Origin of the sequence: Stenotrophomonas sp. TD3 (genome assembly GCF_001939825.1) — a bacterium.
Taxonomy (GTDB): Bacteria; Pseudomonadota; Gammaproteobacteria; order Xanthomonadales; family Xanthomonadaceae; genus Stenotrophomonas.
In genome coordinates, this window is sequence record NZ_MOYM01000001.1 from 1,193,083 (window position 1) to 1,420,470 (window position 227,388).

Here is a 227,388-nt window from a genome sequence, read left to right on the forward strand (position 1 = left end):
TCCCCCCAACCTTGCTGGGGATGGGCAAATCCTAGAGCAAGCTAATGACAGATTTTGTGCGACAAGACAAGCTTTGGAGAAGCACACCGCAATTGAGCATAGGCCCGCGGTAACCGTGTCCACAGGGTGTGCGACAGCCCCGCGCCAGCTCGTTAGGTTTATGCCTGTCCTTCGCACGCCGTATCAAGACCCGCCGAAGCCATGCACCAGCGATGGGCTCGAGCAGACGGCTTTCCGGTGCCGCTCTCCATTCTGATTCGCTATGGTGTGTCGCCAGTCATCCATCAACACCCTGCCGCAAGTAGAAGGTTAGATCACGGCTGGATTCTGCCTAACGAAAAAAAGGCCCCCATCCATAAAGATGAGGGCCTCTATCAACACCAAAACCGTCAAGTAGGAATCAGAACGGGATATCGTCGTCAGCGAAGTCGTCCATCGGCGGCGCCTGCTGCGGCTGCGGGCGCTGGTTGCCACCCTGGTTGCCGTAACCGCCGCCCTGGTTGCCGCCCTGGTTGCCATAGCCACCGCCCTGGCCGCCACGCTGGCCACCGCCGCCGCCGCCGTACTCCTGGCGCGGCGCCTGCTGGCGCTGCGGACGATCGCCGCCGTAGTTGCCACCACCGCCGCCACCGCCGCCGCCTTCACCGCGGCCGCCCAGCATCTGCATTTCATCGGCGATGATGTCGGTGGAGTACTTCTCCACGCCGTCCTGGCCGGTGTACTTGTCGTAGCGCAGGCTGCCTTCGACGTAGACCGAGCTGCCCTTGCGCAGGTACTCGCCGGCGATCTCGCCGAGCTTGCCGAAGAACACCACGCGGTGCCATTCGGTGCGCTCCTGCTGGTTGCCATCCTTGTCCTTGCGGACGCTGGTGGTGGCCAGGCTGATGCGGGTGATCGCCATGCCGCCCTGGGTGTACTTCACGTCCGGGTCGTTGCCGAGATTGCCGACCAGGATGACTTTGTTGATGCCGCGCGCCATAGGTACCTTCGTCCGTTGTCCAGGGGCAGACCGCCAGTGATAGCACAGCCCCGGCCGGGGGTGCAGTACGCTGGGCCGCCCCTGTTGAAATTTGGGGGAGTGCGAGAACGATGCATCTTAGCATTGCCGCCGCCATCCGCCCGGCCGGAAGACCCCGGCGGCACCGGAGGTTTGGGCTGATTTCCTTGTCCGGCAATGACTTACCTTCGCCTCGGCGGACATCGGGAAGGGCATCCGCGTCAGCCCATGGCATCATGCCCCGGCACCTTCCACCCTGCCCCCTTCCGCGTGCCCATGACCATCAAAGGCAAAGCCACCTCCCTGGACATCGCCCACCTGGCCGGGGTCTCCCAGCCGACCGTGTCGCGCGCCCTGCGTGGCAGCCCGATGGTCAACGCCGAGACCCGCGAGCGCATCCTGCGCATCGCCCGCGAGCTGAACTACAAGGTCGACAAGAACGCCTCCAGCCTGCGCCTGCGCAATGCCGGCACCCTGGCGCTGCTGTTCTTCGAGGACCCGACCAACGACGACTCGCTGATCAACCCGTTCTTCCATTCGATGCTGGGCTCGATCACCCGCGCCTGCGCCCTGCACGGGCAGGACCTGCTGGTCTCGTTCCAGCAGTTGTCCACCGACTGGCAGGCCGATTACGAGGACAGCAACAAGGCCGACGGCATCATCCTGCTCGGCTACGGTGACTACCACGAATCGCGCGACCGCCTGCAGCGGCTGGTCGAACAGGGCACGCATTTCGTGCGCTGGGGCGCCGCCCTGCCCGGCCAGCCCGGCGTGTCGATCGGCAGCGACAACTTCCAGGGCGGGCACGACATCACCACCCACCTGCTGCAGCAGGGCTGCCGCCGCATCGCCTTCCTCGGCCATGCGTCCAGCCACTACCCCGAATTCCAGGAGCGCTACCGCGGCCATGTCGCGGCCCTGCAGGAACACGGCCTGGCTGCGGAACCGGCGCTGCAGCACGATGCGATCACCACCGAGGCGTCCGGCCAGGAGGCCTGCCAGGCGCTGCTGGCGCGCGGCGAACCGATCGATGCGATCTGCGCGGCCAGCGACCTGATTGCCATCGGCGCGATGCGCGCCCTGCGCGAGGCCGGCCTGCAGGTGCCACAGGACGTGGCAGTAACCGGCTTCGACGACATCCCGCTGGCGGCTTCGGTGTCCCCGGCGCTGACCACCGTGCAGCAGGACACCAAGCAGGCCGGGCAGCTGCTGGTGGAGCGCCTGCTGGCACTGATCGGCCGGCAGCCGGTGGACAGCCAGAGCATCCCGGTGAAGCTGGTGGTGCGGGAGTCGTCGCTGCGCCGGTAAGCGCCGCCAGGCCTCCCGCCCCGGCCCAACGTGCGACGGCGGGACTCCCCCCCCATGACCAACGGCGGATGACGCCTGCCTGCCCGTGAGCGATAACCACAACGCACACAGGGAACATCGGTAGCGCTCGTCTGCTGAACTGCCGGCTGGCATCCAGACCAGAGCCCATCGCATGCAATCCGGTGTTGCAGCTCAGTGCCTGCAGGACACCCACGAGTATCCATGACTCTGGGACACGTCCTATAGGACGTTGAGGCTGCACGTCCCATAGTTTCAGCCTTCAAGGCTAGGCAACCTGATTTCAGGTAGCCCGGTCGATTCCACCTCGGTCCGCCTCTTCTACTGGAGCTGCCAAGTGCTGAAGATCGATTCGCTGTCCAAGACGTACGCCAACGGCGTGCATGCCCTCAACAACGTCACCCTGGACATCCCGCGCGGCATGTTCGGCCTGCTCGGCCCCAACGGCGCCGGCAAGTCGTCGCTGATGCGCACGCTGTCGACCCTGCAGGAGGCCGACAGTGGCACGGCCACCCTCAGCATTCCGGGTGAGGCGCCGATCGACGTGCTGCGCGACAAGGACGCGGTGCGCCGTCGGCTGGGCTACCTGCCGCAGGATTTTGGCGTCTACCCGAAAGTCAGCGCACTGGACCTGCTGGAACATTTCGCGGTGCTCAAGGGCCTGACCCAGCGTGCGCAGCGCCGCGAGGTGGTCGATGGACTGCTGCAGCAGGTGAACCTGTGGGACGCGCGCAAGCGCAAGCTCGGCACCTACTCCGGCGGCATGCGCCAGCGCTTCGGCATCGCCCAGGCGCTGCTGGGTGACCCGCGGCTGGTGATCGTCGACGAACCCACCGCCGGCCTCGACCCGGAGGAACGCAACCGCTTCCTCAACCTGCTGGCGGCGATCGGCGAGAACGTGGCGGTGATCCTGTCCACCCACATCGTCGAGGACGTGACCGACCTGTGCCCGACGATGGCGATCATGAACAAGGGCCAGGTGCTGCTCACCGGCCGTCCTGCCGAGGCCATCGACGCCCTGCAGCACCAGGTCTGGCGCAAGCAGGTCGATCCTTCGGAACTGGCCGACCATGAAGCGCGCTACGTGGTGCTGTCGACCCGCCTGGTCGGTGGCCGCCCGGTGATCCACGTGCACAGCGCCAACGACCCCGGCGACGGCTTCGTGGCCGTGGCACCCGACCTCGAGGACGTGTACTTCCAGCGCCTGCGCCTGCAGGCCCGTGCCCGCGCGGCAGCCTGAGCGGAGCACGCCATGATCCTCAACTTCTTCCGATTCGAGCTGCGCGAGCAGCTGCGTTCCCCATTGCTGTGGCTGCTGGCCGGGCTGTTCGCCCTGCTCGCCTTCGCCGCCGCCTCCAGCGACGCCGTACAGATCGGTGGCGGCAGTGGCAACGTGCACGGCAACGCGCCCACCGTGATCGCGCAGATGCTGGGCATCTTCACCCTGCTCGGCATGCTCGTCACTGCGCTGTTCGTCAGCAATGCGCTGCTGCGTGACTTCGAACTCGGCACTGCCGAACTGATCTTCGCCAGCCCGGTGAAGCGCCGCGACTACCTGGCCGGGCGCATCGCCGCTGCCCTGGCAGCCGGCCTGCTTGTCTACGTTGTGATTGCGTTCGGCCTGTGGCTGGCGCCGTTCATGCCGTGGGTCGACCCCGAACGCATGGGGCCGATCAGCTGGCGCGGTTATGCCTGGACGTTCGCGGTCATCATCATTCCCAACCTGTTGTTCACCACGGCATTGCTGTCACTGCTGGCGGCGCTGACCCGTTCGATCCTGTGGGTCTACATCGGCCTGGTGGCCTACCTCGTACTGTATGGCGTCAGTGCAGCCCTGCTGCGCGACATCGACAACACGTGGATCGCCGTGCTGAGCGAGCCGCTGGGCATGCGTGCACTGAGCCGCACCATCCGCTACTGGTCCACCGACGAGCGCAACAGTGGAATTCCCGCACTGACCGGCTATCTGCTGGCCAACCGCGTCCTCTGGCTGGGCGTGGCCGCAGCGCTGTTCGCCGCCACCTTCGCGCTGTTCCGTACCGAGCGCAGCGGCAGCGGCCGCCGTCGCTGGGGCCGCAGGCAGGCGCAGCCGGCTGCCGACGCCAGCGCCGCCCGCCCGACCCGCGCAACGCTGCCGCGCGTGGTACCGGCGTTCACCGCCACCACCGCGTGGCAGCAGTTCCTGCGCCAGGTGCGCTTCGATACGCGCGGCGTCCTGCGCAGCGTGCCGTTCATCGTGCTGCTGGTACTGGGCTTGACCAACTTCCTGCCCAGCGCACTGTTCCGGCAGACGCTGTACGGCACCCCGATCTGGCCGGTCACCTCGCAGATGATCATGGGCCTGCAGGGCGCCTTCAGCTGGTTGCTGGTGATCATCGTGCTGTTCTTCGCCGGCGAGCTGGTCTGGAAGGAACGCAGTGCGCGCATCAACGAAGTGACCGACGCGATGCCGGTGCCGAACTGGGTGCCGCTGCTGGCCAAGTTCACCGCGCTGCTGGCGGTGATCATCTGCTTCCAGGCGGCCGGTGCGCTGGCGGCGATGGGCGTGCAGCTGGCCAAGGGTTACACGCATCTTGAGCCGCTGCTGTACCTGCGCAGCCTGGCGCTGGATTCGGTGGTCTACATCCTGATGGGTGGCCTGGCGCTGGTGCTGCAGGTGCTCACCAACAACAAGTTCGTCGGCTACGCGCTGCTGATCGTGGTGATGATCGGCCAGGGCGTGCTTGGCCTGCTCGACTACACGCAGCACCTGTACAACTTCGGCAGCTGGCCCAACGCGCCCTATTCGGACATGAACGGCTACGGCCACTTCCTGCCGGGGCAGCTGGCGTTCCAGGGCTACTGGGCGCTGTTCCTGCTGGCGCTGATGTGCCTGGCCTCCGCATTCTGGGTGCGCGGTGTCAGCCAGGGGCTGCGCCAGCGCCTGGCCCTGGCCGGCCGTCGCCTGCGCGGCCCCACCGGTGCCTTGGCCGGGTTGGCCACCCTGGCCTTCATCGGCGTGGGTGGCTGGCTGTACTGGAGCACCAACATCCGCAACGAATTCATCGCGCCCGACCGGCAGCTGGACCTGCAGGCCCGCTACGAACGCGAACTGTCGAAGTACCGCGCCCTGCCGCAGCCGCGCGTCGTGGCGGTGGACAACCGCGTGGACCTGTTCCCGGAATCGCAGTCGATGGTGATCGACGCGAACTGGACGGTGCGCAACACGCACGCCGTGCCGATCCAGGACGTGCATGTCTCGATGGGCGACGACAAGCAGCTGGTCGCGGTTGACCTGGGTGGGCAGACCCTGTCGATGCATGACGCCGACCTTGGCTACCGCATCTACCGCCTGGCCATGCCACTGCAGCCGGGTGAAAGCCGCAACGTGCACTTCCGGGTGGTGCAGACGCCCAATGGCATCACCGCGGGGCTGGCGCCGAGCAACATCGTCGACAACGGCACCTTCTTCAACAGCCGCGTGCTGCCCTCGTTCGGTTACAACGAGGGGGCCGAGATCAGCGACCGCAACGAGCGCCGCAAGCGCGGCCTCGGCGAACCCCGGCGCATGCCCAAGCTGGAAGACGAAGCCGCGCGCGCCAACACCTACATCTCCAACGACGCAGACTGGCTCGACTTCCGCACCACGGTCTGCACCGCACCGGACCAGGTAGCGCTGGCGCCGGGCTATCTGCAGCGGGAGACCACGGTGAATGGCCGACGCTGCTTCAGCTATGCCATGGACCGGCCGATGCTGAACTTCTACGCCTATCTTTCGGCACGCTGGGAGGTGCGCAGGGCGACGTACAAGGACATCCCGATCGAGGTCTACTTCGATCCGGCGCACGGCTACAACGTGGACCGGATGATCGAAGCGGTGCAGAAGTCGCTGGCCTACTACGAGGCGAACTTCACCCCGTACCAGCACCGCCAGGTGCGCATCATCGAGTTTCCGGGCTATGCCCGCTTCGCGCAGTCGTTCGCCAACACCATTCCCTATTCCGAGGCCATCGGTTTCATCGCCGACCTGCGTGACCCGGACAAGGTGGACTACGTGTTCTACGTGACCGCGCACGAGATCGCGCACCAGTGGTGGGCGCACCAGGTGATCGGCGCCAACGTACAGGGCGCGACCATGCTGTCCGAGTCGTTGTCACAGTACTCGGCACTGATGGTGATGGAGCAGGAGTACGGCCGCCAGCACATGCGCCAGTTCCTCAAGCGCGAGCTGGACGGCTACCTGTCCGGGCGCGGCGGCGAGGCCATCGAAGAACAGCCACTGGAGCGCGTGGAGAACCAGCAGTACATCCACTACCAGAAGGGTTCGCTGGTGTTCTACCGGCTGCGCGAGGAAATCGGCGAGCAGGCGCTGAACCGTGCTCTGAAGCGCTTCCTGCAGGACAAGCGCTACCAGCAGCCGCCGTACACCACCTCACGCGAGCTGCTGGGCTACATCCGTGCCGAGACCCCGGCTGACCGCCAGCAGCTGGTCACCGACCTGTTCGAGAAGATCAGCTTCTACGACAACCGGGTGATGGCCGCCAGCGCCCGCAAGCGCGATGACGGCCGCTACGACGTGACCCTGGACCTGCACGCCGCCAAGCAGTACGCCGACGGCAAGGGCAAGGAAAGCGACGGAAAGATGGATGACTGGGTCGAGGTCGGCGTGTTCGCCAATGGTCCGTCGGGCAAGGAGCGCGACCAGAAGGTGCTGTACCTGCAGCGCCACCACATCACCAGCGCCGAGCCGAAGATCACGGTGACGGTGGACGAGAAGCCGGATGAAGCGGGCTTCGATCCGTACAACAAGCTGATCGACCGGGTGAGCGATGACAACCGGCGCAAGGTGACGATGTGAGGCAACGGAGCGCCGGCCGATGTGCCGGCGCTCCGCGTGGAACCTGCAGTGCCGAGCCATGCTCGGCACAGCGCCTTCGGCGACCGCGAGGCTTCAGCGCGCCGCTGCCTTCGGCCCCAGCAACGCCAGCAGCACATAGACCACGATCGAGGCGACGGTACCAAGCACCGCCGGTAACCCGAATGCCCACGCCGAACGGCCCTGCTGGCGTGCCCACTGGGCCAGATGCCAGGCCGCGCCCAGGTTGATCAGCCAGGCAATGGCGAACACCGGCCATAGCACCATGCCTACCGCACGCAGCACGGGCATGGACACCAGCGCGACGACAATGGCCGCGATCAGGAAGATCAGCGCGGAGCGGGAATGGCGCGATCGTGCCGGTGCGTCGGCAGGTAATTCCCTGAATTCCATGGCAATGCCTCGATCCCGATGTCACCCAAGGGGATCACGTACGGCGCCCGAAGGGAAGCCTTCTGTAGCGTCGAGCCATGCTCGACACATCAGGCGATACGCGAAAGGCAGTCGAGCATGGCTCGACGCTACAGAAGCCGGGGGCTCAGCCCTGTGCGAAGTCCCTCAGGATCTCGCCCACGCCGCTGGGCGAGATCTCAAAGCCCAGCGAAGTACCTGGGTTGATCACCACGCCATAGCCACCCGGCACGCGACGCAGCACGTCCAGCATCAGCCAGCGGATCTGGTGCGGTGCCTGCTGGCTGTAGATGCCCACCCGCGACGGATCGGTGAACACGGCCACGTGCAGCGTGCCCTGCTTGTCGAACAGCAGCGGGTCGAAACCGCTGCCGTCGGGGGTCACCAGGCTGCCGGTCAGCAGTACCACTTCGGAGGCGACGAAGGCCTCCATGAAGGCGCGGATTGGCACCGCCCCGTCCATCGCCGCCTTCAGCAGGGTTTCGATCGGGGTCTGCGGGGCGAGGTCGGTCATGGCGGTACGGTGGGGCGTGAGGGGGGCCTATTGTGCCGGATGCGGCCAAACCCGGTAGTGCCGGCCGCTGGCCGGCATCTGCAGGTGCCAGGAATCCGGGGTTGCCGGCCAGCGGCCGGCACTACCGCCCCAGACGCCGGTCCCGGGCCCGCTGGTCGGCCATCGCCTTGTCCAGCTCGGCCTGCAACACCGCCTGCTGCACGGCGGAATCCAGCACGTAGACCTTCACGCCGTGCGCGGGCACTTCGGCCTTCAGGGAGGCATCCACCTGCAACGAACCGCCATCCAGCGCATCACGCCAGCGGCCGGCCTGGACGTAACGCGCCACGGTGAGAGTCCTGGCCTCGTCGCCCTTGTTCAGCAGTACCAGCGCGGTCTGCGACACCTCGCCCTGTTGCAGCACGCGGAAGAACACCGCCTCATCACCCTGCAGGCGCTCGTTCACCTGCAGGCCGCGCTGCAGCGCCGGGGTAGCTTCGCGCAGTCGCGCGATGCGCTGCAGCGCCGCGAAGATCGGGCTCTGCGGCGCAGCATCCACACGCGGCTGGCCGAAGTAGGCACGATTGCCGGCATGCTCGGCGCGACCACGCATGAAGCCGGTTTCCGAGCCGTAATAGACCACCGGAATACCACGCGCGGTGAACAACCAGTTGTGCGCATCGATGAAGCCATTGTCGCTGGCCTGCAGGCGCGGCATGTCGTGGTTGTCGTAGAAGCTCATCAGCTCGTACGGATTGGCGTACGGGCCACCGCTCAGGTGCAGCGGCTCGGCCAGGGTTTCAAAGCCCTTGCCGGCGGTGCCGAAGGTCTGCTCCAGCGCGCCGCGCAACGGGAAATCGAGCACGCTGACGTTGGCGTTGGCCGGCCAGGTGTGCTCGGCAATGCGTGCGGCATCGTAATCGAACGCTTCGCCGAACATGAACATGCCCGGGTGCTCGGCGCGGATGCGCTTCACGAAGGCATGCCACCACGGGTGCGGCAGCCAGCCGATGGTGTCGATGCGCAAGGCATCCACGCCCTGCGCGGTCCACTGCAGGTAGGCACCCACCAGGTAGTCCATCACCGCCGGATTGTCCTGGTTGAAGTCGGACAGTTCGGCGAGGTTGCCGTCGAAGATCGAACCGTCCTTGCTGTCGACCGGGCCGATGTTGTTGTAGAACGCGTGCAACGGGTTGTGCTTCGGATCCAGCTTCTGCGGTGGCAGGTTCTGGTGGTCAGCGATCAGCGTTCCGTCCTTGTCGAAGATCTGGCCGAACTGCGGCTGCCGTATCGGCATGGTCCAGGCCGGCGAACCGTGGTTGCCGACGATGTCCAGCACCACCTTCAGGCCAGCACCGTGCAGGCCCTTGGTCAGCCCGGCAAAGTCCAGGTCCTTGCTGGGCAGGTGCTCGTCGAGTTTGTAGAAGTTGATGCCCCAGTAGCCGTGGTAGCCGGTCTTGCCGCGATCGGTCAGCGTGCTGGTGCAGCTGATCGGCTTGCTGCCGGTGAACGCCTCGTCCGGGTTGTCGACGATGGGGGTAATCCACACCGCACCGAAGCCGAGGTTGCGGATGTACTGCGCATTGTCGAGCACACCGCGGAAGTCACCACCGAGATAGCCGATGTTGCCGTCCACCTTGTCCGGGCACGGCACCGGGATATCGAAGGTGCGATGCGTGCCGCCCTGGTCGCGATGGTCGTTGGACGGATCGCCGTTGACGAAGCGGTCGGTGACCACGAAGTACACCGCATCGCTGGCGAATGGCTCGGTGGTGCCCACATAGTCCGGGCGCGGCGCGGCCGCTGCATGGCCGGCCAGCAGTAACAAGGAAACAGCAACAGACAGCGCACCACGCATCACACCACCTCCGGACGGGACGGAACCCACAGCACGCACAGGCCGGCGATGAACAGGCTGCAGCCGCCCAGCACCAGTACATGCATCGGCTGGCCACCCAGCAATGTACGCAGGGCGAAGCCGAGCGCACTGGCGGCGACCAGCTGCGGGATCACGATGAAGAAATTGAAGATGCCCATGTACACGCCCATCTTCGACGCCGGCACGCTGTCGGACAGCAGTGCATAGGGCAGCGAGAGAATGGATGCCCAGGCGAAACCGACGCCGACCATCGACAGCAGCAGCCAGTGCGGGTCGCGGATGAACATCAGCGAGACCAGCCCGGCACCGCCCAGCCACAGGTTGACCAGGTGGCTCCAGCGCAGGCCGATCGCACGCACCATCAGTGGAATCAGCACCGCCGCCAACGCGGCGAAACCGTTGTAGGCGCCGAACAGCACGCCCACCCAGTTGGCACCCTCGTTGTAGGCCGCCGACTCCGGTTCGGTCGAACCGAAGTGGGCGCCGGCCAGCGCGGCGGTGGTGTAGATCCACATCGCAAACAGCGCGAACCACGAGAAGAACTGCACCCACGCCAGGCGACGCATGGTGACCGGCATCGCGCGCAGGTCGCCGACGATGGCGGCCAGCATGTGCGTGGCCGGCAGCGTGCGCGCGAGCGCCAGCAGCAGGCCATAGCCGGCACACAGGCCGGCCAGCACGTACAGCATCCTGTCGCCCTGCCGCCACGCAATCAGCAGCGCCAGCAGCACGCCCAGCCCCAGCCATACGGCCACCTGGATCCAGGGTGCCGGACCGCTGATCGGCGCTGCTACATGATGTGCCGATGGCTCGGCATCATCGAACCCGGCCAGCTCTGCCGGTGAGTACTCGCGGGTGCTGACCACCGTCCAGGTGATCGCCGCCAGCAGCACCACCGCGCCGAAGTAGAACGCATAGCGCACGGTGTCCGGCACCTCACCGGCGGCGGCCGTATTGGCGACCCCGAAGTGGGCCAGGATGAACGGCAGGAAGCTGGCGACGATGGCGCCCACGCCGATGAAGAAGCTCTGCATCGCGTACCCGGCTGGACGCTGGCGCGGCGCCAGCTGATCGCCGACGAAGGCGCGGAACGGCTCCATCGATACGTTGATCGAGGCGTCCAGCACCCACAGCGTGCCGGCGGCGATCCACAGCGTCGGCGAGTTCGGCATCACCAGCAGCGCCAGCGTGGTCAACACCGCTCCGATCATGAAGAACGGACGGCGGCGCCCCCAGCGCGTCCAGGTGTGGTCGGACAGGTAGCCGATCACCGGCTGCACCAGCAGGCCTGTCAGCGGCGCCGCGATCCACAGCCCGGGCACCGCATCGATGTCCGCGCCCAGCGTCTCGAAGATGCGGCTGGCATTGGCGTTCTGCAGGGCGAAGCCGAACTGGATGCCGAGGAAGCCGAAACACATGTTCCATATCTGCCAGAACGACAGCTGCGGCTTGGCGGGACGATTCATCGTGCGCCCTCTGCCGCGGCCATCGGCGCCACCATCAGTGCCTGCACCTGGGCCTGGTTGAGCACGCCGTCGCGCCCGCCCTTGCCCCCGGTGTAGTGCGCGAAGTGTTGCAGCGCGCTCATGTTGAAGCCTTCCTCAAGCGCGACCAAACACCGGCCCTTGGCCACGGTGAACGTCGCCGAGGTCGAGTCCTGCACGGCCACGCTGTGCGGCAGCGTGACCGTCCGCCGCTGCTGGGGAATGCCCGGGCACTGCAGCACCAGCTGCTTCACCGCGGCGGTGACGCCCGTGTTGATCGGCCCGTTCGGATTGCGGTACTGCAGGCGCAGGCGCACCTGCCCGGCCCTGGCCGAGCTGAACTGCCAGCGCTGCGCCCCCTTCAGCACCTGCTGCGGACCGACGCAGACCGTCGGGCTGTGCAGCGATTCCAATGCGCCGTCGCGCCGGGTCAGGCTGAGGCAATGCTGCAGGCCGTCGTCGCTGATGCGTGCCTCGCCATTGCTGGCGGTGAGCGCGCGACCGTCCTGCCACAGCACCTGGCCGGCAGCGACCGCCACGTTCCAGCCGCTGCCCTTGCGTCGCGCCTGCGGTGCGGCCGGCGTGGCCGGTGCGCGCGCATTGGCGTCGGTCATCATCACCTCGCTGCGTGGCGCCGCGGCGGCGGGGACCAGCTGCACGGTGGTGGTGGCACCGCGCGTCTTCACCTTGCCCGCCACAAGCAATCCATCACCCAGCTGCTTCGGGCGCTCCAGCACATAGCGTCTGCCCGCAGCGTCCAGACGGATGCTGCGCTGGCTGCCGAACAGCTCCGGTACCAGCACCGCCGGCAACTTGGGCTGCACGCGGCCATCGTCCTGCACGCCGAACACGCCCTCGACCACCATCGACAGATAGCCGGCCACCGACCACAGCTGGCGTTCGGAGTTGACCACCGGGCCGCTCAGCGCGCCCTCGTCAACATGCACGGCCTGGCTGACCAGTTCGTAGTTTTCCATGTTGGAACCGGCCAGCGCGGCGCCCTGCATCAGCGAACGGATCTCGGCGGCGATGCGCGGCGCATCGTCCAGCTGGCGCGCGGCACGCAGCGAGTAGGCGCTGACGAACGGCCAGATCGCGCGGTTGTGGTAGATCGGCTGCTGCGCCTCCTGCGGCCAGACCACCGGGCTGCCGGCCGGCCCCATCGGGTAGGCCGCCAGCGCACGCCTTGCGCGCTCGGGTGGCAGCACGTCGGCCAGGATGCCCAGCGACAGGCCAAGCAGATCGACCTTTGCGTACGGCACCGGGTGCGCGGCTTCGCCGATGTAGCTCATGTACTGGCCGATATCCTCGCGCCAGAAACGTGCATCGATCTGCTGCGCCAATGCATCGGCCCAGGCCTTGTAGTCGGCCGCGCGGGCGTCGCCGTGCTGGCCGGCCAGCCGTTCGGCCAGACGCAGTGCCTGGTAGTGCAGCACGTTGGTGGACAGTGCGTAGGAGTCACCGATGAAGCGCACGTCCTCGCGGGTCCAGTCCGGATAGGTCTGCTCGCGCCAGTCCAGGAACGAGGTCTCGCCACGGTACAGGCCCATCTGCGCGTCGAACACCATCGCGCGGTCCTGCGCCAATGTACCCTGCAGCGCCTGCCAGACCTGGTCGGCGAACACGCGATCGTCCAGCAGGTGGCGTGCCGCCAGGAACCACACCACGCGGTCGCTGCTGATCGGCCAGCTGCCGCCGGAACCGGTGTCCTGCGCGACGAACAGGCCGGGCGTATGGCCATCGCGGGCTGCCGACAGCTTGAACTGCAGCGACTGCCGGGTGCGCTGCGGATCCAGCCGCGCCAGCGCCAGGTCGGCGGCGAAGCTGACATCGCGGGTCCACACGTAGGGCCAGCGCGCGCCGGTCTGGAAGCACTCGCACGGCACCGGCCGGCCTTCGTCGAACGCAGGATCGCGGATCGCATCCACGCGGTCCTGGTCCATCTCCTGCTGGGCCAGCGCGAACAGCGCATCGAACATCACGCTGCCGGTCTGGCTGCGCATCGGTGCGGCTGCGATCTGCACTGCGCCCGTCGGCGCATGCAGCACGAAGCTGCCCTTGGCAGCGGCTTCGGCGCGCGCATGACGGCCGTCGAATTGCAGGTCGGCCGCCTGCGCGGTCGATCCCAGCGCTGCCCCCAGGGCAGCGGTCAGGCAAATGATCTTCAGCATCGAAGCGGCGGACCGGCTTGCGCCCGTCGGCCTCCCTCCCTCTCTGCACGCGTTGTAGGTCCGCACCGTCGTTGCCGGCGGGCGGGCGCGGCCCCTCCCTCAAGGTGCCTTGGCCCCATGGTAGACGCGGGGCTGTCGGCTGCGTCCAGCTGCATACGTATTCATGGCGTTGCGCGGTAGCGCGCCTGTCGCACTGGCTTATGGTCCGGGTCTGCCAACGGCGCCTTGGGAGGGGAAATGCCGATGTCACCCACTGCTGTACGCGCGGTGTTCGCGCATGTGCTCGGACTGGCCCTGCTGGGCCTGGCCACGCTGGCACAGGCCGCGCCACAGGTGGCCAGCGTCGAATCACCGGGCAAGGTGCTCACGGTCCGCCTGGTGCTGGACGGCGGCACTGCCCGCTACCGCGTCGAACGCTTCGGCGAAACCGTGGTGGAGGATTCAAAGCTCGGCTTCGCCCTGCGCGACGGCCGCCTGGACCGCGATTTCGCCCTGCTTGGGCAGCAGCGGCGCAGCGTCGATGACCGCTGGGAACAGCCGTGGGGCGAGCGCCGGCTCACCCGCAACCACTTCAACGAACTGACCGTGCAGCTGGCCGAGACCACCGGCAGCAAGCGGCGGCTGGATGTGGTGTTCCGCGTCTACGACGATGGCCTGGGCTTCCGCTATGTGTTCCCCGAACAGCCGAACCTGCACGAGGCGATCATCGATGACGAACTGACCGAGTTCGCCATCGCGCAGGATTCCACCGCGTGGTGGATTCCCGCCGGCGAACCGATCCACTACGAATACCTGTACCAGCGCACGCCGCTGCGTGAAGTGCCGCTGGTACACACGCCGATGACCCTGCGCAGCCGCGATGGCCTGCACGTGGCGATCCACGAGGCGGCGCTGGTGGACTATGCCGGCATGTGGCTGCGGCGAACCGAGGGCCAGCGCCTGCGCGCGCAGCTGTCGCCCTCCGCCCAAGGCTGGAAGGTGCGCCGTGCCCTGCCCTTTGCCACGCCCTGGCGCACGCTGCAGATCGCCGACCGCGCCGGAGGCCTGGTCGAATCGGACCTGATCCTCAACCTCAACGAGCCCAATGCACTGGGCGATGTGAGCTGGGTGAAGCCAGCCAAGTACCTGGGCGTGTGGTGGTCGATGCACCTGGACAATGAGAGCTGGGCCACCGGACCGAAGCATGCAGCCACCACCGCCAAAACGAAGAAGGTGATCGACTTCGCCGCCGCGCATGGCTTCCGTGGCGTGTTGGTGGAAGGCTGGAACCCCGGCTGGGACGGCAACTGGGTGGGCAACGGCTACGACTTCGACTTCACCCGCGCCACGCCGGACTTCGATATCGAAGCGCTGTCAGCGTATGGCCTGAAGAAGGGTGTGCATCTGATCGGCCACCACGAAACCGGCTGTGCCATCGAGCATTACGAGGACCAGCTGGATGCCGCACTGGACCTGTATGCGCGGCTGGGCGTGGACCAGTTCAAGACCGGCTACGTCTGCGACGACGGCCAGGTCGACCGCCGCAATCCGGCCGGTGGCCCGCTGTGGCGCGAGTGGCACGACGGCCAGTTCATGGCCCGCCACCACCTGAAGGTGGTGCAGGAGGCCGCGCGCCGGCACCTGTCGGTGAACCCACATGAGCCGATCAAGGACACCGGCCTGCGCCGCACCTACCCCAACTGGATCTCGCGCGAAGGCGCACGCGGCATGGAGTACAACGCGTGGGGCCAGCCGCCCAACCCACCGGAGCACGAGGTCAACCTGGTGTTCACCCGCATGCTGGCCGGGCCAATGGATTACACCCCCGGCATCCTCAGCCTGAAGGGCCGCCACGGCCAGGCCATTCCCAGCACGCTGGCCCGCCAGCTTGCCCTGTACGTGGTGCTGTACAGCCCGATCCAGATGGCCGCGGACCTGCCCGAACACTACCTGCAGCATCGCGAGGCGTTCCGTTTCATCGAGGACGTGGCGGTGGACTGGGAGCAGAGCCGCGTGCTCGATGGCGAAGTGGGTGACTACGTGACGATCGTGCGCCACGACCGCAACAGCCGCGACTGGTTCCTCGGCAGCATCACCGACGAGCATGGCCGCGTGTTGCCGGTATCGCTGGGCTTCCTGGAACCGGGCGTGCGCTACCGCGCCGACATCTACCGCGATGGCGAGGGCGCGGACTTCCGCAGCAATCCGTTCGCGTTCATGCGCGAAACCCGCGAAGTGACCAGCGCCGATGCCCTGACGCTGGTGCTGGCACCAGGCGGTGGGCAGGCCATTCGTTTCACACCGCTTTGAATGCACCGGTAGTGCCGGCCGCAGGCCGGCAACCCGGTGATCGTGATTGCCGGCCAGCGGCCGGCACTACCGCACGAGGCATTTGAAAGCGATTACAACCCTGCAAACGCCATTGAATACGTATGCAGGGTGATTCCCGCGAAGAACGCGCTGCCTACCATAGCGGCGACGACAGCGGCCACCGCGTCGCACGTCCACGGTCACGCCGGGACGTTCACGAATCGATCTGCAACATTGCCTGGGAGGGGAAAATGTTGAACCACAAGCGCAGCGCGCTCAGCATCGCGCTGGCCGTTGTCCTGGCGCCGACGCTGGCGTCGGCACAGTCCACGCAGAACACCACCACGCCGGCCGGCACCGCCGCCACCAACCTGGATACGGTGCAGGTCACCGGCATCCGCCGCGGCATCGAGAGCGCGATCGCGGTCAAGCAGGACGCCACCTCGGTGGTCGAAGCGATCTCCGCCGAAGACATCGGCAAGCTGCCCGACGTCAGCATCGCCGAATCCATCTCGCGCCTGCCCGGCCTGGCCGCCCAGCGCGTGGCGGGCCGTGCGCAGGTGATCAGCGTGCGCGGCCTGTCACCGGACTTCGCCACCACTCTGCTCAATGGCCGGGAAGTGGTCAGCACCGGCGACAACCGCGGCGTCGAGTTCGACCAGTACCCGTCCGAGCTGGTCAACGGCGTGACGGTGTACAAGACCCCGGACGCGGCGCTGGTCGGCCAGGGCCTGTCGGGCACCATCGACATGCAGACCGCACGCCCGCTCAGCTTCGGCGAGCGCGTGATCGCGGTCAGTGGCCGCTACCAGAAGAGTTCGCTGGGCCGCGCCGCCAATGTCGATCCGTACGGCAACCGCTTCAGCGCCAGCTACATCGACCAGTTCCTGGACAAGACCCTGGGCATCGCCATCGGCTACGCGCACAGCGACATGCCGATCCAGGAGAACCAGGTCGGCCTGTACGAGCCGTGGACCACCGAGCACACCGACAAGGGCGACCGCCCGGGCGTGGGCGCCGGCACCTACTTCTCCGATGGCATCAAGGCGCTGCGCCGCACCGGCAACAACAAGCGCGACGGCGTGATGGCCACGATCCAGTTCCGGCCGAACAACAGCTGGACCAGCACCTTCGATGCCTTCCACACCGAAGCCGAGCAGATCGACACCGCCAACCAGTTCGAGCTGAACCTCAGCAACTACAACGGCAACTACACCCCGGGCCTGCTGGTCAGCAACCCGCAGATCAACGCCAACGGCTCGTTCACCGGCGGCACCGCCAGCGGCGTGTATCCGCTGGTGCGCGGCATGTACAACAAGCGCAAGGACAAGATCGATGCGTTCGGTTGGAACAACGAGTTCAATTTCGGCGGCGTCAAGCTGGTCGCCGACCTGAACTACTCCAAGGCCACGCGCGACGAGCTGAACCTGGAAAACAACCTGCAGCTGACCCCGATGCCGCAGCTGGACACGGTCGGCGTGTCGATCCGCCAGGACGGCTTCTCGCAGATCAGCCCGGGCCTGAACTACTCCAACCCCGATGCGCTGTTCCTGACCAACACCATCTACGGTTCCGGCTACGGCAAGGTGCCGAAGGTGGAAGACCGCCTGAAGGGGGGCAAGCTGGCCGCCACCATCGCCCTGCCCGACGCCATCGCCTCGTGGGCGCCGGACATCGACATCGGCGTGAACTACGCCGACCGCCGCAAGGTGAAGACCCAGTCCGAAGGCAACATCCTGCTCGGCGCGCAGGGCGACGCCAACATCGCCTCGGACCTGCAGTACCGCCCGGTCAACCTGGGTTTCGCCGGCCTGGGCACCATCCCGGCCTGGGACGTGCCGGCCGCAGTGGGCCGCTACATGACCTTCAACCCGGTCGACAACCTGGACTACCTGATTCCCAAGTCGTGGTCGGTGCAGGAAAAGATCACCACGGCCTGGGCGCGCCTGAACATCAACACCGACATCGGTGAAGTGGGCGTGCGTGGCAACATCGGCGTGCAGATGCAGCACACCGACCAGAGCTCGGATTCGCGGTACTGGGACAGCTCGCAGTCGGCCGGCAACAACGTGCAGCCGTATTCGAACGGCCGCACCTACAACGACTGGCTGCCGAGCTTGAACCTGGCCTTCATGTTCCCGCACCAGCAGACGCTGCGCTTCGCCGCCGCCAAGCAGGTCGCGCGCCCGCGCGTGGACCAGATGCGCGCCGGCCTGGAGTTCGGCGTGGACACCGGTACCGGCCGGCCGGGCGGCAGTGGCGGCAATCCACTGCTGGACCCGTGGCGTGCCACCGCGCTGGACCTGTCCTATGAGAAGTACTTCGGCGAGAAGGCCTACGTGGCCGCCGCGATCTTCTACAAGGACCTGAAGAGCTACGTCTACACCCAGTCGGTGGACAACTACGACTTCACCTCGCTGCTGGGCAGCTACGTGCCGCCACCGGGCATGACCTCGCCGGTGCTGACCACCGGCACCTTCTCCGCGCCGCAGAACGGCAAGGGCGGCACGTTGAAGGGCCTGGAGCTGACCGCATCGTTCCCGCTGGAGATGCTGACCGACAGCCTGCGTGGCTTCGGCGTGCAGGCCAGCGCGACCTTCAACAAGAGCGACATCACCATCCTGGATCCGGAGAGCGCCTCCAGCGTGGGCAGTGACCCGATCAGCCTGCCGGGCCTGTCCAAGCGCGTGTACAACTTCACCGCCTATTACGAGCGCAGCGGCTTTGAAGCACGCGTCAGCCAGCGCCGCCGTTCGGACTTCATCGGTGAGATCGGCAACTTCAACGGCAACCGCAGCCTGCGCTACGTGGTGGGCGAGAACGTGACCGATGCGCAGGTCAGCTACACCTTCAGCGACAGCAGCGCTTTGCGTGGCCTGACCCTGCTGCTGCAGGGCAGCAACCTGACCAACGAGCCGTACCGCACCTACGCCGGCAGCAAGGACCGCCCGCTGGAGTACATCGAGTGGGGCCGCACCTACATGCTGGGCGTGAACTACAAGTTCTGACCATGACCGGGTAGTGCCGGCCGCTGGCCAGCAACACATGGAAAACCCGCTGCGCAGGCAGCGGGTTTTCTTTTGCCTGGATGCCCATCCACGCGTGGCGTGGATCTACCCAGCGCCGCCCCAACCCGTAGATCCACGCCATGCGTGGATGCCTTTCGCCGGAAGCCCACCCACAAAAAAGGGACGGGGCGCTTCGGCCCCGTCCCCGCAAGTACCGCCACCGGAGAAAACGGTCAGCTGCGTCGGGCGCAATACACCGCACGCGGCGGCAGCTGGAGTTCATTGCCCTGCACCGTGCCCGCTTCCGGGCCCGGCACCGCCACCTGCTGCCAGTTGCCCGGCGGCAGCGGATGGCTCACCGCCTCGGCCGACAGGTTGAAGGCCAGCAGGAGGGTTTCATCTGCAAGCATACGCTCGAACAGCAGCACTGGCTCGGCGCTTTCGATGAATCTGATGCTGCCATGCAATAGGGCCGGCTGGGTATGCCGCCAGGCCAGGAAGGCCCGGAACGCGGCCAGGACCGAGTGCGGGTCGCGTTCCTGCACGGCTACCGCCGCGGCGCGGTGCTCGGCCGGGATCGGCAGCCACGGCTGGCCGGTGGTGAAGCCGGCCAGCGGCGCATCGGTCCACGGCAGCGGGGTACGGCAACCGTCGCGACCCTTGAAGTTGGGCCAGAAGGTGATGCCATAGGGGTCCTGCAGGGCCTCGAACGGTACCTCCGCCTCGGCCAGGCCCAGCTCTTCACCCTGGTACAGGCAGACCGAGCCGCGCAGCGAGCACAGCATCGCCACCAGCATCCGCGCCAGGCGCGGGTCGGCCGGGTGGCCGCCCCAGCGGCTGACCGCCCGCTCCACGTCGTGATTCGAAACTGCCCAGCACGGCCAGCCTTCGGTCATCGCCGCTTCCAGCCGCGAGACCGTATCGCGGATGTAGGCCGCGCTGTAGTCGTCCACCAGCAGCTCGAAGCTGTAGCCCATGTGCAGGCGGCCATCGCGGGTGTACTCGGCCGTGGTGGCCAGCGAGTCCTCCGAAGAGATCTCGCCCAGGCTGACCGCCCCCGGGTACTCGTCCAGCAGCGCGCGCAGGCGCTCCAGGAACGGCAGGTTCTCCGGCTGGGTGTTGTTGTAGTAGTGGTACTGGTAGGCGTACGGGTTGTCCGGGCTGAAGCCGCGCCCCACCCGCTTGTCGGCGGGCTTGGCCGGGTTGTCACGCAGCTGTGCGTCGTGGAAGCAGAAGTTGATCGCATCCAGGCGGAAACCATCCACGCCGCGGTCCAGCCAGAAGCGCACGTTGTCCAGGGTCGCCTGCTGCACGTCCGGGTGATGGAAGTTCAGGTCCGGCTGGTCGACCAGGAAGTTGTGCAGGTAGTACTGCTCGCGGCGCGGCTCCCACTGCCAGGCGCAGCCGCCGAACAGCGACAGCCAGTTGTTGGGCGGGGTGCCGTCCTCGCGCGGGTCGGCCCAGACGTACCAGTCCGCCTTCGGGTTGCTGCGGTCCTGGCGGCTCTCGCGGAACCAAGCATGCTCGATCGAGGTGTGGCTCAGCACCTGGTCGATCATCACCTTCAGGCCCAGGCCGTGGGCCTTGGCCAGCAGGCGGTCGAAGTCGTCCAGGCTGCCGAACAGCGGGTCGACATCGCGGTAGTCGGCGATGTCATAGCCGAAGTCGGCCATCGGCGACTTGAAGAACGGCGAGATCCAGATCGCATCCACGCCCAGCGCGGCGATGTGGTCCAGCCGCTCGATGATGCCCGGCAGGTCGCCCACCCCGTCGCCGTTGGCGTCGAGGTAGCTGCGCGGGTAGATCTGGTAGATGACGGCTCCGCGCCACCATGGATAGTGCGACATCGACAGCCCCCCTCCGGGCATGCGGGACCCGCCGGCAGCGGGCTGAAAACCTGATCCGGCAAGCTTAGCGGCGGCCCCGCGGGCATGGCGCAACCTGCATACGTATTCACGCAGGCGGCAGCGTTTGCGGGGCCGCGAACACCGGCCAGCCCGGTTTGCGCCCGAATTCACGGCCAGCGCCTATAATCGGCGGTGAGCCTGAAAGCCTGATCGCATGACCATCACCGAAGACACCCGTCCCGCCCTGGGCCTGCCCCAGATCCAGTCGCTTGCCGCGGCCGACATGGCCGCCGTCGACGCCCTGATCCGGCGCCGGCTGTCCTCGGACGTCGTGCTGATCAACCAGATCGCCGACCACATCATTTCCGCCGGTGGCAAGCGCCTGCGCCCGATGCTGGTGATGCTGGCCGGCCATGCGGTCGGCCACGCCGGCCCGGACCACCACCAGCTGGCGGCGATCATCGAATTCATCCATACCTCCACCCTGCTGCACGACGACGTGGTGGACGAATCCAGCCTGCGCCGTGGCCGCAGCACCGCCAACGCGCTGTGGGGCAACGCACCCAGCGTGCTGGTGGGTGACTTCCTGTACTCGCGCAGCTTCCAGCTGATGGTCGAGCTGGAACGCATGTCGGTGATGCAGATCCTGGCCGATGCCACCAACCGCATCGCCGAGGGTGAGGTGCTGCAGCTGCTGCACGTGCACAACCCGGACACCGACGAAGCCGCGTACCTGCGCGTGATCGAGCGCAAGACCGCGGTGCTGTTCGCCGCCGGCACCCGCCTGGGCGCGCTGGCCAGCGGCGTGGATGAAGCCACCCAGCAGGCCCTGTTCGACTACGGCATGCACCTGGGCTACGCGTTCCAGATCGCCGACGACGTGCTGGACTACTCGGCCAACGCCGAGGAACTGGGCAAGAACCTGGGCGACGACCTCGCCGAAGGCAAGGCCACGCTGCCACTGATCCACGCGATGGCCCACTCCGACGACGCCACCCGCGAGCGCCTGCGCACCATCGTGCAGGACGGCGATGCCTCGGCGATGCCGGAAGTGCTGGCCGCGATCCGCACCACCGGCGGCCTGGAGTACAGCCGCGCGCGTGCCGAGGAATATGCCGAAGCCGCCGAGCGCGCGCTCGATGGCCTCGGCGACAACGACGCTGTTGCCGCCCTGCGCGGCCTGGCCCGCTACGCGGTGCAGCGCTCGCATTGACCGGTAGTACCGACCAACGGTCGGCACCTACCAAACCGGCATTCCGGTGGGTGCCGACCGTTGGTCGGCACTGAAGCATCGGTAGTGCCGGCCGCTGGCCGGCATTCCCTATGACATCCGCAGCATTGTGAGGTTGCCGGCCAGCGGCCGGCACTACCGCTGCATGGTTCAACGTTTCTCGAAGCGCTCCTCGAAGAATTCATCCAGCGCCTTCCACGCGCGCTTGGCCGCCCGTTCGTTGTACTGGCAGCCTGGCGGGCTGTTGGCATCGCGCTCGGCGAAGCAGTGCACCGCCCCGCTGTAGTTGGTGAATTCCCAGTCGACCTTGGCCGCGTCCATTTCCTTCTGGAAGCTGCCGATGTCCTCGGCGGTCACGCTCTTGTCGTCGGCACCGTTGAGCACCAGCACCGAGGGATGGCTGCCACCGGCCTGCGCCGGCAATGGCGAACCCAGCCCACCGTGCAGGCTGACCACCCCGGCCAGCGGCGCACCGGCGCGGGCCAGCTCCAGCACCGTGGTGCCGCCGAAGCAGAAGCCCACCGCACCGATCCGACTGGCATCGAGCGGCGCCTTGCCGGCCTGCGCCTTGAGCACATTCACCGCTTCCAGCGCGCGGGCACGCAGCAGCGGCCGATCGTTGCGCAGCTTGCTGGCCACCGGCCCGGCCTCGGCATCGGTCTTCGGCCGCACGCCCTTGCCGTACACATCGGCCACCAGCACCACGTAGTCATCGCCGGCCAGCTGCCTGGCCTTCTCCACCGCCGATTCGTTCACACCCTTCCAGTTCGGCACCATCACCAGGCCTGGGCGCTTGTCGTGCCCACCATCGTCATAGACCAGCACGCCACTGAAGGTCGTGCCCTGGTGCTTCCACTCCACCGGCTGGGTCTTCATCACCGCCCACGCCGGCATCGCCGCCAGCCCCAGCATCACCGCCACACCGCATCGCCAACGATTCATGCGCCTGCTCCGCAAGAAAAAGGGGACGGAGGGGATTAAGCCGTATTCGCCCCTCCCGCGTCGCATTCTGCATTGGCGACGTGACGCAGGTGTGGTTGGATACGACTTAATCCCCTCCGTCCCCCTTTTACCGCATGAATCTTGTCGATCGCTTTCTGTCTGGCCTTGTTCCGCGTCTGCCTGCCGAGGATGCCGCCCAGTGGGCCTGGGTCGAAGGCGCCGGCGCCGAAGACCTGCAACGCCTGCGCGCGCAGTGGCCGCAGGTGCCGGACAGCCTGCTGGAACTGCTGTCACGCGTGGATGGCACCCACTTCCGTGAGTACCCCGGCGGCGAGGTCTGCGTGCTGGTGCTGGGTTCAGATGTGGGCGATTACCCGTACTACCTGCGCTCGGTCGCGCAGATCTTCGAGGACCAGCAGCAATGGGACGACAGCATTCGTTCCATCTACGAAGAGTGGCTGGATGAGGAGCCGGAGATCCTGGGTGAAGGCATCGACGCGGATCTGCCGATGAACCGCCGCCTGTGCTTCTCGCACTGCATGAACAACGGCGGCACCTCGATGCTGTACCTGGATTTCGATCCGGCGCCGGGTGGCACGGTTGGGCAGGTGGTACGCTTCCTGCATGATCCGGACAGTTACGTAGTCATCGCACCCAGTTTCGATGCGTACCTGCAACAGCTGATTGATCGCGATTACGCGTTCATCGATCAGGAGTAGATCCACGCCATGCGTGGACGGCCATCTCACCCGCGCTCGATCCAATGCAACGTGCCCGGCGCGAACGCCAGCAGATCCGCTGCATCCAGCTGATCCCGCGACCAATGATGTTCCGGTGGCTTCGGCTGCCGGGCACTCACCGCACCGTCGTAGTCACGCACCAGCAGGCCGATGCGCGCGGCCCCGGCCAGCAGCAGCGCGTCGATGCGCTGCAGCCACTGGCCGGCGTCGCCCACTGCTTCATCGCGGCGCACCTGCTGATCCTGCGCATGCCGCGCCAGTTGCTCGGCCAGCGCACGGGCGATCTTCGCCTCGCTCCAGCCCTTCTTCCGCCAGCGCTCGGCATCGCCCTTCCATTCCGGCTCCGCCTGCGCCGAGGCCAGCGCCGTGCCGCAATCGCAGTGCGTGGCACTCAGCCACGGCTGCCAACCGGGCCCGACCGCCGCCTGCAGGCTGGGCGACGACTGCGCGAACAGGCGCCGGCCGCTGCGGGTGAAGATCGCAGCAGCCGTATCGTGGGCCAGCATGGTGGGCAGGAACACGGTGATGAAGGTGCACATCGGGCTTCTCGAATCCGTCCGGGAATGCGCCGATGTTAACTCGCTGGGGTCAGAGCCCTTTCCTGCGAAAGGGATCCGACCCCCGGCCGGCAATCAGGCGATACCCAACCCGGGAATCGCACTGATGCTGTCCGGATCGAAGCCGGCCAACTCGGCGAAATGACGACCACGCGCTACGTAATCGCGGTAGGCCCCAAAGCTCGGCGCGCCCGGCGACAGCAATACCACCCCGCCCTGCACACCCAGCGCGGCACGTGCCAGCGCCATCGCCTCCGGCAGATCGCCCGCCGCGTGCAGGCCGAAACGGCGGGCATCGGCCAGCGGCTGCAGCATCGCGTGGATGCGCGGGCCGTTGCTGCCCATGGTCACGATCTCCACCGGCGGCACATCGTGCGCCATGTGCTGCATGAAATCGGTCCAGTCCAGACCACGGTCATGCCCCCCCACCAGCAGCGCGATACGCTGGCCGGCAAAGCACTCCAGCGCGGCCAGACTGGCATGCGGCGTGGTGCTGATCGAATCGTTGACGTAGGTAAGGCCATCGGCCACGCCGATGCGCTGCAGGCGGTTCGGCAGCGGACGGAAGTCCTGCACCGCCGGCGCCAGCGCCACCGCGTCCAGGCCCAGTGCTTCCAGTGCGGCCAGCACCGCGCACAGGTTGCCGCGGTTGTGGCGGCCCGGCAGCGGCGTGTTGCGGGTATCGAACACGGCCTGTTCGCCGCGATGCACGACGTCACCGCGCATATGCCAGCCCTGCGGCTGGTTGAACCAGACCACGTCGCTGTCAGGCAACGAGAGCGCGGCCAGGTGCGGATCGGCGGCGTTGAGCACGGCGATGCGCGGCGCGGCCTCGGTCACCAGCCGCAGCTTGTCCTCGATGTAGCGCTGCTCGCTGCCGTGCCAGTCCAGGTGTTCCGGGAACAGGTTCAACACCACCGCCACCTGCGGGCGGGCGCCACTGCGCGCCACTTCGCCGGTCTGGTAGCTGGACAGCTCCACCGCCCAGTATTCGGGCGCGGGCTGCGGGTCCAGCACTTCCAGCAGCGGCAGGCCGATGTTGCCGACCAGTCCGGTGCGGTGGCCGGCGGCGCGCAGCAGGTGCGCCACCAGCGCGGTGGTGGTGCTCTTGCCCTTGGTGCCGGTCACGCACACGGTGTCGTGCACGATGCCATCTTCAGCCGCGTGCTCGGCAAACCACAGCGCGGTGCCGCCGATGAAGGTCGTGCCCTGCCCTGCCGCCGCCAGCGCGATCGGCTGGTAGGGACTGATGCCGGGCGATTTGATCACAACGTCGAACATGGCCAGCGCTTCAGCGGAAGGCTCGCCACGCACGTCCAGCGCGCCCTGTGTTTCCAGGCGCGCGGCCTCGACTTCGGACGCCGGGCAGAACAGGCTCAGCGGCAGCGTGGGCAGGCGCTCACGCAGCACCGCAAACGCGGCGCGGCCCTCACGGCCCCAGCCCCACAGCGCAATGCGCTTTCCTTCAAGCTTCGAAATCTTCACGCACCCGTTCCCACAGCGCAGCCGGAACGCGGTGCTCGCCCTGCAGCTGCAGCAGCGGTGCCAGTTCCAGTTCGGCGGCATCCAGCTGCGGCTGGATCTCATTGCAGAAGCGCTTCACCAGCACGTCTTCCTTCCACTCCGGGCGCTGCGCCAGGGTCGCCATCGCCGCGCGCGATTCGCGGCCTTCGCCCACGCACTCGAACGGCTTGTGGTCCTGGAACTCCAGCAGTGCGTCGAAGCCACCGGCCTGCTCGGCATCGTCCAGCAGGTTGCGGCCGAAGATACGCACCAGGCGCGTCTTGGGCATGAACGGGGCCAGCGCCAGGAACACGAAATGGCACTTCGGGCAGACGCCGCACCAGCGGTTCACCGGGCGCTCGCCGAGGATGTGGAAGTTGCGGTTGCAGCTGGAGAAATGCGCGTCGTAGAAGTCGGTCTTGGCGAACTGGCGAGCCACCGCCAGCTCCGACATCGGGCGCAGCAGCGAGTAGTACTGCAGGTCCGCAGCGACGTGCTTCTGCACGTGGCTGCCGAACGCCTGCTCGAACGCCCAGCCCTTGGACCACTGGTGGTTCACTTCGCCGGTGCCTGGAATCTGGCTGCCGTAGCTGGCCGAACGTTCGTTGGAGAACACCACCTGGTCCACGCCCTGCAGCAGCGCGGCCAGCACCATGATCGCCGAGTTCACCGCGGTAACCGGGATATGCCCGTTCCAGGCGCCCTGGCGGTTGAGCTCGAACAGTTCCGGCGCCAGCGCGCGGCCCAGGTTCAGCGTCGGCAGGCCGGTACGCTCGGCACAGGCGCGGATCAGCTGCGAGCCACCGATCCAGGTCACGGTCTCGTCCACGCCGGCACGGCGCAGCGCTTCAATGCTGACCAGCGAATCCTTGCCGCCACCGATCGCCACCAGCGCGTGCGGCTGCAGGCCCAGCACCGGCGCCTGCACCGCGTCGCCCTGCACCGGCAGGCGGAAGCGCCCGCGCAGGTTCAGGCCGTTGCGGTACGCAAACTCACCCAGGCCGTTGAGGTAGACCGTCTCCACCAGCGCAGCGGTATCGGCATCGATGGTGTAGCTGTCGATGCTGACCGTCTCCGGCACGCCCGCCTTGTAGTAGCTGACACCGGCGATCAGGTGCAGCAGCTGCAACGCGCGCTGCACGGCGGCGCTACGCGCTTCGTCCAGCACGAACGGGGCGCCCGGCACGGTGATGGTTTCCACCATCTCCGGGCCGTCATCAAAGGCGTAGACCAGCCTGGCCACGCCGGTATCCGCGGCGAATTCGCAGCGGACGAAGCGGAAGCGGGAAACCTGGTGTTTGTCGAAAGCAGTCATGGTGTATCCGGTCAGGCACGGGCCCGCGCGATGGCGCGGGGCGTGTCGGTGGGCGGGTGCAGGGCGCGCGCGGTGGTCATTCGATCACGTCTTCGCGCGGCAGCATCCGCTGGTTGTAGGTATTGGCCATCGAATAGCCGTAGGCGCCGGCGTCGGCGATCAGCATCACATCGTCCGGCGCGGTCGACACCGGCAACTTGCGGCGCTTGCCGAACACATCGCTGGATTCGCAGATCGGGCCGACCACGTCGAACGCCGCTTCGGCATAACCGCCCTGGCGGCTGAGGTTCTCGATGTCGTGCCAGGCGTCGTACAGGGCCGGCCGCATCAGCGCGTTCATGCCAGCATCCAGGCCGACGCGGCGCACGCCGTCCTTCTCCACCACCTGGGTGACATGGGTCAGCAGCACGCCGGATTCGGCCACCAGGTAGCGGCCCGGCTCGATCGCCAGGCGGAATGCCGGGTGCAGCGCCTTGACCTCGGCCAGGCCCTCGGCCCAGGCGTCCAGGTCGAACGGCTCATCTTCGTCGCTGTACGGAATCGGCAGGCCACCGCCGATATCGATGGTGTGCACACTGCCGATGCGGCGGGCGAAGCCGGCCAGCTCATCGCACATCAGGCGCCAGTGCTGCGCGGTTTCCACGCCGCTGCCCAGGTGCGCATGCAGGCCGACCACGCGGCTGCCCAGATCGGTGGCCGCGCGCACGAACTCATCGACGCGGGCGATCGGCAGGCCGAACTTGGAATCCTTGCCACCGGTGCGGACCTTGGCATGGTGACCTTCGCCACGGCCCAGATCGACGCGCAGCCACAGCTCGCGGTTGCGGAACAGGTCCGGCCAGCGCTGCAGCGCTTCGACGTTGTCGACGGTGACGGTCACGCCCAGCGCGAACGCGGCTTCGTACTCGCTGCGCGGGCAGAAGCTGGGGGTGAACAGCACGCGCTTGGGCGACAGTTCCGGCAGGTGCTGGAACACGTGCTTCAGCTCACCGTGCGATACGCACTCCAGACCGAAGCCTTCGGCTTCCAGCAGCTGCAGGATGGCCGGGTGGCTGTTGGCCTTGATCGCGTAGTAACGCTGATCGATCGGCTTGATCGCGGCCAGCGCGCGGGCACGGGCGCGCACGGTCGGCAGGTGGTAGACGTAGCGCGGCGTACCGGCGTCGGCCAGCTGCAGCAGGTGCGCACGCTGGCCCCGCCACCACGGCGTGCCACGCGGGCGCACGGTGCCGGCGATCTCGCGCCAGCGCGGGCCGAACACTTCGGTTTCTTCCACCGGCATCGCACCGCTGTCGATCAGCTCGGCGTGCAGGATCGGCAGCAGGCCATCGGCATCGGCTTCGTCGATGACGAAGGTCAGGTTCAGGTCGTTGGACGACTGCGAGATCATGTGCACGCGCTCGCGGCCGAAGGTGGCCCACACGTCCGACAGCTTGTGCAGCAGCGAACGCATGCCACGGCCAACCAGGGTGATCGCCGCGCACGGCACGATCACCTTCACCTTGCAGATCTGCGACAGGTCGGCCGACAGCGCGGCCAGCACATCGGTGTTGACCAGATTCTCGGACGGATCCAGCGACACGGTGACGTTGGTTTCGGCCGAACCGATCAGGTCGACCGACAGGCCATGCTTCTTGAACAGGTTGAACACATCGGCCAGGAAGCCGACCTGCTGCCACATGCCGATGCCTTCCATCGACACCAGCACGATGCCGTTGCGGCGGCTGATCGCCTTCACGCCCGGCACCGGCGCAGCACTGCCGTCGATGCTGGTGCCCGGCAGTTCCGGGCGCTCGGTATCGAGGATGGCCATCGGCACGCCGGCATCGCGGCACGGCTTGATCGAGCGCGGGTGCAGCACCTTGGCGCCGGTGGTAGCGATTTCCTGCGCCTCGTAATAGTCCAGGCGGGTCAGCAGGCGCGCGTCGGGCACGTCGCGCGGATTCGCACTGAACATGCCCGGCACATCGGTCCAGATCTCCACGCGGCTGGCGCCGAGCAGCGCGCCGAAGTACGCCGCCGAGGTATCCGAGCCACCACGGCCGAGGATGGCGGTACCGCCATCGGCATGCCGCGAGATGAAACCCTGGGTGATCAGCAGGCGGGTCGGCTGCGCGCGGAAGCGCTGCATCCACTCCGCATCGGCACGCCACTGGCAGTTCACCGACAGGCGCTGCGACCAGTCGCTCTGGTTCGGCTGCGGCGGCATCGCGTCCAGCCACTGGCGGGCATCCATCCAGCCCATGTCCAGGCCCGAAGCGTGCAGATAGGCCGCGCCCAGCGTGGACGACAACAGCTCGCCCTGGCCCAGCACTTCGGCCTGCCACTGCAGCGGGCGGGTGGCCGCACGCGGGTCGTCGAGCAGGCCCTGCAGCGCCGCCAGGCGCTCGGCCAGTACTTCGCGGCCCAGGCCCAGTTCGGCCAGGAAGCCTTCATGGCGTTCGACAAGCGCGGCCACGCGATCACGGCTGTCCGGCGCGCCATCGGCGATCGCGGTCAGTTCGTTGGTGACCCCGGACAGCGCCGACACCACCACCAGCACACGCGAGCCAGTCTCTTCCGCGCGTTTTTTCGCCAGCTTCCCGATCGTGTCCCAGCGGTGACGACGCGACACCGAAGTGCCGCCGAACTTCAGTACGATCCAACGATCGACAAGGGGGGAAGCTGACATGGATTGGCTATGTAGAATGTGGGGAAGCCGCCCCTGGGGGCGGAACCTTTGATTCTAAGCGCAATATCCCCGTAGATGGCCGTCCTTCGTTACCTGCAGCTCGATGTCTTCGCCCCCCGCCCCGGCACCGGCAATCCGCTGGGCGCCCTCCTGGATGCCGACGACCTCTCCGGCGAGCAGATGCAGGCCCTGGCCGCCTGGCTGAACCTGTCCGAGACGGTGTTCTTCCTGCGCCCCAGCGCGCCCGGCGCCGACTACCACATCCGCATTTTCACCCCGACCCGCGAGCTGGCCTTCGCCGGCCACCCCAGTGTCGGCGCGGCCTGGGCGGCGGTGAGCTGCGGCCTGGCCCAGCCGCGCGACGGCGCCCTGCTGCAGCAATGCGCGGCGGGAGTGCTGCCGGTGCGGGTGAGCGGCCCGGCCGAGGCGCTGCAGATCCAGCTGGCCAGCCCAGCGGCGCGGCAACTGGACACAGCCGCGGACGGAGCACCCGAAACACTGCTGGCCCTCGCCGCCAACGGGCACGTGCCCGAACTCTGGGACAACGGCGCACGCTGGTGGCTGCTGCCGCTGCGCGACGCCGCCGCCGTGCGCAACCTGGCGCCGGACATGGCCGCGCTGGCTGACTGGAGCCTCGCCACCGATGCCACCGGCGTGGCCGTATTCGCCGACGAGGCCGGCAGCGACCACACGCGTGTGGTGCGCGCCTTCTGCCCCGCTGATGCGGCCAGCGTGCCGGAAGATCCGGTCACCGGCAGCGCCAATGCCCTGATCGGTGCCTGGCTGCGGCAGCGCAACGCCCTGCCCGACCGCGAGGGCCACTACGTGGCCAGCCAGGGCCGCGAAGTCGGCCGCGACGGCCGCGTACAGGTGCAGGTCGACGCGCAGGGCACGGTCTGGATCGGCGGCCAGGTGCAGCCGGTCATCGACGGCCACATCCGCTGGTAGCGCACGGAAAAAAGGGGACGGAGGGAATTAAGTCGCTTGTGCCCCATGTGCCATAAGCGACTTAATTCCCTCCGTCCCCTTTTTTGTGCCCCGCGCTACGCTATGCCGCCTGTTTACTGGAGTCCTGCCTGATGTCCACCCGCCGTTTCCTGCAGCTGGATGTGTTCTCCCCGCGCGCCGGTGCTGGCAATCCGCTGGCCGTGGTGCTTGATGCCGAAGGCCTGGACGATGCCAGCATGCAGGCCATTGCGCGCTGGACGCGCCTGCCCGAGACCACCTTCGTGTTCCCGCCGCAGGTCGCAGGCGCCAGCTACCGGCTGCGCATGTTCAGCCCGCAGAAGGAAGTTCCGTTCGCCGGCCATCCCAGCGTCGGGACCGCACATGCGGTGCTGCAGGCCGGTCTGGCCGCGCCGGTCGATGGCGTGCTGGTGCAGGATGGCATTGCAGGTGCGCTGCCGCTGCGCGTCAGCGGTGAGGGCGCACAGCGGCGCATCGCCATCCGCACCCCGCGCGCGCAGCTGGCCGAGACCGTCGAGGCCACCGACCCGCGCCTGCAGGCGGCACTGAAGGACTGGCCGCTGGGCACGCTGCCGCCGGCACGCATGCAGGGCGGGCGCAGCTGGTGGGTGGTGCAGGTGGCCGATGAAGCGGCACTGCGCGCCCTGCGTCCGGACTGGGACGCGGTGGCCGCACTGGCCGAGTCCACCGACAGCATGGGCGTGTTTGCCTACGCCTTCAGCGATGGCAGCGAGGGCTTCGATCTGGCGGTGCGCGCCTTTGTCGGCAATGGCCGCCGCTTCGAGGACGCGGCCTCGGGTGCCGCCAATGCGGTGCTGGCCGCATGGCTGGACCTGCGCGACGCCCTGCCCCGAGGCCGTGCACCGTTCGAAGTCAGCCAGGGCCGCGAAGTTGGCCACGACGCGCGCCTGACCCTGCGGGTCGATGAAGACGGCGAGGTCTGGTCGGGCGGCCAGGTGCAGACGGTGATCAGCGGCACCATCGATTGGTGATCCGCAAGCTGTAGCGCCGAGCCCACGCTCGGCTGCTTTACGGTCAGATCATTGCAGTTGCGTGAGCCGAGCGTGGGCTCGGCTCTACAGGTAGCGGCCGCTCAGCCCAGTTCGGCTTCCAGGCTGATCGGCACCGCGCTCAGCGCCTTGGACACCGGGCAGTTCTGCTTGGCGTCATCGGCAATGGCACGGAACTGTGCGGCGTCGATGCCCGGCACCACGGCCTTCACCTTCAGCCGGATCTGCGACAGCTGCGGGCCGCCCTCCAGGGACAGATCGACCTTGGCCTCGGTGTCCAGCGAGGTCGGGGTGAAGCCCGCCTCACCAAGCTTGGCCGACAGCGCCATGGTGAAACAGCCGGCGTGCGCGGCAGCGATCAGCTCCTCCGGATTGGTGCCCTTCTCGTCGCCGAAGCGGCTGTTGAAGCCGTAGCGGGTCTTGTCCAGCAGCCCGCTCTGCGGCGTGCTCAACTGTCCCTTGCCCGACTTCAGATCGCCTTCCCAGTGCGCGGTGGCGTGTCGCGAGATTCCCATGTGCTGCTCCTGCGTGGCGGTGATGAACGGTCACCCTCGCACGGGACGCGTTAGCCCTGCGTCGCTCCGCCGCATGCCGCACGTCCGCCGGAAACCGGACAGGTGGCCACTTCTTCGCCAGACCGGCGCGCATTTTTCCCTTGTTTTCAGTGGTTTCGCGCATTCCACCGCTGGGCCGGCGCCGGCCATCGCGTGCGCTGCCACACCCCCTTTCCCCACTACCGGCCATGTACTGAATCGGCCTGGATATGAAAAAACATGCACTTTCCGCGCTTCGGGCTATTGGCGGCGCCCGAGAGTTGCCCTACATTGCGCTTGCCGACGGGGTTCGGCGCCGACCAAACAACCAACCGTTCACGGAACAGGAAACCATGGCAAAGACCGCTAAGAAGGCTGCCCCGAAGAAGGCAGTGAAGAAAGTCGCGACGAAGGCAGCCGCCAAGCCGGCCGCTCCGAAGCCGATCAAGGAAGTGCTGACCAAGTCCGGCCTGGTTGCACACATCGCTGAAGCCTCCGGCGTCATCGCCAAGGACGTCCGCGCTGTGCTGGCCTCGCTGGAAAGCGCCGTCGCCTCCTCGGTGCACAAGAAGGGCGCTGGCTCGTTCACCCTGCCGGGCCTGCTGAAGATCACCACCGTCAATGTGCCGGCCAAGCCGAAGCGCAAGGGCATCAACCCGTTCACCAAGGAAGAGCAGTGGTTCGCTGCCAAGCCGGCCACCACCAAGCTGAAGGTGCGTCCGCTGAAGAAGCTGAAGGACGCCGCGCTGTAAGCGCGCGCCCCAACGCGGATTCCGACGGGACGGCTCTGGCCGTCCCGTTTTTTTGTCCGGACCACACCCCCGCAACACAGCGTTGCCGCGGCCCCGGATATCCCCGTACAGGCCCGCCGCCATTGGCTGCCGGCGCTCCGCAAAGGGCGCGGAACGTACCGGGTGGAACACTGCGTGCAGCGCCGGCCATCGCCGCCGGCCGTGGCCTTGCCTATGGTGGGCACATCCTCCACAGCTACGGCGAGCACACCCTCATGGCCAGCCCCTCCACCCGCTACCGGATCTCGGTGACCCCGATCGAAAAGGACGGGCTGCAGTGCACCGGGCGCTGCACCATCGAACTGGAACACCGCGCCAGCCGCGACCTGATGCGCCTGCTGGAGGCGGCCCCGCGTACCGCCGGCATCAGTGGCGACGAGCGCGCGACCCTGGTGATCGCCGCCCAGCTGCTGCGCGACATCGTGCAGCGCCACGCCGAGACAGACGGCCACGCACTGGCCGCCATCGCCGGCCAGGTCCTGCCGGCGCTGGACGCGCTGGAGCAGCTGCCCTCCTCCCGCTGATCCCTGCGCAACCGATACACTGCCGCCCTCCAGGTTGCCTCGGGGAGGAGGCAGGCATGCGCAGGATCCTGTTCCTGATCGCACCACTGATGCTGCTGGGCTGTTCGCGCCCGGCGGCACAGACGACGGATGGCATCGCGGCAGCGTCCGCACCCGTCGCCGCCACCGCAGCAGCGGACACCGGTACCGCCCCCGATTCCGCAGCACTGCAGGCCAGCGATGTGCCGCTGCTGTCCGCCGTCGCCGACGGTGCCGAGCCGCCCTCGACGATGCTCAACCGCTACGTGGCGGCACTGCTCAACCGCGACCGCGCCGCCAGCGACGCCGCCTGGGCGATCCCGCCCGGCGACCCGCGGCATGCGGACGACGCCGCGCTGCGGCAGCTGCAGGACCTGCGCACCCTGCGCCTGCACAGCGATACCCCGATCGCCCGCGACGAGCGGCAGCCACCGCAGCTGCTTGAGGTGCCGGTGCAGATCCGCGCGGTCACCGCCAACGGCACGTTCCGCTTCGGCGGCTGGTACCGCGTGCAGCCCAGCAGCGATGGCAGCGCCTGGCAGATCCAGTCGGCACAACTGCGTCCAACGCTGGACTGAACCGTTGCAGCGGCATGCACGCGCGATTCAGCCTGCGCGGCTACTCTTTGATCCATCCATTTGCTTCCCACCGGTCACCGCCATGCGCCTGCGTTCCCTGATGACCCGCCTCGCGGCCTCCACCGTACTGATCGCTGCTGCGATCGGTGCACAGGCGGCGCCCTCCATCTCCGGCCGCGAACTGTCGGTAGGGGCCAGCGACGTGCAGCAGTACCTCGATGGCAGCTTCCCGCGCACCCAGGACGCCCTCGGCGGCCTGATCGCCCTGACCATGAGCCATCCGCAGCTGAGCCTTCCGGCCGGCGAACGATTGAACCTGGGCATGGACGTCGCGCTGGCCACCGCCGGCGGCAACCCGGCCAGACTGGGCACGGTGAAGCTCAGCAGCGGCCTGCGCTACGACGCGCAGACCCAGGGCTTCCACCTGCAGCAGCCGAGCGTGGATGACTTCACCCCGGCCAACCAGGGCGGCCGCCTCGACTCGCGTACCCGTGGCCTGCTCAACGCATGGCTGAGCGACTACGCCCAGCGCGAACCGATCTACAAGCTGGACCCGGCCGTGGCCGGGGTGCTCGGCGCCCTGCAGGTGCAGTCGGCACAGGTGAAGAACGGCAAGCTGGTGGTCACCTTCAACCAGAACCTGGGCAACCTGGTGCCGGCAGGCGTGCTGGGCAAATAAGGTGGTGCCGGCCGCTGGCCGGCACGCTTTACATGTGTGCCGGCCAGCGGCCGGCACTACCCGCTGCGGATCAGCGCTTGGGCTGCAGCATCGTGCCGGTGCACTTGGGCGAGCCGCAACGGCACTCCCAGATCTTCTTCAGCTTGGCCGTGTGGCGCTCGGCCAGGGTGATGCCGTAGTTGTAGGTCAGCTCCTCGCCGGCCTTGATATCGCGCAGTGCCTCGATGAACACCTTGTCGCCCCGGCTGTCGCCGTCGTCGTCTTCCTCGATCACCGCCTCGCAGTTCGGGTCGCAGCTGTGGTTGATCCAGCGCGCGTCGTTGCCCTTGTAGTTGGCATCGATCACCCAGTCATCGTTGAGGGTGAACAGGAAGGTATGGCCGCTTTCGACGTCGCCGCTGTCATCGGCATCGACATCGCCGTGGCTGCGCAGCAGGCCCTTGTACTGGATCACGCGCTCGCCCTGCTTGATCGGGGCCACGGCGAACACGCCGTTGCCATGGATGGCGGACTTGCGGGCTTGGATCTTCTTCGGCATCGGCACGGGCTGTTTGCAGCGGATGGAACGGGGATTCTCGCCCATTCCGGGTGATTGCGAAAATCACCCCGTTGGCGCAGCATGGCGCCCTGGCAACGGCCCCGGTGTGTCCTCCCGGCCCGGCCCCAGCGCCGGCTGAATGCCCGGGTTGGATGGCGGCGAATAAAAGCGTACAATTTCAGTCCGCTTTAAGAACCACTCGCATCCCCATGTTGCGCGTCACCAAACTCACCGATTACGCCACCGTCGTGCTGACCGTGCTCGCCGCCCGTCCGGGCGAGGTGCTCAGTGCCACCGAGCTGGCCGAATTCACCGGTCTGGAGCCGCCCACCGTCAGCAAGGTGCTCAAGCCACTGGCCCAGGCCGGCCTGGTCGAAGGCCTGCGCGGCGTCCGTGGCGGCTACCGGCTGACCCGCCCGGCCATCGAGATCTCGCTGTTCGAAGTGGTCGAAGCGATGGAAGGGCCGCTGGCCCTGACCGAATGCAGCCACGACCACCATCAGTGCGGCATGGCGCCCAAGTGCGGCGCGCGCAGCAGCTGGCGGCTGATCAACGACGTGGTTTCCGAGGCCCTGCGCGATGTCACCCTCGCCCAGATCCTGCCCCCTCTCCCCCTTGCCGATGACGAACAGCGCCGCACCATCGCTGTCGACGTCGTCTCCTGATCCGTAGGCAGCCCCCCATGGCCACCGAAACCATCGAAAACGTCGCCCACGACGACACCCCCAACCGCGAGATCCACGAGCAGCTCGGCCGCAAGTATTCGGCCGGCTTCATCACCGAGATCGAATCGGACTCCCTGCCGCCGGGCCTGGACGAGGACACCATCCGTGCCCTGTCGGCCAAGAAGGAAGAGCCGGAGTGGATGACGCAGTGGCGCCTGGATGCCTACCGCCACTTCCTGACCATGCCGATGCCCGACTGGGCCAAGCTGGAGATCGCCCCGATCGACCTGCAGGCGCTCAGCTACTACTCCGCGCCGAAGGGCCCGAAGTACGCCTCGCTGGATGATGTGCCGAAGGAACTGCTCGACACCTACGACAAGCTGGGCGTGCCGCTGCACGAGCGCGCCAAGCTGGCCGGCGTGGCGGTGGATGCGGTGTTCGACTCGGTGTCCGTGGGCACCACCTTCCGCAAGGAACTGGCCGAGAAGGGCGTGATCTTCTGCTCGATGTCCGAGGCCATCAAGGAACACCCGGAACTGGTGCGCCAGTACCTGGGCACCGTGGTGCCGGTGGGCGACAACTACTTCGCCGCGCTCAACTCGGCGGTGTTCTCCGATGGCAGCTTCGTGTTCATTCCCAGGGGCGTGCGCTGCCCGATGGAACTGAGCACCTATTTCCGCATCAACGCCGGCCACACCGGCCAGTTCGAGCGCACCCTGATCGTGTGCGAGGACAAGGCCTACGTTTCCTACCTGGAAGGCTGCACCGCGCCGATGCGCGATGAGAACCAGCTGCACGCCGCGGTGGTCGAGCTGGTCGCGCTGGAAGATGCGGAGATCAAGTACTCCACGGTGCAGAACTGGTATCCGGGCGACGAGAACGGCGTCGGCGGCATCTACAACTTCGTCACCAAGCGTGCCGAATGCCGTGGCGCGCGCAGCAAGGTCACCTGGACCCAGGTCGAGACCGGCTCGGCGATCACCTGGAAGTACCCCTCCTGCGTGCTGCTGGGCGACGACTCGGTGGGTGAATTCCACTCCGTCGCGCTGACCCATCACCGCCAGCAGGCCGACACCGGCACCAAGATGATCCACGTCGGCAAGCGCACCAAGAGCAAGATCGTCAGCAAGGGCATCAGCGCCGGTCGCGGCCAGAACACCTACCGCGGCCTGGTCAAGGTCGACCGCAACGCCGACGGCGCGCGCAACTACACCCAGTGCGATTCGCTGCTGATCGGCAAGCAGTGCGGCGCGCACACCTTCCCCTACATCGAGGTGAAGAACCCGGGCGCCACCGTCGAGCATGAGGCGACCACCTCCAAGATCTCCGATGACCAGCTGTTCTACTGCCGCGCCCGTGGCATCAGCCAGGAAGACGCGGTGTCGCTGATCGTCGACGGCTTCTGCAAGCAGGTGTTCCGCGAACTGCCGATGGAGTTCGCGGTGGAAGCCAAGAAGCTGCTGGAAGTCTCGCTGGAAGGTTCGGTGGGCTGACCGCCCGCCCCTGCCCCTCGCAAACGCATTCTCTTTACCGGCGGGCCCTGGCCCGCCCCACGGAAACCCCCACCATGCTGAAGATCGAAAACCTCCACGCCCGCATCGGCGACAAGGAAATCCTCAAGGGCCTGTCGCTGGATGTGAAGCCCGGCCAGGTGCACGCCATCATGGGCCCGAACGGCGCCGGCAAGTCCACCCTGGGCAATGTCCTGGCCGGCCGCGACGGCTACGAAGTGACCGAAGGCAGCGTGCAGTTCGACGGCGTCGACCTGCTGGAGCAGGAGCCGGAAGCACGTGCCGCCGCCGGCCTGTTCCTGGCGTTCCAGTACCCGGTGGAGATCCCGGGCGTGAACAACACCTACTTCCTGCGCGCCGCGCTGAACGCCCAGCGCAAGGCACGCGGCGAGGAAGAACTCGATTCCATGCAGTTCCTCAAGCTGGTGCGCCAGAAGCTGGCCGTGCTGCACCTGAAGGACGAACTGCTGCACCGTGGCGTCAACGAAGGCTTCTCCGGTGGCGAGAAGAAGCGCAATGAGATCTTCCAGCTGGCCGTGCTGGAGCCGAAGCTGGCGATCCTGGACGAGACCGACTCGGGCCTGGACATCGACGCACTGAAGAGCGTGGCCGACGGCGTCAACGCACTGCGTGGCGCCGACCGCTCGTTCCTGGTCATCACCCACTACCAGCGCCTGCTGGACTACATCAAGCCGGACGTGGTGCACGTGCTGGCCGATGGCCGCATCGTCAAGAGCGGCGGCCCGGAACTGGCGCTGGAGCTGGAAGCACACGGCTACGATTTCCTGAAGGACCGGGTCGTGCCCGAGGCGGCGGTCTGATGAGCGCCCTGCTTGATTCGATGGCCCAGGCCTTCTGCGGCAGCGATGCGCGCCGCGAAGTGCTGGATGCGGCCCTGCGCGACGGCCTGCCGGCCGCCCGCAACGAAGCCTGGAAGTACACCTCGCTGCGCCAGCTGGAACGCCGTTCGTTCGCCGCGGCACCGTTGCAGGGCCCGGCGCTGGACGCCGCGCTGCTGGAAGACATCCCGGCCCCGCGCCTGGTGTTCGTCAACGGCCGCCTGGATGCCGCGCTGAGCGACGTGCAGGCGCTGCCGGCCGGCGTGCAGCTGCAGCCGTTGTCGGCCGCACTCGCCGCTGGCGAAGACGCCGTGCGTTTCCTCGGCCGCCGCTACGAGCGCAGTGAAGAGGTCTTCGCCCGCCTCAACGCCGCACTGGCCGACGAAGGCGTGGTGCTGCGCGTGGACGAAGGCGTGCAGGTCGAAGCACCGCTGCAGCTGGTGTTCGCCAGTGTGGCTGGCGAGACCGACCTGGCCTGGCACCACCGCCACCTGATCGAACTGCGTGCCGGCGCCAGCCTCGGCGTGGTCGAGCACCGCTTCAGCGTGGGTGACTCCGCCCACCTGGACAACACCGTGCTGCATGCCCACGTCGCCCGCGATGGCGTGCTCAAGCACGCCCGCGTGCAGGCCGGCAGCGCGCGCCAGACCAGCTTCCTGCGCACCGACGCGGTGCTGGCCCGCGACGCGCAGTACCACCGCGTCGACCTGGAACTGGGCGCCGCGCTCAGCCGCCATGAACTGAACGTGCGCCTGGAAGGCGACAACGCCCAGCTGACCGCCAACGGCGTGCTGCTCGGCAATGGCCGCCGCCACGTCGAAACCCGCCTGGGCATCGACCACATCGCACGCGATACGAGTTGCGAGCTGCTGTGGCGCGGCGTCGCCGCCAACCGCAGCCGCGTGGTGTTCCATGGTGGCATCCAGATCCGCGAAGGCGCCGACGGCACCGACGCCAACCTGTCCAACAAGAACCTGCTGCTGTCGGCCGATGCCGAGATCGACACCCAGCCGACGCTGGTGATCGACGCCGATGAAGTGAAGGCCGCGCACGGCGCGACCGTCGGCCAGCTCGATGCCAACGCGCTGTTCTACCTGCGCTCGCGCGGCCTGCCGCAGGCCCAGGCGCAGGCACTGCTGAGCGCTGCGTTCTGCCATGAACCGCTGAAGATCCTGCCCGATGCGCTGCGTGCGCAACTGGCTCGCCGCCTGGACAAGGCCCTGGCCGAGGCGGGTGTGGCATGAACCTGTCCACGCCGCGCCCGATCGAAGAACGCACCGGCGCCCCCGACTGGGACCGCGTCCGCCTCGACTTCCCGCTGCTGATGCGTGAAGTGCACGGCAAGCCGCTGGTCTATTTCGACAACGCCAACACCGGCCAGAAGCCGGTGCAGGTGATCGGCGCGGTGGATGAGTTCTACCGCCGCTACAACGCCAACGTCAGCCGCGCGGTGCATGCACTGGGCAGCGAAGCGACCGATGCCTACGAAGGTGCGCGCAACAAACTGGCGCGCTTCCTCAACGTGCGCCCCAGCGACCTGGTGCTGTGCAGCGGCACCACCTTCGCCATCAACCTGGTGGCCTACTCATGGGCGCTGCCGCGACTGAAGGCCGGTGACGTGATCCTGATCACGCGCATGGAGCACCACGCCAACATCGTGCCGTGGCAGCTGGTCGCGCAGCGTACCGGCGCCACCATCCGCGTGGCCGAGATCACCCCCGATGGTGCGCTGGACCTGGATGCGCTGCGCGCGGCGATGACCCCGGAGGTCAAGCTGCTGGCGGTCACCCATGTCTCCAACGTGCTGGGCACGGTCAATCCGGTGCGCGAGATCTGCCGCGAAGCGCGCAAGCGCGGCATCATCACCGTGGTCGATGGCTCGCAGGCGGTGCCGCACCGCAAGGTCGACGTGGCCGCGATCGGCTGCGACTTCTACGCCATCACCGGCCACAAGATGTGCGGGCCAACCGGTACCGGCGCACTGTGGGCCCGTCGCGAGCACCTGGACGCGATGCCGCCGTTCCTTGGTGGCGGCGAGATGATCAAGGAAGTCAGCTTCGACGGCACCGTGTTCAACGATGCCCCGCACAAGTTCGAAGCCGGCACCCCGAACATCGCCGGTTTCATCGGTCTGGGCGTGGCTGCCGACTATCTGCAGCAGCTTGGCCAGGAGAACGTGGAAGCGCGCGAAGCCGAACTGCTGGCGCACTTCACCGATGAGCTGCGCCGCGTCGACGGCCTGCGCATCATCGGCGAAGCACCGGAGAAGGCGGCCGTGGTCTCGTTCCTGATCGACGGTGCGCATGCACACGACCTGGCCACCCTGCTCGACCTGGAAGGCGTGGCCGTGCGATCGGGCCAGCACTGCGCGCACCCGCTGCTGCAGTACTTCGGCGTCGCCGCCACCTGCCGTGCCTCGCTGGCGTTCTACAACACGCACGCCGAGATCGAGCGGTTCATGACCGCGCTGGCCAAGGTACGCAAGCTGCTGGGGTAAGACTCCCAGCGCAGCCGGAAGCAACGGAAACGCCGCGGGAAACCGCGGCGTTTTTCATGGCGTCGGCAAGGGCTGGATCGAAGACACGCAGAGCGCCGCAGGCCATTGCCCAAGGTGCCCCTTGCCATAAGGGAAAGCGGGCCGGCCCGCCGCTACGATTCCGGTGAGTTCAACCGCCTGCTCCGACGGCAGCGCCGTGACGGGAATTCCATTCACCCACACGCCCTCGGCCGCCCATGGATCCTGCACCGGCGGCCCCGGGTGCAGCGCGGACATTTCAAAGCTCTCAACGTAGGCTCCACGTACGCGCACGAGCCTCCCGTGATAGCGCATCGGATCGGCCCGCAGCGCCTCCAGCGTGACCGGCAACGCACGGGAAGGACTGAACCCCACGCACCCCAAGCTGTTGGGGGCAATACCGACACCGTCCACGTGCGCCGGAAGGCATGCCAGGGCCACCAACATCCATACGGTCAACGCCAGCGCGATTCCCTTCGACACGTCCACGCCACGACCCTGTATGACAATTGGTGAAGCGCGAGCATACCGTTGCCAGAACGGCCGGGGTGCCCCCATTTGCGCCCGCCCCCGCCCCACCTAGAATGTCCCCCATGACCACCCTGACCTTCCGCGCCGCCACGCCGGCCGACATCCCCGCCCTGATCGCCCTCGTCACCTCGGCCTACCGTGGCGACGCCAGCCGCGTCGGCTGGACCACCGAAGCCGACCTGCTGGATGGCGCCCGCATCGACGCCGAAGGCATCCAGGCCGACCTCGACCGCCCCCGCTCCACCATCCTGCTGGCCGAGCGCGAGGGCCAGCTGGTGGCCTGCGCCCACGTTGCCGATGTCGAGGGCAAGGGCTACTTCGGCATGTTCTCGGTCGACCCGGCCCAGCAGGGCGGCGGCGTTGGCAAGCAGATGATGGACGCCGCCGAAGCGCACGCCGCGCACGAATGGAAGGTGCCGGTGATGCAGATGACGGTGATCGACGTGCGCGACGAACTGATCGCCTTCTACGAGCGTCGTGGCTACCAGCGCACCGGCATCAAGAAGCCGTTCCCGTATGGCGACGAACGCTTCGGCATCCCCAAGCGCGACGACCTGCGCTTCGAGGTCCTGGAAAAGCCATTGGCCGGAGCCGCCGCGTGAGCGAGGCCTGGACCTTTGTCTGTGCCGGCAATGAGCTGCTGCCCGGTGAAATGAAGAGCGTGTTCGACGAAGTGACCGGCACGCCGATCGTGGTGTTCAACCTCGACGGCGAGCTGTACGCGCTGGAAGACCAGTGCACGCACGAGGAGTTCGAGCTGTCCTCGGGCGAGTTCAACACCACCGAAGGCAGCGTGGAGTGCGTGCTGCACGGCGCACGCTTCGACGTACGCGATGGCCGCGCCCTGTGCGCCCCGGCCTACAGCCCTGTGCCCAAGTTTCCGGTGAAACGCGAGCACGACGCCGTCTGGACCCGCGACGACCGCGATTGAGGCGGCGCACGGCCTGCAGGGATCGCCCCAGGGCGTCCCTGTCGAGGAGCATCCACCCCCATGGGGTGGATCTACCAGAGCGTCCTGAGCGGCGCCCCGAGGCCTTTCCGGGCCCTCCAGTTGGCCCGCCCGATTGCGCATATGCGAATCATTATCGTTGATGTTATCCTGCGTAACATCTTCGTAACGATCCGCCCCCCCTGCGCCATGGCTTCGCCCGCGCCCACCGCCACGTTGTGCCAGCTCGCCCGCCAGGGGTGGCCGCTGGCTGTGGCCGTGCTGCTGACGCTGCTGCTGGGCTGGTCGGCCCTGCACGAAGGACGCGGCCACGGGCCGGCCGCCCACGGCTGGCAGGCACACGCTGAAGATCTTCACCAGGCCATGCCGTTGCCGGCCCCGCCGGCGGACGAATGCCCGCAGCACGCCGCACCGGCACCGGAACCCCCGCTTGATGGCGAGGGCACCTCGCCCTGCACCGGCATGGCCCCCGCGCGCGCCACCCTGGTCGCGCATGTCCCGCTGTGGCGCTCCGACGCGCTGCGCTGGCAGCTGCACGATCCCGCACTGCGGTTGAACCCCGGCCACGCACCGCCCGCACCGCACGCCAGCTGAGGCGCCCTGCGGCCATTGCCGTGCGCCTGAAGTCGTCCGCCGTGTAGCCGAGCATCGGCTCGGCTCTACAGAAGAAGCCCCCTACGTGTCGTCGCGCTGCCTGCGCTTCGGCCCTCGCCCTTTCCCGATCCCAGCCACTACCACCCAAGCCATGACCCACATCACGTCCCGCAAGCACGCCCCGCGCGTTTCCCTGCTCGCCACCGCCACCCTGGCCGCTGGCTTCGCGCCGCTGGCCGCACAGGCTGCCGACAGCGCTGACGCTGCCTCCCGCAAGGCCACCGACCTGGACAAGGTGCAGGTGCGCGGCAGCTGGTTCAATCCGTCCTCGCCGAAGTTCACCGCCGAGCTACTGGACACCCCGAAGTCGGTGTCGATCGTCTCGGAGAAGCTGATCGCCGAAACCGGTGCGACCAACCTGCAGGATGCGCTGCGCATGGTGCCGGGCATCACCTTCGGTGCCGGCGAAGGCGGCAACCCGACCGGCGACCGCCCCTTCATCCGTGGCTTCGATTCGCAGAGCAACATCTTCGTCGACGGCCTGCGTGACGTCGGCTCGCAGACCCGCGAAATCTTCGACCTGGAGCAGGTGGAAGTGGTCAAGGGCCCGAGCTCGGCCTACGGTGGCCGTGATTCCGGTGGTGGCAGCCTGAACCTGGTGAGCAAGACGCCGAAGCTGAAGAACGAGACCAGCGCCAGCATGGGCATCGGCACCGACAGCTACGCGCGCGGCACCGTGGATGCCAACTATGTGCTGGGCGATGGCATCGCCGCCCGCCTGAACCTGATGAAGCACGAGTCGGACATCCCCGGCCGTGACGCTGCCAATGTCAGCCGCTGGGGCATCGCACCGTCGATCGCGTTCGGCCTGAACGGCCCGGCGCAGCTGATCGCCAGCCACTACCACATGCAGAGCGATGACCTGCCGGACGCGGGTGGCTTCCCCTATGGCAACCCGAACGGTGCACCGGCCTCGAAGTGGGTCGACGGCCGCCCGATGGTGCCGGACCGCAACAACTACTACGGCCTGGTCGATCGTGACTTCCAGCGCACCCGTGCCGACATCAGCACCCTGGATGCCAGCTACGACTTCGGCGGCCACAAGCTGCGCAACATCGCGCGCCTGGGCAACACCAGCAATGATTACCTGTGGACCCAGCCGGACGACAGCCAGGGCAACCCGAACAACTACGGCACCTTGTGGCGCCGTACCAACACCCGCGCCGTCGACGTCAAGAGCTTTGCCGACCAGCTGGGCCTGACCGGTGCCTTCCAGACCGGCGCGCTCAAGCACAGCTACAGCGCTGGCGTGGAATACAGTGACGAGAAGATGACCCGCGGCAGCTACCTGATCGCCCCAGGCACCAGCAACCCGCTGACCGGCAACAGCAAGTGCCCGACCACGGGCGCGGCCACCGGCTACAACTGCACCGACTTCGCCAACCCGAACCCGCGTGATCCGTGGGCGGCCACCCATTCGGTGTACCGCAGCGACAAGGCACTGGACGTCGAACAGCGCACCAAGACCAAGTCCGCTTATCTGTTCGACACCATCGAGCTCAACGCACAGTGGAGCTTCAACGTCGGCCTGCGTTACGACGACTACAGCACCACCCTGACCACTCCGGTGGCCGGTGCAGCCCCGACCCGCGTGCGCAATGACAACGACTTCCTGAACTACCAGGCTGGCGTCGTCTTCAAGCCGCTGGAGAACGGCAGCATCTACCTGTCGTGGGGCACCTCCTCGACCCCGCCGGGCATGGACGGTGGTGACGGTTCGGACGGCCTGAGCGCCGCCGTGGCCGACCTCAAGCCGCAGGACACCAAGAACCTCGAACTGGGCACCAAGTGGGACCTGTTCGACAAGCGCCTGAACCTGACCGCCGCGATCTTCCACACCGTGATGAACAACGCACGCGTGACCGTCGACAACGGCACCAGCCAGAACGCCGGCAAGAAGGAAATCAACGGTTTCGAGCTGGGCTTCACCGGCCAGCTGACCGACGCCTGGAGCCTGTATGGCGGCTACACCTACCTGGACTCGGAACTGAAGGACAACGGCTTTGTGTGCGCCGTGTCCGGCCGCACCTGCCCGTCCAACGTCTACGTGCCGTCGCCGAACAACGGCAACGTGTTCCCGAACACCGCCAAGCACAGTGCCAACCTGTGGACCACCTACCGCTTCCCGATCGGCCTGACCATCGGCGCCGGTGCGTTCTACTCGGACAAGCAGTACGGTGATGTCGCCAACACCAAGTGGATCCCGAGCTACACCCGCTTCGACGCGATGGCCAGCTACGCGATCCAGGACAACATCAGCCTGCAGCTCAACGTGCAGAACCTGACCGACAAGACCTACTTCACCAAGGCCTATGCCTCGCACTACGCGAGCATCGCCCCGGGTCGCTCGGCCACCCTGGCACTGAACGTGAAGTTCTGATGTAACTTCGCTCCACCACGGCGGCAGGCTCTCCTGCCGCCGTTTTTGTTTCCGGCGATACTCACCCCATGGTTATCCGCACTCCCATCGACAGCGACGCCCTGGCCGAGCTGCTGCAGCACGATCCGCAGGCCGCGTTCGCACGCGTGCGCGACGCCGCGCAGGCTGGACAGGTCGATGCGCAACTGCTGCTCGCGCAGATGCACATGGAAGGCAAAGGCACCGCGCAGGACGCCTCGGCCGCGCTGCTCTGGTACGAAACCGCCGCCAACAACGGCGCGCCGATGGCGATGAACATGCTCGGCCGCTGCCACGAGCTGGGCCACGGCACCGCGGCCAACCCCACGCTGGCGGCAGTGTGGTACCGGCGCGCCGCCGACACCGGGCTGGACTGGGGCCTGTACAACCTGGCCAACCTGCTGGCCACCGGCCGCGGCGTTCCGCAGGACCGCGCGCAGGCACTGGCGCTGTACACGCGTGCCGCGCACCTGGGCCACGCCAAATCGATGAACCTGCTGGCCCGCCACCTCGAAGACGGGCTGGATATCGCACCCGATCCGCAGGCGGCGCTCGCCTGGTACCAGCGCGCGGCCGAAGCCGGTGATTTCCGCGGCCAGGCCAACTACGCCTCGATCCTGCTGCAGGCCGGCCAGATCGAACAGGCCGTGCACTGGCTGCGGCTCGCACTGGCGCACGGCAGCCCAGCGTTCATGGCGCACATCGTGCCGGAACTGGCCGCGTCGCCGCATCCGCAGGTGCGCGCCCTGGTCGCACCGCCGTCCCTCTGAGGAGTTCCGCATGCTGCTGCACATCCCCGACATTCTCAGCGCCGACCAGGTGGCCGACTTCCGGCGCCGCCTCGACGCCGCCGACTGGACCGATGGCCGCGAAACCGTGGGGCATCTGGGCGCGCAGGCCAAGCACAACCAGCAGCTGCCCGAGGCCTCGCCGCTGCGCCGCGAACTGGGCGAGATCATCCTCGTCGCGCTGGCCCGGCACCCGCTGTTCTTCAGCGCAGCGCTGCCGCTGAAGTACCTGCCGCCGCGCTTCAACCGCTACAGCGGGGGCGGCACCTATGGCTTCCACGTCGATGGTGCGGTGATGAACCTGGCCAACGGCGAGCAGCTGCGCTCGGACATCTCCTGCACCCTGTTCCTGTCCGCGCCCGAGGAGTACGAGGGCGGCGAGCTGATCATCAGCGATACCTACGGCGAGCACTGGGTAAAGCTGCCGGCCGGCGACCTGATCGTGTATCCGTCCAGCAGCCTGCACCAGGTGCGGCCGGTCACCGGCGGCGCGCGCGTGGCCTCGTTCTTCTGGGTGCAGAGCATGATCCGCGACGACGTGCAGCGGCGCCTGCTGTGGGAAATGGATGGCTCGATCGAACGCCTGCGGCAGACCGGCGGCGACGCCGAGGCGGTGCTGCAGCTGACCGGCGTGTACCACAACCTGCTGCGGCGCTGGAGCGAAGTCTGAGCCCCGTCGGGCCGGCCTGCGACATTTTGGCAATCATTCTCATTTGCAACGGCTAACAGCTCTCATTACAATCACGCCCCGTTGATGCCGGCCGCTGCCGGCAGACCCTTGGGGACCCCCACTTGCTGCGCCCGCTTCGCCCTCGTCCACTCATCCATCGCAAGATGGGCACCGCCATGCGCGGCCAGCGTCCCGCGCTGGCCAGCCTGCTGGCGTGGGTGGCGATGCTGGCCTTGCTGCTGGGCACCCTGCCGCTGCTGCCACAGGCCCACGCCGGAATGGCCGTGCAGATGCCGCTGGAAGAGCGCGGGGGCGAAGCGCCCCTGCAGGAAGAGGCGCCAGCCAAGCTGCGCCGCTGCGCGTCCGCTCCGGTGAAGTCGGCCGAGAAGGCACGTCCGCCACTGCTGTTGGCCAGCCAATGGCTGCGCACTGAACTCGAACTCGTACCCGCTACGCCGGCCGTGCCCGGCGTGCGCCCGGACTGGCCGCTGGCCGATCCGGACACGCCCTGGGCCGATGCGCCCGGGCGTCGCCAGCAACGCGGCCAGGCGCCGCCGCTCGCCTGATCCACGGCCCGACGTGACCGCCTGCGCGGTCGCGCCCGCACGCCGCTGCCTGCTTTATCCCTGCCGCCCCTGACCGGGCCTTCCGTGCCTGCCGCGCCCTTCGCGCACGGCGTCGCACCACCCTGCATCCTTCGAGGTAACTGCCATGGCCCAGCGCCATCGTGTCCGTTCGTCCCTGTCCCGCTCCCTGCTGACCAGCGCCGTGCTGGCGGCCTTCGCCAGCCCCGCCTTCGCCCACGGTGACGCCGCAGGCGCGCCGCAGACACTGGACAAGGTGGTGGTCACCGCCTCCGGCTTCGAACAGAAAGTGATCGATGCTCCGGCCAGCATCAGCGTGGTCAGCCGCGAGGAACTGAGCAAGCGCCCGTACACCAGCCTGGTCGACGCGCTGCGCGACGTCGAAGGCATCGATGTCGGCCTGGAAGCGACCGACAAGAACGGCCGCGCCACCGTCTCGATGCGCGGCCTGCCGTCCGAGTACACCCTGGTGCTGATCGACGGCCGCCGCCAGAGCAATGTCGGCCAGATCTATCCGAACAACTTCGGCGGCGGCCAGTTCGCCTACCTGCCGCCGCTGGATGCGATCGAGCGCATCGAAGTGGTGCGCGGGCCGATGTCCACGCTGTACGGCTCGGACGCGATGGGCGGCGTCATCAACATCATCACCCGCCGCAACCAGGACAGCTGGCACGGCGCGCTGACTCAAGGCTTCACCGTGCAGCAGGATGACCAGTTCGGCGATGCACGCACCACCGACCTGTACCTCAGCGGTCCGTTGCTGAAGGATCGCCTCAGCCTGGCGGTACGCGGCAGCTACTACGACGCCAAGGCCTCCAATCCCGAATGGGATGCGCTGCCGCTGCCGGATGGCACCCTGTGGGAGCGCAGCATCGGCTTCGGCGGCGGTGGCAAGTCGGTCGCCAACACCAACTGGAACAGCGGCGTACGCCTGGACTTCCGCATCAACGACGACCACGAACTGTGGCTGGACTACGACGTGTCGCGGCAGAAGTTCGACAACAGCGAAGGCCAGACCGGCACCCTCGACAGCCTGGCCAGCCTGTGGCGCGTCGGCAACGCCGTCATTCCCAACCCGAACGGTAACGGCACGCTCACCCGCCGCGTGGTGCAGCCGCGCGTGGGTTACACCGCCTACCAGCGCTACGAGCGCGACCAGCTGTCGCTGACCCATCAGGGCCGCTACAGCTTCGGCACCTGGCAGACCTCGCTGACCCACAGCAAGAGCAGCAACCTCGGCCGCTCGCTGCCGCTGACCCTGGATGAGCGCGCCAACCTGCAGACGCTGTGGAATGACGTCTGCCGCCGCACCGGTGCCGCCAACAACTGCGCGGCCGGCCGAGGCAATGCACTGACCGCCCTCAACCCGAGCGAGATGGCTCGCCTGCAGGCATTCCTGCCGCGTCCGCTGCGCACCATGGAACTGGAAGGCTACGTGCTCGACACCATGCTCGACCTGGACTTCGGCGCGCACAAACTGACCGTGGGTGGCCAGTACAACAACACCGACATGGTCGACGGCGTGTTCGGCATGGACGGCGCCGGCTACCGCAGCAACGTCAAGCAGAAGCACCGCATGTGGGCGCTGTTTGCCGAGGACAACTGGGCGCTGACCGACACCCTCACCGCCACCTTCGGCCTGCGCTACGACGACCACAACGTGTTCGGCAGCCATGTCAGCCCGCGCGGCTACCTGGTGTGGAACGCCAGCGACGCATGGACCTTCAAGGGTGGTGTCAGCACCGGCTACAAGACCCCGCGTCCGGACCAGCTGTTCCCGGGCATCACCGGCTTCGGTGGCCAGGGCGTGCTGCCGCTGGTGGGCTCGCCCAACCTGAAGCCGGAAACCAGCACCAACTACGAGCTGGCCGCTTACTACGAGGGCCAGCGCTGGGGCTTCAACGTCACCGGTTTCTTCAACAAGTTCGAGGACAAGATCGCCAGCGGCGGCACCTTCCCGAACTGCGAAGTGGCCCGCGCCGGCAGCGGCTACTGCGTGGACATCGGCCCCGGCTGGGCAGCACTGGGCTACAGCACCTTCACCCAGAGCGTGAACATCGACAAGGCCGAGACCCGCGGTGCCGAACTGGCCGCGCATATCGACCTGCTCGACAGCCTGCAGCTGCGCGGCAACTACACCTGGACCAAGAGCGAGCAGACCAGCGGCGCGCAGAAGGGCCTGCCGATCAGCGGCACGATGCCGGCCAGGCACATGGCCAACGCCAGCCTCAACTGGCAGGTCAACGAAGCGGTCAGCCTGTCGCTGATCGGCGAAGGCCGCTACGACCGCTACCGCGACACGCTGCTGGACGCCAACGGCGCCAGCCACACCCGCTACTACGAGGACTACACCATCTTCCATCTCGGCGGCAGCTGGAAGGCCACGCCATGGCTGACGGTGAACGCGCGGGTCAACAACCTGTTCGACAAGGACTTCGTCTCGCAGTCGTGCCTGCTGATCAGCCAGAGCGAGTTCAACTGCGTGGACGACTATGCAACCAAGGACCAGCGCCGCAGCTACTGGATTTCGCTCAACGCGAAGTTCTGATCGCCGCGCACCGCGCTGCTTCGGTAGATGCCAACCTAGGTTGGCACCGCCGTGCCCTGGTGGGTGCCAACCTTGGTCGGCACCGCTTCATCCACGCATGGCGTGGATCTACCGACCGGCGGTAACGGTAGTGCCGGCCGCTGGCCGGCAGCCGACAACACCCCATCCGAGCGGTAGTGCCGGCCGCTGGCCGGCAACCGCCAATACCCCGTATGGGATACAGAACGATACGCAATTGCGAGCTATTCTCATCAATGATGTAATGGGCAGTCCCCGTCCGCCTCGAACCGTGCCGTGAGCCGTCCTGCCTCCTCCACCGTGCAGCAGCAACAGAACCGTGGCTTCTGGCTGCGGACGCTGCACCAGTGGCACTGGATCAGCTCGGCGGTGTGCCTGATCGGCATGCTGCTGTTCGCGGTGACCGGCCTGACCCTCAACCATGCGGCGAAGATCGAAGCCAAGCCCCAGGTGCAGAACCAGCAGCTGGAACTGCCGGCCGATCTGCTCGGCCAGCTGGGCACACGCGAAGACGGCAACGCGCCGATCCCGCGTCCGGCCCGGCAATGGCTGGATACGCAGCTGGGCATCGCCATCGGCGGCCGCCCGGCCGAGTGGTCGGCCGAGGAGATCTACCTGTCGCTGCCGCGCCCCGGCGGCGACGCCTGGTTGAGCATCGACCGCGAGACCGGCGCGGTGGAGTACGAATCGACCTCACGCGGCGTGGTGTCCTACCTCAATGACCTGCACAAGGGCCGTAACGCGGGCCCGGCGTGGGGCTGGTTCCTGGACCTGTTCGCCGTGGCCTGCCTGGTGTTCTGCATCACCGGCCTGTTCCTGCTGCACCTGCATGCGCGCCAGCGGCGCATGACCTGGCCGCTGGTCGGCCTGGGCCTGATGATTCCGCTGCTGATCGCCCTGCTGCTGATCCACTGACGTCCCCCCATGAATTCCATCCGTTTCCCCGGAGCCGCCCCATGCGCGTCACCCTGACCATCGCCCTCAGCGGCCTGCTGGCCACCTCGCCGGCCTATGCCACCACCCTCGACATCAACGTCGAAGTGCCCAAGCTCAACGTGGCCGAGTACCACCGCCCGTATGTGGCAGTGTGGCTGGAAGGCGCCGACCAGAAGGTCGCGGCCAACCTGTCGGTCTGGTATCAGCAGACCAGCAACAGCGAAGGCCACGGCACCAAGTGGCTGCCCGACCTGCGCCAGTGGTGGCGCAAGAGCGGCCGCACCCTGCAGGTGCCGGTGGACGGCGTGACCGGCCCGACCCGCCCGGCCGGCAAGCACGCGCTGTCGTTCAACGACAAGCAGCCGGCACTGAAGCAGCTGGCCCCGGGCAACTACACCCTGGTGGTGGAAGCGGTGCGCGAAGTCGGTGGCCGTGAACTGCTGAAGATCCCCTTCACCTGGCCGGCCACCGCCGCGCAGAACGGCAAGGCGCAGGGCGCCACCGAACTGGGCCAGGTCACCCTCGCCGTCAAACCCTGACCGCTCATCCGGGTCAGAGCCCTTCCTGCGGAAGGGGTCCGACCCCGGGGTCGGATCCCTTTCCCGCGGAAAGGGCTCTGACCCCATCCATCCGCATCCACTGGAGTCTTCCGCATGAAGCGCACGCTCGTCCTCGCCGGCGCCCTGGCCGCTGCCCTTCCCTTCTCCGCCCTGGCCCACAAGGCCTGGCTGCTGCCCTCGCAGACCGTGATCGCCGGCAACGCGCCGTGGATCACCGTCGACGGTGCGGTCTCCAACGACCTGTTCTACTTCAACCACGTGCCGCTGCGCCTGGAGTCGGTGGTGATCACCGCCCCGGATGGCAGCACCGTACAGCCGCAGAACGCCGCCACCGGCAAGTACCGCAGCGTGTTCGACATCGAACTGAAGCAGCCGGGCACCTACCGCATCGCTTCGGTCAATGACGGCCTGTTCGCCACCTACGAGCAGAACGGCGAGCGCAAGCGCTGGCGCGGCAGCGTCGCCACCTTCGGTGAACTGCCGAAGGACGCGAAGAAGCTGGAAGTGAGCCAGTCGGTCGGCCGCGTGGAGACCTTCGTCACCAACGGCGCGCCGAACGACACCGCGCTGAAGCCGACCAACCGTGGCATCGAGCTGGTCGCCGTCGGCCACCCGAATGACCTGTTCGCCGGCGAGGAAGCCACCTTCCGCGTGCTGGTCGATGGCAAGCCGACCGCCGGCCTGGAATTCGAGATCGTGCGTGGCGCCACCCGCTACCGCAACGCGCAGGACGAGCTGAAGCTGACCAGCGACGCCAAGGGCGAGATCAAGGTGACCTGGCCGGAAGCCGGCATGTACTGGCTGGAAACCGGTACCGAGGACAACAAGACGTCGGTGAAGCAGGCCGCCAAGCGCCGCCTGAGCTACGTCGCCACGCTGGAAGTGCTGCCGCAGTAATGTGGACCGCGATGCCGGGCAATCCCCGGCATCGCCGCCGCAACGCATCACCATGACCGATTCCCTGCTCGACATCGCCCGCCTCGGTGGCACCACCATGGGCACCACCTGGAGTGTGTCGCTGGTCGCGTCGCGCCAGCGCGACCTGCACCCGCTGCACGCTGGCATCCAGGCGCGGCTGGATGAGGTGGTCGCGCAGATGAGCACCTGGGAGCGCGGTTCGGATCTGAGCCGCTACAACCGCGCCGACGCCGGCCGGTGGTGCGTGCTGCCCGCCGAAACGCGCCACGTCCTGGCCTGCGCACAGGCCATCGCTGCCGCCAGTGATGGCGCCTTCGATCCCACCGTCGGCCCGCTTGTGGCGCTATGGGGCTTCGGTGCACATGCCGGTGAACGCCGCCAGCCCGACGACGCTACCCTGCAGGCCACACGTGAACGTTGCGGTTGGCAGCGCCTGCAGTGGCAGGATGATGCGCTGCTGCAACCGGGCGGGCTGGAACTGGATCTCTCTGCGATCGCCAAGGGCTTTGGCGTCGATCACGTGGCCGCCTGGTTGCGTGGACAAGGCATTGCTGCAGCGCTGATCGAAGTCGGCGGCGAACTGGCCGGCTACGGCCGCAAACCGGATGGCCAACCGTGGCGCGTGCTGGTGGAATCCGCACCGGAAGAGGATGCGCACGCCGATACCGCGCCACGGGTGCTGGCGCTGGACGGCAAGGCGGTGGCCACTTCCGGCGATCGTTGGCACCAGTACCAGGCCGATGGCGAGGCCTACAGCCACAGCCTCGACCCGCGTACGGGCAGGCCGGTGCGGCAGGTCGCCGCGGCAGTAACCGTGGTCGCCGACGACGCCATGCACGCCGATGCCTGGGCCACCGCACTGACCGTACTCGGTCGCGAACAGGGCATGGCGCTGGCCGAACGCGAAGGACTGGCCGCGCGCTACCTGCAACGCGCCGCAGAAGGTCCGCAGGAATTCCTCAGCAGCGCCTTCCAGCGCCTGCTCGACGGGCAGGACGCATGAGCACGCGGCCATCGCGCGCGCTGCTCGGCAACGCACTTGTACTGATCGTACTGGCGCTGATCGCCTGGGCGCTGCTGCGACTTCATCTCGGCGAAGCCTGGTGGCAGGGCGCACCGCCGGCACGGCAATCGCAGTTCGCCATCATCGCCACCGCGCTGTACGCGCTGGCCTGCGCAGCACTGTGGTGGCGCAGTCGTCCGCGCGATGATGCGGCGTCCGGCGATACCGCACCGATCCTGCTGGTCTGGTCCAGCCAGACCGGCTTTGCCCGCGAACTGGCCGAACGCAGTGCCGAGGCCATGCGCGGTGCCGGCATGCCGGTGCGTGTGCGCGGACTGCATGAGGTGGATGCAGCGTTGCTGGCCGACAGCCAGCGCGCGCTGTTCATTGCCAGCACCACCGGCGAAGGCGATCCGCCCGACCACGCCCTGCCGTTCCTGCGCGGGGTGATGGCCACGCCGCCTCCGCTGCAGCATCTGCAGTACGGCGTGCTCGCGCTGGGCGACCGCAGCTATGGCCACTTCTGCGGATTCGGCCACCAGCTGGACCAGTGGTTGCGCCAGCACGGTGCGCATCCGCTGTTCGATGCGATCGAGGTCGACAATGCCGATCCGGCGGCACTGCGCCATTGGCAGCAGTTGCTGGGACAACTTGGCGGCGGCGCCACTGAACTGCCCGACTGGAGCCCGGCCGAGTATCAGCCGTGGACGCTGCTGCAACGCGAGCATCTGAATCCGGGCAGCCCCGGCGGCCCGGTGTACTGGTTGCGCCTGCAGCCACCGCCTGGCGTCGATGTGCAATGGCAGGCCGGCGACATCGCCGAGATCGGCCCGCAGCACCCACGCCACAGCGCGCGCGCCTGGCTCGATGCACAGGGCTTCAATGCAGACACCGTGCTGGATGACGGGCAGTCGCTGCTGGCCCGTATCGAGCGCTCGCATCTGCCCTCGCTGGTTCCTCCGGGTGATCTGCCCGCGTTGTTGGCAACCCTGCAACCGCTGCCCCATCGCGAGTATTCCATCGCCTCGGTGATGGCCGACGGCGCGGTGGAGTTGCTGCTGCGTCGCCAGCTGCGCACCGATGGCACACCCGGCATCGGCAGCGGGTGGCTGTGCGACCACGCCGCACTCGGCGAACCGGTGCAGCTGCGACTGCGCCGCAACGACAATTTCCACGGTGTCGCCGCCGATGCCCCCCTGCTGCTGATCGGCAACGGCACCGGCATTGCCGGCCTGCGCGCGCACCTGCACGAACGCGCCCAGCGTGGCGCGCGTCGTACCTGGTTGCTGTTCGGTGAGCGCACCGCCGCGCACGACTTCCATTTCGGCGAAGAGCTGCAGGCGATGCTGGAAGACGGCACGCTGGCGCGGCTGGATGCAGTGTTCAGCCGCGATGGCGGTGCGCATCGCTATGTGCAGGACCGCCTGCTGGCCGAAGCGGCAACACTACGGCAATGGATCGATGAAGGCGCGACGATCCTGGTCTGCGGCAGCCTGCAGGGCATGGCCCCGGCCGTGGATGCAGTGATCGAGCAGGTGCTGGGTACCGCAGGCAAGGAAGCGCTGCTGCTGGCCGGTCGTTACCGGCGCGATGTGTATTGAGGTCGCCCCATCCACGCATGGCGTGGATCTACAGCGGGTTAGACCCGCCTCCTGGTGGGTGCGAACCTTGGTTCGCACCATGACGCGGTGTCGGTGGCCGCATCCACGCATGGCGTGGATCTACTGAACGGATTCGGTAGGTGCGAACCGCTTTCTGGCGGGTGCGATCCTTGGTTCGCACCATGACGCGGTGTCGGCGGCCGCATCCACGCATGGCGTGGATCTACTGAACGGATTCGGCGGGTGCGAACCGCTCTCTGGTGGGTGCGAACCTTGGTTCGCACCATGACGCGGTGTCGGTGGCCCCATCCACGCATGGCGTGGATCTACAACGGCGTGTCGAGGCATGGTGGCAACCGCATTTGCAGTAGATCCACGCCATGCGTGGATAGCGCCCACCAGCACCCAGGAATCATGCCCCCGCCGCGCTGACCCGTATCGCCAACAACTCGCCACCACCGCTGAGCGCATGCCGTTGCCTCTCGCCCGCCGCCAACCACGCGGTGTCTCCCGCCTGCAGCGCCGGCAGGCCACTATCGGCACCGAACTCCGCCTGTCCGGCCAGCAGATGCAGCGCCCACGCAACGCCCGGTTCGCAGAAGAAGAACATCGCGCCCACCAGTGGCCGGTGCAGCAGTTCGGCCTGCAGCAGGTCGCGCTTCCACATCAGGTTGAAGTCGTGGGTGGTGCCATCGACCAGTTCGCCGTGCAGCGCTTCCTCACCGGCAAACCGCACCCGTCCGTGCGGCGGCAGCACCTCGGCCACACGGCCATCCTCGAAACGCAGGCGCACGCCATTGCCCTGCAACAGCACCAGTTCGCGTTCCACGCCGGGGAAGGCGGAAAACGCAGCGTCCTGCTCGATCTCGGCCACGGACAGGCGCAGCGCCCAGTCATCGCCTTGCGCGGGCAGGCGCAGGATCTCGCGGGTCCAGCCAAGTCCATTCCGCCAGCGTTCGCGGCGATAGTCCAGGTGGGAGATCACCTGGCTCGGAGTGTGCAGCAGGGAGTCGATGTTCATCGGCGCATTGCATCACGCCGCGCGCCGTCGTGCATCACCGCGTGGCGAGCGTGCCCTGGCCACCGCACTCGCCGCCCAGCAGCTGCGAGTGCTTCAGCCAATCCTGATCGGGGTAGTAGGCAAACACCATCGTGCCACCGCGCAAGGCGTCGATCAGCGGCTTGGCCACCGACAGCCGCACCGCCGGGCAGCCCAGGCTGCGGCCGAGCCGCCCCTGCAGCTGTGCGGTGGCCGGGTTCACGTAGGGTGCGCCGTGGATGACGATCGCGCGTTCGCGCGCGCGGTCGTTGAAGCCCGGCTCCAGGCCGGCCAGGCGCAGCGAATATCCATTGCCGCCCATGTAGGTCTCCTGCGCGGTGAACGCGCCGAGACTGGACATGAAACTGCCATCGCGGTTGGAGAAGTGCTCGGTGCGGTTCTCGCCGCTGTTGCGGCCATGTGCCACCCATTCCTCGAACAGCAGGCGCTGGTGCGCCAGGTCGAACACCCACAGGCGCGGCTCGGTGGACGGCCGCGAATAGTCGATCACGCTGAGGCGATCACCGTTGATGCCCAGCTCCGGCCGCTGCAGCGCACAGCGCATGGCATGTGCCGCCAGCTGCAACACGTGGCGGTCGGCCTTGGGCGCACTGCGCGACAGCAAGGCAGCCAGATCATCGGCACTGGTGGCGAGGGCGGGCGTCTGTGCCAGCGCCGGGGCGCTGGCGGAGGTCGCCAGCAGGCCGAACGCGGCCAGCCGGCACAGGCGGGATGCAGTCATGGGCACAACGAGGGGACTCAGTTGCCCTTGAGGGTGGACCCTGGCGGCTCGGATTCCAAGACCGGCTGCATTCCGGATTCAGCCGGGCTTGGGCGGACCGCCGGCAGCGAGGTGACCAGCAGGGTCGTGCCCGGCACCAGCACCTCGTACAGCTGGCGGGCGAAATCGGCCGGCAGCGCCATCGGCAACGAGGGCGTGGCCAGCAGGTCCGGGGTGGCCTGGGCACGGTCCTGGCCCAGCAGCGGATAGGCCGTCCACTGGTGCAGGCGCTGGTTCACGTCCAGCGGGCTGGGCGTATCGCTGTAGCCCTGCCCCATCACGAACAACGTGGTGCCCTGGAAGGCCGGCAGGGCGTCGGCCTTCAGCGGCGACTCGCCGATCATCACGCCATCGCGCAGCACATACAGGCGCTGGTCATGCAGGCTGACCAGGATGCCGACCTGCCCGGCCGGGGCCGCGCTGTCGTCCCACCAGGCCTGCGCCGGCGCCCCGCCCTCGGTCTCCGGCAGGGCCTGGCCACGTGCGTTGACCGGTGCCAGCACCGACGGATAGGCCAGGGTCATCGGCGAACTCTTGGCGTCGGCGACGACCACGGTATCGCCGCGCTGCGTTTCGCTGAACAGCTTCTGCGCGAACGCCTGCGGCAGGCGCACGCAACCGTGCGAGGCCGGGTGCCCGGGCAGGCTGCCGCCATGCAGGGCGATGCCGTCCCAGGTCAGCCGCTGCATGTAGGGCATCGGCGCGCTGTTGTAGAGGTTGGACTTGTGGTCCTTGTCCTTCTGCAGGATGGTGAACACACCGGTCGGCGTCTCGTGCCCGGCCTTGCCCGAGCTGATCGTGGTCAGGCCGATGGCAATGCCGTTGCGGTAGACGTAGGCGCGCTGCTCATCGAGGCTGACCACCAGCACGATCGGTCCGGTCGGGGAAATTTCCGGATGCCACAGGTACTCGCCCGGCTTCAGGTCGGTCGGCCCGCGTACCTCGGCGGTGCTGGCAGCAGCGGCCGTTGGCTTGGCAGCCGCAGCCGGTGCAGCGGCGTGGGCCAGCAGCGGCAGGGCCAGCGCCAGGGCGAGCATCAGGGTCGTGGGGCGGTGCGGAAGCATCCAGCGGTGTCCTTTCCATGCGGAGCGGCCACCGTACACCATCGGCCCGTGGTGACCGCGGCAAAACCAGGCGCCGGAAATGAAACTGCCCGGCGACACAGCCATGTGTCGTACCGGGCAATCGTTACGTCCTTGTCGGCCTGCTGCCGCCCCCTCGCATCCTGCGCTGTGGGGGTAGCGTTGCATCCTGCACGCGGCCGCGTCTGTCCTGTTTGTATCTCAGCCCCTTCCACAGGTCTGTGATGCCACCATCCTGGTGATTGGTGCCGCGTCCTGCGGCGGTCGGTGGTCACGGCCTTCCTGTCCGTGTCCGGTGAACCAGCCTCCTGCCGGTTCCGACGATTCCTGCTGTCAGCGCCTGGGTACGGTCCGCACCGGTACCGATCCGGGTACCGGATCCGCCGGCAACAACCTGTTGCCTACGGTGATCCGCTGTCGATTCCGTTCGACGATCGCTTTCCCTATCCCCCTCACCTGCGTCAAGTCCTCGACGCGATGAAACGGGCCGTGTCTGCGCCGGTGCTCGACGATCGCCTCGGCCTTGGCGGCTCCGACCATCGTCAATCCCTGCTGCAGCGCCTGGGCATCGGCGCGGTTGATGTCGATCGGTTCGGCGGCATGCGCCCCAGCGATCCCCACTACCAGCACCAGTGCCCTCAACACGACAAACCAAGGCACGACGTGTATCTCCTTGTGATTCTGGCCGTCCCGACCGGCAATCCCGTCGGTAGGAACAGTGTCCGTCACCACATGTGCACAGCCTATCGGTTTCCCGGATTTCCGTAAGCCAGCCAAATACCCGACGTGATGTAGGAAAAACCCTACCCTCAGCACAGGCGTAGAATGCGCGGATCAGCCCATGCAACCGGAGTTTCAGATGGACAGCGCCAAGCTCGGCCAATTCGTCAATGACAAGTGGGACAGCGAAATCGTCCCGCAGTTGGTCGACTACATCCGCATTCCCAACAAGTCGCCGATGTTCGACGCCAATTGGGTGCAGAACGGCTACATGGAACAGGCGGTCACCCTGATGGAGAACTGGGCCAAGGCCCAGCAGCTGCCCGGCCTGAAGGTTGAAGTGGTGCGCCTGGAAGGCCGTACCCCGCTGATCTTCCTGGAAATTCCGGCCACCGGCGCCGAAACCGGCGACGACACCATCCTGCTCTACGGCCACCTCGACAAGCAGCCGGAAATGACCGGCTGGGACGACGACCTCGGCCCGTGGACCCCGGTCCTGCGCGGCGACAAGCTGTATGGCCGCGGCGGTGCGGACGACGGCTACGCCATCTTCGGCTCGCTGGCCGCGGTGCTGGCGCTGCAGGCCCAGGGCCTGCCGCACGCCCGCTGCGTGGTGCTGATCGAAGCCTGTGAAGAGTCCGGCAGCTATGACCTGCCGGCCTACGTCGACCACCTGGCCGACCGCATCGGCAAGCCGTCGCTGGTGGTCTGCCTGGATTCGGGCTGCGCCAACTACGACCAGCTGTGGTGCACCACCTCGCTGCGCGGCCTGACCGGCGGCAACTTCACCGTGAAGGTGCTCAACGAAGGCGTGCACTCCGGTGATGCCTCCGGCGTGATTCCGTCCAGCTTCCGCCTGCTGCGCCAGCTGCTGTCGCGCATCGAGGACCAGGACACCGGCCGCATCCTGATCGACGGCATGAACGTGGAGATCCCGGCCGAGCGCCAGGCGCAGGCCAAGCGTGCCGCCGAAGTGGTCGATACCGAGATCTTCGAGAAGTTCCCGATGGTCGACGGCCTGCGCCCGATGAACGAAGACCTGACCGAGCTGGTGCTCAACCGCACCTGGCGCCCGGCGCTGTCGGTCACCGGCGTGGGTGGCATGCCGGCGCTGGAATCGGCCGGCAACGTGCTGCGCCCGCAGACCTCGGTGAAGCTGTCGCTGCGCCTGCCGCCGACCGCCGATGGCAAGACCTGTGGCGAGCTGCTGAAGGAAGCGCTGCTGCGCGATCCGCCGAACGGCGCCCACGTCACCCTGGACCTGGAAAAGGCCTCCACCGGCTGGAATGCCCCGGCCATGGCGCCGTGGCTGACCCAGGCCATCGACGATGCCAGCCAGGCCTTCTTCGGCAAGCCGGCGATGTACATGGGCGAAGGCGGCTCGATCCCGTTCATGGGCATGCTGGGTGAGAAGTTCCCGGGTGCGCAGTTCATGATCACCGGCGTGCTCGGCCCGCACTCCAATGCGCATGGCCCGAACGAGTTCCTGCACATCCCGATGGGCAAGAAGGTCACCGCCTGCGTGTCCAAGGTAATCAGCGAGCACTACGCCGCCAGCCTGCGCGGCGAGACCAGCGGTTCGCCGGTGGCTGCCGACAGCGGCACCCGCCACGGCGACCACGGCTGCTGCTGATCCGGCACCCGTGACGGACGCAGCCTGGCCTTGCTAGGCTGCGTCCACACTCAAGCGGAATCCGCGCGCATGAATGGTCTGTTCGGCAGCAGCAGCTGGCTGTACATCCTGCTGGTTGGCTTCTTCGTCGGCCTGCTCGGGCGTTTCTTCATGCCCGGCAACAACCGCATGGGCTGCCTGCTGACCATCGTGCTGGGCATTCTCGGTGCCCTGCTGGCCGGCTGGTTCGGCCAGTACATGGGCTGGTACGCCCCTGGCGAACCGGCCGGTTTCCTCGGTGCGGTGGTGGGCGCGGTGGCCGTTCTTGCCGTCCTGCGCCTGTTCAGCGGCCGCCGCTGACGCCGCTCCCCCTTCCCTTCCTGTTGCCGACGTTGGCGCGCCCGGCGCGCCCGGATATGCCTGCATGACCGAACCCGCCTCTGATCCCCAGCGCAGCGCGCAGCGCCTGCAGTGGGCCCGTACCCAGCTCGACGATGCCGACGCGGTGGTCGAACGCGCCTCGGTCGATGCCGGCATGCGCAGCTATTGGCGTACCACCAGCACGCGTGGCAGCCACATCGTGATGGACGCTCCGCCGGGACTGGAAGATCCGCGGCCGTGGCTGCGCATGCGCGGCCTGCTGCACGACCACGGTCTGCGCGTGCCCACGCTGCTCGCCCAGGACCTGGAGGCCGGCTTCCTGCTGCTGGAAGATCTCGGCGGCCCGACCCTGGCGAAGATCCTCGACGAGCGCAACGCCGATGAATGGTTCGGTCGCTCGATCGAACAACTGCTGCGCCTGCAGGCGATCCCGGTGCCAGCCGACTTCGGCCAGTTCGGCGAAGCGCTGCTGCAGCGTGATGCCGGTCTGTTCGACGAATGGTTCCTGCAGCGCCACCTGAACCTGGAGCTGGACTGTGGCGAGATTGAAGGCCTGCAGCTGGTGCACCGCCGGCTGATGGACAACGCACTGGGCCAGGCCCAGCTGATGACCCACCGCGACTACATGCCGCGCAACCTGATGCCGGTCGACGACGGCCCCGCCGTGCTGGATTTCCAGGACCTGGTGCGTGGCCCGATCGCCTACGACGCGGTGAGCCTGTTCAAGGACGCCTTCCTGAGCTGGCCGCTGCAACGCGTGGACGAGTGGCTGGCGCAGTACCACGAGCGCGCACGCAGCGCCGGCCTGCCGGTGCCCGACCGCGCCACCTTCCTCCGCGATGCCGACTGGATGGGCATCCAGCGCCACGTGAAGATTCTCGGCCTGTTCTGCCGCCTGCGCTACCGCGACAACAAGGGCCACTACCTGGACGACGCACCGCGCTTCATCACCTACCTGGATGAGGTGCTGCCGCGCTACCGCGAACTGGCGCCGTTGCAGCAGCTGCTGGACGACCGCATCAAGCCGGCGCTGGCCGAACTGTCCGCACCGATGCGCGTGGCCCGATGAAGGCGCTGGTCTTTGCCGCTGGCCTCGGCGAGCGCATGCGCCCGCTGACCCTGCACACGCCCAAGCCGCTGCTGGAAGTGGCCGGCAAGCCACTGATCGTCTGGCACCTGGAACGCCTCGCGGCGCTCGGCGTGCGCGAGGTGGTCGTCAACACCGCGTGGCTGGCCGAACAGTTTCCGGCGACGCTGGGCGACGGCAGCCAATGGGGCCTGCATCTGCATTTCCTGTACGAAGGGCAGACCCCGCTGGAAACCGGCGGTGGCATCCTCAACGCACTGCCGGTGCTGGGCGACGCCCCGTTCCTGGTGGTGAACGGCGATATCTGGACCGATTTCGATTTCGCCTCGCTGCCGCGCGAGCCGCAGGGCCAGGCACACCTGGTGCTGGTCGACAATCCCGCGCAGCACCCTGACGGTGACTACCGCCTGGATGCACAGGGCCTGCTGCACCACGACCGCACGGGGCCGTGCCTGACCTACGCGGGCATCGGCGTGTACCGTCCTTCGATCGTGGCCGATTGGCGCACGGTGATCGGTGATGCGCCAGGCAGCGAGCGGCTGCCGCCGAAGTTCTCGGTGGTGCCGCTGCAGAAGCACTTCATGGCTCAGGGGTTGATGACGGGGCAGCACCATCGCGGGCGCTGGACTGACGTCGGGACGGTGGATCGCCTGCGCGCGCTGGATGCGGAGTTGGCAGCGAACGGCTGAGCCCCTCGTGGCTGGTCGCGTAGAGCGGATCGCGTGTTTGGCCGGACGGGTGGGCCATGCAGGGGACGCTGCAAGTCCCCCTCCGGGGCCCGGCCCAGCCGCTGGCGGTTGTGCGTTCAGGCGCTTGCGAAGCAGTGCTTCGCAAGCAAAGCGCCTTCACCCCTGTAAGCTCGATGGCGCCATCCATGGCGCCAACGCCCCTGCATGGCCCACCCGCCCGGCCTCTGACAGTTTCCGTGTGCGTCCAGCCACGGAAGAAAGAAAGAAAAGCAAAAGCGGGTCGCTTCGCTGCGCTTGCTCTGGTGACGACCAACGGTCGTCACCCACCACAAGCAAGACACGTGTCGACCAAGGTCGACACCCACCAACAGCAGTGCAGTATGTAGTCCCGGCAGATCGCGGGAACCTGTTGAAGGCGGGGTGGCTCAGGTTGCGGGGGCGTGAGCGCCATGGATGGCGCGACCGAGGCTACATGGACGTACTTGCGCCGTCCCCCGCAACCTGAGCCACCCCGCCATCCCACGGATAGCCCGCTTTTGACGTTGACGTTGCTTCGGCTTCGGCGGGTGCAGGGCGCAGCCCTGCAGACAAACCCCACCCTCAGTAGCGGGGCCGGCCTTCTTCCAGCACCTGGCGCAGGAACGGCACGGTGATCCGCCGCTTCGCCGCCAGCGATTCGCGGTCCAGCCAGTCCAGCAGGGTGATCAATCCACCCAGTTCGCGACCGGTGTGCGACAGCAGCCACTCGATGGCCGCCTCGTCGATGGCGAGGCCGCGTCGCAGTGCACGCTCACGCAGCACCGCGGCCCGCCCTTCCTCATCCAGCGGCTGCAGCAGCACGCGCACGCACTGGCCCAGCCGCGAGCGCAAGTCTGGCAGCACCAGTCCCAGTTCGCCCGGCGCCTTCTGTGCGGTGTACAGCACGGTCACGCCCGCAGCGCGCGCACGGTTGTGGAAATCGAACAGCGCGATCTCGTCCTCGCGGTTGCCGGCAACCTCGTCCAGGCCGTCCAGCGCCACCAGTTCGCGCGCTTCCAGCCCATCGAGCGCTGCACGTACACGGCCGGCGGCGCTGGCCAGCGGCACGTAGGTCGGCAGCCGCCCGGCCTGCTCGGCGCTGGAGCACATCGCCAGCGCCTGATGGGTCTTGCCCGTGCCCGCCGCACCTTCCAGGTAGACCCAATCATGGCTGGCGCCGACCGCGATCGCGCGCAGCTGCGCCAGCGCGCCATCCGGCGCGCCGATGAAGGTCTCCAGGCGCTGGTCCCGCGGGTAATGCAGGGCCAGCGGCAGTTGCGGCACACCCATCACTTCAGGTCGGGGCCCTTGTCGTCCGGAACGATGATATGGGGGGCGTCGACCACGCCATCAAGCACGATCGCCGGCTTCTCGCCCACGTACAGCTCGCTCTGGCGGTAGCGCTGGTGGGCATAGCGCAGCAGCACGTTGGTCACCGCCGCCACCGGCAGCGCCAGCAGCATGCCGAGGAAGCCGAACAGCTGGCCGCCGGCCATCACCGCGAAGATCACCGCCACCGGGTGCAGGCCGATCTTGTCGCCGACGATGCGCGGGGTCAGCACGTAGCTTTCCAGCAGCTGGCCCACGGTGAACACCACGCCGACCAGCAGCAGCAGCTTCAGGTCGAAGCCCTGCGCCTGCACCAGTGCGGCCACGATGGCCATCAGGATGCCGGTGGTCGCCCCCAGGTACGGGATGAAGCTGATCAGGCCGGCAATCAGGCCGATCAGCAGGCCCAGCTTGAGGCCGACCAGCGACAGGCCGCCGGCATAGATCACGCCCAGCGCCAGCATCACCAGGAACTGGCCGCGGATGAACGCCCCCAGCACTTCGTTGGACTCGCGTGCCAGCGCACTGATGGTGCCGATCTGGTTGCGCGGGATCACCGAAGCCACCCGCTCGACCAGCTTGTCCCAGTCGCGCAGGAAGTAGAACGCCAGGATCGGCAGCAGCAGGATGTTGACCACCCAGGTCACCATCGCAAAGCCCGAGCGCGAGACGTAGCCCATGAACGTGGTGGCGAAGCCGCCGGCCTGCTGCCAATGGCTGCGCACCCATTCGATCAGGCGGTCCGGATCCAGCCACTGCATCACTTCCAGGCCGGTCTTGTGCTCGAACCAGGGAATGCCGGTCTGCATCAGCCACGCCTGCGCCTGCGGCGCGACCGCGATCAGCGTGGTGATCTGGCGCTCGATCATCGGCACCAGCACCAGCAGCAATGCCACGAGCACCAGCACCATCGCTGCGAACACCAGCACCACGCCGGTCATCCGCGAACGGCCGGTGGCCTCGATGCGGTCCACCAGCGGGTCACCCAGCCAGGCCAGCGCCAGTGCCAGCACGAACGGGGTCAGGATCGGCGCCAGCAGCCACACCACCCAGCCGATCAGGCCGGCGAACAGGATGTACTTCAGCCGGCGCAGGAACTGCGCGATTTCAGCTTCCGGGGTCAGGGTCATCGCAGGCGGTACTCGTTGCTGACCGGCGCGGCCACCGGGGCACCGGTGGTGTCATCGATCGGGGTCGGCAGGGCCGGCAGCGGCGCGCTTGGCACCAGCACGCCGTTGTCGCCGAGCATGCGGTTGAAGCCGGCCAGGCCGGTGGTCATCTCCACGCTCAGCTCCAGCTGGCCGGCCGAGGCGTGCAGCGGGGTGACATTGCGCACCACCGGCACCTCGCGCAGGCCCGCGGCCAGGCGCAGGTAGTCATCGGCGCTGTTGATGCCGGTCACCACCAGGCGGTAGGTGCCGGCCTGGCCGGTGGCCACGCCGGCCTTGGCATAGCGCTTGACCAGCGCATCGGCGGCGCCGTCGGCACCGGCGGCCATCGCGCGCATGGCGTTGGCGTCCTTGCTGGTCCACTTGTTCAGTTCGCGGCCGTTGTCGACGAACACCCAGTCCGCCTGCCAGCCACCATTGGCGCGGTACAGCTTGCCGATCAGCTGCATCGGCGGCGAGTAGCGCGAGGAAGCACGGGCCACGGCGGCACTGTCCTGGCGCCAGATGGCACCGGCCAGGGCCTGTTCTGCAGCACCGCCGCTGGGCAGGCCCAGCTTGTAACCCCGCTCGATGGCGCGGTTCAGCAGCGGGCGGGCGGCATTGGCCTGCTGCACGCTGACCAGGCGCGGACCACTGCCGTCGTCGACGGCCAGCCACAGCACCGGCTTCGGTCGCGGCTGCGGCCACAGCGGCAGGCCCAGCGCCGAGACCAGCGAATCGACGTCATCCTCGCGGAAGCGGGCCACCAGCAGGGTCCGGAAGCTCGGTGCGCCACTGGCGCCCACGCTCTGGTCCTGCTTGTAGTCGTAGCTGGCCACGTAGTCCTTGGCATTGCGCAGCGCCTGCACCACGCCGGGGCGTGACATCACGTTGCGGTCGCCGGACAGCTTGCCCAGCACCACGCTCAGGGCACGGGCCAGGGCGCCGTTGCGATCGGCTTCGGCCTGGCTGTTGACGGGCACTTCGGCCTCATAGGCACCGGAGGCGGTGGCGACATCTCCCTCGGTGCGCAGGCCGCTCTGGGCCATCGTGGCCACCGGCAGGCTCAGTGCAAGGAGCAGGGTCAGAATCAGGCTGCGGCGCATCAGGACATCCATTGGCTCGACGAATCCGGGGGAATTGTTGCCCGAATACGGCCTTTGCGCCAATGCGGCCTGTTAAAATCGCTCGTTCAACCCCTGCCAGCGCCGACGCCCGTGACCAACACCCCGTCTTCCGCCCCCTCCCCCCTCACCTACCGTGACGCGGGTGTCGACATCGACGCCGGCAACGAGCTGGTCGAGCGGATCAAGCCCCTGGTCAAGCGCAGCTTCCGCCCGGAAGTGATGGGCGGCCTGGGCGGCTTCGGCGCCCTGTTCGACCTGTCCAACAAGTACCGCGAGCCGGTGCTGGTGTCGGGCACCGACGGCGTGGGCACCAAGCTGAAGCTGGCCCACCAGCTGAACCGCCACGATACGATCGGCATCGACCTGGTCGCGATGTGCGTGAACGACGTGCTGGTGCAGGGTGCCGAGCCGCTGTTCTTCCTGGACTATTTCGCCACCGGCAAGCTGGACATCGACACCGCCGCAGCGGTCGTGGGCGGCATCGCCAACGGCTGCACCGAGGCCGGCTGCGCGCTGATCGGCGGCGAAACCGCTGAAATGCCCGACATGTATGCCCCGGGCGAGTACGACCTGGCCGGCTTCACGGTCGCTGCGGTCGAGAAGAGCGAGCTGAAGGACGGCGCCAGCGTGGCCGCCGGCGACGTGCTGATCGGCATCGCCTCATCCGGCCCGCATTCCAATGGCTACTCGCTGGTGCGCCGCATCTACGACCGTGCCGGCCGCCCGGCCGACCTGGAGCTGGAAGGCGGCGTGAAGCTGGTCGACGCGCTGATGGCGCCGACCCGCCTGTACGTGAAGCCGATCCTGTCGCTGCTGAAGTCGCACGGCGAGGCCATCCACGGCATGGCCCACATCACCGGTGGCGGCCTGACCGAGAACATCATCCGCGTGGTGCCCGACGGCCTCGGCCTGGACATCCAGGCCTCGGCCTGGACCCTGCCGCCGGTGTTCCAGTGGCTGCAGAAGGAAGGCGCCGTGGCCGACAGCGAGATGTGGCGCACCTTCAACTGCGGCATCGGCTTCGTGCTGATCGTGGCGGCCGACCAGGTCGCCGCCGTGTCCGAGGCGGTCAAGGCACAGGGCCTGGAACACTGGACCATCGGCCAGGTGGTCACTGCTGAAGGCGCCGAACGCGTCCACATCGGCTGAACCCGGCCCCGAGGAGCCCGCATGGACGCAACGCCCCCCCTGCCCCCCGCCCCCGTGCCGCCGCCAACTGCGGCGGTACCGGCGTTCAGCAGCCAGGATGCTGACCATCTGCGCATGCTGTCGATTGCGCACTACGTGGTTGGTGGCCTGATCGCGCTGTTCTCGCTGATCTTCATCGTCCACATCGTGCTGGGCATCACCGCCCTCACCGGCAATCTGCCGATGAATTCCGGCGGCCAGCCCTCGTCGCCGGCCGAACAGCGCCTGTTCGGCTGGGTGTTCACCCTCATCGGCTGCGTCATCGTGTTCGGTGGCGTGACCCTCGGCGCGTTCGTCGCCTATGCCGGCCGTTGCCTGGCCCGCCGCCGCCGTTACCTGCTGTGCCTGATCATGGCCGGCCTGGCCTGCCTGTTCACGCCGATCGGTACCGTGCTGGGCGTGTTCAGCCTGATCACGCTGCTGCGCCCGCAGGTCAAGGCCGCGTTCGACACCGCTGGCACCGCGGCATGACGAGCCCGGGCGCGCCTCCGCCACTGCCGCAGCAGACCCTGGCGCACCTGCAGCTGGCCAGCCACCTGCAGACGCTGAAGGTGCTGTTCTACGCGCTGGCGGGTTTCCACTGGGTGGCCGCGCTGGCCTTCCTCGGCTTCATCGGCCTGGTTGCCAGCTCGCGCGGGCTGGACGATGGCGCGGTACTGGCCACCGTGTACGGCGCCGTTTCAGTGCTGGCTGCGGTGCTGGGCTTCGTGCAGCTGCACACCGCGCGCCTGCTGTCGCGTCGCACCGGGCTGGCCTGGTGCCAGCGCGCGGCCTGGCTGGCGGTGCTGGCCGGCCCGCTGGGCATGGCCCTGACCGCCTATGCCTGGGTGTTCCTGACCAAGCCTGACATGGCCGCACTGTTCGACCGTGGCGACCATCTCAGCGTCTGAGCTTGCCGGCAGACGCCCCGCCCTTTCCTGATCGACTCCCCATGTCCGCGCCTGCCCTCCCCACGACCGCTTCGCCCACCACCTTCCGTTTCTCGGGCCCCAAGAAGCTGGCCTTCGCTGCCGTGCTGGCGGTATTCGCAATCAGCTGGATACACCCGCTGTGGCCCACCGAACAGGCCCTGCACAGCACCCTGACCGTGATCGGGCTGGCTGCCCTGCTGTGGGTCGACCGCCGGGGCGGCTGGCTGGGCAACGGCGCCTTCATCGCGATCTGCGGCTTCATCGCGCTGCACTGCGTGGCCGCCCGCTGGCTGTACTCCAACGTTCCCTACGACGCATGGGCGCAGGCGCTGACCGGCTGGTCGCCGAATGCGGCGTTCGGCTGGCAGCGCAATCATTTCGACCGCCTCATCCACTTCCTGTTCGGCGTCTGTTTCACGCCGGCACTGCTGCAGCTGGCGCGCCATGCGTGGCCGGCGCTGCGCCGCGGCCAGGCCTTCAGCCTGGCGGTGATGACGGTGATGTGCGCCAGCCTGGTCTACGAGTGGTTCGAATGGGCCATCGCGCTCGCCCTGTCGCCGGATGCCGCCGAGGCCTACAACGGGCAGCAGGGCGACATGTGGGACGCGCACGCCGATATGCTGATGGCCACCGTGGGCAGCCTGCTGACCTGGCCGCTGATCCGCCGGAGTACCCAGCAATGACCGCGCCTACCCGCATTGCCGTGCTTGCCTCCGGCCGCGGCAGCAATCTGCAGGCCATCCTCGATGCCATCGCCGCGGGCCGCCTGCCCGCCGAGGTCGTCGGCGTGTTTTCCGACCGCCCCGCCGCCGCCGCGCTGCAACGGGTCGGCGCCAACCTGCGCTGGGCGCATGCACCGAAGGAATTCGACGACCGCGCGGCCTACGAGCAGGCGCTGGGCGACGCGCTGGCCGCGGTCGCTCCGGACTGGATCATCTGCGCCGGTTACATGCGCATCCTCGGCGCAGACTTCGTGCAGCGCTTCGATGGCCGCCTGGTCAACATCCACCCGTCGCTGCTGCCGCTGCACAAAGGGCTCGACACGCATGCGCGGGCGCTGGACGCCGGCGATGCCGAGCACGGTGCCAGCGTGCACCTGGTCGTGCCCGAGCTGGACGCCGGCGCCGTGCTGGCCCAGGCACGGGTGCCGGTGCTGCCCGGCGATGACGCGGACAGCCTGGCTGCACGCGTGCTGGCGGTGGAGCATCCCCTGCTGATCGCCACCCTGCAGCTGTTGTGCACCGGCCGCCTGGCTGAACGGGAGGGCCAGCCGCAACTGGACGGTCACCCCCTGTTTAGCCCGCTGGCCCTAGATTCCGCCGGGAACCTGAACCGGTAACTCCCATGCACACGCCCCGCTGACTGCGGGGCTGGCATCCTGCCCCCTCCTGCGGTCCCTGTCCTCCATGAAGACCACGACCCTGCTGTCCACTTCCCTGCTGCTGTCGCTGGCCGTGTTCCCCGGCGTGGGCTGGGGCCAGGCGCAAGCGCCTGCGGCCCCTGCGCAGCCGGCACCCGTCGTACAGCCGCCGGCGGAACCGGCCGTGCCGATGCCTCCGGCGCTGGCCTGGGAGCCGCCGCCGCTGCAGCCGTTCACCGCCACCTACCAGGCCTTCTACAAAAGCAAGGAGGCCGGCGATGCCAGCATGCAGGTCACCCACACCGGCGGCAGCCAGTGGCGGGTGGACATGCAGGTGGTCGGCCGCCGCGGCTTTGCCAGCGTGCTGGGCCTGAACATCGAACAGAGCACGGTGTTCGAGGAGCGCAACGGCGTCTATGCACCGCTGAGCCAGAGCACGGTGCGCAAGGGCCTGTTCCTCGGCAAGAAGGCGGTCGGCACGTACAACTGGCAGGCCGGCACCGCGCAGTGGACCGGCGACGTCAAGAAGGACCGTGCACAGCCGATTCCGCTGCAGCCGGGCGACCAGAGCGCCCTGCTGATCAATCTGGCGATCATGCGGGATGCCCGTCCGGGTGCCACCATGCACTACCGCTACGTGGACATGGGCAAGGTCCGCCAGCATGACTACCAGGCCGCGCCGCAGACCGAGAACGTCGAGGTCGGCGACCTGTCCTACAACGCGCTGCGGGTCTACCGGACCAACGGCGGCAACAACGAAACCATCCTCTGGATCGCCAACGGTGTCCCCACCCCGGTGCGCATCCTGCAACGCGAAGACGGCGAAGACCGCGTCGATCTGCGCCTGATCGAATACCAAGGAGTCTGAGCATGAGCACCCTGACCCGCCCCCTCACCTGGATCGCTGCAGCCGCGCTGTCGGTGGCCAGCCTGCCGGCCATGGCCCTGCAGCCGTTCAAGGCCGATTACCTGGCCAGCTATATGGGCATGCAGGCCAATGGCAGCATGACGCTGAGCAGCGAGGGAGCCAACAAGTGGCGCTATACGCTGCAGGTGAAGAACCAGCTGGCCGACCTGAGCCAGAGCACCGTGTTCGAAGAGGTGCGCGGCCAGCTGCGCCCGCTCAGCAGCCAGGACCGTTCGGCGCTGCTGGTGAAGAAGCGCAACGTGCAGGCCAACTACAACTGGACCAGCAACCAGGCCACCTGGACCGGCGACATCAAGCCGGACCGCGCCGGCCCGATCGCACTGAAGTCCGGTGACATGGATGCACTGCTGATCAACCTGGCGATCGCCCGCGACCTGGCCGCCGGCAAGCCGCTGACCTATCGCATGGTCGACGAAGGCCGCATCAAGAACATGACCTACCGCGTGATCGGCAAGGAATCGATCACCGTGGGCGGCAAGAGCTACGAAGCCACCAAGGTCTCGCGTGCCGACGGCAACAAGGAGCTGATCGCCTGGATCGTGCCGGAATTCCCGGTGCCGGCGCGCATGCTGCAGCGGGAGAACGACCGCGATGCGCTGGACCTGACCATCAAGGCGATGAACTGACGCGCGAACCGGTAGTGCCGGCCGCTGGCCGGCATTCTCGCGATGCTCCACGAGGTTCATGGGGTTGCCGGCCAGCGGCCGGCACTACCGAAAAGAAAACGCCCGCTTCCGCGGGCGTTTTCTTATTTCTTCGCTTCGGCCGGCTTCTGTTCCTCGGCCGCCTTGAACTCGGTGCGGCAGTCCACGCGGATCTGCTCGCCGGTGCTGCGCCAGACGAAGGTGCGGCAATGGCGGTTGCCATCCTGGCTGTCATTCACTGCAACCGCATAGAACGACTCGATGATCTCGTCACGCGAGACCGTGCCATCGCCGTTCCAGTCCATGTCCTTCTGCTCGATGCCCTGGGTGATGGCGATGTTGGCGTACCAGGCATAGCCCAGCCACGCCAGCACGATCAGCACCAGCGCCAGCAGCGCCTTGCGACGCGGGCTGAACTTGCCGCGCAGGATCATGGCACGCGCCGGATGGTGGCGCCGAGCGAAGACAGCTTCTCTTCGATGTTCTCGTAGCCACGATCAAGGTGGTAGATGCGGTCGATGGTGGTCTCGCCGCTGGCCATCAGGCCGGCCAGGATCAGCGAGGCCGAGGCACGCAGGTCGGTGGCCATTACCGGCGCACCGCTCAGGTGTTCACTGCCACGCACGATGGCGGTGTGGCCTTCCACCTGGATGTCCGCGCCCAGGCGCAGCAGTTCGTTGACGTGCATGAAACGGTTCTCGAAGATCGTTTCGTTGATCACGCCGACGCCGTCGGCCACGCAGTTGAGCGCCATGAACTGCGCCTGCATGTCGGTCGGGAACGCCGGGTACGGCGCGGTGGTCAGGTTGACCGCCTTCGGCCGCTTGCCCTGCATGTCCAGGGTGATGGTGTCGTCGGTGGTCTCGATCTTCGCACCGGCTTCGACCAGCTTGGACAGCACCGCGTCCATGGTGTTCGGCCGCGCACGGTTGACCGTGACCTTGCCGCCGGTCATCGCCGCGGCCACCAGGAAGGTACCGGTCTCGATGCGGTCGGGCAGCACTTCATGGCGGCCACCGGACAGGCGCTCGACGCCTTCGATCACCAGGCGGGCGGTGCCCAGGCCTTCGATCTTCGCGCCCAGCGCGATCAGGCAGTGCGCCAGATCGGTCACTTCCGGTTCCATCGCGCAGTTGTCGAGGATGGTGGTGCCTTCGGCCAGCACCGCGCCCATCAGCACGTTCTCGGTGCCGGTGACGCTGACCATGTCGAAGGTGAAGTGGCCACCCTTCAGGCGCTTGGCGGTAGCCTTGATGAAGCCGTTCTCGACCACGATCTCGGCACCCAGCGCCTGCAGGCCCTTGATGTGCTGGTCGACCGGACGCGAACCGATCGCGCAGCCGCCGGGCAGCGACACTTCCGCCGCGCCGAAGCGGGCCAGCAGCGGGCCCAGCACCAGGATCGAGGCGCGCATGGTCTTGACCAGCTCGTACGGCGCCACGTGCTGGTTGACCGAACGCGGGTCGACCACGATCGCGCTGCCGCGCGACAGCGTGCCCTGGTCGATGGTGACCTTGGCGCCCAACTCGCCCAGCAGCTTCACCGTGGTGACCACGTCGTGCAGGTGCGGCACGTTGGTGATCTCCACCGGCGCATCGGCCAGCAGGGTCGCGCAGAGAATGGGGAGGACGGCGTTCTTGGCGCCGGAGATGCTCACTTCACCGTGCAGCGCAGCGCCGCCGGTCACAACGATCTTGGCCATGTATTCGGGATCTTCTGCGGTTCAGCCGGCTTCGGCCGGGGTCACGGTTTTCAGCGCCAGCGCGTGGATCGCGCCGCCCATCAGGTCGCCCAGGGTGGCATAGACCATCCGGTGGCGGGCCAGCGGCATCTTGCCGGCAAAGGCCTCGCAGACCACGGTCGCTTCGAAATGCACGCCATCGTCGCCGTGCACGTCGGCGCGGGCGCCGGGCAGGCCGGTTTCGATCAGGTTGCGGATGGTGTCGGCGTCCAACGGGCTTTCCTAATAAAATGTGCCTCCATTCTACTTCCGCTGCGTGGCGTCCGCATGGCCGAATCCCTGTTGCCCCCCCGTTCCGTCGACCCTGCCAGCCTGGTCGCCAGTGGCCGCCGCGTCTTCGAGATCGAGCAGCAGGCCCTGGATGCCGTGGCCGACCGCCTTGGCGAAGCCTTCCAGCAGGCCTGCCAGGCGATCCTGGCCAGCCGCGGCCGGGTGGTCGCCACCGGCATGGGCAAGTCCGGGCATATCGCCCGCAAGATCGCCGCTACGCTGGCCTCGACCGGCACTCCGGCGTTCTACGTGCATCCGGGCGAAGCCGGCCATGGTGACCTGGGCATGATCACCGAGGACGACGTGGTGCTGGCCCTGTCCTATTCGGGCGAATCGGACGAAGTACTGATGCTGCTGCCGGTGCTCAAGCGCCAGGGCAACGTGCTGATTTCCATGACCGGCCGCCCGCAGTCCAGCCTGGCCATCGCCGCCGACATCCACCTGGACGTGAGCGTTCCGGCCGAGGCATGCCCGCTGGCGCTGGCACCGACCTCCAGCACCACCGCCTCGCTGGCGATGGGCGATGCGCTGGCCGTGGCCCTGCTCGACGCACGCGGCTTCACCGCTGACGATTTCGCCCGTTCACACCCGGCCGGCAGCCTCGGCCGTCGCCTGCTGCTGCACATCACCGACGTCATGCACACCGGCGAGGACCTGCCCAGCGTGGGTGCCGACGCCAGCCTCAGCGAAGCGCTGATGGAGATGAGCCGCAAACGGCTGGGCATGACCGCCGTGGTGGATGCCGACGGCGTGCTGATCGGCCTGTTCACCGACGGCGACCTGCGCCGCGCGCTGGACAGTGCGCTGGACGTGCGCACCGCGAAGATCGCCGATGTGATGACCCGCAACCCACGCACCATCGGCGCCGACCAGCTGGCGGTGGAGGCTGCCCGGCTGATGGAGACCCACAAGATCACCGGCCTGATCGTGGTCGACGGCCAGGGCCGCGCGGTCGGTGCCCTGAACATTCATGACCTGTTGCGGGCCCGGGTGGTTTAACCGACAGTCCGTAGACCCCATTCAGTCTGTACCGCCCCACCCCGAACCCATCGAGCCTGCCACCCTGATGCCCTGGTCCCCCCTGCCCGCCTTCCCCGCCCACCTGCATGCCGCCGCGGCCCGCGTCCGCCTGGCCTGCTTCGACGTGGACGGCACCCTCACCGACGGTCGGCTGTACTACGACAAGGACGGCAACGAGAGCAAGGCGTACTTCGTGCAGGATGGCCTGGGCCTGAAACTGCTGCAGCAGCACGGCATCCACCCCGTGCTGATCACCGCGCGCAACAGCCAGTCCGCGCTCAGGCGCGGCGCCGACCTCGGCATCGACACCCAGATCGCCGTGGGCGACAAGCTGGCCAGCGTGCAGGCGCTGTGTGCGCAGCACGGCATCGGCCTGGAGCAGGTGGCCTTCATGGGCGACGACCTGCCGGACCTGGCGCCGCTGGGTGCGGTCGGCCTGGCGGTGGCGCCGGCCAACGCCCACCCGTGGATCGCCGAGCGCGTGCACTGGCAGACCCGCGCCGATGGCGGACGTGGCGCTGCCCGTGAGCTGTGCGACATCCTGCTGGCCGCCCAGGGCCACGTGGACGCGGTCCTGGCGAGGTTCGGCGCATGAACCTGCCGACCCTGAACTGGCGCACCCTGCTCGGCATCGGCCTGCTCCTGGCGGCCCTGCTCAGCAGCTGGGCGGCCCTGCGCAACCGCGACAAGGGTCCGGCCAGCGGCGGCCAGGAAGTCGGCGTGGACTACATCCTGCACGACTTCCAGATCGTCGCCCTGGATGAACACGGCAAGGAATCGACCACCCTGCGCGCACCGTTGCTGGAGCGCCAGCGTGGCGACCAGACCATCAACATCGCCACGCCGCTGTTCGAGATGCCGGACAAGGATGGCAAGCACTGGACCCTGCGTGCCGAGACCGGCTGGCTCAGCGCCAAGGGCGACGAGATGAAGCTGCGCGGCAATGTCGCCGGCGACAGCCCGGCCGACCCGGGCGTGGTGCCGACCACCTTCCGCACCGACCACCTGGACGTGTTCCCGAAGGAGAACCGTGCCCGCACCGATGCGCTGGTCACCATGACCCGCCCCGGCATGGAACAGTCCGGCGTTGGCTTCGAGGTGGATTCGAAGAACAACACGTATCATTTCCTCAGCCAGTCCAAGGGCCGTTACACGCCCCGTCGCTGATTCCGCCGCCCTCCTGCGACGTCCCCGGACAGGCGCAAGGCAGGCAGCCCACCCACCCGCCCCCGGTTTCCCGGGCGGCCCCACCGGTAGAACGGACCCCGATGAAGATTCCCTTTGCAGCCGTACTCGCGCTCGGCCTGCTTGTTCCCAGCGCTGCCTTTGCCAAGTCCACCGACCGCAACGAGAACATGAACATCGACTCCGGTGCCCAGTCGGGCGTGCTCACCGGCGATGGCAAGACCGTGCTGTCGCAGGGCGTGACCGTCACCCAGGGCTCGCTGGACATCCGCTCGTCCGAAGCCGAGATCTACCTGAAGGACGGCGAGGCCGTGCGTGCGGTGTTCACCGGCAAGCAGGCCACGATGAAGCAGCAGCTCGACGATGGCACCTGGATGGACGCGGTGGCTGATCGCATCGACTACGACATCAAGACCGAGATCATCACCCTGACCGGCAACTACAAGGTCACCAGCGCGCGCGGCACCAATGCCGGCCAGCGCATGGTCTACAACACCCGCAGCGGCGAGATGAACTCCGGTGGCGATGGCAGCCGCGTGCGCACCGTCATTCCGCCGAAGAACAAGAACCCGGCGGCACAGCCGGCTGCCACGCCCAAGGCGGCGGCGCCGGCCAGCACGCCGGCCAAGCCGGCCGGGAGCAAGAAGTAATGCTCGTCGCCAAGGGCCTGCGCAAGCGCTACAAGCAGCGCGAAGTCGTCAAGGACTTCGGGCTGACCCTCGACGCCGGCGAAGTGGTCGGCCTGCTCGGCCCCAACGGCGCCGGCAAGACCACCTGCTTCTACATGATCGTCGGCCTGGTCGCCGCCGATGCCGGCAGCATCGTGCTCGACGGCAAGGACATCACCAGCGATCCGATGTACACCCGTGCCAAGCAGGGCGTGGGCTACCTGCCGCAGGAGCCGTCGGTGTTCCGCAAGCTGACCGTGGCCGACAACCTCCGCCTGGTACTGGAGCTGCGCGAAGACCTGGATTCGGCCGGCCGCGAACGCGAATTGAACAGCCTGCTCGACGAACTGCAGCTGGGCCATGTTGCCGACCAGCTCGGCGCCAGCCTGTCCGGTGGCGAACGTCGTCGCTGCGAGATCGCCCGCGCACTGGCCGCACAGCCGCGCCTGATCCTGCTCGACGAACCGTTTGCCGGTGTCGACCCGATCTCGGTGGGTGAAATCCAGCGCATCGTCACCCATCTCAAGCAGCGTGGCATCGGCGTGTTGATCACCGACCACAACGTGCGCGAGACCTTGGGAATCTGCGACCGCGCGTATATCCTCGCCGAGGGCACCGTGCTGGCCCAGGGCTCGCCGGAGGCGATCCTGGACAACGCCGACGTACGTCGCGTCTACCTTGGGGATTCCTTCAAGCTGTGACCGCAGGCGCCGGGTCCCTTTCCTTCCGTTCGGCACAGGCATGAAGACTCGGCTGCAGACATCGTTGGGACAGCAGCTGGTGCTCACGCCCCAGCTGCAGCAGGCAATCAAGCTGCTGCAGATGTCCACGACCGAGCTGGAGCTTGAAATCGCCCAGGCCGTGGAGAGCAATCCGCTGCTGGACTGGGCCGACAGCAACGACAGCAGTGCCGCCAATGAAGGCAGCGACAGCACGGATGCCGACGCGCCCGCCGAACGCACCGACAACGGTGACGACTGGGCACCGGCCGAACTCGACTGGAGTGCCGCCGGCAGTGGCGGCAGCTTCGATGATGACGATGACAGCGGCAGTGCCGCCGAGCGCGTGGCCGAAACCGAAACGCTGGCCGACCACCTGCTGTGGCAGCTGCACCTGTCGCATCTTTCCACGCATGACCGCAGCATCGGCGCGGCACTGATCGATGCCTTGGACGACGACGGCTACCTGCGCGAACCGCTGGCCACCATCGCCGAAACCCTGCTGCCGGCGGTCCATGCCGATGAGGATGAAATCCTCGCGGTGCTGCATCGCATCCAGCGTTTCGACCCGGTCGGCGTTGCCGCGCGCACGCTCGGCGAGTGCCTGCAGCTGCAGCTGGACGTGCTGCCTGGTGACACGCCGGGGCTGGCGCTGGCGCGACAGATTGCCGCAGGCCCGCTGGAACGACTGCCGCGCAGCGGCGTCGCCGGACTGGCCCATGAACTGAAACAGCCCCTGGACGAGGTCGAGACGGCGGTAGCGCTGCTGCGCTCGCTGGACCCGCGTCCGGGTACGCAGATCGCGCCGCTTTCGCAGGACACCTACGTGGTGCCCGACGTGGTGGTGTGGCGGCAGAACGGCATCTGGCGCGCAGCACTGGCCGGCCATGCCGGGCCGAAGGTGGTGATCCATCGCGGCTACGAACAGTTGATCCGCCGCTGTGGCGAGGCCGACGCCGGCTACCTGCGCGCCCAGCTGCAGGAGGCGCGCTGGCTGCTGAAGGGCCTGCAGCAGCGCGGCGAAACCCTGCTGCGGGTGGTGCGCAGCCTGATCCTGCAACAAGCCGGCTTCCTCGAATTCGGCGAGCAGGCGCTGCGCCCGCTGACCCTGCGCGAGATCGCCGCCGAGCTGGGCCTGCACGAATCCACGGTGTCGCGTGCGATCGCCCGCAAGCACGTGCGTACGCCGCGCGGCACCCTGCCGCTGCGCGCCTTCTTCGCCTCGGGCATCGATACCGAAGGCGGTGGCGAGGCGTCCAGCACGGCCATCCAGGCGATGATCCGGCGCCTGATCGACGATGAGAACCCGCGCAAGCCGCTTTCTGACGCCAAGCTGGCTGACCTGCTCAAATCGTCGGGAATTCCAGTGGCGCGACGCACCGTGGCGAAGTATCGTGAAGCCATGAACATCTCCGCCTCGCACGAAAGGGTCAGAATCGCTTGACGCGCCGCCGCGCCCGGCGGAGAGGTTCATTGGCACATCCGAACACAGGAGAAACCCGATGCGCATCGAAACGTTTGGCAAAGACGTCGAAGTCACCCCGGCCCTGCAGTCCTATGTAGAGGAGAAGCTGGCCCGGATCGGAAAACACTTCGACCAGCACTGCGAAGCGCGGGTGACCCTCAAGCTGCAGAAGACCGAACACCACGTCGACGCCAGCCTCAACATTCCCGGCCAGACCCTGCACGCCGAGGCCAATGCCCAGACCATGTATGCCGCGATCGACCTGCTTGCGGACAAGCTTGACCGCCTGGTGATCAAGCACAAGGAGAAAAAACAGCAGCACGCACCGCTGCCGGTGGGCGACAATGGTGGCTGATCGCCACCGTTCCCCGCAGACATGCCCCTGACTGACCTCCTGGCGGCCGTGCAGACCCAGCTCTGCACGGCCACCGACCGTGACAGCGTCCTGCAGGCCGCCGCCGGGTTGCTGGCCTGCCGCCAGGCCAACGCCGAACAGATCTATCTGAACCTGTGCCAGCGCGAAGCCCTGGGCAGCACCGCGATCGGCCACGGCATCGCCATCCCCCACGGCCGCGCGCCGACCCTGGACCGCCCCCGTGGCGCCCTGCTGCGGCTGGCGACCCCGGTCGACTTCGGCGGCGATGAGCCGGTGGACCTGGTGTTCGCGATGGCCGTCCCCGCCCATTACACCCACCAGCACCTGATGCTGCTGTCCGAGCTGGCCGAGCTGTTTTCCGCACCGGACATCCGCCAGGCCCTGCGCGAAGCCGGCGATGCCCGGGCCCTGCGCGAAGCGCTGGACATGACCCCACCTGCGAGTGCCGCATGAATACCAGCATCACCGCCCGTGAACTGTTCGAACAGCAGCGCGAGCGGCTGGGGCTGCGCTGGGCCGCCGGCAAATCCGGTGAGAAACGCGAGCTGGAGGCCGGCAACACGGTCTCGCGGCGTCCCTCGCTGGCCGGCTACCTCAACGCCATCTATCCCAACAAGGTGCAGATCCTGGGCACCGAGGAACTGTCCTGGCTGGATGCGCTCGAACCGCGCCAGCGTTGGGAAACCATCGAAAAGATCATGCAGTCGCATCCGCTGGCGCTGGTGCTGACCCGCAACCAGGCGTGCCCGGAAGACCTGCGCGCGGCCGCCGATGAATCCGGTACACCGCTGTGGCTGTCGCCCAAGCGCGGCCACGAACTGCTCAACCACCTGTCCTACCACCTGGCACGCACGCTGGCGCCGCGGGTGATCCTGCACGGCGTGTTCATGGAGATCTATTCCATCGGCGTGCTGATCACCGGCGAGGCCGGATCGGGCAAGAGCGAGCTGGCGCTGGAACTGCTCAGCCGCGGCCATCGGCTGGTGGCCGACGATGCGCCCGAATTCACCCAGATCGCGCCTGATGTACTCGATGGCACCTGTCCGGAGCTGCTGCAGGACCTGCTGGAAGTGCGCGGCCTGGGCGTGCTGAACGTGCGCGAGATGTTCGGCGACACGGCTGTAAAGAAGAACAAGTACCTTCGGCTGATCGTCCACCTGACCAAGCCGATGACCGAACCCACCCCGCATGGCTACGAGCGCCTGACCGGCGACTCGGGCACCCGCCATGTGCTGGACCTGGACGTTCCGCTGATCACTCTGCCGGTGATGCCCGGCCGCAACCTGGCCGTGCTGACCGAGGCCGCGACCCGCCTGCACATCCTGCGCACCAAGGGGATCGACCCGGCGGCGATGTTCATCGCCCGCCACAGCAATCTGCTGGAACGGCGAACACCCTGATTCCCCTGCCCCTCGAAGAGCCTGTCCATGAGCACCGCAACCCCCACCGCCCCGACCCTGATCATCGTCAGCGGCCTGTCCGGCTCGGGTAAATCCGTCGCCCTCAAGACCTTCGAGGACCAGGACTACTACTGCTCGGACAACCTGCCGATCCACCTGCTGCCGGACTTCGTGCGCAGCCTGCTGGCCAACCACGACGGCAGCGCACCGCGCCGGCTGGCGGTGGGCATCGACGTGCGCGGCCAGGCCGACCTGAGCCAGCTGGGCGACTGGCGGCAGCTGGCCGCCGATGCCGGCGTGGAAGTGAAGGTGCTGTTCTTCGAGGCCAGCGACGAAGCGGTGCTCAAGCGCTACGCCGACACCCGCCGCCGCCATCCACTGAGCCAGCTGGGCCTGTCACTGCCCGAAGCGATCGCCCGCGAGCGCGAGCTGACCGCGCCGCTGCGCCGTGAGGCCGACGCGGTGATCGATACCAGCAACCTCAACGTGCATCAGCTGCGGCGGCGGATCATCACCGAGTTCACGCTGGACCATGCCACCGGCCTGTCGCTGCTGTTCGAATCCTTCGCTTACAAGCGCGGCGTGCCGGCCGAGGCGGACTTCGTGTTCGACGCCCGCGTGCTGCCCAATCCGCACTGGGACCCGGACCTGCGCGCGCTCAGCGGCCGCGAGCCCGGCGTGCGCGACTACCTGGAAGCGCAGCCGGACGTGCAGCGCTACCTGACCCAGCTGATGGATTTCCTCGATACCTGGCTGCCGAAGCTGGGCGATGGCACCCGCAGCTATGTGACCGTCGCGTTCGGCTGCACCGGCGGCAAGCACCGTTCGGTGTTCCTGGCCGAGCGCATGGCCCGGCATGCCCGCGAGATGGGCTGGGAAGACGTGGCGACGTACCACCGCGAACAGGATTGAGGGGCTCGGCCGGGCTGCGCCCGGCACCCGCCGGTAGTGCCGGCCGCTGGCCGGCAACAGCAACAGCAACAGCAAAAGCAGAAGCGGCATTCCGTGGGATGGCGGGGCGGGTCCGGTTACGGGGGACGCCGTAAACCCATCCGTGGGGGCTTGGCCGCGGCATCCATGCCGCGGACACCCCCGCAACCGGACCCACCCCGCCTCTGACAGATTCCGTGTGCTGTTGGTGGGTGTCGACCTTGGTCGACACGATGGATCCACGCCATGCGTGGATGAATCCCGGTCAGGCATCGAAAAACGCATGGGGTCGGAGCCCTTTTCCAGGGGAAAAGGGCTCTGACCCCGGTAACGCTGAATACGGGACACAGTGCCCCTCATCTGCTGCTATCGCCGATTCACCTTGACCTGTTAACGTGCAGTAATGACCTGTGGCATTCTCCTCGTAACACATCCCGGGGTCGGGACCGCCCTGCTTGACGTGGCGACCCGGCTCCTGCGGCAATTGCCGCTGAAAACCGAAGCTTTCGAAGTACCGTTCGACGCAGACCTGGACGCCCTGCTCCCGCTCGCCTCGGCCGCCCTGCGGCGGGTCGACAGCGGTGAGGGCGTGCTGATCCTGACCGACCTGTACGGCGCCAGCCCCGCCAACCTTGCCGGGCAGCTGGCCCGGCTGGGGACCCCGGTTCGCCGGGTGTCGGCGCTGAGCCTGCCGATGTTGCTGCGGGTGATGAATTATCCGGAACAGGGACTGGATCAACTGCCCGCCACAGCCGCGGCGGGTACCCGTAATGGAGCGATAGTCGACGATGCTTGAACGAGAACTCACCGTCAGCAACCGCCTGGGCCTGCATGCCCGGGCCACCGCCAAGCTGGTGCAGACCTTGGCGCCGTTCCGCTGCAACGTGACCATGGCCGCCAAGGGCCGTGAGATCAACGCCAAGAGCATCATGGGCGTGATGCTGCTGGCCGCCGGCCAGGGCACCCCGGTCACCGTGCGCATCAACGGCGAAGATGAAGCCGCCGCGATGGACGCGGTGGTCGGCCTGTTCGAACGCCGCTTCGACGAGGACAGCTGAGCGTGCCACGCGCACGCGCCGGCCAGGTCCCTTCCGGCCAGCGGCCGGTACAACTGCTGGCCGGGCACGGTGCTGCCCGCGGCACGGCAATGGGCCGGGCCCGCGTACGCCTGCCGCATGCGCTGGAAGTCGCCGAACAACGTATTGCCGTCCACCAGGTCGAGGCCGAGCTGGCCCGCCTGCACCGTGCGGTGGATGCCGCGCGTACGGAAATGCACGAACTGCGGCAGCGCCTGCAGGGTGCGCTGAACCAGGAAGTGGGCGAGTTCCTCGACCTGCACGCGCTGCTGCTGGATGACCCCGAGCTGCTGTTCGGGCTGGACGAACTGATCCGCAGCGGCCCGTACAGCGCCGGCTATGCGCTGCGCCTGCAGCGCGACCGCCTGGCCAGGGTCTTCGATGGCATGGACGATGCCTACCTGAAGAGCCGCATGGACGACCTCGACCATGTGATCGGCCGCATCCACGCCTTCCTGCAGCCCGAACGCCCTCCGGTGATGAAGGGCCTGGCCGGGGAGATCCTGGTCTGCGACAACATCGCCCCGTCCGAACTGGCGCAGCTGCAGGCGCAGGGCGTGGTCGGCATCGTCACTGCCGCCGGCAGCGCGCTATCGCACAGCGCCATCCTGGCCCGCAGTCTGCACCTGCCCCTGATCGTCAACGTGCCGCAGCTGCTCAGCCGCATCGCCGACGGCGACGTGCTGATCATCGACGGTGCCGACGGCAGCATCACCGCCAACCCGCTGGCCGACAACCTGCGTGACTACCGCGCGCGCCTGAAGGAACACGCGCGCGAGCAGCGCGAGCTTGGCCGCCTGCGCAGCAAGCCCAGCCGTACCCGCGACCAGGTCGATATCGCCCTGCTGGCCAATGCCGAATCGCTGGAGGACGTCACCCAGGCGCATGCGCTGGGTGCTCAGGGGCTGGGCCTGTACCGCACCGAATTCCTGTTCCTGCAGCGCAACGAACTGCCGGACGAAGAAGAACAGTTCCAGACCTACCGTGATGCCGCACTGGGCATGAGCGGTCGGCCGGTGACCATCCGCACGCTTGACCTGGGTGCGGACAAGGCCGATCGCACCGGCCTGACCCTGAGCAACGAAGAGAACCCGGCACTGGGCCTGCGCGGCGTGCGCCTGTCGCTGGCACGGCCCAAGGTGGCCGACACCCAGCTGCGCGCGATCCTGCGCGCCTCGGCCTACGGCAAGCTGCGCGTGCTGGTGCCGATGGTCAGCACCCGCGAGGAACTGCTGGCGGTGCGCCGCCGCATGCTCAAGCTGAGCGAACAGCTGCGCAGCGAAGGCCACATGGTGTCCGAGCACGTGCCGCTGGGCGCGATGATCGAAGTCCCGGCGGCTGCACTGGCGCTGGAGAGTTTCATCGATCTGGTCGATTTCCTGTCGATCGGCACCAATGACCTGGTGCAGTACCTGCTGGCTGCCGACCGCAACAACGAGGCGCTGGGTGAGTTGTACTCACCGTTGCACCCGGCGGTGCTGCGGCTGTTGCAGATGGTGATCGAGACCGGCGCACGCCACCGCATCCCGGTGGCGGTCTGCGGCGAGATGGCCGGTGATGCGCGGATGACCCCGCTGCTGCTGGCGCTGGGCCTGAGCGAGTTCAGTCTGCATCCCGGCACGTTGCTGGAGGTGCGCCGTGCAATCCGCGAAGCCGATCTGGGTGCGCTGCGCGCCCGTGCCCCGAAGCTGCTGGCCGCGCGCGACCGCCGCGCCATCGAACGCTGGCTGGCGCTGGTGGCGGATACGCCCTGAGCACCAGGTAGTGCCGGCCGCTGGCCGGCAACCTCATGGACTCCGGTGGGGACGATTGCCGGCCAGCGGCCGGCACTACCGCCACCCGGCGGCTATGCGTTGAAACATCCCCTTGCGATAATGACGCGCTGAACACCCCTGTTGCCGCATCCTTGCCGGGATCGCGGCTTTTCTTATCCCGCGGGAGCTGCGATGGCTGAAGCTGTACGCCACGACAAGACTGCGCGCCAACTGCGGATGTTGTCCGATGCACTGGACAGCGGCCGGCTGGGCCCGGTACGTCGGCTGGTCAACACCCTGGCCCCGGCCGAGATCGGCAACCTGCTGGAATCGCTGCCGCCAGGCAAGCGCGAGGTGGTGTGGGGCCTGGTCGACCCGGAAGATGACGGCGAGGTGCTGGTCCACGTCGGCGAAGACGTGCGCGAGAGCCTGCTCGCGGACATGGACCCGGACGAGATCATCGCCGCGGTCGAAGACCTGGACATCGACGACCTGGCCGACCTGGTCGAAGACCTGCCGGATACGGTCATCGACGAGGTCCTCAAGTCGATGGACCGCGAGAACCGCGAGCGCCTGGAACAGGTGCTGTCCTATCCCGAGGACAGCGCCGGCCGCCTGATGAACCCGGACGTGGTGACCGTGCGCGCCGACGTCAACGTCGATGTGGTGCTGCGTTACCTGCGCCTGCGCGGCGAACTGCCGGACCACACCGACCACCTGTTCGTGGTCAGCCGGCGCCACCAGTACCTCGGCCGGGTGTCGCTGGCGGCACTGGTGACCCACGAGGACACCACGCCGATCAACCGCCTGATCGACGACGAGCAGCCGGCCATCGACGTCGGCGAGAGCGACCAGGAAGTCGCCCGCCAGTTCTCCGACCATGACTGGATCTCCGCGCCGGTGGTGGACGACAACAACATCCTGATCGGCCGCATCACCATCGATGACGTGGTCGACATCATCCGTGGCCAGGCCGAGCACCAGGCGCTGGGCGCCGCAGGCCTGGACGAGGACGAGGATCTGTTCAGCCCGGTCTGGCGCGCCATGCGCCGGCGCCTGATGTGGCTGTCGGTGAACCTGTGCACCGCCTTCCTGGCCTCCAGCGTGGTCGGCCACTTCGAAGGCACCATCGACAAGCTGGTGGCGCTGGCCGTGCTGATGCCGATCGTGGCGGGCCTGGGCGGCAATGCCGGCACCCAGGTGCTGGCGCTGATGGTGCGCGGCCTGGCACTGGGCCAGGTGGGCGCGTCCAACGCGCGCACGCTGCTGTGGAAGGAAGTGCGGGTCGCCTTGTTGAACGGCGTGATGCTGGGTTCCGTGCTGGGGCTGATCGTGCTGGCCTGGTTCCACTCGCCCGGGCTGTCGGCGGTGATCGCCATCGCGCTGACCTGCAACCTGCTGTTCGCCGCGCTGGCCGGCGTGCTGGTGCCATTGACCCTGAAACGCTTCGGCTTCGACCCGGCGCTGGCCAGCGGCATTTTCCTGACCGCCGTGACCGACTCCATGGGCTTCTTCACCTTCCTCGGCCTGGCCACGCTGGTGCTGCTGCACTGAACCCTGCCGGGTCGGATCCCCGCCACGCGGGGCTCTGACCCGATCCCAACTGGAACACCCATGGCAACAACGATCGAAAACTACTTCCAGCCCGGCTGGCGCGACCAGCAGCACACCTGCCCGGCCTGCGAATGGAAGGGCAGCTCGCGCGCCATGGAGATGGAGCTGGACGAGGACGCCACCGAGTACGACTGCCCGGTCTGCGAGAACCCGCTGCTGGTGGTACTGCACCCGGACATCGCGCAGGTGCAGGCCGCCGCCGCCGACGGCAATGCCGAGGCGCAGGAGCAGCTGGACATCATCGCCAGCTTCCCACGACCGGAGTGACGCGGCGCATGATGCCGCGTTGACCTGCGGCGGACTAGGATGCAGCTGACCTCGCTGCCCCGGGAAACGCCATGCTCCGTTCGATTCCGCGCTGGTTGCCCCTGCTGGCGGTCCTGATGATGACCGGCTGTGCCTCGATGCCGGACAACGCGCGCGGCCGCTTCGAGGGCCGCGCAGTGAAGGTGGACGGCGAGACCGCCTATTACCAGGTCTTCATTCCGGCGGGGGTGCGGGCGGGACAGCCGGCAGGCGCCGGCAACGGCAGCGGCGTCCCGGTGGTCCTGTTCCTGCATGGCTCGGGCGAACGCGGCGGCGACGGCATCAAGCAGACGTACTCGGGGCTGGGGCCCTACCTGCGCGAGCATCCCGACTTCCCGGCGCTGGTGGTGTTCCCGCAGGCACCGCGCCATTCGGAATGGAGCGGCCGCAACAACCGCATGGCCGTAGCCGCACTGGACGCGACCATTGCCGAGTTCGGCGCCGACCCGGCGCGGCAGTACCTGACCGGCATGTCGATGGGCGGCTACGGCAGCTGGAACATTGCGCTGGATGACCCGCACCGCTTTGCCGCGATCGTGCCGGTATGCGGTGCCGTGTTCGCGCCGCGCGCCAAGCGGCCGACCCTGTTCGTCGAACAGGTGGCCCAGGAATCCGATCCGTATGCCGTGATCGCCAGGCGACTGCAGCACACGCCGATCTGGATCTTCCACGGTGCCCTGGACGACGTGGTGCCGCCGGATGACGACCGCAGGCTGCACAGCGCATTCCAGGGCACCCACGCACGCGACGTGCGCTACACCGAGTACCCGGAAGGCAACCACAACGCCTGGGATGCCACCTACGCCGACCCGGCGATGTGGGCGTGGCTGTTCGCGCAGAAGCGCTGACCAAAGCTCCTGTCGGGAAACATCTGTTGGTGGGTGCCGACCGTTGGTCGGCATGGGAGTTGGTGGTGGGTGCCAACCGTTGGTCGGCATGGGAGTTGGTGGTGGGTGCCGACCGTTGGTCGGCACTATCTCTCCGATCCAGGCTGTTCCTCTGCATTGAACTGCCCATCAATCTCCCATCGGCACCACGCATGCGGGTACTCCCCAAGACAGCTCGCCAAGTTCGCCCTGATCGGGTTGGCGACGATGTACATCGCGTGCCGGAACAGCGATTCATCGGAACGAATGGCGTGATCGTGATAGCTCGATTGCCAGAATCGCCCTGATCTACCCAGCATGCGGTTGGTCCGCAATGCACTGCTCGATTTGAAGCGTTGCATGACGTAGTCCAGCGAGAACGCGCGGAGCTCCACAAGCCAATGGACATGATCCGGCATGACCACATAGGCAAGCGAGTGCGTCAGACCGTCAGCATCAAGACGACGGATCACCTCCATCACCACCTGCGCCGCAGTGGCGTCGTCGAAGTAGTGTCGACGGCCCTGGGTGACGGTGGTCAGGATGTAGGATTGCCCGATCCGGGAATGGCGGCCAAGGCGTAGGCGTGCGCGATTCATCGGCACAAGCGTGTGCTTGCCAGCAGTCACCTTCTATCGGGCAACCACTCCGATGCAGGTAGGCCTGTAGCCAATCAATGGCTACGCTCGCCACTTCACTGGACTGATGGCTCTGTGCCGACCAACGGTCGGCACCTACCCAGGCAGTTCAAGGCGAATTCCCATTGTGCCGACCAACGGTCGGCACCCACCCATGCCGTCAAGATTGCGATCAGCCCAATAGGGTTTCCAGCACGGCCATGCGCACGGCGACGCCGTTGGCGACCTGGCGCAGCACCCACGACTGCGGGCCGTCGGCCACCTCGTCGGTGACTTCCACGCCGCGATTGATCGGGCCCGGGTGCAGCACCGCGGCATCCTTGCCGGCGCGCGCCAGGCGTTCGTTGGTCAGTCCGTACTGGGCGTGGTACTGCTCCAGCGACGGTACCAGGCCTTCTTCCATGCGCTCGCGCTGCAGGCGCAGCATCATCAGCGCGTCGACGCCTTCCAGCATCGCGTCGAAATCATCGCCGACGACGCAGCCCTTCAGGGTCTCGTCGTCCGGCAGCAGCGACTGCGGGCCGCACACGCGGATCTCGCCCACGCCCAGCGTGCGCAGCGCATGCAGGTCGGTGCGGGCCACGCGCGAATGCTTCACGTCGCCGACGATCACCACTTTCAGCTTCGAGAAATCCGGGCCCTTGGCCTGGCGCAGGGTCAGCATGTCCAGCAGGCCCTGGGTCGGGTGCGAGCTGCGGCCGTCGCCGGCATTGATCAGCGCGGTGCCCTCGCCCGCCGCTTCGGCCAGCGCGGCCACCGCGCCATCATCGGGGTGGCGCACCACGAAGCCGCGCACGCCCATCGCTTCCAGGTTGCGCAGCGTGTCGCAGGCGGTTTCGCCCTTGCGCGTGGACGAGGTCGAGGCATCGAAGTTGAGCACATCGGCGCCCAGGCGCTGCGCGGCCAGCTGGAACGAGCTGCGGGTGCGCGTGGACGGCTCGAAGAACAGTGTGCATACCGCCGAACCGGCCAGCACGTGGCGCTTGTTGCCGACGCGACCGACCGCAGCGTCGCGGATCTGCCCCGCCCGGTCGAGCAGCTGCAGCAGGGTTTCGCGCGGCAGGCCCTCGAGGGTCAGCAGGTGGCGCAGGCGTCCGGAGGCATCGATTTGCTGGGCGGTCATGGCGGTGTCGGGCAGTCAGGGAATGGGGGTGGCGTCGTCCGGCGACGACAGCCAGCGGTCGATGATCACCGCCGCGGCCACGGCATCGAGGGCGGCCGCATCGCGGCGGCGCTTGCGCCCTTCGGCGCGCTCGACAGCGAAGCGGCGTGCGGCCTCGACCGAGCTGGAACGCTCGTCGATCATCACCACCGGCAGCTTGAAGCGTTCCCGCAGCTGGCGGGCAAAGCCCTGCGCACGCTTGCGGTTGGGCTGGTCCTGGCCGTCCAGGGTCAGCGGGTCGCCGACCACCAGGCCGTCAGGCTTCCATTCCTTGAGCAGGCGTTCGATCGCGGTCCAGTCCGGGCCATTGCCGTGCACATCGACCACCGCCACCGCGCGCGCATGCGCAGCGAAGGCACTGCCGATGGCCACGCCGATCCGCCGTGAGCCGACGTCGAACCCCAGTACGGTGCCGTCACGGCGGATCGCCGGGGCAGCAGGAACCGGTGCGGGCGCGGCCGGCTCAGACATGGCCGCTGTAGTCGGTCAGCCGGAACAGGTCCACGCCGATGCGCGAGGCCGCACCCTGCCAGCGCTGCTCCAGCGGCAGCTGGAACACCAGTTCGGCGTCGGCCGGCACGGTCAGCCAGCTGTTCTCGGACAGTTCGCTTTCCAGCTGCCCTGCACCCCAACCGGCACAACCGAGGGTGACCACGGCATTGGCCGGGCCTTCGCCGCGCGCCATCGCTTCAAGGATGTCGCGCGAGGTAGTCAGGTACAGGCCTTCGCCCACGGTCAGGCTGGAATCCCACGCCCGCGCGTCGTCATGGATGACGAAGCCGCGTTCGGGATGCACCGGCCCCCCGTTGAGCACCATGCGGGCCTGCAGGTCACCGTCGCCGGTGGCGATGTCCATCTGTGCGAGCACTTCACCCAGCGTGTATTCGGACGGCTGGTTGACCAGCACGCCCATCGCCCCGTTCTCGTCGTGCTGGCAGATCAGCGCGACGCTGCGGGCAAAGGTCGCGTCGAGCAGCGACGGCAGCGCGACGAGCAGGTGATCGGCAAGGGAGGTCGGCGTTACAGGCATGCCGCCATTCTAGCGGTTGGGCGCCCCGGGCGCCTCCACCCGACGGTCACGGCGCGCATAATGGCCAGCCCGTACCGCAGGAATTCAACGTGTCCGGCTACTGCCTCATCGCCCCGGGCCATCCGGTGCACGACTACTACCACGCCAACGAATACGGCTTCCCGCAGCGTGACGAGCGCGAACTGTTCGAGCGGCTGGTGCTGGAAATCAACCAGGCCGGGCTGAGCTGGGAGACGATCCTGAAGAAGCGCGAGGGCTTCCGCACGGCCTATGACGGTTTCGAAGTCGACCGCGTGGCGGCCTACGCCGAGCAGGACATCGAGCGCCTGCTGTCGGACGCGGGCATCATCCGCAACCGGCTGAAGGTGCTGGCGGCGATCCACAATGCGCAGGTGATCCAGCAGCTGCGGGCCAGCCATGGCAGTTTCGCGGCGTGGCTGGATGCGCATCACCCGCGCAGCAAGGCCGACTGGGTGAAGCTGTTCAAGAAGACGTTCCGCTTCACCGGCGGCGAGATCACCGGCGAATTCCTGATGAGCCTGGGCTACCTGCCGGGTGCGCACGCCGCGGACTGCCCGGTGCATGCGCGGCTGTTGACGCTGTCGCCGCCGTGGTTGCAGGCTTCCCGGTAGTGCCGGCCGCTGGCCGGCAGCCTCGGGAGGCCACAGGTGTTGCCGGCCAGCGGCCGGCAATACCGTCGAATCGTCACACGCCCATGTAGCGGCCAGGGCGGTGGTTGAACATCAGCACCAGGCTGAGCACCACCGCGCCGATGGCCGAGTACAGCACCTTCGACGGCGACAGCACGAAGAACGCGGCCACCATCAGGCAGGCGTCGTAGGACATCTGCACCTTGCCGGCGCTCCAGCCGCGGGTGCGCTGCAGGTACACCGCCAGGATGCCGATGCCGCCGAGGCTGGCGCGGTGGCGGATGAAGAACAGGATGCCCAGGCCGGACAGTGCACCGCCCACGATCGCCGAATACAACGGGTTGATGTGCGAGAAGTCGATCCAGCGCGGCAGCAGGTCGGTCAGCACGCCACAGGCGGTGACCGCGGCGAAGGTCTTCAGGGTGAATTCCCAGCCCATGCGCCGCAGCGCCACCCAGTAGAACGGCAGGTTGACCAGCACGAATACCAGGCCGAAGTTCCAGCCCATCGCGTAGTGCAGCAGGAACGCCATGCCGGCCATGCCACCGATCATCAGCCCACCCTTGGCGAAGATGGCCAGGCCCAGCGAGGCCACCATCGTGGCCAGCACCATGCCCTGCACGTCCTCGGCGATCGAGTGACGCAGCGCTTTTTCGTCGGCGGTGGTGCCGGCACTGTCGGGCGGCGGGGTCAGCGGACCGGCGGTGACCAGATGGCCGTCAGCGTCGTCGCACGGCGCGGGGCCATGGGAGGGAAGGGACATGCGGGTGGGGGAACAGCAGGTGGGGAGCGGTATTAGACACGATCTGCATGACAGTTGCAGATGAAATCGTTCAGCTGAATGCGCCCGCCCCGGCCCGCTGCCCGCCGCTGATCAACCCTTGCCGGCCAGGTGATGCGCCACCAGCGCGTTGGCATGGCCGTGGCCCAGCCCATGTTCGCTTTTCAGGAAGCTGACCAGCTCCATGTGTTTCAGGCCCTTCTTGCCCGCCAGCAGCCCGAACCAGTGCGCGACCGGCTGCCCGTAGGTCTTCTCGATGGAGGGGAAGTACGAGGCTGGGCCCTTGGGCTTTTCAGTGCTCATGCGGAAGCTCCTTGCGTTGGATGTACCGTTACGACGAACCGGCGAGCCGGAAATCGACAGCTCCGCTCAATCCGGGAGCCGTATCATCCCTGCATGCCCCGTGAAAACCTCAACGACCTGCAGGCCTTCGTCCACGTTGCCCGCGAGGGCAGCTTCACCAAGGCCGCCGCCCAGCTCGGCGTGTCCCAGTCAGCGCTCAGCCATGCCATGCGCGGCCTGGAACAGCGCTTGGGTGTGCGCCTGCTGACCCGTACCACCCGCAGCGTGTCCACCACCGAAGCTGGCGCCCGCCTGCTCGAGACCCTCGCTCCACGCCTGGCCGAGATCGAGGACGAACTGGCCGCGCTGGCCGAGTACCGCGAGCGCCCCGCCGGCACCATCCGCATCAACGCCACCGGCCATGCTGCCGAGTACCTTGCCTGGCCGCGGCTGGCGCCGCTGCTGCAGCGCTATCCGGACCTGAAGGTGGAACTGACCACCGACTACGGCCTGGCCGACATCGTCGCCGAACGCTACGACATCGGCATCCGCCTCGGCGAGCGGCTGGCCCGCGACATGGTCGCGGTGCCGATCAGCCCGCCGCTGCGCATGCGCGTGGTCGGCGCGCCCAGCTACTTCCGCCAGCACGTGGTGCCGCAGCATCCGGACGATCTGGCCGGGCACAACTGCGTGACCCTGCGCCTGCCCACGCATGGTGGACTGATGCCGTGGGATTTCGGCCAGGACGGCAACGAACTGAGCGTGCGCGTGACGGGCCAGTGGACCTTCAACACCATGGGCATGACCCGCGCCGCGGCGCTGGCCGGCAGCGGATTGGCCTGGCTGCCGGAAGACCAGGTGCAGCCGATGCTGGACGATGGTCGCCTGCAGTCGGTGCTGGACGACTGGTGCCCGCACTTTGATGGCTACTACGCGTATTACCCATCGCGCCGCCACGTCACCGTGGCGATGCGCACGGTGCTTGATGCGTTGCGCGGGCCGATGGGGTGAGGGTTGAGGAGTGCGGACCAACGGTCCGCACCCACCACCAACGGTCCGCACCTACCGGCGGTCCACACCCACCGGGTGGTCAGCCCTTGGCCTGCGCCGCACGCTGCGCGTTGTAGCGCTCGCCGACGATCGACACTTCGTCCAGTGCCTGCGCGATGCGCTGCAGGTCCTCCGGTGCCAACTGCAGGTCGGCCGCGCCCAGGTTCTCTTCCAGGCGATGGACCTTCGTGGTGCCCGGGATCGGCACGATCCACGGCGCCTGCGCCAGCAGCCAGGCCAGCGCGACCTGTGCCGGCGTGGCGCCACGTGCGGCAGCAATCGTGCCGATGCGATCAACCAGTGCCTGGTTGGCACGACGTGCTTCCACCTGGAAACGCGGCACGCTGTTGCGGAAATCGTTGGCGTCGAAGGTAGTGTCGGCGTTGATCGCGCCGGTCAGGAAGCCGCGGCCCAGCGGGCTGAACGGCACGAAGCCGATGCCCAGTTCCTGCAGGGTCGGCAGCAGCTCGCGCTCCGGCTCGCGCCACCACAGCGAGTACTCGCTCTGCACGGCGGCGACCGGCTGCACCGCATGCGCACGGCGCACGGTGGCGGCGCTGGCCTCGGACAGGCCGAAGTGGCCGACCTTGCCTTCGGCGATCAGGTCGCGCACGGTGCCGGCCACGTCCTCGATCGGCACGTTCGGGTCCACGCGGTGCTGGTAGAACAGGTCGATATGGTCGGTGCGCAGGCGCTTGAGGCTGGCTTCGGCCACCGCTCGGATGTTCTCCGGGCGGCTGTCCAGGCCGGTATCGACGCGCGCGTCCTTGAAGCCGAACTTGGTGGCGATCACCAGCTTGCCGCGATACGGCGCCAACGCTTCACCGAGCAGGTCTTCGTTGGTGTACGGGCCATACACCTCGGCGGTGTCGAAGAAGGTCACGCCACGCTCGACGGCGGCCTGCAGCAGGGCGATGCCCTGGCTGCGCTCCACCGGCTGGCCATAGGCGTGGGTCAGGCCCATGCAGCCCAGGCCCAGGGCGGAAACCTTCAGGCCGCTGCGGCCGAGTTCACGTGTCTGCATCGTCGTGCTCCAGAGGGGGAGCGCTGACGATACGCCTGCATTGGCGGTGGATTGAACCGGCTGGATGGCAGTCGGTCATGACTGGAATTCATCAATCGGCGGCGCGCCGGTCATTCCATGCCCTGCAGGGTGTCAGTGCACCCCGCCAGTTCCACCATCATCCTGCCAGTGTTGCGGAACGCCGGATCCCGCGGCACCCATCGCGCGAACCAACGCTGCTCGCCGTCCACCACGGACTCGAACATCCACGATGAGCCATCAAGCCCAGCGCTCGAGTCTTCGCCCTGCAACAGCGAAAACGCGGCGGCGATGGCCTTCCATTCCTGCGCACTCAGCGCGCGCGGTGGAGCGCACGTGCCGCCCTTGATGACGCTGGATGGACGCCCGGGCGACGATCCGGGAATCTCGAAATCGCGTGCACTGCGCCCGACGATCCACGCCTGGCCCGCTGCGTTGCGCTGCGCACGTATGACCACGCCCGGGAAAAACGCAGGATCCCAGATGAAGCGATACGCTTGGACCGGTACGCTGCCACAGCGGAACGACGGCTCTGGCAAGTCACCCAGATCCCGCAACCGGGCAACGTAGGTCGCCCTCGCAAACCCGGTGAAATCGATGAAGGGAGGCCGGTCGTCGCTAGGCTCCACCGCAGGCAGCGGCAGCAGATACCAGGCCTGTGCCTGCGGATCACCGCAGCCTTCCATCGCCACAGGAGCCGCGTGCTCGGGCGGGCGGGCACAACCGGCCTGCAGCAGCACGGCGATGGCCAGTATCACGCTCGCAGTCGCACGCATGCAGGCCTCCCTGGCAGGTTCACGCCGGCGTGCATCCGGCGCTGCGGTCATCCCGGAGCAGAGGGCGCCTGCAGGCGCCCGTCCGGTCACCGGATCTCGGAAATCTCCACGCCATCCAGCCCCTGCGACAGGGTGCGGGCATCGCCGCCCTGGCTGAGCTTGATGCGCAGACGTACTTCGTTCTGCGAATCGGCGTAGCGCAGCGCGTCCTCGTAGCTGATCTCGCCGGCCTGGTACAGCTCGAACAGGCTCTGGTCGAAGGTCTTCATGCCCAGCTGGACCGAGTCCTTCATCACTTCCTTCAGCTTGTGGATCTCGCCGTCGCGGATGTAGTCCTGCACCAGCGGCGTGCCCAGCAGGATCTCCATCGCCACCTTGCGCGAGCGGCCATCGGGCGACGGCACCAGCTGCTGCGCGACCACGCCCTTGAGGTTCAGCGACAGGTCCATCAGCAACTGGTTGCGGCGGTCTTCCGGGAAGAAGTTGACGATGCGGTCCATCGCCTGGTTGGCGTTGTTGGCATGCAGGGTGCACAGCACCAGGTGGCCGGTTTCGGCGAATGCGATGGCGTGGTCCATGCCTTCGCGGGTACGCACCTCGCCGATCATGATCACGTCCGGCGCCTGGCGCAGGGTGTTCTTCAGCGCCGCTTCCCAGCTGTCGGTATCGATGCCGACCTCGCGCTGGGTGATGATGCAGCCCTCGTGCTTGTGCACGAATTCGATCGGGTCTTCGATGGTGATGATGTGGCCGGTCGAGTTCTGGTTGCGGTAGCCGATCATCGCTGCCAGCGAGGTCGATTTACCGGTACCGGTGGCACCGACGAACAGGATGATGCCGCGCTTGGTCATCGCCAGCGTCTTGATGATCGGCGGCAGGCTCAGTTCTTCCACGGTCGGAATGCGCGTCTCGATGCGACGCAGCACCATGCCGACCTGGTTGCGCTGGTAGAAGCAGCTGACGCGGAAGCGGCCGACACCGGACAGGCCGATGGCGAAGTTGCATTCGTGGGTCTTCTCGAATTCCTCGCGCTGTGCCGGGGTCATCACGTTGAGGACCAGGTCGCGGCTCTGCTGCGGCGTGAGCGGGGTCTGCGTGATCGGCGAGATCTTGCCGTTGACCTTCATCGCCGGCGGCATGCCGGCGGTGATGAACAGGTCCGAGGCGCGCTGGTGCGCCATCAGCTTGAGGAACGAAGTGAAATCGATGGTGGTCGCGGTGGTGTTCACGGCGGGCTCCCAATGGGGCATGTACCAGGAAACGGTCGGTGGAGGAAACGGCGCGGGTACGGCGGCGCACTGGCGCACGCCGTCCCGTTGCTGCCCCGCCTTACTCGAACAGGCGCTTGTCCTTGGCGTACTCGCGGGCCTGGTTGCGGGTGATCAGGCTGCGCTTGACCAGGTCCTGCAGGTGCTGGTCCAGGGTCATCATTCCGTACTGCTGGCCGGTCTGGATGGCCGAGTACATCTGCGCCACCTTGTCCTCGCGGATCAGGTTGCGGATGGCCGGGGTGCCGACCATGATTTCCCACGCAGCGGTACGACCGCCGCCGACCTTCTTCAGCAGTGCCTGCGAGATCACCGCACGCAGCGACTCGGACAGCATCGAACGCACCATCGGCTTTTCGCCGGCCGGGAACACGTCGATGATACGGTCGATGGTCTTGGCCGCCGAACTGGTGTGCAGGGTGCCGAACACCAGGTGGCCGGTTTCCGCGGCGGTCAGTGCCAGGCGGATGGTTTCCAGGTCACGGAGTTCGCCGACCAGGATGATGTCCGGGTCCTCACGCAGCGCCGAGCGCAGCGCTTCGTTGAAGCCATGCGTGTCGCGGTGCACTTCGCGCTGGTTGATCAGGCACTTCTGCGAGGTGTGCACGAATTCGATCGGATCCTCGACGGTGAGGATGTGGCCGTATTCGTTCTTGTTGATGTAGTCGATCATCGCCGCCAGCGTGGTCGACTTGCCCGAACCGGTCGGGCCGGTCACCAGGATCAGGCCCTGCGGCTGCTGGATCACCTCGCGGAACAGCGGCGGGCAGGCCAGGTCCTCGAGGGTGAGCACCTCGGACGGAATGGTACGGAACACCGCACCGGCGCCGCGGTTCTGGTTGAACGCGTTCACACGGAAGCGCGCCAGCGACGGGATCTCGAAGGAGAAGTCCACTTCGAGGAATTCCTCGTAATCGCGGCGCTGCTTGTCGGACATGATGTCGTACACCAGCGCGTGGACCTGCTTGTGGTCCAGGGCTGGGATGTTGATCCGGCGAACATCGCCGTCCACGCGGATCATCGGCGGCAGGCCTGCGGACAGGTGCAGGTCGGACGCTTTGTTCTTTACGGAAAACGCCAGCAGTTCGGCGATATCCATGAGCGGCTACTCCCCAATAACGGCTTCGACTGGAAGGATCTTTCCCCGGGCGGCAGTATAGCCTCCTGATTCAACGGAACGCGTTACGTGGCCACTCCCCTGCCCCAGATCCTGAGCAACCTGCATGCTGCCGCCGAGGCGGCCGGCCGGCCCGATCCGCGCCTGCTGGCCGTTTCCAAGACCCAACCGGCCGAGGCCGTGGCCGCGCTGGCCGCACAGGGCCAGCATGCCTTCGGCGAGAACTATGTGCAGGAAGCGCTGGCCAAGATGCAGGCGCTGCAGCACCTGGCGCTGGAGTGGCACCTGATCGGCCACCTGCAGTCGAACAAGGCCGATGCCGTGGCCACCCATTTCGACTGGGTGCAGAGCGTGGACCGTCCCAAGCTGGTGACGGTGCTGGCGCGCCATCGCCCGGCCACGCGCGGCCCGCTGAACGTGCTGATCCAGGTCAACATCGACGATGAGTCCAGCAAGCACGGCTGTGCGCCGGAGGCCGTGGACGCATTGGCCGCCGCGATCGCCGCCGAACCCCAGCTGCGCCTGCGTGGCCTGATGGCGATTCCGGCGCCGTGGCCGGAGGCCGAGCGCCGTCGGGATGCGTTCGTGCGCATGCGCGCCCTTTTCCAGTCACTGGCCGCCCAGTACGCGCAGGTCGACACGCTGTCGATGGGCATGAGCAGCGACTACGCCGAAGCCATCGCCGAGGGCGCCACCCTGGTGCGCATCGGCACCGCCCTGTTCGGCGCGCGCCCGCGCCCGGCCTGATTTTCCAAGGAGACTTCCATGGCAGCTGATTCCATCACCTTCATCGGCGGCGGCAACATGGCGCGCAGCCTGATCGCCGGCCTGATCCGCCAGGGCGTGCCCGCCGCGCACTTCCACGTGGCCGAACCGGTTGCCGCACTGCGCGAGTCGCTGGCCACCGATTTCGGCGTACAGGTACACGACAACGCCGCCGATGCCGCCGCACAGGGCCGCACCTGGCTGCTGGCGGTAAAGCCGCAGGTGCTGCGCGAGGTCTGCCAGTCGCTGCAGGCACTGGCCCAGGCGAACCGGCCGCTGGTGGTGTCCATTGCCGCCGGCATCACCAGCGCGCAGCTGGAACGCTGGCTGGGCGGCAACCTGCCGGTGGTGCGTGCAATGCCCAACACGCCGGCCCTGCTCGGCGCCGGCGTGACCGGCCTGTATGCCACGCCGTCGGTGGATGCACAGCAGCACGCGCAGGCCGAGCAGGTATTGGCCAGTGCCGGCCGTACCGTGTGGATCGAGCGCGAGGCGCTGATGGATTCGGTCACTGCCGTGTCCGGCAGCGGGCCGGCCTACGTGTTCCTGCTGGCCGAAGCGATGGAAGCGGCGGGCATTGCCCAGGGCCTGCCGGCCGAGGCCGCGCGCACGCTGGTGGTGCAGACCCTGCTGGGCGCCTCGCGCATGCTGGATGAAGCCGGTGAAAGCCCCGCCGAGCTGCGCCGCCGCGTGACCTCGCCGAACGGCACCACCCAGGCCGCGATCGAGCGCTTCCAGGCCGGTGGTTTCGAAGCGCTGGTGGACACCGCGCTGCGCGCCGCGCAGGTGCGTGGTCAGGAACTGTCTGCGGCGAATGATTGAAACAGGCGTGCCGACCAACGGTCGGCACCCACCACAGCAACTCCAACGGTCGGCACCTACCATCATCCATGCAAGACGTAGATGCTCATTGCCCCAATGTGGCCATGACGAAATCGACGAAGCACTGCAACCGCGGGCGCGGCCGTCGATCCGGCAGGTAGATCAGGTGCATCGGCCGCGGTTCGGGCAGGTAGTCGCGCAGCAGCGGCTTCAACCGGCCGGCCGCGATCTCGCCGGCCAGCAGGGCGGTCGGCTGCAGCACCAGCCCTGCCCCGGCCACGGCGGCCTCGCGCAGCGCAACACCGTCGTTGCAGGTCAGCCGCGCCTCCCAGTCCACCTGTTCGCCGTTGGCCAGCTGCCAGCCATGACCACCACGCCAGGCGAGATGGCTCAGGCAGTCATGCCCTTCCAGATCCGCCGGCGTGCGCGGCGTGCCACGCCGGCGAAGGTATGACGGTGCCGCGCACAGGCTCATCGCGTAGGGAGGCAACGGCCGCGCCACCACCTCCAGCGATGGCAGCGGTCCGACCCGGATCGCCACGTCGAAGCCGTCCTCGATCAGATCCACGCGGCGGTTGCTCAGGTCCAGCTCGATGTTCAACTGCGGCTGCGCGCGCAGCAGACCGGCCAGCTGCGGCGCCAGCACGCAGCTGCCCCAGGTGGTCGGCGCACTGACCCGCAGCAGGCCACGCGGCTGTACCTGCAGGCCGGCCACGTCGGCCTCGGCCTGCTGCACCTGTTCCAGCACCTGCCGGCACCCGGCCAGGTAGGCGCTGCCGGCTTCGGTCAGGCGCTGGCGGCGGGTGTTCCGTTGCAGCAGCGCGGTCCCCAGGTGCGCCTCCAGCTGCTGGATGTACTTGCCCACCATCACCGCCGAGACCTGCAGCTGTTCGGCGGCGCCGGCGAAGCTGCCACGCTCGGCCACGGCAACGAAGGCCTGCATGCATCGGAGGATATCCATTACTAATCCTGGGTTAGGAATCTGCGAAGCATACGCCGCTTACCTAACCCTGCTGTGAGGGCGCAGACTGCGCTCACCCCCTCACGCAAGGAACGGCCATGAAGATCCTCCTCGTCGGTGCCAGCGGCACGCTCGGCCAGGCAGTCGCCCGCCAGCTCGGCCAGCAGCATCAGATTCTCGCCGCCGGCCGCAGCAGCGGCGAACTGCGGGTGGACCTGACCGATGACGCCAGCGTCGCCGAACTGTTCTCGCGTACCGGCCCGGTCGATGCGGTGATCTCCACCACCGGCTCGGTGCACTTCGGCCCGTTGCAGCAGATGACGCCAGCACAGTTCAACACCGGCCTGCAGGACAAGCTGCTGGGGCAGGTGCGGCTGGCACTGGCCGCCCAGCACCACCTCAACGCCGGCGGCTCGATCACCCTGACCAGCGGCATCATCAGCGCGCAGCCGATCCGCGACGGCGTCAACGCCACCGCAGTGAACGCCGCACTGGAAGGTTTCGTGCGTGCGGCTGCATTGGAACTGCTGCCGCGTGGCCTGCGCATCAACGTGGTCAGCCCCAACGTGCTGATCGAATCAATGGCGACCTACGGCCCCTATTTCCCGGGCTTTGAAGCGGTAAGCGCACAGCGCGCGGCGCTGGCCTTCCAGCGTGCAGTGGAAGGCATCCAGAGCGGCGAGACGATCACGGTCTGGTAAGAAAAAGGGGACGGAGGGGATCAAGTCGTTTGTGCACTTGCGACTTAATCCCCTCCGTCCCCTTTTTCATTCCCAGCGCATCGGGCCGTCGCCGCGTTCGCCGAGGACGTCGCCCGGGTTGGCCAGGCGACAATGCTGCAGCGACAGGCAGCCACAGCCGATGCAGCCGGTCAGTTCATCACGCAGCAGCTGCAGCATGTGGATGCGCTCTTCCAGCTCGGTGCGCCAGCGCGCGGACAGCTTGGCCCAGTCGGCCTTGGTCGGCGCGCGGCCTTCAGGCAGGCTCTCGAAGGCACGGCCGACCGCCTCCAGCGGCATGCCCACCCGCTGCGCCACGCGGATCACGGCCAGCCGGCGCAGCACATCGCGGCTGTAACGGCGCTGGTTGCCCGAGGTGCGCAGGCTGCTGATCAGCCCCTTGCGCTCGTAGAAATGCAGTGCGGAAATGGCCACGCCACTGCGCTGGGAGACCTCGCCAACGCTGAGTTCCTGGGATGCCATTGCTTGACCTCAACTACAGTTGAGGTGTCATGCTGCTATCTTCGCCGCCCGTTGACAAGCGCGGCCTGCACCTGACCCGTATGACCCCGACCCTCTCTCCCGCCGACGCCCACCTGCCGGCTGACACCTCGATCCTGTCCGCGCGCTACCGCGCCACCACCATCGGCATGGTTGCGCTGGTCGCGCTGCATGCCTTCGAGGCATTGGCCGTGGCAGCCGCGATGCCCACCGTGGCCGAAGCGCTCGATGGCCTGCGCCTGTACGCGCTGGCCTTTGGCGGCACCCTGGCCACCAGCGTCATCGGCATGACCCTGGCCGGGCGCTGGGCCGATCGCCACGGCCCCGCACGCCCGCTCTGGTACGGCCTGGCCTGCTTCGTGCTGGGCCTGCTGCTGGCCGGCTTTGCGACGCGCATGGGCATGCTGGTGGCCGGGCGCCTGATGCAGGGCCTGGGCGCGGGCGCGATTTCGGTCTCGCTGTACGTGATGGTCGGCCGCAGCTACCCCGAGCACCTGCGACCGAAGGTGTTCGCGGCGTTCTCTGCAGGCTGGGTGGTGCCCTCGATGGTTGGCCCGGCACTGAGCGGGCTGATCGTGCAGCATCTGGGCTGGCGCTGGGTATTCCTGGCGGTGCCACTGCTGGCGATACCGGCGGCACTGCTGCTGCGCCCGGCATTGGCACGCATGCAGTCCAACGTGACTACCAGCGATGACAAAGAGCGCGGCAAGATCGTGCGCTGGGCCAGTGGCGCCTCACTGGCCGCACTGCTGCTCTACGTCGGCGGCCAGCAACAGGGCATGGCCGCCCTGCTCTGCATCGGTGTGGCGATGCTGGCGCTGCTGTTCTGCGTGCACCGGCTGTTGCCGGCCGGAACGCTGATCCTGCGCCGCGGCCTGCCCAGCGTGATCGCGCTGCGCGGCATCGCTGCGGCGGCGTTCTTCGCCTGCGAGGCCTATCTGCCCCTGCTGCTGCAGCGCGAACGCGGGCTTTCGCCCAGCTGGGCCGGCGCGGTGCTCAGCCTCGGTGCACTGGGCTGGTTCGCCGGCTCCTGGCTGCAGGGTCACCAGCAGCGCGGCTGGTCACGCCAACAGCTGCTGCGCGTTGGCACGGTGATGATGACGGTCGGTATCGCCGCCACGCTGGCGGTGCTGTTCAAGCAGATGCCGCTGCCGGTCGCGCTGGTCGGCTGGGCCGTGACCGGTTTCGGCATGGGCATGATCTACGCCAGCCTGTCGGTGCTGACCCTGTCGCTGTCAGCGCCGCATGAGCAGGGTGCCAATACCTCGGCGCTGCAGCTGAGCGAGGCGCTGTCGGTGACCACCGCGCTGGCGGTCTCCGGCGCGCTGTTCGCCCTGTTCGTGGAAAGCGCGCCGCACACCGGCTACCTGCTGTGCCTGGCGATCACTTTCGGCCTGGCGGTGCTGGCCGCGATGATCGCACGGCGGGTGTAGCGCGGCAGCGCTCGGTAGTGCCGGCCGCTGGCCGGCAACCTCCACGCACGCAGGAATGCCGTGATGATGCCGGCCAGCGGCCGGCACTACCTGGTAGCGGCGCCCATGTCATCGATGTCCCGATGCAGGATGCGGCGCACTTCCAGCACGGCCTGCGGGGTTTCCTGCACGCTGTGGCCGGAAATGATCACCTTCTCCGACAGCGCACCCGGCAGGTGCGCGCTCCAGTACGGCACCAGCCCGTCATCAGACTTCTCCACCGGCAGCTCCGGCTTGCGCTGGGCGATGATCGAGTGGTACTTCAGGCCCGCTTCGATCGGCAACTGCGCGGCGGCCTTCACGAACGGGTCGCTGGCCTTGAGATTGTCGATGCTGTTGGGGATCTTCGGCTTGGCGGTGCCATCGACCTGCTGTTCGGCCTGTGCCAGCGCCATGAACACATCCTCGAACTTGCCGAGGATGGTCAGCGGCAGGCGTACCAGGCGCCCGATCAGGCGCCCGACCTTGTTGCCGGCGATATCCGTGCCCTGGTGCGGCGCGGCAATGAAGATCGCGCGTTCCACGTTCGGCTGCGCCTTGAAATGCAGCAGTGGCCCCAGCTTGGTCTGCACCCGCTTCAGCCGCTCGCCCTTCAGGTCATAGTTGGCCAGCAGGTCATCCCACAGCACATCACCGGAGTCGCTCACCAGCAGCCGCGCGAGCACGCCGCCCATGCTGTGACCGATATAGACCATGTCCTTCGATGCACGCGTGCTGCCGTTGGGGTCGAAGTGCTTCAGCGTGTCGTTGAAGGCGTTGGCGATCTCGTAGCGGTTCAAGGCAATCGGTGCGTTGGTCGGGTAATAGACCTGCCACACCTGGAACTGCTGGCGCAGCTCGGGGTCGCCCATGATCTCGTTGGCCAGGTTCACCCAGGCTTCCGGGCTGCTGGCCAGGCCATGCAGCATGAAGATGATGCGGCGATTCGGGTCCCACGGCTGCATCAGGTAGATGTGCGGTTCGCCGATGCCCTCGCTCATGCCGAACAGGGTGCGCAGTGACTGCCGGGCGAAGCCACTCTGCGCCAACCACAGGCCATAGGCGGCAGTGAAATTGCCGGCCAGCGGCACCTGTTCACCGTGCAGGGTGATGCGCTCGGTGGCTTCCGGCGAATAGGCATCGAGCTCGACCCGGCGCGTGCGCATCACATCGTCCAGGCTGCTGCCCTCGAACCGCAGCAACGCGGTGACGTTGATCGAGGACATCTCGCTGAACTCGGGCACCGAATCATCATGGCGGTGGCGGCGGCCACGCCGCGCGTCGTCCTCATCCTCCGGCGGCGTATCGGCCTTCGGGCCATCCGGCGCGATCACCGGCGCGACCAGCTTCGGCGGGTCCATCACCATCACCAGCTCGGCGCCGAAACCATCACGGCGATAGGTGCTGCGCAGGCCGACGAAGCTGACCGTGCCGGCCGGCACCAGCTGCGCAGGAATGCTCTTCAGGCCCAGCTGCTGGTAGTTGGACGCCAGCGACCAGCTGCCGACCGTGAGCGGTTTCGTATAGTCCTCGCCTGCCAGCGCAGCGGCGCGTGCGCGCACGAACAACACCACAGCCGCCTTCTCTGCCGCGTAGTTGTAGTAGTCGCGCACCTGCGTCTGCCGGTCTTCGAAGGCTCGGTCAGACGGTGAGCGGCCGCTGTAGAACAGGTAGGCATAGGCATAGCGCGCGGCTTCCAGCCAGGCGTCCAGCGCCGCATCGCTCATCGGCGGATCGCCGGCGGCGGTCTTCTTCGGCGTCAATGCCAGCGCGGCCTTCACCCACAGTTCGGACAGCGCCGACAACCGCTGCTCGACATTGAGGTCATCGGTCATCAACAACGTGCTGCGGCAGACCAGGAAGTCCTTCTCACACTGCGACTCATCCAGGCCCGCCGCGCTGAGCGTCTCGCGCGCGGCCGGGCTGAGCTTGCCGGTGTTGAGCACGTCGGCGCGCTTGTTGACCAGCGAATCGCTGGATTTGACCTGCTTGACGGTCACCATCGCGCAGCCGCTGCTGCCCAGCAGCAGGAAGGCGGCGAACAACACCGGCAGCGCGCGCTGCCAGCGGATCAGGAAGAGTCGGGTCATTACTGCGGGTCCTGCTCGGTGCCGGGCACGCCCTGGCGGATCACGGTGGAGAAGTGGTCGCCGCTGCCCAGGTCCAGCGCACGCTGGGTGATGCGGCCCTTGTCATGCAGTTCGGCGTACGGCACACCCGGCGTGAGCGCACCCACCTCCTGCGCGTACTCGGCCAGATACCCGGACAGCAGCAGGCGATAGTCCAACGGCAGGCGCGGCGCGATGTGCCGGGCCAGGTCGAAGACGATGGTGGTGCAGTTGCTGGTGAGCGTGTTGTAGAAGCCCGGCTTCGCATCCAGTTCGCGCGCCTGCGCGATGTACGCGGCAAACAGCTCCTTCAGCTGCGCACGGTCCATGCCGTGCAGGCGGTACAGGTAGACATCCTCGCCGCGCGCGTTGGTGCGGGTGCGGATGATGTCAGTCTCCTCCGAGGCCACCAGAGTCATCTCGAACTTGCGGAAGAAGCCGCCCAGCGCCGAGAACGATTCACCACGTTCCTTGCGGATCTCCAGCGAGAACACCACGTGGCGGCCATCCTCGAAACCGAACGAGATGAGGGTGTGGGCGATCGCCGGGCCCATCCAGTACGACAGCACCAGGTCGGCCGAGCGCAGCTGGTCCAGGTCGTATTCGCGGCGGACCCAGCGCGCGTCGTAGTCGGTTTCGCTGCGCCAGGTGAAATCACGCACGTTGTCGAACACTACTTGGCGCCCGTCGAAGGACACCACATGCAAGCGCTGGGCCACGTCATCGGCCCACACGCGGTCCTGGCGCGGGGTCAGCAGCAGCCACCACAGGCCAGCCAGCGCCAGCGAGGCGCCGAACGCCATACCCAGGCGACGATGGCCACGGCCACGCGCGATCCGCCACGACGCCCACAGCGCAAGCAGCAGCCACAGCACCGCAATGCCGTTCGCCAGCCAGCCCGGCCCCGGCATCTGATAGGCCAGCAGCCCGGTCACCCACAACGCTGCCAGCGCCATGGCACTTCCTGTCATCCAACGTCCTGCGGCTCTCACTGGCATCCTGTCGCGGTCCCGAAGCCGCATAGTTAGCCACAAGCGGGTTCACCGTGGCATCTACGGCCCGTTCAGGCACGCCGGCGCACCGTCTGCGGCGGTCCATGCGGCCAGGTTCATCTCACAGGAGCAACGATGGGCATCACTTCCGTGGCCGGCGTTCCGGTCCAACCCCAGCACCGCGCCACCTGCCATTGCGGCACGGTCGAACTGCTGCTGGACCTGCCGGACGGCATCGTCGACCCGCGCCGATGCGACTGCTCGATGTGCCGGCGCCGGGGTGCCATTGCGGCCAGCGTTACCCGCGCGGGCCTGCAGGTGGTGCGCGGGCAGAACCACCTGCAGCTGTACCAGTTCAACACCCATGTGGCCGAGCACTACTTCTGCGGCGTGTGCGGCATCTACACCCATCACCGGCGCCGCTCCAACCCGGAACAGTACGGTTACAACGTGGCCTGCCTGGAGGGCATCGACCCGTTCGCGCTGGGTGTGATCCCGGTCAACGACGGGGTCAACCACCCCGCCGACCGCACCGGCTAGTGGCGCGCGCGCCGCGGCGGCGTGGCGACCTTCTGCTAGGGCGCCATGCCGCTGCGCCCGGCCCGCGCAGGGCGTTTCAGCCAGGGGCGGCGTGGCGGCGCCTGCTGTGCGTCCGCGACCGGGGGAGGAAGTGGTCTACGGCCGGGCCAGAGATGGTCGAGCAGCCACATGGCGGGTCTCCGTGGGGGACGGGGACGATCGAGACTAGGCCCGGATCGGCATAGGCGGCGTGAGCGGGACACGACAACACGATGACGGCGGAGGCGGGATTGGGAACATCCCTGGCCGCCAGCACGGGGGACCTGATGGCAGCGCAGCCGCAAGGCAGCTGGAATGAACACGCCGCTGCCGTGCAGCTGGCCGTATCCCGTGGGATGGGCCTCAACACGCTGGTACAGGATGCGCTTGGACGTAAGGCAGGCATCACCCGGGACTGACTCCGTGACAGTGCGCTGCGGTCTGCGAGGGCACAGGCGACGTCAGCCTCTGCCCGCCTCCAGGAAATTGCCCAGCACCGGCGACGGTGATTCCGGGCGCACGCAGAACTGCAAGGCGAAACGGGCGGCTTCGCTCTCCAGCACGCGATAGACGATCTCCTGCGGGCGGAAGCTCGCCATGCTGGCTGGAACGATCGCCACGCCAGCGTCCACCGCCACCAGCGACAACACCGCATGCATGCCCTGCGCTTCCTGCACCACGCGCGGGGTGAATCCCGCCGCCGTGCACAGACCCAGCACCTGCGCGTGGAAGCCGATGCCCTCGCCCGCCGGCCATGAAACGAACGGTTCGTCGGCCAGCATCGCCACACTGACCTCTGCCGCATCGGCCAACGCATGTGCACGCGGCAGCGCAATCGCAAGGCGGTCGCGGTCGAAGTCGTGCAGTTCCAGCTCGGCGGCGGGAATCGGTGGAATCAGCACGCCGACATCGATGCGCTGCTCACGCAGCCACAACTGCTGCTGGCGCGACGTGGCTTCCTGCAGGTGCAGCTGTACCTGCGGGTACTGCTGGCGGAAGCGGCGGATCAGGCCAGGCAGGCGGCCATACAGCGCACTGCCCACATAGCCTACGCGCAGGCTGCCGGACTGCCCGGCTGCAGCCTCGCGCGTGCGCTGCAGCGCCTGCTCGGCCTGCTGCAGCGTTGCCCGCGCCTCCACCAGCAGCGTCTGCCCGGCCACGGTCAGGCCCAGGGTGCGATTGCCGCGCACGATCAGTTCGCTGCCCAGTTCATCTTCCAGCCGTCGTATCGCCGCCGTCAGCGGTGGCTGCGACATGTGCAGGCGGGCTGCAGCGCGGTGGAAATGCAGCTCTTCGGCCACAGCCACGAACTGGCGTAGCAGGCGCAGGTCGATCATCTCGGTGCCGGCAATGGGAACCTGCCTAGGGTACGCCGTCAGCTGCGCGCGTCCACACTGGCGCGGGCAATGGCCGGCCACTGCAGCGCGACGGATTCAATGCTGTCAGCAGTCACCGCGCGCAGATCCCGTGGGTATGCCACATGCTCGGCGTCCTGCAGGCGCAGTGCATGGAACTGCCCATTGCTGGCACGCAGCGCCCACCCACCCTCCTGGCAGCGCGTGGATGCCAGATAGGCCACCCCTTGCGCAACAGCGTCCGGATGCAGTTCGTCGGGCTCGCCTTCGATACCCCACATGCGGGTCTTCGCCACCGGCGAAACCGCGTTGACCACGATGCCATGCTCGGCGCCTTCCAGCGCCAGCACATTGACCAGGCCAAGCGCGGCCAGCTTGCCCATCGCATAGGCGGACAGTCCGCGCTGTGCGTATTGCGGATACAGCGCGCGGTCGGATGTCGTGATGACGATGCGGCCACCGCCAGCCGCACGCATCGTGGGCCACGCCGCCTGCGCCAGCCACAACGGCGTCTTCGCCGCCAGGCACAGCATCTGCTCCAGCGCCTCGTCCTCGATCGCTTCCAGCGTCTGGTACTCGACCCAGCCCGCGTTGTGGATCAGAAAGTCGATGCGGCCGTGCGCCTGCAGCAATTCCTGCACCAGCGCATGGCAACCGGCGCGATGGTCGATGGGACCGCTTGCAGCCTGCACTGAAAGCCCCTGCACCTGCAGTGCTTCGACGCTGCGCACGATGCGCTGCGGGTCAACGCCTCGGCCATTGGTACCGGCGCCGACGTCATGCATCAGCACCCGCGCACCACGCTCGGCCAGCAGGCGGCTGTAGGCCAGCCCAAGTCCACCGGCGGCACCGGTCACCAGACCCACCTGGCCGTCAAAGGAAATTCGGGAAATCGGCTTCATGCGCCCAGCTTCAACCAAGCACGCAGGCCGCAGCCAATACCGTTCACCGCCCTCCACGATACGCGAACGCTATCGTCGAAAAGGGGACGGAGGGGATTAAGTCGTTTCAGGCACAGTGTGGCCAGTTGCGACTTAATCCCCTCCGTCCCCTTTTTCCTAGTGGCTGAAGCGGCGGGCGCCGGCCACGCAGACCACGGCAGCCACGGTCACCAGCACCATGCTGAGGCTGACCGATTCGTGCAGCAGCAGCGCGGCCAGGGCGAGGCCGAAGAACGGTTGCAGCAACTGCAACTGGCCAACAGCGGCGATGCCGCCCTGCGCCAGCCCGCGGTACCAAAACAGGAAGCCGATCAGCATGCTGAACACCGCCACGTAGCCCAGCGCCCACCACGCCGAGGCACCGACCGCAGTGAACGAGGCCGGGCGCATCAGCACTGTCATCGGCAGCATCACCGGCAACGCCAGCAGCAGCGCCCAGCTGATCACTTGCCAGCCGCCCAGATGGCGGGCGAGTCGGCCGCCCTCGGCATAGCCCAGCCCGCACACCACGATCGCCGCCAGCATCAGCAGGTCGGCCTGCAGCGAGGCCTCGATGCCGTTGCGCACCGCATAGCCGACCACGCAGGCACTGCCCAGCAACGAGAACAGCCAGAACGCAGGGCGCGGCCGCTCGCCACCGCGCAGCACGCCGAATACCGCAGTGTTCAGTGGCAGCAGGCCGACAAACACGATGGTGTGCGCGGATGAGGCGTGACGCAGGGCGAGCGCGGTCAGCAGCGGAAAACCGACCACCACGCCGAGGCTGACCACCACCAGGCCTGGCAGCTCACTGCGGCGCGGCCACGGCTGGCGCAGCAGAAGCAGCAGCCCCAGGCCAAGCACAGCGGCGATGGTGGCGCGTGCGGCGGTGACGAACCCGGCATCCAGTTCAAGCACCGCCAGGCGGGTAGCCGGCAACGAGCCGGCGAAGATCACCACGCCAATGAAGCCATTGATCCAACCACTCGCCGACCGTTCCACGCCTGTAATCCTGAAGTGCCGGGCGATGCCTGGCGGAGCCTGTATGGAAGCATCCAGCGCGGAACCGCCCCAGCTACAATCCAGTACAGTCGTAAAGAACTGTACTGCCCATACTTCCACTACAGTGCTGCCATGCCACGTCCGCTTACACGCATCGAATCGGTCATCCAGGCCGTCCGCAACCGCATCACCGCACGCGTGGATGGTCCCGGCTCGCGCCTGCCTTCGGTGCGCGCGCAGGCCGCAGCGATGGCAGTCTCAGTCTCGACCGTGGTCGAAGCCTACGAGCGCCTCGCGGCTGAAGGCCTGATCACGGCGCGCGCAGGATCCGGCTTCTACGTCAGTGGGCCCGCCGCACCGCTGGCACTGGCCAAGATGGAGCCCCGGCTGGACCGCGCCGTGGACCCGCTATGGGTGTCGCGGCAGTCGCTGGAAACCCCGCCGGGCCACCTCAAGCCAGGGTGCGGCTGGATGCCCAGCGACTGGCTGTATCACGATGGCGTGCGCCGCGGCCTGCGCCGGTTGGCGCGTGCCGATGCCATGCATCTGGCCGACTACGCCGGCCCGCTCGGCCTGCCCGCGTTGCGCCAGCTGCTGCAACGGCGAAGCGCCACGCTGGGCATCGATGCACCGATGGAACAGATCCTGCTGACCGAATCCGGGACGCACGCGATCGACCTGATCTGCCGTTTCCTGCTCAAGCCCGGTGACTGCGTGCTGGTCGATGACCCCAGCTACTTCAACTACCACGCGCTGCTGAAGGCGCACCAGGTACAGGCCGTGGGTGTGCCGTACACGCCCACCGGCCCGGACCTTGAAGCGTTCGAACGCGCATTGCAGGAGCATTCGCCGCGGCTGTACATCACCAACTCCGGCCTGCACAACCCGACCGGCGCGGTGCTTTCGGCCAGTACCGCGCACCGCCTGCTGGGCCTGGCCGAACGCAGCGAGCTGATCATCGTCGAGGACGATATCTTCGCCGACTTCGAACTGCAGCCGGCGCCGCGGCTGGCCGCGCTCGATGGGCTGTCGCGGGTGATCCATGTCGGCAGTTTCTCCAAGACGCTGTCGGCAGCCTCGCGCTGCGGCTACATCGCTGCACGCCATGACTGGATCGAAGCATTGACCGACCTGAAGCTGGCAACCAGCTTCGGCGGTGGCCATCTGGCCGCGCAACTGATGCACATCGCGCTGACCGACAGTGGCTACCGACGCCACATGCAATCGGTGCGTTCGCGCTTGGCTGACGCGCGCCGGGACACGCTGCGCAAACTGCACACGCTGGGCATCACCCCGTGGCTGCAGCCAGAGGCCGGCCTGTTCCTGTGGTGCCAACTGCCGGATGGCCGCGATTCCGCCGCGCTGGCGCGGCAGTGCCTGCGCGAGGGCATCGTGCTGGCACCGGGCAACGCGTTCAGCCAGTCGCAGCGCGCGGCCGACTATCTGCGCTTCAACGTTTCGCAGTGCCAGGACGCACGGATCTGGCAGGTGCTGGCGCGGGCGCTGCGTTGAGCTGGTAATGCGCGACCAGCGCATCCACCACCACGCGCACGCCCGGCAACTGGCCGCGACGATGCGGCAGCAGCACGCTGGTGGTGACTTCGCCGGCATGCCACGCCGGCAGAACCTGCCGCAGGCGTCCGGCCGCAATCGCCGCAGCGCACAGGCTGTGCGGCAACACGGTGATGCCGAGGCCCGCTTCGGCCGCCGCGATCAGCAGCTGCGACTCATTGCCGACCAGCGCCACCTGCGGTTCCACCTGCACGGTGCGGGCGTCGGCGCTGTGCAGCGTCCAGCGCGTTGCGTGGCGCGCGGTCAGCAGGCCGGCATGCGCGCGTAGCTGCTCGGGCGTCTCCACCGCCGGCGCGGCTGCCAGATAGCCCGGGGACGCCACCAGCACGATGCGCTCGCTCCCCAGCGAACGTTGCACCAACCCGGAATCGGGCAGCGGACCGAAGTGGCTGCGCAAGGCGATGTCGATGCCTTCCTGCGCCAGGTCGATGAAACGATCACTCACTTCAACTTCGATGCGCAGCCGCGGATAGCGTCGAGCCAACGCGGGCAGGCATACGGCGAGCTCGCCCTGCACCACCGGAATCGAAGCGCTGATCCGCACGGTGCCGCTGGGTTCGGCCTGGCGGTCACGGACGATGGCCTCGGCCGCCTCAACCTCAGACAACGCCGCGCGTGCGCGTTCGAAGAACTCCTGACCGACCTCGGTCAGCGCGAAGCGGCGCGAACTGCGCTGCAGCAGCCGCACCTCAAGGTGTTCTTCCAGCAGCGCCACACGCTTGCTCAACGTCGAGCGCGGCAGGCCCAGATGGCGCCCGCCTGCAGCGAACCCGCCCTGCTCCACTGCGGCCACGAACAGGGCCAGATCGTTGAGGTTGAGCATGCGCAACGTCCACAGATGTGGACTTCAGGATGCCATCCGAACGGCTTCCGGGGCAATGTCCACGCAGGCACGCTTTCCTCACCCGCCGCATCGCGGCTTGAACCGGAAACCTGCCATGACCCCGATCCTCTTCTATGGCGTGCCCTCGGGCTGCTCGTTCGGCTCCATCGTCGCTCTGGAATGGCTGCGCCAGCCGTATCACCTGTGCCGCATCGACATGCCCGGCCAGGTGCAGGGCGAAGACTACCGTCGCCTCAATCCGCTGGGCGAAACCCCGACCCTGTGCACCGCGCAGGGCGAACAACTCAGCGAGAGCCTGGCCATCCTCAACCACCTGGCCGCGAAGGGCATCGCGCAGGGGCTGGGCTTCGCACAGGGCACGTCTGGCTTTGATCGTCTCAACCACCGGCTGGCCTATCTCAACACCAGCTTCTTCGGTGCCTACGCCCCGCTCTGGCACGCACTGGAGCATGCGGAAGGCGATGAAGGCGATGCGCTGCGTGCCTATGGCACGAACAAGGTGCGCCACGCCCACCAGGCGCTGGAGCAGATGATCGGCACGGGCCCGTGGCTGCTGGGCGAACAGCGCAGCTTTGCCGATGCCTACTTCGCCGGCATCGCGCGCTGGAACGACTATCACCAGGTGGTCGATCGTCGCGAGTTCCCCAGGGTGCAGCAACTGTTCGAGCGTCTGCAGGACGACGCTGGCGTGCAGTTCGCCCACGCCGTCGAAGCGCAGCGGCCGGCAACCAGCAGCGGCGGCTTCCTCGGCGAGGTGCGGCTGCAAGACGTGCTTGAGACAGCAGCGGCCTGAGCCCCGTCCTGCCCGTGCGGCAGCGGCGCGCAATGCCCCTTGCGCGCCGCGCTACAGTGGTATGTCCCCGCCGCAGGAACCCGCGCATGTCCACGTTCTCCGACCCGCAGGCGGTGGCCCGCTATGCCGAAGCGCCGCTGCGCCAGGTGCCCGGCTTCCTCGCGTTGCAGCAGATGAGCCGCCTGTTGCTGGCCGAACGCGTTCCCGCACAGGGCCGCGTGCTGGTGCTGGGCGCCGGTGGCGGGCTGGAGCTGAAGGCTTTTGCCGAAGCGCAGCCGGGCTGGCAACTGCTCGGCGTGGACCCTGCTGCGCCGATGCTGGCCCTGGCCGAACAGACACTGGGCCCGTTGAACGCACGCGTCGAATTGCTGGAAGGCTACATCGACGATGCCCCGGATGTGCGCTTCGATGGTGCCAGCTGCTTGTTGACCCTGCACTTCCTCGATGCCGCGCAGCGCCTGCATACGCTGCGCGGGCTGCACCGACGCCTGCAGCCCGGCGCGCCGCTGGTGGTGGCGCACCACAGCGTGCCGCAGGATCCGGCCGGCAGGCTGCGCTGGTTGCAGCGCTACGCCGCGTTCGCCGAAGCCTCGGGCGTTGCCCACGCCGATGCACAGCGCGCGATCGACGCCATTGCCGAGCGGCTGCCGCTGCTGGCCCCCGAACAGGAAGTCGCACTACTGCAGGAGGCCGGCTTCGACGGCGTGGAGCTGTTCTACGCAGGCTTCAGCTTCAAGGGTTGGGTGGCGTACGCCGGGTGATGCCTACGGCACCACGGTGATGCCGATGCGCTGCATCAACAGCGCCACCTGCTGCACATCCAGCGTGGCGCCGCGCAGGTTGGTGCTGCGCAGGTCCAGCTCACCCAGCTCCGAGTGGGTCAGGTCGCAGTCGGTGAAGTTGGCACTGTTCCAGTCGATGCCCTCGAACTGGCCGCCGGACAGGTCCGAGCCGGCGAAGCTGGCGCCGCTCACGTTCGCACCATCCCAGCGGTTTTCCCACAGTTCGCATTTCTCCAGCGTCACCCGCGAGAAATTGGCATAGCGCAGGTTCGACTTCTTGATGAAGGCGCTGCAGAACCAGCTGCGCGTGGTGATCTGGTTCATGAAGCTGGCGTTGCTGAAATCCGCGCCCTGCGCGCGGCACTCGCTGATCTCCAGGCCCAGCGCCTTGATGAAGTTGAAGTGGCACATGCTGAGGTCGCAACTGCGGAAACTGGCTTCCTTCAGCGTGGCGCCGTTGAAGCGGCAGCCGGTGCGGCTGTCGGCATCGTAGAAGCTGCAGTTGATGAACTCGGTGGCGATCAGGTCGGCGCCGGAAAAGTCGCACTCATGGAACTGCTGGTCGACCACTTTCTGGCCGGTGTACTGGTCCGCGCCGATGCGCAGCTTGCGGTGAACGGTGGGGGACATCAGGGATTCCATGCCAAGTGCCCCGCCATCATGCCGGGCCGCGAGGGCGATCCATAGACGTGGGCGCGGGCGAATTCACCAGCAGTCCAGCCGCCGTGTGTCCCCCCCAACCCCCGCATGCACGTTGTTGCGCGTTAATGCACGAACGTGCAGACTTGCGGCATGAGCTCCGATCCCAGCCCCCTCCCCGCCCAGCGCACCCGGCAGATCCTCGAGGAACTGCGCCAGCAGGGCCGCGTGGTCGCCGCCGAACTGGCGCGCCGCTATGCCGTCTCTGAAGATTCGATCCGCCGCGACCTGCGCGAGCTGGCTGCGCAGGGCCTGTGCCAGCGCGTCTACGGCGGCGCCGTGCTGCCGCCCCCCAAGGAACGCCCGCTGCGCGAGCGCCTGACCCGCGATCGCGGCGACAAGGCCGAACTGGCCGCCCGCGTCTGCGCGCTGCTGCAACCCGGCCAGGTCGTGCTGCTCGATGCCGGTTCAACCAACCTGGCGATCGCCCAGCAGTTGCCGGCCGCCCTCGGCTTGACGGTGATCACCAACGCGCCGCAGATCGCCACCGCCGCCAGCGTGCTTGAGGGCACCTCGGTGCAGTTGATCGGCGGGCGGTTGGCCAGCGGTGGTGGCGCGGTTGGCGCTGAAGCACTGGCCCAGGTGCAGCGCCTGCGCGCCGACGTGTACCTGCCTGGCCCATGCGCGGTGGACGGTGACACCGGCGTGTGGGCGATGGATGCGGAAGAAGCCACGCTGAAGCGCGCGATGGTGGCCTGCAGCAGCCGTGTCATCGTCGCTGCCACCACCGAAAAGCTCGGTGCGCGCGGCAACTGGCAGATCGCCAGCCTGGACGAGATTGACGACCTGGTGCTGACCACCACCGCACCGCCCGCACTGGCGGCTCGCTTCCGCGCCGCCGGTATCGCGGTGCACCCCACGCCTCCCTGACCGTACCGCTCATGTCCCTTGCCAACCGCGCGCGTGCCGAACAGCACGCGACCCGCGCTGCGTTCTTCATTCCCGGCTTCGCCACCGCGCTGTGGGCCACCCTGGTGCCATTCGCCAAGGCGCGCACCGGCATCAACGACGGCACGCTGGGGCTGGTGCTGCTCTGCCTCGGTGCCGGGTCGCTGCTGGCGATGCCCTTGTCCGGCGTGCTGGCCGCACGCCTCGGTTGCCGGCGGGTGATGGTGGCCAGCAGCCTGCTGATCTGCCTGACCGTGCCCGGCCTGGCGCTGGCCGGTTCGGCCTGGTCACTGGGGCTGGTTCTGTTCGTGTTCGGCGCCGCCGTGGGCGCGATGGACTGCACGATGAACGTGCAGGCCGTCATCGTCGAGCGCGAAGCACGGCGCGTGATGATGTCCGGCTTCCATGCCTTCTTCAGCATCGGTGGTTTCCTCGGCGCAGCCATCATGACCGTGCTGCTGTCCGCACAGCTGCCTCCCTTGGCATCGGTGATGATCGGCGTCGGCGCCATGCTGCTCGTGATGTTGCTGTCGGCGGCGTACTGGCACAGCGAACGCATGCCGCACGACACACCGATGCTGGCCCTGCCGCACGGCATCGTGCTGTTCATCGGCGTGCTGGCCTTCGTCGCCTTCCTCGGCGAAGGCGCGATGCTGGACTGGAGCGCGGTCTTCCTCAGCGATGTGCGTCGCGTCGATGCCAGCCTCGCCGGCATCGGCTATGTGACCTTCACCCTGACCATGACCGTCGCGCGCCTGTTCGGCGACGCACTGGTGGCACGCGTAGGCCGTGAGCGCGCGATCGTGTTCGGCGCGCTGCTTGCCGCCGCGGGCGTGCTGGTGTTGACCCTGGTCACGCCGTGGCAGGCGTCGCTGATCGGCTATGTGCTGGTCGGCCTCGGCTGCGCCAACATCGCGCCCGCGCTGTTCTCGCTGGCCGGCCACCAGACCCGCATGCCTGGCGCGCTGGCCATCACCGCCGTTTCCACGCTGGGCTTTGCCGGCATCCTTGCCGGACCGGCGCTGATCGGATTTGCTGCCAACCACTTCGGCCTGATCGCCGCCTTCATCGGCGTGGCCACAGCCTTGTTGCTGGTTGCCCTGTCCACGCGTTGGCTGCGGGTGTAGTCCAGGGCATCAGCGCCGCCTGCGCCGCAGCTTCATCCGCAAACGCCGATAGCCGATCACCGTCGCCGTGGCACACAGCGCGGTGCCAGCAGCGCTCAGCAGCAGCAACACCGCCAGCCGGGCACCTTCCTGGCGCAGCATCGCCGGCAGGTCCCAGCTGTGCAGGAAGTAGAACAACCAGCGCCCGACCCGCTCGCGATGCCCCACTGTCAGCAACGGGTCGCCCGTGGCGAGATCGACGTAGACCCGCGTCGCCTCGGCATCGCCGAAATCCGCCACCGCCACCGGGAAGCGGCGAACTGCTGCACCATTCATGGCCTCGGGCGCACGCGGATAGAAGTAGGCGTCTGCTGCACGCTGCACCACGAAACCCTGCATCGGCGCATCGGACAGCGCACGCACCTTCTGCTGCAGCCACGTCGCCGGCAGCAGGCGCGCCACCTGCAGATGCCCATCGCTGCCGGACACGATGCGGGTATCGCCCTTCCCATCCAACAGCACCGCGAACAGCTCGCCCCCGATGCGGCGCCACTGGATCTCGACCGGTTGGAAGCGCTCAACCTCGGCCACTGCCATGAGCTTCGCCGGCTCACCCAGCGCGCCATCCACCGCCACCACGCCGCCACGATAGCGCCCGCTGTCGATCGCCTCGCGCGTGCTGCTGAAGACCCCCAGTGGATTCATCGACATCAGCCCGCTGAACATCCAGGTGAACACGAAGGCCGCAGCCACCAGCCCGATCAGATGGTGCCAGCGCATCCACGGTTCGACGTACGGTGTCTTCGCACCGGAGCGGTAGCGCCCACGGAAACGCCAGCGCCACACGCCCACCACGATGCCGCTGGCCGCCGCCAACGTGCACAGCGCGGACAACACGATCACCACCCACGTCCACACCGGATCCACCGACTGCATGCGCAGGAAGTACAGCCAGTGCAGCCAGGCGCCCACATAGTTCCAGCGCTGCTGCACATGCGGTGCGTCCAGCACCACTTCGCCGGTACGCGAGGACACATACAGGTCGCCCGGCTGTGTACCGCCCACCTCGACGCGATACAGCGGCCGATGCACATCCAGCGCGCGCGAATGCGTCCAGCGGTCCTCGTCCACGCGCGTCGCACCCACGAACGCCTGGCCGCCGGCGAACTCTGCAGCGGATGCTTCGGCGCGCTGTGCCGACACCGGCAGCAGCGCCTGGCCGGTGTACGCCGACCAGGCGCCTACGTTGCTGCCATTGCGCACCACATACGCAGGCTCGCCACGCAGCGTGGTCAGTGCCACGCTTTCCGGCTCGGCCTGCACAGCGGCAGGCAGTATCGACAGCCCCTGCAGATCGCAGACCTCACCCAGCTCCGGCAATGCCGCCAGCCGCTCACCGGGCGTCAGCTTCGGGTAGCCGATGAACAGCATCACCATGCCGCTGACGAACCACAGCAGCATCAACAGGCATCCGCCGATGCCCAGCCAGCGGTGCACCAGGTAGGTCCAGCGCTTGGCAGTGGATCGCAGCGACATGGTGCGCGTCCTCAGAAGCGATGGTCGACGGTGAACTCAACGCGACGGTCCGCACCCAGCAGCCACTGCGTGCTGGTGTAGTACGCGGTGGCGTAGTACGCCTTGTCGAACACGTTGAACAGCCGCGCGGACAATCGCGTGCGCGGTGCTGCCTGCCACGTCAGCGCCAGGTCGGTGGTGCTGTAACCGGGCAACTCCAGCGTGTTGGCATTGTCGGCGTAGCGCTTGCCGACATAGCGAACGCCACCCGCCGCACTCCAGTCCGTCGCGAACTGCCAGCTCAACCACACACTGGCCAGGCGCTCGGCCACGTTCGGCGGCACGTTGCCATCGCGCGACACCAGCATCGGCGGCGAACCCGTAGTTTCCAGGAAGTCCTCGAACTCGGCCTTCAGCACCGTGGCGTTGGCATCCAGCGTCCAGTGCGGCGCGACGCTCCAGTTCAGCGACGCCTCGATACCGCGCGAGGTCTGCGCACCCACCTGCACGCGGCGGTCCGGCGCCAGTGGGTCGCGGCTGAGCAATCCGGTCTTGCGGATGCGGTACGCCGCCAGCGTCCACTCGCCGCCATCGAAGGCCTGCTTCAGGCCCACCTCGATCTGCCGGCCCTTGGCCAGGTCGAAGGCGCCGTTGGCTGGGCTGATCATCAACAGGCCACTGACCGGGTCCGCCGCCTGCGAGTACTGCGCATACAGGCTCAGCGTCGGCTGCAGCGCGAATACCGTGCCTGCACGCCAGCCGGTACTGCTGTAGGTCTTGGAGAACGCGTTCTGGCCGCTGATCAGATCGGTACGGTCGATGCGCGCACGATCGTGGCGCAGCCCCCCCAGCACCGACCAGCGCTCGCTCAGCGCCAACCGGTCTTCCACGAACAGCGCGTACTGCTCGGCACGGTTACGGTAGCGCGGCAGGTTCGGCGCATCGCTGGCGAACTGGCCCGGCACCGGATCGAACGGATCGACCGGGCCTGAGCTGCCGGCGTAGGTGTTGTTGGTGTGCTTGAAGTGCGCGCGGTTCGCGTCCAGGCCCACCGCGAAGTTGTTCTGCAGGCCACCCGCCGTTCCCTGCACACGCAGCGTCGAGGTCAGTCCGGTCTGGTCCTGGTTGTGGGTGATCTCGGTATTGCCCGAGCGATCGATCAAGCCGGTAGCGCGGTTGTAGACATAGGCCTCGGCATTGCGCCAGTCGCGCTGGCTGTCGATCTGGTAGAGGCGCGTGCGCCATTCCACGTTCGCGTTCGGTGTCCACAGCGCATCAAGCTGGGTCCAGCGGTCGCGGTAGCGGATCTCGCTGTCGTCCACGTTGTAGTTGCGGTGGCGCAGCGCCTCCAGCTGGCGGCCCTCGACCAGCGGCGTGCCGAAGTAGCGCATCGGTTGCTGATAGCCCTGCGCATGGGTGAGCGTCAGCTGCAGGTCCGCACGCGGCTGCCACAGCAACGCACCGGAGAACGTCGCATCGTTGTTGCGGCCACGGTCAACCCAGCCACCGCTGTAGTTGCCACTCACATCCAGCCGGTAGGCCAGCTCGGGCGTCAGCGCGCCACCACTGCCGAAGCCCAAGCGCGCGGTGTCCTCACTGCCCACGGTCACGCTGATCTCGTTTTCGATAGCACCGCGCGAGGGCTTCTTCGGCACGATGTTGATCACGCCGCCGATCGCACCGTCGCCATGGATCACCGAGGCCGGGCCGCGCAGCACTTCGATGCGCTCGATCGACCAGGTATCGAACGGGAACGTAATGCCCACGCCACCGTACTGGCGCAGCCCGTCGTACAGCCGCATCACCGAAGCACCGTCGGTGAAGCCGCGGCTGGACAGCGCGCTCAGGCCGTTGCCCGGGTGCGGCATCGCACTGATCGCACCGGCCCGGCTGATCGCATCGTTGAGGTTGCTGTCGCCGCGCTGCTCCAGTTGTTCGCGCGAAATCACCGTCAGGCTGGCCGGTGTCTGCAGCACGCTCAGGCCCAACGCAGAGCCTGCGCTGGCGGTGGAGGACAGCTCGCCGCTGCGGGTATCGACCACCCGCACGGTATCCAGCGTGGTCGGGGGTGCCGCATCAGCGGCAAGTACGGGGGCGGTGTGCAGGAGCAACGCGCACAGGACAGGCAGCGTCGCCCGGCGCGGGCGCGCGGAGTTGGGGTTCGTTTTCATTTTTTTCACGGCATGCAAGGCCACCCCGCAATGGCAGGGCAGCAATCAGAAAGGGACAAACACGCGCGTGCGGGCACCGGCCGTGGCCGGCAACCTCATGGAAAAATGTTCAATGCAACGCGCGTGCGGCTCAGGCGGCCATCATGGCTGGCGGCCCACGCGCTCCCAATGTGCCGCTGATCCGTTGCGGCAACGCCCGCACCGCACCGCGCAGCGCGCGGCATACCGGTGCCATCGGCGCCAGCAGCAGTACTGCCGCCACCAGCAGGGTGATCAACCGCGCTGCGATCAGGCAGTAATCGCAATCCACGCCCATCTCATGATCGGCGTGTGGATCGACGGCCGGCTTCTTTGCGGCCTCGCCGTGCGGCATCGCCATCGCGTGATGGTCGTGGTGCCCTTCCATCGCGTGCTGCGCATGCTCTGCGTGCATCGCGTGATCCACGGCTGCCACCGGTACAGCGGCAGCCACGTGACCGTGCGCCAGCCAGCGGCTCACCAGCGGGGCGAGCAGCACCAGCAGCATGGCAAGCCATGCCAGGGCCTGGAACCGGCGGTGGAGAGCAGAACGGCGCACGCCGCCATTCTACGGGGCCATAGCCAACCTTGGACCCCGTTCAGGGTTTACCCCCTGCGACACGGTGACGCAGGGGCTCGCCTCGCGCGGCGACATGTGAATGCACCGCACCGCGGTCCCGGCGCTTGCAGGCTCCGCCTCGCCAACGTTAGGGTTCAAATGGCCACGGCAAGGAGCCAGAGGGATCCGCATGACCACCCGCATCACACACCCGCTGCGCATCAGCCTGATCGGCCTGACCGCGCTGCTTGCCGCCTGCGCCGACAAGGGGCCGCCCCCACCGCCAGAGCCGCTGGAACTCTCACAGCCCATCGCCGTGGACGCGCCCGGCCAGCAGGTGCAGTTCGAGTTCGAAACCACGGCGCGCAATTTTGCCAGCTACCACACATATGCGGTGGAGCTGGATCTGCAGCACGTTTCCTCATCGCCAGATGCTGCTTCTCCGCGCGACCTGCACATTCCTTTACGCGTAGGACTTCAGCAATGGTCCGGCGGCACTTGGCAGCCGCTGGCAAGCCCCGACGCGTATCAGATCGCACAGTCGCAATCTGGCCAGCCTCTGCCAGACTGGCACCGCGGTAAGGGACTGAACTACGCCCAGACCCAACGAGGCAGCGGTGGGGCCTATCGACTCCATGTCGCGCTGCTGCCGTTGCAGGCGCAAAGTCGCTACCGCGTACAGATCAGCACGGTTGAAGACATCGCACCACTTCGTGGCGCAAGCGCCAGGATACTGATTCACGAATCGCGTCCGCTCGCCAAGTAGCGCAGCGCCTTCGTACACCTTCCAGGAGGATCACCACGCACATGGACAAGCCACGCTACATCGTCGATATCGTCATTGCGGCACCGGGAACACCGCTTCTCCACCCCGTTACGCAGCAACCGCTGTGCAATCCTGATGGCTCGGCGCAGACGTCCGGGCCGGGACACATGTTCTACGTCCTTCGAGCACCGGGAAAGGATCCGGCAAGCTACGGCTTTGCACCGATCGAGCACGGCAGCATGAATGGCCCAGGTGACATCGTGGACAACGATGCAAAGACCTACAAGAACCCGCATTACACGCGCTCTCTGGAAATCACCGAAGCTCAGTACAACAAGCTCAGAGCGTTCGGCGACGATCCAGTGGCGCACGGCTTCAGCAAGCACTATGCCGACGTGCGCCACAACTGCGTGGACTTCACCTGGGGCGCATTGAATCATGCTGGTATCCAGCGCAAGCAGAGCCTGGACGTGAACAGCATCGGCGGCCCTGTTGGCCAATTGCTGCCAGACGTCCGCATTCCGCTGGGCGTCCAGTCACAGGGCAAGGACGGCTATCGTCCGCTGCGCAACATCCATGGCGTGGACAGCATTGAACCGCCCTTCCCCAACAGCGAACTCAACCGCACCATCACCCATCCCCTGCCCGAGCGCAGCTTGAAGCAGCGTCTGCTCAGCGAAACCGATGGCATTGATGGCTCCTTGGGCGAGCGTCTGGCTGCGGATGCGCGCACGCCGGGGCATAGCCTTTACGCCTTGGACCAGAAGGTGCGTGCTGCGCTCGCCCAGACCGGCGAACAGCGCGGACTGCCTGCCGGGCAGGAGCACGAACGACTGGCCGGCCATATAACCCACGCGGCGGTGCAGGCCGGCTTCAGCGAAAAGGACACGCTGCACGTGGCATTCAGTTCAAACAGCACCGCCGAGGTACCCGGCTACGTATTCCTGCATCGCAGCGGCGACACCGCCTCGCCGGACCCTGCCGCCAATCGCCAGCGCCTGTCCCTGCTCGATACGCAGCAGGGCGACGCGAATACGCTGTATCAGCAGGCCAACGTGCAGCAGCAATTCCGCGACGCAAGCCGGCTGGCGCAGGACGAACAACAGGCACAACAGCAGGCATCGCCGCGCATGGCCTGAGCAAACCGCGTCAGGCGCAGACGCCGTTCCCGCATCAACTCACGTACTGCGCCTGCCCGTTCCCGAACGACCAGTTCTCCTTCTTCACTTCCACCAGATTGATGAACACATCCTCGCGGCGGATACCCACTGCCGCCTGCAGGCCCTCGGCAATGCCCAGGTACAGCGCCTTCTTCTGCTCCAACGTGCGCCCCTCGTTCCAGGTGATCTGGATGCAGATGAAGTCATCGGTGCGGTCCACGCCCAGGTAGCCGGGGTCGTAGATCAGCGTGCCGGGCGCGTGTTCCTGGAAGATCTGGAAGCGATCGTTTTCCGGCACGCCCACCGCGCGCATGGCCTGGTAGATGATTTCGCCGACGCGTTGCAGGTAGTCGGCGGATTTACCTTTGCGAAGATCGATGCGGGCGAGCGGCATGGTGGCACTCCAGAGTGGATGGGCACGGCAACGGGCTGAGACTACGCCTGCCCGGGGCGGCGGGACAGCGCAGGGATGGAACCCTATGCGTCGATCCGTGGCACGGTTCCGCCTCCGCCGCGCGGGGTGACGCGATTGCCGTGGTGGTATCCCTCTGGAGTCGTCATATGCACGATCGGTAGGGGCGGCGATGTGCGCCATCAGTGACGGGCGGCACTACTCGCAGGTGTCGGACGACACACAACGGGAAACGCCTGGCCAGCCTAGGGACAGTTGAGAATTTTCCTTACAGACCGATGTGATTGCCCGGCCTGAAGATCGCCGCGCCGAGGCAAGACGCCTTGGCCGGGATTGGCGTCTCGAATAAACGAACAGGCTTCAAGGACTGCGAGAGAAATCGCAGTTGAGAGAATGCATCGACTGCCCTCAATGGCGGGCGGTGCGTGGGGATCGCAAGATCCGCCAGGCGTTCTTCTCCCTTGAAGCTTGTTTGCCTTGGCACGCCAACCCGCACCGTCCGCCACCTTCACTCCGGAAGGTGGCCCTACGCCAGTGAGGGTTTCGCCATGACCAACCAAACCGCCATCCATCCCCGCCTGCACGCGCTTATCGGCGACGTCGCCGCCGACGTGCCCGAGGACCTTGCGCGTGAGATCGAATGCGCACTGGCGGAGCAACTGCTGCCGCCTTCGCGCCCAACGTTCCTGTCCTGCCTCGACGCCATCCGCGCCGGTGACGACAAGGCCGGACGCGTATGCACCCCGCAGGCACTCAGCGCCACAGGTTTCGGATCGCTCGACCGCTCGCTGGCCGCTTTGAATGCCGTACTGGATCTCCTACATGCCGCCGAACGTGCACGCCTGGCTGGCGATCCACAGGATCAACTCGGCGACTTCCACCGGGACGGCTTGATCGTTGCCGCACGCCAGATCGCGCGGGCTGCACAGGATGGATTGGGTGATGCCCTGGTGCCGGCTGGCGCAAGGCCTCGCTGATTATGCGAGGCAACAAAAAAGCCCCCATTGCTGGAGGCTTCTTTCGTTCTGCAACATGGTGGGCGGTACAGGGATCGAACCTGTGACCCTTGCCGTGTGAAGGCAATGCTCTACCGCTGAGCTAACCGCCCGGTGTGTTGCTGAGCCGCTCATTATAGGGGCTTTTCAGAGGCCGTCAACAGTTTTTCACATTCGTGTTCACGGGTGTTTTCGAGGGCGGCAGTCGAGCATGGCTCGACTCTACAGAGGGGCGGCGTCACGGGCGTTTCGGGGCAAGCAGCCGAGCATCGCTCGGCTCTACCGAGATCACATCGTATGGGTCGGCTTGTCCGAACCGGTCAGGCCGGCCAGCAGGGTCTCGATCTTGTGGCGCACGCCCTCGCCTTCGGCGCCGTCGGCCAGCTGCACGCCGATGCCGGCGGTGCGGTTGCCCTGCGCGCCGGCCGGGGTCACCCAGATCACCTTGCCGGCCACCGGCAGGCGCTCGCTGGAATCGGGCAGGGTCAGCAGCAGGAACACCTCGTCGCCCAGGAAGTAGCGCTTGGGCGTGGGCACGAAGATGCCGCCATTCTTCACGAACGGCATGTACGCGCTGTACAGCGCGGCTTTGTCCTTCACAGCCAGGGACAGGATGCCCTGGCGGGCGTTGCTGGCACTCATCGATTTCCCCTTGCGGCAGGCCGCTCGTTCACCTTGTTCCAGGCGAGCAGCAACTCGACCACCGCAAGGTCTGCGCGCACCGTGGTGCGCAGCAGGTCGCGGGTGCGGTTGGCCGCATCGAACCAGGCTGCAAGCTTGTGCAATCGCTCCGGCGTGGTCAAGGCATCGGTGCTGGCCTGGGCCAGCGCCAGGTCGGCAGCGAAGCGCAGGCGCAGCGCCGCGTTGTCATCGCCACACCACTTCTGCGCCAGTTCCACCGCGCCGGTCTTGCCGGCGGCCAGCTGTTCCAGATCGCGGCCCACGTCGCGGCGCAGGCTCAGGCCGTCTTCGCGCAGCCAGTTGTCGGCCTGGCCGGGGTGGCCGCGCGCCGCGTCCAGCGCTTCGCGCGCCGATGCTTCGCTGTGGCCCTGCTGCTGCAGCCAGGCCAGCGCTTCGTGCTGCGGCGGCAGCTTGAATTCCAGGCGCTGGCAACGGCTGCGGATGGTCTGCGGCAGGCGTGCCGGGTCGCTGCTGATCAGCCACAGGTAGCGGCCGGGCTGCGGCTCTTCCAGCGTCTTCAGCAGCGCATTGGCCGCCGAGCGGTTGATCGCATCGGCCGGGTCGACGATCACCACCTGCGCCACGCCGTATTGCGGGGTCAGCGCCAGTTTGTTGGTGATCTCGCGCACCTGCTCGATCACGATCTCGGTGCGCAGCTTGTCGCCACTCTTGTTCGGAATGAAGCTGACCAGCTGCAGGTCCGGATGGGTGCCGGCGGCGATCAGCTGGCGCGTGCGCGTGGCATGGGCAGCATCGCCGCGTGCCAGCACGTGGTCGGCCAAGGCCAGCGCCACCTCATGCTTGCCCAGCCCGGCCGGGCCGCAGATCAGCAGGCCATGGCCGAGCCGATCAGCATCCAGCGCCGCCACGGTCTGGTCGAACGCGCGCTGCTGCCAGGGCGAGAACGTGCTCATGCGCCCTCCCCGCCCTGCAGCCAGCGCTCGACGCACGCGACCACATCGGCCGCCACGCGTTCCTGCACCTGGCCAGCGTCGACTAGTGCGAAGCGCTGCGGATCCTGCTGTGCGCGGCTGCGGAACACTTCGCGCACGCGCTGGAAGAAATCGTCCTGCTCGCTCTCGATGCGGTCCGGCCACAGGTCGCGCCCGTTAGCGCGTGCGCGGCCGACGGCCACATCCACATCCAGCAGCAGGGTCAGGCCCGGCAGCAGGCCGACCGCGCGGCGCTCCAGGTCGGCAATCCACTGCGGATCGAGGCCACGGCCACCGCCCTGGTAGGCATAGCTGGAATCGGTGAAGCGATCGCTCAGCACATAGGCGCCGCGCTGCAGCGCCGGCTGGATCACCTGGCGCACGTGCTGCGCGCGTGCGGCGAACACCAGCAGCAGCTCGGCTTCGGCGCTGAGCGGTTCGGCGGCGATCTCGGCATCGGGCTTCAGCACCAGGCCGCGGATGCGCTCGGCCAGCGGCGTTCCGCCCGGCTCGCGGGTCAGTACCACCTCATGGCCATGGCTGCGCAGGCAGTCACGGATGGCATTGATGGCGGTGGTCTTGCCCGCGCCCTCGCCGCCTTCCAGGCTGACGAAACGCGGATGGCGAAGCAGCGCGGGACTCATTGCGCCGGGGTCTCCTTGGTACGTTGCTGGCGCAGCTGCTGCAGGTAGCGGGCCACTGCGGCGTTGTGCTGGTCCAGGCTGGGCGAGAACACGTGCGCGCCACTGCCATCGCCCACAGCCACGAAGTACAGCGCGTCGCCCGACAGCGGCTGCGCGGCCGCCATCAGTGCATCGCGGCTGGGCATGGCGATCGGGGTCGGGGTCAGGCCGGCACGGGTATAGGTGTTGTAGGGCGTATCGGTGGTCAGGTCGCGGCGACGGATGTTGCCGTCATACGCAGCACCGATGCCGTAGATCACGGTCGGGTCGGTCTGCAGGCGCATGCCGATCTTCAGGCGGCGCATGAACACGCCCGCGATCTGCGGGCGCTCGCTGGCCAACGCGGTTTCCTTCTCGATGATCGACGCCATCGTCAGCAGTTCGTACGGCGTGTTGATCGGCAGGTCCGGCGCGCGGCTTTCCCAGGCTTCATCCAGCGCCTTTTCCATCGCGGAGTGGGCGCGCTTGAGCACATCGAGGTCGCTGTCGCCGCGCTGGTAAACGTAGGTCTCCGGCAGGAAGCGGCCTTCCGGATGCTGGCCACCGAAACCGAGACGCTGCATCAGCGCGGCGTCATCAAGATTATCGGTGGTGTGCAGCAGCGGCTCGGCGCGCTTGAGCGCGGCACGCAGCTGGCGGATGTTCCAGCCCTCGACGATCGTGACACGGTGCTGCAGCACCTTGCCGGCGCGCATGCGCAGCAGCAGCTCGCGCGGAGTCAGGTCGGCGCTGAGCGCGTACTCGCCCACCTTCAGTTTGCCGGCGGCATCGAGCTGGCGCGCCAGTAGCTGCCACTGCGCGTCCTGGCCTTCATCCACACCGGCATCGCGCAGCTTGCGCAGCACGCTGTTCATGCCATCGCCACTGGCGATGACCATGCTCTCGGCGGTCGGGGTGATCGGGGCGTCGGCGAACCGGGTCTGCTGGTAGAAGAACCACGCGCCCGCGCCGGCCACGACGGCGGCCAGCACCACCACCAGCGTTACCACGAACAGACACCCGCGCTTGGCTCCCGCCATGGACTACCTCTGAACTCGATTCCGTCGTGCAGGATACCGTGCCGGTGGATTGGGGTCATGACCGGGGGCATGCGCCTGTGCCGACCCACCGTCGGCACCCACCACAATCCATGCCTGGCGCGGCGATCAGTAGATCCACGCCATGCGTGGATGAACGGCCATGGAGGACTCCGTGCCGACCAACGGTCGGCACCCACCGTGGGGGAATGGGGTTGCCGGCCAGCGGCCGGCACTACCGGAATACGCCTAGCCCTGCTGGCCCAGCGCGCGCAGCAGGCCGCGGGCCTTGGCGCGGGTCTCGTCCAGTTCCTTGTCCGGATCCGAGTCGACCACGATGCCGGCGCCGGTGCGGAAGCTCACCTCGTGGCCATCCACTTCGGCGGTGCGGATCAGGATGTTCAGGTCCAGGTCGCCATCGCGGTTCAGCCTGCCGAAGGCACCGGTGTAGGCACCGCGCGGCACCTGCTCCAGCTCGCTGATGATCTGCATGCAGCGCACCTTGGGGCAGCCGGTGATGGTGCCACCGGGGAACGTGGCGGCGATCACCTCGCCGGGCGTGACCTCCGGGCGCAGATGGCCACTGACATTGCTGACGATGTGGTGCACATGGGCGTAGCTCTCCACCGTCATCAGCTCATCAACCACCACGGTGCCGGGCAGGCAGATGCGGCCCAGGTCGTTGCGTTCCAGGTCGATCAGCATCACGTGCTCGGCACGCTCCTTCGGGTGGCCGACCAGCTCCTGGATGCGCGCGGCATCATCGTCGCCCTCGAAGCGCGGACGCGTCCCAGCAATCGGGCGGGTCTGCGCGTGGCCGGCATGAACCGACACCAGCCGCTCCGGCGAGGAACTGACCACATGGCGGCCGTGCGAGCTGAACAGGCCGGCGAACGGTGCCGGGTTGGCACGGCGCAGCTGCGCGTACAGCGCCTGCGGGCTGACCGGCGCGGCGAACTGCGCGCTCCAGCGCCGCGACAGGTTCACCTGGAACACATCACCGGCACGCAGGTACTCGATCACCCGGCGCACGCCGTCGGTGAAGCGCTGCGGCGCATCCTCGCCCACCGACTGCGGCGGCTGCCAGCCCTGCCCGGCTTCGGGCAGCGCGGCCGAGGCCAGTGCCACGAGCGCACCCGGCAACGCCTGCTCGCCGGCTTCGGCGATGACGAAGCTGGCCTCGTTGTGATGGTCGTGCAGCACCGCGGCCGGGCAGCGCAGCGCCAGCGCAGTCGGGCGGCCGTCCTCGCGTGCGCGCGCCGGCAGCACCGGTTCGATCTGGCTGGCCACTTCGTAATCGAGCATCAACGCCCAGCCGCCGCGGAACGGCAGGCTGTGGCTGCCGTCATGCGGCAGGCGTTCGCGCTGCCAGGCACGGTCCAGCACCTGCAGGAAGCTGCCGGCGTGCACCGCGTCGTGCTGGTCGCGCACCTGTCCATCGGCATCCAGCCGCAGGCTGTCGCCCTGCGCGGCCAGCAGCAGGCTCCAGCGGCCCTGCGCGGTGCCCGAAGCGGTGGATTCCATCAGCAGCGGGAAGCGTGCCGGGTCGTGCTGCTGCAGGGCCAGCAGATCGATCGGGTGCGGCAGCGGGTGGATCAGCGGTGCGTGGGTCATGGCAGCCAGTTCGGGGATTCAGATGCACGGAAGCCGCCTTGCGGCGGCCTCCTCGTGCGTAATGCACGTTCAGTCGAGCATGGCTCGACTCTACACAACGGCGGAGTCGAGCATGGCTCGCCGCTACAACTCGGTCAGACGCGCTTGAAGATCAGCGTGCCGTTGGTGCCGCCGAAGCCGAAACCATTCGACATCACCACGTCGACCTTGGCCTGGCGCGCTTCGTTGGGCACGTAGTCCAGGTCGCAGCCTTCGCCCGGCTGCTGCAGGTTGATGGTCGGCGGGATGACGTTGTCCTGCAGCGCCATCACCGAGAAGATTGCTTCCACGCCGCCGGCAGCGCCGAGCAGGTGGCCGGTCATCGACTTGGTGGAGCTGACCATCATCTTGTAGGCGTGGTCGCCGAAGGCGGTCTTCATCGCCATGGTTTCGCCCAGGTCGCCCAGCGGCGTGGAGGTGCCGTGCGCGTTGAGGTAGCCCACCTGTTCCGGGGTCACGCCAGCGTCCTTCATGGCCATGACCATGCAGCGGGCGGCGCCTTCGCCGTTCTCGCTCGGTGCGGTCATGTGGTATGCGTCGGAGCTGGCGCCGAAGCCGGCCAGTTCACAGTAGATCTTCGCACCACGCGCCTTGGCGTGTTCGTACTCTTCCAGGATCAGGATGCCGGCGCCGTCGCCCAGCACGAAGCCATCGCGGTCCTTGTCCCACGGGCGCGAAGCCTGTTCCGGGGCGTCGTTGCGGGTGCTCATGGCCTTCATCGCGCAGAAGCCGCCCAGTGCGGTCGGCGACGAGCCACGTTCGGCACCACCGACCACCATCACGTCGGCATCGCCGTACTGGATCATGCGCATCGCGGTACCGATCGAATGGTTCGAGGTCGCGCATGCCGACACCGCCGAGAACGACGGGCCCTTCAGGCCGGTGATGATGCTCAGCTGGCCCGGCAGCATGTTGATGATGGTCTTCGGCACGTAGAAGGGCGAGATCTTCTTGCCCTCGTGGAACTCGATGGTCTGCTCTTCGATGCCGAGCAGGCCGCCGATGCCGGCGCCGACGATGGCGCCGATGCGCTCGGCATTGGCGTCGGTGATGTCCAGGCCCGAGTCATGCAGGGCCATGAACGAGGCACCGAGGCCGTAATGGATGAACGGGTCCATCTTCTTGGCATCCTTGCCGCTGACCCGGAACTTGCCGAACAGTTCATTGTCGGCGGTGATGTCGAATCCCTTGACCTCACCTGCAATCTTGGTGGTGAACCGATCCAGGTAGGCATCCGCAACGTTGGTCAGCGGACCGATGCCCGAACGACCCTGGGTGATGCCTTCCCAGCTGCTGGCCAGATCATTGCCCAACGGCGAGACGATACCCAGGCCGGTTACGACGACGCGACGCTTCATTGCTGATTCTCCTGACCCGGCTGATTTCAACGGGCAACTCGGTTTGCTTCGGTGTGATGCTCAAACACACGGGGCCGCAACTGCGGCCCCATGGGGTGCGGTGCGCGGCGAGCATGGGCCCGCGCGCGCACTGCCGTCTGACATCAGGCCTTGACGTGGGCCTTGATGTAGTCGATGGCGGCCTGCACGGTGCTGATCTTCTCGGCTTCTTCGTCCGGGATCTCGCACTCGAATTCTTCTTCCAGGGCCATCACCAGCTCAACGGTGTCCAGCGAGTCAGCGCCCAGGTCATCGACGAACGATGCGCTGTTGGTGACTTCTTCTTCCTTGACGCCAAGCTGTTCGACGACGATTTTCTTGACGCGTTCTTCGATGGTGCTCATGGGATCTCGCTCCAGATGGAGTTGTGGTTCAAAAGTGGTCGCCATCAAAGGCGATGGCCGTGGGATAGTGTAGTGGAAACCGGCGCGGCCTTGCATTGCAGCAAAAACCTTCGCAGATCAACCACTTGCGGCGCAATCCCTGCGCCCCTTGCTTACGGCATGTACATGCCGCCGTTCACATGGAGGGTTTCGCCGGTGATGTAACCGGCAGCCGGGCCGGCCAGGAAGGCCACCGCATGGGCGATGTCTTCCGGCGAACCCAGGCGTTCGAGGGCGATGTCGTTGATCAGCGCGGTACGCGCTTCTTCCGGCAACGCCTTGGTCATGTCGGTGTCGATGAAGCCAGGTGCGACAACATTGACGGTGACACCGCGCGAACCGATTTCCTTGGCCAGCGACTTGCTGAAGCCGATGATGCCGGCCTTGGCCGCGGCGTAGTTGGCCTGGCCGGCATTGCCGGTCACGCCCACCACCGATGCGATGTTGATGATGCGGCCCTTGCGCGCCTTCATCATGCCGCGCATCACCGCCTTGCTGGTGCGGAACACGCTGGTCAGGTTGGTGTCGATGATCGACGCCCAGTCCTCGTCCTTCATGCGCATCAGCAGGTTGTCGCGGGTGATGCCGGCGTTGTTGACCAGGATCGAGATCGGGCCGAATTCCTTGGCGATGTCCGCCAGCACGGCATCCAGCGCGGCGGCGTCGGTGACGTTCAGCGCGCGGCCGTGACCGCCGTGGGCGGCCAGGCGCTCACCGATCGCGGCAGCGCCGGATTCGGTGGTGGCGGTACCAATGACGGTGGCGCCCTGGGCGGCCAGCAGATCGGCGATGGCGGCACCAATGCCACGGCTGGCGCCGGTGACCAGTGCGATTTCACCCTGCAGGGGCTTGCTCATGATGTTTTCCTCAGGCTGGGACGGCCGCCGTACACATGCCGCTTGCAGCGGCCACCGGTACGGTCGGCAGGAACAGGGAAATCAGGCCGACCATGCCTCGCGGGCGGCTTCGAAGTCGCCCGGCGTGGCCAGCGAACGGCCATCGATGGCCTTGTCGATGCGCTTGACCAGGCCGGTCAGCACCTTGCCCGGGCCGCACTCGGCGATCTGGGTGATGCCACGGGCGGCCAGCGCCTGCACGCACCCGGTCCACTGCACCGGCTGGTACAGCTGCTGGACCAGCGCGGTACGGATCGCGTCGATGCCGCTGTGGATCTGGGCGTCGACGTTCTGCACCACCGGCAGCTGCGGCGCCTGCCAGGACAGGCCGGCCATCACTTCGGCCAGGCGGTTGGCGGCTTCGCGCATGAGCGGTGTGTGCGAGGGCACGCTCACGGCCAGCTTCACGGCCTTGCGCACGCCCTTTTCGGCCAGCAGCGCCAGCGCACGGTCAACCGCATCGGCGTCGCCACCGATCACGATCTGGCCCGGCGAATTGAAGTTGGCCGGCACCACCACCTGGCTGCCTGCGGCTTCGGCGCAGACGTCCAGCACCAGCTGGTCTTCGGCGCCGAGCACGGCGGCCATGGCGCCGACACCGGCCGGTGCGGCTTCCTGCATCAGCTGCCCGCGCAGGCGCACCAGGTGCGCACCGTCATGCAGACTCAGTGCGCCCGCGGCGACCAGGGCGGTGTACTCGCCCAGGCTGTGGCCGGCGAGCACCGACGGGCGCGGACCGCCCACGGCGTTCCAGGCGCGCCACACGCCGATGCTTGCGGCCAGCAGGGCCGGCTGGGTGTATTCGGTACGGTTGAGCATTTCCTCCGGGCCGCCCTGGGACAGCGCCCACAGGTCGACGCCGGCACCATCGGATGCCTCGGTGAAGGCTTCACGCACCTGCGGGTGCAGTTCGGCCAGCTCGGCCACCATGCCCACAGACTGCGAGCCCTGGCCGGGGAAGACAAAAGCGAGGGTGGATACGGTCACGCGGTCATCCGCTTGTTGCAATCGAAGCGGGCCATGATAAGGGGGAACATGCCGTGTCGTCTGTACGTGCGCGTATGCACGCGTATGGTGGGCGGCCGGGCAAGCGCAACGGGGTCAGATCCCTTTTCCGCAGGAAAAGGGATCTGACCCCTATCAGCCATCAGCAGAACAGCTGCAGGACGTCCAGATCGCCGTCGGCGAGGAAATCCACGCACAGGCCCACCAGCATCAGCACGCCGGTGGTGCTGGCGCCATGGGTGATGAAGATCGAATGGGCCAGCGCGCGCGCCGAGCGACCCAGCTTCATGCAGACCCGGGCCAGGCTGCGCAGGCGGCCACTGACCGCATGCACGTGTTCGCGCACCGGCGCCTGGGCATCGCCCATCGCCTCGGCCATCATCGCCTGCAGGTGCTCGGGGCGGTCGGCGTAGTACTTGGCCACGCCGTAACCGAACATCAGCCAGTCGCGGGCCTGCGCTTCGGACAGATCCATCACTTCCAGCGGATCTTCCTCGAAGTCGATGAAGCCGACCTTCTCGCCATCCCAGGTGAGGTTGCGCGGCAACGGCTGGCCGAAATAGGCACCACGGGCATGCGCTTCGGCAATGGCCTGCATCGCCGCCATCACCAGCCGATCGCGCCCGGCCTCATCGGCACTACGCAGGCAGGTATTGAACGAGCTGCCGTTGTCGCCGATCACCAGCGCGGCATGACCGGTGCCCAGGACGTCAGGCACGTTCACCCCCTGTGCCTGCAGTTCCGCGAGGCGGCGGGCTTCGGTTTCGCGTGCGGCGTCGCCACCGCGGTGCGGCGGCGGGCGCAGGGCATCGAGATGGAAACGGCGGGCAACAAAATTGAGCAGGCCCAGGGCCATTGCTCGGCTTCCCTTGCCGTACTGCTTCAGCCAGGCACGTTGCCCTTCGATGACGATGGGCTCAACCATGACAGGTCCTCCTTAAACGCGTTACGGCCCCAGAGGGGCCGCAACGACAAAGCTTCACATTGTCGTAACTTGCACTATCAATAGCGCAACAGGGCCGAACCCCAGGTGAAGCCGCCGCCGAAGGCTTCCAGCAGCAGCAGCTGGCCGCGCTCGACCTTGCCCGAACGCACGGCGGCGTCCAGCGCCAGCGGCACCGAGCCGGACGAGGTGTTGCCGTGCTTGTCGACGGTCACCACGACCTGGTCCATCGACATGTCCAGGCGCTTGGCGGTCGCTTCGATGATGCGCAGGTTGGCCTGGTGCGGGATCAGCCAATCCAGGTCGGACTTGTCCAGGCCGTTGGCGGCCAGGGTCTCGTCCACGACCGAGTCCAGCGCCTTGACGGCGTACTTGAACACGTCGTTGCCCTTCATGTTGATGGTGCCGCCACCGTTGGCGCCGTCCTTGAAGCCGGTCGAAACGCCAACCGGGTTCCACAGCAGCTCCTTCTTGCTGCCATCGGCATGCAGATGGGTGCTGAGGATGCCGGTGTCTTCGTCGGCCTTGAGCACGACAGCGCCGGCGCCATCGCCGAACAGCACGCAGGTGGTGCGATCGTTCCAGTCGACCATGCGGGTCAGCGTTTCGGTGCCGATCACCAGCACGTGCTTGCAGTCGCCGGAACGGATGAACTTGTCGGCCACGCCCAGCGCGAACACGAAGCCCGAACAGGCCGCGTTGACGTCGAAGGCGGGGCACCCGGCCACACCGAGCTTGGCCTGGATCAGGCACGCGGTGGACGGGAAAATGAGATCAGGCGTGGTCGTGCCGACCACGATCATGTCGAGCTGCGAGGCATCGATGCCTGCGGCTTCAAGCGCGCGCAGGGCGGCGTTGTAGCCAAGGTCGCTGGTGGTTTCGCCTTCGGCCGCGATGTGCCGTTCACGAATTCCGGTGCGCGACTGGATCCACTCATCCGAGGTTTCGACCATTTTTTCCAGGTCGGCGTTGGTCAGGACTTTTTCCGGCAAATAGCTACCGGTGCCCGCGATCCTCGAATAGATCCGCTTGCTCATCATGTTTCCTGTTGCGCGGGCCGCCGATCACCGGCACGCCCGGGAAAGAAGGCAAAGGCCGCTGCCCGGAGGCAGCGGCCTTCCCGGCACATCAATCTTCTTCGACGGCCGAGGTCTTGGTCTGGATGACCTTCTTGCCGCGGTAGAAACCGTCGGCAGTGATGTGGTGACGCAGGTGCACTTCGCCGGTGGTCGGGTCGGTCGACAGCTGCTTGGCGCTCAGGGCGTCGTGGGCACGACGCATGCCGCGGCGGGACGGGGTGACACGGGATTTCTGCACAGCCATGGGATTGCTCCAAACTCGGTTCGATTTGCTTCGTCGTATCGTCGCGCAGGACGCCAGCGCCCAGCACACTTTCGCTTTCGCCGCAGCCGCCGACGACAATCCGGCTGCTATTGTTTCTTCAGTGCTGCCAACGCCGCAAACGGGTTGGCCTTCTTCGTTTCTTCTTCGCTCGGTGCCCAGTCCTTGTCGACTGCCTCACCGTCGGGCGACAGCGGCACAACCGGCACTGCCAGCACCAACTCGTCCTCGACCAGGTCCAACGGACGCAGCTGGCCGTCTTCCGGCACCAGCAACGCCTCGTATTCCTCCGGCAGGGACGATTCCTCGTCCTCGTCGCGGATCAGGCCAAGCCTCTGGGTCACCTTCACCGGCAACAGGAATCGCTGCATGCTGCGCTGACAGGTCAGCGGCAACGCGGTGTCGATGGTCAGTTCCACATAGGATACCCGCAAGACGTCGTCGCGACCGAATTCAAGCGAGTAAACACACTCGCCGTCGGTATCTGCGACCAACCCCTGCAGGCGGGTCAATTCAGCCAGGGAGACCTGACCGTCGAAGCGCCTTCGCGCTACAACCATCCGCCAGGCATCCAGCGTTTCGGGCACGTTCGCGGACATAAGCCGCTGAATACTAAGGATCGCGCCGCCCGCTGTCAAATGCCCGCCATACAGGACTTGCCGCTGCCGCCGTGGAGGGGCCAGACTGCCGCGCCCTGCCCCGGTATTGTCACATGTCACTGGTCCTGGCCTCCACCTCCCGCTACCGCCGTGAACTGCTGGAACGGCTGGGCCTGCCCTTCGACTGCGCACGCCCGGACGTGGATGAGACTCCCCTGAATGGGGAAGCTCCGCTGGCCCTGGCCACGCGCCTGGCCGCCGCCAAGGCCGCCGAGGTGGCCGACCGCTACCCCAGCGCCTGGGTGATCGGCTCGGACCAGGTGGCCGACCTGAACGGCCAGCCGCTGGGCAAGCCGGGCACGGTCGAGGCGGCCTGTGCGCAGCTGGCTGCGATGTCCGGGCAGACGGTGCGCTTCCACACGGCGATCAGTCTCAGGCGGGATGGAGAATCCCTCGCCGCCCTGGATCTGACCGAAGTGCGCTTCCGCGTGCTGGACCCGCAGGAAATCGCCCGCTACGTCGCCGCCGAGCAGCCACTGGACTGCGCCGGCAGCTTCAAGTGCGAGGGCCTGGGCATCAGTCTGTTCGAGGCCATCGACAACCGCGACCCGACCGCGCTGGTCGGCCTGCCACTGATCGCGCTGTGCGGACTGCTTCGGCAGGCGGGGTACGCGGTGCCCTGAACTGTAACGTCGAGCCCATGCTCAGCCGCGCTCTTTGTAGAGTCGAGCCATGCTCGACTGTCTTTGGAAAAGCAGTCGAGCATGGCTCGACGCTACAAAAGCAGAAGCCTCAACGAACTTCGAACGGCTGATCCTGCCATTCCTCCACACTGCCGTCGCGCCCGTGCAGGCGCAGGCCAAGCCAATGCCGCCCCGGCGCCAGCGTGGTGGTATCCAGCGATGCGTCGAAGCCCACCGCCGGATGCTGCGGGTCGGTACTGTCCGGCCAGGCCTGGCGGATGTCGAACACGCGCCCGTAACGGGCATCACCGATCGGACGGCCGTCGACCAGCACTTCGATGCGTGCCAATCCGACGCCATCCTTGAATGCCCAGCCCTTGATGGCGAGCGTTCCGGAGACCTTCTCACCGTTGGACGGCGCATCCAGCCAGGCCATCGCCGGCGTCACGCAGGGCCCCTGCGCGCGCTGCACCGGCAGCCGGAACAGCAGGAAGCGCTGGAAACCATGATCGCTGCTGACCACGCGCGGCGCCGGCAACGGCCCCACCTGCTCGCAGATGGCGTGATAGCGCGCCAGCAGATCGCGGTAGCGCTGGTCGCTGGGTGACAGCACCAGCAGCATCGGCGCACTGCGCGGGCCTTCGTGCAGCAGGTCCCACTGCGCCAGCTGTGCGGTCCGCCCATGCTTGTCGTTGAGCGGATGTGGCAACACCTCGATATCACCGTTGCCGAGCTGGAAGCCCAGTTCGGCACCGACCTTGAAGTTGCCCGCCAGCACACGCGTGCCCGGCGGCATCTGCCGCAATTCGTCACGCACCGCCACGGCCAGCGGCTGCCAGCCGGCAAAGTTGCGCGGGTAGTACTTGCTGCCGGCCATCTGCTCGCGCAGCGCCGGCGTGGACGCCATCAGGTAGTAGCCGAAGGCCAGAACGGTGCCGGCAGCCGCCAGCCACCAGCCGGTACGACGCAGCCAGCGCGGCCAGCCGTTGAGGACCACCGGCACCGCCACCAGCAGCGCCAGGTAACCCGGCAACGGCCAGTGGAAACTGATCCGCTCGACATCGGTGAAGAAGCCCAGCAGGAAGATGCCCAGCGTCGACACCCCGCCCACCAGGCCGAAATAGCGCCACTGCACCCGCGCACCACCACCGCTGCGGGTACCGGCCAGGGCGACCTTCCACATCGCGATGCACAGGATCGGCGTCACCAGCATCGGCTGGATCACCAGGAACCACAGTCCGTCCCATTCGAACGTCCACGGGTGGCGCTCGACCACCTGGAACTTCAGGCCGGCATCGTGGTTGTCCGCATTCCAGGCCAGCAACGGCAGCCAGGCCAGTACACCCACCGCCAGCGCCACCCACACGCGCGGGTCGGCCAGCATGCGGCGGCCCTGCGGCAGCGCCAGCAGCGCAATGAAACCGACACCGATGACACCGATGAAACGGTAGTGGCTGAGCGCACCGATCAGCAGGCCCAGCGCGAGCTTCATCGCCGACGACGCATCCACGTTGTGCAGCAGGCGCGCACCTGCATGCAGGCAGATCACTGCGGCCAGTGCCATCGGCACATCCGGCACGGCCAGCAGGCCCAGCGTGGCTGACAGCGGCATCAGCAGGGTCAGGCTGCCCGCCTGCCACCCTGCGACGTTGCCAAACCAGCGTGTGGCGATGCGCGCCACCAGCAACGGCAGCAGCGCACCGATGGCCAGGAACGGCAGGCGCAATGCCAGCACATGATGGCCACCGATCTCCACGCCCAGGCGTGCAAGCCACGCCGTCAGCCCCGGCAGGTCGGAATAGGCAGCGGCCAGGTGCTGGCCTTCCTGCCAATAGAACGCCTCATCGACGAACAGCGGCAGGCGCGCAGCCACCACCAGCTTGGCCGCTGTGATCAGCGTCCATAACCAGAGAAATATTGTCCGCGCGCGCTGTTCGCCTTGCATTGCTCTATGGATAATCGAATGGATTCCAGACCTGAGACGATCATGCCAGCCTCGTCCCCCAATCCCAGCATGCTAACCGATCAACTGCGCCAGGCCCTGCGGGAGGCACAGGATCAGGTGAACGCACTGGTGCTGGGCAAGGTGCCGGAAGTCAGGCTGGCCTTTGTCGCCCTGCTTTCCGGCGGCCACCTGCTCATCGAGGATCTGCCCGGCCTGGGCAAGACCACGCTGGCGCATGCACTGGCCAGCAGCCTCGGCCTCAGCTTCCAGCGCGTGCAGTTCACCTCCGACCTGTTGCCGGCTGATGTGCTCGGCGTGTCGGTGTACGAAGCCGGCAGCCGCCAGTTCCAGTTCCACCCCGGCCCGGTGTTCACGCATGTGCTGCTGGCCGATGAGATCAACCGCGCGCCACCGCGCACGCAGAGCGCGTTGCTGGAAGCGATGGCCGAGCAGCAGGTCACCCTGGATGGACAGACGCATCCGCTGCCCGACCCGTTCTTCGTGATCGCCACGCAGAACCCGGTCGACCTGTCCGGCACCTTCCCGTTGCCGGATTCGCAGCTGGATCGTTTCCTGCTGCGGCTGGCGATGGGCTACCCGAGCGCGCAGGCCGAGCGCGAGCTGCTGCGTGGCAGTGATCGTCGCGACCTGATCGCGCGCGCGGTGCCGAAGCTGGACGACACCCAGGTGCGAGCGCTGCGTGAAGCGGTTGGCCAGGTGCATGCCAGCGACGCGCTGATCGACTACGTGCAGGCACTGTTGACCCGCAGCCGCCAGCATGCCGGCGTACGCGTGGGCCTGTCGCCGCGCGCCGGGCTGGCCCTGCTGCGCGCGGCCAAGGCGCATGCGCTGCTGCTCGGCCGTGGGCATGTGGTGCCCGAAGACGTGCAGACCCTGTTCGTGGCGGTGGCCGGCCATCGACTGGTGGCGGAGGCCGAATCCAGCTCCGGGCCGGCACTGGCGCGGGCGATCCTGCAGACCGTCGCGGTGGACTGAAGGTGGCCACACGCTGGGCACGCATGCAGCTGCTGGCACGCCCACGCAGGCCCGAAGCCTTGCCGCAGCGGCTGGACCGCCATCGCATCTATGTACTGCCGACCCGCTTCGGCCTGTTCGTCGCCACCCTGCTGTCGGCGATGCTGCTGGGCGCATTGAACTACAACAACAACCCGGCCCTGCTGCTGGCCCTGTTGCTGGCCGCAGCGGCGATCGCCAGCGCCATCGCCGCGCACCTGCAGCTGTCCGGCATACAGATCGATGCAATCTCCGCCGAACCGGTTCCAGCGGGGCATCCCCTGCGCCTGCGCGTGGACCTGTCGTTGCGCGACCCGCGCGCGCGCCATGGGCTGCACCTGCAGCTGGGTGCAAGCGAGGCCTGGGTCGCACTGCCTGCACACGGTCGCGGCGAAGTGGAGCTGGATGTCCCCAGCGAGCGCCGCGGCTGGCTGGAACTGCCTCGCATCCGCCTGTCGAGCACGCAGCCGCTGGGGCTGGTGCGGGCATGGTCGTGGGTGTGGCCGGAACAGCCGCTGCTGGTCTATCCACTGGCCGAGGCACTGGCACCGCCGCTTCCGGAAAGTGGCAGCGATCCACTGCACACCCGCGCCCACGCCAGTGGCGATGAGCTGCACCAGCTGCGCCCCTATCGTGCCGGCGACGCCCCGCGCAGCATTGCCTGGAAACACTCGGCACGCCGCGACAGCCTGCTGGTACGCGAGTACGAGAAGCCGATCGGCATCGAAGTGGTGCTGGACTGGCGCGCGCTGGCACCGCAGGGCCATGAAGCGCGCATCGCGCGGTTGGCACGCTGGGTCGACATGGCCGAGCGCGAAGGCCGTCGCTACACGCTGCTGCTTCCGGCCCATCCACCGTTCGGCCCCGGCCAGGGCGCCAGCCACCACCATCTGTGCCTGCGCGCACTGGCGTTGATGCCCCATGACTGAGCCTGCCGTCCTGCTCGATCGCAACGCCCGCAGCTGGACCCTGGCCAGCGCAGCGCTGGCGCTGCTACCACTCCTGCTGCAGCTGCCGCCGGTGCTGGCGATCGTGATCGCGATCGCCGCTGTACTGACCGCTGCGCTTTCGTGGCGGCGGGTACTGCCGATGCCGGTTCGCCTGCTGCTGGTGCTGGCCATGCTGGCCACCATCGTCTGGCAGATGGGCATGGTGCGGCCGGGCCGCGACACCGGCTGCGCCCTGCTGGCGGCGATGCTGGCGATCAAGTCCAGCGAACTGCGCAGCCTGCGCGATGCACGCAGCCTGCTGGGATTCGCGCTGTTCTCGCCGTTCGCGGCCTTCCTGCTCGACCAGGGACCACTGACCACCGGACTGGCGGCGCTGGCCGCGATTGCCGCACTGCTGGCGCTGCAACGCCTGGCCCAGGACGAGGGCCACAGCCCTCGCCTGCCGCTGCACGGGCAACTGCGTGGTGTCGGCCGCCTGCTGGGCATCGGCCTGCCGCTGGCGCTGGCCTGCTTCTGGCTGTTCCCGCGCTTGTCCACGCCGCTGTGGGGCGTACCCGAGCGAGCGGTGGGTACACCGGGCCTGGCTGACAGCATGGCGCCGGACCAATGGCTGGACCTGATGGCCGACGACACCCCGGCGCTGCGCGTGCAGTTTTTCGGCGCGGTGCCCGAGCCCGCGCAGCGCTACTGGCGCGGCCCGGTGCTGACGTCGTTCGACGGCCACCGCTGGAGCCGTGATCGCGCGACGGCCCGGCGCCCCGCTCCGGTGGTCGAAGCCGCCGCACAGGGATGGGACTACCAGATCGACTACGAGCCCACCGACCGTCGCCTGCTGGTGGCGCTGGACCTGCCCAGCCGCGCACCGGAGGGCAGCAGCTTCGATGCGGACATGAGCCTGCGCAGCGACCGCACGCTGTCCGCGCTCAGCCGCTGGCGGTTGCATTCGGCGCCTCCGCAACGGTTCGACACCGATCTGTCACCCTACCTGCGCCGCGCCGCGTTGCAGCTTCCGCCCGGCTTCAATCCGCGCACCGCCCAGCTGGCACAGCAATGGCGCCAGGAGGCCGGCAACGATGACGAGGCCATCGTCCGCCGTGCGCTGCAATGGATCACCCGCGACTTCTCCTACACGCTGGACACCCCGGTGGCCGGGCGCGATCCGGTCGACGATTTCCTGTTCAACTACAAGGCCGGCTTCTGCCAGCACTTCAGCTCGGCCTTCGTGGTGCTGATGCGCAACGCCGGCATTCCGGCCCGGGTGGTGACCGGCTTCGCGGGCGGCACCCGCAACCGCATCGGCGACTACTGGGTGGTGCGGCGCATGGATGCCCACGCCTGGGCCGAAGTCTGGCTGCCGCAGCGCGGCTGGGTCCGGGTCGACCCGACTGCGGCCGTGGCGCCGGAACGCATCCTGGACACGCTGGACGATCGCCTGCAGGCCGGCACGGACACCCCGCTGCAACAGCGCTGGCTGCAGCTGGGGCAGATGGGTGACTGGCTGCGCCGCGGCTGGAACGACCTGGTGCTGTCCTTCGACGCACGCCGCCAGCAACAGCTGCTCAAGCCGTTCGGGCTGGATGATCTCGGGCCGGCGCAGCTGGTGGCCGGCTTCGTGGTCGCGGCGCTGCTGGCACTGGCGTGGATGGCCTGGCTGCTGGCCCGCGGCGAGCGCGAGCGCGACCCGCTGCTGCGCGCCTGGCACCGGCTGGGGCGGCGCTATGCACGCCTTGGCCTGGCCCGCGAACCCAACGAGACGGCATGCGACTGGTCACGGCGGGTACACGCCCAGCGCCCCGATCCGGCCCTGCTCGCACTCAGCCAGCGTTTCGCCGACGCGCGTTACGCTGGAACTTGCACCGACCTCGCTTCATTATTGCGGGACCTGCGCAGGCATCGCCCGACTTCCGGAGCCTCCCCATGAACACCAAGTTCCTCCTCACCGCTGTGGCCACGCTGGCCCTGTCGGCCTGCGCCACGGCCCCCAAGCCGCTGCAGGGACAGTTCAGCCTGGTTTCCCCGCGCGACTCGGTCGCCACCCAGCAGGTCGGCACGCCGGTCCGTTGGGGCGGTCGCATCATCGAAACCAAGCCCGGCCAGGGCGAGACCTGCTTCCAGATGATCTCGCGCCCGCTCAACGCCAGCGGCCGCCCGAACACCACCTCGTCCGACGCCAGCGACGGCCGCTTCATCGCCTGCCGCGCCGGTTTCTACGACCCGGCCGTGTTTGAAGCCGGCCGCGACGTGACCTTCATCGGCAAGATCGACGGCTACCAGAACACCCGCATCGGCGAGTACGACTACCGCCTGCCGAAGCTGTCGGCCGATGTGATCTACCTGTGGCCGGAACAGCGCCAGGTCGATGTGGTGCCCTATCCCTATGGCCCGTGGGGCCCGGGCCCGTATGGCCCGTACTGGGGTGGTTACGGGCGTTGGGGCTGGTGGTGATCGCCACCCGCCATGCGTGATCGAAAAAGGCCGCCTTCGGGCGGCCTTTCTTCATCCACGCATCGCGTGGATCCACGGCGGGCAAGGGTGGATGCCGGGCGCTCAGCGCCCCGGCGTACCGAAATGCCCCAGCGGCGCACCCGCCAGCAGGTGCATGTGGATGTGGAACACGGTCTGCCCGGCATCCTCGCGGCAGTTCATCACGATGCGGTAGCCATCCTGCGCGAAACCTTCGCGGCGCGCGTACTCGGCGGCGGCCAGGGCCAGCTTGCCGATCAGGTGCGCCTGCGACGGCTGCAGGTCGTCCAGGGTCGGGATGATCTCGTTCTTCGGAATGAACAGTACGTGCACCGGCGCCTGCGGTGCGATGTCCTTGAAGCCCAGCACCTCGTCGTCCTCGTAGACGATGGTGGCCGGGATCTCGCGACGGATGATCTTGCTGAAGAGGGTTTCGTTGCTCATGGTCGGCCTCGGCGGGATGTCTTCCGCATTGTAGGCCGGACACGCCGGGCGTTGCCCGGACAGGGCTCAGTCGCGGAATTCGCTGCGCGTGCCGAACGCGTGTGACAGCGTGCCGCGATCAACGTATTCGAGTTCGCCACCGAGCGGCAGGCCCTGCGCCAGGCGGCTGGGCTGCACCTTGCGCGCGCGCGCCAGCTGCGCCAGGTAGTGCGCGGTGGCTTCGCCTTCGACGGTGGCACTGGTGGCGATGATCAGCTCCTGCACCTCGCCCTCGGCCAGCCGCTGCTCCAGCTGCTCCAGGCCCAGCTCGCGCGGGCCGATGCCATCGAGCGGCGACAGCCGGCCCTGCAGCACGAAGTAGACACCGCGGAAGCCGGTGGCGTTCTCGATGGCCAGGCGGTCGGCCGGCGATTCGACCACGCACAGCTGGCTGCGCTCGCGGCTGTTGTTGGCACAGGTCGGGCACAGCTCGGTTTCGCTGAAGTCGCGGCATTGCGCACAGTGGCCGATGCGTTCCACCGCCAGCGCCAGGGTTTCGGCCAGTCGCTGGCCACCTTCGCGCTCGCGCTCGAGCAGGTGGTAGGCCATGCGCTGTGCGGTCTTCTGGCCGACGCCAGGCAGCACCCGCAGTGCATCGATCAATTGTTCAAGCAGGGGTGCGGACACGGCGGCATGCTTTCTTGGCGTCGAGCAGGCTCGACAGCTACGTGTAGAGCCGAGCCATGCTCGACTGTGGGTTGCAGCGGGCGCCTGCGGAGGCAGGCGCCCCGCCAAGAATCAGAACGGCAGCTTCATGCCCGGCGGCAGCTGCATGCCGGCGGTGGCCGAACCCATCTTCGACTTCGACTCGGCATCGATCTTGTTCGAGGCATCATTGAAGGCGGCGGCGATCAGGTCTTCCAGCATCTCCGGGTCACTGGCCAGCGACGGGTCGATGCGCACCTTGCGGCATTCCTTGGCGCCGGTCAGGGTCACGCTGACCATGCCGCCACCGGCACTGCCGGTCACTTCGATCTTGGCGATTTCTTCCTGGGCCTTCTGCAGGTTCTCCTGCATCTTCTGGGCCTGTTGCATCAGTTGGGCGATATTGCCGCGCATAGTGTCTTACTCGTCAAAAGAACGGATGGAATCGGAAACAACCCGGGCACCGTGCTGTTGGATCAGCACCTGCACTTCCGGATCGTCCATGAAAACAGCCTCTGCCACCTGCTGCCGCTCGCCACGCTGGCGATCGGCGCGCTGATGCAGGGTCTCGGCCGGAACGTGTTCGGTTTCCACGGTCTCGACCACGATCTTCGGCGCCTGGCCGAGGGCCTTCTGCAGCATCTCGCCCAGGGCAGCCAGTGCGCGCTCCGAACGCAGGTATTCAAATCCGGGCGAAAGGCCCAGTTTCAAGGTCCCGTGCTGGCAACTGATGAAGGCAGCGTTGGCCGCCAGCTGCCGCGAGGGGCCGCTGAGACCACTGTTGGCGACCAGGTCCAGCCAGTCTTCGGCAGTGGCCAGCTCGCTGACACCTTCCTGCGGCGCGGCATCAGGCGCCGGGACCGGTTCTGCATGTTCAGCCGGCGCAATGGCAATGCCTTCGGCGCGGAACGGGCGCTCGGGCGGTGCAGGCTCGCCGGGAGCCGCGGCGGGAGCCGGCGGTTCGTGCCAGGGCGCAGCCATGGCGGCGTCCGGGCCGGACATCTCGGCCGCCAACGCCTCGTCACGCGCCTCGGCTTCGTCAGTGGCCCACGGCGGCAGGTCGTCGCTTGCCTCTGCAGTGACGGCAGGCGCCGGCGTCTCTGCCGCGGCCTTCACCGGCGGCGGCGACACGGGCTCCTCCACCGGAACCGGCTCGGGCTCAGGCGTCGGATCCGGTTCCGGTTGCGGGGCCGGCTCGGGTTCAGGTTCTCGCGGCGCAGCCTGCACCGGCGCGGCGACCTGCGCCGCCACGGCCGGGCTGGCCGAAGCGGCGGCAGCGGCCGGCCTCGCTTCGTGGCTACCGGCACCGGCGCCACCACCGGCAGCGTTACCGCCCGGCGTGCCACCCACCGCACCGTCGACGGCCTTCGGCACCGGCGGTACCGCTGCGGCCGGACGGAACGCCAACATGCGCAGCACCGCCATTTCAAAGCCCGCACGCGGGCTCGGTGCCAGCGGCAGGTCGCGGCGGCCATTCAAGGCCATCTGGTACCAGAGCTGCACCACTTCCGGGCGCAGGCGCTCGGCGAATGCCGCGACATCCAGGCCTTCCGCGGCGGCGGCGCCCGGCACCAGCTGCTGCACCTGGATGCGGTGCAGCCCTTCGGCAAGCGCTTCCAGAACGCCACTCCAGTCCGGCGAGAACTCGGCCAGCGCGGCCACCACCTGCAGCAGGCGCGGGCCATCGCCCTCGGCCAGCGCATCGAGCATCGCCGCCACCTGGGTGCGGTCCACGGTGCCCAGCATGGTGCGCACCACGTCCTCGCGCAGCGCGCCGCCGGCATAGGCAATCGCCTGGTCCAGCAGTGACAGGCCGTCACGCAGGCTGCCATCGGCGGCCTTGGCCAGCTGCACGATGGCGCTGCCGTCGGCCTCGATCTCTTCCGCCGCCAGGATGCGGGTCATCTGGCCCTGGATCTGGTCTTCATCCAGGCGCTTGAGGTTGAACTGCAGGCAGCGGCTGAGCACGGTGACCGGCAGCTTCTGCGGATCGGTGGTGGCCAGCAGGAACTTCACATGCTCCGGCGGCTCTTCCAGCGTCTTCAGCAGCGCGTTGAACGCCGCCTTGGACAGCATGTGCACTTCGTCGATCAGGTAGACCTTGTACTTGCCGCGCGAGGGCATGTACTGCGCGTTCTCGATCACCTCGCGCACGTCATCCACGCCGGTGTTGGACGCGGCGTCGATTTCCAGCAGGTCGATGTAGCGGCCGGCGTCGATGTCCAGGCAGGCCGCGCACTGGCCGCACGGATCGGCGCTGGTGCCCTGCTCGCAGTTCAGCGACTTGGCGAAGATGCGCGCGATGGTGGTCTTGCCCACGCCACGCGTACCGGTGAACAGGAACGCGTGGTGGACCCGGCCGCTGTCCAGCGCATTGCTGAGCGCACGGACCACATGCTCCTGGCCCACCAGCTCGGCAAAACGCTTCGGACGCCACTTGCGGGCAAGGACGAGATAGGACATCAGGCCACCGTTTTCCATCGGATGTTCCATTGTGCCATGCCTGTCCAGCCCCCTCGCCAACAATGCCCCTGGATGCGTCCCTGATCAGGGTGCTTGTGTCCGGCCGCGCCGCCCGCTAGAATCTGCGCCCCTGCTGAGGCGTTTGCCGACGGCAGGGATCCGGAGAGGTGTCCGAGTGGTTGAAGGAGCACGCCTGGAAAGTGTGTAAGCGTCTAAACCGCGCTTCGGGGGTTCGAATCCCCCTCTCTCCGCCAGATAACTGAAAAAGGCTGCCTTCGGGCAGCCTTTTTCAGTTATCTGGCTGGGGATGCGAAGTGCGCTGCGCGCGCTTCGCCCCAAACGTTGCTGCGCAACGTTCGGGCCCCTCCCCTTGCCGGCCTCTCCCCGCCCCTGTCGGGGCAGCCCCTCAACAGAGGGGCTTGTTGCTCCAGATCCATCAATGGATCTCCGCCATGCAGGGACGTCAGACCCATCAGTAGATCCACGCCATGCGTGGATGCCCGGCCGACCGCCCCGCTTCCACGTTCGACGGCCGTCCAACGCCAGGATCTGCTCCACATCCCGCCCGACCCTCGTGCCCACGCCCTGACCGCTGGCCGTGCCGTGGCGATGCAACGACACGCTGGCACTCACTGCCTGTTGCTATGCTCGGGCCACAGGGGATTGATGCCCGCTAACGGGCCGGATGAGGAACATCAACATGCGGTATTTCATGACGAAGCTAGTGATCACCTCCGCCCTGCTGATCGGCAGCGGCACTGCAGTCGCACAGGGCGGCGGTGCGGCGCAGTTCGGCGCACTGGGAGGCACGCATGCAGGCAACGCCCTGGCGTGCGGTGCAACCCCGGAACAGGCCGCCAAGCTGCGCGCAAGCCACAAGGCGCAGGCAAAAACCGTATTCGGTGCCGAAGCTGGCTTCGACCAGGCGTATGACACCGCCGAAGCACAGACGCAGAAGAAGATCACCGATGCCTGGAAGAAGGGTCAGTACAAGCCCACCAGCGAAGTCTGCAACGAATTGATGAAGCAGGTGCGTTCATGATGCAGAAGCACGGATCGACGATGTCCGCAGTGCGCGCGAGCCTGTTGGCCGCCAGCCTGGTGCTGGCACTGGGTGCCTGCAAGCGCGCTGGTGAAGCGCCCGCAGAGGGTGGCGCTTCATCGGCCGCACCTTCCAGCGCCGCAGCCGAACCATCACCGCAGGCTGCCTCGGCCGCGGATGGAAGCCAGAAGGCCGCAGCCTTCAATGTTGCCGAGCTGCCCGTATCGCAGGCAACCATCGGCAGCTTCCCCTATCTCGGACTGCCACAGGGTTACACCAGCCAGGACGTCGTAGACAGCGAATTTGATCGCGTACCGTTCTGGACCGGTGATCGTGTGGAGTGGATTGAAGGCAAGGTTCATTCGTCGGTACTGCAGAGCAGCAGCGATCACCCGTATTCGCAGCTGGAACTCAGCCGCAATGTGCAGAGCCTGGTCGAGGCCCTGGGTGGCAAGCGTATTTTCTCCGGCACCATTCCTGCCGATGCATCGCGTGACATCGGCAACAGCAAGGCGGCGACCACCTATGTCGGCGGCATCGGCGACATCTACAACGAACCCGCAGAAACCTATGTCATCCATCGCGAAGATCGCGATATCTGGATTCACCTGGGCTCGGGTGGAAACTCCGGCGGCCTGCTCGTCGCAGAGACAAAACCGGTGAAGATCACGGCCAAGGTCATTGAAGCCAACACGCTGAAACAGGCACTGGACAGCAGTGGAAAGGTGTCCATCCAGGTGAACTTCGCAACTGACGCCGCGGAGATCCTGCCCGATTCGGAACCACAGATCACACAGGTCACCCAGCTGTTGGAGGCAGACCCACAGCTTCGTCTTTCCGTGGAAGGGCACACCGACAACAGTGGCAGCCAATCGCACAACCAGACGCTCTCGCAAGCGCGTGCGGAGTCGGTACGCACGCGTCTTGTCGGCAGCGGAGTCGCAGCCGATCGCCTGACGGCCAAAGGCTTTGGCCAGAGCCAGCCGGTCGCCGACAATTCAACCGAAGAAGGGCGTCGTGCCAATCGTCGCGTGGAGCTGGTCAAGCGCTGATATCACCACGACGTTACTGCGTTGAAGCACTCCGGAAAAAGCACATGCCCTGCATGTGCTTTTTTCTTTTCCGCGCTGCATGCCCATCCGCTTCATCGTGAATCCAGCGAAGTAAATACATTCGAATCCATCGTTCGAATTGAATACGAACAAGGCCCTGCACGCGCCTCCGGGATGCGCCAAAAATCCGACACGCCCAGCCGCCTGCGTGACACAAATGTGTCAGTTGAATGTTAATTTCTTCACTGAAAATGGGTGCATCTAGCTCAAATTTGACGTGATTATGTGCAGGTAATTGTTAATCTGCAATACGCATCACATTTTCAAATATTTCATTGCATATCGGAAAAACCTGACTTGTATCGTCAATTTTCTGTCGATAGGCTTGGCCCCGTTCTCGAACAAGCGACAAATTTTCGACGAACCAGGGTGTGAGCTTCCTGTCTTTACCTCGCCCTGCCATTAATCAGGATCCCCCAGCGGACACGCCGAATACCCCGCACACCCGGGAGGATTCCTGCCATCAAGGAGGAAATACATGGAACGCAGCCGTCGTCACATCCGTTTTTCCCGTAAGCAGGCCGGTCAGGGCATGACCGAGTACATCATCATCACCGCGCTGATCGCCATTGCCGCGATCGGAGCCGTCACCTTCTTCGGAGGCACGGTTCGCAGCCAGGTGGCAGGCATGTCGAAAGAACTTTCCGGCCAGAGCGCGACGCAGTCGATCAACCGCGCCAAGAACCAGGCCAACAGCGCCCAGCAGGAAGCTGACAAGACCAAGGGCATGGACGCGTACAAGAACAAGTAATACCCCAGCCCTGGCGGCATGAAGCCGCCAGGGCCCTCCCAGCATAATCTCCCTGCGCGCACCGCACGCGGCGCGCGACGGGCAGCCATGGCCTCCGGCCCAGGAATTCGTTATGCGCAGCGCATTGGCTTTGGCACGAAGCCGTGCGGCCCGGGGCGTTTCCAGACACCGAACGGTCGCCGGCCAAGCAATGGTTCTCGGGCTGGCACTCATTCTGGTTCTGTGCATCGGGATCGTCCTGCTGTTCAACACCGGGCAGGTGGTGAACAAAAAGGTGGAGCTGGTCAACGCGGCGGACGCAGCCGCCTACAGCGTTGCGATCCAGCAGGCACGCGCACTGAACTACGCGGCCTACATGAACCGTGCCCGGGTTGCCAACGAAGTGGCCGTGGCACAGACGATCAGCCTCTATTCGTGGCTGAACCAGATGCACACCACGTCGATCGTCATCCGCACCACGCTGGATGTGCTCTCCGCCATTCCCTACATCGGCGTGGTGTTCAAGGCACTGGCAACCGCCTTCAAGGTCGCCGAACGCATTCTCAAGGTCACCCGCCAGGCGTTCCAGCCTGTCGCGCAGGCGGCCATCATCGCCATCGACAAGCTCAACATGATGTTCGCTGCCTCGGTGCAGCTCGTCATTGAAGGCGTATCGCGACTGGACAGTTACACCATCGCCAAGGATGTGCTGCAGCGGAACTCACCGCAGGCACAGCTGGGCACCATCGGAACCGCGGTGCTCGGCACGCAGCTGGCCACGGCCGAGAATCGGCTGCTGCAGCGCTACAGCATTCCCCGCACCGCCAACGGTGGCTCGGCCACGCAGCGCCAGGGCGCCGACCGCTTCCGCAATGTGGTGATGCAGTCGCGTGATGGCTTCAGCAAGAGCCGCAGCGATGATTTCCTCGGTTTCCTGGTGCAGTCCGGCGGCACCGACATGGTCGACTACAACCGATGGGCAGCGCTGGACACCATGGCCGTCGAGCTCCCGCTGCCGTGGCCGCTTCCTGATATCGATATTCCGGTCGGCTGGGGTGGCGCGCAGGCCGTGGAAAGCTATCGCAACCAGCGCTTCCTCAATGGCTTCGGCAACGGCAACGGCTGGTACTCGGACTGGGACCGCCGCCGCTACCGCCCGTATGGCGAAGCGGTGCGCCGCAACCGTGGCGCGGCATGGATTGTCGACCGCAGCCAGGATGCCAACGTCCGCTTCGCCAATGGCCAGCATCGCAAGGCCTTCTTCACCGGCTACAACGGCCTGCGCGACTATCACGACGTCAAGGCCGGCCAGGCACTGCAGCCCTACGCCGACAATGATCGTGACCGCGACAAGGTCGGCCCGGTCTTCACCATCTATGCCGAGACCGCCGGCACCAGCGCGCGCACCACGTCAGGCGCCGGCATCGGTGCCCCGGCCGGCTCGCAGATGGAACTGCCGGACAAGATGGCCAACAACAAGATCGCGGCGCTCTCCTCCGCACAGGTGTTCTTCGACCGCCCGGTGCAGCTGCGCATGTTCAGCCGCGATGACCGCAAGCGTGAGACCGGAAATCTGTTCAGCCCTTACTGGCAGGCGCGACTGGTCAAGACCGACGCCACCACCAAGGCTGCCTTGGCGGCAGCCGGAGCCTTGATGCCATGACCTTTGCTGTATTCAATCGCCTGCACCTGTCGATCGCCACACTGCTGATCAGCGGCTGTGGCAGCGCGGCAGACAACGGTGAGCCGGCCGCTGCCAAAAACATGCCTGGCATCCATCTTGACCAGATCGCCGAGACCCTGGTGGATGGCCGCAATGCGGCACGCACCAGCTACCAGCAGGCACTGAGCGACTGCCAGGCGGCCGGGTTGCCGACCCGCGCACTGGAAGACGCCGATGTCGCCCGCCTCGGGACCGTCCGTTACGAAGCCTGGCTTTCCAGCAAAGAAGAAGTGTTCCGTACCCGCGAGTGGCGCCTGCTCAACGATGGCCCGTCGACCAGTTGCCAGTTCCGCCTGGAGACCACCGGCCTGCAGGAGACCCAGAGCGCCTCCGGCGTGGAGCAGGTCGATCTGGCAACCGGAGAGCGCAGCCAGTCGCCTGCCGACAGCGACGGCCTCGCCCGCTTTGCCGCCGAGGCCGACGAAGGCACCGCCTCGCCGGGCTTCCAGCGCGCGGGCAACCGCAGGGTCGCCGGCCAACCGTGCAACGCGTGGAAAGACGAGAACGGACGATTCAGCCAGTGCGTGTGGTCGGCCGGTGCCAGCTGGGGCTTCACTCCCGGTGCGCTGAACGACTACCGGCCAAGCCGCTACGCCATTGTCCTGGAACAGGAACCCCTGGACGGCAATGGCACCCGCCTGACCACGCAGCGCATGACGGTGGGCCAGCCCTTTGAACGCGGCGACCTCGAGGTACCGCGCGAACCGTCCTCCCAACGATGACCTGCTGAGGTAGCCATGGACAGGGAACGCCCATTCCGCGGCGCGCGTCGCCAGCGCGGCCAGAGTCTCACCGAAGTCGCAGTGCTCTGCGCCGTGCTGGTGCCGATCTTCCTGCTGATCCCGATCCTCGCCAAGTACATCCACGCCCGCCAGGCCACCCAGCAGGCCGCGCGCGCGATCGCCTGGGAAGCCACCGTATCGCCGGACTACAAACTGCCGGCCAGCGGCCGCCAGCGCGATCTTGCCGTCGACCGCTACTTCGGGCGCGCCAACGACCCCATCGTCAGCCAGGCACAGACCGGCGCACGCGATGCAGCTGTCGGCGATGTTCTGATGAACACCTTCTCCAACCAGCCGCTGGTGCGGCGCGGTGACCTCGCCCTGGTCTCCTACACCAGCACGTCGGCAGGCGGCATGATGAAGAAGATCGGCGACGTGACCTCGATGTTCGGTTCGTTCCCGCCCAACCGCAACGGCCTGACCCAGGCCCAGCTGCGGTTGGATGTGCAGGATCTGAAAAGTGCCAATGGCAGTGCTGCCGCTTACCTGGAACCGTTCGATTCGCTGGGCCTGAAGCTGCAGGCCACCCATGTGGTGCTGGCCGACCCGTGGAATGCCGCCGGTTCCGGGCTCAAGGTCAACTCGTCACGCTCGGTGATGGCGCAGGTCAAGCCGCTGGTGCCGTCCCAGCACATGGCGGGTATCGCCAAGGCCTTCGACGGCCTCTCCGGCATCCCGATGATCGGGACGCTGAGCAGGCTTGATCCCGGTTACATCGCGCCCGACGTGGTGCCTGTCGACAAGTTGCCTGCCTATGCGCCGTCGCGTTGACATCCTGGCGGCACTGGCCGCGCTGCTGTTCGCCTGGCCTGCGCTGGCCGCGTCCTGGCCCGACATTCCCGAGCCCGAGGGTGCGCAGAGCGAGTGGGTGGCCAAGGACATGCTCTACAACGGCCTGCCCATGCGCATCTCGCGCTTCACGTCCACATTGCCGGTGTCGTCCATCGTCAGCTACTACAACCGCGAATGGCCCGGGCAGACCGTGATCAACGAGGTCGGCGGCAAGACCGTGATCGGCCATGCACACGGCGAGTACTACGTGACCATCGAGGTATCGGCCAAGGGCAGTGGCAGCCAGTCACAGATCGGCATTACACGCCTGCTCAAGCGCAAGCCCGATGCGGCGGCCGGCGCCGATTTCCCGAAGCCGTCCGGGACACAGGTGATCAATGACATCACCTACCTGGACACGCCCGGGCGCAGCCTGTCCATGGAAAGCACGCTGTCTCCCTTCCAGACCGATGCCTTCTACGCCAGCCGCCTCCCAGCGGATGGCTGGAGCCGCAGTTCCGGCCCAGCAGGGTGTTCGATGATCGCGCTGCAGTGCGTTGTCCGCTACAGCAAGGGCAGCCAGGAAATGACCATGACCTTCAACCGGCACGAGCAGGGAACCTCGATTGTCGTCAACCAGTCGCAGCACTGAGACCACCGCCATGAGAAAACGCATTCCACCGTCCCTACGCCGCCAGCGCGGGGCCGCACTGATCGAGTACGCCGTGGTCGCTTCCGTCGGTGTCCTGGTCCTGGTCGCCGAGCCGAACATCGTGCTCGAGCTGATCGATTCACTGCGCAAGGCGTACCAGGGGTTCACCTACATGCTGTCGATGGGAGTCGTATGAAGGCGCTCCCGCTGAAAGCCAACCGCAATGTCGTCTTCATCATCATCGCCCTCGCCCTTGGCCTGTTCGCGGCCCTGGTCGCCGTACGCTACGTGCAGAAGGCGGTGAACGAGCGTGCCGCCCCGCCGGTGGAAATGGTGCCGGTAGCTGTGCCCAAGACCGACATGGAACCGGGCAGCATCGTCACCGTTGCCGACCTTGCAGTGCGCGAAGTCCCCGCCGACCTGCCGCCTGCCGATGCGATCACGCCGGACAATGTGTCCGAGTACAGCGGCCGCATGCTGCGCGCGCCGATCCGCGAAGGAGCACCGCTGGGCGCCAGCGCACTGGTACCGCTGTACGACCAGTTCTCGCGCGTGATCGCCAAGGGCAACGTGGGTTACACCCTTCAGGTGGATGAGACGAACTCGATCTCCGGCATGATCGCCCCCGGTGACCATGTCGACATCCTGCTCACCGTCGAGCAGGAACAGACCGGTGCCCGGGTGCTGCCGCTGCTTGAGGACATCAATGTACTGGCAACCGGCAACCGCGTCGGCGAAACGCCGGCCTCGGAAGACCAGCAGGGCTATTCGAACATCACCCTGGAACTGACACCGGCGCAGGCGCAGCGACTCACGGTCGCCGCCAAGGCGGGTTCGATGCGGGTGATGCTTCGCCAGGTGGAGGATCGTGGTGCGTTCGGCCTCAGTGGCATGACGCAGAGGGAACTGCTCGGCAACGGCACGCAGGGTCGTGCTGGCGTGCAATTCATCATTGGGGGCAAAGGGTCGACGAATGCGCAGCAATAATGGAATCCGCAGCCTCATCGCCGCCACCGCGGCCATCGCTGTTGCCACCGCACCACTGCTGGCCGTGGCACAGACCACTGGCACCCAGCTGACCCCGGTGCCGATTACGGTCGCACCGCGCCCCGCCGTCCAGGCACAGCCGCAGGCAAGCACCAACCATGCACCGGTACCGGGCGGGCAGAGCGCCTTCCCGGCGCCGGTTGTCGATCCCGCCTATCGCACCAGCGCATCGGCCATGCCTGCGGTGCCGCTGCCCACCCGCGCCCGGATCTATGCCGGCCAGGCCGCCGTCTACACGCTTCCCAGCGGGCTCAAGCGCGTGGCCGTCGGTAGTGGCGAGATGCTCGAAGTCACCAATGTCGGGCCGCGTGACCTGATCATGATGGGCATGAAGCCCGGCTCCACCACGGTTCACCTGTGGCTGCAGAACGGCAAGCAGCTGCAGGTGCAGGTGGACATTTCCGAGAACGATGCGGTCAGCCTGGCCGAAACCATCCGCACCCTGCTGGCCGATGTGGAAAAGATCAATGTGCATGCCGTCGCCGACCGCGTGGTCATTACCGGCCAGGACATCAATCCGGGCATCGGCAGCCGCATTGATGCGATCCAGAAGATCTATCCGACGGTGTTGAACTTCACCACCGCCGACCCGGTCGGCATGCGTCCGATGGTGCAGATGGACGTGAAGATCATGGAGTTCGACAGCAATGCACTGGAAGAACTCGGCATCCAGTGGGACAACGTCATCCGTGGCCCGGTGGCGGGCATCGTCAAGGATTTCACCAACAACAACTACTACCGCATCAACCCCGAGCAGAGCCCGGCCAACGGCGTGCTGCTGCCGAACAAGCTGCAGGGAACCCAGGCCTTCTTTGGCATCGCCACGCAGATCGGCTCGGCGATCAACCTGATGATGAACAAGGGCAAGGCGTTCCTGCTTGCCTCGCCCCAACTCAGTGCCCGCAGCGGCGGGCAGGCCAAGTTCCTGGCCGGCGGCGAAGTGCCGATCCCGGTTCCGCAGGGTTTCGGCCAGGTCACTGTCGACTACAAGGAATACGGCATCAAGCTCGACATCGAGCCGCTGGTCAACTTCAACCAGGACATCTCCACCCGCATCCTGGCCGAGGTCAGCCGTGTCGATCCGACGGTAACCGTGCAGGGCGTGCCGGGCTTCACCACTCGCCGCACCGAGTCGGAAATCAATGTCCACGCGGGGGAAACCATCGTGATCTCCGGGCTGATCGACTCCAGCGCGCAGCAGGATGCCAAGCGCCTGCCGCTGCTGGGCGATATCCCGATCCTCGGAAAGCTGTTCCGCTCCGATGGCTTCCGCGGCAATCGCACCGAGCTGGTGATGTTCGTCACCCCGCGCGTCGTGACGCCGAGCTCGCAGGAAAACCTCGATGGCCTGGAGCGCGCGCGACAGATCCAGGAGCGCGGCCAGCAGGCCATGCCGCGCCGGAACAAGAATTTCGTGCAGTAACCGGAGCCGGCGCATGTTCAACATCCTCATCGACACACCCAACCGCGACCAGCGCCGTGTCCGCTGCCTGCACCGCGAATGCGGGATCGGCCGCGGTGACGGCAACCTGGTGGTCCTGCAGGGTTGGAGCATCGCCCAACGCCACGCGGCGTTGAAGCGCGAGGATCAGGGCATCTTCATCGAAAGCCTGGGAGGCCGCTCGCCGGTACTGGTCAATGGCGAGCAGGTCAAAGGCAGCCGCGGCCCGCTCACCAGCCGTGACCGCGTGCAGATCGGTGACTACCTGCTGCAGGTGGTGGACGACGACCCTCCGGCCGAGCCCATCGCCGACGCCGGTAGTTTCAATGCAGGCGCAGCCAACGACGCACCGCTGGAGTCCGCGCCGTCACCGGCACCGGCACCGGCGCAGCCATCCAACGAACGCCAGTTGGCACGGCCGGAGCAGCTGCCGCCGGACATGGCCGTCTATCGTGCAAAGCTGCATGCCTCCCTGGTCAAGCAGATGGACCTGCGCCGGCTGGATGTGCGCAGCATGGACGATGAGTCACTGCGCAACGCCACCATCAAGCTGATCGATGAAGTGATGCAACGGGAGTTTTCCGAGCTTCCCAAGACGATCAACCCGCGCAGGCTGGCCAAGGAAGTGCTCGATGAGGCCATCGGCCTGGGCCCGCTGGAAGACCTGATCGACGATGCGACGGTGACGGAAATCATGGTCAACGCGCACGACCAGATCTTCATTGAACGTGCCGGCAGGATCGAACGGTCCCCCATTGTTTTCACCAGTGACCGCGCGGTGCTCTCTGCCATCGAGCGCATCGTGACGCCCCTCGGCCGCCGCATCGACGAAAGCTCACCAATGGTCGATGCGCGACTGAAGGATGGCTCCCGCGTCAACGCCATCATTCCGCCGGTGGCGCTGCGCGGCCCGAGCATCAGCATCCGAAAGTTCGCCAAGCGCAAGCTGGAAGGAAAGGACCTGCTCACGTTCGGTTCGCTCAGCCAGCCGATGCTGGAGTTCCTGATCGTTGCGGTGCGCGAACGACGCAACATCGTCGTTACCGGCGGCACCGGCTCCGGCAAGACCACCCTGCTCAACATCCTTTCCAACTTCATTCCCGATACCGATCGCATCGTCACGATCGAGGATGCGGCCGAACTGAAGCTCGTGCAGCCCAACCTGGTCGCCCTGGAAGCGCGCCCTCCCAACATGGAGGGCAAGGGTCACATTTCCATCCGTGACCTGGTACGCAACGCGTTGCGCATGCGCCCGGACCGCATCGTGGTCGGCGAGTGCCGCGGCGGCGAAGCACTGGACATGCTGCAGGCCATGAACACCGGCCACGAAGGATCGCTGACCACCGCCCATGCCAACAATCCACGCGAGGCGCTGTCGCGCCTGGAAGTGATGGTCATGATGTCCGGCATGGAACTGCCGATGACGGTGGTGCGCGAACAGATCTCGTCCGCGGTGGACCTGATCGTGCACCAGAAGCGCTTCCCCTGCGGTTCGCGCAAGGTCAGCCACATCACCGAACTGACCGGCATGGAAAGCGGAACCATCCAGCTGCAGGATGTCTTCCTGTTCAAGGCACGTTCCAGTGCCGGACGCGATGGCAAGGTGGTGGGCGAGTTCGTCGCGACCGGTGCGGTGCCGGAGTTCTATGAAGAGCTTGCCGAGCGCGGCGTCTCGGTTGACCTGGACATCTTCCGCAGCGGGGGACGGCGGAATGAGTGACATCCTGCTGATCGCCCTGCTGTGTTTTGCCTGCGTGACAGGCTCGGTACTGCTGCTGGCACGCGCCAGCACCGGCTTCATGGACCGGTACCGCGCCAACTTCATGGACCAGGCGCGGGTCAATCTGGCCGACATGTTCCTGTTCGTCGATCCGCGCGTGCTGTTCAGGACCAACGTCCTGATGCTGCTGGCGATTCCCGTGCTGCTGTGGATCGTCACCGGCGGCAACCTGCTGCTGCCTATCCTGGCCCTGATCCTGCTGGCCGTAGCACCCCGCAAGATCTACCTGTGGTTGAAGCAGCGCCGCCTCGACCAGATCCAGCAGCAGTTGCCTGATGGCCTGCTGATGCTGGCCGGCAGCCTCAAGGCCGGCGTCGGCTTCAATCCCGCACTGGAAGCACTCGCCCACGATGGCCTGCCTCCGCTGGCCCAGGAGCTGGCACTGGTGCTGCGCGAGCAGCACATGGGCGTGCGCACGGAGGAGGCGCTGGAGAACTTCGCCGCCCGCGTACCCATCGCCGACGTGAAGCTGTTCGTGGCTGCCGTGAGCATTTCGCGCGAGGTCGGTGGCAACCTCGCCGAGAGCCTCTCCACCCTTGCCGAAACTCTGCGGCGCAAGCTCATCATGGAAGGCAAGGTCAAGGCGCTCACCGCGCAGGGGCGCCTGCAGGGCATCGTCATGGCAATGCTCCCGGCCGGTCTTGTCGGCTTCCTTGTGCTGTTCTATCCGGAAACGATGAACCCCATGTTCCATACCTTCATCGGCTGGTGCGTCATGGGCCTGATCGGGGTACTGGAATACCTCGGCTACCGCATGTGCCGCAAAATCATGACGATCGACATATGAACGCCCTGCTCATCCTGGTCGCACTGCTTGCCGCTGCCGCTGTGGGTCTGCTTGCATTCGCGCTGCGCGGACTGGTGCAGTCGGTCGAGGTGGACCAGCGCAACTACCAGGATCCGCTGCCGCTGCTGCTGCGCATCCTGTGGCCATTGATCACGGTCGCTACGCGCCTGGCCGGGCCGCGACTGTCCTCGGCGCAGCTGGAGCGCGCGCACCGCAGCCTGCAATCGGCCGGCCAGGACTTCGTGCTGTCGCCGGAAGAACTGTATGGCGCGCGCATCGTTTCCGCCGCCGTGGCCAGCTCATTCCTCTTGTTCACCATCATCCTGCTGGGCAAATTCGGATTCGGCTCCGTGCTGATGGCCCTGGCGTTCGGTGCACCCTTCGGCTGGATGTATCCCACGCTGTGGCTGGGCGAACGGCGGAAGGCGCGCTCCAAGCACGTGGTCCGCGACCTGCCCATCTTCCTCGACTTCATCACCATGGCCGTCGAAGCCGGCCTGAACATCACCGGTGCGATCGAGCAGTCCGTCGACAAGGGGCCGCCTGGACCGCTGTCACAGGAGTTCTCGCGCATGCTGCGTGATCTGCGCGCGGGCCTTCCGCGCGCCGAAGCACTGAGACGCATGTCCGATCGCGCCGACATCTCCCAATTGACCAGCTTCACCAGCGCCTTGATCCAGGCCGACCGGGTGGGTGCCAGCCTCAGCGACACACTGCGCTCGCAGGCCATGCAACGCCGCGAAGAGCGCTTCCTCCGCGCCGAGAAGTTGGCGCTGGAAGCCCCAGTGAAGATGATGCTTCCGCTGGTGCTGTTCTTCTTCCCGCTGATCTTCGTCGTCCTGGCCTACTTCATCTTCCTGCAGATGAAGCAGCAGGGAATCCTGTGAGGCCCCGCGCATGAGAACCGGCGCTCTGGTCCGCGGCCACCAGCAACTGCTCAGCTGCGTCTGGCATGCCGATCGCTGGCACCAGCGGCTGCGCGGCCTGCTGTTGCGCGCGCCATTGCAGCCCGGGCAGGGCCTGTTGATAACGCCCTGCTCGAGCGTACACACGCTGGCGATGGGGTACCCGCTCGACCTGTTGTTCCTGGACCGCGACCAGCGAGCCGTTGGCTGGCGCGAGGCCGTACGTCCGTGGCGCGGCGCCTGGTGCCGCGGTGCCTACTCCACGCTCGAGATGCCGGTAAACAGCCTCAGCCATATCGATCCGGCGCTGGGCGAGACGTTCCAATGGTGCCCTTCCCCGCCTGCGACACCGCCATCCACGAGGGCGTTGCAATGAAGCACATCCGCACATCCGTCGGCCGTCAGCGTGGCCAGTCGCTGATTGAGTTCTGCATCGTGGTTCCGGCCTTCATCTTCCTCATTCTGGTCATCTTCCAGTTCGTCCTGATCTATCGCGCCAAGTCGCTGCTGGATTTCGCCACGCTGCAGGCCGCGCGTGCCGGCGCGGTCAGTGGCGTCAATCATTCAGAGATGCGCAGCGCGCTGGAAATGGCGATGGCTCCCCTGTACGCGACCTCACCAGATGCCGCCGGTGCCGTCGCCGCCCGCGCCAAGGTCGCCCTGCTGTGGAAGAACCCCTTGCTGTCGCCGAAGATCGAAGTCATCTCGCCCAGCCGCGCGGCATACAACGAGTTCCGCGAGCGCCAGTTCGATGGACGCTATGCACTGCCGAACGACAACCTTGCGTTCCGCGATGCACGCGTCGGCGGCAGCCGCGTCAGTGTGCAGGACGCCAACATCCTCAAGATCAAGGTCACCTATCCGATGCCCCTGATCGTCCCCTTCGCGGACCGGGTAATCGCCGGCCTCTCGGACCTGGTCAGCGAAGGCGACAGCTTCCGGCCCGCGTCGATGCTGATCGAGGACCCGATCACCGGCCACCGCCGCATGCCGATCGAGTCCTATGCCATTGTCCGCATGCAGAGCCCCGTGCATGACAGCAACAACCTGGCGCGCTGACATGCGGATGCTGCTGGCCAGCCTGTTGATGGCAGCAACCTGGACCACGGCCGCGCAATCCACGGACGCGGCCGACAGCGAACCTGCGCAGGCGCGACTGCTGGCGCGCGCCTATGGCCTGGGCCCGCTCGGTCCCAACGCGCCTGGCGGTGAGGTCGAGGTCGAGATCCGCCTGCGCGGGCCGGCCATCCGCATCGACTTCCGCGGCAGCAATGCGCCCGATGCATGGCTGACCACCCAAGGCCAACGCGGACGGGCATGGCTGGTAAGCGAACGTGGCAACTACACGCTGCCGGTCGCCGACTCCAGTGGGCCCTACTGGTACGACCCCGCCGCCCCATGCCAGACGATCGGCGGGCGCTGCTCACCGGCTCCGGGCGAGTTCATCCTGGGCCGCCTCGCTGCCGGCTGGCGCTATGACAACGCGCATGGCCCCGATGGCACCACCTCCGGCACGTTGTGGATCGATACGCGTACCGGCCTGATGCTGGGCTACCGCGGACGCACCGGTAACCAGCGTACCGAGCGCGGCCTGCGTGTCACCGAGGTCTCTTTCGATGAAGTGCCTTCGAGCTTGTTCGACCCGCCCGCCGGATTGCGTCGACGCAAGCAGGACGCGGCGAACTGAGCGGCCTGAGCGACGCTGCGGCACCGTCGCGCCGCAACAGTAGATCCACGCAGCGCGTGGATCTACCACTGGCCCGCTCCCTTAGAAGCCTACGCGCAGGTTGATCTGCCCACCCACATCGCGGCGGCCATCACCATGCTGGCCCTGCACGAACATCGACAGCTGGCTGTTGCGACCAAGGCCGACCGCCACACCCACCTGGCTGACCAGTGCGTTGCGTGCCATCACCGCGCTGTAGACATCGAAGGCATCGCCACCGACCGCGAAGCGGTTGCGGCTGGCCACGTCGGTATCACCCGATGCATGCTGCCAGCCCAGGCCGACGGTCAGCTGCGCCGGGAAGCGCTCGCCGCTGCCCACGTCCCAGCGGCCGCGCACGCCCACCGTGCTGACGTTGAGCGTGTCCTTGCCGCCTTCCAGCACCAGTGCGGCACTGCCGCCCTGCTCCACCGCACGATCACTGTCGACCCAGTGCCGGGTGAACTGCACATACGGCTGCAGTTGGGTCCTGCCATGGGTCCAGGTCCAGCTGCCTTCGACCTGGGCAATGGTCACGTCCGAATCCTGGCGGCTGTACAGGGTCTGGCTCAGCAGCGGCACCTCACGAGTGGTACGCGTGCGGTAGTCACCGCGCGACACGCTGCCACCAACCGCAAACCCGTTGTTCCATTGTCCCTGTGCGTACAGGCCGAACGTGTTGCCACGCAGGCGGGCCCGCGAACTGCGATCGTACAGGCGCGTGTCCAGCCGTTCGTTGCCGGCCGCCGCACCCAGCACCACGTGTTCACCCAGCCGCCAGTCCACACCCGCCATCACCGCATTGCGGTTGGAACGGATCTCATCACCGTTGCCATCGCCATCCTGCTTGAACACCTTGCCACTGCCGGCCAGCCAGGCCGAGGCGCGCTCGCCACGCACGGTCGGCAGCTCACTGCCCAGGCGCTGGCGGATCCCCTCTTCCAGGTAGTTGTCGTACAGCAGCACCGCGCGGCTGGCCGCGTGCACTTCACCGGAGAGCTGGTCGAATGCGCTGCGCGCAGTGCCGGCGTCATACATCAGCACCGTGTTGTACAGGCCCAGCGCCGCACCACTCTGTGGCAGGCTGTCCAGCGCTGCAGCAGTGTTGTACTGGTTGCGCGTGTTGGCCACGGTGGTGAACGCTGCGGTCTGCGCCACATCGATCTGCAGGTTGGCCGTGTTGGCGGTGTAGACCGGGGTGATGGTCAGGAAGGCCGACGGCGAGGTAGCCGAGGCGAACTGTCCACTCACGCCACCGCCCGCATTGACCACCGTGTACTGCTGGCCCTGCTGGTAGCTGGTGCTCGGCGAAATGGTGTTCACCTGCACCGTGCTGCCGCCCACGTTGGCAGTGCCGCCCACCTGCACCGTGTCGCTGCCGCTGGCACCCAGATCGACGCCCAGCGTGCTGCCCGGCGACAACGTCAGGTTGCCGCCCACCGTGATCGTGCCGGTGCCGTTGCCTGCGCCACTGCCGTTGCCCGGGCCATTGCCCGGCGACAGCACACCGCCGCTGGATACCGTCACGCCACCGCCGGTGCCACCGATGGTGCCGGTGCCGGACAGGGTCGTACCGCTGCCGATGGTCCACTGGCCGCCGATGTTGCCGGTGACATTCAGGCCACCGCCGGTGACCTGGCCGGTACCGCTGAAACCACCGCTGTTGCCGCCAAGGTTCAGACCACCCGGGCCGGCCTGCACGATGCTGCCGCCGCCGCTGATGCTGCCACCCAACGTGGTCGTGCCACCGGTGTTGATCACCAGGCCACCGTTGTTGGTGATGTTGCCGGTGATCGAGCCGCTGGCCCCACCGTTGCCGACCTGCACGGTGCCGCCGGCATTGATGGTGGTGCCGCCGGTGTAGGTGTTGTTGCCGGTCAGGGTCACGGTGCCGGTACCGGCCTGGGTCAAGCCGCCGCTGCCGCTGATGGTGCCGCCGACGGTGGTGTTGCCGCCCACGTTGAACACCAGGCTGCCGTTGTTGCTGACGTTGCCGGCGATCGCACCACTCGCGCCACCATTGCCGACCTGCAGCGTGCCACCCGCGTTGATGGTGGTACCGCCGGTATAGGTGTTGTTGCCGGTCAGGGTCACGGTACCGGCGCCGGCCTGGGTCAGGCCGCCGCTGCCGCTGATGGCGCCGCCGACGGTGGTGTTGCCACCCACGTTGAACACCAGGCTGCCGTTGTTGGTGACGCTGCCACCGACCGCTCCGGTGGCGCCGCCATTGCCCACCTGCAGGGTGCCACCGGCGTTGATGGTGGTCGGGCCGGTATAGGTGTTGTTGCCGGTCAGGGTCAGCGTGCCGCTGCCGGCCTGGGTCAGGCCGCCACTGCCGCTGATGGTGCCGCCCAGCGTGGTGTTGCCGGCCACGTTGGACAGCAGCGTGCCGTTGTTGGTGACATCACCGACGATTGAACCGGTCGCACCGCCATTGCCCAGCTGCAGCGTGCCACCGGCATTGATGGTGGTACCGCCGGTGTAGGTGTTGGTACCGGTCAGCAGCAGCGTACCGCTGCCGGCCTGGGTCAGGCCGCCACTGCCGCTGATCGTGCCACCCAGCGCGGTGTTGCCGGCCACGTTGGAAATCAACGCACCATTGTTGGTGATGTCACCGGCGATGGAGCCGGTCGCACCGCCGTTGCCCACCTGCAGCGTGCCGCCGGTATTGATGGTGGTGCCGCCGGTGTAGCTGTTGTTGCCGACCAGGGTCAGCACACCGCTGCCCGCCTGGGTCAGGCCACCACTGCCACTGATCGCGCCACCGACGGTGGTGTTGCCGGCAACGTCGAAGACCAGGCTGCCGTTGTTGGCGACATTGCCGGTGATCGCACCGGTCGTACCGCCATTGCCCACCTGCAGCGTGCCACCGGCATTGATGGTGGTCCCACCGGTATAGGTGTTGTTGCCGGTCAGGGTCAGCGTGCCGCTGCCGGCCTGGGTCAGGCCACCACCGCCGCTGATCGTGCCACCCAGCGTGGTGTTGCCGGCCACGTTGGATACCAGCGCGCCATTGTTGGTGATGTCACCAATGATCGCGCCGGTCGCGCCGCCGTTGCCGACCTGCAGCGTGCCGCCGGCATTGATGGTGGTCCCACCGGTGTAGGTGTTGTTGCCAGTCAGCACCAGCGTGCCGCTACCGGCCTGGGTCAGGCCGCCGCTGCCACTGACCACCGCACCCACGGTTGCCGTCGTGCCAAGGTTGTAGACCAGGCTGCCGTTGTTGGTGATGTCGCCCAGCACCGAACCGGTGCTGCCACCGTTGCCGATCTGCAGCGTGCTGCCACCGTTGATGGTGGTGCCACCGGTATAGGTGTTGGCGCCACTGAGGGTCAGCGTGCCGGTGCCGCTCTGCACCAGGCCGCCGGTGCCACTGAGCACGCCGCCGAAGGTGGTGCTGCCATTGTTGCCGCCGGTGGTCAGGGTTGCACCACCCAGCACTACACTGGATCCGGTCACGCCGGCCAGGCCTCCGATGCTCTGGCTGCCACCGGCGCTGATGTCCAGCGTACCGGCACCGGCCAGGTTGACCGTGCTGGCACCGGACAGGCTGCCACCGGCCGCCACCGCCAGCGTGCCGCTGTTGATGGTGGTGGTGCCGGTGTAGGTGCTGGCGCCGCCCAGGGTGACCGTCGCCGTGCCATCCTTCAGCAGGCCGCCGGCACCGCTGATCGGGCCGTTCAAGGTCAGGGAGTTGCCGCCGGCCAGGGTCAACGTGCCGCTGGCCAGCTGCACGGTGTTGGCCAGGGTCAACGTGCTGGTGCCGTCCAGGCTGGCGTTGCCGCCCACGGTCAGCGTGCCGGTTCCCAGCGCACCGTTGTCGCCCAGCACCAGGCCACCGGCGTTGAGTGCCACGCCGCCGCTGAAGGCATTGCTGCCGCTCAGGGTCTGCACGCCGGCGCCGTTCTTCACCAGGCCACCGGTGCCGGTGATGTCACCAGCGAACGTAGTGTTGCCCACGCCATTGAGTGTCAGCGTGCTGCCACCCAGCGCCACGGTGCTGCCGGCCACGCCGGCCAGCGAGCCGATGGCCTGCGGGCCACCCGCACTGATGTCGAAGGCGGTACCGGCGTTGGCCAGGTTCACCGCACCGGTCGCAGCCAGGCTACCGCCGGCGCCGATCGCCAGCGTACCGGCGTTGATGGTGGTTCCACCGGTGAAGGTATTGGTGCCAGTCAACGTCTGGGTACCCGAGCCTTCCTTGATCAGGCCACCGGAGCCAGCGACCGAACCACTGAACGTGCCATTGGTGGCGTCTCCGATCGTCAGCGTGTTGGCACCCAGATTCACCGTACCGTTGCCGATCAGGGTACCGAACTGCTGCGTGCCGCTACCCGCCGACAGATCGAAGGTCGCACCCGAGGCCAGGTTGACGATGCCACTGGCGTGCAGGCTCGCGCCGGCACCCAGTGCCAACGTGCCGGCGTTGATGTTGGTGCCACCGGTGTAGGTGTTGGTGCCGTTCAAGGTCAGCGTCGCTGCACCCTCCTTGGTCAGACTGCCGGTACCGCTCAGGTTGCCATTGAGGGTGAGGTTGTTGCTGCCGAGGACGGTCAACGCGTTGTTGAGGATAAAGTTGTTGGCGAGGCTGACCGCAGTGTTCGAATCGAGCGTGGCAGCGCCTCCGACCGTCACCGCACCGGTGCCCAGCGCAGCATTGTTGCCGACCACCAGGCCACCGGCGTTGAGCGCCACGCCGCCGCTGAAGGTACTGGCGCCATTGAGCGTCTGCACGCCCGCGCCGTTCTTGATCAGCCCGCCATTGCCGCTGATCGCACCGTTGAAGGTGCTGTCCACGGTGCCGCCCAGGGTCAGCGTGCTGCCGCCCAGCGCCACCGTGCTGCCGGCCACGCCGGCCAGCGAACCGATGGTCTGGTTGCCCGCGGAGATATCGAGCGTGCCCGCACCGGCCAGATTCACCGCGCCGGTCGCGGCGAGGCTGCCACCGACACCGATCGCCAGCGTGCCGCTGTTGATGGTGGTACCACCGGTGTAGGTGTTGGCACCGCTCAGGGTTACCGTGGCCGCACCGTCCTTGATCAAGCCACCCGTACCCGAGATCACGCCGCCCAGTGCCAGCGCCTGGCTGCCGAGCAGATCGAGGTTGGCACCCGCTGCCAGGTTGATGTTGTTGGCCAGGCTGGCACCGGTCGATGCATCCAGTGTCGCATTGCTTCCGACCGTCAATGCACCGCTGCCGAGCGCGGCGTTGTTGCCGACCACCAGGCCACCGCCGTTGAGTGCGACGCCACCACTGAACAGATTGGCGCCACCCAGCGTGAGGATGCCGGCGCCATTCTTGACCAGGCCACCGGTACCGGAAATCGCGCCATCGAAGAGGCTGTTGCCCACACCACCAAGTGTCAGCGTCTGCGCCCCCAGGCTCACCGTCGAGCCGGCCACGCCATTCAACGACCCGATGGTCTGGCTGGCCCCTGCGGTGGAGATATCGAAGCCGGTGCCTGCAGCGCTCAGCGTCACCGCGCCGGAGGCTGCCAGGCTGCCGCCCGGACCAATCGCCAGCGTACCGGCATTGATGAAGGTGCCGCCGGTGTAGGTGTTGGCACCAGTCAGCGTCTCGATGCCCGTACCGACCTTGGTCAGACCACCCGTGCCTGCGATCGAGCCACTGAAGGTGCCATTGGCGGCGCCGCCGACTTCGATCGAGTTGGCGCCGAGGTTCACCGTACCGTTGCCGACCAGGGTGCCGAACACCTGCGTGCCGCTGCCGGCAGACAGATCCAGCGTGGCACCGGTGGCGAGGTTCACGGTACCGCTCGCCGCCAGGCTGGCGCCGGCCCCCAGCGCCAGCGTGCCGGCGTTGATGTTGGTGCCACCGGTATAGGTGTTGATGCCATTCAAGGTCAGCGTTGCGCCGCCATTCTTGGTCAGGCTGCCGGCCCCGGAAAGAACACCGTTGAGTGTCAGCGCATTGCTGCCGAGCACGGTCAGCCCGGCGTTGAGCGCGATGTTGTTGGCCAGCGTTGCCAGGCCGGTGGTATCCAGCGTGGCGGCACCGCCGACGGTCAAGGTACCCGTGCCCAGCGCCGCATCATTGCCCAGCACCAGCCCGCCTGCGTTGAGTGTCACGCCGCCACCAAACGTGTTGGCGCCGGACAGCGTCTGTACCCCGGCGCCCACTTTCACCAGGCCGCCGCCACCACTGATCACGCCATCGAACGCGGCGTTGCTGGCGGTTCCGAACGTCAATGAATTTCCGCCCAGCGCCAGCGTGCTTCCGCCCACGCCACTGAGTGCTCCGATGGTCTGGCTGCCACTGGCACCGGAGATATCGAAGCCAGCGCCTGCGCCCAGCGTGACATCACCCGCCGCGGCAAGGCTGCCACCGGTTCCCAGCGCCAGCGTACCGGCGTTGATGGTGGTACCGCCGGTATAGGTGTTGGCACCGGACAGCGTCAGCGTGGTGGCACCATTCTTGATCAGGCTGCCGTTGCCACCGATCACACCCGACAGCGTCAGCGCATTGCTGCCCGGCAATGTCAGTGCGACACCCGAGCCCAGCGTGACCGCATTGCCGAGTGTCGCTGCAGCACCCGCATCCAGCGTGGTGCTGGCATTCACCGCCAGCGCGCCGGTACCGAGCGCACCATTCGCACCAACCACCAGGCCACCGCCGTTCAAGGTCAGGCCGCCACCGAAGGTATTGGTGTTGTTGAGGGTCAGCAGGCCCGCACCATTCTTGACCAGGCTGCCATTGCCGGCCACCACGCCACCGAGGGTGACGTCATTGCTGCCACCCAGCGTCAGCTGCGTACCGGCACCGAAGTTCACCGCATTGGCGAGGTTCAGCGCCACCGTATTGTCGAGACTCACCGCGCCACCCACGCCAAGCGCGCCAGTCCCCAACGCACCGGCATTGCCCAGGACCAGCCCGCCACCATTGAGCGCCAGGCCACCGCTGAAGGTATTGGCACCGGACAAGGTCTGGATGCCGGTACCGGTTTTGACCAACCCGCCCGTGCCACTGATCACGCCATCAAACGTGGCGTTGGCATTGGTGCCGAAGGTCAGCGAGTTGCCGCCCAGTGTCAGCGCGGTTCCGGCGACGCCGTTCAAGGCGGCAATGGTCTGGTTGCCACTGGCGCCTGAAATATCGAACCCTGCGCCGGCGTTGCCGAGGGTGACATCGCCGCCAGCGGCGAGGCTGCCGCCAACGCCCAATGCCAGCGTGCCGTTGTTGATGGTGGTGCCACCGGTGTAGAGATTGGCGCCGCCAAGCGTCAAGCGTGTCGCCCCCTCCTTGATCAGCCCGCCGGCACCGAAGACCGGCGCGGTAAGCGTCAGGTCATTGCTGCCAAGCACCGTGAGGTTGGCACCGGCCGCCAGGCCAACAGTGTTGCCCACGGTGAGTGCCGTCATTGCATCCAGCGAGGCGTTGCCCCCCACATCCAGTGCACCGGTACCCAGGGCCAGCGCATTGCCAAGCTGCAGCACGCCCGCGTTGAGGCCAACCCCACCGCTGAACGTGTTGGGACCATTCAACGCCAGCGTTGCCGCACCGTTCTTGACCAGCCCACCGGTGCCGCTGATGACACCGCCCAGCGACACGTTCTGGCTGCCCAGCAGGTTCAGTACTGCACTGGTCCCGAGGTTCACGCTGTTTGCCAGGTTCAGCGCCACCGAACTGTCCAGCGTGGTATTGGCCCCCACCGACAATGCACCCGTACCCAACGCACCGGCATTGCCGAGCAGCAAGCCGCCGCCGTTGACGGTCAGCCCGCCACCGAAGGTGTTGGCGCCATTGAGGGTCAACGTGCTGGCACCGTTCTTCACCAGCCTGCCCGCACCGGACACCACCCCACCCAGCGTGATCGCCTGCGAACCTGGCAGCGACAGCGCGGCACCCGCCCCCAGTGCCACGTCGTTGCCCAGGTTCAGCGCTGCACTGCCATCGAGCGAGACGTTGCCGCCAATGCCCAGTACCCCCGTCCCCAGCGCTCCGCTGTTGCCCAGCAGCAGGCTGCCGGCGTTTGCGTTCAATCCACCGCTGAAAGTGTTGGTGCCGTTCAAGGTCAGTATCGACGCGCCATTCTTGACCAGGCTGCCGGTGCCGGTGATGTTGCCGCCCAGGGTGAGATTCTGGTTGCCCGGCAAGGTCAGCGCCGCGCCGAGGTTGATCGCATTGCCCAGGGTGAGCGCAGCAGTGGTGTCCAGCGAACCGTTGCCACTGACCGTCAGCGCACCGCTTCCCAGCGCACCGGCATTGCCCAGCACCAGGCCGCCGGCGGCCAGGTTCAGGCCACCGCTGAAGGTATTGGCGCCGGTCAGCGTCTGGATGCCGGCCCCTTGCTTGACCAGACCGCCGGTGCCACCGATCACGCCGGCGAAGGTCTGGTTGGTGGCATCACCGAAGGTCAGCGTACTGCTGCCCAGCGTCACCGTGCTGCCGGCGATGCCGGACAGTGCACCGATGCTCTGGTTGCCGCCCAGCGAGATGTCCAGGTCAGCACCCACGCCGGCCAGGCTGACCGCTCCGCCGGCAGCAAGGCTTCCACCGCTGCCCACCGCGACCTTGCCGGCATTGATCGCCAGGCCGCCGCTGAAGGTATTCGCACCGCCCAGCGTCAGCGTGGCAGCGCCGTTCTTGACCAGGCTGCCGGCACCACCGATCACGCCGCCCAGGGTCAGTGCATTGGAGCCCAGCACATTGAGCGAACCGCCTGCGCCGAGCGTGATGCCATTGCCTACGGTCAGCGCGGCGCTGGAGTCGAGCGTGACCGCGCCGCTGACATTCAGCAGGCCGGTACCCAGCGCACCGCCGTTGCCCAACACCAGGCTGCCGGCGTTGAGCGCCAGGCCGCCGCTGAAGGTATTGGCACCGTTGAGTGTCAACGAGGACGCACCATTCTTGATCAAGCTGCCGGTTCCGCCGATCACCCCGTTGAACGTGAGCGGCTGGCCGCCAAGCAGGTTCAGGCTTGCACCCGCACCGAGGTTGACTGCATTGGCCAGCGTCAGCGCCGTGGTGCCGTCGAAGGTGGTGTTGCCGCCGACGGAGAACGTCCCACTGCCCAGCGCGCCCGCATTGCCCAGCAACAGGCCTCCGGCGTTGAGCGCAACACCGCCACTGAGGCTGTTGACCCCCGACAGGGTCTGCACACCGGTGCCGAGTTTGATCAGGCTACCGGTACCTGCAGCGAACGTTCCGCTGTAGCTGGTATTGCCCAGTCCGCCCAGGGTCAGCGTGTGGCTGCCGAGGTTGACCGAACCACCGAGGCCGGCCAGCGAGCCGATGGTCTGGTTGGCCGCCGCCGAAAGATCCAGGCTGGTGCCGACCCCCAGCGTGATCGCGCCGGTGGGCGCCAGGCTGCCGCCCGCGCCCAGCGCCAACGCGCCCCCGGCCAGGTTGAAGTTGCCGGTCAGCGAATTGGCACCGTTCAACGTCAGCGTGCTGGCACCATTCTTGGTCACGTTGCCGGCACCGGAAATCGAGCCACTCAATGTCAGCGCGTTGCTGCCCAGCAGGTTCAGCGAGCTCCCGCCATTGATCACCAGATTGTTGCCCAGGTTGAAGCCGACGGCGGAAGTGTCCAGCGACGCTGCGCCGCCCACGGTCAGGGTGCCACTGCCCAGCGCACCGGCATTGCCCAGCACCAGCCCGCCAGCATTGAGGTTGACGCCGCCGGTGAACAGGTTCGCGCCGCCCAGAGTGACGATGCCGGTGTTGTTGACGGTCAGCCCACCAGCGCCTGAAAGGACACCCCCCAGGCCGAACGCATTGGTTCCGGACAGAGACAGGTTGCCACCGAGGCTGAAAGCGTTGGCCAGGTTCAGACCGGCCGTGGAAGCGGCGATAGCACCGCCGTTGGCGGTGAACAGCCCTGTGCCGAAGGAACCGGCATCATTGAAATTGACCAGGCCGTCATTGAGCGTCGTCGACCCGGCTCCCGTCCATGCGCCCTGCAGGTTCCAGGTACCACTGTTGACAGTAAGCTCCCGGAAGTTGAGGTACTGGTTCCAACCCAGCGTTGTCACCGCTCCACCGGTGCCGGATCCCGTACCGGAAACGCTGTTCTGCAGCACCAGTGTGTTGTTGGTGGCACCGCTGCCGGTACCGGCATCGACCGATCCCGCAGCCGCAACCTTCACCCCGGTAACACCGGTAATCACGCCGGCAATGGCGGTGCCGCCGCCGGCCACAACGCTGGAACCCGACACTGCGGTGAAGGTATTTCCGCCGGTTGAATCACCCAGGTGAACGCTGCCACTGACCGCCCCCGCATTGAGGAACGCGTTCCCGCCAGAAGCACCCAGGCCAACGCGCCCGTCGATGGTGCCTGTGTTGGTCACATTGGCTGCCGCGCCGCCATAGGTCACCACCGTGGTCGCGTCGGAGACGCTACCTACGCCGATCAACGACGTACTGATCAGGCCGGCATTGTTGATGGTGGTGGTGCCGTTGACATTCTGTGCCACCAGCGCCTGGCCACCGAAGCCCAGCAGCGTTGCGATGTTGACGACACCCTTGATCTGTCCGCCGGAATTATTGTTGACGAGGATCGCGCTGTTGTTGGCCAGACCATTGCCGACCACCAGTCCGGGCGACGCGAGGATGATCGAGCTCGGATCGATTGTGCCGCTGTTGTTGACCGTCACGTTGTCGCCGGTCAGCGTTGCTGCGTTGCCGCCACCTACGATCGGTGGCGTACGCAGCAACGCACCCGAAGCGATGTTCAGCGTGAGGCCGTTGGTCGCGTTGGAGTAGTTGTTGATGTTGGTGGTGCCGTCGCAGTCGACGGTGGTGGTGCCTGTGCACGCTGCGAATGCCGATCCGCTGGCCAGCGTGGCGGCCAATGCCACCGCCAGCTGGTGCGCCCGCAAGCGCGGCACCCGCACCGTGCAGACCGCACTTCCGCCGGGATTCTGGGCGACCTCCGATGCAACCTGCATTACGCCGAGGGCGCGATTGAAAACCAGACGGTAAATGCGGTTCATCGGTAAATCTCCCTGAAAAGACCGGATGGCACAGCGGGCAGGTTTTTTTGAAGACGATGCGACCCATCCCGGCTCCCGATACGGGAACAAGGCCTGGCGGCATTAACTTCTGGAAATCCTCACATCTTCACGCGGCAGCACCCGGAACAGGCGCGCCAGCGTATCCGTCAAGGCGAAAACTCCCCGGTTTCGCATGACGAATGGCGGCACTGTGCGACCGATGGCGCCAGCGGCATGTGAATCACGCTCGATATTTTTATGACGTACGTCAAATAAATCGGGCGGACAAAATGATTTTGCCGAAAATGCATATACCTGCAGAAAGCGGAGATTCCTTTCTCCACCATAAGCAAATGAATTCAGCTGCTGGAGAGTTTCATCAGCACCAGGCCGGAAACGATCAAAACCGCTGCACCGATCCGCATCGGGCTGACCTGCTCGCCGAGGAACACGATGCCGACCACGAACGCGCCGACCGCACCAATACCGGTCCAGATCGTATAGGCGGTTCCCAGCGGCAGGCTGCGCATGGCCACCGCCAGCAGCCAGAAGCTGGCGATCATGCCGATGATCGTGACCACGGTGGGGGTGAGCTTGGTGAAGCCTTCGGACTGCTTCATGGACACGGCCCACACGATTTCCAGCAGGCCGGCAAACAACAGATAGATCCAGGCCATGACGGCCCTCCTCTTGGTAGGGCCAGGCCGTCCTGGTCTTTGATTCCCGATGTGGGGGAGGTCGTTCCTCCTGGCCGGCATTCTAGCAACGGGGGCCGGCCCCGGCCGCCGCGGCCGGGAACGGGTTACAGCCGATTCAGTGCGTGAAGCTGGCGTCGATGGTCCCGCCTGCGCTAGAATGCGCGTCTGCCCTCGGACAACCGATGTGCAGTCCGGCTGTGGTCTCCGGCGCGACGCGCGCTGCTTCCCCTGATCCGTGAACTGGCCGCCCAATGGGCGGCCAACGTCTCTATGGTGGCCCCGTCGGCCCCTCGCGACGCTAGGTCGAAAACCCCGCCAGGGCCGGAAGGCAGCAACGGTATCGATCGACGCGGGCGCCGAGGTCAGCCGGCGGGGCCACCGCCTTTTCTGCACTGGGGTCAGATCCCTTTGCCCGGCAGAGGGCTCTGACCCTTATGCCGTTCATACCGGGCAACGCCCGCCGCTACCCTGCCTCGGGCGTGCCCTGGTGGAACACCATGCGCCATCCCTCCCCGTGCCGGCGCCACAGCGAACTGCGCAGCACCCAGCGTTGCGGCCGCCCATCGAGGTGATGGCGGCTGCGGTAGCGCACCTGGGCCAGGTCGCGCGACAGCAGCCAGACCGCGTACTGCTCCGATTCGATCTGCACCTGGGCACGCTCCAGCGGAATCTCCACCAGCGCGGCCGCACGGTCGTAGCACCGGCCGGAGCTGCCGATCTCGCTGAATTCCTCATCCAGCAATGCCGCCAGTTGCTCGCGGCCGGCCCGCACGGTTGGCGCATGCAGTGCACGCTCCAGCGCCTCCAGTTCGGCAGCCAACGCCGCGTCTGCGGGCTGGCCGGTACCACTCACGGCGGGTCCTGGGCCAGCACGTGCGGGGCGGTCGGGCTCGCCAGCGGCACGCACTGCCCCGGCTGCGCCACGCGGTGCCCACGCGCAGCCAGCGCCAGACCATCGGCCGCGCTGGCGTAGTGGTACAGCATCATCCGCGCCTGCAGTTCGGCGCTGTACTCACGCTCCAGATCGTCCACGCCGGTATGCGACGGATTGCCGTGCAGGCCGCAGTCGTGAGCGATCAGTTCGTTGTCGTTGGCGAAGCGGGCCAGCATCTCCGGAATCGGCCGGGTATCGCCGCTCCAGGTCAGCGCGCCCTGCAGGCGCAGGCCATAGGCGGTTTCCGGCCAGTGATGGCGCACCGGAAACACCTCCAGGCGCACGCCTTCATGCCAGAACGCCTCGCCCACCACGATCAGCTGGAACGCATCCCAGAAGTTCGCACCGCCCTCGGCCAGCACGTTCGGGTAATCCCCGATGCGCTTGTGCAGCAGCGGCACCACCGTGGCAGGCACGTACAGGCGCACCTTGCCACGCCGGTGCGCATTGAAGAAGGTATCCACGAACAGGCGCTCGAAGCCGGCCACGTGGTCCAGGTGCACATGGGTGACGAACAGCGCCTGCGGCATGTGTCCGTAGTGCGCCTTGAACGCGGTCAGACCCTCGCCACCACAATCGATGGTCAGCCACGGACGCCCATCCCGCTCGATCACCGACATCGGCGACCCCAGCTCGACCGCGGACGCATTGCCGACGCCGAGGAAACGCAACGACCAGTCCATCAGGTGCCCCGGTTCCAGGCCATGTCATAGGCGCGACGCAGCCGCGCGTAGTCCTTCTGCACGTCTTCCACGCTGCGCTCGCCGCGCAGCTTGATCAGCGAGCGCAGCAGGCGCTTGAGGTTGCGCTCGCGCCAGGCGGTCGCGGGGATGCGGATCACGCCGCGGTCGAAATCGATCAGCCAGCCATGGCCACTGCCATCGAACAGGATGTTGTGCGCGTTGAGGTCGGCATGGTCCAGCCCGGCACGGTGGAAGCGGGCGATCAGGCGCCCGGTCTCCTCCCAGGGAGCACCCCGGCCGGCCACCAGTGCGCGGTCGGCCAGCGAGCGCACGCCCTCGATCCGCTCCATCAGGATCGCCGCCCGGTAGCGCAGGCCCTCGCGCATGTAGAACGCGGCGATCGGCCGTGGCACCGGCAGCTTTTTCTCGCGCAGGGCGCGCATCAGCCGGAATTCGGCGAAGCTGCGGGTCCGGTCCGAGCCGCGCCAGAGGTACTGGTCATGGCTGATACGGGCCGCCATGCCGCCGCGCAGGTAGTGGCGCAGCACGCTGGCACCGAACGGCGCATCGACGAACCAGGCACTGCCACGGCCGCCCTCGCCCACCGGCCGGGCCCTGCTGCCCCAGTGCTGGGGCGAGAACAGGCCGATCTCGGCTTGCCGCAGCCGCTCGCGGTCGAACAGAATGGCCCCGATGCCGCGACCCTCGCGGCATGGCGTCAGCGCTTCATTGGCGTCGAATGCGACCATTTCATTGAGTCTAACAACACATGGCATCAGCGTCCTCCTCCTTGTGCCTCCTGCGCCTGTCCGCACTTGGCGATGTCACCCACGTGGTGCCCCTGGTGCGTACCCTGCAGGCCGCGCGCCCGGACACGCCGATCCACTGGATCATCGACAAGGTCGGCCACAAGCTGCTCGACGGCCTGCCCGGCGTCACCTTCCATGCCTACGACAAGAAGAGCGGCATGGCCGGGGTCAAGGAACTGCGCAGGCAGCTGCCGCCGGGGCGCTTCGAAGCGCTGCTGCAGATGCAGGTCGCGTTCCGCGCCAACCTGCTGTCGGCCTTCATTCCGGCCGAGCGCCGCATCGGCTACGACCGCAGCCGCTCGAAGGACCTGCATGGGCTTTTCATCAACGAACGCATTCCCGACCGTCCCGGCATCCACGTGCTCGATGCCATCGGCAGCTTCTGCGAACCGCTGGGCCTGCGCCAGACCGAGGTCAGCTGGGACCTGGCCGTGCCGCAGTCCGCATATGAGTGGGCCGCCGCGCAGTGGCAGGACGATGGTCGCCCGGTGCTGATGATCTCGCCGTGCTCCAGCCACGTGCGCCGCAACTGGTACGCCGACCGCTACGCCGCAGTGGCCAACCACGCGGTCACGCGCGGCTGGCAGGTGGTGCTGTGCGGTGGCCGCAGCGAACTGGAGCGCAGCATGGCCGACGCCATCCAGGCACAGCTGCACACACCGGCACTGGACCTGGTCGGCAAGGACACGCTCAAGCAGCTGCCTGCCCTGCTGGCCCGCGCCAACCTGGTGATGACGCCCGATTCCGGCCCGATGCACATCGCCAATGCGATGGGCACCAAGGTGCTGGGCCTGCATGCGGCCAGCAATCCGAACCGCAGTGGCCCGTACTCGGACCGCCGCTACTGCGTGGACCGCTACGACGATGCGGCACGCAAGTACCTGGCCAAGCAGGCCGCCGATCTGAAGTGGGGCACCAAGATCGAGTTCGATGATGTGATGGAACTGATCACCGTCGAAGACGGTATCGCCGCCTTCGAACGCTACGTCGCCGATCACCTGGGGTGAGCGGCAGGCTGCCCGGGATTACGCGCGCTGCGCGTAATCCTGATAGGACTTCTCTTCCACGTACGCCGAACCCAGCGCCAGGTTGATCGCCTTCTTGATGCGCGCGCGTTCGTCGTTGCGCAGGTAGACGCTGCGCGCCAGGTCGATGAAGCCCTGGTCGAACGCCTGCGCCTTCTCCTTCAGCCGGATGTCGTCCTCGATATCCCACAGCTGCTCGTTGACTGCCTTCAGCTCGGCACGCAGCCTGGCGACATCCTTCACCGCCGCCGGGTGTGCCATCCAGGTCTGCTCCAGCGCCGAGAGCTCCTTGCGCACATTGGCCAGCTTGCCCTCGTCACTGATGCGCTCGGACTTGATCTGCAGGATCGAGATCTTGTCCAGCAGCTCGCCGAAAGAAACGGGGACGAGGATTTCAGCGGTCATCGGGGAAAGCTCCAGCAAGTGATGTGCACATGGTAACCCGCACCTGCGCGATCGCTGGCAGACACGGGCGCAGCACCTCCGCCTGAACCGGCAACGGCACGGCGACCGCCAGTAACTTCCATATTTGAAGTTACTGGATTACGCTGCCCGCATGAGAACGACCCGCTTCGCCACGATGGAATGCCCGACGGCACGGGCACTGGACTGCATTGGCGAGTCCTGGAGCATGCTGATCCTGCGCGACGCCTTCCAGGGCTGCCGGCGCTTCGACGACTTCCAGCAGAGCCTGGGCATCCCCGCCAACACCCTCACCCGCCGCCTGAAGCATCTGGTCGACAACGGCCTGCTGCAGAAGCAGGCCTACAGCGAACGCCCCCCGCGCCATGAGTACGTGCTGACCCCCAAGGGCCAGGAGCTGTTCCCGGTGCTGGTCGTGCTGTTCGACTGGGGCAGCCGCCACCTCACCCCTGAAGGCACCGCCGTTTCGCAGATCGACCGCGGTAGCGGCGCGCCGCTGCAATCGATGGTGGTCGACCGCCACACACGCACGCCGATCACCGTCGATCGCGTCCTGCTGCAGCCGGGCCCGGTGGCCTCCGAGCAGGTCAGGCAACGCGCCGCACAGGTCGAAGCGCTCTGGAAAGACGTCCCCCTGCCCGAATGAACCCCACGGTCCCTGCCACCATGAACACCGCTTCTGTTTCTCCCCCGTATCCGCTGGGCTATCGCCGCGTTGTGGTCACCGGCATCGGCATGATTACGCCGCTGGGCATGAACGTGGCGACCAGCTGGCGCAACCTGCTGGACGGCCACAGCGGCGTGCGCCCGATCGATCGCTTCGATGCCACGCACCTGCCCTGCCGCGTCGCCGGACTGCTGCCGCACGGCAACCGCGCAAGCGGCGGCTTCGATCCGACCGACTGGGCCGACAGCAAAGAACTCAAGAAGATGGACGACTTCATCGTCTATGCGCTGGCCGCTGCGCATGAAGCCATCCACGATGCCGGCTGGTTGCCGCAGGACAACGCACAGCGTGACCGCACCGGCGTCATGGTCGGCGCCGGCATCGGCGGGCTGCCCGGTATCGAAGCCACCGCGCGCGTGCTTGAGCGAACCTCTGCGCGGCGCATCTCGCCGTTCTTCATCCCCTCCACGCTGATCAACCTGGCCGGCGGGCATATCGCCATCCAGTACGGCTTCCGCGGCCCTGCGCATGCCGCCGTGACCGCCTGTGCGTCAGGGGCCCATGCCATTGGCGATGCCGCGCGGATGATCGCGCTGGACGACGCCGACGTCATGATCGCCGGTGGCACCGAAGCAGCGGTGTGCGAACTCGGCATCGGCGGGTTCTGCGCGGCGCGTGCGCTGTCGACGGCCTTCAATGACACACCGGAGCGCGCGTCGCGGCCCTGGGACGTGGATCGCGATGGCTTCGTCATGGGCGAAGGCAGCGGCATCCTGGTGCTGGAGGAATACGAGCACGCGCGCCAGCGTGGCGCCCACATCCATGCCGAGATCGTCGGCTATGGCATGTCCGGCGATGGCTACCACATCGTATCGCCGCCGGAGGACGGCAATGGCGCCGCCCGCGCGATGCAGGCCGCCCTGCGCCGCGCCGGCGTCGCCCCGGAGCGCATCGACTATCTGAATGCCCATGCGACCTCAACCATGGCCGGCGACCTGGCCGAGATTGCCGCCATCAAGAGCGTGTTCGGCACACACGCCACCACGGGTGCGATGTCGATCTCTTCAACCAAGTCCTCGATGGGCCACCTGCTGGGCGCCGCCGGCAGCGTCGAAGCCATCCTCTCGATCCTCGCACTGCGCGACCAGGTTGCACCGCCCACCCGCAACCTGGACACCGCATCAGAGGCCTGTGCCGGGCTCGACCTCACCGCGAAGGTGCCGCGACACCGCCGCATCGATTACGCGCTGTCGAACTCGTTCGGCTTCGGCGGCACCAACGCCAGCCTGGTGTTCCGCAGGTTGCCGGAACAGGACATCCCCACTACGGCGTAACTCCCGCTGTGCATCCACGCATGGCGTGGATCTACTGGTCCATCTGGAGGAACAAGCCCCACCAGGAAGGGGGCCCACACGTTGCGCAGCAACGCGTGGGGCGACGCGCAACGCGCGTCGCATCCCGCGCCAGATAAAGAAAAAGGGCTGCCTTTCGGCAGCCCTTTTTCTTTATCTGGCGGAGAGGGGGACTGCCATAGATCCGTCCAAGGAAATCCAGTGGCATCGCAAATAGCATATATTTGACATTTAATTTCAATGGCTTACAAGTGACATCATCCAGCACCGTCCAGCAACGCCCATCACCACCCAACGCGAAATGGCATACCAGATGGCATACTGGATGGCATACCAGATGGCATACCAGGCACGCATGGCACTGCTAACCGACATCAAAGCTCGAAGCATCACTCCCGGAAGCGCAGCACTGCCACACGGCGGAGTTACCGGCCTGAGTCTGCTTCCTTCACGCACCCAGAAGGGCCAAGGCAAGTGGGTCTTGCGCTACGTAAGCCCTGTCACTGGCAAGCGGCGCAACGCCGGCCTAGGCAGCTACCCGCACGTGGGCGTCGCTCTTGCCGGCAAGCTGGCTCGCGAGATGCGCGAAGAGATTGCACTGGGGCAAGACCCCCTGGCGATCAAGGAGACCCCTGTGGCCGCACCGGTGATGCCATCCTTCCAAGAGGCAGCAAAACAGGTACACGCCGAACTGAAGCCAGGCTGGAAGAATGCCAAGCACGCACAGCAGTGGATCAACACACTTACCGAATACGTTTTCCCCAAGATCGGCTCCCTACCGATGGATCAACTTCAGCCTCGTCATATGGCCGATGTCTTGCGCCCGATCTGGCTGGAAAAAGCAGAGACCGCTTCCAGAGTAAAGCAGCGTTTGCATGCCGTGATGGCCTGGGGCTGGGCACACGGGTTCAACCAAGCCAACCCCGTGGATGTAGTCACACATCTGTTGCCGGTACAACCCAGCAAGACGGTCAGACAAGAGCATCAACCGGCCATGCCTTGGGCCGACATCCCGGCGTTTGTAAAAACCAGACTGGCGGATACAAACGAGCTAGATGTCACCAAACGTGCGCTGCTGTTTTTGATCTTGACCGCTGCGCGCTCTGGCGAAGTCAGGGGAATGACTTGGGATGAGGTCAATTTGCGCAACAAAGTCTGGATCATTCCTGCCGATCGCATGAAAGCCAGCCAGACCCATCGTGTCCCACTCTCTGAGCAAGCCATCACTTTGCTGCAGGTACAGGCAGGGAAGCACGATCATCTGGTCTTCCCATCGATCCAGTCCCGAACAGTCCTCTCGGACATGACCCTAACTGCGCTATTGCGCCGCCTGAAGGCCCACAGCGATAGCGACAAGCGGATAGCCACCGCGCACGGCTTCCGGTCAAGCTTTCGCGACTGGTGCAGCGAGGAAGGCTATGCTCGGGATCTTGCTGAACGCGCGCTGGCCCACACTGTCAAAAACAAGGTCGAAGCTGCCTATCACCGCACTGATCTGCTGGAGCAACGACGCCCCATGATGCAGGCATGGGCTGATTTCATCCTTCCCAGACCTGGTCCGGACTGCTCCAGTCAGCCCATAGACCGACACAAATAGTGTTCGAGACATCCGGCCTCAACTCAATCTCTGGATCTACCACGACAAGTTGAACAGGGCTCTACTCCCATCTCACTTGGATGAGTGTGGACAGCCCGGCAGATGGGAAGTAGTAATATCACTAACACCACTCCCATCGCGCCACAGCTCACAGCTGTGGCCATCGACGCCCATGAAAACCTTGCCTGTGACAGTCTGGCCTGTCCGGGACGCCTCATCGTCCCTACCTCTCCCCGTTCTGGGTAGCACTGCCGCCTGCGGCTTCCCCAGTCCTGCTGAAGACTTCTTCCGGGGAGAGGATCGCTTGGATCTCAATGCCAAGCTGGCACCCAACCCACCAGCAACGTTCCTGGTACAGGCCGACTGCGGCGGCGCTGCACCTTCGAACGGCAGGTAACGGAGCTGCAAGTACGGGACGCACTGATCAACCGCTCCAGCCAATTGGGCGGACCGAAGATGCAACAAAGCCTCACGTCGATGCAAAACAGGCATGGCTACCTAAATCTGCTTTGGGATCCCCCAAAAAACGGAATCCCCCCCTTCCATTCATCATTGATGCTATTCTTTCAAACAATTTTGACGAAAAGTCAAAGGCGTGAAAGGAAACATCAGGGGGGATGCATGTTGGAAAAGGATTATTACGAAGTGCTGGGAATCCGCCCCAGTGCGTCAATCGACGAAATCGATCTCGCGTACAAGGGACGGAGGAGCCAGTATCACCCAGATCGTTATGCCAGCTCCGATTCCGAGACCCTCGCTTGGGCCACGGAAAAAATGAAGGAACTGAACGCGGCCTACGCCATTCTTAAAGATCAGAGTGAGCGGGCTCGGTTTGATCAGCAGCGCGGGAAGCAATCTGCCAAACCGGCCGCTTCACCACCACCTATTCCGGAGCAAGACGAACACAGGTCGTTGCTGGAATTTCTTCAGCGGCATGCACCGGACAACGAGTTCTTCCAGAAGATACATGTCGCTCCCAACATCCCGCAGAAAAAGCTGGGTGGTGCTCTGGAAAGCTACGGCAGAGGGCTAAACCCACGCAATGTCATCGCGCTGATCGACGACACCGTCTTTGGAAGTGCCAAAGAGGGCGTGCTTATCACAGAGCATGAGGTCAGATTCAAGGCGGTCTTCGAATCCCTCTGCTCGGTCCAAGTGGAAAAGATCGAAAGCATCGAGGCTTATAAGAGCAGGATCAAAGTCAATGGGCATGATTTTGGGAAACTGAACGTACCTGACTCAGATGAAGTCCATCATTTCTTTGATCTCTTCAATGCCTTTTGTCAGCAGCGCCGTGCCAATGCGCCGCGCGAGACCAGGTACAAGCGCCCGGCTTCTTCCGGAACAGGACATAGAGCCATCACGCTGCTGGAAAAGGGCTACTACAAGACTTTTGAGCAAAATATAGGAAAGAAAATCAGGGCCACTGAAGGAGCGGAGCAAGCGGTCATGCAGCTTGCCAACCTGCTGCTGCCGATATCCCTCTCGCTTGGAGAATGGATTGAATCAGACAGCGCGGTTCCTCGCGACGTGCGTTCACTCTGGACGAGCGACGCCATTCGCTTTGAGCTCCTTACATACTCAATCGCCGCCGCTGAGCATTTGATCAGAGCAAACATTCCGGACGCGCGTGATTATGCGGATGAGATCGCAGCAGCTACTGCGACTGCCATGCTGATCGAATGCATCATCGATGTCAGTGGCCTCAAGGCCATCAGAGGCCTCCACAAGATGGAGATCATCCAGCAGGAGCTAAGGAATTCGGGATTCTTCAACGAATTCATGCGTAGATGGAGCCGATACAAGCTCCTGATATCAGAACGGGATGCCTCCGGCTTGATTGATGAGTTCGAGCATTCCATCCGCTCGCCCGCGCTTATGGAGCTCTACCCAGTGACCGCGTTCGGCAACGAGTTCCTGGTCTTCATGCGCGAGGCAACAGACGCATATCTGCCCACGGATGCCATTCCCGGATTTCTGGATGAAGTTGACGATAATATCGAGAGCGCACTTCTTGAGTGGATCGCCTAGTATCTAAGAAACAGCTTAAAAATCAAGGAATGACCGTGAAGAAACTGGCCGTAATTTATTTCATCATTGCAATCATCTTCGCTTTCTACGGAAACTGGTGGGGCGACGACGCTTACAGGGGCTTTGCATACAACCTGGGCAAATCATTTGTCTGGCCTGTAATCATCTTCCCGTCGCTTGGAAAGATACTCGGCGGCATTGTTCTACTTGGCGTACTGGGTCTGGTATTGGCATCGAAAAGGTGAACTAAATGGCAAAGAACACAACAATCATCATCATGACGATGATCCTTTCGATGCTACTTGTGGCATGCGATGGAAAATCGCGAAGCAGATATGTGGCCAGCTGTTCCGCTCAGGGCATCCCGAAAGAACTGTGCTCGTGCTCGTACAAGGAACTGAAAGGAAAGTTCAGCACCAAACAGATCGACGACTATGTTCGGGGCGAGAAGCTTCCGGACCGGGAATGGAATGGGGCACTGGTCGACACGCTGGAGAGCTGCGGGGTCGGTAAAGAAGCCGCTTTCGTGGTCAGACGCGCGCTCGGGCTTGACCTGCCGGTAGATCTTCCAAATCCGTCACTTGCCACGCCCCCCGCAATGCAGCAGCAGGAATCTCAGCTCCCTTTGCAAGAGCCGGAATTCTCGCAATGCGGAAAGGATACTGACTGCAAGGGTGACCGGATATGTGAGTCTGGTCAGTGTATTGCACCTTACAGTGCCGGCTCCATGCAGTCACCTGTGGAGCCTGCATACACATCGCTATCAACTGATGCGACGACATGCACAAACGCTGAGCGGCTGATCTTTAGCTGCACCACCACGAACCAGAAGCAGGTAGCGCTTTGCGATTCTGGCTCGGAGCTGCGATACATCTTCGCGCGACGTACGCAGAAGCCCGAGATGAACCTCTCTGTCCTCCACAGCATGGTTTCAGTGGCGCGAACCTCGTCGATGGAAACGGTCAGGATTCCTACGGGAAATACGGTCTACAGTATCTTCGACCAGACTAGTGAGAGTGGCGCCAGGGAGGCGGGGGTCAATGTCGAGATCAATGGCCGTCACGCCGCAACAGTTCAGTGCGAGCCATCGTCAGTCACAAACCTAATCGACAACCTTCGTCCATAGGTGAGCGTGTGCAGGGTTTTTTGTGTAACTGAACCGCTCCGACTTTCTTGGAGGCACTGGATTTGATTCAGGCCAATTTGGCCTGACCGGCTTGCTGCCGATAGTAAGCCGCTTCGGCTTCCGCTGGCGGGATGTTCCCGATCGGCCCCAGCAGTCATTGGTGGTTGTACCAGTACACCCAGTCGAGCGTGGGGCCAGCTCCACCTGATCGCGATTGCGCCACGAATGCCGATGGATCACCTCGGCCTTGTACAGCCCATTGGTCGTCTCGGCCAGCGTGCTGCCATAGCTATGGTGCACGCTGCCCGCCGACAGTTCGACCCCGGCCTCGGCTAGTTGTGTAGCGACCCATCGGTTCCTGCTCAGGTCATGCTACTAACAACCAAGCAGTTGGACAGCGCCGCCAAACGAAGTGGTCACAGCAGCCAGCCAGTTGGACTCTTGGCATGGCACCGATGTCCGCTTTCGGCCAGAAGCGGACATGGCGATCCTAGTCAGGCCGCCCCGATAAGGACGGCCGCGGCCGACTAGCAAGCCGACGTGCAGCTCGACCCTATTCTGGACCTGCGACGCTGGTCGGCTCTTCACATGGCGGGTCTTCTACTTCATCTGGGCCGGGCACGTCGGCAGCCCTGGTCCGGAGCAAAAGGGGAACCCAGAGCTGCGGCGGGAACGGCGTCCTGAAGTGACGACATGCCATCGCGATCACCACCCAAGATTTACCGCGGAGAGCGTATCCAGCCTGACTATGGCCTCGGACTCAGCCTTCTTCATCTCTGCTCGTAGCAGGTCGCCAATCTTCTCGGGGAACTTGAGAAGTGCCTCGGTCGTGCCGCTTTCATACTGCGCCGGCTGGCGGTAGATCAGCGACTCGGTGAGGTCATCGGCGTACCAGAGCTGCATGCAGACCCCTTCGAAGGCCGAGCCATAGCGCTCGCGCAGGAGTTGGTAGACCTCATCGTGACCCAAGATGAGGCTCCAGTACATCAGTGTCGGCACCAGGGTACTAAGCTGACGCAGCTTCTCCACCTGGTCCTCAGAGAGTTCGCCCACCTCCATCGCGACGAGGTCATCAAACGAGTCGGTCGCAACGGGGAAGTGCTGCTTGACCTTGAACGCGAACGACACGCGGGCAGCCAAGTCATCCAGCCATTGTTTCGCCGCCTCACGCTTGTCAGTGATAAACAGCAGCAAGAAGGCTAAGGATAACTCGATCGCATTGCCATCGTAACGAGGCGACCCCGAGGACGCATTGTTCTTGATGACCGCGATCAGCGTATCTGCAACCACATCAGCATTGGCCGCCGTCACGGCCGCCGCCTCTTCGTTGCCTTCTTCCAGTGCCATCTCAGCATGGTGTTGTTGCATGAGACCTATCTCAGCCAGGATCCCGATTTGCTCGAGAACCTTCTCTGTTACCAACGCATTCTCGCTAGCGAAACCGGATAGCCCGTCCCTTGCCCTGAAGAATTGCTCAAGCTTGGCGAAGTAGGCCGCACAGATGCGTTCGTGGATCTGACAGATATCGCGAAAAGCTGAAATAGCAGGGCGATACTTGAAGAGGTTCCGGGCCCGGATTGCCTCCCACGCCCAAAGGCAGCAGCGCTCTCCCATCTTGAACGCATTAAGCAGGTTGCCCTCCTCATTTGCCCAGCGAAAAACAATCTCCAGCACCAATGCCACGGTTTTCAGCTGACGAATGAACAGCTTCCGCCGGGTGTTGTTTAGCGTCTGCGTCCCGTCGTGGCTGTCGATCAGCAGTACCTGGGCGATCTTGTACGCGTGCCTCAGGTCATAGTCCCTTGAGCCAATCAAGGCAATGGCACGACGAAGCTCCGCCCGCTGTGACGGATCGATCGCATACTCGTCCAGCAAGTGCGTATCGACCATGTCCGCTAGGTCGTCACCGGACCAGAACTCAAACCCCAGGTTAGACGTGGTGTGTCGATTGATGTAACCCGTGTAGTCCTGCTGCACTTCCTGCTTAAGCTCGCCGGTGGAGCAGATGACCACCTTGACCGGCAATCCTTGGTGCTCTTCTCGCACCGAGGTATGCAGGTAGGAGTCCTGAATCTGGTTCAACGTTGCACGAACCGCATTGACGCCGTCATCCCAGTCCCGACGACCCAAATCGCCGACCTTAAGCACGAACAAATAGAGCGTCTTGACGCCGTCCCTGTCCTTGCCGACGGCTGCTATGTCCACTCCATTCTGGCGCACACCGACCTGTGCTCGACTTATGGGGATAAGCTTCATGCGGGCGAGCAGATCCGGAAGCAGCCGGTCCAGCTCTCCCGACTCCCTGAGCTGGCTCAGGAACTCCTTAATGATGAGCCTCATGCCCGGTCATCCTCCAGCTTGCCGAAGATGAACTGACGGCGCTGCATATCGCTGCCGACTTTATCGATCGTCTCGCTGCGTGGCACCGCTACTGAGTGTGATGCCGACATCATCGGCGTGTCTCTCCTATTTCGCCGTCTCTCATGAAGAACATGGAGCGCCCGGCTTTAAGCGGAATCGACTTGGCGATCTGGCGGAATAAGGAATCTTTACTCGCTTCTTCGAAAGCCTCATTCATCAATCTCCCTCGCTCCTTCTCAACCTGATCATTTGCTCGGATGAGGGCCGCAGCTCTTCCGCCACCGGCAGTGCCTTTAGCGGGTCGTAGTAAGCGCGCATAGCCTCAAGGATCTGCTGAGCCAGTCGAGTCTGCGGATCCTCTACGCCCGTCGCGACTAACGGCTCCAGATGTTCCCTTGTTGCTACGGGATAGTCGTGCCCGTTGAACCTAACCATCACTTCGAGAACCAACGGAAACACCCTCGTCTCGGCATCGTGCGTGCGTATCATTGACCAGACCAGTGAAACACGCTGTTGATCACGAAACACATTGGCCAGCGTTCGCCGCAAGAGATGAAGCAACCCGCCCGAGGTAAGCGCATCCAGAGCAGCTACCGGAAAGGCCATATCCCGCGCGTCCCTCAGACTCAGCTCATCTAGAATCTTTCGGGCCATGCTTTGGTAACCACCATCTTCCAGAGATGCCCCGGATGAACAACCTACTGGGAGATCACATCTAGTCAGCCCATAGACCGGCACGAATAGTGTTCAAGACATCCGGCCTCAACTCAATCTCTGGATCTACCACGACAAGTTGAACAGGGCTCTACCCCCATCTCACTTGGATGGGGGTGGACAGACGGGCAGATGGGAAGTAGTAATATTACTAACACAACTCCCATCGCGCCACAGCTCACGGCTTTGGCCATCGACGCCCATGAAAACCTTGCCTGTGACAGTCTGGCCTGTCCGGGACGCCTCATCGTCCCTACCTCTCCCCGTTCTGGGTAGCACTGCCGCCTGCGGCTTCCCCAGTCCTGCTGAAGACTTCTTCCGAGAAGAGGATCGCTTGGATCTCAATGCCAAGCTGGCACCCAACCCACCAGCAACGTTCCTGGTACAGGCCGACTGCGGCGGATCGATGGCCGATTTTGGGATCCACGACGGCGATCTCTTGGTCGTCGATCGCTCGATCAGTCCACGACCTGGGCACACAGTCGTGGCTCTGTGGGAAGGTGGCTTCGTCTGCAAGAAGCTCTACATGCGTAACAACTGCATGGTCTTGGCCAGCGGTAGCGGATATCCATCCATCGTCGTGCCAGAGGATGTCGAGCTGGAAATCTGGGGTGTGGTTCGCTGGTCCATCACCCAGCACCTCTGATCTCAGCTCCTGATACATGAGCCTCGTACCGTGCCCGCATGCGCTACGGACTTATCGACGGCAACACCTTCTACGTCTCATGCGAGCGGGTCTTCGACCCCAAGCTGCGAGGCAAACCCACTGTTGTGCTTGGCAATGGCGATGGATGCTGTATAGCCCTGTCGCCAGAGGCGAAGGCCTTGGGATTGAAGATGGGTATGCCCATCTTCCAGGTCCCCAAGGACATCAGAAAGCAGGTCTTCGTCAGGTCAGCCAACTTCGCGCTGTACGGGGATCTGTCAGCCAGGATTGTGACGATTCTTCAGGATCTCTTCCCCAGGGTGGAGATCTATTCGATCGATGAAAATTTCGTCGGCCTGGAAGGCCTCAAAGACCCTGTTGCGGCCTGCATTGAGGCACGCGAACGTATCCTGCAATGGGTGGGCATTCCCTGCTGCGCTGGCCTGGGTGCCACACGCACCCTGGCCAAGGCAGGCAACAAGCTCGCCAAGGACCAGTCCAAGCGTGCCGTCCATGCGGGCTCCTTGGCCGTCTTCCATGCCACCGCACAGAACGTCAACGCTCTGGCCGTCGAGGATGTGTGGGGAGTGGGCAGGCGCTACGCCGAACGCCTGGCAGGCGAAGGGGTAAGAACTGCTGCAGATTTGGCCGCACTCCCCACCGACCATGTTCGTGCGCACTATGGGGTAGTTCTGGGCCGCACCCAAATGGAGCTGCGGGGAATTCCCTGCAGCGATCTGGAACTGGAAGAACCCGAACGCCAGCAGCTGGTGGTCAGCCGTACTTTTGGTCGTGACGTGACCGACCCGATGGAGGCCTTGGCCACGTTCTGCAGCGTGGCCTGCGAGAAGTTACGCAAGCGAGGCCAAGCGGCAGGTGCACTGTGGGTCTGGCTGGTCGGCAACCCCTTCAAGGGCGATTCGTTCCATGCCAGCAGAGCCACACCTTTCCCCTTTCCTACGCAGGACACAGGGGAAGTCCTACGGACAGTGCGACGCCTGGCCAAGTCGATAATGGATCAGGCAGACCGTGGCCAAGGCATCCAGGCCTATAAACGTGGAGGTGTGGGTCTGACCAACTTGGTACAGGCTGAAGCCCGTCAGGCAGACCTCTTCGTTAGCCCTAACGAGAAAGCCGAACGCACCATGGCCGTGCTGGACCAGATCAATGCGAAGTTCGGCAGAGGCACTGTGGGAGTAGGCAACGTGGGCTGGCGGGTTGGTGGAGCCAGACTTGGAGAGCAGTCCAACGTGACTATCAACGCTCAATGGCGACCCATATTGCATTCGTTGTCGCCCAGCTATACAACGAAGTGGGGCGACCTTCTGCAGGTGCGCTGACAAGGATCGGCGAAATAGCGATCATCAAACACTAGACACAACCAAAAGGATGGTGGCTGAAAATGGAAAACAGCAACATCGAATCAGGGAAGTACAAGCCGCGCTTTGACTTCGAAAAAGATAAAAAAACAGATCCGTCTGAGACTGGAAGTATCAGCGAGCTTTTGGAAGAGCTCAACTACGAGATGGCGCATGCGTCAGATGGCAGCAAAACCAAACACTCTAATACCTCGGGGAAAACAATAACCCGCAAGGAGCTTAAAGGAGTCATTGACTTCATAAACTCCACATTGGGACAAGAGATTCCTACTGGGAACTGTACACTTCCACTCTCCACCCTAAAAACAATTAAGCTCCTTTACATCAAGAACGACTCCAGCGACACCCAGCTGCTTCAAAGAATATCGAAACCAGGAACCATTAAGGCCACCTTCGAGCACTGGATAGAGCGCAACACCCCCAGAAACGAAAAGACCATAAAAGCAGCGTCCTATCTCATATCCACACTTGAGCGTGAGATTGACGAAGAAAGACGCAGCCACATCCACACCAACAGACTCACACCATCGAAACTCCTTGAATACTACGCCAAACACATCAAGGAGCTTATAGAACCCATCTACATGGCTTTCGATGGCAATGATGAAGCCATAGCAAGCGCCTTTATGTTTGGCGCACATCAAATAGAAAGCTATCAACCCTCAAATGCCTTACCCGGCAAAGAAGGCGCCCCCGTACACGAAAGGCTATACATCTATTTGCTGACTCTCCCATTCCTGCACTTCGTTGGAGAGTATCAGCAGGTTGTCGAATCAGAAAACGACGAGTTGAGCAAATACAAGATAGAGCCACTCTTCGCTCACACCATCTCCTCACCGACGGAGTGCGATGCCCTATTGCGACCTATCACATCACTCGCAGCTATTCACTCCTTCCTGCAAACCAATGCAAATGAGCTGGCACGCTTGGTTCACCAAGCCACTGGTTATGATTTGAGATCCAGCGAGATCACAAACATAGCCGACGAAACGCAGAAGGTTCTGCATGCCTATGTCTTCCACGAATGGCACAGAACAGATCATGACGTCGTCAACATTTCGATGGCCGACTGCGTTGCAGCCCTTTCAGCCATTACGATACAAAAGAAGATCAAAACGAAGTACACGCCCTCCTGGAAAGGGCAGAGCTCAAGCGAGAAAGCTGTATCTCGCCTACTGAGTCACCTGGACACATCAAGAGACATCGAAGAGCTATATGAAGAGGACTACATCCCGCAAGGCGCGATGCTCACCCTCTATCATCGATATTGCATCGCCTACGCATTACTTTTCGGCCGCAACAACCGAATGGAAGCGTTTATGAGATTCCAGATCGCATATCTGAAGCACATGACCATAGCTCACTCTCATTTCGATCTTGAAGCAGGCAACGAATACGAGGTAAAGATCAACATGTTTTGCGAATACCTTATTCAACACATCGAAGATCAAGCCACTTCGCATTCAGTGTAATTTTTAACTTGCATCACCCTTATACATATGTAGAAACTCACTCACGTCCTTCGAAGCAGCAACACGAAGAACGAAAGGCATCGAAGTAAATAGAAATAAAATAGAACTGACGATAGATTACAGGCAGGGTGTGGTACGCGCACTTACCCTTTCTATCTAATCACAACAATCTTCGATCATGAGTATCTACCGGTAGCCGACAAGAATCACTCTTGTCGGCTTTTTTATTCTCCTTAGAGAAAGGGTGATACAGCAATGGCAAGCTTCCATTACAGCATCAAAAGTGGAAAGAAAGGCAGCGCACGCAGGCACGCCAACTATATCGATCGTAAAGGATCTCATAATGACAAGAAGGACCTTATCCAAACAGGACATGGGAACATGCCCGAATGGGCAGGAGATGATCCGAAACGGTTCTGGAGCGTTGCTGACAAGCATGAGCGTGCCAACGGAGCAGTGTACCGAGAACACGAAATCACTCTTCCAAGTGAGCTCAGTACTGAACAGCAGGTCGAACTTGCCGACCGGCTTGCAAAGAATCTCGCAGGGATCAAACCCTACCAGTACGCGCTCCATGCACCTGAAGGAAAACTCGGTGGGGATCCGAACCCGCACATCCATCTGATGTGCTCGGACAGACTGCCTGATGGCATCCCCCGTACACCTGAACAGACCTTCGCCCGCTACAACGCCAAGAATCCTTCCGCAGGCGGATGCCGCAAGGATAGTGGCGGAAAGAGCCCAATGGAGTTGAAGCAGCAGGTGACTGCACAGCGAAAACTTGTAGCGGACACCCAGAATCAGTTCCTTGAAGAAAACGGTTATTCAACCCGCGTAGACCACCGCAGCTTGCGTGATCAAGGCATTGCCAGGTCCCCTGAGCGCCACCTCGGCCAACGCTTCGTCAAGGAGATGGCGGACGCCGAGAAGTCGCAGTATGCTCAATGTCGTAAAGCCGTGAAGGCAGCTTCAGCAGTTAAAAATCTGGGAGAGGTAAGTACCTAACCCAGCGATTCTGCGACAAAGTCGCAGAATCGCAATGGCACCTACTAAACACAGCAGAAAAGCCCCGACCTATCGCCGGGGCCCTCTTGGCATCAAGGCCGCTTACAGCGTCCTCCGGTCAAAGTAGTGATTCATCAAGCGCAGATACGCCCTCTTGTCCCGGTACCCACTGCAGATCTGGATTGCCCCCTGGGCTTGAAGAAGCGAGATAGCTGCATTCAGCCTTGCTCGGTCACGTACAGGCCCACAGCGCAAAACTTGGTTCTTGGGTGCGCATGTATCGGAATAACGCCCCTGCCACCACCTTGTGGCGAGATAGCTCTCCAATGCTTGAGCATCAATCTGATCTTGAGCCAGCGCAAACGCGGGCGAGAACAGATGCTTGTACTCCTCAACATGCCATCGAACGATGTCGAAGGCACGATTGATCGTATCGAGGGTGATGTCACCACCCTCTCCACTGAAGTACTGCATCGACGCAGCGAGTCGAGCAACGATCTCCATGATCTTTGACGCGAAGTCATTGATATCACTCAAGTACTCCCCGTCGCGCAGCAAAGACTCAGTTTCTGATGCCAGTGCTACCCAGCGTGCCCTGGCATCGATGGAGAAGGACACCACTTCACGAGTAATGACTCCCGAAGCTGACAGCTCCTTGTACTTGTACAAAAGCTCAGAGATCCGATCATGGAATGCCGGCAGATGTTCCCATACCGGCTCCACGTCCTCGATTCGCCGGTAGCCCATCATGGAGCGAGGCCACGCAACCAGATAGCGTGCCCAGTGTCCACTCCCCTTTGCGACAGAGCCTCGCCTATTGAGGAACTGCTTGAGCGGTTCGTACTGGGTCATGATGCTCACAGAAACGCGCGGATTCATCGCAATCAGATGCTCGTTATCCGCACGGTCTAACGGCATCATTCCTGGCGAATCCCAGAGACGATTGAGCAGGCCCACATTCGCCATTGCCTCGCTCTTGAACAGCATATGACCTTCGTCAGTCGTGATGGCGATGGACTCACCATCACCCTGAACGGCCTCCATGATGGCCTTGGCCGTGATGTCCTGCCTCAGGAAGCAACGCAGGCGGGGCTGCAGAGGTTTCTTTTCTGAAAACCCCTTCAGCTGTGCCTCCAGTGCTTCGACGGACTTGCCAGCAGCAACTGCTTTACTGATCGCGCTCCTCAGCCCCTTCATCTTGGACGTCCAGAGTCCATAGTCGATCTCATAAGCCTCAGTCTGCTGCTTGAACGCAGCCATCGCCTTCGTGTCTGCATCGCGGAAAGGCGCCTGCAGCAGCTCGAACACCGTGGACTTGCGCTCACCAGACTCAGCCACAAGCATCAAGTTCTGGGTTACAGGCTTGATCTGTCCGGTCGGCAACTTGACATCAATCAGACCTTGGCACGCCATCGAAATGGCATTGATAAGACCCATACCAACCATGGCGTCGGGAACTTGAACGTTGCGAAGGAGCTCAAGGCCTGCCTCACGAGCAACATGGTGAAAGGTTTCCAGGGGATATTTGGGGGCATAACGCTGCCAATTGGTTGTCATCATGCATCCTCCTCTGTCGAGCCAACCGCGGTCTGTTCTTCAACCTCAACCAACAGATGGCCACAGCTCTGGCACCGAGCAGCATCGCCCTCCGCATGGCGACGAAAACGCTCCTCCTTGAGCAGCTTGCGGAACTGAATCAGGTTCAGATCATGCTTGTACGCAGCATTGAACTGCTCTACCAAGATCTTCTTGCGCATCTTCTTTGCGATGTGCTGTTCCAGGATCGGATAGGCCTGCCTGAAGTCCTGCTCCAGCTTGCCCTTCCCCTTGGTCGAATGTTCACTCAAAGCGTGCGTGAGCGCGTCAAGCGGCGAAGAGTGGACTGAAAAATTAGCCATCATCACTTCTCCTCCTTCGCACGACGGAACTTCACTGCACGGCCTTCTACCCATGCCATTGCCTCATGCGTCCAGTAGAACTTCGGGGACAGTTCGCTGTCATAGAGCGGAATGCCCTTCGGGAAGTCCGGATCGGTCTTCATCAGCTCGTATGCCTTGCTCCTGCTGACGCGGAGCAGCTTGATCAGCTCCTTCAGACGCAGCGTCGGACTATCCGGCCAACCTGCTTTCCCAGCACTGTTGTTCTCTTCGGCCAAAGTCATGCTTTTGTCTACGCCCTGGCGCAGACTGGACGTCATGTGCTTCATTTGTTGATTCCTTCGTTATGTTGAACGTTTCAGGAAGGAATCCGGCCGGTTTCCTATCGAAGGTGATTGGCCTCCGACGTGATCAGTGTCGATATGCTGCTGTTGGGGGTACAGGGAAAAAAAATCCAGGTTTTTTCCAGGGACGCGCACAACCGACCAGATCAATGAAAAATCAAACACTTACATGCCAGGGAGCTTTCGCTCCCTGGCATGTCTCGTCCTCTGCGCCCACAAACCGGCCCGTTCCATCCGATGTCCGCTCAGGACCTGAACTGCCTCTTGTCCGTACCTGATACAGATCCGTACCGGTACTGCTCCCCTACGACGCCAACCGGGACGCTTGTGCTTCCAGCCTATCCTTGAGACTTTCCTTCGCAGGAGCCTGTGCGACCTCGCCATGCCCTGACGGATAAAACTCCTCGACCACGGCCGGCACGTCTTCGTCCAGATCCTCGAAGGCTCCATTTGCGAAGCCCTGTCTCGCTGCCTCATCCAGTGCAGCTTGGTCGATCCCCGCTGCAGCTCTTGTTGCGTGTCGCTCAACCGCCTCTGCGACCGCCGACTCGAGCGTCAGCCCGCTCCGAACCACCAGATCGACGTAGTAGATCGCTGATCGGTAGCTCATCGTGGTGGACTTACCTCGTAGTTTCAGCTCTAGGGGCAGACAAGACAGCCGACGACCTGACACCGCACTGAGGTAGTGCAGTCGCGCTGCGAGTGTCCGGATGGTGTTGTAGGAGGTAGTGCGCAGAACAAAGCTGCCCATCGCATCCCCCTCCCCGTCCCCAATGACCACATTCAAGCGGGCATAGGCTTTGCAGCCACCACTGGCAAACTGGCACCCATCCGGACCAGGACAAGGCAACGTCTCCGTGCCTTCAGGGCCTTGTCGCCGGCAGGTGTCTCCGTTGCCTACACACAGCGGTCTTCCGTTCTCGCGATTGAACAGCGAGTAGTCAGCCCGGAGGTTCAGGGTTGGATCGTCGAAGAGCAGGCGCACCGGGATGGATCGCAGCTTGTTACCCTCCGATGCCTTCCGCAGCTCTTCATCCAGCGGGTGCAGCACCCAGCCCTCACGGTTCTGTACCTGGCTGGTGAGGGTGAACTGGTCGTCCTTTTCGGGCAGCCGCTTGCCATTGCGCTCTGCTACCCGGCCGATGGAAATACGCCCAATCACGGGCGGCGTTATGGCCAGTCCCTTCAGCATGATGTGACCTCTTTGATCGTGGTGTTGATCCGGAATCGGCGCGACCCCGGACGGACTACCGTGTAGGCCGCAGCGATCTCCGGGTGCTCGGCTGCGAGCCGCTTGGTATCCAGTGACGTGCCGTCCTTACTACGGCGGTAGATGACTTCTCCCAGTGAGCCGAACCGGGCAATGGAAGCGTCCCCCATGGCTTGCTGCAGTGTCTGCTTGAGCAGTTCTACCTGCTGTTCCTGCTCTGCAACTGCCTCAGTGAACGAGACCAGGTTGGTGAAGGTCTCGACCAATTCCGGGTCCTGACTGAAATCGACAACGGTGTCCTTGCCTGGGTACAAGCTCCGCAACGCCCTGGCCGCTGACTCCGAGCCATCGGCTGGAGGCTCGATGTCATTGATGACGTGCTCCCAGAACCGGGCCTCCAATACCACCAAGCGGCTGATGATCTCTTCGTCTCGCTCAATACGGTGGATCCTTAGCGCCTGGCCACACAGCAGCACTGCCACATCTGCTGCCTGCTTCCCCGTCACTGCCAACTGATGCTGTACCTGCAGCTGCACGTACTCGGGAACCCCGTCGTTCCACAGCCGAGAGCCGAACTCCCCTGCTGTCTTGCACTCAAGGATTTGGACCCCCGGGGAACCAATTACCTCTCGATCGAGGTTGGCCAGCATGTACGGAAAGGTCGGGTGCTGCAGAACGGCGTTGACCCGGCGTACCCGGTTCCCCGTGCGCTCCTGATAAGCCGTGGCCACCATGGGTTCGAGCAGGGTTCCCCAGTAGCGGGGATCGTCTTGCCCAGGCAGAACCTCTTCAATCGGCTTGCGCCCCGTCTTCGCCTGCCACAGCTCCAGCTGGCTCTTGTAGGGGTTCAACCCGACGGCAGTGGCAGCATCTGAGCTCCCGATGCCGCAATTGCGGACCTCCAGCCACTGCTGGCGATCCAGTGAACGCGTATCAACCAAACGCAACGCGGTGTGCTTACTCATTGGCAATCTCCAGAATAAAAAAGGCCGCCCAGATGGGCGGCCTTGGTCAGGTCATTAATTTCAAGCTATCAGTGAGAGCAAGACGAAATGGGCTAAAAACAGCCCTACTCGGAACGGGGCCGTCAGACCATGCCTTGCGAGGCCATAGATATAACCTCGTGACTGGTCACGACGAAATGGTCCAACAGCCGGACGTCCACCGTATCCAAGGCCAGCTTCAAGCGTGCGGTAACCGCCCGATCAGAAGCTGACGGCTTTGAGCTACCACTTGGATGGTTGTGAGCCAGCAGAATAGCTGAAGCGTTATGAGCAAGCGCCCGCTGTACCACTATCCGGGGATACACCTCGGCTGCATCGATCGTTCCGGAGAAAAGCCGCTCAACGGTGATGAGCTGGAACTGCGTGTTGAGAAAGGCGACCTCGAAATGCTCGCGATCCTCACCGCCCAGCCTCAACTGAAAGAACAGCGCACTCTCTGTCACACCACCCAGTACGTCTTTGGGTCGTGCAGCGCGTCTTTCCAGGATCTTCAACGCCCTAGCAATTGCCCTGTCCTCTCGTATCCGGATCCTGTTGTCTTCCTCGTTGGATCCGGCCTCAGATGCACTCATGTGATAGGTATGTGCGTCCATCAAGCCACCAACTTCATGACTTCATCCCACGCGCGCTGCTTGAGCTGAGCTCCGGCACCGAACCATGCCGCATCACGACGATGGTCATCACTGCGAGCTCGGCGGTGGTGGTCAACGTACTCTGTGACGCTGTTGAATACGCCCCAGGCCGTTGCACGACTGGAAGGCAACAACGCGCCACGACCGCCGCCCTCATACAGGGCACGGACACTGGCCAGCGCCTGCTCATTGACGACCTCAGCGGTGGTGCCCTGGCCTTGGTAGGTAAGCACCCGTCGCAACAGACCATCGACCGTATCGGGGTCAACTGGACGGTCACAGAGGGCTTTCATGCGAGCCACGAAGCTGTCCCAGGTCGAGACGGTGATCCCCAACTGGCGCTTCACAGCATCCGGGTCGAACTGACTACGATGCGGGACCTTGATGGCTCCGCTGCTGTCTCCCAGAGCGATCTGCAGTGTGTTGTTGCACACCACGCGAACCGAGGTGAACTGCGCCGTGGTGGCCAACGTGCCGTCACAGGCAGTAGCAAGCAAAAGATAGCCATCCACCCGGTCACGCCCCTTGAGCGACGTGCTCTGGCCCGTCCGAGCCATGGCCCAGAACTTCTTGCCACCCTTGAGCACCCCCGCCGTCTCCAGCTCAAAGCCACTGTGCTGCGTCAGGTCACGGTAGAACTCCAGGATCTCTCCCGGCTGGACCACCTTGAACCGCTTGGAGACGACTGCCAGCGGCTCCCTGGTATCGGAGCGATAGAGCACCTTCTGCTCCGGGAAGGAGTGGATGGCACCGATGGCATTGCTACCCGTGATGAAGCGAACCTCGGAGTCCTCGATCTGCCAATCCATGTCTGCCTGACGCTTCCAGACCTCAATGGGCTGGTGCTTTTCAAGCTTGTTGCCCAGACCATGCCACGGCTTAGCACCCGCATAAGCCATTGTTTCGACAAGATGCATAACAATCCCCTCATTAATTAAGGCACAAACGCACAAGGCCCGGACTATGCCGGGCCTTGTGCATATGCAGATGACGTTTCGAGTGAAGAACTATGCACTCTCAGATTCACCAGACAGGACGCATTTGGCGACCGCCGTGGCAATGGAGGCAATGACAACAAAAATACAGTAAAGACAATCGGATTTTTCACTCATCAACCTACCCTCGAAGCAGATGCGTCAGAGCGGAGCATCTACACGCGAAGCCAGAAGCCACTAGCTTCATCAGGGTGATATGTGTCTGAATTTTTTTTAATAAATGCTTATATAATCGCCACAACGAGTAGCCATCGTCATGCAACATTTCTATCGACCGTTGATAGCCAACTCCCATCAAACGTCAATTGGCGTCGTCTTCCAGACTTCCTGCGCCAGCGCGATCAGCAGCGCGTGGCGCTTCTCGATAGACGCGGCATTCCACGCAGAAAAAGATTTCAGCTTGGCGTTGATCCGGGAAATCGATGTGTTCTGGCCGACCTCGGTCAGCGCCACCAGACTGCGCGTCAGGTAGTTGCCGCTCTTGCCGTACTCTGCCTGCTTGGCATTGTAGAAATCATTTCCCGCGACGATGTTGATCGGTTTTTCCAGCAAGGTCAGATTGCCGAGGCGATTCTTGTAGTCATCGTAGACCGCATTCGGGTTCTCTGCTGACCACGTGGCGCGCAGTTCTGCCTTCGGGTTGTCGGGCAGGATGTGCTCGATTTCCAGCTTGGTGAAGGGCTCCAGACTGCCTGGAGTCTTCAGGCCGCTGAACGCCATCTCGACGTGCTGGGTCAGCCGCGCCAGCAGGTAGCGCGTGCGGTACTGCTGCATCGAATACAAAGTGAAGCGTTTGAGGGCATCGGCCAGTTCCTGTGACTTGCCCGCCATGTTCTTCTCAAAGCGGTCGGCAACGAAGGCGTTCAGCTGAACCTTCTGTTTCACCGGGTCAGTCGTCTCCGCAATCGCACGCAGCTCGTCGGCCCATTGGGAGAAGCTGCGTTCGAGATCTTTGGTCGGCGTCTTGGTGAAGATGTAGTAGAAGAGGAAGCTCTCGAGCTGCGCCACGAAGTGGTCGAACAACGGCTTCGGAAAGTTCGCCGCTGCCAGCAACAGGACGTAGTGCAAGCTGAACGCCCCACCGGCCAGTCGCTTGAGACTGTCCATCGCCAGGCTGGGCTTGCCGTCATTACCCAGCCCGTTGGCGAAGGCCAAGTAGTGCTCGACGTTGCGAATCACCTTGCGGACGAACTCGAAGGGTTTGCCTGCGTAATCGCAGAGCGCCGCGTTGTCTTTGGCGATGAACCAGTCGTAGATCTCGTCCTCGCGCACCACCGCATCACCGCGCTCGTTCTTGATGACGTAGTTGGCCATCAGGAAGTAGCGCAAGAAGCGCAGCGGCTTTTCCTTCTCCTTCTCCAGCGGATTGGTGATCTTCTTCCACTCGTCTTTGAGCTGAGTGAACTGGGTCTGCTTAACCTGCGTGAACAACAGGTTCTTGAGCAAGTCCATCGGGTTCAGACCGACGCCGCGCTCGTTGATGGTCTCGAAAATCTTCAGCGCGCTGCTGACGTCGGTCGAGATCTGGATGAACACCACGTTGTTGGCCAGATAGCCCCAATACTTCTTCAGCTTGGCCGTGTCGTCGTAGTTGTCCTTCAGATAGCGGTACAGCGTGCTGTAAGCATTGACCAAGTTCTCTAGAGACCCGAAGCTCGTGATGCCAGCAGACTGGATGCCGGCGCGCACGGTCTGTGGCTCGGCATCCAGCTCTACCAGTTTGGCCATCACTTCGCCTGCGCTCTCGTAACGAGGTTCCAGCTTCAGTGTGGTGCGCACCTCGCCGTCGCTGTCAACGTAGCTGGTCGAGATCAGCCCGGCAATCATCTGGCGCTGTGGCTCGCCCTGGAACAGATGCTTGAGCGCGCAAAGCAGCAGGAAAAACGTGGTCAAGCGCTGCTGGCCGTCAATGACCTCGTAATGGTTCTTCTGCTCGGTTGGCGACACCAGCACGGTGCCAATGAAGTATTCCCGCGTCGTGCCCGCATCGATCTGCTCGCCGATGTCCTCCAGCAACTGATGCACTTCCTTGTCCGTCCAGACATACTCACGCTGGTAGTCCGGGACGATGTAGAAGCACTCCCTGAATGCCTCCTCGATGCTGTACTTGTGGTTTTCGATGCGGGCCATATTCTTACTTCTTCCTCAAATCGCGGAGCGCAAAGCGACAAACTGATTACTCGGCCCTTCCGACCGAAGGATCAGGTTTGCACTGCTCGACACCACGTAGGCCAGGGGCCGCGTAAGGGTGAACGGGAACAGCACGGGCAATGACTGCAGGCTAGGCACGGAAACCGGCTTGCCGGCGTAGAGGACAGCAGCTTCGATCAGCCACGCTGTGAGTTCGTCGTCATCAATCGAGACCGCTTGACGTTTGATGACACGTTTGGCCGTTTCGTCCCGAGTTAAGGCTTGCCAGCTCGTCTGCGTCTGCACCACCCTGGTTACAGCCCTCTCGATCCCACTGCGATCGCCGTACTGTTCTGCCATACGCCGCTGAAGCTCTTTGATGGAGCAATCTCCTTGTAATGCAAGCAGCCGGCCTGCCGTTTCAGAGGTTTTTCCGAAGAATGGATAGCTGGCTATGGAAGCGCCCCAGACCAGCGGGAGCACAACGCATTGCCCCAGCCTCTTGTAGATGGCGATGCCTCTGCTTATGAAATCAACCAAGTGCTCAAAGGGCTTAGTGCTCAAGCGCTTGAGAACATCTAGTGTCTTTCGCTGTGACTCAATACCCGGCAGCATCGTCGCAACCTGATCCCTGACAACCTCAACGGAGCTTTGAGTCGCAGCGGCATCAAGGGCACTTCGACACCAGTCAAGGTCTACATACCGATCAAAGCCAATGAGTGGCACCTTTGTGGTCATGCCACATCTCCTGAATAACTAATTCTTACAAAGGGCACGATCAACTCTTCGACCGACACCCCGCCGTGGACTACCACCTGCTCGCCTTCGGGCACAAAGGCCGTTCGTCCCCCTGCGAATAGGGGCATGAAGTTCGTGGGCAGTCCAGCGATGTCCAACCTGACTGTGGTGGGATAGGCCACAGCGGAATCGACCAGCAATGGCTCACTCCGGTAGACCCGCACCCGCTCTCCACGCGTCTCGGCAATGACGCCCTGGTTGGGCCTGCCGACGCCGGTAGACTCCACGTTGCCGTGGTCCGCCGTGAGGTAGATATGGTAACCCTTGTCCAGCAACAGGGAGAACAGCCGGTCGACGAAGCCGGTATTCAGCCAATTTCCGATCCACATCGCCACGTCCTTCTTGGACCGCTCCTTGTGGAGCCGATCGTCCACCTCATCGATGACCAGTCCCACCACCTTCGGACGCCGCTCGATCAAATCCGCTTCCAGGGCGTCGAGCTGATGGATCTGGCGCAGTGCACGTCGATACATCACCTCATTCGAGTTGATGCCTTCGTTCTGCCAGAACGTCTTCCACAAGGATTCCTCCTTGTCCGTCCTGTCGATGGAGTCGTCGAATTCGCGCGGCTTCAGGCCTGAGAACAGCGCCTGGCGCGACACCGATGTCACGGTTGGCAGCCATGCAAACGCGGTTCCCTCGTCGAACGCGAAACGCTTGGTGGTGGCGATCAGGCGCTCACGGATCTGCACCCACTGATCGAAGGCCAGCCCGTCGAACACCAATAGAGCGACCTTGGTTTCCCCTGCAGACCGCCGATGGCGCAAGAAACGCGGCACGTGGTGCACCATCACCGGACCTTTGGTTACCGGCTGCAGGATCAGGTCGGCGTAATGCTTGGCTGCGACCCAGGCTTGCAGATGCTCGTCTGATTGCTCCTGTAGGGTCTTGATCCGCTCCCGAATCACCGGCAAGTGTTCACTGCCTTCCGTGCCTGGCAGACCATGCGTGCGGGCCAGGATCTCACCGTAGCGTTTGGCGAACTCGCTCCAGTCCTTGTGTGAAGAGGCCGCCGTTGGGGTCGTCTCGATCAGGCCATCGATGCCTTTGAGCACCAAAGCCTGCAACGCCGCCGGGTCCTGGACGATGCCGGCCTTGATCCAACTCGGCATCCCTGCCGGAACACTGTGCACCGCGAGCGGATGCAAGCTGCCGTCGAGGAACATGGAATCGACCAACACCTGCACATCGGAGTGGTCGAACGGAATCTCGATCTTGGCGAGGTAGTCTGGCGGCGTCGTTTCACCCGTGCGCGTGCCATCCAGCCCCAGGGTCTTCAGATAGCGGTACCACGCACCCTGCACCACGCGCAGCAGCGCGCTCTTGGATGCCAGCCATGTGGCGACGGGCAGGCCCGCGAACAAGCCTTTACCCTGGATGATGCCTGCCGCGTGCTCGGCGAACAGCGGTGGCAACGAGCGGTTGGCAAAGTGCATGCGCAGCAGCTCCCGCCAGAAGTCGACCGGGTTGCGAATAGATCGCGGCGTCAGTTGGTAGACGTGCTCGAGAATGAAGTCCTTGGACTCGTTCTCGCCGCGCGCTGACTGCAATTCGGTCTGGTGGGCATGAAACAGCCCTGCCAAATGCTCCGGCTCGACTTGCTGTACCGCGCTGTATGCCAGCCTGGGGAAGAGCTCCGCAAGGCTGAGCCGGACCACACGTCCGTGGTGCACGATGTCCCACGGCAATTCATTCGCATCGGCGCTACGCAGATGCAGAACCAGCGAGGGCGCGGGGCCCGGCTCACCGCGATCCCATGCGACGCGGTAGCGTTCCTCATATTCCGCGCGGAAGGCGAACGGTTCTTCGTACACCATCAGCTCGAAGCCGCGATCGCGCAGCTCGGTCAATAGCTTCTCGTCGAGCAACACATCGTCAGGGTCGCACGCCACCCACAGCCGGGTGAGGTCGGCCGTGAAGTGGCTCAGGATGCGTTCCGTCCAAAGGCTCACGCATCACCTCCGACGCGCACCATCATCACGGCATTCAAATCCGGCACGCTGGCCTCCATGTCATCGAGAGCGGCCATGCGTGCATCGTGTTCTTGTTGCAGCCGCTTGCGCCGATGCTCGCGCACGGCGGGCAAGCCAATTCGCCCAATCGCCTGGCTTCGTGCCTCGAAGGCATACACCGCACGCTCGCGCTCTTCCTTCAGCCGGGCGCGGTGTTCGGTCAGCAGTTCAGTGAAGATTCGTTCACCCTGGGTACTGGCGGCGGCATGCGATGCCTCGAACCATTTAACCGACTCCTCGGCACCGGTCACGGCAAGCACATGCACGGTTTCAGTCAAGAGTAGATCCCAGACGCGCTTAGCGGTCGGCACAAAGGGGCGGCCTTCCTCGTTGATGAACACGGGCAGGAAGCGCTTCCGGCTCAGGCCTTCGGCCGCCAGACTGATCTCCCACAGCGACCAGATGCCGCGTACCGAATCCGGCAGTCCGGTCACGCGGATCACCGGCAGTGGCTGGCCGGCGACAAAGCGCGGCAGCTCGCTGATCACAGCACGGGCGCGTGGATCTTCCATCGTGACCCATTCCAACTCCGGGTTCTCATCCGCAGTGCGGGCGTCAAAGCAGGCCTGTGCCGACTCGCTGCCGTCCGCCCACTTCACCCGCCATGCATTGCCCGCCTTGATGGCGGAGCCACCGCGCGCAGCCAACCCGCTGGTGATGGCGCGCTCCAGCCAGAACTGCGCCGGGTGGTCGCGCCACTTGCGGGCATCGTCGGCGTCCAGATCGTGTTCGGTGGTGAGCAGATCGCTGTTCTTCTTCGACTCCGCCAGGGTGGATCGCAGTTGCGAAACCACGGCGTCGCATTCCTGTTCGATGGCATCCGGGTTCTGCAGACCATGCACGAACAGCTCGTCGAAGATCGGGTCGGCCTCGACCGAGTCCATCACGTCGGCCGCCTTGTCGACGCCAAACTCCTGTGCGATGACTTCCAGCTTTTCTTCCAGCACCTGGCGCACGCGGTGCTCCACGGTGTCTTCGAGCACGAAGTTGATGGCGCGGACCACATGCTTCTGTCCAATGCGGTCTACCCGGCCAATGCGCTGCTCGATCCGCATCGGGTTCCACGGCATGTCGAAGTTGACGATGACGTGGCAGAACTGCAGGTTCAGACCTTCACCACCGGCATCGGTCGATATCAGCACGCGTACATCCTTGGAGAACGCCTGCTGCGCACGGGTACGGGTTTCCAGATCCATGCTGCCGTTGAGCGTCGCCACCGAAAAGCCACGGCTCTCCAAGAAATCGGCCAGCATCGCTTGGGTTGGCACGAACTCGGTGAAGATCAGCACCTTCAGCGCCGGGTCACCTTCCTCCTGCTGCAGCTTGTAAATCAGCTCCAGCAGCGCCTCGGCCTTGGCGTCTGTACCTGCGGCCTCGGTTTCCCGCGCCAGATCCAGCAACATCTCGACTTCAGACTTCTCCAGTTCCCAGCCGCTGGACTGCATGGCCAGATCCACCTGGGACTGACCATCGAGATCAGCCCACTCGTCGGCGCTCATGTTCTCGACAAAATCGCCGGGAGCGATTTTGGACAGCCGCCAGGCTGGCCCCGCAGGGGCTGGGTCCAGGGATGGACCCAGCAGCAGGTTGGCCTCCGGCTGCGGTGCTTCCAGCAGGGCCTGGCGCTTCTCCAGCGTGGTGCGGATGGCTGCCGTGCTGGAGGTCACCAGCCGCTGCATCAGGATCATCAAGAACCCGATGTGGCGCTGCTTGGCCGCCATGGCCTGGTTGTAGCCATGGCGCACATAGTCGGTCACCGCCTCGTACAGGCGCTGCTGCGAACCGTGGCGTGCCTGCCAGGCAACCGCCTGCAGCCGGGTGACGCGCGGCTTGAACAGCGGCTGGCCTTCGGCATTGATCGATGCGCGCTTCTCGGTGCGGATTACGAAAGGCCGCACTCGGTCACGGCTGACGCTGCTCTCGTCTGGGAAGGCTTCGCGGTCCAGCAACTGCATTAGCCGCATGAACTGGTCAGTCTTGCCCTGGTGCGGTGTTGCCGACAGCAGCAAGAGATAGGGCGACGCCTCCGCCAGCGCTGCGCCCAGCTTGTAGCGGGCCACCTGCTCGGTGCTGCCGCCCATGCGATGGGCTTCGTCGATGATGACCAGATCCCACGACGCTGAGATCAGGTCCTCGAAGCGCTCGCGGTTGTAGGTGTTGAGTTGCTCCAGGCTCCAGCCGCGACGGCCTTCCAGCGGCTTCACTGAATCCAGCGAGCAGATCACCTGGTCGTGCATGCGCCACAGGTTTTCTTCCTCGCCCGCGCCGCCGCTGCGCCACTGCCGGAAGGCCGCCAGCTCGGATGGCTCGATGAACTGGAACCTCTCACCGAAGTGCAGACGCATTTCCGCCTGCCACTGGCGCACCAGCCCCTTGGGCGCCACCACCAGGATGCGCTTCACCCGGCCACGCAACTTCAACTCGCGCAGCACCAAGCCAGCCTCAATCGTCTTGCCGAGTCCAACCTCGTCAGCCAGCAGGTAGCGGATGCGGTCGCGGCTGATGGCTCGGTTCAGCGCATAGAGCTGGTGCGGCAGCGGCACCACGCTGGACTGGATGGGTGCCAACAGCAGGTTGTCCTCCAGTGCATCCAGCAGCTTGGCTGCTGCCGTGGTGTGCAGAATCTGCTCCACACTCGGACGCACGCTTTCCAGCGCGGCCAGGTCAAGCGCCCGAGCGCGCACCACCGCGTCCTTGGCGGGCAGCCACACGCGGTAGGCCAGCTCGCCCCACACGTCCTGCCGCTCGATCACCCGGCACGGCGATGCCTGCCGGGTGAACCAGCACCAGTCGCCGATGGCGAACTTGATTCCGCTGCTCATTGCCCGCCCAGCTCGCGTTCGATCTGCTCGATGCCGGGCAGATTGTGGCCCCAGGGCAATTGTCGAACAGCCTGTTGGACAATTACGGCATCCGGCCAAGCCTCGGCAAACGCTCGCACATACATCAGGTTGGCGCGCAAAAACCCCGTCATGTCCGGAAACTCCACCCGCCGCACTTCGGGGGTGACTTCAGGGGTAGCTTCGGGGGTGACTTGGTCCCGACCTGGTCCCAACTTGGCCCCGACTTGCTCCTTGGCCTGCACATCCGCCTGCTCCGGCGCCAAATTCGCCCGCAGGGTTTGGCGCAAGCGCTGCATGGCCGGGCTCATCAAATTCCGTCCTCGGTACGAGTCAGCGCCATGTCGTACAGGGTGAGCAGCTTTTCGTCCTCTTGCAGCGTGGCTTCCGGCAGCTTGTTGGCGATGGCGAGGATCGTGGCGTAATCCTTGCCCGCCCATGCGGCGCGGAAACCGGCGCGCAGCACTTCCAGGCGCGACTCCTTGATCTTGCGACCGGTAAAGGTTTTGTACTGCTCGAACTCCTTGAGCAGTGCCTTTTCGCGCTTCTTCTCCAAGTCCTGCGCCTTGTTCGGGTCAGGCACATACCAGCGGTCCTGCGCCTTGGCGATCAGGCGCGGATCGTTCTTCTCCAGCCCGCGCAGATCGTGGTAGTTGGTGGAGAGGTAGCGGTGGATCTGGCTGGGCACTTCGCCGGTGCCTTCAAAGCGCAGGAAGTTGGCTTCCAGCAGCGCGGACAGTTCCGGGCGGGTTTCGTGCTTCTTCCAGCCCGCGCCCAGTTGCTTGATGAACTCGGGGTGGATGTCCTGATAGGTGGATGGCCGCGCTTTCAGGTAATCCGCCGCCCAGTCGATGGCACTGCGCTCGTCAGAGACGAACAGCTCCATCTGCGGTGCTTGTGCGGTTTGCGCGCGCTTCTTGTCGTATTCGGTCACTTGTTCGGCCAGGAAGACCATGCCATCGCGTTCGGGGAAGCGGGCGCGCAGGCTGGAGAGAAACTCGTCGGTGGACAGCGGCACCGGCGCGTCATGTCGCACGAACCACGCCACCAGCCGGTCGTAGATACGACGCGGGTCGCGCTCGACGATGAACTCCAGCTCAGCATCCTTCACCTTGGTGACGGAGAGATTGCGCAGATGGGTTTGAACGAAATCCCAAGCCGATTCCACCGTCGCGCCGCTTTTCTTGAAGCGGTCTTCCAGCCCACCATTGGGCTTGTAGGCCGAAATCACCAAATCCTGCTTCACAGCGGTGGTGGAGGTGACTTGCCGGTAGCTGCCCTGCACCTTGTCCAGCGCGGTTACCTCGGCCACCACGAAGCCCGCCTGCTGCAAAGCAACCTGAATGGCGTTCCACACCGCCGCCTTGCTGTTGGAAAACACCACCGTCATCCAGCGACCGGGCTTCAGCACGCGGTTGTATTCTGCGAAGCAGCGTTGCATCAAGTGCTGGTAGTCGGGCAGCGCCTTGTGCTTGAACTTGTCGATGATGGCCTCGGGCTTGGCATCGGTGGTGACGCCGTGCCAAGCCTCGACCAGAAAGTTCAGGTCGGCGTAGTAGATGTTTTCGCCGAAGGGCGGGTCGGTGAAGATGTAGTCGATGGAGCAGTCCGCCAGAGGCAAACACGCCGCCGTGCCGGTTGTTACTCCGACAGAAGGGACTGGCTTGAACGCCTGAAATGTTTTTGCCAGGCGATCTAACTTGCCATCCAAGATGTACCAAGGGCTGCATTCAGCGTGCTGTGAAGCGACGTAGTAGACGCCAGTCAGATACTGATTGACTTGCGAGAAGCCAGTGGGTCGGTACCGGTTCAACAGAGTGGCCGTCCAAATCGCTTGCTCCACGAAGAACTCTAGAAACAAGCGAATGCGCGCATCGGGATGCGTTTTCGCCTTCGCCCACAACAAACCCATCGCCTGTGCGGCGCGTGGCAGATAGAAGTGATGCACATGGGTGAAACCCTTGGGCGCAATCCGCGAGCCGTGATACATGTCCTCGATGGGGAAGCGGCTTGTCGGCATGGATGCGGGCAGCGGCAAGGTTTCGATTTTTGCCAGCGTTGCCAAGTCCGCTGCATCCGGTGCTTTCTCGTAGCGTGCCTTGCCGACCGTGTAGGCAATGATGGATGGCTGGAATTTCACGCGCTGCCACGATTGCCCGGTGGCCGGGTCAGTACGCGTTTCCAGCACGCGCTCCAGCCTGTCTTTGTTCAGTTCCGCGCCGCAATGCGGGCACGGGAACACGTCGCGCACGCGCTTGCTTTCGTCTTCCAGCGCCTCATCGAGAAAGTTCACCGTGCCCGCACATTCCGGGCAACTGAACACCTCGCTCCACACCGTGTATTCAATGCGGCCCTTGGTCTTGCCATCGCTGTGCAGGGTTTCATACATCCATCCGATGTCCTGCTCCACGGCGTTGAGCAGTTGCTTGCCCGCCTTGGCGAAGGCATCCGCATTGAAGGGAATGTTGTAGTTCGCGCCGATGAAAGTGGCGGCGGGCGACAGGTCGTTGAGCACCGCGCGGCGCGCGCCCCACTTGGGCGCGGCACGGCCTTCCTTCTTCCACGCCTGTTCCAGCTCAAACCGGTAACTGGCCGGCGCCGTGCCGCACCACTGCGCGGCCACGCCGGTCATGCCGGAGCCGGAAAAACCGTCCAGCACCAAGTCGCCCGGCTGGGTGTAGTGCAGGATGGACGGCACTATGGCCAGGTGCGGCACCTTGGTGTGGTAACTGTGCGCCTTGTAGATGGCGTCGGTCTTGCCCACGCTCACATCAATCGCCAGCGGCTCGCGGCTGTATTTCACTGCCGGGTCGTAGGGGCTGCCGTAGTGCGCCACGAACTCCGTCAGCCACGGATTCGGGCACGCGGTGTAGTACGGCGGATCGGACATGGCGAGGATGGCTTCGTCCGTGCCCTGCGGGAAGCCTTCCTGCTTACGGAATGCCGGGTCTTTCAACTTCTCGGCCAGCAGCCCAAGAAAATGCGCTCGGCGCGCGTCGTCGCTGGCGAAGGTCTGGCCGAGGCATTCGACGGGGCCGGTGGCTTCGGCGCGCTGGTGGTGTAGTAGGTCATTCATATTCGTATCGTTCCCCGCCACATTCAGCAGCGCAAAGTTAAGAGTTCGCATTGAGCAGCGTGCCAATTTTCTTGCACTTGCGGCTCAGGTTTACAGGTGGCGTCTTTGTCATACTCGCCTCACATGAAATTGAGCAGGAGCCGACCAATGGAGTTGGTCAGGTCACGAGCAAAGACGGCAAGCCACCGTTGGGAGTCGTCACCAAAATGTGACTCACTGAAGCCATTTCTTGAATTTGCAATTGCGCTGGTCAACGTCGGCATGGCGTTGACAATCTCGACAGGAAACGGGCCTTGAGCCTGAAGTTTCTTGATGATGTCGTCTTTCACCGCTTTGCATAAGGGCATCAAGTCTGTCAGTGCGGCTTGATCAGGGGCGTGCTTGCGAACATAGGCTTTATAGAGCCCTTCGAGGCATGTGTAGCTCAGCGTCGTTGCCCGGTTGTAGTGGTGAGCATCAATAGCATGATCAATATCCTTGAGGCTATGGTTCAGCTTCTCCGAGTTCCAGAGATCGACAGGTACAACCGTTGTTGGTACCGCATAACCACCGCCAAAAACGATGCTCCTGATGGCATCAACTTCGTTCTTGGCATGGGGCGCAAGCGCATCAATAAACAATCTGAACAACTGGAACCGCTGCTGCTCAGGAAGATCGCGAATCACATCCCAGTAATAGTCCTTGCGGGATGTGCTCTTTCCCTGTTGCTGCCTCATTGGAATTAGCTGGTTATAGCTGGGCGAGCCAGGATCAACCTGTTGCACCATGCGCAGAAAATCTCCCCCACTGCTGTAAGTCGGAGAGTCTTTCCTGTCCAGCAAGGAAAAAAGCTGGTTGTATGCCGCTATCCAGTTGATCGAAGTATTCATGGCGCGGCCTCTTGTTGTTCGTGCAGCAGCTTGAGCTGGATGCCCGCTTCGGTCAGCACATACCGCTGAACCGGCGAAGTGGGCTTGTCCGGCACGGTCATGCGCAGGATGCCACCGGCCAGCAACGCATCCAGATGCTGGCTCTTGAAGTGGGCACGCTGTTTCAGGCCGACGTGACTCAAAAGTTCGGTGATGGAGCGCGGCGCGTCGGTGAAGGCCACGACCTGCCACTGGATGGCGGACAACTGCACAAGCGACTGCACAAGCGTTGTCTGCCCCGAGGCGGCTTGTGCAGTCGCTTGAACGATGGCTTGTACAGTCGTGCCGGTTGCCGCCACTTCCGCGCCAGGGTGTTGATTTTCTTCACTAATTTCAGTCTGATCGGGCGTTTCTGGCAGGAAACGGGTACGCAGGTGCTCGGCCAGACTGAACAAGTTGCCGGTTTCGCCTTGCGCCACTAGCAGGGCTTGTACAGTGAGCCGCTGCACAAGCTGGCGGGCGTCCGAGCCGGACAGGCCGGTGAGCGCCTTCACGTCGATCAGGTCGATCTGACCCTTGCGAGTGAGGTAGGCGAAAACGTCGGCTTCCTGCGCGGACAGGTGTACGCCCAGGTTTGCCTGCGCCAGAAGCTGGGCTTCGGTGATGAGCTTTTCCTTGCGCAGCCGCAGACGGAAGCTCTTTTCGGCCTTGTGGTTCTCGATCTCAGGCGGTAAGTAGCCCAGCCTGCGCCAGCCGTCGAAGATGGCACGGACACCGGTGCCGCCCTGATCAGATAGGCCTATACGGCGGAAGGCATTGACGATGCTGGGGTTACGTACGTCCTTGTCGCCCGGATCAAGCAGCTGCTCGCGCGTGGCGAAGGCGTCACCGGGATTAAAGAATTCGGTCTGATCGCGGAAAAAGCGGATGACAGGCACGCGGGTGGTATCGCCGAAGTCCTGATGAATCAGCAGATTGATGGCGGATTCACGGAAGGAGATGTAGTCAGGCGGATCGTCGTCGCGGCGCAGGGTGCTGGCATCCACGGCAAAGGGGCGCTCGCTGTGGCGGAAATAAAACTCGACGATGGCCTGCCATGCCTTGATGAGGTTGTCCTCCACGGTAAGGCGGTCAGCCCAGCGCACTGCCGAGTCGTACTCTGCGCTGGCATTGCGATAGAACTGGACGTCCACCGCCATGCGCGGCAACACCTGACGTACGTATTCTCCGCTACCCAGCACCAGGATGGCAGCACGCGTGGGACGGAGTACACCGCCTTGCTCGACGAGGAAGCCCCAGTTGCGCAGGAAGACGGTGTCATCGACAGCGGTATCCTTGCCGGGGTTACTGACGGCGAAACGCGCGCGATACCAGCGCACGGTGGCTTCGTCGAAGCAGCGGCTGATATCGACATCCAGCGGTTCGGCATCGAAGCGAGTGCCGGACGCATCGCGGATGAAGCGCAGCAGTTCGTCGCCGGTGCAAGTGTCGTCGCGCCCGCCCCGGCGGACATGGGCCTTCTTCGGATTGCCGTCGAGATAGACAGGTTTCTCCTGACGAGATGCCTCAGGGATGTAAAACGCTAGGACGATACCTTCGGGCAGTTGGTGCACCGTGCCGTTGATAGGTAATCGAATGCTGACTTTGTTGGTATCACGCACTTGCCCCAGGAAATCATTTTGCATCTTGTCAGCATCGGTGACTCCGGTGACGGTAAACGTGCCGTTGGCCTGTTTGACGCCAAATACCAAGTGCCCGCCCGCCGTGTTGGCAAAGGCACTGACGGTGGACAACGCATCCTTGGGCACGGCCCACGCTGCCTCCTTGAACTCGATGTCGCTCCATTCAATCGACTGGAGGCGGGTGATCAATTCGTCTCTAGTCATGGCATCACTCGATCACGAAGCGCAGCTTGGTGGCATCCTTGCCTTTGCAGCGTTCGTTCATAAAGGCATCGAAGCGCTTGCGCAGCTCATCCGGCATGGCCGGCGAGCCGCCTTGCAGCAGTGCCTGCTTGATCTCGTCGCCCTTGACAGCGATCTTCTCCAGCCCCGACAGGGCCTCTTGCACGGCGTTGGCGAACTCTTGAGTCAAGGGCTCCGGCAGCTTGCGTGAGGTCAGGAAGGCGTCGATCAACTTCTTGCTTGCTGCGGGCAACAGGCCCAGGCTGTCCTGGGTGAACGGGTCTTCCAGGTTTTCCAGCAGGGTCTGCTGCCAGTTGGCCAGCAACTCATCCAGGTCATCGTCCAGCTTGTGCAGGCGGTTGGCGGCGGGCAGCAGTTCCAGTTGCTCAGCAGCCGGGCGGAACTGGCAGTGCGGGCAGACCGCGGCCGTGACCAGCGTCGGCTCATCCAGCGATGAGCAGCTCTTCAGGCCGTTGAGGGATTCCTCGAAGGCGGTGAGCTGGCTGGTGGGCATCAGCGATACGCCGGCCAGCACGCGCAGTGCCAGCAGGCGGTCGTCCTTGCGCAGGGCATTGCGGGTCTTGTCCTCGGCCACGCCGAGGCGCGCCTTGCTGTGGCTGGCGATGTAGGCGGTGATGTAGTCCTTCTTGAGCTGGGCCAGTGTCTGCCGGCCATTACCCAGGATCAGGACGGCGTGCTCGGCGCTGCGGTCCTGGCTGATCTTCTCGAAGATGGCCTTGCGGGCGGCTTCAGCCTGTTTCAGCCACGGGTGCTCGGCGGGCAACACCATCTCGGCCTGCGAGAGGTAGGACGCCGTGCTGCCCAGCTCCGCCACCAGTTCGAGCAGACGCTCGACGGCAGCCAGGATTTCCAGGTTCTTTTTCTGGCCGTCCAGGTCTTCCTCGGTGACGCGCAGGTTCTTGAGTTTGCCGACGGTGTTGTAGGGTGTCAGCGACTCGGTGAATTTCTTCAGCGAATCGAGCCGGGCGTACCAGTCCTTGGCTTCTTCCTCACGCAGCAGGTTCTGGCCCCAGAAACCGAGCTTGCCTTGCTGCAGGTCGGAGCCGGCCTTGAGCACGCGCGGCACCAGCACGCTGACTTTCTCCTGCAGTTTGATGACCGGTTCAATGTCGCCCTGGCTGGCCTTCTGGGCCAGGCCGGACGGCAGGTCGAACAACTCGAACAAGGCGCGCAAAACGGCGAGGTTGATCTCCTTGGGCGCCTCGATGTGTTTGAACTGCTTGAGTTCCTCCAGCGAGCGTTCTGCCAGTTGGCTCAGCTTGCCGGAGTCGATCTTGTCGCCGGTGATCGACAGCACGATGTCACCGGAATAGACCAGTCCACCCAACACGGTGACCAGCAGGTCGGGTTCCAGCCGGTACTTGATCGGTGCGAAATACTCAATGTCGGACGAGCCTGACAGCAGTTCGTTGCGGTTGAGCACCTGGCCGTGGCCCTTGGCTTTGAGCCGGTTCAGCACTTCCTGCGCGTAGCGGGAGTTGGCCGGATCGACACGGTCGCCATCAAGCAGTTCCAGCGCATCAAGCATGGCCGCAGCATCCTTGGTGCGCGTACCGCCGGCCAGAGCGCGCAGTGCGTTGCCGATCAGTTGCTTGCGGTTGGCCTCGGTGACCAGCACCGAGAAGCTGGGGTATTCCGGCGCGAGATCGCCGAAACGCTGGCCCAGTACCAGGCCCGAAATGACGTTCACTACGTCGCGGAAGTTGATGCGCTCTTCCGGGCCGAGACGGGCCCGCTCGCGCAACGATACGCCCTTGGCCCAGTCCTGCAGCGTCTTGGTCTTGCCTTGGTGTGTGACTTCGAAAGCGGTCATCTGCTTTTCTTGCAGCCACTTGCTCATGGACCGCAGCGAGTCCTGGGCTTTGGATAGGTAGACGGCCTTCGCGCCACCGCTGGCGGTGGATGCCAGATCCAGTGCCGCCGCGTATTGCGACAGGTAGCGCTTGTAGTCTTCGTCGGGTGACTTCAGACGGAAGAACACCTCGTCCGCCAGGTTGGCATCGCTGAACTTCGGCCTGTCGAAAGGCTGGATGAAGTAGATGTAGAAGTCGCGCTCAGGCTGTGCCGTGGGCCGGTCATTCGGGGCGCCAAAGAACAGGTAGCCCATGCGCTCGACACGGCGCTCCTGCCATTCGATCTGGTACTGCCAGATCTGGAAGCCGGGGTAACGCAGGTCGTCGCTGCATTCCATCAGCGCCTTGATGGCGCTGTAGTAGGCGCGGTCCAGCGCGTCGTCGGACAGGGCTTCGGCGCGCTTTTCAATCTGCGCGTCGTAGTCAATGTCCTTCTTGAGGTCGAGGTAGTACTGCTCGGTGTCCGGCGCCTTGGAGATGAACTGGCCGTTGACGGTCTTCAGCACTTCCCGCATCACTGTCTGCACCATCGACAGCAGGTTCTCGGCCGGGTCGCCCGGCATGTCCTCCACACCCGGCTGGAACAGGCACAGGGCGTCTCGCAGCTCGGCAGCCGTGGGGCCAATGGGTACATGGATATCGCCGCCCGTGGTCAAACGGTGCACGGCCAACGCGTTGATGACGCGCAGTGCCATTGCCTTGTAGGCCGGGCGCGTGAAGGCCTGCTGTACGCGGGACTCCAGCACTTCGGAGACGCGCATGACTTCTTTGATGTTAGGGTCGGCGCGCAAGACCGAGTTGGCCTTGATGGTGTTCCAGAAACTCTCGTAGCTGATGAACAGCGGCTTGTCGGCGGGCACTTCCTGGTCGAGGATGGCCAGCATGGCAGCCTCGATGGTCTTGAGCGCGCCGCGCTTCTCGGTGAAGTGGATCTGCTCGAAGGTCTTCAGGTAGTCCGGGTGCACCGGGAACAGCCGAACGTACTCGTCCATGCGCTCGTTCATGGAGCCGTAGAACTTGGCGAACGGCGTAAGGTATTCGCGAATCTTATTTTGCTGGTCAGCGGTCTTCTTGAGCAGGCGTGCAGAAACGACGAAGCTCACGTCCTGGCGATCGATGAGGATTTGGGTGAAGCGTTCGTTGACGCGGCGCATGCTGTCGGCAACGTGCTGGAAGCGCACGCTGTCGAAGATGGCTTCCTGCACGCCGGCTACGAAGCGGAACTTCAAGTGCTTGGTGACTTCGCCGATCTGCCGCAGGATGGCCAGGTCCTGCACCAACTCGTGGTCGCGACGGGATTGCAGGTACTCCAGGAACTCGTCGACCACCAGCAGCACGCCCTGGTCCGGGAATTTCTCCGCGAACGCGGCCATCATCTCCTCGAAGGAGTCCTTGTTGTTGAGCTCCTTGTCGGCGGTCGGGAAGGTGTAGTCGACGCCGATCTTTTCGAGGAAGCGCTCAAGCTTCAGGGTGATGATCTGGCGCAGCGGCATCTGCAGCCCACCCACCTCGATGCGCAGCACCTTGAAGCGGCCAGCGATCGGGGCAACCGCTTCGGCGACTTTCGGGTGGCGGATCATCGGCGCGTAAGCGGCGTCTTCAGCCACCAACGACAGCACCGACATCAAGTGCGATTTACCGGTGCCGTAGTTGCCGACGATCAGCACGCCCTTGTGATCGACCGAGTCGTCAAAGCTGAGCTGGGGAACCATGAGCTTGGAGATCCGCTCGGCCATGTCATCGGAGATGACATAGGTGGCGACGAGCTTCTTGGCTTCGTCAGGGCGCCCGGCATCGAGCAGCTGAATGACTGACTCGATCTGCTCGAACTGGATCAGATCTCCGTATTTCATGTTCTTGGCCATATGGTTCTCTCTTCCCCGTAGCTTCAAATTTCGAGTACGACCACGCCATCACGGCTGTAGTCACGATGTTCTGGGTGGCTCATGTCGGCGTACACCAAGCGATCACCGCGCAGCTCGCCAGGCCAGACGGCCACGACGCGCTTGGAATGAGCCAGCCGCCTGACGAGGTCAAGCGGATTGATCTGCAGGCTGGGCTCGAACAACAACTCGAGGTTGTCGAGCAACAGCGGGTCTTCCGTTCGTTCCTTGTCCGCAATCTTCCGCAGCAGTTCGCCTGCCGAGAAGCCGCGCTTGTTGTTCGGCGTGGCGGCCAAACGGCGCCCCAGCTCCAGGCCAACGTTGAGCGGCTCGATGTTGAGCTTGGCGCCGAGCTGGCGCAGCAGTTGGGTCTTCCCACTGCGGCTGGGTCCGACCAGCAGGATCAACTTGCTGTTGAGGTCGCCGATTTCGCCAATGAGTCGTTCGAGTTTTGTGAGCATGCTCATCCCCTCAGTCCGTCTCGGCTTCGAGCCGTTGTTGATCAGGGGAGCGGTAGCCCGGCGCCAGCACGGCGTTGCGCACGCCGTAGATGGCCAGGTGGTCCTTCAGCCATAACCGGTACTCGTGCCCACGCAAGCTGTGGTCGGGTGTGCAGTCCACACTCCATTGGCGAAGGATGTAACCGGCGGTGGCTGCCCGCAGCTTCATCCGCAGCACGCCACCCTGCATGCTGTAGTCCATCTCGGTGATCTCCGGCCGGGGCTGGTCTGGGTGTGGCACCAGCTCCAGTTCGACGATCCGGGTCCACTGAATGTCTTGATCACTGGCCTCGTGGGGCGCCACGGGCTGACCCTTGAGCACCACCGGGCGCTTGATCCGAGTGATGACGAAATCCCGGAACTCCTGCGACTTTCGGTCGAATGCACGGACGTGCCAACGGAGGCCGTTGTCGATCAGCGCGAACGGGACGATCTCCCGTTCAGTGCGGCCACTGGAGATGGAGTGGTACTCGATGCCGAGCGGACACTCCTGGTGAATCGCACGGGTCACGCTCGCCAGCACATCCAGATCCGGATGCGTGAGCCGTGACGGGCTCTCGCTCATCACCCACGCCTTGAGCCGCATCGGCTCACCATCGCCAAAGCCCTGGGTCAGCCACGACAGCACCCGCTCTGGGGGAAAGTCGAATACGGGCCGGAAGTCCGGCCCCAAGACGTAGGACTTGCCCTTGGGGTCGTAGTCGATGTTGCCCGGGGCCAACTTCTTGTACAGCGCCAGATCCCTGGATGCGGCGGCGGACTGGATGCCAAACCGCGTGACCAAGTCCTGACGGCGTATCTCCCCGATGAAGCGCACGCGCAACTCCACAAACGCGAGCCGGTCGCGTTGTGGCTGGGTTAGATCTGCAAGCTGTTCGTTCGTCATCCGTGCGATACCGGGGAAAGATCACTCATCCGGGTCAGTAATTCCTTGTACGAACTCTAGGGGAAAGCCTGCGGTCTACCGGCAACCCCCGAACACTACCATCATGATCACACAAGGGCTGCATTTTAATAACCATCTCCGTTCGAGGCAGCCCATCCACCTGCAGATCTCTGCAGAGCGGCCATCAGGACGCTACGGCACCAAGATCACCACCATAACCAGCTGCTGCCGATGGCCCTCATCGCAACAGGGAGTCTTGAGCTTGTAGAAAAGTTGAAGCGATCGTACAGCACGCTTTGCAGCACAGATCCAACGCATCTGTGTGCCACATCGATATAAGTGCTTCGAGGGACCGCGTCCTGCCCGCTTGGCTCCTATGGCATCCAAACGCTCTGACCAGCAAGGCAGACGCGCCCCCGTCCAGATGGATCCAGCAGCAGCCAGCCCCCGATGGCATACCAGATGGCATACCAGCCAGGCCACAAATGAAAAAAGCCCTTGAAATTCAAGGGCTTAGTTCAAGTATCTGGCGGAGAGGGGGGGATTCGAACCCCCGAGGCGCTATAAACGCCTGCCTGATTTCGAGTCAGGTACATTCAACCACTCTGCCACCTCTCCGGGTGGTCCCCGGCGGACCGGGGACGCGCATCATACGAGGAAGTGAGGCCGACGACAAGTCATTCCGGTCAACGAAGTGAAAATTTCCTGAGTGCATGCCTTGCCGGATGCCTGCAGCCCCCCGATGATGCCTGTCTCCCCAGCAATACCCCGCCCCCGCACACCATGATCGAATTCGGACACCTCACCCACCCCGGCCTGCGCCGCGAGCTCAACGAAGACACCTACTACGGTGACAGCGAGCTGGCCCTGTGGCTGGTGGCCGATGGCATGGGCGGCCACGCCTGCGGCGAGGTGGCCAGCGCGCTGGCGCGCGAAACCATTGTGCGCGAGATCCGCCGTGGCGCGCCGCTGGCCCACGCCATCCGCACCGCCGACGAAGAGATCATCCGCGCCTCGCTGCGGCGCAACGACACCCTGCCGATGGGCACCACCGTGGTCGCCGCACGCGTGCAGGGCAATCGCTATGAAGTGGCATGGGTCGGCGACAGCCGTGCCTATCTGTGGCGTGACGGCCAGCTGGCCCAGCTCAGCCAGGACCACAGCGTGGTGCAGGAACTGGTCGCGCAGGGCAACCTGACTGCCGAACAGGCACGCGCGCATCCGCATCGCAACGTGGTCACCCAGGCGCTGGGCGTAACCGATCCGGCACATCTGAACGTGGCCACCACCAGCGGTGAGCTGCGCCCCGGCATGCAGCTGCTGCTGTGCAGTGACGGCCTGACCGAGGAAGTGGACGACCGCGGTATCGCCCGCACCCTCGCCTTCGAGGACGCAAGCGCGCAGGAATGCGTGGACACGCTGGTCGCCGCCGCGCTCGACGGCGGTGGCCGCGACAACATCAGCGTGATCCTGGTGCGCTGCCACTGACGTCCAGTAGATCCACGCCATGCGTGGATGCGGCACTGCCGGCCGCTGGCCGGCTCACCGGGAAAACGTGTATCGCGCAGAGGCCGGCCAGCGGCCGGCACTCCCCCGATACATTACGCGCTGGCGGCTTCTTCCACCTTCGGGCCATCCCACAGTGCGTGGCCGGCCTTCTTGCGCAGCCGCTCCAGCCGTGCGGCATGTGCTTCCAGCTCCGACGGCGTCGCCACCACGCGCGGGCGCGGCAGCAGCTTGCTGGTATCGAAGGCCTGCAGCGCCGCACCGGCGCCACCGCCATCGTCATCGCCCAGGCCGAAGCCGATTTCTTCCTGGCCCGAGGTCAGCGCGATATAGACGTCGCCCAGGATCTGCGCATCGAGCAGGCCGCCATGCAGCGCACGGTGCGAGTTGTCCACGCCCAGTCGCTTGCACAGCGCATCCAGCGAATTGCGCTGGCCCGGGAAGCGCTCGCGCGCCATCACCAGGGTATCGATCACCGTGCAGCGATCGGTGATCTTCCCGTACTGCGGGCCCAGCAGCGACAGCTCGTTGTCGAGGAAGCCCAGGTCGAACGCCGCGTTGTGGATGATCAGCTCGGCGCCATCGATGAAGGCCAGGAACTCATCGGCAATCTGCGCAAAGTCCGGCTTGTCAGCCAGGAACTCCAGGGTCAGGCCGGTGACCTCCTGCGCGCCCTGTTCGAACTCGCAGTCCGGCTTGATGTACTGGTGGTAGTTGTTGCCGGTCGGGCGGCGCTTGAACAGCTCCACGCAGCCGATTTCAACGATGCGGTTGCCCTTCTTCCATTCCAGGCCGGTGGTTTCGGTATCGAGGATGATCTGACGCATGGGCTCAGTTTACCGGGCTGGAGTCGCGGATCTGGATGGCCGCGTTGCGCGCCAGGGTATCCACTCGTTCGTTGTCCGGGTCACCGGAGTGGCCCTTCACCCAGCGCCAGTCGATCTGGTGCCGCAGCGTGGCCGCCTGCAGGCGCTCCCACAGCTCGCGGTTCTTCACCGGGTCGCCGCCGGCAGTCTTCCAGTTCTTGCGGATCCAGCCAGGCAGCCACTGGGTCAGGCCCTGCCGCACATACTGCGAATCGGTGTAGAGCACGATGTTGCACGGCTCGGTCAGCGACTCCAGGCCGGAGATGGCCGCCATCAGCTCCATCCGGTTGTTGGTGGTGTGCGCTTCGCCACCGCTCAGTTCACGTTCGTGGCCCTTGTAGCGCAGCAGCGCAGCCCAGCCGCCGGGGCCGGGATTGCCAAGGCAGGAACCGTCGGTGTGGATTTCGATGGTTTTCAATACAACTCCAGATCAGGTAGCAACGGTGCCGTGCCAACGCACCGGCAACGGTTTCGGCCCGGGCAGGGCCAGCGTGCGCTTTTCAGCATGGAACAGGCAGGCCGCGCGCAACGGTGCCCAACCGTCCGGGCGGCGGCTGCCGGCGCCGCGCCAGAGCGGGCCGAGGTAACGCATATCGTCGCACTCCAGCCCGTGGCGGCCGAGCAGCAGGCGGATCCGCTGTGGCGTGCGCACCACCAGTCCGTGCTGGCGCCAATGCGTGCGGTAAGGGCTGAACGGGTTGAGGCTGCTCAGCCACAGGTGGCCACCCGGCATCAGCACGCGCTCGCATTCGTCCAGCAGCTGGTCGGCATCGCCCGTGGTGACATGCTGCAGCACGACCGCATTGACGCTCTCGTTGGCCAGCGGCAGCGGCAACGCACAGCGGGTGTCACCGGCATAGCCCTGTCCCTGGCGGAACAGGCGCAGGCCGCGCCCGCCGAGCTGCGCATCGTCCAGCCAGGCCGCACTTGGCGCGATCCACAACCAGGGCTGCGTTGGCAGGACAGACAGCTGCGGCAGCAGCAACTGCCGCTCCAGCACGCGCAAGGAGTCCGCCGGTTCAGTGTCGAACCACGGGGTCTGGCTCGCTTGACGGGTGCTCTGCAGCGCGGGCATGGTCCAATTCTATGCGACTGACTGCCCTGCCCGCATTTGCGGACAACTACATCTGGACGTTGATCGACGACGCTGGCGCCGCCGTGGTCGTCGATCCCGGCGATGCCGCGCCGGTGCTTGCGCTGGCCGATCAGGGCCTGCGCGTGGACACGATCCTGCTCACCCATCACCACGATGACCACATCGGTGGCGTGCCCGCGCTGCAGGCACGTTTTCCCGGAGTCCGGGTCATCGCGCCGGTCGAAGAGCGCATCCCCACGGCAACCGAGCGGGTCGGCGAAGGTGAACGCGTTCAGGCACTGGGCCGGACGTTCCACGTACTATCCGTGCCCGGGCATACCCGCAGCCACATCGCGTTTCACACTGCTGAACATCTTTTCAGCGGAGATTCGTTGTTCAGCCTGGGCTGTGGACGCCTGTTCGAAGGTACGCCGTCCCAGCTTCTGGCATCGATGCGCAAGCTGGGTACCTTGCCCGCGCAACTGCTGCTTTGTTGCGCCCATGAGTACACCGTGTCAAATGCCGTCTTCGCGCGGCATGTCGACCCCGCCAACGCTGCCTTGTGGCAGCGCCAAGAGGAGGCTTTGGCCATGCGCCGCGATGACCGTTCCACCCTGCCGGTAACCCTGGCCAACGAATTCGAGTGCAATCCGTTCCTGCGTGTGCACACTGCGCCGATCCGCGCAGCAGTGTCGGCGCACCTGGGCCGCGACGTCGTTGACGACGTCGACGTCATGGCCGGCCTCCGGCACTGGAAAGACGGCTTCCGCGCATGATGCGCCGAAGTCTGCCGCTGGCCCTGGGCCTGGTCCTGGGGCTGGCCGGAACCGCCGGTGCCCAGTCGCTGGGCGCCGGCATCAGCCAGAACCTGACCGCCGCCGCGGCCCTGCCACTGGATCCGGCCGCGTTGCCGGCTGCCTCGGTGCGCAATGGCCAGGAGATCTTCTCCAGCTTCCGCGACGGCCTGGCCGAGCCCACCTGCGACGCCGAGGCCACCAGCCCGCGCTGGCAGAAGCAGTTCGCCCACGCTCCGTCGCGCCTGGCCAACCAGGATGACGATGCGCTGGTGCTGTTCGGCTACGTGGTCGAAGAGCTGCGCAAGGCCAACCTGCCTACCGAATTCGCACTGATTCCGTTCGTGGAAAGCGGCTATCGGCCCAATGCCCGCAACGGCAGCGGCCCGACCGGCCTGTGGCAGTTCATCGCCACCACCGCGCGCAACCACCGCGTGCCCATGGCCAACGGCTACGACGGCCGCCTGTCGGCGGTCGATTCGACCCAGGCCGCAGTGCGCTACCTGAAGACCCTGCACGGCATGTTCGGCGGCGACTGGCGCCTGGCCACCATGGCCTACAACGCCGGCGAGTACCGCGTGCTGCAGTCGCTGCGCAAGGCCGGCATGAACGCGCAGAACGCCAAGCCGGCGGCGCTGCCCGGCCTGTCGCCGGTCACCTACGCCTACGTCGAGAAGCTGCATGCCCTGGCCTGCGTGCTGGAAGACGTGGAAGACCAGCCCGGCGTGATGGCCTCGCTGGACCGCACCGTGCCGGTGCTGAAGGACCACACCCTGCCAGCTGGCACCAGCGTCCAGCAGTGGGCCGCACAGCGCGCCCTGGACCCGGCCAGGATCGCCCGCCTGAACCCCGCCCTGGCTGGGGGTGGTCGCGCCTCGTCGGGCACCACCCGCGTGCTGGCACCGGTCTCGGCCGCCAATGCGACTGTCGCGGAAGCGGCCACTGCGCTGGTGGCCAGCGCCGCACCGGCTGCCGCCGCCACGCCAACGCCGCAGGTCGCCAAAACCGTCGCCGCGATTGCCGATCGTCCACGCAGCCGCCGCCACACCGTACGTGATGGCGAGTCGGCCTGGACCATCGCCCGCCGCTACGGCATGCCGGTCAAGGCCCTGCTGTCGCTGAACGGTCTGAGCGGCAGCAGCGTGCTGAAGCCGGGCGCCGTGCTGCGCGTGGAAGACTGAGTCAGGCGCGGCACCACCGCGCCCTGCCCTGTTTCCTGTAGAGCCGAGCCCATGCTCGGCTTTTTCATGCCTGCGCCCAGCAGACGCAGTCGAGCATGGCTCGACTCTACAAAAGGCGGTCGAGCAAGCTCGACCACTACCAAAGCTCAAGCGCGCCACAAACGAGGCGAAGGCACAAAAAAGGCCCGGCATTGCCGGGCCTTTTCCTACCTGCTGCCGGCGAGGCTTACAGGTTCGCTTCGGTGGTCTGGACCACGAACTTCTTGCGCATCGCCTCGATGTAGGCCTTGGCCGCGGCCATGCCGTCGATCTGGCTCAGCTGTTCCTTCAGCTGCTTCTGCTGCTCTGCAGTCACTTCCTTGATGTCGCCCGGATTGATCTTGTTCACCGCGAACAGCAGCGCGTGGCCATTGACGTCAACCTTGCCATAGCTCGGCTTGCCTTCGGCCGGCACCGGCGCACTGAAGATCGCGCGGTTGATTTCCGGGGTCGGCACCGGCTGGCTGCGCGGCAGGCCCGGCATCGGGCTCAGCTGCAGCTTCTCGCTGGCAGCCAGCGACTGCAGGGTGGCACCTGCCTTCAGCTGGGCCAGGATGGCATCGGCGGCCTTGTCGCTGGCCTGGCGCTGGCGGTCAGCACGGATCGCGGCGATCACCTGCTCACGGGCCTTGTCCAGCGGCAGGGCCTGTTCCGGGGTGTGCGCAGCCACGCGGATGACCACGCTGTGATTGGTCGCGCCACCCAGGGCGATCGGGTCGCTGGCGGTACCGTCCTGCACCAGCACGTCGGAGAACGCAGCACGCAGCACAGCCGGGTCAGCGGCAATGCCACTGGCGGTCGCGCGGGTGATCGGGCCCAGCGTCTGCAGCGGCAGGTTCACTTCCTTGGCCGCAGCGGCCAGGTCGCTCGGGCTCTTGTTGATGGCATCGACCAGACGGCCGGCCAGCTCGTTGAAGCCGCGCTCACCGTCGGCCTTCAGCTGCTCGGCGGCCAGCGTGTCACGCACTTCCTCGAACGACTTGCCCTGGCCACCGCGCACAGCGACCACCTTGATGATGTGGTAGCCGAACTCGGTCTTCACCGGGCCGATCACGTCACCGGCCTTGGCCGCAAACAGTGCGTCCTCGAACGGCTTCACCATCGCACCGCGTTCGACCCAGCCCAGGTCCCCGCCCTGGTCCTTGGAGCCCGGATCTTCCGAATTGGCCTTGGCCAGCGCGCCGAAATCGGCACCGGCGGCCTTGGCTTCGGCAGCGATCTTGTTCGCCTTGGCTTCGGCGCCGTCACCGGTGATCAGGATGTGCGAGGCCTGGCGCTGCTCCGGCGAGGTGAACTTCGCCTTCTCGTCTTCATAGCGCTTGCGCAGGGTCGCTTCATCGGCCGCGGTCGGTGCCGGCAGGTTCGCGCCGTTGATCTCGACGTACTCCAGCGACACGCTCTCGGCCTGGCGGAAATCCTTGCCGTGGCTGTCGTACCACTTCTTGATCTGCTCATCGGTGACCGGCGCGGTATCGGCCGGTACCGGCGGCAACGCGGCCAGCTCGACGTCGCGGGTTTCGCCCAGCAGCTTCAACAGGCGCTCGGTCTCGGCCTGGGTGACGAAGCCGGAGCTCTGCAGGCCCGACGGGATCACCGACTGCTGCAGGCTCTCACGCACCAGTTCCTGGAACTGGGTCGGCGTACGCGGCGGGTTGCTGCCGGCCAGCGCCAGGCGATAGTTGTTCTCGTTGAACTTGCCGTTCGAATCGAGGAACGCCGGCATGGTCGCGATGTACTCGCGCACCGCGCCGTCGCCGATCACCACGCCCGCCTGTTCTCCGACCAGGCGCACGACCTGCTCGTCGATCAGCTGGTCAAGCACGGCCATCTTGTTCTCGGTGCTCTCGAACGCGCGCGGGTCGAAGTCGTCGCCCTGCTGCTGGCGCTCACGCATGCGCTCCTGCTCGAAACGCGTGCGGAAATCCTGCGAGCTGATCTCGTGGTGCTGCCACAGCATGCGCACCGGCCACCACGACGGCGCCGAACGCCACCAGGTCGGCGGCGCGGAAACCTTGGCCACGTTCTGTGCGCCAACGCCACCGAGGTAGCTGTTGTCGATCACGAACAGGAACGGAATCATCAGCAGCCCCAGGATCACGGTGACGATCCAGCCTGAGGTCTTGTCGCGGAGTTTCTGCAGCATGGTGAGGAATCACAAGGCCTGATTGGCGAGCCCGGCAGTGTAACCCGCTTCGCCGCAGGGACCAAAAGCAGCACCGGCGCGGCCTGCGCCACCTCCGCCGGCGATATGCCACGCACGGCATCGGCAACGTTCGGCGCGCCACAAAGAAAAAGCCCCCGGCTTGCGCCGAGGGCTTTTGAAGTTGGCGGAGCGGACGGGACTCGAACCCGCGACCTCCGGCGTGACAGGCCAGCATTCTAACCAGCTGAACTACCGCTCCGCGCTGAAACTTTGCAGGCGCCCAGTATATCCGAAGATTCCCTGGAAACCCAGCCCGATGAACACTTTTTTCAAAGTTTTTTCACAGGGACTTAAGAATTCTGCAATGGCGGAGCGGACGGGACTCGAACCCGCGACCTCCGGCGTGACAGGCCAGCATTCTAACCAGCTGAACTACCGCTCCGTTCTTGCAAAAACCTTTTCGTCTTCCTCCCGAACCTGTCGGTGAGAAGACAAGGCCCCCAGCTTTAGGCCGGGGGCCTCGATGTAATGGCGGAGCGGACGGGACTCGAACCCGCGACCTCCGGCGTGACAGGCCAGCATTCTAACCAGCTGAACTACCGCTCCGCGTTGCTGCTTTTTTTGCTTTCAGCCGGCCTGGACCGGGGAGAAAACAAAGCCTCCAGCTTTTGGCCGGAGGCCTCGTTGAATGGCGGAGCGGACGGGACTCGAACCCGCGACCTCCGGCGTGACAGGCCAGCATTCTAACCAGCTGAACTACCGCTCCACACTCAAACTTTTACCGCGGTGCTGTGGTGGGTGCTGAGGGTTTCGAACCCCCGACCCTCTCCGTGTAAAGGAGACGCTCTACCGCTGAGCTAAGCACCCCAGCGAGCCGCTTAGTTTACAGCATCCTTCAGGGTCTTACCAGCCTTGAACGACGGATTCTTCGAAGCAGCGATCTTGATGGTGTCGCCGGTCTTCGGGTTGCGGCCGGTGCGGGCAGCACGGTCGCGGACCTGGAAGGTACCGAAGCCAACCAGGGTGACCGCATCGCCGTCCTTCAGCGCCTTGGTGACGGCAGCAACGACGGCATCGACAGCGCGGCTGGACTCGGCCTTGGTCAGGTCTGCAGCTTCAGCAACGGCATCGATCAATTCGGTCTTGTTCATTCTCTACAACTCCTTTGGCGGTGGGTTCCGCTTATTCGACAGGGAAGCAACCGCACGCGCTCTGCATGCGGCCGCCATGTGGAAACGGTTCGCCGAATTCAGCGATCGCCAGACTGCGATCACTCATTCGCGAGTGCTGCTTTTATACCAGCGGCCCTACCCCCACGCAAGCTGGAAAGCCAGCAACGACGCGGGTTTCGGGCCATTGGACAGCGCGCGTCAATGCTTGACGCGCGCGTTTCCACTCGGTTTGGCCTTGCTGCGCACCGTGACACGTTGCGCACTCTTGCGCGCCTTCTTCGGTGCCAACGGACGCTCCAGCGCCAGGTCCAGGACTTCTTCGATGTACTTCACCGGCACGATCTCCAGATCGCGGGTGACGTTGGCCGGGATGTCGGCCAGGTCCTTGCGGTTCTCTTCCGGGATGATGACCGTGCGGATGCCGCCACGCAGTGCGGCCAGCAGTTTCTCCTTCAGGCCACCGATGGCGGTGACGCGACCACGCAGGGTGATCTCGCCGGTCATCGCCACATCGGCGCGCACCGGCACCTTGGTCAGCATCGACACCAGCGACGTGACCATCGCCGCACCGGCACTCGGGCCGTCCTTCGGCGTGGCGCCATCGGGCACGTGCAGGTGCACGTCGTGCTTCTGCAGGAAGTCGCTGTCGATGCCGAAGCCGACCGCGCGCGAACGCACCACCGACAGCGCCGCCGACGCCGATTCCTTCATCACGTTGCCGAGCTGGCCGGTAAGGATCAGCTGGCCCTTGCCCGGCACCAGCGTCGATTCGATCTGCAGCAGATCGCCACCGACTTCGGTCCAGGCCAGGCCGGTGACCAGGCCGATCTCGTTCTCTTCCTCGGCACGGCCGAAGTCGAAGCGACGCACGCCCAGGTACTTGTCCAGGTTCTTGCTGGACACGCTCACCAGCGCCTTGGACTTCTTCGCGCCCTTCTTCGCCTTCACCGGCTGCGGCCCGGCCAGCGCGATCTCCTTCACCACCTTGCGGCAGATCTTGGCGATCTCGCGTTCCAGGTTGCGCACGCCCGATTCGCGCGTGTAGTAGCGCACGATGTCCTGGATCGCATCACTGCCGATCTCCAGCTCTTCCGGCTGCAGGCCGTTGGCCTTGATCTGCTTCGGCACCAGGTAGCGGGTGGCGATGTTGAGCTTCTCGTCCTCGGTGTAGCCGGGGATGCGGATCACTTCCATGCGGTCCAGCAGCGGGCCCGGAATGTTGAGCGAGTTCGAGGTCGCCACGAACATCACTTCGGACAGGTCCAGGTCCACTTCCAGGTAGTGGTCGTTGAACGCGTTGTTCTGCTCCGGATCGAGCACTTCCAGCAGCGCCGAAGACGGATCGCCACGGAAGTCCATCGACATCTTGTCGATCTCATCGAGCACGAACAGCGGGTTCTTGCTGCCGACCTTGTTGAGGTTCTGCACGATGCGGCCCGGCATCGAACCGACGTAGGTACGACGGTGGCCACGGATCTCGGCCTCGTCGCGTACGCCGCCCAGCGACATGCGCACGAACTTGCGGTTGGTGGCCTTGGCGATGGACTGGCCGAGCGAAGTCTTGCCCACGCCCGGCGGCCCGACCAGGCACAGGATCGGGCCCTTCATCTGCTTCACGCGCGACTGCACCGCCAGGTATTCAAGGATGCGTTCCTTGACCTTCTCCAGGCCGTAGTGGTCGGCATCGAGGGTGTCCTGCGCGGCCTTCAGGTCCTTGCGCACCTTGCTGCGCTTCTTCCACGGCACGCCCAGCAACCACTCCAGGTAGTTGCGCACGACGGCCGCTTCGGCCGACATCGGCGACATCTGCTTGAGCTTGTTCAGTTCGTTGCGCGCCTTGGCTTCAACGGCCTTCGGCATGCCGGCTTCGGCGATCTTGCGGGCCAGTTCTTCCAGCTCGCCCGGCGCGTCGTCCAGGTCACCCAGTTCCTTCTGGATGGCCTTCATCTGCTCGTTGAGGTAGTACTCGCGCTGGCTCTTCTCCATCTGCGACTTCACGCGGCCGCGGATGCGCTTCTCCATCTGCTGCACGTCGATCTCGCCGTCGACCAGGCCGACCAGCATCTCCAGGCGGTCACCGACGGCCAGCGTTTCCAGCAGGCGCTGCTTGTCGGCCAGGCGCACGCTGATGTGCGCGGCGATGGTGTCGGCCAGGCGCGCCGGCTCATCGATGCCCGACAGCGTCTGCAACAGTTCCGGCGGCAGCTTGCGGTTGGTCTTCACGTACTGCTCGAACAGCGACATCAGCGAGCGGGCGATCGCCTCGACCTCGCGCGCTTCGCGCTCGTCGCTGGCATCGATCTCCACGGCCTGGCCGTGCAGCGAGCCGTTGCGCTCGTCGACGTGGGTGACCTGCACGCGCGACAGGCCTTCGACCAGCACCTTGATGGTGCCGTCGGGCAGCTTCAGCAGCTGCAGCACCTGCGCCAGCGTACCGACCTGGTAGAGGTCGGCCGCATGCGGGTCGTCGGTCTCGGCCGACTTCTGCGCCAGCAGCAGGATGCGCTTGTCCGCTTCCATTGCCTGTTCGAGCGCGTGCATGGACTTGTCACGGCCGACGAACAGCGGGATGACCATGTGCGGGAACACCACTACGTCGCGCAGCGGCAGGACCGGCAGGTCGAGGGTTTCACTTGGGGAACGGGCCATGGGGGCTCCAGGGAAGGGGAAAACCGCCTCCGGGAGGGCATCTTCCGGAGACAAAAAAAGCCGATGGCCCCGTTATGGGGCCATCGGCTTTCAGATGCAAGGCATTCCTTGAAAATCCTTTCCAATCAACAACCTGGAAGGATCACTCGGCGCCTGCGGCCTTCTGTTCAGGGGCCGCCGGGGTCTGGTAGATCAGGTACGGCTCGGACTTGTGCTCGATCACCGACTCGTCCACCACCACCTTGCTGACGTTTTCCTGCGACGGCAGGTCGTACATGGTGTCCAGCAGGACCGATTCGACGATGGTGCGCAGGCCACGGGCGCCGGTCTTGCGCTTGAGCGCCTTCCTGGCGATGGCCGACAACGCGTCCGGACGGAACTCCAGTTCCACGTTCTCCATCTCGAACAGCTTCTTGAACTGCTTGGTGATGGCGTTCTTCGGCTCGGTCAGGATCTTGATCAGGGCTGGCTCGTCCAGCTCCTCCAGGGTCGCCACCACCGGCAGGCGGCCGACGAACTCGGGAATCAGGCCGAACTTGATCAGGTCTTCCGGCTCGACTTCGGCCAGCACCTTGCCCACTTCCTGCTTGCGCTCGCTGCTCTTCACCTTGGCGCCGAAGCCGATGCTGCCGACGTCGGTGGAACGGGCCTGGATCACCTTGTCCAGCCCGGCGAACGCGCCGCCGCAGATGAACAGGATGTTCTTGGTGTCCACCTGCAGGAATTCCTGCTGCGGGTGCTTGCGGCCGCCCTGCGGCGGAACGCTGGCCACGGTGCCTTCGATCAGCTTCAGCAGGGCCTGCTGCACGCCTTCGCCGGACACATCGCGGGTGATCGACGGGTTCTCGCTCTTGCGCGAGATCTTGTCGATTTCATCGATGTAGACGATGCCCTGCTGTGCCTTCTCGACGTCGTAGTCGCACTTCTGCAGCAGCTTCTGGATGATGTTCTCCACGTCCTCGCCCACGTAACCGGCTTCGGTCAGCGTGGTGGCGTCGGCCATGGTGAACGGCACGTTGAGCAGGCGGGCCAGGGTTTCGGCCAGCAGCGTCTTGCCCGAACCGGTCGGGCCGACCAGCAGGATGTTCGACTTCGCCAGTTCGACGTCGTCGTTCTTCTGCCGGCTCTCGATGCGCTTGTAGTGGTTGTACACGGCCACGGCCAGGGTGCGCTTGGCACGGTTCTGGCCGATCACGTACTGGTCGAGGACCTCGAGGATCTCGCGCGGCTTGGGCAGCGAACTGCGCGCCGACTGCGCCTTTTCCTCGAGCTCCTCACGGATGATGTCGTTGCACAGCTCCACGCACTCATCGCAGATGAATACGCTCGGACCCGCAATCAGCTTGCGCACTTCATGCTGGCTCTTGCCGCAGAAAGAGCAGTAGAGGATCTTGCCGGTGTCCGTGGAACGACCTTGGCGGTCTTCGCTCATGCTTCGCTTACCCAGTTACCCCACCCGCTGAACGGGGGTTCGATTCGAGAATAGCACAGGGCCGAGGGGACGCCAGTCCCGCCCGACCCTGCAGGAACGGGGCCTCCATGGCCCCGTGAAGGCCGGTCAACCGGCCTGGATCGACTCATCCGGACGACGCTCCAGAACCTGGTCGACCAGACCGTAGGCCTGCGCCTCGAAGGCGCTCTTGAAGTTGTCGCGCTCGGTGTCGCGGGCGATCGTCTCCAGCGACTGGCCGGTGTGCTTGGCCAGCACCTCGTTCAGGCGCGAACGCAGGGTCAGGATCTCGCGCGCGTGGATGTCGATGTCGGTGGCCTGGCCCTGGTAGCCGCCCAGCGGCTGATGGATCATCACGCGCGAATTCGGCAGCGCATAGCGCTTGCCGGCTTCGCCCGCGGCCAGCAGCAGGGCGCCCATCGAGGCGGCCTGGCCGATGCAGGTGGTGCTCACATTCGGCTT

The 227,388-nt window shown here is 65.6% G+C and carries 208 protein-coding genes, 8 tRNA genes, 1 other RNA gene and 2 pseudogenes (1 of these 219 only partly in view); 110 read left to right on the forward strand and 109 right to left on the reverse strand.

All coding sequences use genetic code 11. From position 1 onward, the window contains the following. Positions 1-400: 400 nt before the first annotated feature. Entirely contained in the window at positions 401-979 is a 579-nt protein-coding gene (locus BKE09_RS05615) for a single-stranded DNA-binding protein (protein ID WP_049430409.1), read from the reverse strand. A gap of 294 nt (positions 980-1,273) precedes the next feature. On the opposite strand from BKE09_RS05615, the gene BKE09_RS05620 reads away from it, so the two are divergent. From BKE09_RS05620 to BKE09_RS05630, 3 genes are all read left to right on the forward strand, one after another. Continuing rightward, complete coding sequence (locus BKE09_RS05620) at positions 1,274-2,305, forward strand: LacI family DNA-binding transcriptional regulator (RefSeq protein ID WP_075675112.1); 1,032 nt, start codon at positions 1,274-1,276, stop codon at positions 2,303-2,305. Between the two features lie 355 nt (positions 2,306-2,660). Next, positions 2,661-3,563: an ABC transporter ATP-binding protein gene (locus tag BKE09_RS05625; protein WP_075675113.1), complete on the forward strand. Its 903-nt coding sequence runs from the start codon at positions 2,661-2,663 to the stop codon at positions 3,561-3,563. Between the two features lie 12 nt (positions 3,564-3,575). Continuing rightward, on the forward strand, positions 3,576-7,160 hold the full coding sequence (locus BKE09_RS05630) for a M1 family aminopeptidase (protein ID WP_075675114.1): 3,585 nt from the start codon (positions 3,576-3,578) through the stop codon (positions 7,158-7,160). Between the two features lie 93 nt (positions 7,161-7,253). On the opposite strand, the gene BKE09_RS05635 is transcribed toward BKE09_RS05630, so the two are convergent. From BKE09_RS05635 to BKE09_RS05655, 5 genes are all read right to left on the reverse strand, one after another. Beyond that, a complete protein-coding gene (locus BKE09_RS05635) occupies positions 7,254-7,571 on the reverse strand; it encodes a hypothetical protein (protein WP_075675115.1) in 318 nt (105 codons plus the stop codon). A gap of 145 nt (positions 7,572-7,716) precedes the next feature. Continuing rightward, positions 7,717-8,103 (reverse strand): SseB family protein, encoded by a 387-nt coding sequence (locus tag BKE09_RS05640; protein WP_075675116.1) that lies wholly within the window; start codon positions 8,101-8,103, stop codon positions 7,717-7,719. A 121-nt stretch (positions 8,104-8,224) separates the two neighbouring features. Continuing rightward, on the reverse strand, positions 8,225-9,940 hold the full coding sequence (locus tag BKE09_RS05645; protein ID WP_075675117.1) for an alpha-amylase family glycosyl hydrolase: 1,716 nt from the start codon (positions 9,938-9,940) through the stop codon (positions 8,225-8,227). Further along, positions 9,940-11,427, reverse strand: a complete 1,488-nt coding sequence (locus tag BKE09_RS05650; RefSeq protein ID WP_075675118.1) for an MFS transporter — start codon at positions 11,425-11,427, stop codon at positions 9,940-9,942. The genes BKE09_RS05645 and BKE09_RS05650 overlap by 1 nt, the downstream gene beginning before the upstream one ends. Then, positions 11,424-13,616: a Six-hairpin glycosidase-like protein gene (locus BKE09_RS05655; RefSeq protein WP_075675119.1), complete on the reverse strand. Its 2,193-nt coding sequence runs from the start codon at positions 13,614-13,616 to the stop codon at positions 11,424-11,426. The genes BKE09_RS05650 and BKE09_RS05655 overlap by 4 nt, the downstream gene beginning before the upstream one ends. 237 nt (positions 13,617-13,853) lie before the next feature. Here BKE09_RS05655 and BKE09_RS05660 point away from each other — a divergent pair, with 237 nt between their 5' ends. Both BKE09_RS05660 and BKE09_RS05665 read left to right on the forward strand, forming a co-directional pair. Next, positions 13,854-15,905, forward strand: coding sequence for a glycoside hydrolase family 97 protein (locus tag BKE09_RS05660; RefSeq protein WP_075675120.1), 2,052 nt, complete (start codon positions 13,854-13,856; stop codon positions 15,903-15,905). A 251-nt stretch (positions 15,906-16,156) separates the two neighbouring features. Beyond that, on the forward strand, positions 16,157-18,913 hold the full coding sequence (locus BKE09_RS05665) for a TonB-dependent receptor (RefSeq protein WP_075676590.1): 2,757 nt from the start codon (positions 16,157-16,159) through the stop codon (positions 18,911-18,913). A 233-nt stretch (positions 18,914-19,146) separates the two neighbouring features. Here BKE09_RS05665 and BKE09_RS05670 read toward each other — a convergent pair whose 3' ends face one another. Next, positions 19,147-20,760: an alpha-glucosidase family protein gene (locus tag BKE09_RS05670; RefSeq protein ID WP_075675121.1), complete on the reverse strand. Its 1,614-nt coding sequence runs from the start codon at positions 20,758-20,760 to the stop codon at positions 19,147-19,149. A 214-nt stretch (positions 20,761-20,974) separates the two neighbouring features. Here BKE09_RS05670 and BKE09_RS05675 point away from each other — a divergent pair, with 214 nt between their 5' ends. Then, positions 20,975-21,973, forward strand: a complete 999-nt coding sequence (locus BKE09_RS05675; protein ID WP_075675122.1) for a polyprenyl synthetase family protein — start codon at positions 20,975-20,977, stop codon at positions 21,971-21,973. Positions 21,974-22,141: 168 nt separating this feature from the next. On the opposite strand, the gene BKE09_RS05680 is transcribed toward BKE09_RS05675, so the two are convergent. Then, positions 22,142-22,933: a dienelactone hydrolase family protein gene (locus BKE09_RS05680; RefSeq protein WP_075675123.1), complete on the reverse strand. Its 792-nt coding sequence runs from the start codon at positions 22,931-22,933 to the stop codon at positions 22,142-22,144. 134 nt (positions 22,934-23,067) lie between these two features. Between BKE09_RS05680 and BKE09_RS05685 the strand changes: the two genes are divergently transcribed. Then, entirely contained in the window at positions 23,068-23,652 is a 585-nt protein-coding gene (locus BKE09_RS05685; protein WP_075675124.1) for an SMI1/KNR4 family protein, read from the forward strand. A gap of 26 nt (positions 23,653-23,678) precedes the next feature. On the opposite strand, the gene BKE09_RS05690 is transcribed toward BKE09_RS05685, so the two are convergent. The 4 genes from BKE09_RS05690 to BKE09_RS05705 all read right to left on the reverse strand — a co-directional run bounded on the left by BKE09_RS05690 (position 23,679) and on the right by BKE09_RS05705 (position 29,719). Further along, positions 23,679-24,212 carry a hypothetical protein gene (locus tag BKE09_RS05690; RefSeq protein ID WP_075675125.1) on the reverse strand — a complete coding sequence of 178 codons (534 nt, stop codon included), beginning with the start codon at positions 24,210-24,212 and terminating at the stop codon, positions 23,679-23,681. Between the two features lie 93 nt (positions 24,213-24,305). Beyond that, positions 24,306-25,715, reverse strand: a complete 1,410-nt coding sequence (gene murD / locus BKE09_RS05695; RefSeq protein ID WP_075675126.1) for a UDP-N-acetylmuramoyl-L-alanine--D-glutamate ligase — start codon at positions 25,713-25,715, stop codon at positions 24,306-24,308. Beyond that, complete coding sequence (gene murL / locus BKE09_RS05700; RefSeq protein ID WP_075675127.1) at positions 25,696-27,048, reverse strand: UDP-N-acetyl-alpha-D-muramoyl-L-alanyl-L-glutamate epimerase; 1,353 nt, start codon at positions 27,046-27,048, stop codon at positions 25,696-25,698. Before murL ends, murD begins: the two co-directional genes overlap by 20 nt. A 76-nt stretch (positions 27,049-27,124) precedes the next feature. After that, positions 27,125-29,719, reverse strand: coding sequence for a bifunctional aspartate kinase/diaminopimelate decarboxylase (locus BKE09_RS05705; RefSeq protein ID WP_075675128.1), 2,595 nt, complete (start codon positions 29,717-29,719; stop codon positions 27,125-27,127). Between the two features lie 75 nt (positions 29,720-29,794). Here BKE09_RS05705 and BKE09_RS05710 point away from each other — a divergent pair, with 75 nt between their 5' ends. After that, the gene (locus BKE09_RS05710) at positions 29,795-30,667 is read left to right on the forward strand and encodes a PhzF family phenazine biosynthesis protein (RefSeq protein WP_075675129.1); all 873 of its coding nucleotides are present in this window, start codon (positions 29,795-29,797) and stop codon (positions 30,665-30,667) included. A gap of 131 nt (positions 30,668-30,798) precedes the next feature. Continuing rightward, on the forward strand, positions 30,799-31,677 hold the full coding sequence (locus tag BKE09_RS05715) for a PhzF family phenazine biosynthesis protein (protein WP_075675130.1): 879 nt from the start codon (positions 30,799-30,801) through the stop codon (positions 31,675-31,677). Between the two features lie 101 nt (positions 31,678-31,778). On the opposite strand, the gene BKE09_RS05720 is transcribed toward BKE09_RS05715, so the two are convergent. After that, on the reverse strand, positions 31,779-32,210 hold the full coding sequence (locus BKE09_RS05720) for an OsmC family protein (protein ID WP_014646276.1): 432 nt from the start codon (positions 32,208-32,210) through the stop codon (positions 31,779-31,781). Between the two features lie 371 nt (positions 32,211-32,581). On the opposite strand from BKE09_RS05720, the gene BKE09_RS05725 reads away from it, so the two are divergent. From BKE09_RS05725 to BKE09_RS05740, 4 genes are all read left to right on the forward strand, one after another. After that, a complete protein-coding gene (locus BKE09_RS05725) occupies positions 32,582-32,980 on the forward strand; it encodes an HU family DNA-binding protein (RefSeq protein WP_010483539.1) in 399 nt (132 codons plus the stop codon). Positions 32,981-33,234: 254 nt separating this feature from the next. Next, positions 33,235-33,543, forward strand: coding sequence for a DUF3861 family protein (locus tag BKE09_RS05730; protein ID WP_075675131.1), 309 nt, complete (start codon positions 33,235-33,237; stop codon positions 33,541-33,543). 56 nt (positions 33,544-33,599) lie between these two features. Further along, the gene (locus tag BKE09_RS05735) at positions 33,600-34,139 is read left to right on the forward strand and encodes a hypothetical protein (protein WP_075675132.1); all 540 of its coding nucleotides are present in this window, start codon (positions 33,600-33,602) and stop codon (positions 34,137-34,139) included. A gap of 82 nt (positions 34,140-34,221) precedes the next feature. Next, positions 34,222-34,818, forward strand: coding sequence for a DUF1439 domain-containing protein (locus BKE09_RS05740; RefSeq protein ID WP_014036282.1), 597 nt, complete (start codon positions 34,222-34,224; stop codon positions 34,816-34,818). Positions 34,819-34,888: 70 nt separating this feature from the next. On the opposite strand, the gene BKE09_RS05745 is transcribed toward BKE09_RS05740, so the two are convergent. Continuing rightward, a complete protein-coding gene (locus tag BKE09_RS05745) occupies positions 34,889-35,356 on the reverse strand; it encodes an SET domain-containing protein-lysine N-methyltransferase (RefSeq protein ID WP_075676592.1) in 468 nt (155 codons plus the stop codon). Positions 35,357-35,565: 209 nt separating this feature from the next. On the opposite strand from BKE09_RS05745, the gene BKE09_RS05750 reads away from it, so the two are divergent. From BKE09_RS05750 to BKE09_RS05770, 5 genes are all read left to right on the forward strand, one after another. Beyond that, on the forward strand, positions 35,566-36,021 hold the full coding sequence (locus BKE09_RS05750) for an SUF system Fe-S cluster assembly regulator (RefSeq protein ID WP_005408436.1): 456 nt from the start codon (positions 35,566-35,568) through the stop codon (positions 36,019-36,021). A gap of 17 nt (positions 36,022-36,038) precedes the next feature. Then, on the forward strand, positions 36,039-37,514 hold the full coding sequence (gene sufB / locus BKE09_RS05755; protein WP_032129234.1) for a Fe-S cluster assembly protein SufB: 1,476 nt from the start codon (positions 36,039-36,041) through the stop codon (positions 37,512-37,514). Between the two features lie 74 nt (positions 37,515-37,588). Continuing rightward, positions 37,589-38,353 (forward strand): Fe-S cluster assembly ATPase SufC, encoded by a 765-nt coding sequence (sufC, locus tag BKE09_RS05760; protein ID WP_014036279.1) that lies wholly within the window; start codon positions 37,589-37,591, stop codon positions 38,351-38,353. Beyond that, the gene (gene sufD / locus BKE09_RS05765; protein WP_075675133.1) at positions 38,353-39,615 is read left to right on the forward strand and encodes a Fe-S cluster assembly protein SufD; all 1,263 of its coding nucleotides are present in this window, start codon (positions 38,353-38,355) and stop codon (positions 39,613-39,615) included. Before sufC ends, sufD begins: the two co-directional genes overlap by 1 nt. Beyond that, positions 39,612-40,868, forward strand: coding sequence for a cysteine desulfurase (locus tag BKE09_RS05770; protein ID WP_075675134.1), 1,257 nt, complete (start codon positions 39,612-39,614; stop codon positions 40,866-40,868). Before sufD ends, BKE09_RS05770 begins: the two co-directional genes overlap by 4 nt. A 54-nt stretch (positions 40,869-40,922) precedes the next feature. On the opposite strand, the gene BKE09_RS05775 is transcribed toward BKE09_RS05770, so the two are convergent. Further along, a complete protein-coding gene (locus tag BKE09_RS05775) occupies positions 40,923-41,375 on the reverse strand; it encodes a hypothetical protein (protein WP_139319622.1) in 453 nt (150 codons plus the stop codon). A 104-nt stretch (positions 41,376-41,479) separates the two neighbouring features. Between BKE09_RS05775 and BKE09_RS05780 the strand changes: the two genes are divergently transcribed. From BKE09_RS05780 to BKE09_RS05840, 13 genes are all read left to right on the forward strand, one after another. After that, positions 41,480-42,019 carry a GNAT family N-acetyltransferase gene (locus tag BKE09_RS05780; protein WP_075675136.1) on the forward strand — a complete coding sequence of 180 codons (540 nt, stop codon included), beginning with the start codon at positions 41,480-41,482 and terminating at the stop codon, positions 42,017-42,019. Further along, positions 42,016-42,348, forward strand: a complete 333-nt coding sequence (locus tag BKE09_RS05785; protein ID WP_005412525.1) for a non-heme iron oxygenase ferredoxin subunit — start codon at positions 42,016-42,018, stop codon at positions 42,346-42,348. Before BKE09_RS05780 ends, BKE09_RS05785 begins: the two co-directional genes overlap by 4 nt. 207 nt (positions 42,349-42,555) lie before the next feature. Next, positions 42,556-42,960, forward strand: a complete 405-nt coding sequence (locus BKE09_RS05790; protein WP_075675137.1) for a hypothetical protein — start codon at positions 42,556-42,558, stop codon at positions 42,958-42,960. A 151-nt stretch (positions 42,961-43,111) separates the two neighbouring features. Beyond that, complete coding sequence (locus tag BKE09_RS05795; RefSeq protein WP_075675138.1) at positions 43,112-45,400, forward strand: TonB-dependent siderophore receptor; 2,289 nt, start codon at positions 43,112-43,114, stop codon at positions 45,398-45,400. A 68-nt stretch (positions 45,401-45,468) separates the two neighbouring features. Further along, on the forward strand, positions 45,469-46,188 hold the full coding sequence (locus BKE09_RS05800; protein ID WP_075675139.1) for a tetratricopeptide repeat protein: 720 nt from the start codon (positions 45,469-45,471) through the stop codon (positions 46,186-46,188). A gap of 10 nt (positions 46,189-46,198) precedes the next feature. Further along, on the forward strand, positions 46,199-46,876 hold the full coding sequence (locus BKE09_RS05805; RefSeq protein WP_075675140.1) for a Fe2+-dependent dioxygenase: 678 nt from the start codon (positions 46,199-46,201) through the stop codon (positions 46,874-46,876). A gap of 164 nt (positions 46,877-47,040) precedes the next feature. Then, positions 47,041-47,442, forward strand: coding sequence for a hypothetical protein (locus BKE09_RS05810; protein WP_075675141.1), 402 nt, complete (start codon positions 47,041-47,043; stop codon positions 47,440-47,442). A gap of 145 nt (positions 47,443-47,587) precedes the next feature. Beyond that, entirely contained in the window at positions 47,588-50,008 is a 2,421-nt protein-coding gene (locus tag BKE09_RS05815; RefSeq protein WP_075675142.1) for a TonB-dependent receptor, read from the forward strand. A 294-nt stretch (positions 50,009-50,302) separates the two neighbouring features. Next, complete coding sequence (locus BKE09_RS05820; RefSeq protein WP_014036268.1) at positions 50,303-50,941, forward strand: PepSY-associated TM helix domain-containing protein; 639 nt, start codon at positions 50,303-50,305, stop codon at positions 50,939-50,941. Positions 50,942-50,982: 41 nt separating this feature from the next. Beyond that, positions 50,983-51,501: a DUF2271 domain-containing protein gene (locus BKE09_RS05825; RefSeq protein WP_004147429.1), complete on the forward strand. Its 519-nt coding sequence runs from the start codon at positions 50,983-50,985 to the stop codon at positions 51,499-51,501. A 114-nt stretch (positions 51,502-51,615) separates the two neighbouring features. Continuing rightward, on the forward strand, positions 51,616-52,419 hold the full coding sequence (locus BKE09_RS05830; protein ID WP_075675143.1) for a DUF4198 domain-containing protein: 804 nt from the start codon (positions 51,616-51,618) through the stop codon (positions 52,417-52,419). A gap of 52 nt (positions 52,420-52,471) precedes the next feature. Continuing rightward, entirely contained in the window at positions 52,472-53,443 is a 972-nt protein-coding gene (locus tag BKE09_RS05835; RefSeq protein ID WP_075676594.1) for an FAD:protein FMN transferase, read from the forward strand. Continuing rightward, positions 53,440-55,044 carry a sulfite reductase subunit alpha gene (locus BKE09_RS05840; protein ID WP_075675144.1) on the forward strand — a complete coding sequence of 535 codons (1,605 nt, stop codon included), beginning with the start codon at positions 53,440-53,442 and terminating at the stop codon, positions 55,042-55,044. The genes BKE09_RS05835 and BKE09_RS05840 overlap by 4 nt, the downstream gene beginning before the upstream one ends. Before the next feature lie 412 nt (positions 55,045-55,456). Here the strand turns inward: BKE09_RS05840 and BKE09_RS05845 are convergent, their stop codons facing one another. The 4 genes from BKE09_RS05845 to BKE09_RS05860 form a co-directional block, all read right to left on the reverse strand. Further along, positions 55,457-56,065, reverse strand: a complete 609-nt coding sequence (locus BKE09_RS05845; protein ID WP_075675145.1) for a HutD family protein — start codon at positions 56,063-56,065, stop codon at positions 55,457-55,459. Between the two features lie 34 nt (positions 56,066-56,099). Next, positions 56,100-56,825 carry a murein L,D-transpeptidase catalytic domain family protein gene (locus BKE09_RS05850; RefSeq protein ID WP_004147404.1) on the reverse strand — a complete coding sequence of 242 codons (726 nt, stop codon included), beginning with the start codon at positions 56,823-56,825 and terminating at the stop codon, positions 56,100-56,102. Between the two features lie 17 nt (positions 56,826-56,842). After that, the gene (locus tag BKE09_RS05855) at positions 56,843-57,928 is read right to left on the reverse strand and encodes a L,D-transpeptidase (protein ID WP_075675146.1); all 1,086 of its coding nucleotides are present in this window, start codon (positions 57,926-57,928) and stop codon (positions 56,843-56,845) included. Between the two features lie 351 nt (positions 57,929-58,279). Then, positions 58,280-58,606 (reverse strand): helix-hairpin-helix domain-containing protein, encoded by a 327-nt coding sequence (locus tag BKE09_RS05860; protein WP_075676596.1) that lies wholly within the window; start codon positions 58,604-58,606, stop codon positions 58,280-58,282. Positions 58,607-58,805: 199 nt separating this feature from the next. Between BKE09_RS05860 and BKE09_RS05865 the strand changes: the two genes are divergently transcribed. From BKE09_RS05865 to murU, 4 genes are all read left to right on the forward strand, one after another. Next, the gene (locus BKE09_RS05865; protein ID WP_014036261.1) at positions 58,806-60,299 is read left to right on the forward strand and encodes a M20 family metallopeptidase; all 1,494 of its coding nucleotides are present in this window, start codon (positions 58,806-58,808) and stop codon (positions 60,297-60,299) included. 69 nt (positions 60,300-60,368) lie between these two features. Continuing rightward, positions 60,369-60,638 (forward strand): GlsB/YeaQ/YmgE family stress response membrane protein, encoded by a 270-nt coding sequence (locus BKE09_RS05870; RefSeq protein WP_005415577.1) that lies wholly within the window; start codon positions 60,369-60,371, stop codon positions 60,636-60,638. 64 nt (positions 60,639-60,702) lie between these two features. Continuing rightward, complete coding sequence (locus tag BKE09_RS05875; protein WP_075675147.1) at positions 60,703-61,728, forward strand: phosphotransferase; 1,026 nt, start codon at positions 60,703-60,705, stop codon at positions 61,726-61,728. Next, the gene (gene murU / locus BKE09_RS05880; RefSeq protein WP_075675148.1) at positions 61,725-62,435 is read left to right on the forward strand and encodes an N-acetylmuramate alpha-1-phosphate uridylyltransferase MurU; all 711 of its coding nucleotides are present in this window, start codon (positions 61,725-61,727) and stop codon (positions 62,433-62,435) included. The genes BKE09_RS05875 and murU overlap by 4 nt, the downstream gene beginning before the upstream one ends. A gap of 600 nt (positions 62,436-63,035) precedes the next feature. On the opposite strand, the gene hda is transcribed toward murU, so the two are convergent. From hda to BKE09_RS05895, 3 genes are read right to left on the reverse strand one after another with little or no spacing between them, the layout of a single operon-like run. Continuing rightward, the gene (hda, locus tag BKE09_RS05885) at positions 63,036-63,743 is read right to left on the reverse strand and encodes a DnaA regulatory inactivator Hda (protein ID WP_014646247.1); all 708 of its coding nucleotides are present in this window, start codon (positions 63,741-63,743) and stop codon (positions 63,036-63,038) included. Next, positions 63,743-64,912, reverse strand: a complete 1,170-nt coding sequence (locus BKE09_RS05890) for an AI-2E family transporter (RefSeq protein ID WP_049442953.1) — start codon at positions 64,910-64,912, stop codon at positions 63,743-63,745. Before BKE09_RS05890 ends, hda begins: the two co-directional genes overlap by 1 nt. Further along, positions 64,909-66,048 (reverse strand): DUF2066 domain-containing protein, encoded by a 1,140-nt coding sequence (locus BKE09_RS05895; protein WP_075675149.1) that lies wholly within the window; start codon positions 66,046-66,048, stop codon positions 64,909-64,911. Before BKE09_RS05895 ends, BKE09_RS05890 begins: the two co-directional genes overlap by 4 nt. Positions 66,049-66,147: 99 nt before the next feature. On the opposite strand from BKE09_RS05895, the gene purM reads away from it, so the two are divergent. From purM to BKE09_RS05930, 7 genes are all read left to right on the forward strand, one after another. Then, positions 66,148-67,206: a phosphoribosylformylglycinamidine cyclo-ligase gene (purM, locus tag BKE09_RS05900; protein ID WP_049442955.1), complete on the forward strand. Its 1,059-nt coding sequence runs from the start codon at positions 66,148-66,150 to the stop codon at positions 67,204-67,206. A gap of 21 nt (positions 67,207-67,227) precedes the next feature. Further along, positions 67,228-67,716 (forward strand): hypothetical protein, encoded by a 489-nt coding sequence (locus BKE09_RS05905; protein WP_075675150.1) that lies wholly within the window; start codon positions 67,228-67,230, stop codon positions 67,714-67,716. Beyond that, entirely contained in the window at positions 67,713-68,135 is a 423-nt protein-coding gene (locus tag BKE09_RS05910; RefSeq protein ID WP_075675151.1) for a hypothetical protein, read from the forward strand. Before BKE09_RS05905 ends, BKE09_RS05910 begins: the two co-directional genes overlap by 4 nt. Before the next feature lie 41 nt (positions 68,136-68,176). Further along, complete coding sequence (locus BKE09_RS05915) at positions 68,177-68,839, forward strand: DUF2238 domain-containing protein (protein ID WP_075675152.1); 663 nt, start codon at positions 68,177-68,179, stop codon at positions 68,837-68,839. Beyond that, entirely contained in the window at positions 68,836-69,495 is a 660-nt protein-coding gene (purN, locus tag BKE09_RS05920; RefSeq protein ID WP_075675153.1) for a phosphoribosylglycinamide formyltransferase, read from the forward strand. The genes BKE09_RS05915 and purN overlap by 4 nt, the downstream gene beginning before the upstream one ends. Before the next feature lie 67 nt (positions 69,496-69,562). Continuing rightward, positions 69,563-70,384 (forward strand): DUF3108 domain-containing protein, encoded by an 822-nt coding sequence (locus BKE09_RS05925; protein ID WP_075675154.1) that lies wholly within the window; start codon positions 69,563-69,565, stop codon positions 70,382-70,384. A 2-nt stretch (positions 70,385-70,386) separates the two neighbouring features. Continuing rightward, the gene (locus BKE09_RS05930) at positions 70,387-71,070 is read left to right on the forward strand and encodes a DUF3108 domain-containing protein (protein ID WP_014036249.1); all 684 of its coding nucleotides are present in this window, start codon (positions 70,387-70,389) and stop codon (positions 71,068-71,070) included. A gap of 122 nt (positions 71,071-71,192) precedes the next feature. On the opposite strand, the gene BKE09_RS05935 is transcribed toward BKE09_RS05930, so the two are convergent. From BKE09_RS05935 to BKE09_RS05945, 3 genes are read right to left on the reverse strand one after another with little or no spacing between them, the layout of a single operon-like run. Further along, a complete protein-coding gene (locus BKE09_RS05935; protein ID WP_014036248.1) occupies positions 71,193-71,522 on the reverse strand; it encodes a hypothetical protein in 330 nt (109 codons plus the stop codon). Continuing rightward, positions 71,519-72,790, reverse strand: coding sequence for a UDP-N-acetylglucosamine 1-carboxyvinyltransferase (gene murA / locus BKE09_RS05940; protein WP_014036247.1), 1,272 nt, complete (start codon positions 72,788-72,790; stop codon positions 71,519-71,521). Before murA ends, BKE09_RS05935 begins: the two co-directional genes overlap by 4 nt. Positions 72,791-72,811: 21 nt before the next feature. Next, complete coding sequence (locus BKE09_RS05945) at positions 72,812-73,042, reverse strand: BolA/IbaG family iron-sulfur metabolism protein (protein ID WP_075675155.1); 231 nt, start codon at positions 73,040-73,042, stop codon at positions 72,812-72,814. 54 nt (positions 73,043-73,096) lie between these two features. Here BKE09_RS05945 and BKE09_RS05950 point away from each other — a divergent pair, with 54 nt between their 5' ends. From BKE09_RS05950 to BKE09_RS06025, 16 genes are all read left to right on the forward strand, one after another. Then, the gene (locus BKE09_RS05950; RefSeq protein WP_075675156.1) at positions 73,097-74,098 is read left to right on the forward strand and encodes a KpsF/GutQ family sugar-phosphate isomerase; all 1,002 of its coding nucleotides are present in this window, start codon (positions 73,097-73,099) and stop codon (positions 74,096-74,098) included. 67 nt (positions 74,099-74,165) lie between these two features. Continuing rightward, a complete protein-coding gene (locus tag BKE09_RS05955; RefSeq protein WP_014036245.1) occupies positions 74,166-74,714 on the forward strand; it encodes an HAD hydrolase family protein in 549 nt (182 codons plus the stop codon). Further along, complete coding sequence (gene lptC / locus BKE09_RS05960) at positions 74,711-75,286, forward strand: LPS export ABC transporter periplasmic protein LptC (RefSeq protein WP_014036244.1); 576 nt, start codon at positions 74,711-74,713, stop codon at positions 75,284-75,286. Before BKE09_RS05955 ends, lptC begins: the two co-directional genes overlap by 4 nt. A gap of 101 nt (positions 75,287-75,387) precedes the next feature. Beyond that, positions 75,388-75,954, forward strand: a complete 567-nt coding sequence (gene lptA, locus BKE09_RS05965) for a lipopolysaccharide transport periplasmic protein LptA (RefSeq protein ID WP_075675157.1) — start codon at positions 75,388-75,390, stop codon at positions 75,952-75,954. Then, entirely contained in the window at positions 75,954-76,673 is a 720-nt protein-coding gene (gene lptB, locus BKE09_RS05970; RefSeq protein ID WP_005415558.1) for an LPS export ABC transporter ATP-binding protein, read from the forward strand. Before lptA ends, lptB begins: the two co-directional genes overlap by 1 nt. Positions 76,674-76,713: 40 nt before the next feature. Further along, entirely contained in the window at positions 76,714-78,135 is a 1,422-nt protein-coding gene (locus tag BKE09_RS05975) for an RNA polymerase factor sigma-54 (protein WP_075675158.1), read from the forward strand. Between the two features lie 58 nt (positions 78,136-78,193). After that, complete coding sequence (gene raiA / locus BKE09_RS05980) at positions 78,194-78,511, forward strand: ribosome-associated translation inhibitor RaiA (RefSeq protein WP_004147311.1); 318 nt, start codon at positions 78,194-78,196, stop codon at positions 78,509-78,511. Between the two features lie 21 nt (positions 78,512-78,532). After that, entirely contained in the window at positions 78,533-78,985 is a 453-nt protein-coding gene (locus BKE09_RS05985) for a PTS sugar transporter subunit IIA (RefSeq protein WP_032130191.1), read from the forward strand. Then, positions 78,982-79,932 (forward strand): HPr(Ser) kinase/phosphatase, encoded by a 951-nt coding sequence (gene hprK, locus BKE09_RS05990; protein WP_005408388.1) that lies wholly within the window; start codon positions 78,982-78,984, stop codon positions 79,930-79,932. The genes BKE09_RS05985 and hprK overlap by 4 nt, the downstream gene beginning before the upstream one ends. A 27-nt stretch (positions 79,933-79,959) precedes the next feature. Then, the gene (gene rapZ, locus BKE09_RS05995; protein ID WP_075675159.1) at positions 79,960-80,844 is read left to right on the forward strand and encodes an RNase adapter RapZ; all 885 of its coding nucleotides are present in this window, start codon (positions 79,960-79,962) and stop codon (positions 80,842-80,844) included. 421 nt (positions 80,845-81,265) lie between these two features. Continuing rightward, a complete protein-coding gene (locus BKE09_RS06000) occupies positions 81,266-81,658 on the forward strand; it encodes a PTS fructose subfamily transporter subunit IIA (protein WP_014036239.1) in 393 nt (130 codons plus the stop codon). After that, positions 81,651-81,920 (forward strand): HPr family phosphocarrier protein, encoded by a 270-nt coding sequence (locus BKE09_RS06005; protein ID WP_014036238.1) that lies wholly within the window; start codon positions 81,651-81,653, stop codon positions 81,918-81,920. Before BKE09_RS06000 ends, BKE09_RS06005 begins: the two co-directional genes overlap by 8 nt. Before the next feature lie 2 nt (positions 81,921-81,922). Further along, a complete protein-coding gene (ptsP, locus tag BKE09_RS06010; protein WP_075675160.1) occupies positions 81,923-83,692 on the forward strand; it encodes a phosphoenolpyruvate--protein phosphotransferase in 1,770 nt (589 codons plus the stop codon). A gap of 192 nt (positions 83,693-83,884) precedes the next feature. Further along, positions 83,885-85,246: a magnesium transporter gene (gene mgtE, locus BKE09_RS06015; RefSeq protein ID WP_008266103.1), complete on the forward strand. Its 1,362-nt coding sequence runs from the start codon at positions 83,885-83,887 to the stop codon at positions 85,244-85,246. A 60-nt stretch (positions 85,247-85,306) separates the two neighbouring features. Then, positions 85,307-85,573 (forward strand): hypothetical protein, encoded by a 267-nt coding sequence (locus BKE09_RS06020; protein ID WP_014036236.1) that lies wholly within the window; start codon positions 85,307-85,309, stop codon positions 85,571-85,573. 71 nt (positions 85,574-85,644) lie between these two features. Next, positions 85,645-86,460, forward strand: coding sequence for a prolyl oligopeptidase family serine peptidase (locus BKE09_RS06025; RefSeq protein ID WP_075675161.1), 816 nt, complete (start codon positions 85,645-85,647; stop codon positions 86,458-86,460). A 125-nt stretch (positions 86,461-86,585) separates the two neighbouring features. Here the strand turns inward: BKE09_RS06025 and BKE09_RS06030 are convergent, their stop codons facing one another. From BKE09_RS06030 to BKE09_RS06045, 4 genes are all read right to left on the reverse strand, one after another. Further along, a complete protein-coding gene (locus BKE09_RS06030; RefSeq protein WP_075675162.1) occupies positions 86,586-87,077 on the reverse strand; it encodes a transposase in 492 nt (163 codons plus the stop codon). 211 nt (positions 87,078-87,288) lie between these two features. Next, the gene (locus BKE09_RS06035) at positions 87,289-88,239 is read right to left on the reverse strand and encodes an aspartate carbamoyltransferase catalytic subunit (protein ID WP_014036233.1); all 951 of its coding nucleotides are present in this window, start codon (positions 88,237-88,239) and stop codon (positions 87,289-87,291) included. A 15-nt stretch (positions 88,240-88,254) separates the two neighbouring features. Then, entirely contained in the window at positions 88,255-88,749 is a 495-nt protein-coding gene (gene ruvX, locus BKE09_RS06040; protein ID WP_005415547.1) for a Holliday junction resolvase RuvX, read from the reverse strand. Beyond that, positions 88,742-89,308: a YqgE/AlgH family protein gene (locus BKE09_RS06045; protein ID WP_075675163.1), complete on the reverse strand. Its 567-nt coding sequence runs from the start codon at positions 89,306-89,308 to the stop codon at positions 88,742-88,744. The genes ruvX and BKE09_RS06045 overlap by 8 nt, the downstream gene beginning before the upstream one ends. A gap of 89 nt (positions 89,309-89,397) precedes the next feature. Between BKE09_RS06045 and BKE09_RS06050 the strand changes: the two genes are divergently transcribed. Beyond that, positions 89,398-89,940: a DNA-3-methyladenine glycosylase I gene (locus tag BKE09_RS06050; RefSeq protein WP_075675164.1), complete on the forward strand. Its 543-nt coding sequence runs from the start codon at positions 89,398-89,400 to the stop codon at positions 89,938-89,940. Positions 89,941-90,013: 73 nt separating this feature from the next. Here BKE09_RS06050 and BKE09_RS06055 read toward each other — a convergent pair whose 3' ends face one another. Both BKE09_RS06055 and BKE09_RS06060 read right to left on the reverse strand, forming a co-directional pair. Further along, positions 90,014-90,721, reverse strand: a complete 708-nt coding sequence (locus BKE09_RS06055) for a YitT family protein (RefSeq protein WP_014036228.1) — start codon at positions 90,719-90,721, stop codon at positions 90,014-90,016. A gap of 111 nt (positions 90,722-90,832) precedes the next feature. Further along, positions 90,833-91,042, reverse strand: coding sequence for a DUF4287 domain-containing protein (locus BKE09_RS06060; RefSeq protein WP_005412490.1), 210 nt, complete (start codon positions 91,040-91,042; stop codon positions 90,833-90,835). 93 nt (positions 91,043-91,135) lie between these two features. Between BKE09_RS06060 and BKE09_RS06065 the strand changes: the two genes are divergently transcribed. Beyond that, positions 91,136-92,032, forward strand: coding sequence for a LysR family transcriptional regulator (locus BKE09_RS06065; protein WP_075675165.1), 897 nt, complete (start codon positions 91,136-91,138; stop codon positions 92,030-92,032). 79 nt (positions 92,033-92,111) lie between these two features. Here the strand turns inward: BKE09_RS06065 and BKE09_RS06070 are convergent, their stop codons facing one another. The 4 genes from BKE09_RS06070 to BKE09_RS06085 form a co-directional block, all read right to left on the reverse strand. Beyond that, on the reverse strand, positions 92,112-93,095 hold the full coding sequence (locus BKE09_RS06070) for an aldo/keto reductase (RefSeq protein WP_075675166.1): 984 nt from the start codon (positions 93,093-93,095) through the stop codon (positions 92,112-92,114). Positions 93,096-93,205: 110 nt separating this feature from the next. Beyond that, the gene (locus tag BKE09_RS06075; RefSeq protein WP_139319623.1) at positions 93,206-93,940 is read right to left on the reverse strand and encodes a hypothetical protein; all 735 of its coding nucleotides are present in this window, start codon (positions 93,938-93,940) and stop codon (positions 93,206-93,208) included. Between the two features lie 35 nt (positions 93,941-93,975). After that, entirely contained in the window at positions 93,976-95,118 is a 1,143-nt protein-coding gene (locus BKE09_RS06080; protein WP_005408369.1) for a PilT/PilU family type 4a pilus ATPase, read from the reverse strand. Positions 95,119-95,218: 100 nt separating this feature from the next. Further along, positions 95,219-96,256 carry a type IV pilus twitching motility protein PilT gene (locus BKE09_RS06085; protein ID WP_004147099.1) on the reverse strand — a complete coding sequence of 346 codons (1,038 nt, stop codon included), beginning with the start codon at positions 96,254-96,256 and terminating at the stop codon, positions 95,219-95,221. Positions 96,257-96,343: 87 nt separating this feature from the next. On the opposite strand from BKE09_RS06085, the gene BKE09_RS06090 reads away from it, so the two are divergent. After that, positions 96,344-97,021: a YggS family pyridoxal phosphate-dependent enzyme gene (locus BKE09_RS06090; protein WP_075675168.1), complete on the forward strand. Its 678-nt coding sequence runs from the start codon at positions 96,344-96,346 to the stop codon at positions 97,019-97,021. A gap of 18 nt (positions 97,022-97,039) precedes the next feature. Beyond that, a complete protein-coding gene (proC, locus tag BKE09_RS06095; protein WP_075675169.1) occupies positions 97,040-97,861 on the forward strand; it encodes a pyrroline-5-carboxylate reductase in 822 nt (273 codons plus the stop codon). 85 nt (positions 97,862-97,946) lie between these two features. Here the strand turns inward: proC and BKE09_RS06100 are convergent, their stop codons facing one another. Next, positions 97,947-98,822, reverse strand: a complete 876-nt coding sequence (locus BKE09_RS06100) for a LysR family transcriptional regulator (protein WP_075675170.1) — start codon at positions 98,820-98,822, stop codon at positions 97,947-97,949. A gap of 89 nt (positions 98,823-98,911) precedes the next feature. On the opposite strand from BKE09_RS06100, the pseudogene BKE09_RS06105 reads away from it, so the two are divergent. Beyond that, positions 98,912-99,523: pseudogene (locus tag BKE09_RS06105) on the forward strand (short chain dehydrogenase); the annotation flags it as partial. Positions 99,524-99,589: 66 nt separating this feature from the next. Here BKE09_RS06105 and soxR read toward each other — a convergent pair. After that, positions 99,590-100,024, reverse strand: coding sequence for a redox-sensitive transcriptional activator SoxR (soxR, locus tag BKE09_RS06110; RefSeq protein WP_014036217.1), 435 nt, complete (start codon positions 100,022-100,024; stop codon positions 99,590-99,592). A 29-nt stretch (positions 100,025-100,053) separates the two neighbouring features. Between soxR and BKE09_RS06115 the strand changes: the two genes are divergently transcribed. Beyond that, complete coding sequence (locus BKE09_RS06115; RefSeq protein ID WP_075675172.1) at positions 100,054-101,475, forward strand: MFS transporter; 1,422 nt, start codon at positions 100,054-100,056, stop codon at positions 101,473-101,475. An 86-nt stretch (positions 101,476-101,561) separates the two neighbouring features. On the opposite strand, the gene BKE09_RS06120 is transcribed toward BKE09_RS06115, so the two are convergent. After that, on the reverse strand, positions 101,562-103,583 hold the full coding sequence (locus BKE09_RS06120; RefSeq protein ID WP_075675173.1) for a hypothetical protein: 2,022 nt from the start codon (positions 103,581-103,583) through the stop codon (positions 101,562-101,564). Further along, a complete protein-coding gene (locus tag BKE09_RS06125) occupies positions 103,583-104,557 on the reverse strand; it encodes a DUF4105 domain-containing protein (RefSeq protein ID WP_075675174.1) in 975 nt (324 codons plus the stop codon). The genes BKE09_RS06120 and BKE09_RS06125 overlap by 1 nt, the downstream gene beginning before the upstream one ends. Before the next feature lie 171 nt (positions 104,558-104,728). Here BKE09_RS06125 and BKE09_RS06130 point away from each other — a divergent pair, with 171 nt between their 5' ends. After that, entirely contained in the window at positions 104,729-105,133 is a 405-nt protein-coding gene (locus BKE09_RS06130; protein WP_049443405.1) for a GFA family protein, read from the forward strand. A gap of 479 nt (positions 105,134-105,612) precedes the next feature. Here the strand turns inward: BKE09_RS06130 and BKE09_RS06140 are convergent, their stop codons facing one another. The 3 genes from BKE09_RS06140 to BKE09_RS06150 all read right to left on the reverse strand — a co-directional run bounded on the left by BKE09_RS06140 (position 105,613) and on the right by BKE09_RS06150 (position 108,428). Next, complete coding sequence (locus tag BKE09_RS06140; protein ID WP_075675176.1) at positions 105,613-106,488, reverse strand: LysR family transcriptional regulator; 876 nt, start codon at positions 106,486-106,488, stop codon at positions 105,613-105,615. 38 nt (positions 106,489-106,526) lie between these two features. Beyond that, positions 106,527-107,408 (reverse strand): SDR family NAD(P)-dependent oxidoreductase, encoded by an 882-nt coding sequence (locus tag BKE09_RS06145; protein ID WP_075675177.1) that lies wholly within the window; start codon positions 107,406-107,408, stop codon positions 106,527-106,529. Positions 107,409-107,564: 156 nt separating this feature from the next. After that, positions 107,565-108,428 (reverse strand): DMT family transporter, encoded by an 864-nt coding sequence (locus BKE09_RS06150; RefSeq protein ID WP_075675178.1) that lies wholly within the window; start codon positions 108,426-108,428, stop codon positions 107,565-107,567. Positions 108,429-108,560: 132 nt separating this feature from the next. Here BKE09_RS06150 and BKE09_RS06155 point away from each other — a divergent pair, with 132 nt between their 5' ends. Next, on the forward strand, positions 108,561-109,940 hold the full coding sequence (locus BKE09_RS06155) for a PLP-dependent aminotransferase family protein (RefSeq protein ID WP_075675179.1): 1,380 nt from the start codon (positions 108,561-108,563) through the stop codon (positions 109,938-109,940). On the opposite strand, the gene BKE09_RS06160 is transcribed toward BKE09_RS06155, so the two are convergent. Beyond that, a complete protein-coding gene (locus tag BKE09_RS06160; protein WP_075675180.1) occupies positions 109,879-110,823 on the reverse strand; it encodes a LysR substrate-binding domain-containing protein in 945 nt (314 codons plus the stop codon). The two genes, BKE09_RS06155 and BKE09_RS06160, sit on opposite strands and share 62 nt — an antisense overlap. Positions 110,824-110,938: 115 nt before the next feature. Here BKE09_RS06160 and BKE09_RS06165 point away from each other — a divergent pair, with 115 nt between their 5' ends. Together BKE09_RS06165 and BKE09_RS06170 are read left to right on the forward strand one after the other, a co-directional pair. Continuing rightward, positions 110,939-111,637, forward strand: a complete 699-nt coding sequence (locus tag BKE09_RS06165; protein ID WP_075675181.1) for a glutathione S-transferase family protein — start codon at positions 110,939-110,941, stop codon at positions 111,635-111,637. 86 nt (positions 111,638-111,723) lie between these two features. Continuing rightward, positions 111,724-112,398 (forward strand): class I SAM-dependent methyltransferase, encoded by a 675-nt coding sequence (locus tag BKE09_RS06170; protein WP_075675182.1) that lies wholly within the window; start codon positions 111,724-111,726, stop codon positions 112,396-112,398. Positions 112,399-112,401: 3 nt separating this feature from the next. Here BKE09_RS06170 and smqnr read toward each other — a convergent pair whose 3' ends face one another. Beyond that, positions 112,402-113,049: a SmQnr family pentapeptide repeat protein gene (smqnr, locus tag BKE09_RS06175; RefSeq protein WP_075676598.1), complete on the reverse strand. Its 648-nt coding sequence runs from the start codon at positions 113,047-113,049 to the stop codon at positions 112,402-112,404. A gap of 162 nt (positions 113,050-113,211) precedes the next feature. Between smqnr and BKE09_RS06180 the strand changes: the two genes are divergently transcribed. After that, positions 113,212-113,988: a DeoR/GlpR family DNA-binding transcription regulator gene (locus BKE09_RS06180; protein WP_075675183.1), complete on the forward strand. Its 777-nt coding sequence runs from the start codon at positions 113,212-113,214 to the stop codon at positions 113,986-113,988. An 11-nt stretch (positions 113,989-113,999) separates the two neighbouring features. Beyond that, positions 114,000-115,133, forward strand: coding sequence for an MFS transporter (locus BKE09_RS06185; protein ID WP_075675184.1), 1,134 nt, complete (start codon positions 114,000-114,002; stop codon positions 115,131-115,133). Between the two features lie 9 nt (positions 115,134-115,142). Here BKE09_RS06185 and BKE09_RS06190 read toward each other — a convergent pair whose 3' ends face one another. The 3 genes from BKE09_RS06190 to BKE09_RS06200 all read right to left on the reverse strand — a co-directional run bounded on the left by BKE09_RS06190 (position 115,143) and on the right by BKE09_RS06200 (position 119,324). Beyond that, positions 115,143-116,648 (reverse strand): PepSY domain-containing protein, encoded by a 1,506-nt coding sequence (locus BKE09_RS06190; RefSeq protein WP_075675185.1) that lies wholly within the window; start codon positions 116,646-116,648, stop codon positions 115,143-115,145. 11 nt (positions 116,649-116,659) lie between these two features. After that, positions 116,660-118,798: a TonB-dependent receptor gene (locus BKE09_RS06195; protein WP_075675186.1), complete on the reverse strand. Its 2,139-nt coding sequence runs from the start codon at positions 118,796-118,798 to the stop codon at positions 116,660-116,662. A gap of 130 nt (positions 118,799-118,928) precedes the next feature. Further along, entirely contained in the window at positions 118,929-119,324 is a 396-nt protein-coding gene (locus tag BKE09_RS06200) for a DUF2946 family protein (RefSeq protein ID WP_075675187.1), read from the reverse strand. A 241-nt stretch (positions 119,325-119,565) separates the two neighbouring features. Between BKE09_RS06200 and BKE09_RS06205 the strand changes: the two genes are divergently transcribed. After that, complete coding sequence (locus tag BKE09_RS06205; RefSeq protein WP_075675188.1) at positions 119,566-120,141, forward strand: hypothetical protein; 576 nt, start codon at positions 119,566-119,568, stop codon at positions 120,139-120,141. 41 nt (positions 120,142-120,182) lie between these two features. After that, complete coding sequence (locus tag BKE09_RS06210; protein ID WP_075675189.1) at positions 120,183-121,280, forward strand: XVIPCD domain-containing protein; 1,098 nt, start codon at positions 120,183-120,185, stop codon at positions 121,278-121,280. Positions 121,281-121,314: 34 nt separating this feature from the next. Here BKE09_RS06210 and BKE09_RS06215 read toward each other — a convergent pair whose 3' ends face one another. Next, entirely contained in the window at positions 121,315-121,695 is a 381-nt protein-coding gene (locus tag BKE09_RS06215) for a tautomerase family protein (RefSeq protein ID WP_075675190.1), read from the reverse strand. Positions 121,696-122,261: 566 nt separating this feature from the next. On the opposite strand from BKE09_RS06215, the gene BKE09_RS06220 reads away from it, so the two are divergent. After that, positions 122,262-122,690: a hypothetical protein gene (locus BKE09_RS06220; RefSeq protein ID WP_075675191.1), complete on the forward strand. Its 429-nt coding sequence runs from the start codon at positions 122,262-122,264 to the stop codon at positions 122,688-122,690. 56 nt (positions 122,691-122,746) lie between these two features. Here BKE09_RS06220 and BKE09_RS06225 read toward each other — a convergent pair. The 14 genes from BKE09_RS06225 to BKE09_RS06290 form a co-directional block, all read right to left on the reverse strand. Further along, a tRNA-Val gene (locus tag BKE09_RS06225) sits at positions 122,747-122,821 on the reverse strand. 175 nt (positions 122,822-122,996) lie between these two features. Continuing rightward, positions 122,997-123,350, reverse strand: coding sequence for a PilZ domain-containing protein (locus tag BKE09_RS06230; protein ID WP_005412452.1), 354 nt, complete (start codon positions 123,348-123,350; stop codon positions 122,997-122,999). Beyond that, positions 123,347-124,303 carry a DNA polymerase III subunit delta' gene (locus BKE09_RS06235; RefSeq protein WP_075675192.1) on the reverse strand — a complete coding sequence of 319 codons (957 nt, stop codon included), beginning with the start codon at positions 124,301-124,303 and terminating at the stop codon, positions 123,347-123,349. Before BKE09_RS06235 ends, BKE09_RS06230 begins: the two co-directional genes overlap by 4 nt. Continuing rightward, a complete protein-coding gene (gene tmk, locus BKE09_RS06240; RefSeq protein WP_075675193.1) occupies positions 124,300-124,965 on the reverse strand; it encodes a dTMP kinase in 666 nt (221 codons plus the stop codon). Before tmk ends, BKE09_RS06235 begins: the two co-directional genes overlap by 4 nt. Then, on the reverse strand, positions 124,962-126,023 hold the full coding sequence (mltG, locus tag BKE09_RS06245) for an endolytic transglycosylase MltG (protein WP_075675194.1): 1,062 nt from the start codon (positions 126,021-126,023) through the stop codon (positions 124,962-124,964). The genes tmk and mltG overlap by 4 nt, the downstream gene beginning before the upstream one ends. 246 nt (positions 126,024-126,269) lie before the next feature. Further along, positions 126,270-127,634, reverse strand: a complete 1,365-nt coding sequence (locus BKE09_RS06250; protein ID WP_075675195.1) for an aminodeoxychorismate synthase component I — start codon at positions 127,632-127,634, stop codon at positions 126,270-126,272. 134 nt (positions 127,635-127,768) lie between these two features. After that, positions 127,769-129,031, reverse strand: a complete 1,263-nt coding sequence (fabF, locus tag BKE09_RS06255) for a beta-ketoacyl-ACP synthase II (protein ID WP_014036191.1) — start codon at positions 129,029-129,031, stop codon at positions 127,769-127,771. Between the two features lie 143 nt (positions 129,032-129,174). Then, complete coding sequence (gene acpP, locus BKE09_RS06260; RefSeq protein WP_005415509.1) at positions 129,175-129,414, reverse strand: acyl carrier protein; 240 nt, start codon at positions 129,412-129,414, stop codon at positions 129,175-129,177. A gap of 152 nt (positions 129,415-129,566) precedes the next feature. After that, a complete protein-coding gene (fabG, locus tag BKE09_RS06265) occupies positions 129,567-130,310 on the reverse strand; it encodes a 3-oxoacyl-ACP reductase FabG (RefSeq protein WP_049421577.1) in 744 nt (247 codons plus the stop codon). 81 nt (positions 130,311-130,391) lie between these two features. After that, on the reverse strand, positions 130,392-131,336 hold the full coding sequence (gene fabD, locus BKE09_RS06270) for an ACP S-malonyltransferase (RefSeq protein WP_014036190.1): 945 nt from the start codon (positions 131,334-131,336) through the stop codon (positions 130,392-130,394). Positions 131,337-131,496: 160 nt separating this feature from the next. Next, positions 131,497-132,279, reverse strand: coding sequence for a serine/threonine protein phosphatase (locus BKE09_RS06275; protein ID WP_075675196.1), 783 nt, complete (start codon positions 132,277-132,279; stop codon positions 131,497-131,499). A 77-nt stretch (positions 132,280-132,356) separates the two neighbouring features. Further along, the gene (locus tag BKE09_RS06280; RefSeq protein WP_049443384.1) at positions 132,357-133,334 is read right to left on the reverse strand and encodes a beta-ketoacyl-ACP synthase III; all 978 of its coding nucleotides are present in this window, start codon (positions 133,332-133,334) and stop codon (positions 132,357-132,359) included. Between the two features lie 91 nt (positions 133,335-133,425). Next, positions 133,426-133,620, reverse strand: a complete 195-nt coding sequence (gene rpmF / locus BKE09_RS06285) for a 50S ribosomal protein L32 (protein ID WP_004154640.1) — start codon at positions 133,618-133,620, stop codon at positions 133,426-133,428. Positions 133,621-133,727: 107 nt separating this feature from the next. Beyond that, complete coding sequence (locus tag BKE09_RS06290; protein WP_049404889.1) at positions 133,728-134,237, reverse strand: YceD family protein; 510 nt, start codon at positions 134,235-134,237, stop codon at positions 133,728-133,730. Between the two features lie 113 nt (positions 134,238-134,350). Between BKE09_RS06290 and BKE09_RS06295 the strand changes: the two genes are divergently transcribed. Further along, positions 134,351-134,920, forward strand: coding sequence for a Maf family nucleotide pyrophosphatase (locus BKE09_RS06295; RefSeq protein WP_075675197.1), 570 nt, complete (start codon positions 134,351-134,353; stop codon positions 134,918-134,920). A gap of 109 nt (positions 134,921-135,029) precedes the next feature. Here the strand turns inward: BKE09_RS06295 and BKE09_RS06300 are convergent, their stop codons facing one another. Continuing rightward, a complete protein-coding gene (locus tag BKE09_RS06300; RefSeq protein WP_075675198.1) occupies positions 135,030-136,865 on the reverse strand; it encodes a glycosyltransferase family 39 protein in 1,836 nt (611 codons plus the stop codon). Between the two features lie 42 nt (positions 136,866-136,907). Here BKE09_RS06300 and BKE09_RS06305 point away from each other — a divergent pair, with 42 nt between their 5' ends. From BKE09_RS06305 to BKE09_RS06320, 4 genes are read left to right on the forward strand one after another with little or no spacing between them, the layout of a single operon-like run. After that, positions 136,908-137,861: a MoxR family ATPase gene (locus tag BKE09_RS06305; RefSeq protein ID WP_014036185.1), complete on the forward strand. Its 954-nt coding sequence runs from the start codon at positions 136,908-136,910 to the stop codon at positions 137,859-137,861. Between the two features lie 23 nt (positions 137,862-137,884). Then, complete coding sequence (locus BKE09_RS06310) at positions 137,885-138,808, forward strand: DUF58 domain-containing protein (RefSeq protein WP_075675199.1); 924 nt, start codon at positions 137,885-137,887, stop codon at positions 138,806-138,808. Continuing rightward, positions 138,801-140,750: a DUF3488 and transglutaminase-like domain-containing protein gene (locus BKE09_RS06315; RefSeq protein ID WP_075675200.1), complete on the forward strand. Its 1,950-nt coding sequence runs from the start codon at positions 138,801-138,803 to the stop codon at positions 140,748-140,750. The genes BKE09_RS06310 and BKE09_RS06315 overlap by 8 nt, the downstream gene beginning before the upstream one ends. After that, on the forward strand, positions 140,747-141,274 hold the full coding sequence (locus BKE09_RS06320; RefSeq protein WP_014036182.1) for a Slp family lipoprotein: 528 nt from the start codon (positions 140,747-140,749) through the stop codon (positions 141,272-141,274). The genes BKE09_RS06315 and BKE09_RS06320 overlap by 4 nt, the downstream gene beginning before the upstream one ends. A 102-nt stretch (positions 141,275-141,376) precedes the next feature. Here BKE09_RS06320 and BKE09_RS06325 read toward each other — a convergent pair whose 3' ends face one another. The 4 genes from BKE09_RS06325 to dnaX all read right to left on the reverse strand — a co-directional run bounded on the left by BKE09_RS06325 (position 141,377) and on the right by dnaX (position 144,901). Further along, positions 141,377-141,736: a histidine triad nucleotide-binding protein gene (locus BKE09_RS06325; protein WP_014646179.1), complete on the reverse strand. Its 360-nt coding sequence runs from the start codon at positions 141,734-141,736 to the stop codon at positions 141,377-141,379. A gap of 66 nt (positions 141,737-141,802) precedes the next feature. Then, a complete protein-coding gene (gene recR / locus BKE09_RS06330) occupies positions 141,803-142,402 on the reverse strand; it encodes a recombination mediator RecR (RefSeq protein ID WP_014036180.1) in 600 nt (199 codons plus the stop codon). Positions 142,403-142,513: 111 nt separating this feature from the next. Next, on the reverse strand, positions 142,514-142,834 hold the full coding sequence (locus BKE09_RS06335; RefSeq protein ID WP_004154630.1) for a YbaB/EbfC family nucleoid-associated protein: 321 nt from the start codon (positions 142,832-142,834) through the stop codon (positions 142,514-142,516). Positions 142,835-142,840: 6 nt separating this feature from the next. Continuing rightward, on the reverse strand, positions 142,841-144,901 hold the full coding sequence (dnaX, locus tag BKE09_RS06340; protein ID WP_075676600.1) for a DNA polymerase III subunit gamma/tau: 2,061 nt from the start codon (positions 144,899-144,901) through the stop codon (positions 142,841-142,843). A gap of 143 nt (positions 144,902-145,044) precedes the next feature. On the opposite strand from dnaX, the gene BKE09_RS06345 reads away from it, so the two are divergent. The 17 genes from BKE09_RS06345 (at position 145,045) to BKE09_RS06425 (ending at position 159,342) form a co-directional block, all read left to right on the forward strand. Further along, positions 145,045-145,137 (forward strand) — tRNA-Ser (locus BKE09_RS06345). Positions 145,138-145,595: 458 nt separating this feature from the next. Then, a complete protein-coding gene (locus BKE09_RS06350) occupies positions 145,596-145,925 on the forward strand; it encodes a hypothetical protein (protein WP_126411778.1) in 330 nt (109 codons plus the stop codon). Next, entirely contained in the window at positions 145,922-146,977 is a 1,056-nt protein-coding gene (locus BKE09_RS06355) for an OmpA family protein (protein ID WP_075675201.1), read from the forward strand. Before BKE09_RS06350 ends, BKE09_RS06355 begins: the two co-directional genes overlap by 4 nt. Before the next feature lie 538 nt (positions 146,978-147,515). Further along, a complete protein-coding gene (locus BKE09_RS06360) occupies positions 147,516-147,788 on the forward strand; it encodes a hypothetical protein (RefSeq protein ID WP_014036176.1) in 273 nt (90 codons plus the stop codon). Positions 147,789-147,978: 190 nt separating this feature from the next. Continuing rightward, on the forward strand, positions 147,979-149,430 hold the full coding sequence (locus BKE09_RS06365) for a pilus assembly protein TadG-related protein (protein WP_075675202.1): 1,452 nt from the start codon (positions 147,979-147,981) through the stop codon (positions 149,428-149,430). Beyond that, positions 149,427-150,212: a hypothetical protein gene (locus BKE09_RS06370; protein WP_075675203.1), complete on the forward strand. Its 786-nt coding sequence runs from the start codon at positions 149,427-149,429 to the stop codon at positions 150,210-150,212. Before BKE09_RS06365 ends, BKE09_RS06370 begins: the two co-directional genes overlap by 4 nt. Before the next feature lie 15 nt (positions 150,213-150,227). Beyond that, positions 150,228-151,043: a hypothetical protein gene (locus tag BKE09_RS06375; RefSeq protein WP_075675204.1), complete on the forward strand. Its 816-nt coding sequence runs from the start codon at positions 150,228-150,230 to the stop codon at positions 151,041-151,043. After that, a complete protein-coding gene (locus BKE09_RS06380) occupies positions 151,027-151,695 on the forward strand; it encodes a hypothetical protein (RefSeq protein ID WP_075675205.1) in 669 nt (222 codons plus the stop codon). The genes BKE09_RS06375 and BKE09_RS06380 overlap by 17 nt, the downstream gene beginning before the upstream one ends. A gap of 10 nt (positions 151,696-151,705) precedes the next feature. Then, on the forward strand, positions 151,706-151,891 hold the full coding sequence (locus BKE09_RS06385) for a hypothetical protein (protein ID WP_014646171.1): 186 nt from the start codon (positions 151,706-151,708) through the stop codon (positions 151,889-151,891). Next, positions 151,888-152,682, forward strand: a complete 795-nt coding sequence (cpaB, locus tag BKE09_RS06390) for a Flp pilus assembly protein CpaB (RefSeq protein WP_014036170.1) — start codon at positions 151,888-151,890, stop codon at positions 152,680-152,682. Before BKE09_RS06385 ends, cpaB begins: the two co-directional genes overlap by 4 nt. Continuing rightward, complete coding sequence (locus BKE09_RS06395; protein WP_075675206.1) at positions 152,669-154,165, forward strand: pilus assembly protein N-terminal domain-containing protein; 1,497 nt, start codon at positions 152,669-152,671, stop codon at positions 154,163-154,165. The genes cpaB and BKE09_RS06395 overlap by 14 nt, the downstream gene beginning before the upstream one ends. Before the next feature lie 13 nt (positions 154,166-154,178). Continuing rightward, positions 154,179-155,903, forward strand: a complete 1,725-nt coding sequence (locus BKE09_RS06400) for an ATPase, T2SS/T4P/T4SS family (RefSeq protein WP_083663060.1) — start codon at positions 154,179-154,181, stop codon at positions 155,901-155,903. Further along, positions 155,896-156,750, forward strand: coding sequence for a type II secretion system F family protein (locus BKE09_RS06405; protein ID WP_075675207.1), 855 nt, complete (start codon positions 155,896-155,898; stop codon positions 156,748-156,750). Before BKE09_RS06400 ends, BKE09_RS06405 begins: the two co-directional genes overlap by 8 nt. Beyond that, a complete protein-coding gene (locus BKE09_RS06410; RefSeq protein WP_075675208.1) occupies positions 156,747-157,637 on the forward strand; it encodes a type II secretion system F family protein in 891 nt (296 codons plus the stop codon). The genes BKE09_RS06405 and BKE09_RS06410 overlap by 4 nt, the downstream gene beginning before the upstream one ends. Positions 157,638-157,647: 10 nt before the next feature. Then, positions 157,648-158,031 carry a DUF192 domain-containing protein gene (locus BKE09_RS06415; protein ID WP_075675209.1) on the forward strand — a complete coding sequence of 128 codons (384 nt, stop codon included), beginning with the start codon at positions 157,648-157,650 and terminating at the stop codon, positions 158,029-158,031. Continuing rightward, complete coding sequence (locus BKE09_RS06420) at positions 158,028-158,714, forward strand: TadE family protein (protein ID WP_075675210.1); 687 nt, start codon at positions 158,028-158,030, stop codon at positions 158,712-158,714. The genes BKE09_RS06415 and BKE09_RS06420 overlap by 4 nt, the downstream gene beginning before the upstream one ends. Beyond that, a complete protein-coding gene (locus BKE09_RS06425) occupies positions 158,689-159,342 on the forward strand; it encodes a hypothetical protein (RefSeq protein WP_240502880.1) in 654 nt (217 codons plus the stop codon). Before BKE09_RS06420 ends, BKE09_RS06425 begins: the two co-directional genes overlap by 26 nt. A gap of 81 nt (positions 159,343-159,423) precedes the next feature. On the opposite strand, the gene BKE09_RS06430 is transcribed toward BKE09_RS06425, so the two are convergent. Both BKE09_RS06430 and sugE read right to left on the reverse strand, forming a co-directional pair. Then, on the reverse strand, positions 159,424-170,316 hold the full coding sequence (locus tag BKE09_RS06430) for an autotransporter-associated beta strand repeat-containing protein (protein ID WP_075675212.1): 10,893 nt from the start codon (positions 170,314-170,316) through the stop codon (positions 159,424-159,426). 359 nt (positions 170,317-170,675) lie between these two features. After that, the gene (sugE, locus tag BKE09_RS06435) at positions 170,676-170,993 is read right to left on the reverse strand and encodes a quaternary ammonium compound efflux SMR transporter SugE (RefSeq protein ID WP_010483859.1); all 318 of its coding nucleotides are present in this window, start codon (positions 170,991-170,993) and stop codon (positions 170,676-170,678) included. Positions 170,994-171,293: 300 nt separating this feature from the next. On the opposite strand from sugE, the gene ffs reads away from it, so the two are divergent. Further along, positions 171,294-171,390: signal recognition particle sRNA small type (ffs, locus tag BKE09_RS06440), an RNA gene on the forward strand. 87 nt (positions 171,391-171,477) lie between these two features. Here ffs and BKE09_RS06445 read toward each other — a convergent pair. From BKE09_RS06445 to BKE09_RS06455, 3 genes are read right to left on the reverse strand one after another with little or no spacing between them, the layout of a single operon-like run. After that, positions 171,478-171,867, reverse strand: coding sequence for a DUF4440 domain-containing protein (locus BKE09_RS06445; protein WP_075675213.1), 390 nt, complete (start codon positions 171,865-171,867; stop codon positions 171,478-171,480). Further along, on the reverse strand, positions 171,864-172,631 hold the full coding sequence (locus BKE09_RS06450; RefSeq protein ID WP_075675214.1) for an MBL fold metallo-hydrolase: 768 nt from the start codon (positions 172,629-172,631) through the stop codon (positions 171,864-171,866). Before BKE09_RS06450 ends, BKE09_RS06445 begins: the two co-directional genes overlap by 4 nt. Next, positions 172,631-173,380, reverse strand: coding sequence for a 3-deoxy-D-manno-octulosonic acid kinase (locus BKE09_RS06455; RefSeq protein ID WP_032958195.1), 750 nt, complete (start codon positions 173,378-173,380; stop codon positions 172,631-172,633). The genes BKE09_RS06450 and BKE09_RS06455 overlap by 1 nt, the downstream gene beginning before the upstream one ends. Positions 173,381-173,400: 20 nt before the next feature. Between BKE09_RS06455 and BKE09_RS06460 the strand changes: the two genes are divergently transcribed. Beyond that, entirely contained in the window at positions 173,401-174,447 is a 1,047-nt protein-coding gene (locus tag BKE09_RS06460; RefSeq protein ID WP_075675215.1) for a glycosyltransferase family 9 protein, read from the forward strand. 18 nt (positions 174,448-174,465) lie between these two features. On the opposite strand, the gene BKE09_RS06465 is transcribed toward BKE09_RS06460, so the two are convergent. Continuing rightward, positions 174,466-174,870 carry a DUF6165 family protein gene (locus tag BKE09_RS06465; protein ID WP_075675216.1) on the reverse strand — a complete coding sequence of 135 codons (405 nt, stop codon included), beginning with the start codon at positions 174,868-174,870 and terminating at the stop codon, positions 174,466-174,468. A 151-nt stretch (positions 174,871-175,021) separates the two neighbouring features. Here BKE09_RS06465 and BKE09_RS06470 point away from each other — a divergent pair, with 151 nt between their 5' ends. From BKE09_RS06470 to BKE09_RS06495, 6 genes are all read left to right on the forward strand, one after another. Next, positions 175,022-175,534 (forward strand): helix-turn-helix domain-containing protein, encoded by a 513-nt coding sequence (locus BKE09_RS06470; RefSeq protein WP_075675217.1) that lies wholly within the window; start codon positions 175,022-175,024, stop codon positions 175,532-175,534. Positions 175,535-175,554: 20 nt separating this feature from the next. Beyond that, a complete protein-coding gene (gene fabF / locus BKE09_RS06475; protein WP_075675218.1) occupies positions 175,555-176,889 on the forward strand; it encodes a beta-ketoacyl-ACP synthase II in 1,335 nt (444 codons plus the stop codon). A gap of 343 nt (positions 176,890-177,232) precedes the next feature. Continuing rightward, positions 177,233-178,504, forward strand: coding sequence for a site-specific integrase (locus tag BKE09_RS06480; protein ID WP_240502881.1), 1,272 nt, complete (start codon positions 177,233-177,235; stop codon positions 178,502-178,504). A gap of 621 nt (positions 178,505-179,125) precedes the next feature. Further along, positions 179,126-180,535: a J domain-containing protein gene (locus BKE09_RS06485; RefSeq protein ID WP_075675219.1), complete on the forward strand. Its 1,410-nt coding sequence runs from the start codon at positions 179,126-179,128 to the stop codon at positions 180,533-180,535. A gap of 35 nt (positions 180,536-180,570) precedes the next feature. Continuing rightward, the gene (locus BKE09_RS06490) at positions 180,571-180,780 is read left to right on the forward strand and encodes a hypothetical protein (protein WP_197572745.1); all 210 of its coding nucleotides are present in this window, start codon (positions 180,571-180,573) and stop codon (positions 180,778-180,780) included. A gap of 5 nt (positions 180,781-180,785) precedes the next feature. Continuing rightward, complete coding sequence (locus tag BKE09_RS06495) at positions 180,786-181,661, forward strand: hypothetical protein (RefSeq protein WP_075675221.1); 876 nt, start codon at positions 180,786-180,788, stop codon at positions 181,659-181,661. Between the two features lie 67 nt (positions 181,662-181,728). Here BKE09_RS06495 and BKE09_RS06500 read toward each other — a convergent pair. The 4 genes and pseudogenes from BKE09_RS06500 to BKE09_RS06510 all read right to left on the reverse strand — a co-directional run. Beyond that, positions 181,729-182,006 (reverse strand): annotated as a pseudogene (locus tag BKE09_RS06500) (integrase core domain-containing protein); the annotation flags it as partial. Positions 182,007-182,366: 360 nt separating this feature from the next. Beyond that, the gene (locus tag BKE09_RS06505) at positions 182,367-184,001 is read right to left on the reverse strand and encodes a hypothetical protein (RefSeq protein ID WP_075675222.1); all 1,635 of its coding nucleotides are present in this window, start codon (positions 183,999-184,001) and stop codon (positions 182,367-182,369) included. A 109-nt stretch (positions 184,002-184,110) separates the two neighbouring features. Then, positions 184,111-184,239: a hypothetical protein gene (locus BKE09_RS23835; RefSeq protein WP_275576704.1), complete on the reverse strand. Its 129-nt coding sequence runs from the start codon at positions 184,237-184,239 to the stop codon at positions 184,111-184,113. Next, positions 184,239-184,676, reverse strand: coding sequence for a hypothetical protein (locus BKE09_RS06510; protein ID WP_075675223.1), 438 nt, complete (start codon positions 184,674-184,676; stop codon positions 184,239-184,241). Before BKE09_RS06510 ends, BKE09_RS23835 begins: the two co-directional genes overlap by 1 nt. A gap of 262 nt (positions 184,677-184,938) precedes the next feature. On the opposite strand from BKE09_RS06510, the gene umuD reads away from it, so the two are divergent. The 4 genes from umuD (at position 184,939) to BKE09_RS06530 (ending at position 189,238) form a co-directional block, all read left to right on the forward strand. Beyond that, positions 184,939-185,382, forward strand: a complete 444-nt coding sequence (gene umuD, locus BKE09_RS06515; protein ID WP_075675224.1) for a translesion error-prone DNA polymerase V autoproteolytic subunit — start codon at positions 184,939-184,941, stop codon at positions 185,380-185,382. Positions 185,383-185,420: 38 nt separating this feature from the next. After that, positions 185,421-186,722: a Y-family DNA polymerase gene (locus BKE09_RS06520; RefSeq protein ID WP_075675225.1), complete on the forward strand. Its 1,302-nt coding sequence runs from the start codon at positions 185,421-185,423 to the stop codon at positions 186,720-186,722. 62 nt (positions 186,723-186,784) lie between these two features. Continuing rightward, positions 186,785-188,233: a hypothetical protein gene (locus tag BKE09_RS06525; RefSeq protein ID WP_075675226.1), complete on the forward strand. Its 1,449-nt coding sequence runs from the start codon at positions 186,785-186,787 to the stop codon at positions 188,231-188,233. Positions 188,234-188,488: 255 nt separating this feature from the next. Beyond that, positions 188,489-189,238 carry a MobA/MobL family protein gene (locus BKE09_RS06530; protein WP_075675227.1) on the forward strand — a complete coding sequence of 250 codons (750 nt, stop codon included), beginning with the start codon at positions 188,489-188,491 and terminating at the stop codon, positions 189,236-189,238. Between the two features lie 102 nt (positions 189,239-189,340). Here BKE09_RS06530 and BKE09_RS06535 read toward each other — a convergent pair whose 3' ends face one another. The 19 genes from BKE09_RS06535 to BKE09_RS06625 form a co-directional block, all read right to left on the reverse strand. After that, a complete protein-coding gene (locus BKE09_RS06535; protein WP_075676606.1) occupies positions 189,341-190,795 on the reverse strand; it encodes a YfjI family protein in 1,455 nt (484 codons plus the stop codon). Then, on the reverse strand, positions 190,795-191,139 hold the full coding sequence (locus BKE09_RS06540; RefSeq protein ID WP_075675228.1) for a hypothetical protein: 345 nt from the start codon (positions 191,137-191,139) through the stop codon (positions 190,795-190,797). Before BKE09_RS06540 ends, BKE09_RS06535 begins: the two co-directional genes overlap by 1 nt. Next, positions 191,139-191,444 (reverse strand): AlpA family phage regulatory protein, encoded by a 306-nt coding sequence (locus BKE09_RS06545; protein WP_004146436.1) that lies wholly within the window; start codon positions 191,442-191,444, stop codon positions 191,139-191,141. Before BKE09_RS06545 ends, BKE09_RS06540 begins: the two co-directional genes overlap by 1 nt. Positions 191,445-191,763: 319 nt before the next feature. After that, the gene (locus BKE09_RS06550; protein WP_075675229.1) at positions 191,764-192,651 is read right to left on the reverse strand and encodes a hydrolase or metal-binding protein; all 888 of its coding nucleotides are present in this window, start codon (positions 192,649-192,651) and stop codon (positions 191,764-191,766) included. Continuing rightward, the gene (locus BKE09_RS06555; RefSeq protein WP_075675230.1) at positions 192,645-193,634 is read right to left on the reverse strand and encodes a lambda-exonuclease family protein; all 990 of its coding nucleotides are present in this window, start codon (positions 193,632-193,634) and stop codon (positions 192,645-192,647) included. The genes BKE09_RS06550 and BKE09_RS06555 overlap by 7 nt, the downstream gene beginning before the upstream one ends. Before the next feature lie 122 nt (positions 193,635-193,756). Next, on the reverse strand, positions 193,757-194,245 hold the full coding sequence (locus BKE09_RS06560; RefSeq protein ID WP_075676608.1) for a JAB domain-containing protein: 489 nt from the start codon (positions 194,243-194,245) through the stop codon (positions 193,757-193,759). Between the two features lie 20 nt (positions 194,246-194,265). Next, positions 194,266-195,222: a DUF932 domain-containing protein gene (locus BKE09_RS06565; protein ID WP_075675231.1), complete on the reverse strand. Its 957-nt coding sequence runs from the start codon at positions 195,220-195,222 to the stop codon at positions 194,266-194,268. Positions 195,223-195,594: 372 nt separating this feature from the next. Next, a complete protein-coding gene (locus BKE09_RS06570) occupies positions 195,595-197,430 on the reverse strand; it encodes a DUF262 domain-containing protein (RefSeq protein WP_075675232.1) in 1,836 nt (611 codons plus the stop codon). A 15-nt stretch (positions 197,431-197,445) separates the two neighbouring features. Continuing rightward, positions 197,446-198,168, reverse strand: coding sequence for a hypothetical protein (locus tag BKE09_RS06575; RefSeq protein ID WP_075675233.1), 723 nt, complete (start codon positions 198,166-198,168; stop codon positions 197,446-197,448). Then, positions 198,165-200,180: a BREX-3 system phosphatase PglZ gene (gene pglZ / locus BKE09_RS06580; protein ID WP_075675234.1), complete on the reverse strand. Its 2,016-nt coding sequence runs from the start codon at positions 200,178-200,180 to the stop codon at positions 198,165-198,167. Before pglZ ends, BKE09_RS06575 begins: the two co-directional genes overlap by 4 nt. Continuing rightward, a complete protein-coding gene (locus BKE09_RS06585) occupies positions 200,177-203,062 on the reverse strand; it encodes a helicase-related protein (RefSeq protein ID WP_075675235.1) in 2,886 nt (961 codons plus the stop codon). Before BKE09_RS06585 ends, pglZ begins: the two co-directional genes overlap by 4 nt. Beyond that, positions 203,059-203,391: a DUF1016 N-terminal domain-containing protein gene (locus BKE09_RS23065; protein ID WP_083663064.1), complete on the reverse strand. Its 333-nt coding sequence runs from the start codon at positions 203,389-203,391 to the stop codon at positions 203,059-203,061. The genes BKE09_RS06585 and BKE09_RS23065 overlap by 4 nt, the downstream gene beginning before the upstream one ends. Beyond that, the gene (locus BKE09_RS06595; RefSeq protein ID WP_206120586.1) at positions 203,391-206,207 is read right to left on the reverse strand and encodes a DNA methyltransferase; all 2,817 of its coding nucleotides are present in this window, start codon (positions 206,205-206,207) and stop codon (positions 203,391-203,393) included. The genes BKE09_RS23065 and BKE09_RS06595 overlap by 1 nt, the downstream gene beginning before the upstream one ends. A gap of 68 nt (positions 206,208-206,275) precedes the next feature. After that, positions 206,276-207,025 (reverse strand): hypothetical protein, encoded by a 750-nt coding sequence (locus tag BKE09_RS06600; RefSeq protein ID WP_083663065.1) that lies wholly within the window; start codon positions 207,023-207,025, stop codon positions 206,276-206,278. Then, positions 207,022-208,890, reverse strand: coding sequence for an RNA-binding domain-containing protein (locus BKE09_RS06605; protein WP_075675237.1), 1,869 nt, complete (start codon positions 208,888-208,890; stop codon positions 207,022-207,024). The genes BKE09_RS06600 and BKE09_RS06605 overlap by 4 nt, the downstream gene beginning before the upstream one ends. Positions 208,891-208,894: 4 nt before the next feature. Then, positions 208,895-212,635: a DUF6079 family protein gene (locus BKE09_RS06610; protein WP_075676612.1), complete on the reverse strand. Its 3,741-nt coding sequence runs from the start codon at positions 212,633-212,635 to the stop codon at positions 208,895-208,897. A 35-nt stretch (positions 212,636-212,670) separates the two neighbouring features. Beyond that, positions 212,671-213,132: a BREX-3 system P-loop-containing protein BrxF gene (brxF, locus tag BKE09_RS06615; RefSeq protein WP_083663066.1), complete on the reverse strand. Its 462-nt coding sequence runs from the start codon at positions 213,130-213,132 to the stop codon at positions 212,671-212,673. Positions 213,133-213,136: 4 nt separating this feature from the next. After that, positions 213,137-214,051 carry a WYL domain-containing protein gene (locus tag BKE09_RS06620; RefSeq protein WP_075675238.1) on the reverse strand — a complete coding sequence of 305 codons (915 nt, stop codon included), beginning with the start codon at positions 214,049-214,051 and terminating at the stop codon, positions 213,137-213,139. Between the two features lie 527 nt (positions 214,052-214,578). Further along, a tRNA-Ser gene (locus BKE09_RS06625) sits at positions 214,579-214,669 on the reverse strand. A gap of 165 nt (positions 214,670-214,834) precedes the next feature. Here BKE09_RS06625 and BKE09_RS06630 point away from each other — a divergent pair. Next, the gene (locus tag BKE09_RS06630) at positions 214,835-215,539 is read left to right on the forward strand and encodes a PP2C family serine/threonine-protein phosphatase (RefSeq protein WP_075675239.1); all 705 of its coding nucleotides are present in this window, start codon (positions 214,835-214,837) and stop codon (positions 215,537-215,539) included. Positions 215,540-215,652: 113 nt separating this feature from the next. Here BKE09_RS06630 and dnaQ read toward each other — a convergent pair whose 3' ends face one another. Genes dnaQ through BKE09_RS06645 form a run of 3 tightly spaced genes read right to left on the reverse strand, consistent with a single transcriptional unit; the run spans position 215,653 to position 217,498 of the window. Next, positions 215,653-216,384, reverse strand: a complete 732-nt coding sequence (gene dnaQ / locus BKE09_RS06635) for a DNA polymerase III subunit epsilon (protein WP_075675240.1) — start codon at positions 216,382-216,384, stop codon at positions 215,653-215,655. Between the two features lie 4 nt (positions 216,385-216,388). Next, the gene (rnhA, locus tag BKE09_RS06640) at positions 216,389-216,841 is read right to left on the reverse strand and encodes a ribonuclease HI (protein WP_046982837.1); all 453 of its coding nucleotides are present in this window, start codon (positions 216,839-216,841) and stop codon (positions 216,389-216,391) included. 12 nt (positions 216,842-216,853) lie between these two features. Beyond that, positions 216,854-217,498: a methyltransferase domain-containing protein gene (locus BKE09_RS06645; RefSeq protein ID WP_075675241.1), complete on the reverse strand. Its 645-nt coding sequence runs from the start codon at positions 217,496-217,498 to the stop codon at positions 216,854-216,856. Positions 217,499-217,509: 11 nt separating this feature from the next. Between BKE09_RS06645 and gloB the strand changes: the two genes are divergently transcribed. Together gloB and BKE09_RS06655 are read left to right on the forward strand one after the other, a co-directional pair. Continuing rightward, positions 217,510-218,274 carry a hydroxyacylglutathione hydrolase gene (gene gloB / locus BKE09_RS06650; RefSeq protein ID WP_075675242.1) on the forward strand — a complete coding sequence of 255 codons (765 nt, stop codon included), beginning with the start codon at positions 217,510-217,512 and terminating at the stop codon, positions 218,272-218,274. Continuing rightward, on the forward strand, positions 218,271-219,473 hold the full coding sequence (locus BKE09_RS06655) for a lytic transglycosylase domain-containing protein (protein ID WP_075675243.1): 1,203 nt from the start codon (positions 218,271-218,273) through the stop codon (positions 219,471-219,473). Before gloB ends, BKE09_RS06655 begins: the two co-directional genes overlap by 4 nt. Positions 219,474-219,699: 226 nt before the next feature. On the opposite strand, the gene BKE09_RS06660 is transcribed toward BKE09_RS06655, so the two are convergent. From BKE09_RS06660 to clpP, 10 genes are all read right to left on the reverse strand, one after another. Beyond that, positions 219,700-221,655, reverse strand: a complete 1,956-nt coding sequence (locus tag BKE09_RS06660; protein WP_075675244.1) for a peptidyl-prolyl cis-trans isomerase — start codon at positions 221,653-221,655, stop codon at positions 219,700-219,702. Positions 221,656-221,837: 182 nt separating this feature from the next. Then, positions 221,838-221,914: transfer RNA gene (locus BKE09_RS06665), tRNA-Asp, on the reverse strand. Positions 221,915-222,020: 106 nt separating this feature from the next. Further along, positions 222,021-222,097: transfer RNA gene (locus BKE09_RS06670), tRNA-Asp, on the reverse strand. 87 nt (positions 222,098-222,184) lie between these two features. Continuing rightward, a tRNA-Asp gene (locus BKE09_RS06675) sits at positions 222,185-222,261 on the reverse strand. A gap of 83 nt (positions 222,262-222,344) precedes the next feature. Next, positions 222,345-222,421, reverse strand: a tRNA-Asp gene (locus tag BKE09_RS06680). 26 nt (positions 222,422-222,447) lie between these two features. Continuing rightward, positions 222,448-222,522 (reverse strand) — tRNA-Val (locus BKE09_RS06685). An 11-nt stretch (positions 222,523-222,533) separates the two neighbouring features. Further along, a complete protein-coding gene (locus BKE09_RS06690; protein ID WP_075675245.1) occupies positions 222,534-222,806 on the reverse strand; it encodes an HU family DNA-binding protein in 273 nt (90 codons plus the stop codon). 219 nt (positions 222,807-223,025) lie between these two features. Beyond that, on the reverse strand, positions 223,026-225,476 hold the full coding sequence (gene lon / locus BKE09_RS06695) for an endopeptidase La (protein ID WP_014036146.1): 2,451 nt from the start codon (positions 225,474-225,476) through the stop codon (positions 223,026-223,028). A gap of 142 nt (positions 225,477-225,618) precedes the next feature. Further along, the gene (gene clpX, locus BKE09_RS06700) at positions 225,619-226,908 is read right to left on the reverse strand and encodes an ATP-dependent Clp protease ATP-binding subunit ClpX (protein ID WP_004154600.1); all 1,290 of its coding nucleotides are present in this window, start codon (positions 226,906-226,908) and stop codon (positions 225,619-225,621) included. A 126-nt stretch (positions 226,909-227,034) separates the two neighbouring features. Next, positions 227,035-227,388, reverse strand: partial view of an ATP-dependent Clp endopeptidase proteolytic subunit ClpP gene (clpP, locus tag BKE09_RS06705; RefSeq protein WP_004146318.1) — the 3' portion only. Its footprint extends 273 nt past the window's final position; the window shows 354 of its 627 coding nt (coding positions 274-627); the start codon falls outside the window, past its right edge — the gene reads right to left on this strand; the stop codon is at positions 227,035-227,037.

Excerpts from the sequence above, each read along its gene's own strand:
- BKE09_RS06295 (WP_075675197.1), top strand. The coding sequence starts at position 134,351 with ATGTCACTGGTCCTGGCCTCCACCTCCCGCTACCGCCGTGAACTGCTG.
- BKE09_RS06200 (WP_075675187.1), bottom strand. The coding sequence starts at position 119,324 with ATGCTGCTGGTGCTGCTCGCCCCGCTGGTGAGCCGCTGGCTGGCGCAC.
- BKE09_RS06280 (WP_049443384.1), bottom strand. The coding sequence starts at position 133,334 with ATGAGCAAGCGGATCTATTCGAGGATCGCGGGCACCGGTAGCTATTTG.
- BKE09_RS06595 (WP_206120586.1), bottom strand. The coding sequence starts at position 206,207 with ATGCGAACTCTTAACTTTGCGCTGCTGAATGTGGCGGGGAACGATACG.
- BKE09_RS06405 (WP_075675207.1), top strand. The coding sequence starts at position 155,896 with ATGAGTGACATCCTGCTGATCGCCCTGCTGTGTTTTGCCTGCGTGACA.
- BKE09_RS05850 (WP_004147404.1), bottom strand. The coding sequence starts at position 56,825 with ATGACTGCATCCCGCCTGTGCCGGCTGGCCGCGTTCGGCCTGCTGGCG.
- gloB (WP_075675242.1), top strand. The coding sequence starts at position 217,510 with ATGCGACTGACTGCCCTGCCCGCATTTGCGGACAACTACATCTGGACG.
- BKE09_RS06005 (WP_014036238.1), top strand. The coding sequence starts at position 81,651 with ATGCTTGAACGAGAACTCACCGTCAGCAACCGCCTGGGCCTGCATGCC.
- BKE09_RS06470 (WP_075675217.1), top strand. The coding sequence starts at position 175,022 with ATGAGAACGACCCGCTTCGCCACGATGGAATGCCCGACGGCACGGGCA.
- fabF (WP_075675218.1), top strand. The coding sequence starts at position 175,555 with ATGAACACCGCTTCTGTTTCTCCCCCGTATCCGCTGGGCTATCGCCGC.
- BKE09_RS06085 (WP_004147099.1), bottom strand. The coding sequence starts at position 96,256 with ATGGATATCGCCGAACTGCTGGCGTTTTCCGTAAAGAACAAAGCGTCC.
- BKE09_RS06065 (WP_075675165.1), top strand. The coding sequence starts at position 91,136 with ATGCCCCGTGAAAACCTCAACGACCTGCAGGCCTTCGTCCACGTTGCC.
- BKE09_RS06045 (WP_075675163.1), bottom strand. The coding sequence starts at position 89,308 with ATGCCTGTAACGCCGACCTCCCTTGCCGATCACCTGCTCGTCGCGCTG.
- BKE09_RS06055 (WP_014036228.1), bottom strand. The coding sequence starts at position 90,721 with ATGTCCCTTCCCTCCCATGGCCCCGCGCCGTGCGACGACGCTGACGGC.
- BKE09_RS06120 (WP_075675173.1), bottom strand. The coding sequence starts at position 103,583 with ATGACCCGACTCTTCCTGATCCGCTGGCAGCGCGCGCTGCCGGTGTTG.
- BKE09_RS06060 (WP_005412490.1), bottom strand. The coding sequence starts at position 91,042 with ATGAGCACTGAAAAGCCCAAGGGCCCAGCCTCGTACTTCCCCTCCATC.
- BKE09_RS05640 (WP_075675116.1), bottom strand. The coding sequence starts at position 8,103 with ATGACCGACCTCGCCCCGCAGACCCCGATCGAAACCCTGCTGAAGGCG.
- BKE09_RS05705 (WP_075675128.1), bottom strand. The coding sequence starts at position 29,719 with ATGTCAGCTTCCCCCCTTGTCGATCGTTGGATCGTACTGAAGTTCGGC.
- BKE09_RS06140 (WP_075675176.1), bottom strand. The coding sequence starts at position 106,488 with ATGATCGACCTGCGCCTGCTACGCCAGTTCGTGGCTGTGGCCGAAGAG.
- BKE09_RS06520 (WP_075675225.1), top strand. The coding sequence starts at position 185,421 with ATGCGCTACGGACTTATCGACGGCAACACCTTCTACGTCTCATGCGAG.
- BKE09_RS06460 (WP_075675215.1), top strand. The coding sequence starts at position 173,401 with ATGGCATCAGCGTCCTCCTCCTTGTGCCTCCTGCGCCTGTCCGCACTT.
- BKE09_RS06420 (WP_075675210.1), top strand. The coding sequence starts at position 158,028 with ATGAAGCACATCCGCACATCCGTCGGCCGTCAGCGTGGCCAGTCGCTG.
- mltG (WP_075675194.1), bottom strand. The coding sequence starts at position 126,023 with ATGGCGGGAGCCAAGCGCGGGTGTCTGTTCGTGGTAACGCTGGTGGTG.
- BKE09_RS06570 (WP_075675232.1), bottom strand. The coding sequence starts at position 197,430 with ATGGCCCGCATCGAAAACCACAAGTACAGCATCGAGGAGGCATTCAGG.
- BKE09_RS06375 (WP_075675204.1), top strand. The coding sequence starts at position 150,228 with ATGGACAGGGAACGCCCATTCCGCGGCGCGCGTCGCCAGCGCGGCCAG.
- BKE09_RS06360 (WP_014036176.1), top strand. The coding sequence starts at position 147,516 with ATGGAACGCAGCCGTCGTCACATCCGTTTTTCCCGTAAGCAGGCCGGT.
- BKE09_RS05810 (WP_075675141.1), top strand. The coding sequence starts at position 47,041 with ATGGGCACCGCCATGCGCGGCCAGCGTCCCGCGCTGGCCAGCCTGCTG.
- BKE09_RS06170 (WP_075675182.1), top strand. The coding sequence starts at position 111,724 with ATGTCCACGTTCTCCGACCCGCAGGCGGTGGCCCGCTATGCCGAAGCG.
- BKE09_RS05890 (WP_049442953.1), bottom strand. The coding sequence starts at position 64,912 with ATGACCCTGACCCCGGAAGCTGAAATCGCGCAGTTCCTGCGCCGGCTG.
- cpaB (WP_014036170.1), top strand. The coding sequence starts at position 151,888 with ATGAAGGCGCTCCCGCTGAAAGCCAACCGCAATGTCGTCTTCATCATC.
- BKE09_RS05930 (WP_014036249.1), top strand. The coding sequence starts at position 70,387 with ATGAGCACCCTGACCCGCCCCCTCACCTGGATCGCTGCAGCCGCGCTG.
- BKE09_RS05670 (WP_075675121.1), bottom strand. The coding sequence starts at position 20,760 with ATGTCGCACTATCCATGGTGGCGCGGAGCCGTCATCTACCAGATCTAC.
- purN (WP_075675153.1), top strand. The coding sequence starts at position 68,836 with ATGACCGCGCCTACCCGCATTGCCGTGCTTGCCTCCGGCCGCGGCAGC.
- BKE09_RS06180 (WP_075675183.1), top strand. The coding sequence starts at position 113,212 with ATGAGCTCCGATCCCAGCCCCCTCCCCGCCCAGCGCACCCGGCAGATC.
- BKE09_RS06620 (WP_075675238.1), bottom strand. The coding sequence starts at position 214,051 with ATGACGAACGAACAGCTTGCAGATCTAACCCAGCCACAACGCGACCGG.
- BKE09_RS05740 (WP_014036282.1), top strand. The coding sequence starts at position 34,222 with ATGCGCCTGCGTTCCCTGATGACCCGCCTCGCGGCCTCCACCGTACTG.
- dnaX (WP_075676600.1), bottom strand. The coding sequence starts at position 144,901 with ATGGAAAACGGTGGCCTGATGTCCTATCTCGTCCTTGCCCGCAAGTGG.
- BKE09_RS05745 (WP_075676592.1), bottom strand. The coding sequence starts at position 35,356 with ATGCCGAAGAAGATCCAAGCCCGCAAGTCCGCCATCCATGGCAACGGC.
- BKE09_RS06300 (WP_075675198.1), bottom strand. The coding sequence starts at position 136,865 with ATGCAAGGCGAACAGCGCGCGCGGACAATATTTCTCTGGTTATGGACG.
- BKE09_RS06075 (WP_139319623.1), bottom strand. The coding sequence starts at position 93,940 with ATGACCGCAGCGCCGGATGCACGCCGGCGTGAACCTGCCAGGGAGGCC.
- BKE09_RS06355 (WP_075675201.1), top strand. The coding sequence starts at position 145,922 with ATGATGCAGAAGCACGGATCGACGATGTCCGCAGTGCGCGCGAGCCTG.
- clpX (WP_004154600.1), bottom strand. The coding sequence starts at position 226,908 with ATGAGCGAAGACCGCCAAGGTCGTTCCACGGACACCGGCAAGATCCTC.
- lptA (WP_075675157.1), top strand. The coding sequence starts at position 75,388 with ATGAAGATTCCCTTTGCAGCCGTACTCGCGCTCGGCCTGCTTGTTCCC.
- BKE09_RS06160 (WP_075675180.1), bottom strand. The coding sequence starts at position 110,823 with ATGCTCAACCTCAACGATCTGGCCCTGTTCGTGGCCGCAGTGGAGCAG.
- BKE09_RS06555 (WP_075675230.1), bottom strand. The coding sequence starts at position 193,634 with ATGAGTAAGCACACCGCGTTGCGTTTGGTTGATACGCGTTCACTGGAT.
- BKE09_RS06070 (WP_075675166.1), bottom strand. The coding sequence starts at position 93,095 with ATGCAGACACGTGAACTCGGCCGCAGCGGCCTGAAGGTTTCCGCCCTG.
- BKE09_RS06315 (WP_075675200.1), top strand. The coding sequence starts at position 138,801 with ATGACTGAGCCTGCCGTCCTGCTCGATCGCAACGCCCGCAGCTGGACC.
- BKE09_RS05795 (WP_075675138.1), top strand. The coding sequence starts at position 43,112 with ATGACCCACATCACGTCCCGCAAGCACGCCCCGCGCGTTTCCCTGCTC.
- rapZ (WP_075675159.1), top strand. The coding sequence starts at position 79,960 with ATGAGCACCGCAACCCCCACCGCCCCGACCCTGATCATCGTCAGCGGC.
- BKE09_RS06600 (WP_083663065.1), bottom strand. The coding sequence starts at position 207,025 with ATGAATACTTCGATCAACTGGATAGCGGCATACAACCAGCTTTTTTCC.
- fabF (WP_014036191.1), bottom strand. The coding sequence starts at position 129,031 with ATGAAGCGTCGCGTCGTCGTAACCGGCCTGGGTATCGTCTCGCCGTTG.
- BKE09_RS06350 (WP_126411778.1), top strand. The coding sequence starts at position 145,596 with ATGACGAAGCTAGTGATCACCTCCGCCCTGCTGATCGGCAGCGGCACT.
- BKE09_RS05825 (WP_004147429.1), top strand. The coding sequence starts at position 50,983 with ATGCGCGTCACCCTGACCATCGCCCTCAGCGGCCTGCTGGCCACCTCG.
- BKE09_RS05910 (WP_075675151.1), top strand. The coding sequence starts at position 67,713 with ATGACGAGCCCGGGCGCGCCTCCGCCACTGCCGCAGCAGACCCTGGCG.
- BKE09_RS06130 (WP_049443405.1), top strand. The coding sequence starts at position 104,729 with ATGGGCATCACTTCCGTGGCCGGCGTTCCGGTCCAACCCCAGCACCGC.
- BKE09_RS06545 (WP_004146436.1), bottom strand. The coding sequence starts at position 191,444 with ATGAAGCACATGACGTCCAGTCTGCGCCAGGGCGTAGACAAAAGCATG.
- mgtE (WP_008266103.1), top strand. The coding sequence starts at position 83,885 with ATGGCTGAAGCTGTACGCCACGACAAGACTGCGCGCCAACTGCGGATG.
- lptC (WP_014036244.1), top strand. The coding sequence starts at position 74,711 with ATGAACCTGCCGACCCTGAACTGGCGCACCCTGCTCGGCATCGGCCTG.
- BKE09_RS06660 (WP_075675244.1), bottom strand. The coding sequence starts at position 221,655 with ATGCTGCAGAAACTCCGCGACAAGACCTCAGGCTGGATCGTCACCGTG.
- BKE09_RS06480 (WP_240502881.1), top strand. The coding sequence starts at position 177,233 with ATGGCATACCAGATGGCATACCAGGCACGCATGGCACTGCTAACCGAC.
- BKE09_RS06450 (WP_075675214.1), bottom strand. The coding sequence starts at position 172,631 with ATGGACTGGTCGTTGCGTTTCCTCGGCGTCGGCAATGCGTCCGCGGTC.
- BKE09_RS06465 (WP_075675216.1), bottom strand. The coding sequence starts at position 174,870 with ATGACCGCTGAAATCCTCGTCCCCGTTTCTTTCGGCGAGCTGCTGGAC.
- BKE09_RS06630 (WP_075675239.1), top strand. The coding sequence starts at position 214,835 with ATGATCGAATTCGGACACCTCACCCACCCCGGCCTGCGCCGCGAGCTC.
- BKE09_RS06025 (WP_075675161.1), top strand. The coding sequence starts at position 85,645 with ATGCTCCGTTCGATTCCGCGCTGGTTGCCCCTGCTGGCGGTCCTGATG.
- BKE09_RS06325 (WP_014646179.1), bottom strand. The coding sequence starts at position 141,736 with ATGAGCAACGAAACCCTCTTCAGCAAGATCATCCGTCGCGAGATCCCG.
- BKE09_RS05710 (WP_075675129.1), top strand. The coding sequence starts at position 29,795 with ATGGCCGTCCTTCGTTACCTGCAGCTCGATGTCTTCGCCCCCCGCCCC.
- soxR (WP_014036217.1), bottom strand. The coding sequence starts at position 100,024 with ATGGCATCCCAGGAACTCAGCGTTGGCGAGGTCTCCCAGCGCAGTGGC.
- BKE09_RS06035 (WP_014036233.1), bottom strand. The coding sequence starts at position 88,239 with ATGACCGCCCAGCAAATCGATGCCTCCGGACGCCTGCGCCACCTGCTG.
- tmk (WP_075675193.1), bottom strand. The coding sequence starts at position 124,965 with ATGAGTCCCGCGCTGCTTCGCCATCCGCGTTTCGTCAGCCTGGAAGGC.
- BKE09_RS05645 (WP_075675117.1), bottom strand. The coding sequence starts at position 9,940 with ATGCGTGGTGCGCTGTCTGTTGCTGTTTCCTTGTTACTGCTGGCCGGC.
- BKE09_RS05950 (WP_075675156.1), top strand. The coding sequence starts at position 73,097 with ATGGCCGAATCCCTGTTGCCCCCCCGTTCCGTCGACCCTGCCAGCCTG.
- BKE09_RS06410 (WP_075675208.1), top strand. The coding sequence starts at position 156,747 with ATGAACGCCCTGCTCATCCTGGTCGCACTGCTTGCCGCTGCCGCTGTG.
- BKE09_RS06165 (WP_075675181.1), top strand. The coding sequence starts at position 110,939 with ATGACCCCGATCCTCTTCTATGGCGTGCCCTCGGGCTGCTCGTTCGGC.
- BKE09_RS05915 (WP_075675152.1), top strand. The coding sequence starts at position 68,177 with ATGTCCGCGCCTGCCCTCCCCACGACCGCTTCGCCCACCACCTTCCGT.
- BKE09_RS23835 (WP_275576704.1), bottom strand. The coding sequence starts at position 184,239 with ATGAATGAGGCTTTCGAAGAAGCGAGTAAAGATTCCTTATTCCGCCAG.
- BKE09_RS05805 (WP_075675140.1), top strand. The coding sequence starts at position 46,199 with ATGCTGCTGCACATCCCCGACATTCTCAGCGCCGACCAGGTGGCCGAC.
- BKE09_RS05690 (WP_075675125.1), bottom strand. The coding sequence starts at position 24,212 with ATGTGCACCTTCATCACCGTGTTCCTGCCCACCATGCTGGCCCACGAT.
- BKE09_RS06230 (WP_005412452.1), bottom strand. The coding sequence starts at position 123,350 with ATGAGTGCCAGCAACGCCCGCCAGGGCATCCTGTCCCTGGCTGTGAAG.
- dnaQ (WP_075675240.1), bottom strand. The coding sequence starts at position 216,384 with ATGCGTCAGATCATCCTCGATACCGAAACCACCGGCCTGGAATGGAAG.
- BKE09_RS06380 (WP_075675205.1), top strand. The coding sequence starts at position 151,027 with ATGCGCCGTCGCGTTGACATCCTGGCGGCACTGGCCGCGCTGCTGTTC.
- BKE09_RS06550 (WP_075675229.1), bottom strand. The coding sequence starts at position 192,651 with ATGCTGAAGGGACTGGCCATAACGCCGCCCGTGATTGGGCGTATTTCC.
- BKE09_RS05650 (WP_075675118.1), bottom strand. The coding sequence starts at position 11,427 with ATGAATCGTCCCGCCAAGCCGCAGCTGTCGTTCTGGCAGATATGGAAC.
- BKE09_RS05780 (WP_075675136.1), top strand. The coding sequence starts at position 41,480 with ATGACCACCCTGACCTTCCGCGCCGCCACGCCGGCCGACATCCCCGCC.
- sufB (WP_032129234.1), top strand. The coding sequence starts at position 36,039 with ATGGCCACCGAAACCATCGAAAACGTCGCCCACGACGACACCCCCAAC.
- BKE09_RS05675 (WP_075675122.1), top strand. The coding sequence starts at position 20,975 with ATGACCATCACCGAAGACACCCGTCCCGCCCTGGGCCTGCCCCAGATC.
- BKE09_RS05870 (WP_005415577.1), top strand. The coding sequence starts at position 60,369 with ATGAATGGTCTGTTCGGCAGCAGCAGCTGGCTGTACATCCTGCTGGTT.
- sufD (WP_075675133.1), top strand. The coding sequence starts at position 38,353 with ATGAGCGCCCTGCTTGATTCGATGGCCCAGGCCTTCTGCGGCAGCGAT.
- BKE09_RS05865 (WP_014036261.1), top strand. The coding sequence starts at position 58,806 with ATGGACAGCGCCAAGCTCGGCCAATTCGTCAATGACAAGTGGGACAGC.
- BKE09_RS06425 (WP_240502880.1), top strand. The coding sequence starts at position 158,689 with ATGACAGCAACAACCTGGCGCGCTGACATGCGGATGCTGCTGGCCAGC.
- BKE09_RS06430 (WP_075675212.1), bottom strand. The coding sequence starts at position 170,316 with ATGAACCGCATTTACCGTCTGGTTTTCAATCGCGCCCTCGGCGTAATG.
- BKE09_RS05875 (WP_075675147.1), top strand. The coding sequence starts at position 60,703 with ATGACCGAACCCGCCTCTGATCCCCAGCGCAGCGCGCAGCGCCTGCAG.
- BKE09_RS06540 (WP_075675228.1), bottom strand. The coding sequence starts at position 191,139 with ATGATGGCTAATTTTTCAGTCCACTCTTCGCCGCTTGACGCGCTCACG.
- BKE09_RS06210 (WP_075675189.1), top strand. The coding sequence starts at position 120,183 with ATGGACAAGCCACGCTACATCGTCGATATCGTCATTGCGGCACCGGGA.
- BKE09_RS06190 (WP_075675185.1), bottom strand. The coding sequence starts at position 116,648 with ATGTCGCTGCGATCCACTGCCAAGCGCTGGACCTACCTGGTGCACCGC.
- BKE09_RS06370 (WP_075675203.1), top strand. The coding sequence starts at position 149,427 with ATGACCTTTGCTGTATTCAATCGCCTGCACCTGTCGATCGCCACACTG.
- BKE09_RS06565 (WP_075675231.1), bottom strand. The coding sequence starts at position 195,222 with ATGCATCTTGTCGAAACAATGGCTTATGCGGGTGCTAAGCCGTGGCAT.
- BKE09_RS06195 (WP_075675186.1), bottom strand. The coding sequence starts at position 118,798 with ATGAAAACGAACCCCAACTCCGCGCGCCCGCGCCGGGCGACGCTGCCT.
- BKE09_RS05730 (WP_075675131.1), top strand. The coding sequence starts at position 33,235 with ATGGCCAGCCCCTCCACCCGCTACCGGATCTCGGTGACCCCGATCGAA.
- BKE09_RS06400 (WP_083663060.1), top strand. The coding sequence starts at position 154,179 with ATGTTCAACATCCTCATCGACACACCCAACCGCGACCAGCGCCGTGTC.
- BKE09_RS06000 (WP_014036239.1), top strand. The coding sequence starts at position 81,266 with ATGACCTGTGGCATTCTCCTCGTAACACATCCCGGGGTCGGGACCGCC.
- BKE09_RS05660 (WP_075675120.1), top strand. The coding sequence starts at position 13,854 with ATGCCGATGTCACCCACTGCTGTACGCGCGGTGTTCGCGCATGTGCTC.
- BKE09_RS05855 (WP_075675146.1), bottom strand. The coding sequence starts at position 57,928 with ATGCTTCCGCACCGCCCCACGACCCTGATGCTCGCCCTGGCGCTGGCC.
- BKE09_RS06250 (WP_075675195.1), bottom strand. The coding sequence starts at position 127,634 with ATGACCCACGCACCGCTGATCCACCCGCTGCCGCACCCGATCGATCTG.
- BKE09_RS06235 (WP_075675192.1), bottom strand. The coding sequence starts at position 124,303 with ATGAGCACGTTCTCGCCCTGGCAGCAGCGCGCGTTCGACCAGACCGTG.
- brxF (WP_083663066.1), bottom strand. The coding sequence starts at position 213,132 with ATGAGCATGCTCACAAAACTCGAACGACTCATTGGCGAAATCGGCGAC.
- BKE09_RS06535 (WP_075676606.1), bottom strand. The coding sequence starts at position 190,795 with ATGACAACCAATTGGCAGCGTTATGCCCCCAAATATCCCCTGGAAACC.
- BKE09_RS05985 (WP_032130191.1), top strand. The coding sequence starts at position 78,533 with ATGCCCCTGACTGACCTCCTGGCGGCCGTGCAGACCCAGCTCTGCACG.
- BKE09_RS06485 (WP_075675219.1), top strand. The coding sequence starts at position 179,126 with ATGTTGGAAAAGGATTATTACGAAGTGCTGGGAATCCGCCCCAGTGCG.
- hprK (WP_005408388.1), top strand. The coding sequence starts at position 78,982 with ATGAATACCAGCATCACCGCCCGTGAACTGTTCGAACAGCAGCGCGAG.
- BKE09_RS06505 (WP_075675222.1), bottom strand. The coding sequence starts at position 184,001 with ATGAGGCTCATCATTAAGGAGTTCCTGAGCCAGCTCAGGGAGTCGGGA.
- BKE09_RS05935 (WP_014036248.1), bottom strand. The coding sequence starts at position 71,522 with ATGATCCTGCGCGGCAAGTTCAGCCCGCGTCGCAAGGCGCTGCTGGCG.
- BKE09_RS06655 (WP_075675243.1), top strand. The coding sequence starts at position 218,271 with ATGATGCGCCGAAGTCTGCCGCTGGCCCTGGGCCTGGTCCTGGGGCTG.
- BKE09_RS05725 (WP_010483539.1), top strand. The coding sequence starts at position 32,582 with ATGGCAAAGACCGCTAAGAAGGCTGCCCCGAAGAAGGCAGTGAAGAAA.
- BKE09_RS06365 (WP_075675202.1), top strand. The coding sequence starts at position 147,979 with ATGGTTCTCGGGCTGGCACTCATTCTGGTTCTGTGCATCGGGATCGTC.
- BKE09_RS23065 (WP_083663064.1), bottom strand. The coding sequence starts at position 203,391 with ATGAGCCCGGCCATGCAGCGCTTGCGCCAAACCCTGCGGGCGAATTTG.
- BKE09_RS06525 (WP_075675226.1), top strand. The coding sequence starts at position 186,785 with ATGGAAAACAGCAACATCGAATCAGGGAAGTACAAGCCGCGCTTTGAC.
- BKE09_RS06125 (WP_075675174.1), bottom strand. The coding sequence starts at position 104,557 with ATGGCGCTGGCAGCGTTGTGGGTGACCGGGCTGCTGGCCTATCAGATG.
- BKE09_RS06560 (WP_075676608.1), bottom strand. The coding sequence starts at position 194,245 with ATGAGTGCATCTGAGGCCGGATCCAACGAGGAAGACAACAGGATCCGG.
- BKE09_RS06185 (WP_075675184.1), top strand. The coding sequence starts at position 114,000 with ATGTCCCTTGCCAACCGCGCGCGTGCCGAACAGCACGCGACCCGCGCT.
- BKE09_RS05800 (WP_075675139.1), top strand. The coding sequence starts at position 45,469 with ATGGTTATCCGCACTCCCATCGACAGCGACGCCCTGGCCGAGCTGCTG.
- BKE09_RS06115 (WP_075675172.1), top strand. The coding sequence starts at position 100,054 with ATGCTGCTATCTTCGCCGCCCGTTGACAAGCGCGGCCTGCACCTGACC.
- BKE09_RS06690 (WP_075675245.1), bottom strand. The coding sequence starts at position 222,806 with ATGAACAAGACCGAATTGATCGATGCCGTTGCTGAAGCTGCAGACCTG.
- BKE09_RS05680 (WP_075675123.1), bottom strand. The coding sequence starts at position 22,933 with ATGAATCGTTGGCGATGCGGTGTGGCGGTGATGCTGGGGCTGGCGGCG.
- sufC (WP_014036279.1), top strand. The coding sequence starts at position 37,589 with ATGCTGAAGATCGAAAACCTCCACGCCCGCATCGGCGACAAGGAAATC.
- BKE09_RS05720 (WP_014646276.1), bottom strand. The coding sequence starts at position 32,210 with ATGGGAATCTCGCGACACGCCACCGCGCACTGGGAAGGCGATCTGAAG.
- lptB (WP_005415558.1), top strand. The coding sequence starts at position 75,954 with ATGCTCGTCGCCAAGGGCCTGCGCAAGCGCTACAAGCAGCGCGAAGTC.
- smqnr (WP_075676598.1), bottom strand. The coding sequence starts at position 113,049 with ATGTCCCCCACCGTTCACCGCAAGCTGCGCATCGGCGCGGACCAGTAC.
- BKE09_RS05655 (WP_075675119.1), bottom strand. The coding sequence starts at position 13,616 with ATGCTGAAGATCATTTGCCTGACCGCTGCCCTGGGGGCAGCGCTGGGA.
- BKE09_RS05925 (WP_075675154.1), top strand. The coding sequence starts at position 69,563 with ATGAAGACCACGACCCTGCTGTCCACTTCCCTGCTGCTGTCGCTGGCC.
- BKE09_RS05685 (WP_075675124.1), top strand. The coding sequence starts at position 23,068 with ATGAATCTTGTCGATCGCTTTCTGTCTGGCCTTGTTCCGCGTCTGCCT.
- BKE09_RS05735 (WP_075675132.1), top strand. The coding sequence starts at position 33,600 with ATGCGCAGGATCCTGTTCCTGATCGCACCACTGATGCTGCTGGGCTGT.
- BKE09_RS05630 (WP_075675114.1), top strand. The coding sequence starts at position 3,576 with ATGATCCTCAACTTCTTCCGATTCGAGCTGCGCGAGCAGCTGCGTTCC.
- BKE09_RS06385 (WP_014646171.1), top strand. The coding sequence starts at position 151,706 with ATGAGAAAACGCATTCCACCGTCCCTACGCCGCCAGCGCGGGGCCGCA.
- BKE09_RS06335 (WP_004154630.1), bottom strand. The coding sequence starts at position 142,834 with ATGCGCGGCAATATCGCCCAACTGATGCAACAGGCCCAGAAGATGCAG.
- BKE09_RS05665 (WP_075676590.1), top strand. The coding sequence starts at position 16,157 with ATGTTGAACCACAAGCGCAGCGCGCTCAGCATCGCGCTGGCCGTTGTC.
- BKE09_RS06215 (WP_075675190.1), bottom strand. The coding sequence starts at position 121,695 with ATGCCGCTCGCCCGCATCGATCTTCGCAAAGGTAAATCCGCCGACTAC.
- BKE09_RS06100 (WP_075675170.1), bottom strand. The coding sequence starts at position 98,822 with ATGGATATCCTCCGATGCATGCAGGCCTTCGTTGCCGTGGCCGAGCGT.
- BKE09_RS05840 (WP_075675144.1), top strand. The coding sequence starts at position 53,440 with ATGAGCACGCGGCCATCGCGCGCGCTGCTCGGCAACGCACTTGTACTG.
- BKE09_RS05750 (WP_005408436.1), top strand. The coding sequence starts at position 35,566 with ATGTTGCGCGTCACCAAACTCACCGATTACGCCACCGTCGTGCTGACC.
- fabG (WP_049421577.1), bottom strand. The coding sequence starts at position 130,310 with ATGAGCAAGCCCCTGCAGGGTGAAATCGCACTGGTCACCGGCGCCAGC.
- BKE09_RS06605 (WP_075675237.1), bottom strand. The coding sequence starts at position 208,890 with ATGACTAGAGACGAATTGATCACCCGCCTCCAGTCGATTGAATGGAGC.
- sugE (WP_010483859.1), bottom strand. The coding sequence starts at position 170,993 with ATGGCCTGGATCTATCTGTTGTTTGCCGGCCTGCTGGAAATCGTGTGG.
- murA (WP_014036247.1), bottom strand. The coding sequence starts at position 72,790 with ATGGCCAAGATCGTTGTGACCGGCGGCGCTGCGCTGCACGGTGAAGTG.
- BKE09_RS06610 (WP_075676612.1), bottom strand. The coding sequence starts at position 212,635 with ATGAAATACGGAGATCTGATCCAGTTCGAGCAGATCGAGTCAGTCATT.
- BKE09_RS06645 (WP_075675241.1), bottom strand. The coding sequence starts at position 217,498 with ATGCCCGCGCTGCAGAGCACCCGTCAAGCGAGCCAGACCCCGTGGTTC.
- BKE09_RS05830 (WP_075675143.1), top strand. The coding sequence starts at position 51,616 with ATGAAGCGCACGCTCGTCCTCGCCGGCGCCCTGGCCGCTGCCCTTCCC.
- BKE09_RS05635 (WP_075675115.1), bottom strand. The coding sequence starts at position 7,571 with ATGGAATTCAGGGAATTACCTGCCGACGCACCGGCACGATCGCGCCAT.
- BKE09_RS06030 (WP_075675162.1), bottom strand. The coding sequence starts at position 87,077 with ATGAATCGCGCACGCCTACGCCTTGGCCGCCATTCCCGGATCGGGCAA.
- BKE09_RS06275 (WP_075675196.1), bottom strand. The coding sequence starts at position 132,279 with ATGGTTGAGCCCATCGTCATCGAAGGGCAACGTGCCTGGCTGAAGCAG.
- BKE09_RS06220 (WP_075675191.1), top strand. The coding sequence starts at position 122,262 with ATGACCAACCAAACCGCCATCCATCCCCGCCTGCACGCGCTTATCGGC.
- BKE09_RS05620 (WP_075675112.1), top strand. The coding sequence starts at position 1,274 with ATGACCATCAAAGGCAAAGCCACCTCCCTGGACATCGCCCACCTGGCC.
- BKE09_RS05955 (WP_014036245.1), top strand. The coding sequence starts at position 74,166 with ATGCCCTGGTCCCCCCTGCCCGCCTTCCCCGCCCACCTGCATGCCGCC.
- acpP (WP_005415509.1), bottom strand. The coding sequence starts at position 129,414 with ATGAGCACCATCGAAGAACGCGTCAAGAAAATCGTCGTCGAACAGCTT.
- BKE09_RS06145 (WP_075675177.1), bottom strand. The coding sequence starts at position 107,408 with ATGAAGCCGATTTCCCGAATTTCCTTTGACGGCCAGGTGGGTCTGGTG.
- BKE09_RS06205 (WP_075675188.1), top strand. The coding sequence starts at position 119,566 with ATGACCACCCGCATCACACACCCGCTGCGCATCAGCCTGATCGGCCTG.
- BKE09_RS05905 (WP_075675150.1), top strand. The coding sequence starts at position 67,228 with ATGGACGCAACGCCCCCCCTGCCCCCCGCCCCCGTGCCGCCGCCAACT.
- rpmF (WP_004154640.1), bottom strand. The coding sequence starts at position 133,620 with ATGGCTGTGCAGAAATCCCGTGTCACCCCGTCCCGCCGCGGCATGCGT.
- BKE09_RS05770 (WP_075675134.1), top strand. The coding sequence starts at position 39,612 with ATGAACCTGTCCACGCCGCGCCCGATCGAAGAACGCACCGGCGCCCCC.
- lon (WP_014036146.1), bottom strand. The coding sequence starts at position 225,476 with ATGGCCCGTTCCCCAAGTGAAACCCTCGACCTGCCGGTCCTGCCGCTG.
- BKE09_RS06155 (WP_075675179.1), top strand. The coding sequence starts at position 108,561 with ATGCCACGTCCGCTTACACGCATCGAATCGGTCATCCAGGCCGTCCGC.
- BKE09_RS06305 (WP_014036185.1), top strand. The coding sequence starts at position 136,908 with ATGCCAGCCTCGTCCCCCAATCCCAGCATGCTAACCGATCAACTGCGC.
- BKE09_RS05845 (WP_075675145.1), bottom strand. The coding sequence starts at position 56,065 with ATGAACATCGACTCCCTGCTGCACACTCCGAGCCAGGTGATCTCCCAC.
- BKE09_RS05895 (WP_075675149.1), bottom strand. The coding sequence starts at position 66,048 with ATGGATGTCCTGATGCGCCGCAGCCTGATTCTGACCCTGCTCCTTGCA.
- BKE09_RS06495 (WP_075675221.1), top strand. The coding sequence starts at position 180,786 with ATGGCAAAGAACACAACAATCATCATCATGACGATGATCCTTTCGATG.
- proC (WP_075675169.1), top strand. The coding sequence starts at position 97,040 with ATGGCAGCTGATTCCATCACCTTCATCGGCGGCGGCAACATGGCGCGC.
- murU (WP_075675148.1), top strand. The coding sequence starts at position 61,725 with ATGAAGGCGCTGGTCTTTGCCGCTGGCCTCGGCGAGCGCATGCGCCCG.
- BKE09_RS06455 (WP_032958195.1), bottom strand. The coding sequence starts at position 173,380 with ATGGTCGCATTCGACGCCAATGAAGCGCTGACGCCATGCCGCGAGGGT.
- BKE09_RS06310 (WP_075675199.1), top strand. The coding sequence starts at position 137,885 with ATGCAGCTGCTGGCACGCCCACGCAGGCCCGAAGCCTTGCCGCAGCGG.
- BKE09_RS06020 (WP_014036236.1), top strand. The coding sequence starts at position 85,307 with ATGGCAACAACGATCGAAAACTACTTCCAGCCCGGCTGGCGCGACCAG.
- BKE09_RS05615 (WP_049430409.1), bottom strand. The coding sequence starts at position 979 with ATGGCGCGCGGCATCAACAAAGTCATCCTGGTCGGCAATCTCGGCAAC.
- murL (WP_075675127.1), bottom strand. The coding sequence starts at position 27,048 with ATGACTGCTTTCGACAAACACCAGGTTTCCCGCTTCCGCTTCGTCCGC.
- BKE09_RS06395 (WP_075675206.1), top strand. The coding sequence starts at position 152,669 with ATGCGCAGCAATAATGGAATCCGCAGCCTCATCGCCGCCACCGCGGCC.
- ruvX (WP_005415547.1), bottom strand. The coding sequence starts at position 88,749 with ATGTCTGAGCCGGCCGCGCCCGCACCGGTTCCTGCTGCCCCGGCGATC.
- BKE09_RS06585 (WP_075675235.1), bottom strand. The coding sequence starts at position 203,062 with ATGAGCAGCGGAATCAAGTTCGCCATCGGCGACTGGTGCTGGTTCACC.
- raiA (WP_004147311.1), top strand. The coding sequence starts at position 78,194 with ATGCGCATCGAAACGTTTGGCAAAGACGTCGAAGTCACCCCGGCCCTG.
- BKE09_RS06320 (WP_014036182.1), top strand. The coding sequence starts at position 140,747 with ATGAACACCAAGTTCCTCCTCACCGCTGTGGCCACGCTGGCCCTGTCG.
- BKE09_RS05975 (WP_075675158.1), top strand. The coding sequence starts at position 76,714 with ATGAAGACTCGGCTGCAGACATCGTTGGGACAGCAGCTGGTGCTCACG.
- umuD (WP_075675224.1), top strand. The coding sequence starts at position 184,939 with ATGAAAACCTTGCCTGTGACAGTCTGGCCTGTCCGGGACGCCTCATCG.
- BKE09_RS06415 (WP_075675209.1), top strand. The coding sequence starts at position 157,648 with ATGAGAACCGGCGCTCTGGTCCGCGGCCACCAGCAACTGCTCAGCTGC.
- BKE09_RS06575 (WP_075675233.1), bottom strand. The coding sequence starts at position 198,168 with ATGACCACAAAGGTGCCACTCATTGGCTTTGATCGGTATGTAGACCTT.
- BKE09_RS05790 (WP_075675137.1), top strand. The coding sequence starts at position 42,556 with ATGGCTTCGCCCGCGCCCACCGCCACGTTGTGCCAGCTCGCCCGCCAG.
- BKE09_RS06290 (WP_049404889.1), bottom strand. The coding sequence starts at position 134,237 with ATGTCCGCGAACGTGCCCGAAACGCTGGATGCCTGGCGGATGGTTGTA.
- BKE09_RS06530 (WP_075675227.1), top strand. The coding sequence starts at position 188,489 with ATGGCAAGCTTCCATTACAGCATCAAAAGTGGAAAGAAAGGCAGCGCA.
- BKE09_RS06510 (WP_075675223.1), bottom strand. The coding sequence starts at position 184,676 with ATGGCCCGAAAGATTCTAGATGAGCTGAGTCTGAGGGACGCGCGGGAT.
- BKE09_RS05815 (WP_075675142.1), top strand. The coding sequence starts at position 47,588 with ATGGCCCAGCGCCATCGTGTCCGTTCGTCCCTGTCCCGCTCCCTGCTG.
- BKE09_RS05715 (WP_075675130.1), top strand. The coding sequence starts at position 30,799 with ATGTCCACCCGCCGTTTCCTGCAGCTGGATGTGTTCTCCCCGCGCGCC.
- BKE09_RS05835 (WP_075676594.1), top strand. The coding sequence starts at position 52,472 with ATGACCGATTCCCTGCTCGACATCGCCCGCCTCGGTGGCACCACCATG.
- hda (WP_014646247.1), bottom strand. The coding sequence starts at position 63,743 with ATGGGTGTGCCGCAACTGCCGCTGGCCCTGCATTACCCGCGGGACCAG.